Origin of the sequence: Streptosporangium sp. NBC_01639 (genome assembly GCF_045209755.1) — a bacterium.
GTDB lineage: Bacteria > Actinomycetota > Actinomycetes > Streptosporangiales > Streptosporangiaceae > Streptosporangium.
In genome coordinates this window covers 568,209-798,894 of record NZ_CP109272.1, presented here as the reverse complement: position 1 = coordinate 798,894, position 230,686 = coordinate 568,209, and the positions used below count along the sequence as shown (strand labels likewise).

Annotated in this window: 191 protein-coding genes, 1 tRNA gene, 5 pseudogenes and 1 riboswitch (2 of these 198 only partly in view); of the genes and pseudogenes, 87 read left to right on the top strand and 110 right to left on the bottom strand. The window is 69.7% G+C overall.

What is annotated here, in order from left to right; all coding sequences use genetic code 11:
• The 3 genes and pseudogenes from OHA77_RS03625 to OHA77_RS03615 all read left to right on the top strand — a co-directional run.
• Positions 1-6, top strand: a pseudogene (locus OHA77_RS03625) (transposase) (its annotated part extends 432 nt beyond the left edge of the window); the annotation flags it as partial.
• Between the two features lie 17 nt (positions 7-23).
• On the top strand, positions 24-245 hold the full coding sequence (locus OHA77_RS03620) for a hypothetical protein (RefSeq protein ID WP_406316107.1): 222 nt from the start codon (positions 24-26) through the stop codon (positions 243-245).
• 91 nt (positions 246-336) lie between these two features.
• On the top strand, positions 337-729 hold the full coding sequence (locus tag OHA77_RS03615; RefSeq protein WP_326822077.1) for a hypothetical protein: 393 nt from the start codon (positions 337-339) through the stop codon (positions 727-729).
• Positions 730-735: 6 nt separating this feature from the next.
• Here OHA77_RS03615 and OHA77_RS03610 read toward each other — a convergent pair whose 3' ends face one another.
• The 3 genes from OHA77_RS03610 to OHA77_RS03600 are packed head-to-tail and all read right to left on the bottom strand — an operon-like array spanning position 736 to position 2,970.
• Positions 736-1,038: a muconolactone Delta-isomerase family protein gene (locus OHA77_RS03610; protein WP_326822078.1), complete on the bottom strand. Its 303-nt coding sequence runs from the start codon at positions 1,036-1,038 to the stop codon at positions 736-738.
• Positions 1,039-1,071: 33 nt separating this feature from the next.
• Positions 1,072-1,833, bottom strand: a complete 762-nt coding sequence (locus OHA77_RS03605; RefSeq protein WP_406316105.1) for an IclR family transcriptional regulator — start codon at positions 1,831-1,833, stop codon at positions 1,072-1,074.
• A 45-nt stretch (positions 1,834-1,878) separates the two neighbouring features.
• Entirely contained in the window at positions 1,879-2,970 is a 1,092-nt protein-coding gene (locus tag OHA77_RS03600; protein WP_406316104.1) for a mandelate racemase/muconate lactonizing enzyme family protein, read from the bottom strand.
• A 126-nt stretch (positions 2,971-3,096) separates the two neighbouring features.
• Between OHA77_RS03600 and OHA77_RS03595 the strand changes: the two genes are divergently transcribed.
• From OHA77_RS03595 to OHA77_RS03545, 11 genes and pseudogenes are all read left to right on the top strand, one after another.
• Positions 3,097-3,975: an SDR family NAD(P)-dependent oxidoreductase gene (locus tag OHA77_RS03595; RefSeq protein ID WP_406316102.1), complete on the top strand. Its 879-nt coding sequence runs from the start codon at positions 3,097-3,099 to the stop codon at positions 3,973-3,975.
• A gap of 56 nt (positions 3,976-4,031) precedes the next feature.
• Positions 4,032-6,053: a thiamine pyrophosphate-dependent enzyme gene (locus OHA77_RS03590; RefSeq protein ID WP_406316100.1), complete on the top strand. Its 2,022-nt coding sequence runs from the start codon at positions 4,032-4,034 to the stop codon at positions 6,051-6,053.
• Position 6,054: 1 nt separating this feature from the next.
• On the top strand, positions 6,055-7,167 hold the full coding sequence (locus OHA77_RS03585) for a substrate-binding domain-containing protein (protein ID WP_406316099.1): 1,113 nt from the start codon (positions 6,055-6,057) through the stop codon (positions 7,165-7,167).
• Positions 7,164-8,687 carry a sugar ABC transporter ATP-binding protein gene (locus OHA77_RS03580; RefSeq protein ID WP_406316098.1) on the top strand — a complete coding sequence of 508 codons (1,524 nt, stop codon included), beginning with the start codon at positions 7,164-7,166 and terminating at the stop codon, positions 8,685-8,687. The genes OHA77_RS03585 and OHA77_RS03580 overlap by 4 nt, the downstream gene beginning before the upstream one ends.
• Positions 8,684-9,703, top strand: a complete 1,020-nt coding sequence (locus OHA77_RS03575; RefSeq protein ID WP_326822085.1) for an ABC transporter permease — start codon at positions 8,684-8,686, stop codon at positions 9,701-9,703. The genes OHA77_RS03580 and OHA77_RS03575 overlap by 4 nt, the downstream gene beginning before the upstream one ends.
• Positions 9,700-10,806, top strand: coding sequence for an ABC transporter permease (locus OHA77_RS03570; protein ID WP_406316096.1), 1,107 nt, complete (start codon positions 9,700-9,702; stop codon positions 10,804-10,806). Before OHA77_RS03575 ends, OHA77_RS03570 begins: the two co-directional genes overlap by 4 nt.
• Positions 10,803-11,720, top strand: coding sequence for a hypothetical protein (locus OHA77_RS03565; protein WP_326822087.1), 918 nt, complete (start codon positions 10,803-10,805; stop codon positions 11,718-11,720). The genes OHA77_RS03570 and OHA77_RS03565 overlap by 4 nt, the downstream gene beginning before the upstream one ends.
• Positions 11,717-12,703 (top strand): cyclase family protein, encoded by a 987-nt coding sequence (locus OHA77_RS03560; RefSeq protein WP_326822088.1) that lies wholly within the window; start codon positions 11,717-11,719, stop codon positions 12,701-12,703. The genes OHA77_RS03565 and OHA77_RS03560 overlap by 4 nt, the downstream gene beginning before the upstream one ends.
• Before the next feature lie 20 nt (positions 12,704-12,723).
• Positions 12,724-13,509, top strand: a complete 786-nt coding sequence (locus tag OHA77_RS03555) for an SDR family NAD(P)-dependent oxidoreductase (protein WP_406316094.1) — start codon at positions 12,724-12,726, stop codon at positions 13,507-13,509.
• 180 nt (positions 13,510-13,689) lie between these two features.
• A pseudogene (locus OHA77_RS03550) lies at positions 13,690-13,881 on the top strand (IS3 family transposase); the annotation flags it as partial.
• Between the two features lie 440 nt (positions 13,882-14,321).
• Entirely contained in the window at positions 14,322-15,266 is a 945-nt protein-coding gene (locus tag OHA77_RS03545; protein ID WP_406316092.1) for a methionyl-tRNA formyltransferase, read from the top strand.
• A 123-nt stretch (positions 15,267-15,389) separates the two neighbouring features.
• Here OHA77_RS03545 and OHA77_RS03540 read toward each other — a convergent pair whose 3' ends face one another.
• From OHA77_RS03540 to OHA77_RS03520, 5 genes are all read right to left on the bottom strand, one after another.
• Positions 15,390-15,791 (bottom strand): STAS domain-containing protein, encoded by a 402-nt coding sequence (locus OHA77_RS03540; RefSeq protein ID WP_406316091.1) that lies wholly within the window; start codon positions 15,789-15,791, stop codon positions 15,390-15,392.
• Between the two features lie 19 nt (positions 15,792-15,810).
• Positions 15,811-16,239, bottom strand: a complete 429-nt coding sequence (locus OHA77_RS03535; RefSeq protein WP_406316089.1) for an STAS domain-containing protein — start codon at positions 16,237-16,239, stop codon at positions 15,811-15,813.
• Positions 16,240-16,444: 205 nt separating this feature from the next.
• Complete coding sequence (locus tag OHA77_RS03530) at positions 16,445-17,209, bottom strand: ATP-binding cassette domain-containing protein (protein WP_406316087.1); 765 nt, start codon at positions 17,207-17,209, stop codon at positions 16,445-16,447.
• 4 nt (positions 17,210-17,213) lie between these two features.
• Entirely contained in the window at positions 17,214-18,002 is a 789-nt protein-coding gene (locus OHA77_RS03525) for an ABC transporter permease (RefSeq protein ID WP_406316086.1), read from the bottom strand.
• Between the two features lie 42 nt (positions 18,003-18,044).
• Positions 18,045-18,668, bottom strand: coding sequence for an ABC transporter permease (locus OHA77_RS03520; protein ID WP_406319760.1), 624 nt, complete (start codon positions 18,666-18,668; stop codon positions 18,045-18,047).
• Between the two features lie 351 nt (positions 18,669-19,019).
• Here OHA77_RS03520 and OHA77_RS03515 point away from each other — a divergent pair, with 351 nt between their 5' ends.
• From OHA77_RS03515 to OHA77_RS03505, 3 genes are all read left to right on the top strand, one after another.
• Positions 19,020-20,162, top strand: coding sequence for an alpha/beta hydrolase (locus OHA77_RS03515; RefSeq protein WP_406316085.1), 1,143 nt, complete (start codon positions 19,020-19,022; stop codon positions 20,160-20,162).
• Positions 20,163-20,352: 190 nt separating this feature from the next.
• Complete coding sequence (locus tag OHA77_RS03510) at positions 20,353-21,954, top strand: protein kinase domain-containing protein (protein ID WP_406316084.1); 1,602 nt, start codon at positions 20,353-20,355, stop codon at positions 21,952-21,954.
• A 178-nt stretch (positions 21,955-22,132) separates the two neighbouring features.
• Positions 22,133-22,948, top strand: coding sequence for an ATP-binding cassette domain-containing protein (locus OHA77_RS03505; RefSeq protein ID WP_326822104.1), 816 nt, complete (start codon positions 22,133-22,135; stop codon positions 22,946-22,948).
• A gap of 151 nt (positions 22,949-23,099) precedes the next feature.
• Here OHA77_RS03505 and dmpG read toward each other — a convergent pair whose 3' ends face one another.
• The 9 genes from dmpG to OHA77_RS03460 form a co-directional block, all read right to left on the bottom strand.
• A complete protein-coding gene (dmpG, locus tag OHA77_RS03500; protein ID WP_406316083.1) occupies positions 23,100-24,107 on the bottom strand; it encodes a 4-hydroxy-2-oxovalerate aldolase in 1,008 nt (335 codons plus the stop codon).
• A 34-nt stretch (positions 24,108-24,141) separates the two neighbouring features.
• Positions 24,142-25,053: an acetaldehyde dehydrogenase (acetylating) gene (locus OHA77_RS03495; RefSeq protein WP_406316082.1), complete on the bottom strand. Its 912-nt coding sequence runs from the start codon at positions 25,051-25,053 to the stop codon at positions 24,142-24,144.
• Positions 25,050-26,186, bottom strand: a complete 1,137-nt coding sequence (locus OHA77_RS03490) for a carboxylesterase family protein (RefSeq protein WP_406316080.1) — start codon at positions 26,184-26,186, stop codon at positions 25,050-25,052. Before OHA77_RS03490 ends, OHA77_RS03495 begins: the two co-directional genes overlap by 4 nt.
• An 83-nt stretch (positions 26,187-26,269) precedes the next feature.
• Positions 26,270-27,283, bottom strand: a complete 1,014-nt coding sequence (locus tag OHA77_RS03485; RefSeq protein ID WP_406316079.1) for an amidohydrolase family protein — start codon at positions 27,281-27,283, stop codon at positions 26,270-26,272.
• Complete coding sequence (locus tag OHA77_RS03480) at positions 27,280-27,822, bottom strand: 3-hydroxyanthranilate 3,4-dioxygenase (protein WP_406316078.1); 543 nt, start codon at positions 27,820-27,822, stop codon at positions 27,280-27,282. The genes OHA77_RS03485 and OHA77_RS03480 overlap by 4 nt, the downstream gene beginning before the upstream one ends.
• Positions 27,819-28,244, bottom strand: a complete 426-nt coding sequence (locus OHA77_RS03475; RefSeq protein WP_326822110.1) for a RidA family protein — start codon at positions 28,242-28,244, stop codon at positions 27,819-27,821. The genes OHA77_RS03480 and OHA77_RS03475 overlap by 4 nt, the downstream gene beginning before the upstream one ends.
• Positions 28,241-28,978 carry a 2-keto-4-pentenoate hydratase gene (locus OHA77_RS03470; RefSeq protein WP_406316076.1) on the bottom strand — a complete coding sequence of 246 codons (738 nt, stop codon included), beginning with the start codon at positions 28,976-28,978 and terminating at the stop codon, positions 28,241-28,243. Before OHA77_RS03470 ends, OHA77_RS03475 begins: the two co-directional genes overlap by 4 nt.
• Complete coding sequence (locus OHA77_RS03465) at positions 28,975-29,784, bottom strand: 2-keto-4-pentenoate hydratase (RefSeq protein ID WP_406316074.1); 810 nt, start codon at positions 29,782-29,784, stop codon at positions 28,975-28,977. Before OHA77_RS03465 ends, OHA77_RS03470 begins: the two co-directional genes overlap by 4 nt.
• A gap of 8 nt (positions 29,785-29,792) precedes the next feature.
• Positions 29,793-31,226 (bottom strand): 2-hydroxymuconic semialdehyde dehydrogenase, encoded by a 1,434-nt coding sequence (locus OHA77_RS03460; RefSeq protein ID WP_406316073.1) that lies wholly within the window; start codon positions 31,224-31,226, stop codon positions 29,793-29,795.
• A gap of 74 nt (positions 31,227-31,300) precedes the next feature.
• On the opposite strand from OHA77_RS03460, the gene OHA77_RS03455 reads away from it, so the two are divergent.
• On the top strand, positions 31,301-32,227 hold the full coding sequence (locus OHA77_RS03455; protein ID WP_406316071.1) for a LysR substrate-binding domain-containing protein: 927 nt from the start codon (positions 31,301-31,303) through the stop codon (positions 32,225-32,227).
• Between the two features lie 39 nt (positions 32,228-32,266).
• On the opposite strand, the gene OHA77_RS03450 is transcribed toward OHA77_RS03455, so the two are convergent.
• From OHA77_RS03450 to OHA77_RS03435, 4 genes are all read right to left on the bottom strand, one after another.
• Positions 32,267-33,466 carry an NAD(P)/FAD-dependent oxidoreductase gene (locus OHA77_RS03450; RefSeq protein WP_406316070.1) on the bottom strand — a complete coding sequence of 400 codons (1,200 nt, stop codon included), beginning with the start codon at positions 33,464-33,466 and terminating at the stop codon, positions 32,267-32,269.
• Positions 33,467-33,487: 21 nt separating this feature from the next.
• Positions 33,488-34,837: an MFS transporter gene (locus OHA77_RS03445; protein ID WP_406316068.1), complete on the bottom strand. Its 1,350-nt coding sequence runs from the start codon at positions 34,835-34,837 to the stop codon at positions 33,488-33,490.
• 588 nt (positions 34,838-35,425) lie between these two features.
• A complete protein-coding gene (locus OHA77_RS03440; protein WP_326822117.1) occupies positions 35,426-35,713 on the bottom strand; it encodes an HU family DNA-binding protein in 288 nt (95 codons plus the stop codon).
• 338 nt (positions 35,714-36,051) lie between these two features.
• Positions 36,052-36,225, bottom strand: a complete 174-nt coding sequence (locus tag OHA77_RS03435) for a hypothetical protein (protein ID WP_326822118.1) — start codon at positions 36,223-36,225, stop codon at positions 36,052-36,054.
• A 161-nt stretch (positions 36,226-36,386) separates the two neighbouring features.
• Here OHA77_RS03435 and mihF point away from each other — a divergent pair, with 161 nt between their 5' ends.
• Positions 36,387-36,695: an integration host factor, actinobacterial type gene (gene mihF / locus OHA77_RS03430; protein ID WP_326822119.1), complete on the top strand. Its 309-nt coding sequence runs from the start codon at positions 36,387-36,389 to the stop codon at positions 36,693-36,695.
• Positions 36,696-37,050: 355 nt separating this feature from the next.
• Positions 37,051-38,094, top strand: a pseudogene (locus OHA77_RS03425) (IS30 family transposase).
• Between the two features lie 289 nt (positions 38,095-38,383).
• On the opposite strand, the gene OHA77_RS03420 reads toward OHA77_RS03425, so the two are convergent.
• The 3 genes from OHA77_RS03420 to aceA all read right to left on the bottom strand — a co-directional run bounded on the left by OHA77_RS03420 (position 38,384) and on the right by aceA (position 41,526).
• The gene (locus tag OHA77_RS03420; protein WP_406316066.1) at positions 38,384-39,364 is read right to left on the bottom strand and encodes a hypothetical protein; all 981 of its coding nucleotides are present in this window, start codon (positions 39,362-39,364) and stop codon (positions 38,384-38,386) included.
• Positions 39,361-39,924, bottom strand: coding sequence for a PadR family transcriptional regulator (locus OHA77_RS03415; protein ID WP_406316064.1), 564 nt, complete (start codon positions 39,922-39,924; stop codon positions 39,361-39,363). Before OHA77_RS03415 ends, OHA77_RS03420 begins: the two co-directional genes overlap by 4 nt.
• Before the next feature lie 309 nt (positions 39,925-40,233).
• Positions 40,234-41,526 carry an isocitrate lyase gene (gene aceA, locus OHA77_RS03410; RefSeq protein ID WP_326822122.1) on the bottom strand — a complete coding sequence of 431 codons (1,293 nt, stop codon included), beginning with the start codon at positions 41,524-41,526 and terminating at the stop codon, positions 40,234-40,236.
• A gap of 241 nt (positions 41,527-41,767) precedes the next feature.
• On the opposite strand from aceA, the gene OHA77_RS03405 reads away from it, so the two are divergent.
• Entirely contained in the window at positions 41,768-43,237 is a 1,470-nt protein-coding gene (locus OHA77_RS03405) for a helix-turn-helix domain-containing protein (RefSeq protein WP_406316063.1), read from the top strand.
• Here the strand turns inward: OHA77_RS03405 and OHA77_RS03400 are convergent.
• Positions 43,222-44,967 (bottom strand): hypothetical protein, encoded by a 1,746-nt coding sequence (locus tag OHA77_RS03400; protein ID WP_406316061.1) that lies wholly within the window; start codon positions 44,965-44,967, stop codon positions 43,222-43,224. The genes OHA77_RS03405 and OHA77_RS03400 overlap by 16 nt on opposite strands.
• 128 nt (positions 44,968-45,095) lie before the next feature.
• Here OHA77_RS03400 and OHA77_RS03395 point away from each other — a divergent pair, with 128 nt between their 5' ends.
• On the top strand, positions 45,096-46,052 hold the full coding sequence (locus tag OHA77_RS03395) for a glucosyl-3-phosphoglycerate synthase (protein WP_406316059.1): 957 nt from the start codon (positions 45,096-45,098) through the stop codon (positions 46,050-46,052).
• A gap of 23 nt (positions 46,053-46,075) precedes the next feature.
• On the opposite strand, the gene OHA77_RS03390 is transcribed toward OHA77_RS03395, so the two are convergent.
• Entirely contained in the window at positions 46,076-48,727 is a 2,652-nt protein-coding gene (locus tag OHA77_RS03390) for an MXAN_6230/SCO0854 family RING domain-containing protein (RefSeq protein ID WP_406316058.1), read from the bottom strand.
• 352 nt (positions 48,728-49,079) lie between these two features.
• On the opposite strand from OHA77_RS03390, the gene OHA77_RS03385 reads away from it, so the two are divergent.
• Positions 49,080-49,910 carry a PIG-L family deacetylase gene (locus OHA77_RS03385; RefSeq protein WP_406316057.1) on the top strand — a complete coding sequence of 277 codons (831 nt, stop codon included), beginning with the start codon at positions 49,080-49,082 and terminating at the stop codon, positions 49,908-49,910.
• 41 nt (positions 49,911-49,951) lie between these two features.
• Positions 49,952-50,545, top strand: coding sequence for a phosphoribosylanthranilate isomerase (locus tag OHA77_RS03380; RefSeq protein ID WP_406316055.1), 594 nt, complete (start codon positions 49,952-49,954; stop codon positions 50,543-50,545).
• Between the two features lie 80 nt (positions 50,546-50,625).
• Here the strand turns inward: OHA77_RS03380 and OHA77_RS03375 are convergent, their stop codons facing one another.
• The 3 genes from OHA77_RS03375 to OHA77_RS03365 form a co-directional block, all read right to left on the bottom strand.
• A complete protein-coding gene (locus OHA77_RS03375) occupies positions 50,626-51,069 on the bottom strand; it encodes a hypothetical protein (RefSeq protein ID WP_406316054.1) in 444 nt (147 codons plus the stop codon).
• A gap of 419 nt (positions 51,070-51,488) precedes the next feature.
• Positions 51,489-51,866 (bottom strand): DUF2809 domain-containing protein, encoded by a 378-nt coding sequence (locus tag OHA77_RS03370; protein WP_406316053.1) that lies wholly within the window; start codon positions 51,864-51,866, stop codon positions 51,489-51,491.
• Between the two features lie 1,356 nt (positions 51,867-53,222).
• Positions 53,223-54,596: an IS1380 family transposase gene (locus tag OHA77_RS03365; RefSeq protein WP_406316051.1), complete on the bottom strand. Its 1,374-nt coding sequence runs from the start codon at positions 54,594-54,596 to the stop codon at positions 53,223-53,225.
• A 184-nt stretch (positions 54,597-54,780) separates the two neighbouring features.
• Between OHA77_RS03365 and OHA77_RS03360 the strand changes: the two genes are divergently transcribed.
• A complete protein-coding gene (locus tag OHA77_RS03360) occupies positions 54,781-55,860 on the top strand; it encodes an ice-binding family protein (protein ID WP_406316049.1) in 1,080 nt (359 codons plus the stop codon).
• A 73-nt stretch (positions 55,861-55,933) separates the two neighbouring features.
• Here OHA77_RS03360 and OHA77_RS03355 read toward each other — a convergent pair whose 3' ends face one another.
• The 7 genes from OHA77_RS03355 to OHA77_RS03325 form a co-directional block, all read right to left on the bottom strand.
• Positions 55,934-56,677 carry an arylmalonate decarboxylase gene (locus OHA77_RS03355; protein WP_406316047.1) on the bottom strand — a complete coding sequence of 248 codons (744 nt, stop codon included), beginning with the start codon at positions 56,675-56,677 and terminating at the stop codon, positions 55,934-55,936.
• Positions 56,674-57,366 carry a hypothetical protein gene (locus OHA77_RS03350; RefSeq protein ID WP_406316045.1) on the bottom strand — a complete coding sequence of 231 codons (693 nt, stop codon included), beginning with the start codon at positions 57,364-57,366 and terminating at the stop codon, positions 56,674-56,676. The genes OHA77_RS03355 and OHA77_RS03350 overlap by 4 nt, the downstream gene beginning before the upstream one ends.
• A 43-nt stretch (positions 57,367-57,409) precedes the next feature.
• A complete protein-coding gene (locus OHA77_RS03345; RefSeq protein WP_406316044.1) occupies positions 57,410-58,414 on the bottom strand; it encodes a hypothetical protein in 1,005 nt (334 codons plus the stop codon).
• Entirely contained in the window at positions 58,411-59,106 is a 696-nt protein-coding gene (locus tag OHA77_RS03340; protein ID WP_406316042.1) for a hypothetical protein, read from the bottom strand. Before OHA77_RS03340 ends, OHA77_RS03345 begins: the two co-directional genes overlap by 4 nt.
• Positions 59,107-59,137: 31 nt before the next feature.
• Positions 59,138-60,400, bottom strand: coding sequence for a Rieske 2Fe-2S domain-containing protein (locus OHA77_RS03335; RefSeq protein ID WP_406316041.1), 1,263 nt, complete (start codon positions 60,398-60,400; stop codon positions 59,138-59,140).
• A 108-nt stretch (positions 60,401-60,508) separates the two neighbouring features.
• Positions 60,509-61,318 (bottom strand): oxidoreductase, encoded by an 810-nt coding sequence (locus tag OHA77_RS03330; protein WP_406316039.1) that lies wholly within the window; start codon positions 61,316-61,318, stop codon positions 60,509-60,511.
• Between the two features lie 52 nt (positions 61,319-61,370).
• Positions 61,371-63,335 carry a nitrilase-related carbon-nitrogen hydrolase gene (locus OHA77_RS03325; RefSeq protein ID WP_406316037.1) on the bottom strand — a complete coding sequence of 655 codons (1,965 nt, stop codon included), beginning with the start codon at positions 63,333-63,335 and terminating at the stop codon, positions 61,371-61,373.
• An 85-nt stretch (positions 63,336-63,420) separates the two neighbouring features.
• On the opposite strand from OHA77_RS03325, the gene OHA77_RS03320 reads away from it, so the two are divergent.
• Together OHA77_RS03320 and OHA77_RS03315 are read left to right on the top strand one after the other, a co-directional pair.
• The gene (locus OHA77_RS03320; RefSeq protein ID WP_406316035.1) at positions 63,421-63,702 is read left to right on the top strand and encodes a Dabb family protein; all 282 of its coding nucleotides are present in this window, start codon (positions 63,421-63,423) and stop codon (positions 63,700-63,702) included.
• Positions 63,699-64,328 carry a hypothetical protein gene (locus OHA77_RS03315; RefSeq protein ID WP_406316034.1) on the top strand — a complete coding sequence of 210 codons (630 nt, stop codon included), beginning with the start codon at positions 63,699-63,701 and terminating at the stop codon, positions 64,326-64,328. Before OHA77_RS03320 ends, OHA77_RS03315 begins: the two co-directional genes overlap by 4 nt.
• A gap of 132 nt (positions 64,329-64,460) precedes the next feature.
• Here OHA77_RS03315 and OHA77_RS03310 read toward each other — a convergent pair whose 3' ends face one another.
• The 5 genes from OHA77_RS03310 to OHA77_RS03290 form a co-directional block, all read right to left on the bottom strand.
• On the bottom strand, positions 64,461-65,411 hold the full coding sequence (locus OHA77_RS03310) for a hypothetical protein (protein WP_406316033.1): 951 nt from the start codon (positions 65,409-65,411) through the stop codon (positions 64,461-64,463).
• A 151-nt stretch (positions 65,412-65,562) separates the two neighbouring features.
• Entirely contained in the window at positions 65,563-66,867 is a 1,305-nt protein-coding gene (locus tag OHA77_RS03305; protein WP_406316032.1) for an FAD-dependent oxidoreductase, read from the bottom strand.
• Complete coding sequence (locus OHA77_RS03300) at positions 66,864-68,276, bottom strand: aldehyde dehydrogenase family protein (RefSeq protein ID WP_406316031.1); 1,413 nt, start codon at positions 68,274-68,276, stop codon at positions 66,864-66,866. Before OHA77_RS03300 ends, OHA77_RS03305 begins: the two co-directional genes overlap by 4 nt.
• Positions 68,277-68,369: 93 nt before the next feature.
• Positions 68,370-69,701: an acyl-CoA dehydrogenase family protein gene (locus OHA77_RS03295; RefSeq protein WP_406316029.1), complete on the bottom strand. Its 1,332-nt coding sequence runs from the start codon at positions 69,699-69,701 to the stop codon at positions 68,370-68,372.
• Between the two features lie 23 nt (positions 69,702-69,724).
• The gene (locus OHA77_RS03290) at positions 69,725-70,222 is read right to left on the bottom strand and encodes a flavin reductase family protein (RefSeq protein ID WP_406316028.1); all 498 of its coding nucleotides are present in this window, start codon (positions 70,220-70,222) and stop codon (positions 69,725-69,727) included.
• Positions 70,223-70,340: 118 nt separating this feature from the next.
• On the opposite strand from OHA77_RS03290, the gene OHA77_RS03285 reads away from it, so the two are divergent.
• A complete protein-coding gene (locus OHA77_RS03285; protein WP_326822146.1) occupies positions 70,341-71,120 on the top strand; it encodes an IclR family transcriptional regulator in 780 nt (259 codons plus the stop codon).
• A 15-nt stretch (positions 71,121-71,135) separates the two neighbouring features.
• On the opposite strand, the gene OHA77_RS03280 is transcribed toward OHA77_RS03285, so the two are convergent.
• From OHA77_RS03280 to OHA77_RS03270, 3 genes are all read right to left on the bottom strand, one after another.
• Positions 71,136-71,852: a hypothetical protein gene (locus OHA77_RS03280; RefSeq protein ID WP_406316026.1), complete on the bottom strand. Its 717-nt coding sequence runs from the start codon at positions 71,850-71,852 to the stop codon at positions 71,136-71,138.
• A 168-nt stretch (positions 71,853-72,020) separates the two neighbouring features.
• Complete coding sequence (locus tag OHA77_RS03275) at positions 72,021-72,866, bottom strand: DUF4437 domain-containing protein (RefSeq protein WP_406316025.1); 846 nt, start codon at positions 72,864-72,866, stop codon at positions 72,021-72,023.
• Positions 72,850-74,316, bottom strand: coding sequence for a class I adenylate-forming enzyme family protein (locus OHA77_RS03270; protein ID WP_406316023.1), 1,467 nt, complete (start codon positions 74,314-74,316; stop codon positions 72,850-72,852). The genes OHA77_RS03275 and OHA77_RS03270 overlap by 17 nt, the downstream gene beginning before the upstream one ends.
• Positions 74,317-74,404: 88 nt before the next feature.
• Here OHA77_RS03270 and OHA77_RS03265 point away from each other — a divergent pair, with 88 nt between their 5' ends.
• The 7 genes from OHA77_RS03265 to OHA77_RS03235 are packed head-to-tail and all read left to right on the top strand — an operon-like array spanning position 74,405 to position 81,900.
• Positions 74,405-75,421, top strand: coding sequence for an LLM class flavin-dependent oxidoreductase (locus tag OHA77_RS03265; RefSeq protein WP_406316022.1), 1,017 nt, complete (start codon positions 74,405-74,407; stop codon positions 75,419-75,421).
• Positions 75,418-76,794 carry a CoA transferase gene (locus OHA77_RS03260; RefSeq protein WP_406316020.1) on the top strand — a complete coding sequence of 459 codons (1,377 nt, stop codon included), beginning with the start codon at positions 75,418-75,420 and terminating at the stop codon, positions 76,792-76,794. Before OHA77_RS03265 ends, OHA77_RS03260 begins: the two co-directional genes overlap by 4 nt.
• Positions 76,791-78,095 carry an MmgE/PrpD family protein gene (locus tag OHA77_RS03255; protein ID WP_406316019.1) on the top strand — a complete coding sequence of 435 codons (1,305 nt, stop codon included), beginning with the start codon at positions 76,791-76,793 and terminating at the stop codon, positions 78,093-78,095. Before OHA77_RS03260 ends, OHA77_RS03255 begins: the two co-directional genes overlap by 4 nt.
• Positions 78,092-79,090 carry a RidA family protein gene (locus tag OHA77_RS03250; protein WP_406316018.1) on the top strand — a complete coding sequence of 333 codons (999 nt, stop codon included), beginning with the start codon at positions 78,092-78,094 and terminating at the stop codon, positions 79,088-79,090. Before OHA77_RS03255 ends, OHA77_RS03250 begins: the two co-directional genes overlap by 4 nt.
• A complete protein-coding gene (locus OHA77_RS03245) occupies positions 79,087-80,331 on the top strand; it encodes a MaoC family dehydratase N-terminal domain-containing protein (RefSeq protein WP_406316017.1) in 1,245 nt (414 codons plus the stop codon). The genes OHA77_RS03250 and OHA77_RS03245 overlap by 4 nt, the downstream gene beginning before the upstream one ends.
• Complete coding sequence (locus OHA77_RS03240; protein WP_406316016.1) at positions 80,328-81,473, top strand: acetyl-CoA acetyltransferase; 1,146 nt, start codon at positions 80,328-80,330, stop codon at positions 81,471-81,473. The genes OHA77_RS03245 and OHA77_RS03240 overlap by 4 nt, the downstream gene beginning before the upstream one ends.
• Before the next feature lie 49 nt (positions 81,474-81,522).
• Entirely contained in the window at positions 81,523-81,900 is a 378-nt protein-coding gene (locus OHA77_RS03235) for a Zn-ribbon domain-containing OB-fold protein (RefSeq protein ID WP_406316015.1), read from the top strand.
• A gap of 109 nt (positions 81,901-82,009) precedes the next feature.
• Here OHA77_RS03235 and OHA77_RS03230 read toward each other — a convergent pair whose 3' ends face one another.
• Together OHA77_RS03230 and OHA77_RS03225 are read right to left on the bottom strand one after the other, a co-directional pair.
• Positions 82,010-83,428, bottom strand: a complete 1,419-nt coding sequence (locus tag OHA77_RS03230; RefSeq protein ID WP_406316013.1) for an MmgE/PrpD family protein — start codon at positions 83,426-83,428, stop codon at positions 82,010-82,012.
• On the bottom strand, positions 83,425-84,234 hold the full coding sequence (locus tag OHA77_RS03225; protein WP_406316012.1) for a cyclase family protein: 810 nt from the start codon (positions 84,232-84,234) through the stop codon (positions 83,425-83,427). Before OHA77_RS03225 ends, OHA77_RS03230 begins: the two co-directional genes overlap by 4 nt.
• Positions 84,235-84,336: 102 nt before the next feature.
• Between OHA77_RS03225 and OHA77_RS03220 the strand changes: the two genes are divergently transcribed.
• Together OHA77_RS03220 and metH are read left to right on the top strand one after the other, a co-directional pair.
• Positions 84,337-85,737, top strand: coding sequence for a dihydroorotase (locus tag OHA77_RS03220; protein ID WP_406316011.1), 1,401 nt, complete (start codon positions 84,337-84,339; stop codon positions 85,735-85,737).
• A gap of 329 nt (positions 85,738-86,066) precedes the next feature.
• A riboswitch (S-adenosyl-L-homocysteine riboswitch) is annotated at positions 86,067-86,142 on the top strand.
• Positions 86,143-86,162: 20 nt separating this feature from the next.
• Entirely contained in the window at positions 86,163-89,867 is a 3,705-nt protein-coding gene (gene metH, locus OHA77_RS03215; protein WP_406316010.1) for a methionine synthase, read from the top strand.
• 4 nt (positions 89,868-89,871) lie between these two features.
• Here the strand turns inward: metH and OHA77_RS03210 are convergent, their stop codons facing one another.
• Positions 89,872-90,846 carry a TIGR03557 family F420-dependent LLM class oxidoreductase gene (locus OHA77_RS03210; protein ID WP_406316008.1) on the bottom strand — a complete coding sequence of 325 codons (975 nt, stop codon included), beginning with the start codon at positions 90,844-90,846 and terminating at the stop codon, positions 89,872-89,874.
• 151 nt (positions 90,847-90,997) lie between these two features.
• A complete protein-coding gene (locus OHA77_RS03205; protein ID WP_406319759.1) occupies positions 90,998-91,498 on the bottom strand; it encodes a phospholipase in 501 nt (166 codons plus the stop codon).
• A gap of 286 nt (positions 91,499-91,784) precedes the next feature.
• Here OHA77_RS03205 and OHA77_RS03200 point away from each other — a divergent pair, with 286 nt between their 5' ends.
• Positions 91,785-93,680, top strand: a complete 1,896-nt coding sequence (locus tag OHA77_RS03200; protein WP_406316007.1) for an AfsR/SARP family transcriptional regulator — start codon at positions 91,785-91,787, stop codon at positions 93,678-93,680.
• Positions 93,681-94,375: 695 nt separating this feature from the next.
• On the top strand, positions 94,376-95,041 hold the full coding sequence (locus OHA77_RS03195; protein ID WP_406316005.1) for an HAD family hydrolase: 666 nt from the start codon (positions 94,376-94,378) through the stop codon (positions 95,039-95,041).
• A 188-nt stretch (positions 95,042-95,229) separates the two neighbouring features.
• Here the strand turns inward: OHA77_RS03195 and OHA77_RS03190 are convergent, their stop codons facing one another.
• The 4 genes from OHA77_RS03190 to OHA77_RS03175 form a co-directional block, all read right to left on the bottom strand.
• A complete protein-coding gene (locus OHA77_RS03190) occupies positions 95,230-96,372 on the bottom strand; it encodes a mandelate racemase/muconate lactonizing enzyme family protein (RefSeq protein WP_326822164.1) in 1,143 nt (380 codons plus the stop codon).
• A gap of 25 nt (positions 96,373-96,397) precedes the next feature.
• Positions 96,398-97,225: a carbohydrate ABC transporter permease gene (locus OHA77_RS03185; protein WP_326822165.1), complete on the bottom strand. Its 828-nt coding sequence runs from the start codon at positions 97,223-97,225 to the stop codon at positions 96,398-96,400.
• Complete coding sequence (locus tag OHA77_RS03180) at positions 97,225-98,052, bottom strand: carbohydrate ABC transporter permease (RefSeq protein WP_406316003.1); 828 nt, start codon at positions 98,050-98,052, stop codon at positions 97,225-97,227. Before OHA77_RS03180 ends, OHA77_RS03185 begins: the two co-directional genes overlap by 1 nt.
• A gap of 163 nt (positions 98,053-98,215) precedes the next feature.
• Positions 98,216-99,490 carry an ABC transporter substrate-binding protein gene (locus OHA77_RS03175; protein WP_406316001.1) on the bottom strand — a complete coding sequence of 425 codons (1,275 nt, stop codon included), beginning with the start codon at positions 99,488-99,490 and terminating at the stop codon, positions 98,216-98,218.
• A 139-nt stretch (positions 99,491-99,629) separates the two neighbouring features.
• On the opposite strand from OHA77_RS03175, the gene OHA77_RS03170 reads away from it, so the two are divergent.
• Positions 99,630-100,400: a FadR/GntR family transcriptional regulator gene (locus OHA77_RS03170; protein WP_326822168.1), complete on the top strand. Its 771-nt coding sequence runs from the start codon at positions 99,630-99,632 to the stop codon at positions 100,398-100,400.
• 38 nt (positions 100,401-100,438) lie between these two features.
• Here OHA77_RS03170 and OHA77_RS03165 read toward each other — a convergent pair whose 3' ends face one another.
• From OHA77_RS03165 to OHA77_RS03155, 3 genes are all read right to left on the bottom strand, one after another.
• Complete coding sequence (locus OHA77_RS03165; protein WP_406315999.1) at positions 100,439-100,822, bottom strand: hypothetical protein; 384 nt, start codon at positions 100,820-100,822, stop codon at positions 100,439-100,441.
• 204 nt (positions 100,823-101,026) lie between these two features.
• Entirely contained in the window at positions 101,027-103,411 is a 2,385-nt protein-coding gene (locus OHA77_RS03160) for a ricin-type beta-trefoil lectin domain protein (protein ID WP_406315997.1), read from the bottom strand.
• Positions 103,412-103,698: 287 nt separating this feature from the next.
• Positions 103,699-105,051 carry a lectin gene (locus tag OHA77_RS03155; RefSeq protein WP_406315996.1) on the bottom strand — a complete coding sequence of 451 codons (1,353 nt, stop codon included), beginning with the start codon at positions 105,049-105,051 and terminating at the stop codon, positions 103,699-103,701.
• A gap of 680 nt (positions 105,052-105,731) precedes the next feature.
• On the opposite strand from OHA77_RS03155, the gene OHA77_RS03150 reads away from it, so the two are divergent.
• Positions 105,732-106,475: a FadR/GntR family transcriptional regulator gene (locus OHA77_RS03150; RefSeq protein WP_406315995.1), complete on the top strand. Its 744-nt coding sequence runs from the start codon at positions 105,732-105,734 to the stop codon at positions 106,473-106,475.
• Positions 106,476-106,654: 179 nt separating this feature from the next.
• Here OHA77_RS03150 and OHA77_RS03145 read toward each other — a convergent pair whose 3' ends face one another.
• Together OHA77_RS03145 and OHA77_RS03140 are read right to left on the bottom strand one after the other, a co-directional pair.
• On the bottom strand, positions 106,655-106,858 hold the full coding sequence (locus tag OHA77_RS03145) for a hypothetical protein (RefSeq protein ID WP_406315994.1): 204 nt from the start codon (positions 106,856-106,858) through the stop codon (positions 106,655-106,657).
• A 64-nt stretch (positions 106,859-106,922) separates the two neighbouring features.
• Positions 106,923-109,388, bottom strand: coding sequence for a non-reducing end alpha-L-arabinofuranosidase family hydrolase (locus OHA77_RS03140; RefSeq protein ID WP_406315993.1), 2,466 nt, complete (start codon positions 109,386-109,388; stop codon positions 106,923-106,925).
• A gap of 836 nt (positions 109,389-110,224) precedes the next feature.
• On the opposite strand from OHA77_RS03140, the gene OHA77_RS03135 reads away from it, so the two are divergent.
• From OHA77_RS03135 to ligA, 7 genes are all read left to right on the top strand, one after another.
• Positions 110,225-111,355, top strand: a complete 1,131-nt coding sequence (locus OHA77_RS03135; protein ID WP_406315992.1) for a ricin-type beta-trefoil lectin domain protein — start codon at positions 110,225-110,227, stop codon at positions 111,353-111,355.
• Between the two features lie 92 nt (positions 111,356-111,447).
• Positions 111,448-111,675 (top strand): hypothetical protein, encoded by a 228-nt coding sequence (locus OHA77_RS03130; protein ID WP_406315990.1) that lies wholly within the window; start codon positions 111,448-111,450, stop codon positions 111,673-111,675.
• Between the two features lie 46 nt (positions 111,676-111,721).
• Positions 111,722-114,655 carry a lectin gene (locus tag OHA77_RS03125; RefSeq protein ID WP_406315988.1) on the top strand — a complete coding sequence of 978 codons (2,934 nt, stop codon included), beginning with the start codon at positions 111,722-111,724 and terminating at the stop codon, positions 114,653-114,655.
• Positions 114,656-114,773: 118 nt separating this feature from the next.
• The gene (locus OHA77_RS03120) at positions 114,774-116,546 is read left to right on the top strand and encodes a lectin (RefSeq protein WP_406315987.1); all 1,773 of its coding nucleotides are present in this window, start codon (positions 114,774-114,776) and stop codon (positions 116,544-116,546) included.
• 298 nt (positions 116,547-116,844) lie between these two features.
• A complete protein-coding gene (locus tag OHA77_RS03115; protein ID WP_406315986.1) occupies positions 116,845-119,580 on the top strand; it encodes a beta-L-arabinofuranosidase domain-containing protein in 2,736 nt (911 codons plus the stop codon).
• Between the two features lie 10 nt (positions 119,581-119,590).
• On the top strand, positions 119,591-119,791 hold the full coding sequence (locus tag OHA77_RS03110; protein ID WP_406315984.1) for a hypothetical protein: 201 nt from the start codon (positions 119,591-119,593) through the stop codon (positions 119,789-119,791).
• Complete coding sequence (gene ligA / locus OHA77_RS03105) at positions 119,788-121,872, top strand: NAD-dependent DNA ligase LigA (protein ID WP_406315983.1); 2,085 nt, start codon at positions 119,788-119,790, stop codon at positions 121,870-121,872. The genes OHA77_RS03110 and ligA overlap by 4 nt, the downstream gene beginning before the upstream one ends.
• Here ligA and OHA77_RS03100 read toward each other — a convergent pair.
• The 4 genes and pseudogenes from OHA77_RS03100 to OHA77_RS03085 all read right to left on the bottom strand — a co-directional run bounded on the left by OHA77_RS03100 (position 121,865) and on the right by OHA77_RS03085 (position 123,327).
• On the bottom strand, positions 121,865-122,071 hold the full coding sequence (locus OHA77_RS03100; RefSeq protein ID WP_406315981.1) for a hypothetical protein: 207 nt from the start codon (positions 122,069-122,071) through the stop codon (positions 121,865-121,867). The genes ligA and OHA77_RS03100 overlap by 8 nt on opposite strands.
• Positions 122,072-122,346: 275 nt before the next feature.
• Positions 122,347-122,841 carry a class I SAM-dependent methyltransferase gene (locus tag OHA77_RS03095; protein ID WP_406315979.1) on the bottom strand — a complete coding sequence of 165 codons (495 nt, stop codon included), beginning with the start codon at positions 122,839-122,841 and terminating at the stop codon, positions 122,347-122,349.
• Positions 122,775-123,005, bottom strand: a pseudogene (locus tag OHA77_RS03090) (SAM-dependent methyltransferase); the annotation flags it as partial. The gene OHA77_RS03095 and the pseudogene OHA77_RS03090, both read right to left, overlap by 67 nt.
• 115 nt (positions 123,006-123,120) lie before the next feature.
• Positions 123,121-123,327: a DUF1918 domain-containing protein gene (locus tag OHA77_RS03085; protein ID WP_326822184.1), complete on the bottom strand. Its 207-nt coding sequence runs from the start codon at positions 123,325-123,327 to the stop codon at positions 123,121-123,123.
• 304 nt (positions 123,328-123,631) lie between these two features.
• Between OHA77_RS03085 and OHA77_RS03080 the strand changes: the two genes are divergently transcribed.
• The 4 genes from OHA77_RS03080 (at position 123,632) to OHA77_RS03065 (ending at position 126,985) form a co-directional block, all read left to right on the top strand.
• Complete coding sequence (locus tag OHA77_RS03080) at positions 123,632-125,245, top strand: penicillin-binding transpeptidase domain-containing protein (RefSeq protein ID WP_406315977.1); 1,614 nt, start codon at positions 123,632-123,634, stop codon at positions 125,243-125,245.
• Between the two features lie 196 nt (positions 125,246-125,441).
• On the top strand, positions 125,442-125,903 hold the full coding sequence (locus OHA77_RS03075; protein ID WP_406315975.1) for an SRPBCC family protein: 462 nt from the start codon (positions 125,442-125,444) through the stop codon (positions 125,901-125,903).
• Positions 125,904-126,019: 116 nt separating this feature from the next.
• Positions 126,020-126,337, top strand: coding sequence for a hypothetical protein (locus OHA77_RS03070; RefSeq protein ID WP_406315973.1), 318 nt, complete (start codon positions 126,020-126,022; stop codon positions 126,335-126,337).
• 330 nt (positions 126,338-126,667) lie between these two features.
• Positions 126,668-126,985, top strand: a complete 318-nt coding sequence (locus OHA77_RS03065) for an MOSC N-terminal beta barrel domain-containing protein (RefSeq protein WP_406315972.1) — start codon at positions 126,668-126,670, stop codon at positions 126,983-126,985.
• Positions 126,986-127,147: 162 nt separating this feature from the next.
• On the opposite strand, the pseudogene OHA77_RS03060 reads toward OHA77_RS03065, so the two are convergent.
• Both OHA77_RS03060 and OHA77_RS03055 read right to left on the bottom strand, forming a co-directional pair.
• Positions 127,148-127,294 (bottom strand): annotated as a pseudogene (locus OHA77_RS03060) (hypothetical protein); the annotation flags it as partial.
• An 8-nt stretch (positions 127,295-127,302) separates the two neighbouring features.
• On the bottom strand, positions 127,303-128,016 hold the full coding sequence (locus OHA77_RS03055) for an SDR family NAD(P)-dependent oxidoreductase (protein WP_406315971.1): 714 nt from the start codon (positions 128,014-128,016) through the stop codon (positions 127,303-127,305).
• A gap of 159 nt (positions 128,017-128,175) precedes the next feature.
• On the opposite strand from OHA77_RS03055, the gene OHA77_RS03050 reads away from it, so the two are divergent.
• Positions 128,176-128,784 (top strand): helix-turn-helix domain-containing protein, encoded by a 609-nt coding sequence (locus OHA77_RS03050; RefSeq protein WP_326822191.1) that lies wholly within the window; start codon positions 128,176-128,178, stop codon positions 128,782-128,784.
• Between the two features lie 212 nt (positions 128,785-128,996).
• On the opposite strand, the gene OHA77_RS03045 is transcribed toward OHA77_RS03050, so the two are convergent.
• Positions 128,997-129,602 (bottom strand): helix-turn-helix domain-containing protein, encoded by a 606-nt coding sequence (locus OHA77_RS03045; protein ID WP_406315970.1) that lies wholly within the window; start codon positions 129,600-129,602, stop codon positions 128,997-128,999.
• A gap of 274 nt (positions 129,603-129,876) precedes the next feature.
• Between OHA77_RS03045 and OHA77_RS03040 the strand changes: the two genes are divergently transcribed.
• Together OHA77_RS03040 and OHA77_RS03035 are read left to right on the top strand one after the other, a co-directional pair.
• Complete coding sequence (locus tag OHA77_RS03040) at positions 129,877-130,560, top strand: class I SAM-dependent methyltransferase (protein WP_406315968.1); 684 nt, start codon at positions 129,877-129,879, stop codon at positions 130,558-130,560.
• 307 nt (positions 130,561-130,867) lie between these two features.
• Positions 130,868-132,811, top strand: a complete 1,944-nt coding sequence (locus OHA77_RS03035) for an endo-1,3-alpha-glucanase family glycosylhydrolase (protein WP_406315967.1) — start codon at positions 130,868-130,870, stop codon at positions 132,809-132,811.
• Positions 132,812-132,920: 109 nt separating this feature from the next.
• Here OHA77_RS03035 and OHA77_RS03030 read toward each other — a convergent pair whose 3' ends face one another.
• From OHA77_RS03030 to OHA77_RS03000, 7 genes are all read right to left on the bottom strand, one after another.
• Positions 132,921-133,541 carry an FMN reductase gene (locus OHA77_RS03030; RefSeq protein ID WP_406315965.1) on the bottom strand — a complete coding sequence of 207 codons (621 nt, stop codon included), beginning with the start codon at positions 133,539-133,541 and terminating at the stop codon, positions 132,921-132,923.
• A 61-nt stretch (positions 133,542-133,602) separates the two neighbouring features.
• A complete protein-coding gene (locus OHA77_RS03025) occupies positions 133,603-134,721 on the bottom strand; it encodes an LLM class flavin-dependent oxidoreductase (protein WP_406319757.1) in 1,119 nt (372 codons plus the stop codon).
• 157 nt (positions 134,722-134,878) lie between these two features.
• Complete coding sequence (locus OHA77_RS03020; protein ID WP_406315964.1) at positions 134,879-137,173, bottom strand: hypothetical protein; 2,295 nt, start codon at positions 137,171-137,173, stop codon at positions 134,879-134,881.
• A complete protein-coding gene (locus tag OHA77_RS03015; RefSeq protein ID WP_406315963.1) occupies positions 137,170-138,897 on the bottom strand; it encodes a hypothetical protein in 1,728 nt (575 codons plus the stop codon). Before OHA77_RS03015 ends, OHA77_RS03020 begins: the two co-directional genes overlap by 4 nt.
• The gene (locus OHA77_RS03010) at positions 138,894-140,132 is read right to left on the bottom strand and encodes a hypothetical protein (protein ID WP_406315962.1); all 1,239 of its coding nucleotides are present in this window, start codon (positions 140,130-140,132) and stop codon (positions 138,894-138,896) included. The genes OHA77_RS03015 and OHA77_RS03010 overlap by 4 nt, the downstream gene beginning before the upstream one ends.
• Complete coding sequence (locus OHA77_RS03005; RefSeq protein WP_326822199.1) at positions 140,116-140,760, bottom strand: ATP-binding cassette domain-containing protein; 645 nt, start codon at positions 140,758-140,760, stop codon at positions 140,116-140,118. Before OHA77_RS03005 ends, OHA77_RS03010 begins: the two co-directional genes overlap by 17 nt.
• A 129-nt stretch (positions 140,761-140,889) precedes the next feature.
• Positions 140,890-142,293: an N-acetylmuramoyl-L-alanine amidase gene (locus OHA77_RS03000; RefSeq protein ID WP_406315961.1), complete on the bottom strand. Its 1,404-nt coding sequence runs from the start codon at positions 142,291-142,293 to the stop codon at positions 140,890-140,892.
• 573 nt (positions 142,294-142,866) lie between these two features.
• On the opposite strand from OHA77_RS03000, the gene tnpA reads away from it, so the two are divergent.
• The 7 genes from tnpA (at position 142,867) to OHA77_RS02965 (ending at position 157,908) form a co-directional block, all read left to right on the top strand.
• A complete protein-coding gene (gene tnpA, locus OHA77_RS02995) occupies positions 142,867-143,235 on the top strand; it encodes an IS200/IS605 family transposase (RefSeq protein ID WP_406319756.1) in 369 nt (122 codons plus the stop codon).
• A 6-nt stretch (positions 143,236-143,241) separates the two neighbouring features.
• Complete coding sequence (locus OHA77_RS02990) at positions 143,242-144,531, top strand: RNA-guided endonuclease InsQ/TnpB family protein (RefSeq protein WP_406315960.1); 1,290 nt, start codon at positions 143,242-143,244, stop codon at positions 144,529-144,531.
• Positions 144,532-144,653: 122 nt separating this feature from the next.
• On the top strand, positions 144,654-145,520 hold the full coding sequence (locus OHA77_RS02985) for a DUF4132 domain-containing protein (protein WP_406315959.1): 867 nt from the start codon (positions 144,654-144,656) through the stop codon (positions 145,518-145,520).
• Entirely contained in the window at positions 145,517-150,568 is a 5,052-nt protein-coding gene (locus tag OHA77_RS02980) for a DNA-binding protein (protein WP_406315957.1), read from the top strand. Before OHA77_RS02985 ends, OHA77_RS02980 begins: the two co-directional genes overlap by 4 nt.
• Before the next feature lie 256 nt (positions 150,569-150,824).
• The gene (locus OHA77_RS02975) at positions 150,825-152,006 is read left to right on the top strand and encodes an AAA family ATPase (RefSeq protein WP_406319754.1); all 1,182 of its coding nucleotides are present in this window, start codon (positions 150,825-150,827) and stop codon (positions 152,004-152,006) included.
• Positions 152,007-152,062: 56 nt separating this feature from the next.
• On the top strand, positions 152,063-155,737 hold the full coding sequence (locus OHA77_RS02970; protein ID WP_406315955.1) for a vWA domain-containing protein: 3,675 nt from the start codon (positions 152,063-152,065) through the stop codon (positions 155,735-155,737).
• Positions 155,734-157,908 (top strand): hypothetical protein, encoded by a 2,175-nt coding sequence (locus OHA77_RS02965; RefSeq protein ID WP_406315954.1) that lies wholly within the window; start codon positions 155,734-155,736, stop codon positions 157,906-157,908. The genes OHA77_RS02970 and OHA77_RS02965 overlap by 4 nt, the downstream gene beginning before the upstream one ends.
• 39 nt (positions 157,909-157,947) lie before the next feature.
• Here the strand turns inward: OHA77_RS02965 and OHA77_RS02960 are convergent, their stop codons facing one another.
• On the bottom strand, positions 157,948-158,748 hold the full coding sequence (locus OHA77_RS02960; RefSeq protein ID WP_406315953.1) for a DUF72 domain-containing protein: 801 nt from the start codon (positions 158,746-158,748) through the stop codon (positions 157,948-157,950).
• 316 nt (positions 158,749-159,064) lie between these two features.
• Here OHA77_RS02960 and OHA77_RS02955 point away from each other — a divergent pair, with 316 nt between their 5' ends.
• A complete protein-coding gene (locus tag OHA77_RS02955; protein WP_406315951.1) occupies positions 159,065-160,273 on the top strand; it encodes a damage-control phosphatase ARMT1 family protein in 1,209 nt (402 codons plus the stop codon).
• A 35-nt stretch (positions 160,274-160,308) separates the two neighbouring features.
• Here the strand turns inward: OHA77_RS02955 and OHA77_RS02950 are convergent, their stop codons facing one another.
• On the bottom strand, positions 160,309-160,761 hold the full coding sequence (locus OHA77_RS02950) for a hypothetical protein (protein ID WP_406315950.1): 453 nt from the start codon (positions 160,759-160,761) through the stop codon (positions 160,309-160,311).
• A gap of 249 nt (positions 160,762-161,010) precedes the next feature.
• Positions 161,011-161,787 carry a hypothetical protein gene (locus tag OHA77_RS02945; protein WP_406315948.1) on the bottom strand — a complete coding sequence of 259 codons (777 nt, stop codon included), beginning with the start codon at positions 161,785-161,787 and terminating at the stop codon, positions 161,011-161,013.
• Between the two features lie 92 nt (positions 161,788-161,879).
• Here OHA77_RS02945 and OHA77_RS02940 point away from each other — a divergent pair, with 92 nt between their 5' ends.
• Entirely contained in the window at positions 161,880-162,536 is a 657-nt protein-coding gene (locus OHA77_RS02940; RefSeq protein ID WP_326822209.1) for a hypothetical protein, read from the top strand.
• 10 nt (positions 162,537-162,546) lie between these two features.
• Here OHA77_RS02940 and OHA77_RS02935 read toward each other — a convergent pair whose 3' ends face one another.
• The gene (locus OHA77_RS02935) at positions 162,547-162,900 is read right to left on the bottom strand and encodes a hypothetical protein (RefSeq protein WP_406315946.1); all 354 of its coding nucleotides are present in this window, start codon (positions 162,898-162,900) and stop codon (positions 162,547-162,549) included.
• A gap of 278 nt (positions 162,901-163,178) precedes the next feature.
• Between OHA77_RS02935 and OHA77_RS02930 the strand changes: the two genes are divergently transcribed.
• The gene (locus OHA77_RS02930) at positions 163,179-164,186 is read left to right on the top strand and encodes an aminoglycoside phosphotransferase family protein (RefSeq protein WP_406315945.1); all 1,008 of its coding nucleotides are present in this window, start codon (positions 163,179-163,181) and stop codon (positions 164,184-164,186) included.
• A 28-nt stretch (positions 164,187-164,214) separates the two neighbouring features.
• On the opposite strand, the gene OHA77_RS02925 is transcribed toward OHA77_RS02930, so the two are convergent.
• From OHA77_RS02925 to OHA77_RS02915, 3 genes are all read right to left on the bottom strand, one after another.
• On the bottom strand, positions 164,215-164,445 hold the full coding sequence (locus OHA77_RS02925) for a hypothetical protein (protein ID WP_326822212.1): 231 nt from the start codon (positions 164,443-164,445) through the stop codon (positions 164,215-164,217).
• Entirely contained in the window at positions 164,432-164,677 is a 246-nt protein-coding gene (locus OHA77_RS02920) for a DUF6400 family protein (protein ID WP_406315944.1), read from the bottom strand. The genes OHA77_RS02925 and OHA77_RS02920 overlap by 14 nt, the downstream gene beginning before the upstream one ends.
• A gap of 683 nt (positions 164,678-165,360) precedes the next feature.
• A complete protein-coding gene (locus OHA77_RS02915) occupies positions 165,361-165,657 on the bottom strand; it encodes a MarR family winged helix-turn-helix transcriptional regulator (RefSeq protein ID WP_406315942.1) in 297 nt (98 codons plus the stop codon).
• Between the two features lie 632 nt (positions 165,658-166,289).
• Between OHA77_RS02915 and OHA77_RS02910 the strand changes: the two genes are divergently transcribed.
• The gene (locus OHA77_RS02910; protein ID WP_406315941.1) at positions 166,290-167,162 is read left to right on the top strand and encodes a hypothetical protein; all 873 of its coding nucleotides are present in this window, start codon (positions 166,290-166,292) and stop codon (positions 167,160-167,162) included.
• A gap of 629 nt (positions 167,163-167,791) precedes the next feature.
• Here OHA77_RS02910 and OHA77_RS02905 read toward each other — a convergent pair.
• From OHA77_RS02905 to OHA77_RS02885, 5 genes are all read right to left on the bottom strand, one after another.
• Positions 167,792-169,240: an MFS transporter gene (locus OHA77_RS02905; RefSeq protein WP_406315939.1), complete on the bottom strand. Its 1,449-nt coding sequence runs from the start codon at positions 169,238-169,240 to the stop codon at positions 167,792-167,794.
• 92 nt (positions 169,241-169,332) lie between these two features.
• Positions 169,333-169,821 carry an Rrf2 family transcriptional regulator gene (locus tag OHA77_RS02900; RefSeq protein WP_406315938.1) on the bottom strand — a complete coding sequence of 163 codons (489 nt, stop codon included), beginning with the start codon at positions 169,819-169,821 and terminating at the stop codon, positions 169,333-169,335.
• Between the two features lie 117 nt (positions 169,822-169,938).
• Entirely contained in the window at positions 169,939-171,174 is a 1,236-nt protein-coding gene (locus tag OHA77_RS02895) for an alpha/beta hydrolase family esterase (RefSeq protein ID WP_406315936.1), read from the bottom strand.
• A 161-nt stretch (positions 171,175-171,335) separates the two neighbouring features.
• Positions 171,336-172,640, bottom strand: a complete 1,305-nt coding sequence (locus tag OHA77_RS02890; RefSeq protein WP_326822216.1) for a M20/M25/M40 family metallo-hydrolase — start codon at positions 172,638-172,640, stop codon at positions 171,336-171,338.
• Positions 172,637-173,629, bottom strand: coding sequence for an Lrp/AsnC family transcriptional regulator (locus tag OHA77_RS02885; protein ID WP_326822217.1), 993 nt, complete (start codon positions 173,627-173,629; stop codon positions 172,637-172,639). The genes OHA77_RS02890 and OHA77_RS02885 overlap by 4 nt, the downstream gene beginning before the upstream one ends.
• A gap of 121 nt (positions 173,630-173,750) precedes the next feature.
• On the opposite strand from OHA77_RS02885, the gene OHA77_RS02880 reads away from it, so the two are divergent.
• Positions 173,751-175,055: an MFS transporter gene (locus tag OHA77_RS02880; protein ID WP_406315934.1), complete on the top strand. Its 1,305-nt coding sequence runs from the start codon at positions 173,751-173,753 to the stop codon at positions 175,053-175,055.
• A gap of 177 nt (positions 175,056-175,232) precedes the next feature.
• On the opposite strand, the gene OHA77_RS02875 is transcribed toward OHA77_RS02880, so the two are convergent.
• The 3 genes from OHA77_RS02875 to OHA77_RS02865 all read right to left on the bottom strand — a co-directional run bounded on the left by OHA77_RS02875 (position 175,233) and on the right by OHA77_RS02865 (position 177,403).
• A complete protein-coding gene (locus OHA77_RS02875) occupies positions 175,233-175,436 on the bottom strand; it encodes a cold-shock protein (RefSeq protein WP_034275260.1) in 204 nt (67 codons plus the stop codon).
• A 420-nt stretch (positions 175,437-175,856) separates the two neighbouring features.
• Complete coding sequence (locus OHA77_RS02870) at positions 175,857-176,042, bottom strand: DUF2277 domain-containing protein (RefSeq protein ID WP_406315933.1); 186 nt, start codon at positions 176,040-176,042, stop codon at positions 175,857-175,859.
• A 149-nt stretch (positions 176,043-176,191) separates the two neighbouring features.
• Complete coding sequence (locus OHA77_RS02865; protein ID WP_406315932.1) at positions 176,192-177,403, bottom strand: monooxygenase; 1,212 nt, start codon at positions 177,401-177,403, stop codon at positions 176,192-176,194.
• A gap of 311 nt (positions 177,404-177,714) precedes the next feature.
• Here OHA77_RS02865 and OHA77_RS02860 point away from each other — a divergent pair, with 311 nt between their 5' ends.
• The 3 genes from OHA77_RS02860 (at position 177,715) to OHA77_RS02850 (ending at position 181,853) form a co-directional block, all read left to right on the top strand.
• Positions 177,715-178,524, top strand: coding sequence for an SAM-dependent methyltransferase (locus OHA77_RS02860; RefSeq protein WP_406315931.1), 810 nt, complete (start codon positions 177,715-177,717; stop codon positions 178,522-178,524).
• Between the two features lie 211 nt (positions 178,525-178,735).
• Positions 178,736-180,673: an FUSC family protein gene (locus tag OHA77_RS02855; protein WP_406315930.1), complete on the top strand. Its 1,938-nt coding sequence runs from the start codon at positions 178,736-178,738 to the stop codon at positions 180,671-180,673.
• Positions 180,674-180,899: 226 nt separating this feature from the next.
• On the top strand, positions 180,900-181,853 hold the full coding sequence (locus tag OHA77_RS02850) for a coiled-coil domain-containing protein (protein ID WP_406315928.1): 954 nt from the start codon (positions 180,900-180,902) through the stop codon (positions 181,851-181,853).
• A 205-nt stretch (positions 181,854-182,058) separates the two neighbouring features.
• On the opposite strand, the gene OHA77_RS02845 is transcribed toward OHA77_RS02850, so the two are convergent.
• Positions 182,059-182,478: an ester cyclase gene (locus tag OHA77_RS02845; RefSeq protein WP_406315926.1), complete on the bottom strand. Its 420-nt coding sequence runs from the start codon at positions 182,476-182,478 to the stop codon at positions 182,059-182,061.
• A gap of 299 nt (positions 182,479-182,777) precedes the next feature.
• A complete protein-coding gene (locus OHA77_RS02840) occupies positions 182,778-182,927 on the bottom strand; it encodes a hypothetical protein (protein WP_406315925.1) in 150 nt (49 codons plus the stop codon).
• Between the two features lie 68 nt (positions 182,928-182,995).
• Between OHA77_RS02840 and OHA77_RS02835 the strand changes: the two genes are divergently transcribed.
• The 3 genes from OHA77_RS02835 (at position 182,996) to OHA77_RS02825 (ending at position 184,874) form a co-directional block, all read left to right on the top strand.
• On the top strand, positions 182,996-183,337 hold the full coding sequence (locus tag OHA77_RS02835) for a metalloregulator ArsR/SmtB family transcription factor (RefSeq protein WP_358460924.1): 342 nt from the start codon (positions 182,996-182,998) through the stop codon (positions 183,335-183,337).
• A gap of 30 nt (positions 183,338-183,367) precedes the next feature.
• Positions 183,368-184,465: an ACR3 family arsenite efflux transporter gene (gene arsB, locus OHA77_RS02830; RefSeq protein WP_406315923.1), complete on the top strand. Its 1,098-nt coding sequence runs from the start codon at positions 183,368-183,370 to the stop codon at positions 184,463-184,465.
• 61 nt (positions 184,466-184,526) lie between these two features.
• Positions 184,527-184,874: an arsenate reductase ArsC gene (locus tag OHA77_RS02825; protein WP_406319753.1), complete on the top strand. Its 348-nt coding sequence runs from the start codon at positions 184,527-184,529 to the stop codon at positions 184,872-184,874.
• Between the two features lie 191 nt (positions 184,875-185,065).
• On the opposite strand, the gene OHA77_RS02820 is transcribed toward OHA77_RS02825, so the two are convergent.
• The 4 genes from OHA77_RS02820 to OHA77_RS02805 all read right to left on the bottom strand — a co-directional run bounded on the left by OHA77_RS02820 (position 185,066) and on the right by OHA77_RS02805 (position 188,935).
• Positions 185,066-185,413: a metalloregulator ArsR/SmtB family transcription factor gene (locus OHA77_RS02820; RefSeq protein WP_406315921.1), complete on the bottom strand. Its 348-nt coding sequence runs from the start codon at positions 185,411-185,413 to the stop codon at positions 185,066-185,068.
• Positions 185,414-185,436: 23 nt separating this feature from the next.
• Positions 185,437-186,684 (bottom strand): MFS transporter, encoded by a 1,248-nt coding sequence (locus tag OHA77_RS02815; protein WP_406315920.1) that lies wholly within the window; start codon positions 186,682-186,684, stop codon positions 185,437-185,439.
• Positions 186,685-186,722: 38 nt separating this feature from the next.
• Positions 186,723-188,132, bottom strand: a complete 1,410-nt coding sequence (locus OHA77_RS02810) for an FAD-dependent oxidoreductase (RefSeq protein WP_406315918.1) — start codon at positions 188,130-188,132, stop codon at positions 186,723-186,725.
• A gap of 392 nt (positions 188,133-188,524) precedes the next feature.
• Positions 188,525-188,935 carry a MerR family transcriptional regulator gene (locus tag OHA77_RS02805; RefSeq protein ID WP_406319752.1) on the bottom strand — a complete coding sequence of 137 codons (411 nt, stop codon included), beginning with the start codon at positions 188,933-188,935 and terminating at the stop codon, positions 188,525-188,527.
• Positions 188,936-189,368: 433 nt separating this feature from the next.
• Between OHA77_RS02805 and OHA77_RS02800 the strand changes: the two genes are divergently transcribed.
• Entirely contained in the window at positions 189,369-190,853 is a 1,485-nt protein-coding gene (locus OHA77_RS02800) for a SulP family inorganic anion transporter (protein WP_406319751.1), read from the top strand.
• 147 nt (positions 190,854-191,000) lie between these two features.
• Here OHA77_RS02800 and OHA77_RS02795 read toward each other — a convergent pair whose 3' ends face one another.
• A complete protein-coding gene (locus tag OHA77_RS02795) occupies positions 191,001-191,948 on the bottom strand; it encodes a lytic murein transglycosylase (RefSeq protein ID WP_406315916.1) in 948 nt (315 codons plus the stop codon).
• A 173-nt stretch (positions 191,949-192,121) separates the two neighbouring features.
• Between OHA77_RS02795 and OHA77_RS02790 the strand changes: the two genes are divergently transcribed.
• Entirely contained in the window at positions 192,122-192,628 is a 507-nt protein-coding gene (locus OHA77_RS02790; RefSeq protein ID WP_406315914.1) for a hypothetical protein, read from the top strand.
• Between the two features lie 67 nt (positions 192,629-192,695).
• On the opposite strand, the gene OHA77_RS02785 is transcribed toward OHA77_RS02790, so the two are convergent.
• Genes OHA77_RS02785 through OHA77_RS02775 form a run of 3 tightly spaced genes read right to left on the bottom strand, consistent with a single transcriptional unit; the run spans position 192,696 to position 196,452 of the window.
• On the bottom strand, positions 192,696-193,550 hold the full coding sequence (locus OHA77_RS02785) for a sugar ABC transporter permease (protein WP_406315913.1): 855 nt from the start codon (positions 193,548-193,550) through the stop codon (positions 192,696-192,698).
• Positions 193,547-195,166 (bottom strand): ABC transporter permease subunit, encoded by a 1,620-nt coding sequence (locus OHA77_RS02780; protein WP_406315911.1) that lies wholly within the window; start codon positions 195,164-195,166, stop codon positions 193,547-193,549. Before OHA77_RS02780 ends, OHA77_RS02785 begins: the two co-directional genes overlap by 4 nt.
• Positions 195,167-195,177: 11 nt before the next feature.
• Entirely contained in the window at positions 195,178-196,452 is a 1,275-nt protein-coding gene (locus OHA77_RS02775; RefSeq protein WP_406315910.1) for an extracellular solute-binding protein, read from the bottom strand.
• Positions 196,453-197,123: 671 nt separating this feature from the next.
• Here OHA77_RS02775 and OHA77_RS02770 point away from each other — a divergent pair.
• From OHA77_RS02770 to OHA77_RS02760, 3 genes are all read left to right on the top strand, one after another.
• Entirely contained in the window at positions 197,124-197,783 is a 660-nt protein-coding gene (locus OHA77_RS02770) for a hypothetical protein (protein ID WP_326822236.1), read from the top strand.
• 54 nt (positions 197,784-197,837) lie between these two features.
• A complete protein-coding gene (locus OHA77_RS02765) occupies positions 197,838-199,463 on the top strand; it encodes an alpha-amylase family glycosyl hydrolase (RefSeq protein WP_406315908.1) in 1,626 nt (541 codons plus the stop codon).
• A 318-nt stretch (positions 199,464-199,781) separates the two neighbouring features.
• Positions 199,782-203,294 (top strand): S8 family serine peptidase, encoded by a 3,513-nt coding sequence (locus tag OHA77_RS02760; protein WP_406315906.1) that lies wholly within the window; start codon positions 199,782-199,784, stop codon positions 203,292-203,294.
• 76 nt (positions 203,295-203,370) lie between these two features.
• Here the strand turns inward: OHA77_RS02760 and OHA77_RS02755 are convergent, their stop codons facing one another.
• Genes OHA77_RS02755 through OHA77_RS02740 form a run of 4 tightly spaced genes read right to left on the bottom strand, consistent with a single transcriptional unit; the run spans position 203,371 to position 207,216 of the window.
• Positions 203,371-205,620: a heavy metal translocating P-type ATPase gene (locus OHA77_RS02755; protein ID WP_406315905.1), complete on the bottom strand. Its 2,250-nt coding sequence runs from the start codon at positions 205,618-205,620 to the stop codon at positions 203,371-203,373.
• A 28-nt stretch (positions 205,621-205,648) separates the two neighbouring features.
• Complete coding sequence (locus tag OHA77_RS02750; RefSeq protein ID WP_406315903.1) at positions 205,649-206,674, bottom strand: hypothetical protein; 1,026 nt, start codon at positions 206,672-206,674, stop codon at positions 205,649-205,651.
• The gene (locus OHA77_RS02745) at positions 206,671-206,883 is read right to left on the bottom strand and encodes a cation transporter (RefSeq protein WP_326822241.1); all 213 of its coding nucleotides are present in this window, start codon (positions 206,881-206,883) and stop codon (positions 206,671-206,673) included. Before OHA77_RS02745 ends, OHA77_RS02750 begins: the two co-directional genes overlap by 4 nt.
• A 51-nt stretch (positions 206,884-206,934) precedes the next feature.
• Positions 206,935-207,216: a metal-sensitive transcriptional regulator gene (locus tag OHA77_RS02740; protein ID WP_406315902.1), complete on the bottom strand. Its 282-nt coding sequence runs from the start codon at positions 207,214-207,216 to the stop codon at positions 206,935-206,937.
• 211 nt (positions 207,217-207,427) lie between these two features.
• On the opposite strand from OHA77_RS02740, the gene OHA77_RS02735 reads away from it, so the two are divergent.
• Positions 207,428-208,426: a hypothetical protein gene (locus OHA77_RS02735; protein ID WP_406315900.1), complete on the top strand. Its 999-nt coding sequence runs from the start codon at positions 207,428-207,430 to the stop codon at positions 208,424-208,426.
• A gap of 53 nt (positions 208,427-208,479) precedes the next feature.
• Here the strand turns inward: OHA77_RS02735 and efeO are convergent, their stop codons facing one another.
• The 3 genes from efeO to OHA77_RS02720 form a co-directional block, all read right to left on the bottom strand.
• Positions 208,480-209,643, bottom strand: coding sequence for an iron uptake system protein EfeO (gene efeO, locus OHA77_RS02730; RefSeq protein ID WP_406315898.1), 1,164 nt, complete (start codon positions 209,641-209,643; stop codon positions 208,480-208,482).
• Positions 209,644-210,061: 418 nt separating this feature from the next.
• Positions 210,062-211,516: an amino acid permease gene (locus OHA77_RS02725; RefSeq protein ID WP_406315896.1), complete on the bottom strand. Its 1,455-nt coding sequence runs from the start codon at positions 211,514-211,516 to the stop codon at positions 210,062-210,064.
• 150 nt (positions 211,517-211,666) lie between these two features.
• A complete protein-coding gene (locus tag OHA77_RS02720; RefSeq protein ID WP_406315895.1) occupies positions 211,667-212,701 on the bottom strand; it encodes an MsnO8 family LLM class oxidoreductase in 1,035 nt (344 codons plus the stop codon).
• A gap of 327 nt (positions 212,702-213,028) precedes the next feature.
• On the opposite strand from OHA77_RS02720, the gene OHA77_RS02715 reads away from it, so the two are divergent.
• A complete protein-coding gene (locus OHA77_RS02715) occupies positions 213,029-213,508 on the top strand; it encodes a hypothetical protein (protein ID WP_406315894.1) in 480 nt (159 codons plus the stop codon).
• Between the two features lie 87 nt (positions 213,509-213,595).
• Here OHA77_RS02715 and OHA77_RS02710 read toward each other — a convergent pair whose 3' ends face one another.
• Both OHA77_RS02710 and OHA77_RS02705 read right to left on the bottom strand, forming a co-directional pair.
• Complete coding sequence (locus OHA77_RS02710; protein ID WP_406315892.1) at positions 213,596-214,651, bottom strand: LLM class flavin-dependent oxidoreductase; 1,056 nt, start codon at positions 214,649-214,651, stop codon at positions 213,596-213,598.
• A gap of 37 nt (positions 214,652-214,688) precedes the next feature.
• On the bottom strand, positions 214,689-215,882 hold the full coding sequence (locus OHA77_RS02705; RefSeq protein ID WP_406315890.1) for an ROK family protein: 1,194 nt from the start codon (positions 215,880-215,882) through the stop codon (positions 214,689-214,691).
• 175 nt (positions 215,883-216,057) lie between these two features.
• On the opposite strand from OHA77_RS02705, the gene fdh reads away from it, so the two are divergent.
• The 4 genes from fdh (at position 216,058) to OHA77_RS02685 (ending at position 221,461) form a co-directional block, all read left to right on the top strand.
• On the top strand, positions 216,058-219,249 hold the full coding sequence (fdh, locus tag OHA77_RS02700; RefSeq protein WP_406315888.1) for a formate dehydrogenase: 3,192 nt from the start codon (positions 216,058-216,060) through the stop codon (positions 219,247-219,249).
• Complete coding sequence (locus OHA77_RS02695) at positions 219,242-220,045, top strand: 4Fe-4S dicluster domain-containing protein (RefSeq protein ID WP_406315887.1); 804 nt, start codon at positions 219,242-219,244, stop codon at positions 220,043-220,045. Before fdh ends, OHA77_RS02695 begins: the two co-directional genes overlap by 8 nt.
• Before the next feature lie 178 nt (positions 220,046-220,223).
• On the top strand, positions 220,224-221,306 hold the full coding sequence (gene nrfD / locus OHA77_RS02690; protein ID WP_406315886.1) for an NrfD/PsrC family molybdoenzyme membrane anchor subunit: 1,083 nt from the start codon (positions 220,224-220,226) through the stop codon (positions 221,304-221,306).
• Positions 221,307-221,367: 61 nt separating this feature from the next.
• Positions 221,368-221,461, top strand: a tRNA-Sec gene (locus OHA77_RS02685).
• A 20-nt stretch (positions 221,462-221,481) separates the two neighbouring features.
• Here OHA77_RS02685 and OHA77_RS02680 read toward each other — a convergent pair.
• The 3 genes from OHA77_RS02680 to OHA77_RS02670 all read right to left on the bottom strand — a co-directional run bounded on the left by OHA77_RS02680 (position 221,482) and on the right by OHA77_RS02670 (position 225,154).
• Complete coding sequence (locus OHA77_RS02680) at positions 221,482-222,975, bottom strand: arabinofuranosidase catalytic domain-containing protein (protein ID WP_326822253.1); 1,494 nt, start codon at positions 222,973-222,975, stop codon at positions 221,482-221,484.
• 906 nt (positions 222,976-223,881) lie between these two features.
• Complete coding sequence (locus tag OHA77_RS02675) at positions 223,882-224,469, bottom strand: hypothetical protein (protein ID WP_406315884.1); 588 nt, start codon at positions 224,467-224,469, stop codon at positions 223,882-223,884.
• Between the two features lie 22 nt (positions 224,470-224,491).
• Positions 224,492-225,154, bottom strand: coding sequence for a hypothetical protein (locus tag OHA77_RS02670; protein WP_406315882.1), 663 nt, complete (start codon positions 225,152-225,154; stop codon positions 224,492-224,494).
• Between the two features lie 218 nt (positions 225,155-225,372).
• On the opposite strand from OHA77_RS02670, the gene OHA77_RS02665 reads away from it, so the two are divergent.
• Entirely contained in the window at positions 225,373-226,380 is a 1,008-nt protein-coding gene (locus OHA77_RS02665; protein WP_406315881.1) for a helix-turn-helix domain-containing protein, read from the top strand.
• Positions 226,381-226,528: 148 nt separating this feature from the next.
• On the opposite strand, the gene OHA77_RS02660 is transcribed toward OHA77_RS02665, so the two are convergent.
• Together OHA77_RS02660 and OHA77_RS02655 are read right to left on the bottom strand one after the other, a co-directional pair.
• Entirely contained in the window at positions 226,529-227,068 is a 540-nt protein-coding gene (locus tag OHA77_RS02660) for a DinB family protein (RefSeq protein WP_326822258.1), read from the bottom strand.
• 117 nt (positions 227,069-227,185) lie between these two features.
• On the bottom strand, positions 227,186-228,151 hold the full coding sequence (locus OHA77_RS02655; protein WP_406315879.1) for a zinc-binding dehydrogenase: 966 nt from the start codon (positions 228,149-228,151) through the stop codon (positions 227,186-227,188).
• Between the two features lie 295 nt (positions 228,152-228,446).
• On the opposite strand from OHA77_RS02655, the gene selA reads away from it, so the two are divergent.
• On the top strand, positions 228,447-229,736 hold the full coding sequence (selA, locus tag OHA77_RS02650) for an L-seryl-tRNA(Sec) selenium transferase (RefSeq protein WP_406315878.1): 1,290 nt from the start codon (positions 228,447-228,449) through the stop codon (positions 229,734-229,736).
• Positions 229,736-230,686, top strand: partial view of a SelB C-terminal domain-containing protein gene (locus OHA77_RS02645; protein WP_406315876.1) — the 5' end (the start) only. Its footprint extends 969 nt past the window's final position; 951 of the gene's 1,920 nt are visible here — the first part of the coding sequence; it begins with the start codon at positions 229,736-229,738; its stop codon lies off the right edge, out of view. Before selA ends, OHA77_RS02645 begins: the two co-directional genes overlap by 1 nt.

Here is a 230,686-nt window from a genome sequence, read left to right as displayed (position 1 = left end):
TGGCGCTGGGACTGCTGACCGTCATGTGGTCGTGGAGCAGCCTGCTCTGGCCGCTGGTGGTCAACACCGATCCCGAGATGATGACGTTGTCGGCCGGTCTCGCCTCGCTCCGCGGGCAGTTCCAGACCAACTTCCCGATCCTGTTCGCCGGGTCGCTCGTGGCCTCACTGCCCGTGGTCGCGCTCTTCGTGGTCCTGCAACGGCACCTCATCGCCGGCATCGCCTTCACCGGCTCGAAGGGCTGACCCGCGACCCGGACACTCCCCGCCGGACTCGCAAAGGCCCCGCCCCGAGAACGGGGCAGCGACCGCCGGGGCCGCGAGTACCGTCATGGGCATGGGCCTGCTGTTGGTGTTGCGTCCTCCACAAGCTCGCCCGAAGAGCCCGCGTCGGGCTACTCGGGCCCAGCGCCGTGAGCACCGCCGTGCCGACGCTGAGGAGTGGGAGGTCGCGCAGCAGCGCGGCTGGCTGCTGGACGTGGCGGTGGAGAAGCTCTTGCCCCTGGTGAACAGTGCCGGGGGCAGCGGGCTGCCGGTCCTCGGGCGGCTCGACCCGTGGAAGGACACCGTTCTCGATCGCCGTGACCTGCCCCGGCTCGAGGCTGACGTCGATCGTCTGGAGGCGGTTGCCGGCGATGACGGACAGCGTGCGTTGGTGGCGGCCATCCGGAAGCTGCTGATGACCTGGCGTACAGAGCCCGATCTGATGTTGCACTGCTACGGGGACTGACCGCACCTACCCGGCCGGCTGCCTTCGGGCCGGGCCGGGGTCATTCGGATGCGGGTCGAGTGGGTGGACCGTGGTTTTCATCAACGGATAAAGGGGAAGGCCACGAAGGATCTCGTGCAGCGCATCCGCGCTCGATGCGTGCCAGTAACCCCAATTCGCCCACCGCCCGGGAACGCGCCACAGTCGCACCAGATCGCCGCGGGCGGTTAGCATCCTGGCGTGCACCGCCTCTCGCGCTCGCAACTCGTCCAGCAGCGCGGGGGCCATGTCCGGCGGTGCCTCAAGCTCGATGTACACCAAGAATTCCATGTGCTCCCTCACCCGTGTCGTGCACCGCGCAGGTCACTCTGCGAACAGGTCCTGCGCGGTGTCGCATGACTTCACCAGCGTGGCGATCAGATCCTGCGAGACGCGTTGGAAACGGCTCGTCGGACTGGAAACCGTGTACGCCCCAATGACCCGCCCTCCGGCGAGGATAGGAGCGGCGACGCACGAGACGTCAAGCGTGAACTCCTCCTTTTCGATCGCGTAACCGCGTGCGCGAATCACCTCGAACTCCTTGCGGAGCAGGTCCTTGTCGGTGATCGTGTTCGGCGTCAACTTCGTCAAGGGGTGGCTTTTCAGGTATTGCTCGCGAACACCGTCGCGCGCGTAGGCAAGCAACAACTTGCCGGACGCCCGCGCATGTCCGTTCCCGAACGCCCCGCGTTGCAGGTTGGCCACCCGGACGGCATGGCTGCCCTCGGCCATGGCGACCACTTCTATTTCGCCGTGACGCCACGCACTGAGATAAGCGCTCTCGCCGGTGTCCGCGGCCAGCGCCCGCAGCGGCGCCTCGAGGCGCTCAAGCGGGTCGCCCTGCTCGAGATACGCGTCGGCCAGCATGCCGATACGCGGGCCGAGCCGGTAGTTGCCATTCCCGCCCTTGGCGAGTGCGCCGGCTGCGACCAGCGTGTGCAAGAGGTGGTAGGTCGTCGGAAGCGGCGCCGACATGATCTCAGCGAGCGCCTTCGCCGAGATGCTCTCAGGGCGCTCGGCGACCACCGACAGAGCGAAGAACGCCTTCATCACGGAGGCAATGTGTGGCTTGCGCTGCTCGACCACGATTCTCCCATAGTCATGACTATTATCGCACTAGGATACATCCAACTAGCGCGGGATCGTGAACCCAAGCCCCGGGACATCGCGTAGCTTCGCGGTTCCGTTACCGAACTCCGGGCCTCCCGTGCACAGCTCGTGGCTGGGGTCGTACCGGTTGCCCGAGCGGTCGAACGTCTCGATGTTGGTGACGCCGGGCAGGGCGGCCGCGAGGTGTGCCGAGACCTCCGGCGAGATGTGCATCGACACGGGCAATCCCCAGGACGTCGCGCTGCGTGCCACCCCGAGCGCGGGCGTGATGCCGCCGATGGTGGCCACGTCGAGGCGGAGGATGTCGAGCCCGTCGGCGGCGGCGAGGTGATCGAAGGCGTGGATGTCGGTCACCTCGTCCCCGACACCGATCGGGAGGTCGGACCGCTTGTGCAACTCCTGGTACGCCCGGACGTTTTCGGGCGGGAAGGGATCCTCGACCCAGGCGATCGGGAACTCGCGCCAGTTGCTGATCTCGGCCAGTGCCTGATCCGCGTTCTCCCAGAACCAGGAGGCGTCGACGACCACTCGCGTCGAGTCGGGCAGTGATATCGCCAGTTCCGACAGCGCGTGCCGAGTGACCGACGCGTCCTGTGCTCGGGCGATCTTCACCAGGGAATACCCCTTGTCCGCTGCGCGCACTGCGGTCTCCACGATATCGTCCACGTCCTCCCGCGCGTGCGGGTACCCGGCGACGAGCATGAGGGGCACGCGGTCCTTCTCACCGCCGAGGAGGCGGAACAGCGGGCGGGCGGCGCGCTGCGCGCGGACGTCCCAAAGTGCGATGTCGACCAGGCTGAGCGCGCGAGGAACCAGCCCGGTCCGCCCGACGCCCAGGGTCGATCGGAAGCACTCCCGCCACCGCGCCTCGACGTCCAGGGAGTCCTTTCCCGTGAGGAGAGGCGCGAAGAGCGTCTCGATGACGGCCGCGATCGGCGCGCCGCGCGTCTGGGCGTAGGCGCATCCGACGAATCCGTCGCGCGTCGTCACGTGGACCAGTGCGTACGCCCGCTCGGTGACAACGAAGGATCCGAGCTGGAGCGGGCGCGGCAGCGGCATGGTGCGGGTCGTGACGGTGATCGAGCTGATCGGATCTTGCGTGGTTTCGGTCATCGCTTCCCCTGTATTGGTCGACCTCATAAGCTGGAGCGGTGATTGTAACAATGTGACTCTTGACTCCACAATGGGAGAAGTTCTAGCCTCGCTCAATACCGGCTCGGGAGCTTCGGGCCGACGGCTATGGCGCCGCCAGCAGGCACGATAGGGCGGCAGCCGACAGTGAGGGAGAGGCGGATCGTGTCCGGAGAAGAAACGCGTGGGTCATCGGAGGTCCGCGGATCCGCCCTCGTGACGGGTGCCGCGCGGGGAATCGGTCTGACCATATCGATGGCGCTGGCTGCCGCTGGTTTCTCCGTGCACGCTGTGGATCGCGACGGGGCCGCCCTCGAAGAGGCTCGCCGCGAGATCGGAGCCGGCGGCGGGCGCTGCGAGACGTACGTGTGCGACATCGTCGACCCTGAGCAGGTCGAGCGGACGGTCGGCCGCGTCGCCGACAGCGCTGGGCGGATCGACCTGCTGGTCAACAACGCCGGCACCTATCACGTCGACGACCTCATGGAGTTGTCCTTCGAGACCTGGCGCCGGGTGTTGTCGGTGAACGCGGATGGGACCTTCCTCGTCGGCCAGGCCACCGCCCGCCGGATGGTGGATCAGCCGGTCCACGAGGAACTGGGCCGGCGCGGGATGGTGATCAACATCGGCTCGGTCGCCGCACAGGGCGGCAGGCCGAATCGCAGCGCGTACGGGGCCAGCAAGGCCCTGGTCCGGCATCTGACCATGAGCCAGGCCCTGGCCTGGCGCGAGCACGACGTCGCGGCGTGCCTCGTCTGCCCCGGCGAGGTCCTCGAGGGGATGCTTCGGAACATCTACGACGGCCTCGAACGCGTCTCGGGCGTGGCCGCCGACGAGCTCATCGAGTCCGCTCGCCTGTCGCTGCCACGGCAGCGGTTTCAGACGACGGACGAGGTGGCGCAGCGCATCGTGTTCCTGGCCACCTCGACCGGTATGCAGCATTCGGGCAGCGTCCTGTGGTGCGACTCCCGCATCGAACCGCTCTAGCCGTCACCCACTCATCCCACGGATTCAGCCACGGAACCGATTGTCAGGAGCGTGCATTGGGCGAGCTTTCCGTCCACGAGGCCTATCGACGTATGGCGTTCATCCGGCAGTTCGAACAAAAATGCCTTGAGCTGAGCAACGAAGGAGAGATAGCCGGATCGATCCATCTATGCCTCGGTCAGGAGGCGATCCCGGTCGGTGCCCTGTCGGCGCTGCGCCCGGGCGATCGGGTGCTCTCCACGTACCGGGGCCATGGCTGGGCGCTGGCGTGCGGCTCCGACCCTCTCGCGCTGCTCGCCGAGATCGCACAGCGGGCCGACGGGCTCAACGGCGGCCGGGCGGGTTCCCCGCTCCTGTCCGATCCCGACAACGGCTTCCTCGGCGAGAACTCCATCGTCGGCGGCGGGGTGCCGATCGCCGCCGGGGTCGCCCTGGCGCTCTCCTCGCGTGCTGAGGACGGCGTCGTCGTCTGCTCGATCGGCGACGGGGCGATGAACCAGGGCGCGACCACCGAGGGAATGGTGTTCGCCGCGGCCCGGAACCTGCCCGTGATCTTTATCTGCGAGAACAACGGCTGGTCGGAAATGACGCCGATCAGCGCCACGACCCGCGGTCCCGACCTGGTGGTCAGGGGCGAGGCGCTGGGGATCGAAAGCCACGTGGTGGACGGGGGCGACCCGTTCGCGGTCGCGCGCGCCGTCGCCGCCGCCGCGCAGGCGTGCCGGAACGGCGAAGGACCCGTCTATCTGGAGTGCAAGACCGTACGCCTCTCGGGTCACTACAACCGCGACATTCAGCACTACCGCCCGAAGGAGGACGTCGAGGCGGCCGAGCGTGGCGATCCGATCACCCGGCTCGTGGCCTCCGCCGCCGGCGACCTGAGCGACGACGCCGTCGATGCCATCGACGGGCAGGTGGCCGCCGAGGTCGAGGCGCTGGGCCGGCAGGTACGCGCGATGCCGGCGCCCGATCCCGCGTCCGTGCTCGACCACGTCTATGCGGCCCAGCCGCAGTCCCGCCCGGTCCCGGCGGCCGGCCCGCCCGAGGAGACCCGGGAGCTCACCTACCAGCGTGCGGTCAACCTCGCGCTCCGCACCGAGCTGCGGGAGCGCCCGGAGGTCGTCGTCTACGGCGAGGACGTCGGCAAGTCGGGCGGGATCTTCGGTGTTTCGCGTGGCCTGTGGAAGGAGTTCGGCGACGCCCGGGTCTTCGACACCCCCATCGCCGAAGCCGCGATCCTCGGCTCGGCGGTCGGGGCCGCGATCGCGGGGCTGCGTCCGGTCGTCGAGATCATGTGGGCCGACTTCACCCTCGTCGCCCTGGACCAGATCGTGAACCAGGCGGCGAATGTCCGTTACATCAACCGGTCGCGGCTGTCGGCTCCGTTGACGATCCGGATGCAGCAGGGCGTGACACCGGGTTCCTGTGCCCAGCACTCCCAGAGCATCGAGAGCATCCTCGCGCACGTCCCCGGCATCAAGGTGGGACTTCCGGCCACCGCGCAGGACGCGTATGCCATGACGCGGGCGGCCGTCGCGGATCCGGACCCGGTCGTCCTCATCGAGGGCCGCCGCTTCTACCAGGACGTGGGGACCGTCCACCCGAACTCGCCCATCGAACCGACGGCCGGGGCACGCCGCCGCCGTGACGGCGCCGATCTCGCCATCGTCTGCTGGGGCGCCGTCGTGTCCGACGTCATGACGGCGGCGGACCGGCTCGCCGCCGACGGGATCAGCGCGACCGTGCTGGACCTGCGCTGGCTCCGCCCGATCGACGACGACGCCATCGCCGCGGCGGTCCGGGACGGCTCCGGACGGGTGCTGGTGGTCCACGAGGACACCGTCACCGGCGGCTTCGGCGCGGAGATCGCCGCCAGAATCTCAGAAGCCCACTTTCCCGAACTGCGCTCGGCAGTACGCCGGCTGGGCTGCCCCGACATCCGCATGCCATCCGCTCCGAGCCTGCAGGCCGCCGTCCTCCCCGCGGTGTCACGCATCGTCGACACGGCCCGCGAGCTGTTGAAGGCGCCGACTTCGTCATTGCCATCCCCCCTGACAGCCGCCCACGAAGAGGTATGAGATGAAAACTCGGTCGGCGCGTTTCGCCCTCGCCGCGCCCCTGCTCGTCGCGCTCATGGCGACGACCGTCGCCTGTGCCGGTGATTCGGGCGCGGGTGACGGGAAATTCAAGATCGCGCTCAATCTGAGTACGACCAACAACCAGTACCAGACCCAGGCGCGGAACCTCATCAAAGCCGCGTCCGAGACGCCGCCGTACAAGGACAAGGTGAGTCTCGGCATCGACGTGGCCGGTGTCGACGTGACGCGGCAGATCCAGACCATCAACAACGAGGTCTCCGCAGGCTACAAGGCGATCCTGCTCTATCCGGTGTCCCCGACGGCGCTCAACCCCGCGATCGAACGGGCGTGCAAGGCGGGTGTCACAGTCATCGCCTGGGACAGCCCGGTGACCGCGCCGTGCGCCTACAATGTCGCCCTCGACCTGGAAGCATGGGGGTACACCGGCGCGAAGTGGCTGGTCGACAAGATGGGCGGCAAGGGAAACCTGGCCGTGATCCGCGGCATCGAGGGCGTACCCGCCGACGTGGGCGAGTACAAGGGCGTACAGAAGGCGATCGCCGGCACCGACGTCAAGATCGTCGCGGAACCCGTCGGCAACTGGGCCGCGGCGACGATCAAGACCGCGTTCGCGCAGGCGTACGCCGCGCACCCGGAGATCGACGCGGTCTGGGGCGCGACGGGATGTGTACAGGTCTGGGAGGTCACCAACGGCCGCCCGATCTACTGCTCCGGGGGGGCGTCCAAGACCGAGATGATGCTCATGGCGCCGAAGTCCGACGGCGGTCAGGGCATCACCACCAATATCGCCGCCGCGGCCCCGCCGTACTCCGGCGAGCTGGCCTTCCAGCAGGCCGTGCAGATCCTGGAAGGGCAGAAGGTACCGAAGAACACGCTGATGCCCATTGAGACGTACACCTCGGAGAACGTCAAGGTGGGTACGGACCCGGCTCAGGGCGCGAACCTGTTCGTCGGGTCGGAGATTCCGCCGGACTTCTTCCCCTTCTGGAGCCCGCTCGTCGAGCAGGGACTGCAAGCCGCGCTGCACGGCACCCCGGACAAGATCTCCACGGCGAAGCCCTGCAGCCAGGTCCCAGGATGCGGCCAGCGATGACGTCGCCCGGCTCATCACGCGAGGCGCTCGTCCGCGACGTCACGAAACGGTTCGGCGCCATCACCGCGCTGGACCACGTCGACCTGCGGTTCCGCAGCGGTTCGGTGCACGGTCTGATCGGCCAGAACGGCGCCGGCAAGTCGACGCTGATCAAGGTGCTGGCGGGCCTCGTCCGGCCCGACGCGGGCCGGCTGGAGGTCGACGGCGTCGCCGTCGACTTCGGCCGGACGGCCACCGCGGCGGGCTGGCACGTGTCGACGGCGTTCCAGGAGCTCACCCTGGTTCCCCATCTGTCGGTGGCGGAGAACCTCGTGCTCGGGCGAGAGCGCGCGTACGGGGTCCGCTCATATGAGTCCGGCGTACGGGCGGCGACCGCGATCCTGCGGCGCTGGTACGTCGAGGACATCGACCCGCGTCAGACGGTCAAGGACACGTCGCTGCCCGTGCAGCAGCGCATCGAGATCGCCCGCGCGCTCGAGCGTACGGAGCGGGCCCTCGTCCTGGACGAGCCGACCTCCGCCCTCGATCCGTCCGGCGCCGACTGGCTCAAGGAGCGGATCCGCGAGCAGCGCGAGCGCGGCATCTCCATCATCATCGTCTCCCACCGGCTCGCCGAGATCGAGGACGTCTGCGACGAAATCTCGGTGCTGCGCGACGGCCGCTGCGTGGCGTCGCTGCCCCGGCAGGGACTGGACGCGGCGAAGATCGCCACGCTGATGCTCGGCCACGAGCAGCAGGAGGCCCAGGCCGAACCAACCGAACGGCACGCGTCCAGCCGATCGGGCGCCTCCGTGGCGCTGAGCGTCCGCGAGCTCACCGCGCCACCGATCCTGCAGGAGATCAGCCTGGACCTGCACGAAGGCGAGATCCTCGGTGTCGCCGGGCTGGAAGGCCAGGGCCAGCACGAACTGTTCATGACGGTGTTCGGCGCGCGGCAGCCGGCGGGCGGCTCGATGACGCTCGGCGGTCGGCCGCTGCGGCCACGGAGCCCGCACGCGGCGATCGCTGCCGGACTCGGCCTGGTTCCTGAGGACCGCAAGACCGAAGGGTTGATGCTGCAGCGCAGCATCCGGGAGAACATCGCCCTGCCCGCGCTCCGGCGCGCGTCAGTGGCCGGCTTTGTCGCGAGCCGGCGGGAGCGGGAGGCGGCCACGCCGGCGATGAAGTCGCTCGGCCTGGCGACCCGTACCCTGCACAACCTCGCGAACTCGCTGAGCGGCGGCAACCAGCAGAAGGCCGTCGCCGCGAAATGGCTCTACTCCGGCGCCCGGGTGCTGCTGATGTACGACCCGCTCCGCGGAGTCGACGTGGGAGCTCGGCAGGAGTTCTTCGCCTGGATGACCGAGTTCGCCACCAACGAGGGATCGGTCCTCTTCTATTCGAGCGACATCGACGAGCTGACCGCCGTGTGCGACCGGATCATGACGATCTACCGCGGTCGCCAGACGTCGCTCCTGGAACGGACGGAAGCGACCCGCGGGCGAGTGCTCGCCGGAATGCTGGGGGAGGACCTCCGATGACCACCACATCCGGACGCGCGAAACCCACGATGGCGCTGCCGCTCGTGTCGTTCGCCGCACGGAAGTCGCCCTATATCGCCTCGCTCGCGGTGCTCGTGGCCTTCTTCGTCGTGCACGCGATCACCAGCAGCGGAGCGCTCACGACGTTCGGGTTCGGCTCCTACACCAACGCTGGAGCGAGCATCGCGCTCGCCGCCGCGGGCGCGGCCGTGGTGGTCATGGCCGGGGGCTTCGACCTGTCGGTCGGCGCCATCACCGCCCTGGTGAACGTCATCGTCGCCACCCAGATGCGCGACAGTGCGGCGTCGATCGTGCTGATCACGGTCCTGGCGCTGGTCGTGGGCGCCGCGGCCGGTGCCCTGAACGGCGCGTTCGTCACGTTCACCAAGCTGCCCTCCGTCATCGTCACACTGGCGACGTCGTTCGTGTGGTCGGGCGTGGCGCTGCTGGTGCTCGCCTCGCCGGGCGGATCCGTGCCGCAGAGCTTCGCGGACGCCATCACCGGGTCGGGCCTCGTCGGCGTGCCGAACGCCCTTTTCGTCCTCATCGTCGCGGTGCTCGCGTGGTTGCTGGTCAGCCGTACGCCGCTCCGCGTGCACCTGCTGGCGATCGGCGGCGACCCGGCCGCCGCGCGGGCGAACGGGATACCCGTCGGACGCATCCAGATCGCGGCTTTCGCGCTGGCCGGCTTCTGTTACGCACTGAGCGGGCTGTTCCTGAGCGCCCTCACGGTGAGCGGCACGCCGGACCTCGGGGCGGACTTCACCCTCAACGCGTTCGCCGCCGTCGTCGTCGGCGGGACCCAGTTCGGCGGCGGCCGCGGCAGCCCGATCAGCGGGCTGATCGGCGCGTACGTGCTGTACACATCCTTCAGCATCCTGTTCGCCATCGGCGCGTCGACCTTCATGAACTACGTCCTCACAGGCGCGATCCTCGTCCTCGCGGTGATCATCCAGAACCCGCGGAACCTCCTCCGGGGACGACGGACCGACCCGGTGTCGGGAGCGGGCGGATGAGCGCGGAAGACAAGATGAGCGCGGACGACCGGCGGCCCAGACCGCTCGAGTCACGGCGGATCCGAGGCGGCAGGCACGTGTCCCGCGAGAGTGGAATCGGCGCCGGAGTGCTCGCGATCGCTGTGATCGTCCTCATGCTCCAGGTCACCGTCGGCGGGGTCGCCTTCTCCGGGCTGTCGTCGAGCGTCGCCGCGTACGCGCTGGTCGTGGCCACCGCGGCGTTCGGGCAGGGGGTCGTGATGTTGTCCGGCGGCTTCGACCTCAGCATCCCGTGGACCATGACGACGGCGGCGCTTCTCCTCACCCGGTTCGCCGACGGGTCGGACTCCGCGGCGCTGTGGGTGATCCCCGCGGTCCTGCTGCTGGGCGCGGCCATCGGAGCGGCGAACGGTCTCGGAGTCGTGATCCTGCGTCTGCCCGCGATCGTGATGACGCTGGCGACGAACGTCGTGGTCCAGGGCCTGGTGCTGCTGTACACGGAGGGGTCCGCCCATGGTGTGGCCCCGCCGGTCCTCGGCTCGCTCACCAACGACCGCGTCGGCGGGATCCCGGCCTCGGCGATCGCGCTCGTCGTGCTCCTGGTCGCCGGCTCGGTGCTCATGAGCGGGACGACGTTCGGCCGTCGCGTCGCGGCGGTGGGCGCGAGTCCGCGTACGGCCTTCCTGTCCGGCGTGAACAACGCCCGGGTCGTCGTCGCGGTCTACGCCGTGAGCGGGCTCTGTGCGGCACTCGCCGGAATCCTGCTCGCCGGTTACAGCGGGCAGAGCACGCTGAACATGGGCGACCCCTACCTGCTGCCCGTGATCGCGGCGGTCGTCCTCGGGGGAGCCGCCGTCACCGGAGGCCGCGGTGTGTTCCTCGGCACCCTCGCCGGAGCGGTCTTCATCGGGACCGTCCAGTCGTTGCTTGCCACCATGTCGGTCGCCCCGGCGTGGCGCACCGTGATCTTTGGCTGCGTCATCCTGTTCTCTGCCGTCGTCCTCCAGCCCGGAACGCTCACCTGGGCACGAGGGCTGGTCTCGAACGCACGAAGTCGGGCCGAGGGGAAGGGACGCGACGGGAATGTGCCGAACGAACTGGTCGAGGGGGAGCCTGTCTCATGACACACGTCGTCACCGTCACCGGCGAGTGCGCGGCCGAGGATCTCGGCTTCGTGCTGCCGCACGAACATCTTTTCCTCGACCTGGTTCAGGAATACCGCGGCGACGGCCTGCTCAACGACCGAGAGGCGGCCGTTGAGGACCTGCGGAGCTACGCGACCGCAGGCGGCGGAGCGCTGATCGACTGCAGCACCCGCGGCCTGAACCCGCAGCCGGAGTGGGTCGCCGAGGTATCCAGGCGCACCGGCGTCAAGATCGTGATGGGCTGCGGGTTCTACCGCGACCCGTACCTCAGGCCGGAGTGGATCGACCGGACCACCGTCTCCGCACTCGCCGACGAGCTGATCCACGAGGTGGAACACGGGTTCGGCACGACTGGGGTGCGCCCGGGCATCATCGGCGAGATCGGGGCGGACCGCGAGTACATCTCCGCCGCCGAGGAACGGTCGTTCCGCGCGGCCGCCCGCACCCATCACGCGACCGGGCTGACGATCACCACCCACGCCGCGCGCTGGCCGGTCGGCATTCCGCAACTGGACCTGCTGGCCGAGGAAGGCGTCGCGCCGCAGCGCGTGATCATCGGACACTGCGACACCGTCGCGGATCCCGATTATCACCTGGAGGTCGCCCGACGCGGGGCATACGTCCAGTTCGACTGCATTCGCAAGGGCCCCGAATGGGACCTGCAGTCACGCGTCCGCTACGTGCTGAACCTCGTCGAGAACGGGTTCGCGGACCGTGTCCTGATCTCCCACGACGTCTGCCTGAACTCCCATCTCGAGGTACGCGGAGGCGGCGGATACACCCTGATCCTGCGAGAGTTCCTTCCCCGGCTGCGCGACGCCGGCCTCAGCGACGAGCTCATCGAGCAGATCACCGTACACAACCCCGCAAACGCCCTGGTAGGTACGCGATGACCGATACTTCGACGCCTGACGGTTCCGCGGTCGCCCCGCAGCCGGTCACGGCCGAGCTCATCCACCAACTGTGCGAACGTGTCCGCACCTGGCGGCGCTGGGGGGAGGATGACGAACTCGGCACCCTGAACGAGGCGGACGACGCGTCACGGGTGCACGCGGCCGGGCTCGTACGCGATGGCACGATCTTCTCGCTCGCCCTTCCGTTCGGCTCGGACGGGCCGCAGCGCGGAGAGTTCGGCCGGGTCAACCCCATCCACGTGATGCTGCAGGACGGCGGGGACATCAAGTCCGGGGCCCAGAAACGTTTCCACATGGAGTTCACCGACGACGCGATCTACATGCCGCTTCAGTGCGGCACGCAGTGGGACGCGCTCGCCCACTTCTTCCACGACGGCCAGATGTACAACGGCTGGGGCACCGAGTTCGTCACGAGTTCCGGCGCGGACAAGAACAGCATCGACAAGTCGGCGTCGCGGTTCGCCGGACGCGGCGTTCTCGTCGACCTGCCACGGGCGCAGGGCCGCGACCACTTGGAGCCGGGCGAGGCGATCACCGAGCGGGAGCTGCGGTCCTGCCTGGAAGCCCAGGAGACCGAGCTGCGTCCGGGCGACTTCCTGCTCGTACGCACCGGCCATCTGCGAGTGGCTCGTACGCGAGGTAGCTGGGACGACTTCGTGGGCGGATCGTCGCCCGGCATGTCCGTCCACTCCGCCGCGTACCTGTGCGAGCAGCGGGTCGCGGCGGTCGCGATCGACACGTGGACCACCGAGGTCGTGCCCTTCGAACACCCGCCGATCCGCGGGTGCATGCACGTCATTCTCATGGTCAACGGCGGAATCCACCTCGGTGAGATGTTCGACCTGGAGGCCCTCGCGGAGGCGTGCGCCGCCGACCGCCGATACGAGTTCCTGTTCGTCGCACCGGCCCTGCCCATCACGGGCGCGGTCGGATCGCCCGTCAACCCGCTGGCGATCCGCTAGCACGCCGAAAGGGAGCGACCATGCCGCATGAGAACCGCACTTCGATCAATGGCCCGCGTCTGGAGGGCAAGCGCGCCGTCGTGACCGGCGCCGGCTCCGGAATCGGACGGGCGTGCGCCGAGCGCTTGGCCGCAGAAGGGGCACGTGTCGCGTGCCTGGACCGCGACGCCGACGCTCTCCGTGCCTTGACCGACGCCCTCCCCGAATCCACGGTGGCGGTCTGCTGCGACGTCAGCGACGAGCAGGCGGTGTCCGCGGCCTTCGAAACAGCTCGGAAAGAGCTCGGCGCCATCGACGTCGGCGTCCTGTGCGCGGGGATCTATCTCGCGAACGACGACGCACCGGTGCACGAGCTCAGCCTTGACGCATGGCAGCGGACCTTGAACGTGAATCTGACGGGCATGTTCCTGACCGCGCGCGAGACCGTACGCATGATGCTGAACGGCGAAGGGGGGTCGATCGTCATGATCGGCTCCCCGACCGGCATCTACGGGATGGAACTCGGGATGCACGCCTACAGCGCCTCCAAGGGCGGCGTTCACGCCCTCGCCCGGGTCATGGCGAACGAATACGCCGCTCGCGGCATCCGCGTCAACGTCGTCGTCCCAGGCTTTATCCACACCGGGCTCAACGACTGGCTCTTCGCCGACTCAGCCGCGGTTGACGGCATCGTCTCGAACATCCCACTCCGCAGGCCAGGCGAACCCGCGGAGATCGCGGGCCTCGTGGCATGGCTGAGTTCGAGCGACGCCTCGTATTCCACCGGCGCGATCTTCACCGCCGACGGCGGCCTGACCGCCGTCTGAGCCCGACGCGCAGTACCGCCCCACCGAGCCGGCCGCCGGAAAACGGTTGGAGGGGACGACGATCGTGTTGATAGCGTGCCGCGAACCGTGACAGACCGCTTAGGAGGTGAGACCCATGAACGCTGTTCGATGTGGGTGCTCCCCCGCGCAGTCACGGCCGGGCGACTGACATAGGTGTCGGCGTTCAACGCCAGCCTCAAACGCGAGACGCTTCAGGGCGCCGGGCACTGGTCCTCACCGCGCGAGGCCCGCCTGGCCGTCTTCAAGTGGATCACTCGCTACAACACTCGCAGGAGGCATTCCACCCTCAGCTACCTCAGCCCGATCGACTACGAGCAGCAGACCACCGCTAGAGTGCTGCTCGCCGCATGACAGCCGGTGTCCACGCTTCGGGGTGAGCCCCCACCCCCGACGTCCGGCACCTGTGCAGGCGCTGGCGGCAGATGCCGCTCCAACAAGTCCCACACCCGCAAGAATTCGATCTGCCGCTCACCGGAAGTCAACCGGTCCTGCTCCAGACCATGCTCGTAGTACGCCAAGATCTCCGCATCCACCATGCCGCGGACTCTAGATCAGAAGCGTTCGTTCGGCCACTGAGATTAGACCAGCCAAACTGCGGACACACCGAGGCAGAACCCGGCGAACCTTCGCGGTCAGGGCGCTAGACGCACTCGGCCATCGGGTCGCCGGCCCGCCGTGGTGATCGCCGGTGCCCGGCAGGATCAACGGTGGAATCGGAGTCCGATGTAGGTTAGGCTCGCCTAATTAGGCGAGCCTAACCTTTCTCCACTCACCTCCCAAGGAGAGCGCTGATGCGGGTCGTGATGTTCGGCTACCAGACCTGGGGGCATCGCACCCTCCAAGCCCTACTGGACTCCGGGCACGAGGTGGTGCTGGCAGTCACCCACCCCCAGAGCGACCACGCCTACGAGAAGATCTGGAGCGACTCGGTGGCCGAGCTGGCCGAGGCCCACGGCGTCCCGGTCCTGCTTCGCAACCGCCCCGACGACGAGCTCCTGCTCACCCTCAAGGAGGTCCAGCCGGACCTCATCGTCGCCAACAACTGGCGCACCTGGATACCGCCGCAGATCTTCACCCTCCCCCGGCACGGCATCCTCAACGTGCACGACTCGCTGCTTCCGGCCTACGCCGGCTTCTCCCCGCTCATCTGGGCGCTCATCAACGGTGAGAAGGAGGTCGGCGTCACCGCCCACATGATGAACGCCGAACTGGACGCCGGGGACATCGTGGTGCAGCGCGCCGTCCCGGTCGGTCCGGGCGACACCACCACCGATCTGTTCCACCGCACGGTCGATCTCATCGCCCCCATCGTCACCGAGGCCTTGGCCCTCATCGCCTCCGGCCGCACCGACTGGACGCCCCAGGAGCGCGCCAAGGCCAGCTTCTTCCACAAGCGTTCGATCGAAGACGGCAACATCGACTGGACCTGGCCCGCCGAGGACATCGAACGGCTGGTGCGCGCCCAGTCCGACCCTTACCCCAACGCCTTCACCTACTACAAGGGCGAGCGCATCCGCGTCCTGAAGGCCTCGGTCTCCAAGGGCGTCTACGGCGGCACCCCGGGCCGGGTGTTCATCCGCGAGGGCGACGGCATCGTCATCGTCGCCGGCGCCGAGGCCCGCCGCGGCCGCAGCCACGGTCTGGTGATCGAACGGGTCCGCGCCCAGGACGGCACCGACCTGCCGGCCGACGAGGTGTTCACGACCATGGGCGGCTACCTGGCCCGCCACCCGTGAACGTCTCCTTCATCCAGGCCGGGGTTCCGGTCCGGCCCGGTCATGCCCGCCCCTCCTCGCGATCGCGCGATATCCCCACCATGCGGGTCCGCCGGTACCGATGAGACGACAGGGCTCGACGGGTCAGTCCGCCGGGCCGGTTCGATGGGACGCCATGCGACGACCGGCCGTGTGGGGGTGATCGGCCGGGTGGACCGGGTCGGCCACGATGGCGAAGGACGCGTCGAGGCGGGTGACGCGCAGGAGCCTCCGGACGGGCGGTGGCAGCGCGGCAAGCTGGACGGGGACCCGGGCGGCGCCCGCGTGGCGTCTGATCGAGACGAGAGCGGTCAGACCCCGGGCGTCCATGAAGGTGACCGAGCTGAGGTTGAGGACCACCTGTCCGGTGTCGGCGTCGAGGAGGTGGCCGACGCAGACGCACAGATGGGGTGCGGTGACGATGTCCACCTCGCCGCTGATGTCGACCACGGTGCAGCCGTGCGCGCAGCCGTGCATGCCGCGGACGGCCAGGTGGAGCGGACCCATGACGACTCTCCCTGCTGCATCACCAGGCGCGGCGTCCATCGGCGTCAGGCGGTCCCTCTTCCGAGCAGGTATCGGGCGCCCGGTCCCGTTCGGGCATGCCGTCCCAGCCGGTGAGCCGTAACAGGCGGCGCACCGCCGCCGAGGCCGCCACCATCCGGATGCCACCCGGGTCGCCGGCTCCCGTGCCGAGGCCGGCGGTGATCAGCACGCGCAGGCCGCTCACATCGATGAAATCCAGTCCGCGCAGATCGACATAGCGAGGGCCGCCGTCCTGAGCCACCAGGTGGGCCGTCGCGGCCAGCGCCGTCAGCAGACCGGCCACGCGGCTACGGTCCAGCTCTCCCTCCAGCCGTATTCCCGGTGGGCGGACCATCGGTGTGATACGCAACGTCCCATCGTCGTAGCTCAGTGCGCAGACGGGGGAACCGGTGCCGCTGATCGCGTCCATACCGCATCCTTCGGGGCTTGCCAGGGGGACAAGCCGCGAGGTCAAGGCGGCACGGGATCAGTGCAAGTAGGCGCTGCGGGCGCATGGCCCCCCAGCGAAAGACACCGTTTCTTCAGGTTACCCGTCAGTTGTGTGCCTGGCCACCACACCGGGTACGTCACCGCCCACGGTGGCCTCGACCTCGGCCGGATTCCCTGCCCGGCCGTCAGGGGTGTGCGGCGCCCTCCGTGTAGAGGCGGGCGACCACGTCCTCGATGGAGGCCTCGTCGGGGACCGTGGCGCGCAGGGCGTCCAGGGTGCCGTCGAAGGCCAGGCTGCCGTGCTCGATGAGCATCACCCGGCGGCAGAGCTTCTCCATGTCCCCCAGGTCGTGGGTGGTGAGCAGGACCGTGGTGCCGTGGTCGGCGTTGAGACGGCGCAGGAACTCCCGCATGGCGGCCTTGCTGACCACGTCGAGGCCGATCGTGGGCTCGTCGAGCACGAGTACGGCGGGGGAGTGGAGGAGGGCGGCGGCGATGTCGCCCCGCATGCGCTGGCCGAGGCTGAGCTGCCGGACCGGGGTGTCGGTGAACTCGGCGAGGCCGAGCAGGCCGGTCAGCTCGTCCAGCCTGCGACGGAAGACTTTTTGATCTACTTTGTACAGGTGCCGGATCAGCTCGAAGCTGTCCCGCAGCGGCAGGTCCCACCACAGGGTCGTCCGCTGGCCGAACACCACCCCGATCCGGTGGGCGAGCGCCGTACGGCGGCGTGTCGGATCGAGCCCGGCCACCCGGATCCGTCCCGAGGTGGGCGCGAGGATGCCGGTGAGCATCTTGATGGTGGTGGACTTGCCCGCGCCGTTGGGGCCGAGGTAGCCGACGAACTCTCCGGCCTCGACCGTGAAGGACAGATCCCGTACGGCGTGCACGGTCCTGCGCGCGCGGCGGCGGCCCACGGTGAACGAACGGCAGACCCGGTCGACTTCGATCATGCTCTCAACTCCCCGTTGAACGGTAGCGGCGGATGCCCGCCCGCCAGGCGGACGCGGCGACGACGGCCAGGGCCAGGGCGGCGAGGGGGGCGGCGAAGCGCAGCCCGTACGGCAGGCCGAGGGGGTCGGGGCGGTCCAGCACGAACAGCCCGGGTTGCCAGTTCACGAACGCCAGCGGCACGACGAAGGTGACCCCTCTGACGAGCTCGTCGCCGTAGACGCTCAGTGGGTACTGGGTGAGCGCGCTGCCTCCGTAGGTGAAGGCGTTGGCCACCTCGGGGGCGTCGGTCAGCAGGAACTGCAGCGCTCCGCCCAGGGTGAAGATCGAGGTGAAGATGACGACCCCGCAGACGACCATCACCGGGATCATCCAGGCCCTGCTCCAGGGGACGCCGAGCTGGGACAGGGAGATGCCGAGTACGACCAGGGCCTGCGCGGTCCTGCCGAGACGGTGCACGCCGAAGCGGTCGGTGGCCACCTGGACGAACGCGCCGGCCGGGCGGAGGAGCATGGTGTCGAAGGTGCCGGCCCTGATGTGCTGGCTGAGCCGGTCGACGTTGCCGAAGAGCATGTCGCTCAGCGCGAACGACAGGCCCGCGGTGCCGTACAGGAACATCACCTCGGCCAGGTCGAAGCCGGCCAGTGACCCGGTGTGCTGGAAGATCACCCAGATCGCCAGGACGTCCAGCGCGTTCACGGCGAGCGAGCCGGCGGCCATCATGATCAGTGGGCCCGGGTACTGCGCCGAAGCCCGCAGCCACGTCCAGGCCAGCAGGAGGTAGGTCCTGACCATCAGGCGTCCGCCTCGCTTCCGCGCATCGGGGCGCTCACGCCGTCATCCACCCTGGATCACGACCTTGTGGCGGGCGGCCCGGGTGGCCAGGGCGCCCATGACCAGCAGCGCCGCCGCCCATGCCGCCTGGAACCCCAGCGCCGTGAGAGCGTCCCGCTTGCCGAGGTAGACGTCGGCGGGGACCTGGACCATGGCCGACCAGGGCAGTGCGTCGGCGACGGTGCCGAGCCAGCCGGGGAACAGGTTCAGCGGCAGCACCATGCCGCTGAAGAAGAGGGTCACCACCAGCGACAGCGACTGGGTGCCCCGGTCGTCGAGGATCCAGCAGGCCGACAGCGCCGTCAGATAGCGCCAGCCGAAGCTGACGACCACTCCCAAAAAGCAGCTTGCCGCGAAGAATCCCCAGGTCGCCGGGGTGGCGGGGGTGACGAAGCCGAACAGGGCGGCGCCGACGACGGTGGGGGGCAGGCTGCGGAGCAGGAAAAGGTAACCCGCCCGGCCCAGATCGTCGGCGAGGCCCCACAGCTGGAGGGACGCGGGCCGGACGAGATCGACGGCGATGTCGCCGGTGCGGATCCGCCCGGCGAGTTCGAGGCCGCCGCCGAAGACCTGCATGGGGCCGATGAAGGCCTGGCTGAGGAAGCAGAAGGTGACGGCGTCGGCGATGTCGTACCCGGCGAGGCCGGGGCGGGCCTCCCACAGGGCGATGAGGACGTAGGCGCGGAGGATGCCGAAGATGGTGTTGGTGAAGGCTCCGGCGAAGGCGGCGGCGCGATAGGCGGAGTGGCGGCGGAAGCCGTACGCGGCTATGCGCGCGTAGAGCAGGAAGGCGGCCTCCCCAGGGTCGTCCGGACAACCCTCCCATCGTCCTCGGTGTCTCTGCCTCCGGCAACGGGTTTACTCGTGGCGTGTCGTCCCGTGGGCGCGAAACGGTCGATGTACGGCCTTGATTGTGCAATGGGCGCATCTCTGGAGTAGAAGGATATTCTGCGGGAATCCTCCTTGGTGGAGGTCCGCATGCGTTACGAGATCGACGTGGACGTTTGCCCGGGTTACCCCGTGAGCTGGCAGGCCACTGCGCTCAACACGGTGATGCGCGGCACCCTCAAACCGATCTCCGGCCTGCTGCTCCGGACCGACGCCGGCGTCGTGGCGGCCTCCCGTCTCGTCGGGATGGCAGGGAGGATGCGCTTCCCCCTGCCCGACCACGTGAGCGTGGAGCAGGAACGCGTCGGCACGTGTTCGGGTGAGTGGATCCGGGCGGGCCGGGGGCTCGACGGGGGGACCGGCCGGGAACCCGACGAGAGCAGGGTGCTGCTGTACTTCCACGGCGGCGGTTACTTCTTCTGCTCTCCGGCGACGCACCGGCCGATCACCTGGCGTCTGTCGGCCGCGGCCGGCTGCCCGGTGCTGGCCGTCGACTACCGCCAGTGCCCGATCCACACGCTGGCCGAGTCCCTTGAGGACGCGATCGCGGCCTACCTGTCCCTGCTGGAACGTGGTTACGACCCGGCCCGCATCCTGTTCGCCGGAGACTCCGCAGGCGGCCATCTCACCCTGGCCACCCTGCTGGCGCTGCGCGGCAGGGGGCTGCCGCTGCCCTCCGCCGCGGTGTGCCTGTCGCCGTGGGCCGACCTCACCGATGTGCCGCGCCGGGTCAACCGCCTGGTCGACCCGTTGATCCCGGCGGGCCGTGTCGGCTGGCTGGCCCGTCGCTGGACCGCCCGTCTCGATCCTCGTGATCCGCTGGTCTCCCCGGTCTTCGGCGACTACGGTGGCCTGCCGCCTCTGATGATCGTCACCGGCTCCACCGAGGTCCTCCGCGACGAGGGGCGCCGTGTCGCGGAGCGGGCCCGGGCCTGCGGTGTCCCGGTGACCTACGAGGAGTGGCGCCGGATGCCGCACGTCTTCGCGATCCTCGCCGACGTCGTCCCCGAGGCCCGCCAGGTCTTCCGGCACATCGCCCGGTTCCTCGCGGCCGCGCAGGAGCTCTCTGCCGGGAGTGTCGCGGTGTCGGGCTCGCCCGCACGGGACATCCCCGCGCCCGGCCTTCCCGTCCGGGGCCCCGCTTCGGGCCTCGCCGTACCGGAGTCCGCGGAACCGGGCCCATCGGCCGGTGGCCTTCCGGTGCGACCCGGCACCGGATCCGCGGCGGCCTGACCCGGGGCGCCGTTCCCCGCCCACGCCGTCACATCCGGTATCAGGACATGCCCGTGGCATCACGGGTGCCTTACCGCAGGGGATCATTCGCCTTACCTGTCATATCCCTTGTGACAGGTCGGAGGCGAAGCCCTCTCCAATGCCGCCACAGTGTGTTTGCCGTAGCCAGTACACGAGAGGTTCATCCAGGATGGCACGTGGCGGGATCGGTCCTCTGAAGGGCATGCCGCCCGGTGTGCGGCCGCTGACCGTCGGGGACCCGGTCATCATCGGCCGTTATCTTCTGCTCGGCCGCCTCGGGGCCGGCGGCATGGGTGTGGTCTATCTGGCCGAACACCCGCAAGGCGGGGTGGTCGCCCTGAAGACCCCCCATCCTGCGCATCTCCACGATCCCACGCTCCGCGCCCGTTTCGCTGAGGAAGTGGAATTCTCCCGGCGAGTCATCCCTTTCTGTACGGCCGCCGTGGTCGAGGACGGCACCGACCGGGACCGGCCCTACCTGGTCTCCGAATACATCCCCGGGCCGGCGCTGTCCCAGACGGTGTCCGCCCAGGGCCCGCTGACCCCGGACCTCGCCTACGGCGCCGCTCTCGGAGTGGCCGCCGCGCTGGTGGCGGTGCACGAGGCGGGGCTGGTCCACCGTGATCTCAAGCCCGGCAACGTCCTGCTGTCGGCCACCGGACCCCGAGTGATCGACTTCGGCATCGCCAGGGACGTGGACGCCCTCGCCATGCACACGCAGGCGGGACAGGTCATGGGCAGCCCCGGCTGGGTGGCTCCGGAACGGCTCACCGGTGGTGTCGCGCTGCCTCCCTCGGACATCTTCGCCTGGGGGTGCCTGATCGCCTACGCGGCCACGGGGCACCACCCCTTCGGCGCGGGCGGGCCCGACGCGCTGGCCCGGCGCATCATGGTCGAACCGCCCCGTACCGCCTTGGTGCCCGCCCTGCTGCGCCCGGCCGTCGAGGCGTGCCTGGCCAAGGACCCGGCCCACCGGCCCCGGGCGGCCGACCTGCTCGGCGCACTGCTCGCGGCGGGCGGCGTGGGCGAACCGTGGGATCTCCGGGTGGCGGTCGCCGAGGTGCTGGCCGAGATCTGGACGCCGGTGCCCCACCCGCCCGGCGGCGGTCACGTGCGGCCCGCTCTCTCCGGGCCGGTACGGGATCAGCCGCCGACGCCCGCGAGGACGTCCCACCGGTCGGCATCTCGCCGAGGCGCGCGCCTGTCGCAGGCGAGTTTCGCGGCACTGGCCACGGTGTCCATGGCGGTCGTCGCGGTGGTCGCCGCAGCCGGTGGAGGCGGTGGTGGCGGTGGTGGCGGAGGGGCCGGTGTCGACGACGGCCCGGGCGTTCCCCGGCAGGCGCCGGTGGTGCTCCCCATCCAGGAGACGACCGTCGGCGCCGCCTCCCGCGACCCTCGCCTGCCGGAGGACAGGCAGCGGACCACGCCGCCGGTGACCCCCTCCACGGTCAAGGTCACCACGACTCACACCGTCTCGGCGCCCCCGCAGGACGACGATCGCAGCAGGCCCCGGCCGGACCGGCCGCAGGGCGGTGGCGACCCGGCCGAGGAGGACGATCCGCGGACCTGTGCGGACACGACGGCGCAGGGCCGGGGCAACGGCCGCGCCGATGACTGCCCGGCGACGCCGACCGGCCCGAGGCCCTCGCCCTCCTTCACCCAGATACCGCAGACCGGAGACGGGGAGAGTCCGGTCCCCTCGCCCGTGCCGTCGGCGACGGTCACCCCGCCCCCGCCGAGCATGAGCCCCTCGATGCAGATCGGCGACTGAGCGGTCTGTCCGGGGACCGGCGGGCCGACCCGCCGCGGGTGCCCCGAGCCGACGGGCGGAGCGGGGCGCCGGTTCCGGGGTGATCATGATTCTCCGGTCGTCATCCGGACGGGCCGGGGGGCGGACCGGTGTATCAGCTAGGGTGATCGGCGCATATCGAGTCAGAGGGGGAAAGTCGATGGGCGAATCCGTGTCCGGTGCGGTGGAGTTGAGCGGTGTCGGCGTGCGAGCGGTCGGGCGGCCCCTGCTGGCCGACATCGACTGGCGGGTGGACTACGGCCAGCACTGGGTGGTGCTCGGACCCAACGGGGCCGGGAAGACCACGTTGCTGTCGCTGGTGGCCGCCGTCCGGCATCCCACCGAAGGAGTCGCCGCCGTGCTCGGCCAGCGGCTGGGCCGGGTCGACCTGAGGGAGCTGCGCCGCCACATCGGCCTGGTCGCGGCCAGTCAGCGGCTCGTCGACGAGGCGCTGCTGGAGGAGGAGGGCGCCACCGCGCACACCGTCGTACTGACCGGCCACACCGGGACCAGCGCCCCCCTTTGGGACCGGTACGGCCCGGCACAGCACGAGCGGGCTCACACGTTGCTGGCGGACCTGGGGTGCAAGGACCTCGCCGACCGGCTCTTCAGTGTCTGCTCCCAGGGCGAGCGGGCCCGGATCCGGGTGGCCAGAGCGCTGATGGCCGATCCGGTGATCCTGCTGCTGGACGAGCCGTTCGCCGGGCTCGACCTGCCCGCCCGTGAGGATCTGATCACCGCCGTGGAGGATCTGGCGGTGACCCGCCCGGCGCTGACCACGGTCACCGTCACCCATCACCTGGAGGAGGTTCCGGCCACCACCACCCACGCCCTGCTGATGCGGGACACCCGTATCCAGGGGGCCGGCCCGGTGGCGGAGATCCTGACGGGGGAGAACCTGTCGGAGTGTTTCGGCAGGCGGCTTCGGATCGACAACCTCGACGGCCGCTGGTACGCCCGCGCCGTCCGCCGCTGATCCGTCCGCGCCCAGTGAGAGCTGAGCATGACAGTCACTCGCGGCATTGAGCGTCGTTTGGCGGCACCGCTGCGTCAAAGGCAGCATCAGGCGCATCTCCGGGTTCAGCTCCCCGAGTTGGCCTCTGGACGGGCTCGGGCGTCCGATGGTCTCAATCCATCCGAGAGGACAGGTCGAGGGCGATGTCCACGATCATGTCCTCCTGACCGCCTACCATCCTCCGGCGTCCGGCTTCGACGAGAACGGCCCGGGTGTCCAGGCCGTAGCGAGCTGCGGCGTCTTCGGCGTGCCGGAGGAAGCTGGAGTAGACCCCGGCGTAGCCCAGCGCAAGCGTCTCCCTGTCGACGCGCACGGGCCGGTTCTGCAGCGGCCGGACGAGGTCGTCGGCGGCGTCCATCAGCGCGAACAGGTCGCAGCCGTGCTCCCATCCCATCAGGTCGGCGACGGCGACGAACGCCTCCAGCGGGCAGTTGCCGGCGCCCGCGCCCATCCCGGCGAGTGAGGCGTCCACCCGGTTGGCCCCGTTCTCCACTGCGACCACGGAGTTGGCCACGCCGAGCCCGAGGTTGTGGTGTGCGTGGACGCCGATCTCCGTGCCGGGGTTGAGCACGTCGCGGTAGGCGCGGACGCGGTCGCGCATGCCGTCCATGGTGAGCCGGCCCCCGGAGTCGGTGACGTAGACGCAGTGCGCGCCGTACGACTCCATGAGCTTGGCCTGCCGGGCCAGGTCGGCGGGCGGTGCCATGTGCGACATCATGAGGAACCCGGCGACGTCCATGCCCAGTTCGCGGGCCACGCCGATGTGCTGGGCGGCGATATCGGCCTCGGTGCAGTGCGTGGCCACCCGCACCGAGCGTACGCCGAGCGCGTGAGCGCGACGCAGGTCCGCGATGGTGCCGATGCCGGGCAGCAGCAACGTGGTCAGCACCGCCGACGACATGGCGTCGGCGGCGGCCTCGATCCATTCCGTATCCAGGCAGGCGCCGGGGCCGTAGTTGACGCTGCCGCCCGCCAGACCGTCGCCGTGGGAGATCTCGACGGCGGCGACGCCGGCCCGGTCGAGCGCGGCGGCGATGTCACTCACCTGGGCGGTGGTATAGCGGTGTCTGATGGCGTGCATGCCGTCTCGCAGCGTCACGTCCTGCAGATAGAGCCTCATCGGGCCACCGTCCTGTCTGCGAGCTGATGCGGATTCATCGAAGAGCCATCCTCTCCGCGACGTGCAGAGCCGCTGATGTCATGATGTCCAGGTTCCCGGCGTATGCCGGGAGATAGTGGGCGGCGCCCTCGACCTCGAGGAATACCGAGACGAGCAGGCCTTCGCCGCCGAGGTCGGCCAGCGGGTCATCGGCCGCGACCGGCCGGAACTGCACTTCCTGTTTGAGCCGGTAGCCCGGCACGTACGCGCTGACCGCGGCGACCATCTGCTTGACCGACGCGGCGACCGCGGCCTCGTCACAGGCTTCGACGAGGCAGTACACGGTGTCGCGCATGATGACCGGAGGCTCGGCTGGGTTGAGCACGATGATCGCCTTGCCGCGACTCGCGCCGCCGACCTGCTCCAGGGCGCGGGCGGTGGTCTCGGTGAACTCGTCGATGTTGGCCCGGGTGCCGGGACCGGCCGACTTCGAGGCGATCGACGCGACGATCTCGGCGTAGCGGACGGGTGCCACGCGGGAAACGGCGGCGACGATCGGCACAGTGGCCTGTCCTCCGCACGTCACCATGTTGACATTGGGCAAACCCAGGTGATGGCTGTCCAGGTTGACCGCCGGTACCACATACGGGCCGACGGCGGCGGGTGTCAGGTCGACGACCTGTTTGCCGTGGGTGCGCAGGGCGGCGTAGTTGCGCCGGTGAGCGCCCGCGGAGGTGGCGTCGAGCACCACCGAGACCTCCTCGAAGCAGGGCAGTCCGATCAGGCCCTCGACGCCTTCGCTCGTGGTCTGCACGCCGAGCCGCCGTGCTCTGGCCAGGCCGTCGGAGCCGGGGTCGATCCCGGCCAGGGCGGCGACCTCCAGCGTCTGCGATGTCCTCATCACCTTGATCATCAGGTCGGTGCCGATGTTGCCCGAGCCGATGATCGCGATTTTGGCTCTGCTCATACCTCCTCTTTCCCGCCGCGGCAGAACCGGGCGAACTCAGTGCTCATCGAGCGTGCCAACTCATCCACATCCGGGCCCGCCCCTGTCAGCGGGCTCCCGTGGGTGCCGAAATAGAGGGGCACGTCCACGAGATGACACGCGCCCAGGGCGATCCCGCCGTAGCTCATGGGTGAGCGGTGCCGGCACACCAGGTGCCTGGCGGTACCTCGGTGGAACGTGACGACCTCTTCGGCGGGGCCGACGAAGATCTTCCCGTCGTCCAGGCCGCGCTGACCGATGGCGGTGAACAACCTGGTTTCCTCGGCCGTCGTCGTCACAAGGAGTGGCACCGCTGCGGCGGCGCCCGAGCGGATCGCCTCCATGGGATGGACACCGAGCAGGTCGCCGTCCACGACAGGCGCCACAGGCAGCACACCACCGGCGGGCGCACACGCCTGCACAGCCGCTTCCTCAGCGGCCAGTAACTCTGCGATCGGCGCGTGGGAGGGGTCCGCGCCGAGTGCCGCCTGTGCTGCCTGCGTCCAGGCCGCGGCCTGACCGGGTGTGCGGAAGCCGTACGGAACGGGGCTCATCGCCGCCGCCTTGGAGAACAGTCCCGGCGGTGCGCACGCCATGAGGGCCAGTACGCAGGTACCGCCCGCGGAGTGGCCGGCCAGGGTGACCCGGCCGGGATCCCCGCCGAAGGCGGCGATGCCATCGCGTACCCACTCCAGCGCGGCGATCTGGTCGCGCAGCCCCAGGTTGGCAGGAACGCCGTCGCCGTACCAGAAACCGGGCAGGCCCAGCCGGTAGTTGACGGTTACCACGACCAGGCCATGGTCGCGGGCGAGCGCGGTGCCGTCATACATCGGCTGGGCGCCGGAACCGGACACGAAGGCGCCACCGTGCAGGAACACCAGCACCGGTAGGCGCCCGTCGCAGGACGGCGTCCAAACATTCAGGAACAGGCAGTCCTCGCTGCTGGACTTCGGGTCGATTTCCAGGCCGGGCACCCAGGCCATCCGGCCGGATCGCTGAGGGGCCGGCGGGCACGGCGTCCGGGCATCCCGCACGCCCGGCCACGGCAGGGCGGGCTCCGGTGCGGCGAGCCTGCGCGCGGGAGCCGCGTAACGGATCCGTTTGAACGCGCTCACCCCATCGGACCGAACCCCGCGGAGGGTCCCCAGGTGGGTGTGCGCGAGAGCCGGCCCCGGAGAGCATGCCTGTCGCGCGAGGCTCATTCCCGCCGCCCAAGGCGCGGGGACGCGAACTCCCGCAGCCCGAGGAAGGCGGCGGCGTTGCCGCCGAGGATGGCGGCCCGCTCGTCGTCGTCGAGTTGCGGGCAGTCCCGGACCACGGCTCCCGGTTCCCGCTCCCCCAGCGGGAAGGGGAAGTCGGTGCCGAGCATGACCCGTTCCGCGCCCATCACCTCGACCAGCAGCCGCAGGGCACGCGGGTCGAACACGGCAGAGTCGACGTAGAAGCGGTTGGTGTAGGCCGACGGCGGCCGGGGCGAGTCCGCGCGGACGATGTCGCGCCGGTGCCAGGCGTTGTCGGCCCGCCCGAGCAGGTAGGCGAAGCTGCCGCCGCCGTGGCAGAAGCACAGCCGCAACGATCGAGGCAGCGACTCGAACGCGCCCGAGAGCATCAGCGACAGGATGCTCAGCTGCGTCTCCGCCGCCATGCCGACCAGCCACGACAGCATGTGGCCGTGCATCCGGTCGGTGCCGAGCATGTCCCAGGGGTGCACGAGGACCGGCATGTCCTCGCGGGCGCAGTGCTCCAAGAACGCGAGGATGTCCGAGTCATCTAAATTGCGAGTGCCGACGTGGTTGCCGATGTGCACGCCCCGGTGCCCGGCGGACTTGGCCTCCATGACCGTCTTGACGGCCAGGTTCATGTCCTGCAACGGGACCTGGCACAGCGGAATCAACCGTTCAGGGGCCTGGGCGCAGTGGGCGAGGACGCGTTCGTTGACCATCGCGCACCATTCGGCTGCGCGCTCGCCGTTCGCCGCGTAGCCGAACAGCAGCGGCGTCGAGGAGACGGCCTGGACATCCACGCCGATCCTGTCCATGGCCGCCAGGCGTGCCTCGGCGTCCCACAGCTCCGGCGTGACCGGGCGGTAGTCGTCCTCACCGCTCATCATCATGCCGTCGCGCAACCACGGCTCGCCCGCGCCGGCGAGCATCCTGGCCTCCGTACGGGAGATCTTCGGGAAGACGTGCGCGTGTATGTCGATCAGCGTCACCGGACCACCGGCCGCAGGTGGTCCGGCCAATCCTTGCCGGGGTGCTCGGCGCCGCAGTGCGGGCACGTGCGCTCGCCCTCGTAGAAGGCGCGGAAGATCGGTGGCAGGTCCTCCACAATCGACCGCAGCTGCACCTCGGCCCGCTTGACAAGGTGATGGCAGTTCATGCAGTACCACTCGAAGGCGTCCAGGTCGCCCTTGGGGCGGGTGTACTCCACGACCAGGCCGATCGAGCCGGGGACCGGCCGCTGCGGCGAGTGCCGCACGTGGGGCGGCAGCAGGAAGACGTCGCCCTCCCCGATCTGGAGGTCCACGGGCGGCTTGCCCTCCTCCTCCATGACCCGCAGCACCATGCCGCCCTTGATCTGGTAGAAGAACTCCTCGATGGGGTCGACGTGGAAGTCGGTGCGCTGGTTGGGACCGCCGACGATCGTGACCATGAGATCGGCGTCGGTCCAGATCTGGACGTTGCCGACCGGCGGTTTCAGCAGTTCCTGGTGTTCGTCGATCCACTTGTGGAGGTTGAACGGAGGCATCATCGCGGGCTCCTTCGGGGTATGTGGGCGACGCAGGAGATCTCGATCAGCAGGTGCGGGTGCGGCAGCTGGTGGACGGCGACGGTTGTGCGGGCGGGGCCGCTCTCGTCGAAGTACTCGCCGTAGACCTCGTTGTAGCCGCCGAAGTCGTTCATGTTGACCAGGTACGTGGTCACGCTGACCGCATCGGATAGTCCGCCGCCGGCGGCGGCCAGCAGATCGGCGATGTTCTCGATCACCGCTCTGGTCTGTTCGCGGATGTCCAGGGTCGGCGTGCCCATTTCGTCCGCGCTCGCTCCCACGAAGGAGCCATCGGGACGGCGGGAGCTCGTACCGGAGACGAACACGAACTCGCCTGCCCGTTTGACGTGCGGGAATTTGCCGCGTGGACGGGCCTTGCCCGTTACCAGCAGTGCGTCGCTCATCGGGTCGTCACCTCCACGTGGCCGAGACCGGCGGCGCTGACGCGTACGTGCGCGCCGGCGGGTAGCGGGACGGCGGCCGTGGCCGCTCCCGCCAGTACGATCCAGCCGGGTTGGAGCTCGATGCCGCCGGCGTGCGCCAGTCTGGCCGCCGCGGTCAACGACCGCAGCGGATCGCCGAGGATGGCCGCCGACGAGCCGCTCGCCACCGGCCGGCCGTCGATTTCCATGATCAGGCCGAGGTTGGCGACGTCCCGGAGACGATGCCAGGGGCCGTGGCCGAAGCCGCTGGCCGAGGCGTTGTCGGCGACGACGTCGGGCAGGGTGAAGTTGAAGTCCTCGTAGCGCGAGTCCAGCACCTCATAGCCCACAGCGACGGCGCCGACGGCGGCGACCGCGTCGGCCGGCGTTCGTATCGGCCGCTCGATCAGGAAGGCGATCTCCGGCTCGATCCGCGGGTGTATCAGGCCCTTCAGGTCAAGGCGTGACTCGATGAGCATGGCGTCGGTGAGCAGGCCCCAGATGACGTCGTCGACGCCCATCTGGAGCATCTTGGCGGCGCTGGTGAAGCCCATCTTGACGCCGATGACGCGTTCGCCGCGAGCCAGCCGCCGCTCGTTCAGGGCGCGTTGCACCTCGTAGGCTGCCGGCACGCTGAGGTCCGTCACGGCGGTCAGCCGGGGGATGGCGTGCCCGGTCAGCGCGGCCTCGTCCAAAAGTTCGGCGAGTGCCTTCACACTTCCTCCTTGGCGTGGTCATCGATGGCGAAGGCCGCGCGGACATCGCCGAGCCCGTCGATCCGGGCTTCCAGCACGTCACCTGGCCGCACCGGGATGACCGGGCCGAGCGCGCCGGTCAGCACGGTGTCGCCCGCGCGGAGCGGCCGTCCCAGCGCGGCGAGCGTGTCGGCCAGCCACACCGCGGCGTGCAGGGGATGGCCGAGGCAGGCCGCCCCGACACCGGAGGACACCTGCTCGCCGCGTCGCTCGACGACCATTCCGGCCATCCGCAGATCGAGGTCGCGCAGCGGAACCGGACGGGTGCCGAGCACGTAGACGCCTGCCGAGGCGTTGTCGGCGACGGTGTCGGTCAGGGTGATGTCCCAGTCGCGGATGCGGCTACCGACCACCTCGATGGCGGGCAGCGCGAACGCGGTGGCGCGGATCACGTCGGCGACCGTGTGCCGCTCGTGGGGCAGGTCACGGTCGAGCACGAGCGCGACCTCGGCTTCGGCGCGCGGCTGTAGCACCGCGCCGACGGGGATGTCCTCGCCGTCCGGCACCGCCATGTCGGCGAAGAGCATGCCGAAATCGGGCGAGTCGACGCCGAGTTGCTTCTGCACGGCCTTGCTGGTCAGTCCGATCTTGCGTCCGGTGAGCCGCCTGCCTTCGCCCAGCCAGTGCTTGGTCAGCAGGCTCTGCACGGCGTAGGCCGCCTCGACGCCGTCGATCAGGTCGCGGACCGGCTCGCAGGGGCGGCCGGAACTGTAAGCCTCCAGCAGCCGCGTGGCGGCGGTCTGCAGAGGGTCTGTCGCCGAAGTCACCTGGGGCCTCATATCTTGACGCACACGTTCACGGGCTCGGAAAAGAAGTCGAGGGAGTGCTCGCCGCCCTCGCGGCCGATGCCGGAGGCTTTCACACCGCCGAAGGGGGTGCGCAGGTCTCGCAGGTTCCAGCAGTTCACCCAGACGATCCCGGCGTCGATCCGGGGCGCCACGCGGTGGGCACGCGACAGGTCGTTGGTCCATACCGTGGCGGCCAGTCCGTACGGGCTGTCGTTGGCCAGCCGGATCGCCTCGTCCTCCTCGTCGAACGGCGCGACATGGCAGATGGGTCCGAAGATCTCTTCGCGGACCGTGCGCGCAGTCTGCGGCAGCCCGGTGATGACGGTGGGCTCGACGTAGTAACCGCCGTCGCGGGCGTCGCCGAACACGGGGACGCCTCCGCCCGCCAGCACCGTCGCACCTTCCTCGACCGCCAGGCGGTAGTAGGACAACACCTTGTCGCGGTGCTCGGCCGAGATCATCGGCCCGTAACCGTCCAGTTGGCGGGCCCGTTCGGCCAGCGCGTCCACGAAGGCGCCGAAGATGGGACGCTGCACGTAGACGCGCTCGGTGCACAGGCAGATCTGGCCGGAGTGGGTGAAGCTGGAGAGCAGCGTGCCCTCGACGGCTCGCTCCAGGTCGGCGTCGGCGAAGACGAGCGCCGGGTTCTTGCCGCCCAACTCGAACGAGAGCGGCGTGACGTGTGCGGCGGCGTTGCGCATGATGGCGCTGCCGGTGGCCGAGGCGCCGGTGAAGGCGATCGCGTCCACGCCCGGGTGCGCGGTCAGGTGCTCGCCCGCCGCGTTCGCGCCGTGGCCGTGGACGAGGTTGAACGCGCCCGGCGGCAGGCCTACTGCGTCGATCACCTCGGCCAGCAGGGTCGCCGTCGAAGGGGTCTCCTCCGACGGCTTGGCCACGACGGCGTTGCCCGCCGCGAGCGCGGGGGCGACCTTCCACGTGAGCAGCAGCAGTGGCAGGTTCCACGGGGCGATGATGGCCACGACCCCGACCGGGCGGCGCACGGTGTAGCTGAGTGCCTGGCCGCTGCCGCTCCACGCGGGGACGCTCGTGGGGTAGGCACGTCCGGAAAGGCCGTAGGCGAGGTCGGCGTAGGCGCGGAAGTTACCGATGGCGCGCGGGATGTCCACCGTGGCGGCCAGCTCACGCGGCTTGCCGGTGTCGGCGACCTCAGCCGCGACGAACTCCTCGAACCTGGCCTCGATCCCGTCGGCGATGCGTCGCAGATAAGCGCATCGCTCCTCGGTGCCGGTCTGTCCCCAGGCCCCCTGGAAGGCGGCCCTGGCGGCGTTTACAGCCTCGTCCACGGTTTCGCGCGAGGCTTCGGGCACGGTGCCGATCTCTTGGCCGTCTACGGGGGAACACAGTGGGAACGGCGTCCCTGCCACCGTGAAGGCGCCGTTGACGTAGTGCGCGGGCTTCATGGTCACCATTGTGCTAACTTCCCGAGATACCAGTCTAATACCTGATCTCCCTTTTGGTATGTATATTTCGTTATATGTCATCTCTCCCTCTGAATCTGCTGAGCGGCCGGCTCAAACTCCGGCACCTCGTGCTCGTCACCTCTATCGCCGAACAGGGCAGCGTCCTACGCGCCGCCGAACACCTGCACCTTGCGCAGCCCGCCGTCACCCGGGGGTTGCGGGAACTGGAGGACATCCTCGGGGTGGAGCTGTTCGTACGGGGACCACGCGGTGTCACGCCCACCCTGTTCGGCGAGGCGTTCATCGAACATGCCCGCGCCGTACAGGCCGAGTTGCGCAGAGCCGGTGAGCGCATCGCGGGCCTGGTCGACGGCGCCGCGGGCATCGTCACCATCGGCACCCTTCTGGCCGCCACGAACGTGCTGCTGCCCCGCTCCATCGCCGCGCTCAAGGCCGATCGCCCGGGCATCACCGTGGTGGTCAGGGAGGGTACGTTCGACTCGCTCGTGCCCCAACTGGTCGGCGGCGACATCGACCTCATCCTCGGCCGTCTCAACCCCATCGACGACCGTTCAGGACTGCGCCAGGTTCCGCTCTACAACGAGCCGGTGCTGCTCGTCGCCCGCTCCGGGCATCCGGCCGGACGGGCGCGTGTGCTGTCGGACCTGCTCGACTACCCTTGGATACTCCCGCTGGAGCAGACCTCGCTGCGCCAGGAGCTGGAGCAGGTGTTCCACCACGAGGGCCTGTCGCTGCCGCGTGACCGGACGGAATGCACGTCCATCCTGACGATCCGCGCGCTGCTGGTCGAGACCGACATGATCGCCGCGTTGCCGGCGCTGTTCGTCAGGAACGACGACCGAATCGTCGAGTTGCCGGTTCCGCTGCCGTCGGTACGCCGTTCGGTGGGGGTGACGCTGCCCGGCGCCCGCGCCCTGACTCCATCGGGCAAGGCCATGCTGTCCTACCTGCAGCGGCAGGCTGATCGCCTCCACGCGTGAGTCCCCGGCGGATGTGGGCCGGGGACTCATTTCCGTTCCTCAGATGCGGGCGCCGGTCGGGCGCACGCCCACACGGAAGTCGGCGGCGCGCAGGATCTCCGCGGCGTCGTCGACGGGTGGGTAGATCCGCTCGCGGTTCGTGGCCATCTTGCGCTGCTTGGCCGCCTCGCCGACGCTCTGGACCGTACGCTCCCAGCCGCTGGTGAGCACCGCGCCGGCCGGACCGAGATCGACGCAGGTGGCGTACGGCGCCGGGCTGAACGTGGCCTGCGACAGGCCGAGCAGATCCGCTGCGGCGTTATACCCGGCGTATTTGCCGAGTGGGATGGCATGCTGGCAGGACTGCAGGACGAGCTGACCCGCCTCCGCGGTCGCCGCGGCCGTGTCGCCGGCCGCATAGACGCCGGGCGCCTCGGGAACCGCGAGCTGCCCGTCCACGTACAGGCGTCCCAGGTTGTCGCGCCGCCCCTCGATCTGCTCGGTCAGCGGGCTCGCCTGCATGCCGGCCGTCCAGACGACCGTACAGGCGGCCAGCTCCGTGCCGTCGGTCAACCGGACGGCGTCCGGCGCGATCGACGCCACGGCCTGGCTGAGGCGCACCTCGACGCCCAGTTCGGCCAGCGCGGCCGTGATGGCCGGGCGCGGTCCGGCGCCCAGCTCCGGGCCGATCTCATCGGCTCGCTCGACCAGGACGATGCGCGGCCGCTCGCCGTGGACGGGGAGGGCTGCCAACCTGCCCACCAGCTCCGTGGCCACCTCGACTCCGGTGAATCCGGCGCCCACGACGACGACCGTACGGCTGCCGGGGCCGTCTGGCAGCTCGTGCAGGTGCCGGTCGAGCGCGACGGCGGCCTCCAGCGTGTCCACGTTGTGGAGCAATTCGGCACCGGGGACGTCCGCCTGCCGCAACCGGCTGCCAGCCGCCAGGATCAGCCGCTGGTAGCCGAACGTGTGCGACCGGCCGCCGCGGTCGGTCGCTGTCACGGTGCGGTTCGCCGTGTCGATGTCGGAGACCATGGCGGTGACGTGCTCGACGCCGATCGGCTTCAGTACCCTGCTCAGCGGAACGCTCAGCTCGTGCGGGTCCGGCTCGTAGAGCCGCGGGCGGATCACCAGGTCGTCGCCCGGGGCGATCAAGGTGATCGACAGGTCGGCTCCGCTCTCCTCGCGGACCCGGGCGGCCGCTGCGGCACTCCACATCCCGGCGAATCCGCCGCCGATCACAAGTATGTCCGTCATGAAATTTCCTTTCCTTGCTGTTCAGCTTGCCGTATTGGCTTCGGGAACGAGGTCCGATGCGTTGACGTACTGTCCTCGATCGATTTTCGGTGCGATCTGGAACAATATGACGGCGGAGATCAGACTGACCGAGCACACGACCGAGAGATATACGGTGATGGGAAAAGTCGACTGGTTGGCGGCGAATAGAGCGCTCGCGATGAGAGGCGCGGTCCCGCCGATCAGCGAGCCCAGCCCGAGAATTATTCCCATGCCGGAGTAGCGCATCGCCGCGGGAAAGACGTCAGCCATGATGCTGCCTTGCAGGGCATGAGAAATGGGAGTGGTGAGCGCCATCACCAAGAATGCGCCGACGATCGCGACGGCCGTGCCCATGTTGAAGAGAGGGAAATAGACGACCGCTCCGACCAGCAGCATGACCGACCCGAAGAGGAACACCTTGCGGCGCCCGTGGACGTCGGCGGCGCGGGACCAGAAGGGGATCGAGGTCAGCCACAGCAGGCTGCCGCAGGTGATGCCGAGCAGGAGCAGTTCCCCGTCCAGTCCCCGGCTCTTGCCGTAGGAGAGTGAGAACACCGTGAAGACGTACGAACAGCTCGACGCTGCCGTGACCATCAGCACGATGGCGATGATCCGCGCCCAGTGCTCCTTGAGCGCCGCCAAGAGCGGCATCTGGATGATCTCGCTCTTCTCCTGTGCGGCGCTGAAGGAAGGCGATTCGGAGATGCGCAGCCGAATCACCAGCCCGACGACGATGAGCAGGCCACTCATCAGGAACGGCACCCGCCACGTCCAGGCGGCGAACGCTTCAGGCGAGGACAGCCAAGTCGTCAGGTAGTAGGCCAGGTTCGCCAGCACCAGCCCCGCCGGCACGCCCATCTGCGGGAATCCGCCGAACAGGTTGCCGCGCCCGCCCGGTGCATGCTCCACGGACATGAGGACCGCGCCGCTCGTCTCACCGCCCAGGGCGGCACCCTGCAGCAGGCGCAGCGCCACCAGCAGAGCCGGCGCCCAGATGCCGATCTCGGCGTAGGTGGGCAGGGCCCCGATGAGTGCCGAACTCATTCCCATGCCGAGCAGGGATACGATCAGAATCCTCTTTCTTCCGATCCGGTCACCGAAATGGCCGAAAACGATTCCGCCGATCGGCCTCGCCAGGAATCCGACGGCGAACGTTGCGAATGCGGCAAGCGTTCCGGCGGCCGGGCTGAGGGATGCGAAGAATTGTTTGTTGAATACCAATACCGCTGCAGTGCCGTACAGATAGAAGTCGTACCACTCGAGAGTCGTACCGATCAGACTGGCGATCGCGACCCTATTCGGTTTCGTATGCGAGATGGCCTGCGTCCGGAGGTCGACGGATTCTGGCATTGGCCTGGCCTTCCCATTGGATGACGCGACTCATACGGCTGACGCCGCCCCCTGATCCACCGAGTCGGATATTGGTGATAGTTTGCGAGCACGCGCTATGCGGGTCAAATAACTTTTTCCGGTCGAGGTATGCCGGGATTCGCATAGCGGGGCTCACCCCGAGCTGATCGCCGTACTCGTACGAGGCGGGTCGGCGGCCTCTTCGGCCGGTCGGCGACGGCCCGGGAGAGGGCGGGGTGAGGGGTCGGGTCTCTTGAGAGGTGCAATCCGGACGGGCCGCGTCCAGGAAGATGGTGTTTGAGAAGGCCACCGGTATCCGGTGGACGATTAGGAGGCAATAGCCTCAATGGTTACTTTGGCATCGTTTGTCCCATTTTGGGATCGACGTTCTTCCGGCATCCGGCGAGGATCTCCCGGCTCACGTAGGTCTGGAACTCCCATGGCTACGGCAAGCCGCCACTCCATTGATCATCTAGCGGGATCGTGTGGTGGGCCGGGCGGGTCGGGCTGAACCGTCTTTCCGTTAGTGCAGGTCGGGCGCTACCTCGCTGGATCTACAACCGAAACCACGATGCCGCCGCTGAGCGGTCAGTCCTTCTTGCGCTGGCGGATGAGGCCCATGAACCCCGGACTCGGTTTGAACTTCGCCGTCCAGGTCTCGTCGATCTCCAGGGGCTCACCGGTCTGCGGGTTGCGCCCGGTCCGGGCCGGCTTGTGCACGATCTCGAACGACCCGAAACCGGGGATCGCCACTTTCTCCTCGGCCGCCACGGCCGTCTGGATGGTTGCCAGGATCGCGTCCAGGGCCGCGGCGGTCTGCCGCCTGCTGAGCCCCGCCTCGGCCGCGGCCTTCTCGATCAGCTCGCGCTTGTTCATTGGCCTAGTTAACGCTATTTCGGCCGTGTCCATCGAGCCCCGTCCTTCCCGGGCTCTTCCAGATTCCGGAATGGCCCGGCCCCGGTGCGGGGGTGTCCGCCGCCTCCCCGCGGCGGCGGACACCCGCGGTCAGCGGTCGGGCTGGGCGGCCAGCCGTTCCGCCTCCTCGTACAGGGCCTCAACGAGGAGAAGCTCCAAGCGGAGAACTTCGTCAACGAGGCCGTCCAGAACTCCCATGCGGGCCTCCCTGTCTACTCCGACGTCCCAGGGGCCACAGAGGTTCACGTCCGGATCGGATGGGACTCGGCTGTGGTCTCGGACCGTCCCGAGGCCGGCTTTCAGGCTGCGACGAGTTCGGCCAGGTCCACGAGCCGTCCGACGTCGCGCACGTCCATGCAGTAGGCCAGCACGACCCGCTGTCCGCCGATCCGCTGGGTCACGCGTAGAAACGGCAGGTCACTGAGCATGATCGCTTCGACTTCTATGCCGTCAGGCCCTTCCCAGATACCCATGAGGTCGAGGCTACGAAGAGTCAGGTAAGGCCGGGGTAACCGTCTGGGCATATCGTGGTGGTCTGTGCCAGACGTGCCGTTTTCCCCTAGTTAGGCGATGATTAGCCGAGTCGCTGTGGGTAACAGGACGTCCTAATCCGATTATTTGAGGAGAAGTCAACATGGCTCTGCCCAAGCTAACCCCCGAACAGCGTCAGGCCGCTCTTGCCAAGGCCGCCGAGACCCGTACGGCCCGCGCCAAGCTTCTGGCCGAGGTCAAGGCCGGATCTGTGAGCTTTGAGCAGCTGCTCGGCCGTGACGACGACATCGCCAAGCGCATCAAGGTGTCGCAGGCCCTGCGCGCGCTGCCGGGCATTGGCAATGTGAAGGCCGCCCAGCTCATGGAGGAGGCCGATGTGGACGAGGCCCGTCGTCTTGGTGGCCTCGGCGCGCAGCAGCGCCGCAAGCTGATCGAGGCCGTCACCGGCTGAGGCGACCGGCCCCGGCCGTCCCGCAGGCCCGCGCCGGTGTGAACCGCTCAGCGCGAGCCGATCGTTGCGGCGGTGGCCGCCCCGGAGCCGGGCGGCCGCTCGGAGGAGCCGGCTGACGGCTGCGCGAGGCCCCGCCGTACGGGACTGCAAGTTCTAGATGTCGTCGCAACATCCCAGCCCAGGGGATGCGATGGACTTCAAGATCCGGAAGAACCGAACAGCGCAGGGGCCGAAGAAGCTCCGATCCGAGCGGGAGGAATACTTCCGGCTTGTGCAACAGGGCTACAGCAACAGGGAAGCATCCCGGCGGGTTGGCGTTCATGAACGAACCGGGCGTGAATGGCGCAACGGCCGGATGGACTCCAACCCGTTCCGGCCGCCCGCTCACGGCGAGCGGGCGGCCGTTGCCACTGCTTCGGGTCGCTACCTGTGCGAGGCCGAACGCCTGCACATCGCCGATCGGGTGCGTGAGAAGGCATCCCTCCGCCGGATCGCCCGTGAGCTGGGCCGCAGTCCGTCCACGATCAGTCGAGAGATCAGGCGCAACCGCACGCATGTGCGTGGCAACCAGTGGGCCTATCGGCCCTACGCCGCCCAAGCGCGGGCTGAAGCACGCCGGCCTCGCCCCAAGCCCAGAAAGATCGCTCAGAATGCCGAGCTGCGTGACTTCATCCAGCAGCACCTGGACCGGCGGTGGAGCCCTGAGCAGATCTGCCAAGCTCTGCGCAAGGACTTTCCCGAGCGGCCGGAGCTCCACGTGGTCCACGAGACGGTTTACCAGGCTCTCTACGTTCAAGGGCGTGGGGAACTTCGCCGCGAGCTCGCTCGTGCTCTGCGCAGCGGGCGCACCCGTCGCCAACCGCACCGGCAGGCAGCTCGCCGCAAGTCTCGCTTCACCCACCCCATGGTCATGCTCAGCGAGCGTCCGGCTGAGATGGAGGATCGCGCCGTGTCCGGGCATTGGGAGGGTGACTGGATCATTGGCAAGGACGGCGGCTCCGCCATCGGCACTCTGGTCGAGCGCAGCACCCGTTACGTGATGCTCGTCCACCTGCCGGATGGCCGCAGCGCAGATCAAAACCGTCAAGACGCTACCGGCTCATCTCGCCCGCTCGCTGACCTGGGATCAGGGCAGTGAATGGGCGCCCACCACGCCTTCACCATGGCCACCGACATCCCGGTCTACTTCTGCGACCCGGCCAGCCCCTGGTAGCGCGGCTCCAACGAAAACGCCAACGGCTTGCTACGCCAGTACTTCCCTAAAGGCACCGACCTGTCCGTTCACACCCGCGAGCATCTCGACGCCGTTGCCGCTGAATTGAACGCCAGACCTCGGAAGACGCTCGGCTGGGATACCCCAGCCGAGCGTCTAGTTAGATCACTCGCCGCCGACAACTAGGTCGTGGCCTGGGCCAGGCGTTTTGTCCGTGGACGTTGGTGACGGCGCGCGAGATGGCGGTCGCGGCCATGATGCCGCCTGCGAGCGCAATCGGGTGCGGAGCGGTGACCTGGGGCGCCCGGCCCCTGTCCTCGGGTCGTCCGTCACGTGCCTTTGCGCGGCGCTTTCAGAGTCGTCACAGTCTTGCCCTTAGGGCGTGTCCCGCGAATCTTGAGCCATGGATTTGAGGGCCCGAGTACCTTGAACGGCCCATAACCGCGCGCTTGGCACGGTACGGGTTGAGGCGCGCTCAGCTTTCGGCGATCAGCTTGCGGTAGACGTCGTAGGCGGGCTTGGGCTGGTAGCCGCTGGTGGTCAGCCCAAGTTGGGCGGTCGGCTCGGCACGGGATGAGTCGGCGTCACGCAGGCCGAACAGCTCGTAGTGAGTGACGTTGTAACGCGTGGCGGCGGCGGCCACCGTACGGATCATGATGTCGAGCCGGGCAGCCTGGTCGTCGGGCGTGCGGTCGGGCCCGGTGGGGGTGCCGTTCTCGGCAACGTGAATGGGCACGTCCGGGCCGAGGTGGGCGCGGGGCATGCTCTGCTCGCGCAGATGGCGCAGTGCGTGCTCGGTGAGCCCGGCCAGGGCGGGTTCGGGCACGGGAGAGAAGGCGTCCGGGTAGAGCCCCAGGCCCACGTAGTCGACGTGGGCTGCGAAGTCCGCAGGTGCGAGCGCCTCCAGGTGCGCCCAGAACTCCTCGTCGCCGCCGAGGAACTCGGGCGGTTCGGCGACGGAGAATCCGATCCGGACGTCACGGTGCCCGGCCGCGTCAAGCAGGCGGCGGGCGTGGCACGTCCCGGTGGTGAGGGCGTCGAGGACTCCGGGGGAACTGCCGTCGATCCAGGGCAGTTTGAAATTCGGCTCCAGGGTGATCTGCAGGAAGCGCGCGATAGCCCCGTATCGGTGAACGGCCTGCTCGATGAAGGCCAGCCAGCCGTCGAGGTCGCGCTCGGTGGGCAAGTAGCACAGGACCAGGTCGAGCTGGCGGTTCCCTGTGCTGTACCACTGGTCGGGCATGGTCAGCTCGCGCATCCGCCGCTCGGGCGCCAGGACCTGTGCCTTTTCGGGGTCTGCGGGCGTTCCCAGGAAGTGCATGTATTCGCGGACGACGAAGGGCCGTCCGTCACTTAGCCCGCCGACCAGGTCGTCGATGGCCGCGGAGTCGTCCGGCGGGCCCGCCGTGGCGGCCACCTGGTTGGCCGCGTAGATGCCGTACGTCAATCTGCTCATGTCTGTCCCTTCGCTGGCCATGCCAGCTCGTCGTGATCGATGCGCGTGATCAGCACGCGGATCCATTCCGCTTCGGCGCGTAGTTGGTGCAGGACGAAGTCGACCTCGATCATGGTGATCTCCGGCAAGCCGGGGTCGCTCGCCCGTTCCAGCTCGGCGATCCGCTCCTCGAGCGACTCCTGCCGCTCGTGCAGCACGCGCGGGGCCTCGGCTCGGTCGAGCGCGCCGAGATAGGCCAGGGCGTCCACGAACGCCGAGGTGGTCACTTTGGCCTCGCGGATCTGCCGCCGCACCCGTTCCTTGAAGACGTTCCAGCCCTGATCGGTCAGGGCGTAGACGGTACGCGCCGGGCGGTTGCCCATCTGCTCGACCCCGGTCGGGGCCACCCATCCGGCCACCTCCAGCGACCGTACGAGCGCGTAGACGGAGCCGCTCTTGGCGTTCAGGTACGGATAGCGCTCGTTGAGCGCGCCCGCCAGCGCGTATTGGTGCATCGGCTGCTCCACCAGGAGGCCAAGCAGCCGCAGGGTCAGTGGATTGTCCACCGCGGTCAATGGCATACCCGAATAATATCATTCGTATACGGGTATATGCGAGCGGAAGTCTGCGACTCGCCGGGTGAGTGTGTCCATTCCGTCTCGCGTGCACCAGCGCGAGGGCGACTCTGCCAAACGGCGAAAGGACACTCGGCTGCGGTACTGCAGCCGAGCGTCCCGTTAGGCTTCTCGTCGCCAGCAACCGATCACCGTGTTGCGACGACTCCTGGAATGCGCCGACCGTACGGCGGGGCCTCGGCCGACGACCTGGTCGTCACGTCCGCCCGGGGTTCCCATGCCCTGGAAGTCCCGGGCGGACGCGGTCCGAAGGGGTCAGTGAGCCTTCTCGAACTGCTCCTCCTCCGTGGAGCCCCGCAGGGCCGTGGTGGAGGAGTCCGGCGCGATGGCCGTGCTGACCAGGTCGAAGTATCCGGTGCCGACCTCGCGCTGGTGGCGGGTGGCGGTGTAGCCGCGCGCCTCGGCGGCGAACTCGGCCTCCTGGAGTTCGACGTAGGCGGTCATGCCGTCGGTGGCGTAGCCCTGGGCCAGACTGAACATCGAGTGGTTGAGCGAGTGGAAGCCCGCCAGCGTGATGAACTGGAACTTGTATCCCATGTGGCCGAGCTCGCGCTGGAACTTGGCGATGGTCGAGTCGTCCAGGTGCTTCTTCCAGTTGAAGGAGGGCGAGCAGTTGTAGGCCAGCATCTGGTCGGGATACCTGGCCTTGACGGCCTCGGCGAACTCGCGGGCCACGTCCAGGTCCGGCAGGGAGGTCTCCATCCAGAGCAGGTCGGAGTGGGGCGCGTAGGCCAGACCCCGGGCGATGCAGGAGTCGACGCCGTTGCGGACGCGGTAGAAGCCCTCGGCGGTGCGCTCGCCGGTGGTGAAGGCCTGGTCCCGGGGGTCGACGTCGGTGGTCAGCAGCGTCGCGGCCTGGGCGTCGGTCCGCGCGATGATCAGAGACGGGACACCCAGTACGTCGGCCGCGAGGCGGGCCGCGCTGAGGGTCTTGACGTGCTGGCCGGTCGGGATCAGGACCTTGCCGCCCAGGTGGCCGCACTTCTTCTCGGAGGCGAGCTGGTCCTCCCAGTGCACGCCCGCCGCACCTGCGGCGATCATGCCCTTCATCAGCTCGAAGGCGTTGAGCACGCCACCGAAGCCCGCTTCGGCGTCGGCCACGATCGGTGCCAGCCAGTGCGGCGCGTCGCCGTCCCCCTCCGACCAGGTGATCTGGTCGGCGCGCAGCAGCGCGTTGTTGATGCGGCGGACGACGGCCGGGACCGAGTTCGCCGGGTAGAGGCTCTGATCCGGGTAGGTCTGCCCGCCGAGGTTGGCGTCGGCCGCGACCTGCCAGCCGGACAGGTAGATCGCCTTCAGGCCCGCCCTGACCTGCTGCACGGCCTGGTTGCCGGTCAGCGCGCCGAGCGCGTGCACGTAGTCCTCGGTGGTGAGCAGCTTCCACAGCCGCTCGGCGCCGAGCCGGGCCAGGGTGTGCTCCTCCTGGACCGAGCCCCGTAGCCGGACGACATCCTCGGCCGTGTAGGTCCGCTCGGTGCCCTGCCAGCGGGGGTTGGTCTCCCATTCGCGCCGCAGCTCGTCTGCGGCTCCCTTGAGGCGATCATTCATCTTTTTCACTCCTTGTCGTCCCCTGGGTGCCTTGCTCTGAGTGTGCGCGCCGGTGAAATGGGTGAACAAGGCCAATCTTCTCGAAAAAACGTCCTTTTTTCTGATTCTGCCAATACTGGTCGGTATTGGAGAGAGAAGAAATTAAGAGTTTGCGATATGGACTAGACCAATCTTGGCGATTGGGACGAGCGGCGGAGGGTAGGCCGGAAATAACCCTCAAAATTTCGTTTAGCATCGTGGTATGGCATCCCTGGTCGGTGAAGAACCGCTGTCCTTGACGCAGGAGCTCGACCTCATCGCGTTCGGTCAGCGCCTGAGACACCTGCGTAAGCAGCGCGGGCTCACCCTCTCTGACCTGGGCGAACGGGTCAGCCGTGCGCCGAGCCAGCTCTCTCTGCTGGAGAACGGCAAGCGCGAGCCGAAGCTGTCCCTGCTGAAGTCCCTCGCCGCCGCGCTCAACGTGCCGGTCGAGGAGCTGCTCCGCCGCCAGGCGCCGAGCCGCCGGGCCCAGCTGGAGATGGCACTGGAGGAGGCGCAGCGCGACCCGCTGTACGCCGGACTCGGCCTGGCCAGACTGAAGGTCTCCGCACGCGTCCCCAACGACGTGCTCGAACACATCCTGGGCCTCTACGGCGAGCTGCGCTCACGCCAGGCCAAGGGCACCGCCACCCCAGAGGAGGCGCGCGTCGCCAACGCCGAGCTCCGCCGTATGCAGCGCGAACGGGGCAACTACTTCGAGGAGATCGAGAAGGCGGCGGCCGAGGCGCTCTCCGCAGTCGGCTACCGCGCCGGCGCGCTGTCGCAGAGCACCGTCCAAGCCCTGGTCACCCACTTCGGCTACACCGTTCAGACGGTCCAGGACCTGCCCCGCACCGTCCGCTCCATCACCGACCTGCGCAACCGGCGCATCTACGTCAAGCACGAGCAGCTGGGCATGCACACCCCCCGCACGATCCTGCTGCAGACCCTCGGCCACCTCGCCCTCGGCCACCACAAGCCTCGTGACTTCGCCGACTTCCTCCGCCAGCGGACCGAGGCCAACTACTTCGCCGCCGCCGTGCTGGTGCCCGAGGCCACCGCCGTACCGTACCTGAGGGAGGCCAAACAGGACCGGGCACTGAGCGTGGAGGACCTGAGGGACGTGTTCGCCGTCTCCTACGAGATGGCCGCGCACCGGTTCACCAACCTGGCCACCCACTTCCTCGACCTGAGCTGTCACTTCGTCCGCAACAACGCCGGCGGGATCATCTACAAGGCCTACGAGAACGACGGCATCGTCTTCCCCGCCGACGAGCAGGGCGCCATCGAGGGTCAGCGGATGTGCCTGCAGTGGTCGGGGCGGCAGGTCTTCCACTCCCCGGACAGGTTCTCCGTCTTCTACCAGTACTCGGACTCGCCGACCGGCACCTACTTCTGCGTCGCCCACGTCGACCCCTCACGGGAACGCGACTTCGCCATCACCCTCGGCGTGCCGTACCGCGAGTCACGCTGGTTCCGCGGCAGGGAGACCACCCACCACACCAGGTCGGGATGCCCCACCGGCGACTGCTGCCGCCGCCCGCCCGCCGAGCTCACCCAGCGCTGGGAGGGCTACGCCTGGCCCTCGGCGCGCGGCAACTCCCACGTCCTCGCCGCACTGCCCCCGGGATCCTTCCCCGGTGTGGACGAGGCGGACGTCTACACCTTCCTGGAGCGTCACGCCGCCGAGTGACCCCGTGACAGGGTGAGTGACGGATGGCCGAAGAACCGGTAGGCGGCCCCTGTCGCGGGGGCCAGGCAGCGCAGGGAGCGCAGCACCTCGGCGGGGGGCTCCCCACTCAGGCAACGGCGGTAGAACTCGGGCGCCAGGCCGTCGTCGACCGGCCACAGCGGGGCGACGGCCCCGCTCGCGCCCGCGAGTAGGAACGCCTGGCAGTCTCCCGGATCCTCCAGGAAGACGAAGGACCCCTCGCCCATGCCCCGGCCCAGCTCCGCGGCCACCGAACTGCCGGCCGCGAAATGGATCATGTCCGGCGGATTGCCGAGCATGGCCAGTACGTCGCCGAACGCGGGGGCGACCTGGGTGGCCCCGTAGGCGGCGACCAGCGGGTGGGCCTCCGTCCCGCCGTGCACGACCGCCATGCTGTCGCCCCGCGCGCGCGTCGGCGGAGGCAGCTCCGGACGCCGCCCGCCGAGAGGCCAGCGGCCGGTCACCGTCTGGCAGTTCAGCAGGGCGGGGACGGTCCGGTCGAGCGGTTGTTCCAACGTCGCCAGCTCCCAGGGGATGTGCGGCTCCTGGGAGAGGATCAGCACGCTCGGGTGGCGCGGAGCCACCCGCCCGGCCACCGCGTTCAGCAGCTCCCAGAAACCCCGGGGAATCGCCGAGGCGATCTGCCGGCCCATGTCCTCGACATCCTGCGCCTGCTCCGTGACGTGCCGCCCGAACTCGGAGGTCCGCATCCCCAGGTCGCAGACCTCGGCCTGGTCGGGTGTGATGAAGTGCGGCGACTGATAGGTCCACCACAGCCGTCCCGGCAGGTCGCCGTGGACGATGACCGCCGTGACGTCCGCCGGTTCCCCGGTGTCGACCCGTACCCGGGTCCCCGCGACCGGTTGCGCGAGGGTCTCCTGGCCGATCAGACCGGGGGAGCCGAGCACCGCGAGCGCGCGCACGCCGAACCCGGTCACCTGGCCGCGGACGGCGTGGACGGCCTGGATCTGCCGGGCGGTCACCTGCTGCTCCTGGGGGAGGGCGACCAGCCGGACCGTCGCCTTCGGGTACGGCGAGGCCTCGTCGACGCGGAGCCGTACCCGCCATCCGCCGGGAGCCTCGAACCCCTCGGCGATGAGCTGGATGTCCAGATCGACCGGCTCGTGGCCGAAAGAAGCCGGCCGGCCGCCGGAGCCGGCGGTCGCGCCGCTCTCGGGGGAGGGGGCGGGCCCGGGGAGGAGACCCACCTCGACCTCGGCGCTCCAGCCCGTGACCACCTCGCCGGGGACCTCGATCAGCGGGAACGCCTCCCATCCCGGCCCGCTCGGAGCCGGCTGCCCGCGCTTTCTCCGGAGGGCGCCGGTCAGCCGGTTGAGCAGCGAGGGGCCGCGATCCGGTCCGGGGGGTGGTGCTCCGCGCGGGGGTGGGGTGCCCGGTCCGGGGGGTGGTGCTCCGTGCGGGGGTTGAAATCCCTGCTCCGGACGGGGCAGGTCGTGGGGAGCGGGGCCCGGCTGTCCCTCGGCCGCGGCCTGACCGTCCAGGTGGCGCAGTTGGGTGAACCGTTCCCAGGCGGGACCGTACTGGGCGATGAGCATCACGACGGCGTCGGCCAGTGGTTCCGGCTCCTGCCGGCCTCCCTCGGCCAGCAGCGGGTCGAGGCGCTCCCGTAGCTCCCCCGAAGCTTCGCCCAGTAAATGGTCAAGCTCGTCACGGACGGTACGGGCCGCCCTCATCACTGCCACCGGGTCCATTTCGCCCCCTCGTTCCGGTCTGGACCGATCCTCCCATCTACCGAGAGGACCAGGTTCAGGTACCCGGTGACAATCGGTGCCACATAGGGTGATAGGCGTGAGTTCCGAGGTGATGGAAAGGGTGAGCCGTGCTGCCTGAGGTGGAGGCATGGCTGCGTGGGCGCACTTCATCATCGGACGACTGGCCGTTGCCGTGGTTGCTGGAGGCCAAGGGGGACACGACGGTCAGCGTGGTGCTGCCCGCCCGCGACGAGGGGGAGACGGTCGGGGAGATCGTCGCCGCGATCCGGCATGATCTGATGGAGGCGGTGCCACTCGTCGACGAGCTGGTGGTCATCGACTCCCGCTCCACCGACGACACCGCGGCACGCGCCACCCAGGCGGGGGCCAGGGTGATCGCCCAGGACGAGATCCTGGGCGACCTGAAGCCGATGGACGGCAAGGGGGAGGCACTCTGGAAGTCCCTCGCCGTAACCTCCGGCGACCTGCTGGTCTTCGTCGACGCAGACCTGCGCGAGTTCCGCACGTCGTTCGTGACCGGGCTGCTCGGCCCGCTGTTCGGCGATCCCGGCGTGGTCTACGTCAAGGGCTGCTACGACCGGCCGCTGCAGAACGTGCAGAACGGCGGCGGCCGGGTCACCGAACTCGTCGCACGGCCCCTGCTCAACCTGCACTGGCCACCGCTGGCGGGATTCGTGCAGCCTCTCGCGGGAGAGTACGCCGGACGCCGGTCCGTGCTCGAACAGGTCCCGTTCGTCACCGGCTACGGCGTGGAGCTGGGCCTGCTGATCGACCTGCTCGAACTCGCGGGTCTCGACGCCCTCGCCCAGGTCGACCTGGGCGAGCGCATCCACTCCCACCAGTCGACCGAGGCACTGGGCGGCATGGCCGCCCAGATCCTGCAGACCGCCTGGTCCCGTCTCGAACGCCAGAACAAGATGATCTCCCTGCACACCCCGTCGCGACGGCTGGCCCAGTTCCGCCGGGGTCCGAACGGTCACCATCCGACCGTCCGCGACGTGGCCGTCGCCGAGCGACCCCCGATGATCACCGTCCCCGGATACCGCTCCCACGCCACGGACTGACCTTCCGGGCCACGGGAGGGGCGTCAGCTCACCGTGCCGTCCGTGAGCTTGTCGTCGGTGACAGCGCCGTCCGTGACAGCGCTGTCCGCCACTGCGCCGGACGGGGGCACCGGAGAGAGCTGTCCCACCAGATCGGTGGCACCGAGCATCCGGACCCGGGCCGGATCCAGGTCGCGGGGGTGCAACGCGTACACCTGCGCTCCGCAGGAGGGGTCGAGGTCGCCTTCGACGACCGCGGCGAACCCCACCTCCCCGGGCGACTCCCGGCTGTCGTCGGGTGCGGCGAGAGTCGTGAGACGGCCGGCGAAATCGCCCGTCGTCTCGGCCCGGCGGCGCAGGTAGCGGCTGGTCGTGCCGTCGCGGTGCCGTACGAGCACCGTGGACGCACGGGCGGCGGCGTGCCAGCAGGAGATCTCCCACAGGGTGACGCGGTCGCCGAGACCGAACACGTCCTCCAGTGCGGCACCCAGCCGGGCGAGCTGCTCGTCATTGCCGTCCGCCTGGTGGAAGACCCGGACGGCGGACAGGTTGAGGTCGGCCCAGCGCATCGTGCGTGACCACAGGTCCACCACGAGCGGCAGGAGGATCTTGGCAGGCCCGGTCAGATCGAACCGCTGTCGTACGGCGAGCGGGTCGAACAGCCCGTCGGGCGCGTCCATGAACCCGGCGAAGCCGCGGACGAGCCGGTCGAAAGGCACATCGTTGAAACTGAAGACGACCGGAACCGCGTAGCGGCCACCGATGGCGCGCAACGCGTCGACGTCCAGGTCGACGAACTCCGACGCGCCCAGCGGCTCGGGTGCCGAGGTCAGATCACCCGAATGGACGGCGGCACCGCCACCCAGCCGCAGGTTGGTGTAGTCGCACAGGCCGGCGAACCGCCACCGCTCGTCGAAGAGCGCCACCGACAGGTCCAGGTCGACCCGCTCCTCCGCGGGCTCAGCCCAGTGCAGGAACAGCCGGAGCCGTTCCCCGCCGGGAACCGGCTGGACGCTGCCGCGCGGCAGCCGCACCAGGGCCGAGGAGGCCGACCTCTCCGCGACCGGCGCCAGGAGGTCGGCCAGTCCCTCGTCGAGCACCGCCGTCTCCACCACGGGCAGCGCCGCGGCCCGGCGGAGCATCTCGGCGGTGATCGCGGACGACACCGCGGCGATCGCGTCCGCCGGGATCGGCGGGCGGGTGTCGGGCTCGGTCCAGATCTGGGTCGAGCCGCCGCGGGGCAGGAACATGCGGGTGCCGCCGGGGGGCGTGCGGAGCTGGCCGAGCGCGGCGATCAGCACGCCGGGGGAGACCTTCGGCGCGGCACCGGCCACGGCCTCGGCGAGCCGGTCCGCGGGGGCGTCGCGGGCCAGCCGGACGACACGTCTGAGCAGCTCACCGGGGCGCCGGGCGAGCAGTTCCAGCGCCCGCGCGTGGTCGCCGTCACGCAGAGCGGTCTCCACCGACGCGGCGAAGGTGACGGGGCGCAGCCGTACGCCGTCGAACCGCAGCAGGCCGGGATGTCCGGCCGCACGGTCCAGCAGTTCCCGGGCGAAGGGTGTGCCGGTGTCCAGCCGGGTGCCGCGCAGCGCGGCGAAGGCCAGCGCCGCATCCGGGTGACGCCGGTGCTGCTCGAACGGGTGCAGCACCTCGGCCATGTGCTTCCACGCCTCGGGATGGCGGTGCAGGTCCTCTGTCAGGTGCGGCACGGTCATCCGGTCGAGCCGGGCCAGCAGTGCCCGCCGTACCGGCCGCGGCAGGGACGAGCGGCGCGCCGGACGCCCGCGCAGGCCCGCGTCTCCGTCCATCAGCGCGTACAGCAGGCGCAGCACGTCGACGGCGCTGTCGGCGTGCCGGTCCAGCAGACCCTCCGGCACGCCGTGGCGGAAGGCCGCGGCCAGGACGGTCGCCCGGGTCTCGCGGACCGGTATGCGGTCGGGCAGCCAGCCGGCCGATCGGGGCCAGAAGCCCTCGACCAGGGCGGTGACCGCCGTGCGGTCCTCCCGGCGCAGCGGCGTCTGCCGGGCCAGCAGTGTCTGCAGCAGATCGCGGGCGCTCTCGGCAGGGTCGTCGCAGAGCCGGAGCAGGGTGGTGCGCTCCGGCCGCCGCTTTCTGTCGGCCTCGGCCATGGGGGAGTCGGACGGGCGCAGGAACGGGTCGTCCGGATCGATACGGCGGTGGCAGATCGGGCAGGCGCTGAAGTCCGCACCGTCCCAGCAGGCGCCGCAGACCAGGTGTGCGCAGGGCGCGACCGGGTGGACGGTGCCGGTCTCCCCGCACAGCACGCACGGCTGCTCCGGCTGCTGCAGCAGCAACGTGAACACTCGACGCACGTAGAACTCGAAGGTGTCGGCGGGGATGCTCGCCGGGAAGTTCCGGAACAGCGGAACGTGGTCCACGTAGCCGCCGAGTTCGGCCAGGACCGACCGGAGCAGGTGGCGGCCGGCGTTGGTCAGCTCGGCGCCGGTCAGCTCCCCCAGACGGCGGCGGAGCGGGGCGGACAGCAGGTAGCCGAGCCGCAGGAGATCGGCCTCCAGAGCCATCAGGCCGCCGGAGACCCCCGGCGCGGTGGTGACCGTTCGCCTCTTCTCGTCGCGCGGCTCGGGGCCGGTCGGCTCCGGTGCCGGTGACGCGGCCAGCAGCGCGGGGGCGACGAGGCGGCGGTGCCGAAGCAGCATCTCGGCCAGCCCGTCCATCGTGATCCCCTCTCGTGCCGGGAAGCAGGAAGGGGCGGAGAGCGGACGCGCTAGGTCTTTTGAATAAGAGTGAGAAGGAAGCACGTCCAGGAGCCGCCCCTTGGTCAGCGACTGTAGTGCGGGATCGGATGGTTTGTCGTATTGATTTCTCGGTGCTCGGTGCTCGGTGCTCGGTGCTCGGTGCTCGGTGCTCGGTGCCCGGTGCCCGGTGCCCGGTGCCCGGTGCCTGGAACCCGGAGCCCGGAGTCCGGAGTCCGAAGCTTGGCGGCGGTGTCCACCGACCCGGCTGTCGGCCGGTCGCCGTAGAGTATGCGGGGCCATATGACCGCCCGTCACAGAGAGGTCGATATCCATGGATGACGGACTGACATTGATGGCCGTCCACGCCCACCCCGACGACGAGGTGATCGGGACGGGCGGCATCTTCGCCAGATTCGCGGACGAGGGCATCCGCACCGTGCTGGTCACCTGCACGAACGGCGAGCAGGGCGACGGCCCCGGCGGGGTGAAGCCGGGGGACGAAGGCCATGACGAGGCGGCGGTGAGCGCACGACGGCTGGACGAGCTGCGCGACTCCGTGACCCATCTGGGAATCGACCACCTGGAGCTGCTCGGCTACCGGGACTCCGGCATGGTCGGCTGGGCCACCAACGAGACGCCGGACGCCTTCACCAACATCCCCGTCGAGCAGGCCGCCGCGCGGCTGGCCGCGCTGATGGAGCGCTACCGCCCGCAGGTCGTCGTCACCTACGACGAGAACGGCGGTTACGGACACCCCGACCACATCCAGGCCCACCGGATCACCATGGCCGCGGTCGAGATGAGCGGGATCCCCGCCAAGCTCTACTACACCGCCGTGCCGCGCGGACGGATGACCGAGATGTTCGACTATCTCCGCTCGACCGGTGCCGCCCCCGAGGACCTGGAGCTTCCCCCGGACTTCGGCACCCCGGACGAGCAGATCACCACCTGGGTCGACGTGGCACCCTACACGGAGCGCAAACGCAAGGCGCTGGAGGCGCACGCGAGCCAGGGCGAGAACATCTTCCTGCTGCGCATGCCCGCCGAGGCGCAGCACCGGGTCTTCTCCCAGGAGGCGTTCGTCCGCCACCTCAACCGCGTCCCCGCCCCCGACCGTGAAAGTCACCTCTTCGACGGGCTGCGGCCGGACCTCGCGCAGTGAAGGGGACGGGCTCTTCCGCGTCCGGTGCCGGCGCGCGGCGTGTGTATGTGAAGATCTGCGGGCTGCGCGAGCCCGAACACGTGAGAGCCGCCGTCGAGGCGGGCGCCGACGCGATCGGTTTCGTGCTCACCCGGAGCCCCCGGCGGGTCACCCCCGCACGGGCGCGTGAGCTGGCCTCCGCTGTGCCACCACACGTGCTGACCGTGGCGGTGTTCGCCGGTGAGGCTCCGGACGAGGTCCGGGCGGCCACGCTGGAGGCGGGGGTGCGCGCCGTCCAGTTGCACGGCGACCATCCGCATGACGACTTCACCGCGCTGAAGGATCTCGGCGTCACGCTGATCCGTGCCGGGGCCGCCGGTACCGACCTGCGCTGCGGCGCCTTCGACGAGGACCTGCTCATCGTCGACGCGCCCCGGCCCGGCTCGGGTGAGCCGTGGGACTGGGCGGCGGTGCGCGGGCGCCCGGAGGGCCGCTGGATGCTGGCGGGTGGCCTGGACCCGTCAAACGTGGCCGAGGCCGTCGCCGCCGCCCGGCCCTGGGGAGTGGACGTGTCGAGCGGCGTGGAGGTCGCGTCCGGGGTCAAGGACACCGCGCTCATCAAGAGCTTCGTCGTCGCCGCCCACGCCGCCGGTTGACCTCGGTACCAGGTTACGGGGTTGAGATCAGAGGGATTCGCCTACGCCGTGGTCCGCGGATGCGAGGCTGTCCCTCTGGCTCAGGAGGGGCCGCCTGCGGCCCCTTGGACGAGGTCGTTGCCGCCGACGACGAAGCGCACCTTCACGTCCGTGGAGTGGGTCGTGCCTTCGATCGCGCCGGCGACTCCGCGTACCTCCAACGGCCCGGTGCCGCCGTTGACGACGATGTCGGCGCCGAACACCTTGATGAAGACGCCCGTGTCCTCCGGCACGTCGAGGACCAGGTCGATGCGGCTCTTTTGGAGGAAGTAGCGCAGGGCGGACGACGAGGTGATGTGCAGGACGTCGCCCCGGACGGTGGCCTGGGCGCCCAACGTCGCGACATCACCGAGCGCTGTGACGGTCACCGTGTCGGTGTCGATGGCGTTGATCTTGATGTTGCCCCCCACGATGCGGATCTCGACCCGCTTTATCCAGCCGGGCTGGGTCGAGCGGAACACTTCCACCGTGCTGTCAGACGCCACCGTGGTCTCCTCGTGAAGGGATGACAGGGGATGCGTGCTCCTGATGGTCCCATGATGATCCACGTCAGCACAGATGTCCCGGTCCGGACCCCGAACAGGCCCTAGAAGTACACCTGTTGGACCGGTTTGGGCCGGCCGGGCGGGTCCGCCGCCACTGGTGCGTCATCGCCGACGGCCCCATCCCGCAGCGGGCCGCCTTGCAGGCCCGGCGCTCGGGTCGGTGTCATAGGCCGCAAAGTAGGGGTGTATCCCCAGGTCAGGACAGTGCGCCGATGCCTGTCGGAATCCGCTCACCGACCCGTTTGCCGATGTTGATTCTCGGCACGAGTTCTCGACGCTCACCACCTGCAACCTCGTAGTTTCCCGGTGGAGTATCGAGAGACGAGGGCCTACCGACACTACCGTGCGATTACACAGAGCTATTTTGTGTCCTGTGGCATGGACCCGAGCATCGGGCCCAATCGGCGTTCCCAGGCCAGGGCCGCGACTACACCAATGGCATAGGCGACCAGGTCCCATGGGTCGGGGAACGCGCCGACCAGGACACCACCGATGCCAGGCGGGGTCATACCTACTATTTGGTAGAACTCGACGGCGGCGGCGATCGCGGCCGTGGCAAGGGCGCGGCGTGCGGCGGTGGTGCGCCACAACAGCCCCAAGAACGCGTAGACCAGCATGGTGGCGCCGACGTCGCTCACGTAACCGCGGATGAACGGTTGTCCCGGGCCCCGGTAGAAGAGGACGAACGCGCCGACGGCGAGGGCGACGCCACCCAGAAGGACCATGGCACGGCGCATGAGATTGACATCTTCTCCGAATCTCAACGATCAGGACGAACCTGATCATAGAGCTCGTCCCGGCTGAGGCCAGCTTCGGGAGTAGGACGCCGGGTAAGGCCCGGTGCTCGGGTCCATGCCACAGGACACAAAATAGCTCTGTGTAATCGCACGGTAGTTTCGGCAGACCCTCGTCTCTCGATACTCCGCCGGGAAACTACGAGGTTGCAGGTGGTGAGCGTCGAGAACTCGTGCCGAGAATCAACATCGGCAAACGGGTCGGTGAGCGGATTCCGACAGGCATCGGCGCACTGTCCTGACCTGGGGATACACCCTTACTTTGCGGCCTATGACACCGACCCGAGCGCCGGGCCTTACGCTGGGGCAGCGCGGTCCGCGTTCAACGTGGGGCTTTGTCCGCCTCAACACGCTGAGGTGAAGTTTCGCATGAGAATTCAGACCACATAAGTCCCATATGGTCTGATCTCGCTATTTTTTCAGCGCATCATACTCCTTGGCGGGGAGGTATGCTTTGGCGTTCTTATGGGAGATGCTCATATATGAGTGGATTCGGCTTTCGACTGTCTTCTGCGTGGCGCGGGGCTATTGGGGCTTTGAACGGCAACAAATAGCTTAAAGTGATGCTTTTCACATCGCATGATCAATGAGCGGTACGCAGTGATCTCCCCCTCTTGCTTGGAGAGTCAAGGCCGAGGGGAGATTCCATGTCCCGCAAACATGCCGTTGTCGCCGACGGCATTCCAGCGATCGCCATGCTTGCGGTGACGGCCGCTCCGGGTTGCCACCCGGTCCCAGGCGCGAAGCGCTTCAGGCGCTGTCGCCGTGCGGAAAACACCGCTGGGCATGGTTGAGTCACCTCAGTTCGATCGTGGTCTCGGTGCCGCCCGAGGATCAGGCCCAATTGCCCCACGGGACCCGCCCGACCCCGCGCGAGGCGCGGTTCCAGGGAACGCTCGGTGGTGACTTCGGTGGCTTCTGGTCATCGGAACCGTCGCCCAGTCCCTCGTGGCAGAGACCACCGAATCCGCCGACCTTGTGCCGGGCGGATCTGTGCCGCCGTGAGCTGATGCATGGCGCACGGCGAACGCGATTCCGCCAATCGGCGGGACGAGAAGAAATGACACATCATCGATGGTTCGACCTGGTATGAAATGGTAAAGAAAGGACGGCTCTGTAATGAAATCCATCGCTCTAACCTCGATCTTTCACGATCTTCGTGTGGTCGGCTGAGGCATTCGGCTGAGGGTTGATTTCGCTTTCTGGTCAGCGTGGTGGCCCGGCTGTCGCGCCGGGTGGGCGGGGTTCCACTGGCCCGTTGGATCCTTCTTGCTTGTCGTGGACACGGGTTTTCGCTGGTCAGGTCGGCGCGGGCAGAGCCTGCAGGCGAGCGATGGCCGTAATGATCTGTATCACCCAGGGCCATCGGGCGGCCAGGCGCAGGCGGACGCGGCGTCCCCCGCGGACCAGCCGTCCGGCCACTGCCAGCAGGCGCAGTCGCAGGCGTTTGGGTTCGTAGCGGCGGGCCGGGCCGTCCAATGCGAGCAGCTGCATCCAAGCCAGGAGTTCGCAGGCCAGCGCGACGATCTCGCACCAGATCTGGTTCTGGGTGAAGTCGTGCAGGGGCAGGTTGGCCAGGCCGGTGTCCTTGGCGCAGCGGATGCGGTCCTCGCAGCGGGCCCGGCGGCGGTGGCGTAGTTCCAGGTCGGCGAGCTGGCCGTGCTTGGTGTTGGTGACGAAGCAGGTGAAGCGGTGTCCGCCCGAGTCGGTGAAGCGTAGTTGCGCGCCCGGGTGCGGGCGTTCTTTGCGGATGATGACGCGCATGCCCTTCGGCCATGAGGTCAGATCGAGCAGGCCGGTGATCTCGGCGACCCACGCGCCGGGCCGGACCTGGCCGCCCGCGTCGTAGGCCGGTGTCCACGCGGTGGCCGGGAGCCGGAGAATCGCGGCGCCGATGTCGTCGGTGAGGGTGAAGCCGATCGAGTACCTCAGCCATCGGCCGGGTCTGCTCAGCCAGGACAGGAACGCGTGGGTGCCGCCGCCGGCGTCGGCGCGGATCAGCACCTGACGGCGCAGGTGTGCCGGCAGTTGGGCTTGGGCCAGGCGGACTGCGGTGATGTGGTCGGCGGCGGTGTTGGAGCCGGCGTTGCCGGGCCGCAGTGTGATGGCCAGGGGTTCGCCGGAGCCGCTGCTGCCGTGGTCGGCGAAGACGGTCATGGGGTGGAAGCCGAAGGTCTTCTTCCAGGTGGGGGTCGCGTGTTGTTTGTCGGAGTGGGCGATGACGATGGTGGCGTCCAGATCGATCGGGATCGGTTCACCATCGGCACCGGGCGCATGTTGCCCGGCCAGGTGCCAGGCACGGGAGCGGGCGCCTGCGCGGGCGGCACGGATCGCTTTGAGCGCCCGGTCGGGGTCGGCGGCGAGCCGGTCGATGAGCCGGGAGACGGTCGGGTCGGAGGCGATGGGGCCGAACAGGTCGGGCTGGGAGCGCAGCAGCGCGATGTCGGCCAGGCAGTCGCCGCCCAGGGCGAGGGTGAGGGCGAGATCGGCGATGGTCTTGCCGGGGTCGTGGATCGCACGAGATGGCCGCCACCGCTGTAGGTGCTCCGATAGGGCCTGGTCCAGGCCGGTGACGCGCAGGGTTTCCAGCAGGAGCAGAGCGCCTGATTGGGAGACGAGACCAGAGCCGTCGGTGGACACAGTGATCTTGCGGTGGGAAGCGGTAGTCTTCACGTGAAAAGTGCCTCGTGAACTGGTGGGGACGGGACCTTCGACAAGTCCGATCCTTCCAGGTCACAGGCACTTTTCTCATGTAAACGATCAAGCTCAGCGAAATTCACCGTGAAAGCCCGAGGCTAACCCCAATTTGGGTGGCAATATCCGTTGCCGACTCGGGGGAGCTCTCACCGCCCTGGCCGTGCTGGGGGCTGTCGTCCTGACACCGCATCTCGCGAGTGCGAGGGCTGTGCCGCTTCCGGTGGATCTCGGGGCTGCCGGTGGTTTCGCGGTTCTGGGGGGAAGCACGGTCACCAATACCGGTTCCTCTCTCGTCACCGGTGATCTCGGGGTGAGTCCGGGGACGGCGGTGACCGGGTTTCCGCCCGGTACCGTGGTCGGAGCGGTGCACTCGGCCGATGCGGTCGCCGGGCAGGCCCAGAGTGATCTGACGGCCGCCTACCTTGATGCCGCCGGCCGGATACCGGATGCCACCATTCCGACGGAACTCGGTGGGACCACCCGGACGCCGGGTGTCTACAACTCCGCTGCGGGCACTTTCGGGATCACCGGGAACCTGACCCTGGATGCGCAGGGGGACGCGGATGCGGTCTTCATCTTCCAGACCGCTTCCACGCTCATCACCGCGTCGGCCAGCACGGTGACCCTCACCGGAGGCGCCCAGGCGCGCAATGTCTTCTGGCAGGTCGGTAGTTCGGCCACGCTGGGGACCGACTCCAGCCTCGCCGGAAACATCCTCGCGCTGACCTCGATCACCGTCACCACCGGGGTGACCGTGAACGGCCGTACCCTGGCCCGCAACGGCGCCGTCACCCTGGACACCGACACCATCACCCGGTCAGCCGGCCCCCTCTCCATCAGCGCACCCGAGACCGCGAGCCTGGGTTCCGCGACAGCCAGTGCCGACGACATATCGGCACGCCTCGGTGGGGTCACCGTGACCGACGCTCGCGGTGACCCGAGCGCCGCCTGGATCGCGACCGTCAGCTCGACGGACTTCACCACCGGTGGCGCCACAGCATCCGAGACCATCGCCAAAGGAGCCGTCGACTACTCTCCGGGCGCGACCACGAGCACGACCGGTGACGCGACGTTCACTCCTGGAACCACCGGTGACCTCGGCTCCGCACGTGTCGCCTTCTCCGCCTCCAACGGTACGGGGAACAACTCCGCCACCTGGAACCCGATGATCACTGTGACTCTGCCTGTCGGTGTTCGGGCCGGAACCTACACCGCCACCATCACCCACTCGGTCGCGTAGCGCCCCTTCCCGTGGTCGCTTACCGGGCTCGGCCCGGAACGCCGCCGGTGGGTGCGATCGCGGCCGGAGTGCGTCAGTGATCGCGTAACAGGCCGCCCGCGCCGTACACCTTCTCGTTGATCCCGTTGTCGCGCAGTGCCATCCACCAGGTGGCGGCGTTGATCGCGATGACGGGCTTGCCGAGCCACCGCTCGGCCTCGTCGGCCAGGCCGACCATCGACAGATTGGTGCCGCACTGCACGAGCGCGTCCACGTCGGCGGAGTCCACCTCCAGCAGGGCGGCACGCAACTCGTCCGTGGTCACATGGGCGATCGACACGGCGGTGGGACAACGCAGCCCCTTGATGGCCACAACGTCGAAGCCGATCTCGGTGAAGAACGTGACCACGTTCTCGTCGCCCACCGGCTGGTACGGCGTGACCACGCCGATCCGGCGGCAGCCGTACAGGTTCAGGGCCCGTTCGCAGGCCTCCGCACCGGTGGCGACCTGGAGGCCGGTGAGGTCGTTGATCTGCCGGACGAACTGCCGGTTCCCTTCGACGCCACCCCAGAACGTCTCGGCCGACATGCCCATGACCATGTAGTCCGGTTCGCAGGTCATCACCCGTTCGCAGGCCGCGCCGATCTCCTCGCGGATCTGTGCCAGCAGCCGCTCCATCCCCGCGTCTCCGGCCATGTTCTGGTCGCGGATGTGGATCCGGCTGAAGTGCGCCGTCACACCGGGTACCGTCATGCGGGAGAAGTCGGGTTCGACGATCGTGTTCGTGGAGGGGGCGATCACCCCGAACTTGCGCCGCCAGCCGAGTGCGTCGGTCATGCCACTTCCTCCGGTTGCGTTCCGGTACGGCCCGCGCGGGCCAGCCGTACCGAGGCGGCCAGGAACGCCGCCTGGGCGGCGGTGTTGCAGAGCTGCTCGACCCACTGGAGCGTGACGCTCTGGTCGGGTCGCGCGGCCAGCGGGCTGAGCACGAAGAAGCCGAGGAGCTGTACTCCGATCAGCCCCGCCGAGAGCGTGTCGCCCCGGTCGAGTGCCGCGAGAATCAGGTAGACGCCGCTGATGGTGCAGAACACGGTGGTGCTGACGAGGAGGGGGATCGTCCGGCCCGCCGCGAGCGCGCCCGCCGCGCAGGTCAGGGTCAGCAGCGGAACGAGCCAGGCCAGCCAGCGGGGCGTCGTCCCGGACCGGATCGTGGCCAGCACCAGGCAGAGCAGTCCGAACCCGAGTGTGAGCAGGGGGAACAGCAGGTTCTCCAGCCACGGCAGGTCGGGTCCGCCGAGCGCGACGATGAGCTTCCACCCCGCCTTCCCGAGGCCGCCCAGCCCGATCAGCACACCCGCGAGCACGATGAGGGCACCGGACCGGTGGCCGAGCCGTCCCCGGCCGGCCGTGGCCGCGTCGCCGGGCTCTCCGAACCTCCGGAGGGTGATCACTCCGGCCGCCGTCAGGACGACGGGGACGAAGTCCTCGACCGCCAGGGCGAGGGGATAGGCCGGAGGGCCCGTCATCGTCGCGGGGACGGGTCGGGGGCGGGGCCCCGGGCGCCGCCGGTCACGACGGCGACCATGCCAGGACACCGTGGACGACGGCGGACAGGACATTGCCGTCGAACAGCTCGTAGGCGACGGCCATGGTGGCACCGGCCCCCATGCCGGGCTCCGCGTCGATCATGAACTCCCGGCCTTTCAGCTTCCACACGTCCGTGAAGTGCAGGGAGGGATAGCACGCCCTGCCGTACGCCAGGGCGTTGCCCCATGCGCCGGGACCCTCGTAGAAGGAGCGGAAGCCGTCCCGGCGGACCTCCGCGGTGTACTCGCGCTCCAGCGCCCCCGTCCAGGTGACGTGCCGGCGGGTGCGGAGCAGGTCGATCGGCTCCAGGGCGATCGAGACGCCGACCGTCCCGCACGGCTTCTGGTCGGCACCCCACAGCTCGCAGGTCCCGCTGTAGGTGCCCGCCTCCTTGGTCGGCAGGATGTACGGCACCGCACCGCACCGCGTCTCCGACTCCAGGAGTTCGGCGACCCGCTCGGGGTCGCGCGTGTAGACGCCGTTGAAGACGCCCACGACGGCCGGCCCCTGGTGGAGGACGGACGAGTAGGCCTGTGTCCGTCCGTCCGGCAGCACCTGGTTCCAGGTGTTGAGGTCCACCTGCCAGCCGGGCCCGTAGTAGTGGGCGTCCACGAACGATCCGTACGGCTGACCGGTGCCGTGGAAATCGGGTCCGGTGTAGACGCGGTTACGGTCGGAGTCGACCACGCCGAACGCGAAGGGTGCCCCCAGCTTGAACTGCCCCGCCATCGGGCCGCCGCCGGTCAGGGCGCCGTCCATGACGTAGGTCGTCGCTCCGTTGTCGAACACCGACGAGCGGCGGATGTCCTCGAAGCCGAGCCACGTCCCGTCGGCCGCGAACAGCGAGGGCCGGCCGACCCACTCGCCGGTGATCCGCCGCTGCCACTCGCTCGGCTCGGTTCCCTCCGGCTCGGCGGTCACGGGAGGCGCGGCCCTCTCCGGGTCGGCGGTCGCGAGCGGCTCGGTCCCATCCAGGGCGGCGGTCACGAGAGGAGCTCCCCGCGTACGCGCTCGGCCTGGTCGGCGCCGAGGAGCCGGGTGACCTGGTGCCAGACGGGGTCCACCTCGGGGCTGAACAGGTTCGCCCGGTTGACCCGGTCGCGGGCGGCGAGGTCGCCCTCGGCCGTCACGCCCTTGTCGGCCAGTGCCAGCCAGTGGTCGAGGTAGGCGTCCACGGTCGCGCCGAGCCGGGTGAAGGCGTCCTCGGTGGCGCGGGCGACGACCATCCAGGGGGACATCATGGCCCGCTGGCGCGGTCCGACCGCGGCGGGCGACACCCCGTCGATCTCCCAGGCCGCCTCCAGCAGCGGCGTCAGCGGGAGGTGGGTGGTGTCCAGGTAGTCCAGGTGGGTGGCCAGTTCGACGCGTGGGATCAGGTCGAGGTGCATCGCGTGGTACTCGGACGATCTGACCGAGTCGAGCGTGAAGTGCGGCACGGCCGAATCGGCGGGGGTGAACGCGAAGATCATGTGACTGTCGAGGCCGATCGTCGGGACGACCAGACTGACCGTGACGACCTTGTCGACCCGGTCGGCCGGTTCGCTCCGCAGGACGCGCAGCCGTCCGACCGGTTGGGGGGCCATCGGGCTGGTGAGGGGGGTGTCGGCGGTGACCGTCAGACTCAGAGCGTCGGTGAGCCTGGCCAGGGTGCGGTCGCTCAGTTCGGCGGGAAGGCTCACGCGGAGACCTTTCTGATGGGGGGAAGGGGCATCAGGCGCCGGCCTCTCCTGCCGCCGTGGTCTTCTCCGCGGCGGCGCCCGCCTCGGCGGGCACGGTGGGGGCTTCCGTACCGGCTTCGCCGGAGCCGGGGAGCGGGCCGTCAGCAGAGGCGGTCCTGGGGTTTTTGCCGGAAACGGCGGGCGTGCCGTCGCCGCGGGCCTTGTGGATCCAGGCGCGGGCCAGTTCGGGGTTGTCGCGGCGGGCGGGGGAGGGGATGACGGTGGCGGTGCGGCGCGGGCCGTCACCGGTGATCACGTCATCGCCGCCGACCCACCAGCCCTCCTCGATGAGCTGCGCCCGCCTGCGCCGGTAGGCGACCTGGAGCGCGTCGCTTCTGATGTGCAGTTCGTCGGAGAGGTCGAACGGCAGCAGTTCGGGCCGCTGGGCCTCGACGATCGGCCGGTCCTGGTTCAGGATCTTGAAGATCCGCTGGATCGCGTTCCGGTCGGCCCACTTGCCGGTGAAGAAGTTCCGGTATCCGATGATCTTGATGAGGGTGCGGTCCTGGGAGATCGGGATGTTGAAGTCGTAGAGAACCAGGTCGCCGAGGGGCAGGCGGATGTGGAGCTTCACCACGTTGGGCAGGTACCACCCGTTGGTGACGACGACGTGCTCCGCCCTGGGTTTGCGCCTCGACAGCGCGCCCCAGGTGCCCTTCGGCGGCGGTGGGCTGAGTGGGATGTCGGCCTCGGCCATCCAGCCGTCCGAGGTGATCTCGAAGTCGGGGATCTCCGGCCTGTCCGGGTTGCCGAACGAGGTGCCGTGCACGAACGGGGTGTGGGCGGCGTCGACGGCGTTCTCCATCGCCCGCTCGTAGTTGGCCCGCATCTCCATCTCGCAGTGGACGGCCCGGAACGACGGGTCGTCGTGCTGCGGGATGTGCGGGATCGGCGGGCGCTCCTGTTCGGGCAGGTCGCCAAGGAACGCCCAGATCATCCCGTATCTCTCGACCACGGGATACGCGTCGACGCGTGCCTTCTTCGGGATGCCGCGGCCCGGGGGATTGGCCGGGATCTTCACGCAGGCGCCGTCGGGCTCGTACTCCCAGCCGTGGTACGGGCAGACCACGGTGTCGTCCTTCAGTGTGCCCATCGACAGGGCTCCGCCGCGGTGCACGCACAGATCGGACAGGCAGGCGACCGAGCCGTCACGCCTGCGGTACAGCACGAAGTCCTGCCCCAGGCAGGTCGCCTTGCGCGGTCTGCGCTCGACCGCGTGGCTGAACTCCAGCGCGTACCAGAAGTTCTTGAGCATGAGCGTGCTCCTAGCGCCGGCGGAACGGATCCGGTACGGCTTGTGCCGAGAAAACTTGATGAAGGTTGATTCCCAGGAACGCCGTGACGATTCGCGGGATCCGCTCGTTCACCCGCCGGGCCTGGGCAGGACGCGGTCGCCGCCCCACAGGCCGCGGACGAGGCGGTCGGTGGTCTCCTGGCCGAACAGGCGGACACCCATCACGTTGGCGGGGTCGCGGTCGGCGATGTTCCGCCGGATCGCGAGGTCACGTTCGGCGAGGGCGGCGCGTTCCTCCTCGGGTACGGCCTCCGCCTCGTCGACCCAGCGCAGCCACTGGTCGACCCGGGTGTGCAGCACCTCCCGGACGGCGTCGATGTTGGCCTGCGACCGGGGGAAGGAGTAGCAGCAGGCCGTGGGGGAGAGGCTGGCCCGGATGAATCCGGCGCGGCTGGTGAACCAGGTGAAGTCCGGATTCTTCTCCCGGTAGTCCAGCCAACTCTCCTCGTTGGGGGCGTAGTAGCGGTCGTAGTAGCCGGTGTCGGCCACCAGGTCTCCGCGGGGGATGTCGTCCACGTAGAACCAGCCCTCCGGCCAGACCAGCAGGGCGATCCCGAGATGCGGCACCCTGACCTGCGGCCCGAGCCAGACCGTGAGGTGCAGGTTCGCGAAACTCGCCTTCGGGTTGCCGATCCAGGAGTGCACCATCCAGTCGATCTCCGCACCGGTGTACGCGGTCAGGCGCCCGCCCGGTCCGTCGGGATACGTTCCATACGATGCCAGGTCCTCGGTCGACGGGTCCTGGACCAGGTCGAACCTGGCGTCGATCTTCGCTTTCAGCTCGGCGAGCACCTGCTCGAACTGCTGAAAGGTTTCGGTCACGTCCACAGCGGGCGATGCGTCGATCATCTGCTCGACGTGCTGGAGTGTCTCCTTCACCGGGCCTCCTGATCCACTATGGGAAACATCGTTTCCCTGGATGAAACGACTGTCAATGGTTCGGGGCGACGAGTGCGCCGGCCAGCCGCCACGGGCGGCCGTCCACGAGGTCGGTCCGCCGGGAGACCTGCCGGTTGACGGCCTGCGCCGGGAACACCTCTCCGTGCACGACCCGGTCGCCGTTCTTGACCGCCGTCACGATCGGGTGGCTGATCCGCCCTGTGAACGGGCCTTCCCAGGCCGTCCAGAGGGTGAAGTCACGCGGCGCGGCGAGGATGGCCCCCGCCAGCCCGCCGGGTCCGGCGTGCCCGGCCGCCACCACGTTCAGCCGGTTCTCCGCGGCGCGTTCAAGCAGGCCGAGCCGGAGTTCCCAGGTCTCCGACGGGGTGAACGGCACGGCCACCACATCGGCGTCCGCGAGCGCCGCCAGCCTGAACGTCTCCGGAAATATCGCGTCATCGCCGACTACGATCGCCAGCCGCCCCCATGGCAGCTCGAAGACTTCCAGGCCGGTCCCGAGGACGGTGGCCCACGGATGCCGTCCGGTGCGGTGGAGCTGGACCTGCCGCCCCACCACGCCTCCCGCGCCGATCAGCAGCCCCTCGTGCGCGGCGCCGGGTTCGTGCCATCCGCCGCCGTCCGGTGTGCCGTCGTGCGCGGTACCGGGTTCCTGCCGCCCGCCGCCGTCCGGTGTTCCCCTGCGCGCGGTACCGGGTTCCTCGCTTCCACCGCCGTGCGGTGTGCTCTCATGCGCAGTACCGGATTCCCCGCTTCCACCGCCGTGCGGTGTTCCCCCGTGTGCGGTGGCACCGGACGGCTTCCCGCTCTCCGCGGCCGGGCCGGGCGGGCGCGGCACGCGGACGCTGATGACGGCGTGCGCGTCCGTCCCCCGCAGGGCCTCGGCGACCTCGTCGGGTGACAGCCCGGCCAGCTCGGGCAGCACCGCCAGTTTCGCCCCGGCGAGGACCGCCTTCCGCAGGACCGTCAGCGTGTCCGCCGTATCCGTCGAGTCCACCGAATCCGCCGGATCCAGTGGTTCCACTGGATCCATGCCCGTGACCTCGCCGTTCCCACCGCGGAGGCCCTGCCCTGAGCCTGCCGGCGGATGGGTGACGACCACGACCGCCAGGTGACCGGCGCCTTCGGGAGCCGTACGGCCCCGGGGTTCGGCGGTGACGGGCGCGTAGAGGTCCGGGCGGCGGGCGGTGATGATGTGGGTGCCGTCGGGCCGGTGCCTCTCGTCGGCACGGGAGACGTCGATGTCGGCGACCACGACGGCTTCGCCCGTGCGGGCGGCCCTGGCGACGATCGTTCCGTCGGGGGCGACGATCTGGCTCTCGCCCGCGCCGTGCAGCCACTCGGGCGGGACGTTGAGGCCCGCCGCGATCGCGGGGAGCCGGTCGGCCGGGAGCAGGAGGCCGATCTTGTTGGCGGCCACGACCCAGACCCTGTTCTCGGCCGCCCGGACCGGTACGTGCAGACTCGCCTCGTCGATGGCGAACGAGTTGAGGCTGTTGAGCAGGATCTGTGCCCCCCGGAGCGCGAGTGAGCGGCACACCTCGTTGATGACGCCTTCCATGCACGCGTACATGCCGAGGCGGCCGAGTGGCGTCTCGATCACGGGAGAGGCGGTGCGGCCCGGGTCCAGGTGGTCGTTCTCGGCGCCCATCAGGGTCTGTTTGTCGGCCTCGCCGAGCAGCCGGCCATCGGGTCCGTAGAGCAGGGACGTCCCCGTCGTACGGCCGTACTCGCGGGCGAGGGTGACGCCGATCTTGATGTGCAGGCCGTGCCGTACGGCCCGCTCCGCGACGGCGGTCAGGAACGGGTCGTCCGGGCGGCAGGCCATCCGGTGGGCGTGGGCGCGGTCGTCGTACCAGGACAGGTGGTTGCAGAACTCGGGCAGCGCGACCAGTTCCGCGCGCTCGGCCGCCGCGGCGTCGATCATGCGCAGGCAGGCGGCCAGATTGGCGGCGGGATCCTGTCCCACCTCGAACTGCACAGCGGCGACACGCACCATCGCAGGCCTCTCGTTACCTCTAGAGAAACGCTGTTTCCACGACATAGACTCCCGCGAGAACCCGTCGTCTGTCCAGGGAGCGGCCGTGCTCACCCATGTCGTGTTGATGAAGTTCACCGACCGGACGGACGCCGTGACGGCGCGCGACCTCCTCGAAGGCCTCGCCGGGAAGGTTCCCGAGATCCGGTCCCTGTCCGTGGGCCTCGACATCGTCGGGTCCGAGGTCTCCTACGACCTGTGCTTCACGACCACCCACGACTCGGCCGCGGCGCTGCGCGGCTATCAGGAGCACCCGGCCCATCTGGAGGCCGCCGGCTGGCTCCGGCCGCGCCTGGCCGCCCGCGCCGTCGTGGACCACCTGTCGTGATCTCGCTCTGCTACGGGCTGGTCGCGACGCTCCAGATCTTCCTCGCCGTACGGCTCTGGCGGACCGGGGAGCGGATCCCCGCGGTCGTCGGGGCGGCCATGGCCTATGACGCGGCCGTGATCGGGCTCGGCGTCCTGGTGGGTGCGGGGGCGTTCCTGGAAGGGCTGAACCGGGGCAGGTTTCTCGGCCACGCCCTGCTGACCCCGCTGCTGGCCCTCTATGCCGCGCGGCTGTGGCACCGGCTGCGCCCGCTGCCGCGGCAGGCGTGGGTCGCCGTCGCCGTCGCCGTCGTCGCCCTGGTGGCGCTGGGGGTGGCCGAGTCGCCGCGACTCCTGGAGGTCCGGCGCTGGGCGGACACCGTCCGTTACGCCGCGGCCGACCCGCCGGGGCCGCCGATCCCCGCGCTGCTGACGATGGCCGCGCTGGTCGCGGTCGGTGTGCTCGTCTGGCGCGGGTGGGGTTCGCCTCTGCTCCTGGCGGGGGCGGTGGCCATGTTCGTCCTCTCCGCGGGGGCGGTGGCCGTACCGATTCTGGGAAACGTGGGTGAAGCCGTCGTGCTGGCCGTGATCCTGGCCACCGAACGCCTGCCTTCGTCCCGTGCTCCGCACGCTGGGAGCGGCACCTGATCCCCGGAGGTCGCGGGGAGATGCGCAACGGCCGCCCCACGCTGGGAGCGGCACCTGATCCCCGGAGGCCGTAAGGGGACGCGCAACGGCCGCCCCGCTCCTCTCCGCCCGGAGAGAAGCGGGGGCGCGGGGTCAGCTCAGGGTTTCGATGTCGGCCAGGCCGTCGTAGTAGGCGCCGCCGGGGTAGTAGGCCGGGTCGGGGGAGCCGGTGAGGTAGCCGTCACTCCAGTTGGTCGCCAGGGTCTGCAGGATCGCGATGTTCGGCGCCTTCGGGGTGCCGCAGGCCAGGGTGCCGACGCCGTCGGTGCTCGCGCCCTCGGCGTCGGTGTGCGCGCCCGTGGTGAGCCGGACGCCCAGGAACGGGCGGTCCAGCCTGTCCTGCAGGGCGCTGGTGCCGCTGCCGCTGTTGTTGCACGTGCCGTGCGGGGCGGAGACGGCCTGGATCGGCAGTGACGTGGTCTTCAGGCCGTCGAGGGCGCCGCCCAGGTTGTCGCCGACGAACGACTTCACCGGGTCGAACAGGACGAGCCCCCGGAGTCGCGCGAAGGCCTGAGGATAGGCGGTCCGGAGCCGGTTCGCCACGTACGGCACGGCCTCGCCGCCCGCCGAGTGGCCCGCGAAGACCATCGCGGAGGGCAGGGCGAGCCCGGACCGGCCGGCTCTGGCCTTCGCGTCGGAGAAGCTGCGGCCGAGCTTGTCGGCCGGGTCGGCGGCCTTGCCGAACAGGTCGGCGACGTTGTCGAGGTAGTCGGTGTTGTTGCCGATGTTCTGCAGCGTGCAGCCGAAGATGCTGGCGCTGGGCAGGCTGGGCGCGAAGACGAGGTAGCCGTGCTCGGCGTACTCGGTGGCCAGGTCGGCCACATGGTCGTTGGCGCGGACGAAACCGTGCTGCAGCCAGACCAGGGCCTTGGGCGTACCGGCGGGGAAGTACCAGTCGCTGCTCTGGTTCTGCGTGGTGAAGGCGCAGCGGATCTGGACGGTGTTCTCGATCCTCGTCACCGCCGCGTGGGCCGGGGCGGGGGCCAGTACGGCTGCCGTGAGGACGGCGGCGGACAGGGCGGAGGCGGAGCGGGGGATGCGCATGGGCGGCTCTCCATTCCTCTGCTGTCTCCACTAAGGAAACGGCGTTACCATCACTTGAAGCACAATCTCTACCAGAAGAAGGTTCTCGTCAATGCGCTTCCGCCTGCGGCGCCGTTCTCCCGGGGCGACCTGCCGGTCCGGTCGCGGGCGTTCACCCGTCAGGGCGGAGAGAGGCGATCATGGAGGAGCGGAGCAGGTGGGTGCGGGCCGCCTCCGGGTCGGCGGCCAGGGCACGCAGCCCGGCGCGGTGGTCCGCGCCGGACCTGATGCGCTCCCAGTTGGCGTGGCTGGCCCGTTGAACGTGGTCGAGCGCGACCGTCCGCCGCCGTGCCGCCGCGTCGTCGAGCACCCGGCCGGGGGCTCCGGCGATCACATCGGCCAGTGCGGTGCCGAGCACGACGGCGTCGTGGATGCCGCTGTTCATGCCCATCCCGCCGAGCGGATTGTTGACGTGCGCGGCGTCGCCCGCCAGCAGGACGGGCCCCCGCCGGAAGGACGCCGCCACGCGCTGGTGGACCGGGTAGAGGGACGCGTGCGCGACCTTCCACGGCCGCCCCGGGTCGGCGACCGTGCGCAACCGGGCGGGGAGGCGGGCGAGTTCCGCGTGGTCGGAGGTGCCGGCCGGGGTCGGGAGGAGCACCCGCCAGTGGTCGGGGGTACGGAGCAGGACCAGCCACTCCACCGGGTCGGACACGTAGTTGATCGGCCCGATCCCGGGTATCAGCCGGTCCAGGTCCTCCTCCACCGACGCGACGAGGAACCGCTCCGGGTAGGTGATCCCGTCGAAGGGGACGCCCAGTGCGAGCCGTACGGCGGAGTGGGCGCCGTCGGCACCGATCAGCCAGTCACCGCCGATCCGCTCCGCACCCGGTATGTCGCCACCCGGTATGTCGCCCCGGGCCTGGTCCCGGGTCCCTGCCGAGGTGCCGTCCTCTGTCCCGCCCTGCGGCTCTCTTGAGGTGCCGCTCCGCGTGCCGCCCCGTGGCTCTATTGAGGTGCCGCTTCGTGTCCCGTTCCGTGCTCCGCCGGGGCCGGTGGTCACGGTCACGCCGTCACCGGTGAGGACCACATCCCGTACGGCGTGGCCGAAACGGACCTCGGCGCGGCCGTCGAGGGCGGCCAGCAGGATGGGGGTCAGCTTGCTCTGCTCGCACTGCACCCGGAACGGGTAGGGCGTGTCCGCCGCGAGCACCGCCAGGTCGAGCTCGGCGACGAGGCCCTCCGTCCTGTCGCGGTACTGGAAGGTCGACGCGATGACGCCGCGCCGCATCAGCGGGTCGAGCACCTCCAGTTCGGCGAGCATCTCCAGGGTCGGCGGGTGGAACGTGGACGCCCGCGACTCCGTCGCGAGGCCCTCACCCGCCTCCAGGACGACCACCTCGGCCCCGCGCCGCGCCAGGACCAGCGCGGCCGTCAGCCCGACCGGCCCCGCCCCGGCCACGATGACCCGCCTCATGACGCGGTGTGCAGGGCGAACCCGCCCTCGACGCCGACCACCCGGGCCCCGGTGAAGAAGCGGAGCGTCTCACCGGTGCCCTCCTCGCCGAGGCCGGACAGGGCCCACGCGGGGCGCGGGGTCATCAGGTGCAGGCTCATGATCGACGATCCGTTCACCTTGACCTCACCCGCCCGGATCCGCCGGGCCACCGCCAGCGCCGCGTCCTCGTCGGCGCCGCAGACGTAGCCCTCCAGCCCGTACGGCACGGCGTTGGCCAGCACGACGGCCTCCTCGACGTCGTCATAGGGGACCACGGAGGCCACCGGGCCGAAGATCTCATCCTCCAGGTCGGCCCCGGTGACCAGGGTCGGCGCCAGGAAGTTCCCGTGCCCCGGCATCCTGCCGTACGGCGTCGCGGTCCCCGCCAGAGCGGCGACCGCCGTCCGGACCCGGCTGAGATGGCGCGAGTGGACCAGCGGGCCGAGGTCGGTCCGCTCGTCGAGCGGCGGGCCCGGCGTGAGCGCGGCGAGCCGGGCACCCGTGGCCTCGATGATCTCCGCCGCCCGGTCGCGCGGCACGATCAGCCGGCCGAGTGCCCGGCACCACTGGCCGTTCAGCGTGGTCAGCAGTTCGGCCGCCATCCGCGCGGCCGGCTCCACCTCGGCGTCGGGCAGCACGACGAGCGGGTTGTTGCCGCCCAGTTCGAGCTGGAGCGGGCGCAGCAGGGGAGCACCGGCCTGGGCGACCAGCCGCCCGGCGGAGAGGCCGCCGGTGAAGGAGACCGCCCGGATCCGGGGGTCGCCGACCAGGTGCGCGCCGGTCTCCGGGCCGCCGTGCACGGACTGGAACATGCCGTCGGGCACGTGTTCGGCGATCACCTCGGCGAGGAGCTGCGAGCCGTACGGGGCGAACTCGCTGACCTTCAGGATCGTGGGGCAGCCCGCCGCGAGGGCGTTGGCGACCTTGTGCGCGGCCATCGGAGCGGGGGCGTTCCACGGCACCAGGCAGAGTGCGGGGCCGAGCGGCAGCCGGTGGACCTCCACCTGGCGGCCGTCCTCGCGCGTCGCCGTGCCGTACAGGGCTCCGTCCCTGATCTGGGCGGCGGCGAGCCGGAACGAGCCACTGATGATCATCCCGAGCGGAGTGGTCTGCCGGATCGGCACGCCGGTCGCGAACGACTCCAGGGTGACGATCTCACCGAGCCGCCGGTCGAGGGTGTCGGCGATCGCCTCCAGGGTCTCCGGCCCGACCCGTCCGGTGGCCTTCTCCGCGGTGCCGAGCGCGCGCTCGACCTGACCGGACGAGGTGGCGAGGGCACGGGCGACGGGCTCGCCGGTCGCCGGGTCCTCCAGGTCGAAGCCCAGGTCGCCGGCGGGTTCGGTCCATTCACCGGCGACCAGGTCGCGGATGGCGGGGAGGTGGGTCATCTGGGCTCCCGGAAGGGCGGCAGGCGGCAGGCGGCGGTCACGGGGCGGTGGGTCACACGGGCTCCTGGAGGGGTGGCGGTCGGCGCCCGGCGGTCACGGGGAGGTGGGGGCGCCGGCCGGTGTGTGGGTGGGGGAGGTGGGAGTGCCATCTGGTGTGCGGGTGGGGGCGGTGGGGGCGCCGGCCGGTGGGTGGGCGGGGGCGGTGGTGAACAGCTCGTTCTCCCTGGCGGAGGTGACCATCCGGGCCACCTCCAGCCTGCCGCGTTCGGCGGGGAAGGTCATCACCAGTCCCATCGCGAGGTCACGCAGGGCCCGGCCGGCGACGCCGTTCATCATGGCGCTCGACGTGCCGCCCGCCTTGAACGCGGTGAGCGCGACCTGGAAACAGGCTTCCGTGACCGAGCCCTTGCCGAGCCGCCACTGCTTGAAGACCTCCGGTTTGGGCCTGCGCGGTGGCTCGCTGGTCTCCAGGTCGAGCTGGTAACGGAGCCACAGATAGGCGGTCTCCAGCTGCACGGTCATCTCGCCGATCAGCTGCTGGTGCATGGGGGAGGAGGCGATCGGCCGTCCGGTGTCGGCGAACGTCTTGCGGGTGAGCGCCTCGATCGTGTGGTCGTAGACGTTCTGCGCGCAGCCGGTGTAGACGGCGGCGATCGCGAGCTGGTTGCCGACGAAGCTGCCACGGCTCATCTGGAGCATCCGGGTGAACGCGCCGGGTACGGTCAGGGCCTCGTCGGCGGGGACGAAGACGTTCTCCAGCCGGATGCCGTTGTTGGCGGTCGCGCGCATGCCGAGACCGTCCCAGGCGTCGCGGACGCTCACGCCCTCGGCGTCGCGCGGTACGAAGAACGTGACCAGGCCTTCGGCGGTGTCGTGGCCCTCGAGCTTCGCCGTCGTCAGGTAGTGGTCCGCGACGCCGGTGGCGCAGCCGAACGACTTCTCGCCGTCGAGCGTCCAGCCGCCCGCCACGCGCCGGGCGGTCGTGGCGATCGTGATGTTGGCGGTGGAGCTCTTCACCGACTCCGAGGCGAAGTTGGCGAGCCACGCGCCCCCGGCCATCCGGGTGAGCACCTTCTCGGCGAACGCGCGGACCACGGGGATCTCGTCGTCGGAGAAGAGACCGGCGTCGATCGCCTCCAGCGGGAGCAGGCCGCGCGACGCGCTGGTGTTGTGGAAGAAGTACGCCAGGGCGGTCGACGGGCACGCCGTGCCCATCGCGAAGGTCGCGGCGGCGAGGTCGCGCAGCGAGCCGCCGAGGCCGCCGAATCTCTCCGGGACGACCAGGCCGAGCAGCCCGGCGTCCCGGAGCAGGGCGACGTGCCCGGCCGGGAACGAGGCGGACTCGTCCGCCTCACGGGCCGCCGCACGCAGGGCGGGGAGAACGCTCTCGACCCGGGCCGCCCGCTCGCGTTCCGCGTCCGTCATGTCTTCGACGAGCCGTTCACCGATCAACAATGCAGGACCCCCTGGTCGTGGAAGAGACGGGCGTGGTAGATCAGCGGCGGTGCGTTGCGCGGTGTCCCCACCGTGAGCACCTCGCCGAGCACGATCGTGTGGTCGCCCGCGGCGTGCGTCTGCGCCACCCGGCAGTCGAACCAGCCCACCGCGTCGCCCAGGACGGGCGAGCCCGTCCCGGCCGTCTCCCAGCGCCCGGTGGAGAACCGGCCGGCGCCGTCCGGGTGGCCGTTGCGGACCCCGGCGAAGTGGCGGCCGACGGGTCCGTGGTCGTGGCCGAGGATGCTGACGGCGAAGACGCCGCTGTGCTCGATCATCCGGTGGGTCGCGCCGGCCGTGGTGAGACAGACCGAGACGAGAGGCGGATCGAGGGCGACGCCGCTGAAGGAGCTGGCCGTCATGCCGTGGCGGAGGCCGTCGAACGCCGTGGTGACCACGGTCACGCCGCTCGCCCACTGTGACAGTGCGTCCCGGAATGAGCCGACGTTCACTTGACCACCTCGTTCCACCTATGGAAACGTTGTTACGCTGAAGGTAACGACCCATTCGGGGTGGTGTCAACGAGACGATGTTTCCCTCAGGGAAATCGATCGCCGTTAAGCTGGACCCGTGGATGAGGAAGAGAACCAGAGCCGCTCGATCGCGGCCGTGGAACGGGCGATGGACGTGCTGCTCCTGTTCGGCCGCAGCACCCGCCCCGACCTGGGTGTCACCGAGGTCGCGACGGAGCTGGGACTGACCAAAGCGGCCGTGCACCGCATCCTCACCGCGCTCCGCAACCGCGACCTCATCACGGTGGACCCGGTCACCCGGCGCTACGCCCTGGGACACGCGGCGATCGCGCTCGGACGGGCCTACCTCGCCCGCACCGACCTGCGGCTGATGGCCGGCCCCGAGCTGCGCCGTCTCGCCGGGCAGACCGGTGAGACCGCGACCCTCTCCATCCGGCGCGGCGACACCCGGCTCTACGCCGACCAGGTGGTGCCCGAACAGGAGCTCCGCATGGAGGTCTCCCTCGGCATCCCTTACGCGCTGCACGCGGGAAGCTCGTCGAAGGCGATCCTCGCCTACCTGAGCGACGACGAGATCGACGGCTACCTCAAGCGGCACCGCCTGGAGGCGGTGACCGACGCCACGGTCACCGATCCGGAGAAGCTGCGCGCGGAGATCGCCGAGATCCGCGCGCGCGGCTACGCCACCTCTCTGGGGGAGCGGCAGCCGGGGGCGGCCTCCGTCGCCGCTCCGGTCCTCGACCACGACGGTCACATCATCGCGTCCGTGAGTGTCGCGGGCCCGATCACCCGGTTCGAGCCGCATCTCGCGGTCTACGCGCCCATGGTGGTCGAGGCGGCCCGGCGGGTGTCCGCACAGCTCGGCTACCGCGGCTGACCGGGGGGTCCCGGCTCAGAGCACCGAGCCGGGTTTGAGCACGCCGAGCACCGCCGCGCCCAGCACGCTCCCCCAGATCACCCACACGTACGGCAGGCAGCCGTCCACCGAACGCCGTAGCGTGCGCTCCACCTCGGGGGTCGATCCGGTGCTCGTCAACGCGCCGAACGCGGGCCCGAACGGGCGGAGGGTCAGCCGGATGCCGAGCCCCGCCGCGATCGCGAGGGCGTAGAGGAGCAGCTTCCCGCCGAGCCATCCGGGCTCCGTCGTCACCCCGAAGGGCTTGGCGGCCAGGAGGGTGTAGAGGGCGCCGACGGCCAGCGCGGCGACCAGTCCGACCCTGATGGCCCAGTCCACCCGCCTCACCACGGGGAACCGGCCGTGCGTGCGGTGGTCGGCGATCGTGAGAGCCAGCCAGCCCAGGGCGGCCGCCCAGATCGCGACCACCGACCAGACGGGGAAGAGGTCCACGCCGAGCAGGGTCGCGCCGTGCGGGTCCAGGGCCGTCAGTGTGACCCCGCTCGGCAGGAACAGCACCAGGCAGATCTTCGGCCCCAGGTCGAGCCCGCTCATGATCCCCAGAGCCGCCGCCCGCGCGCCGGGGGACAGCGCCGGATTCAGGACGGAGCGGCTGGAGTAGAAGACCCCCAGGTCCCCGCCCAGCCAGAAGACGAACAGCAGGAGGTGGAGGACGATCCACCAGCCGTGCGCGTGCGCTCCCACAACCGTCACTCCCTGTCGTTCCCCGCGGTCCCGGTCCGATGATGTGATGGGCCGGCGCCGTCGTGGTCCGATGGACGCCGGTCTCGGATGGCCGGCGCCGTCCCGGCCCGATGGACACCGGCCCCGGATGGGCCGGTGCCGTCCCGGTCCGGTGCGCGCCGGCCTCGACGGCCGGGGCTACATGCCCTCACCCGTCCAGGGGCCCCGGGAACGGGAACGGACGGGGAGGGTGGAGATCACGGGGGCCTGGTGGTGGTCGTGGGCGTCGTAGTTCTCGGGTGCGCCGCCCCACTTGATCCACTCGTCGGTGGTGTACCAGTTGATCAGTTCCCCGTCGGAGCGGATGATCCAGTCGATCTCGGTCTCGGCGACGAAGTGGCCGTGCTTCACCCCCGCCGGGCGGAAGCAGTAGGTGCCCGGGTCGATGTCGCCGAAGTTGTAGGCCATCTTCCCCGACAACGTGTAGAACTCCTCGTAGCAGGGATGATGGGCCAGACGGTGGTCGGTCCACCCCTGCGGGGCCCGGATGAGGCGGGTGTAGAACCCGGTCACCGGATCGCGGTGCAGCAGCTTGATGTAGAGCGGCGTCAGCGGACCGGCCGTCGGGGCGGCGGTCCACTCGATCCTGTCCGCGTCGACGATCACGGGCTCGCCTCCGGCCCGCCGGGGCCCGCCGACGTCGAATCCGGCGTCGCCGTACTCGCGCCAGTGCAGGATCCGGCTGCCCTCGCGCACCTTGACCCAGTCCATCGGGACGCCCTTCGGCACCTGGACGTAGCCGCCCGGGCCGAGCGGGCGCCCGCCGTACTCCAGGGAACCGGAGACGACGTAGAACTCGGTGTCGGCGTGGGCGACGCCGGGGCCGCGGCCCCAGTCGGTCGGGAAGCTCAGCGACAGCGACGACGAGCCGTCCTCCTCGTCGGCCGCCAGTCGCCGCTCCAGGGCACGGCCCTCGCCGGAGGGCAGTTCGGCGGCGTGCCAGATGTAGTCGTTCTCGTCGATCAGCTCAATGTGAGGCCGCATCTCTCAGCTCTCTTCTCAGGATCTTTCCGGCGGCGTTGCGGGGAAGGGCGGGTACGAACTCGATCCGCCGGGGGACCTTGGGACCGGACAGCGAGCCACGGCAGTGGTCGAGCAACCGGCCCGGGTCGACGGTGTGGCCGGGCAGCGTGACGACGAACGCGGTCACCCGCTCGCCCCACCGCTCGTCGGGAGACCCGACCACGGCGGACTCCAGCACGCCGGGAAAGGCGTCGACCACGTCCTCCACCTCGCGCGGGGCGATGTTGACGCCCCCCGAGATGATCATGTCCTTCTTCCTGCCGACGATGGATACGAAGCCCTCCTCGTCGCGGGTGGCGATGTCCCCGCTGGTCAGGAAGCCGTCCTCGGTCATGCAGGCGGCGGTCGCCTCGGGGTCGTCGAGGTAGCCGTTCATCAGGAACGGGGAGCGGCTGAACAGCTCCCCGTCCTCGGCGATCCGGATCTCGGTCATGTACCACGGTGTGCCGACCGAGCCCGCCTTCCGGCGGGCGTCGGCGGGCCGGCAGTCGGTGACGACCCCCGCCTCGGTCGAGCCGTACAGTTCGTGGACGCCCACGCCGGGGAAGGTGTCGAGCACCCACTCCTTCAGCACGGCGGGCAGGGCGGCCGCGTTGAAGTAGAGCGTGTCCAGGCTGGACAGGTCGTACCTCGCCGGATCGCAGTGCTCCCTGATCATGTGAGCGTGCGTCGGCACGAGGAACACCGACTGGGCCCGGGTCTCCTGGATCATGTGCAGCAGGTGGCCGGGATCCCAGGACCGGAGCATCGCCACGGTCCCGCCCGTGTACGCGGGCGCGTAGCCGAAGGCGAAACCGGCGCCGTGGTACATCGGGGCGACCGCGATCGTCCGCCGTCCCGCGCCCAGGTTCCACTCCAGCGCCGCGCAGTAGAACGTCAGCGCCCTGGACCGGTGGCTGATCAGCACCCCCTTCGGCCGTCCGGTCGTGCCCGAGGTGTAGGCGACGCAGAACGGGTCCCGCTCCGGGACCGCGACGCGCGGGTCGCGGGCGGGCGAGGTGGCCAGCGCCGCCTCGTAGGAGGGGCCGTACCCGGCGGCGCCGATCGCCAGGACGCGGGGCACCTCCCCGGCGACCGACCCGTACGCACTGTCCAGGATGAGGGCCCGGCTGTTCGAATGGCCGAGGATGTAGGCGGTCTCCGGGGCGGTGAGCCGGGGGTTGATCGGCACCATGACCAGACCCGCCTTGGCGATCCCGCAGGCGACCTCCAGGTATTCGGCGCGGTTCCCGAGCAGGACGGCGACGCGCTCGCCGGGTCGCAGCCCGCCGGCGAGCAGTGCGCAGGCGAGCCGGTTGGCCCGGTCGTTCACCGCCGCGTAGGTCAGCCGCCGCCCTCCGTCGGCCACGGCGATCGCGCCGGGGGTGGCCGCCGCGGTCTCGCGGATCCCCGAGGCGATGGAGAACTCCATGCGGTGTTCCATTCTGGGAAACGTGGTTTCCATGTAGCATTCCCGGCATGGCGACTCCGGGTCAATGCTCCTGGCGGAGGAAAACGCGATGAGGATCACCTACGGCCCGTGGGGCGAGACCCTGGCCGAGCTCACCGAGGCCGCGCGGGCGGCCGAGGACGCGGGAGCCGACGTCGTGTGGCTCCCCGAACTCCACCGCAGCGCCATGGTGCCGGCCGCCGCGGTGGCCGTCGCGACCTCCCGTGCCCGGGTCGGCACGGCCGTCGCCCTGGCCTTCACCCGCAGCCCGATGGTCACGGCGCTGGAGGCGCTCGACCTCGACGAGCTGTCCGGCGGCAGACTGGTGCTGGGCCTCGGGGCGGGCGCGCGCCGACTGAACGAGAGCTGGCACGACGTGCCGTCCGACCGACCGCTCACCCGCCTGCGCGAGACGGTGGCGGTCGTCCGCCGGATCGTCCGGCTCGCGCACACCGGCGAGCCGATGACCTTCCAGGGCGAACTGCGCCGCCTGGACGTCCGGGGTTTCCGCCGCCCGCACCCGCCCGCCCGGCCGGAGATCCCCCTCTACCTCGCCGCCGTCGGCCCCCAGCTCACCCGCCTCGCCGGGGAGATCGCCAACGGCTGGCTCTCCCACGAGCTCTGCTCCCCGGCCTACCTGCGCGACCGGATCCTGCCCAATCTCGAAGCGGGCCGGGCCCGGCGGCCGGCGGGGCGGGCCGAGGTCGTGGTCTCCGCGTGCTGTTCGGTCGCGGACGACGCGCGTGAGGCGCGGCGGCGGGCGGCCGGGACGGTCGGGTTCTACGCGACCGTGGCGACCTACCGGGACTTCTTCGCCTTCCACGGCCTGGAGCGGGAACAGGCCCACGTGGTCGAGGTGTTCCGGAGCGGCGTCCCGGCGGACGGGCTGGCGGCGGCCGTACCGGACGCCATGGTCGAGTCGCTGACCCTGGCCGGCACGCCGGACGAGGTCGCCGCCCGGGTGGCCGGCTACCACGGGTCGGCCGATTCGATCAAGCTCACCCCGCCCGTGCACGGCCTGACCCCGGAGGAGATCCGCGCCGCCCAGACCCGGGTCATCGCGCTGATCAAGGAGCTGACCCGGTGAGGCCACTGGAGGACATCCGGATCGTCGCGGTCGAGCAGTACGGCGCGGGCCCCTTCGGCAGCCTGCACCTCGCCGACCTCGGCGCCGAGGTCATCAAGATCGAGGATCCGTCGACCGGCGGTGACGTCGGGCGTTACGTCCCGCCGTACGCGGAGGGAGAGGACTCGCTGTTCTTCGAGACGTTCAACCGCAACAAGAAGTCCCTCTCGCTCGACCTGTCCACCGAGGCGGGGCGCACCGTCTTCGAGGACCTGGTCCGCGTGTCGGACGCGGTCCACTCCAACCTGCGCGGCGACGTTCCGGCGAAGATACGCGTCACCTACGACGACCTGCGCCACCTGAACCCGCGGATCGTCTGCTGCTCCCTCACCGGTTTCGGCATGACGGGCCCGCGCTCCGCCGAACCCGGCTACGACTACATCCTCCAGGGCCTGGCGGGCTGGATGGAGCTGACCGGAGAGCCCGACGGCCCGCCCGCGAAATCCGGCCTGTCGCTGGTCGACTTCTCCGGCGGCCTGGTCGCCGCGGTCGCCCTCCTCGCCGGGATCCACCGGGCCCGGCGAGACGGGGTGGGCTGCGACTGCGACCTCTCCCTCTACGACACCGCGCTGTCCATGCTCACCTACGTCGGCACCTGGGCGCTGAACACCGACTTCCAGCCGCGCCGGATGCCGGGCTCGGCCCATCCGTCGCTGGTGCCCTTCCAGAACTTCCGCGCCGCCGACGGCTGGCTCGTGGTCGGCTGCGCCAAGGAGAAGTTCTGGCACCGTCTGGCCGCACTGCTCGACGCCGTGGGCCCCGCCACCGTACGGCCGGGCACCGGCCCGGACTCCTCCGGTCCGACCGGTCCAAGCCCGGCCTCCTCCGGTCGAATGAGTCCCGGCCCGACCGGTCCCGGTTCGATCGGTCCCGGTTCGATCGGTCCCGGACAGGCCGGTCCGGATCCGGAGTCCGCCCCGGCGCATCCGCTGGCCGGGGATCCGCGGTTCGCCACCTTCGCCGACCGGCGGCGGAACGCCGCGGAGCTGCTGCCGCGTCTGGAGGCCGTCTTCGTGACGAGGACCGTCGCCGAATGGCTGGCGGACCTGCGCCCGCTCGGCATCCCGTGCGGTCCCGTCAACGACGTCCGGCAGGCGCTCGCCGAGGAGCACACCGCGGCGAGGTCGCTGGTCGTCACGGCCGAGCACGGGCGTTTCGGGACCGTGCGCCAGCTCGCGTCACCGGTCCGGGTGGGCGCCGACACCCCGGTCTACCGGCGGGCACCGTACCGGGGCGAGCACTTCGACGAGATCGTCCACGGCCTGCTCGGCTACCCGCCGGAGCAGGCGAGGCGCCTGGCCGCCGCCGGGGCCTTCGGTGAGGAACGCAGGTGACGGCAGCCGAGAGACTGGTCACCTGGGCCTGGGGTCTGCGGCTCGGCGACGTGCCCGCCGCCGCCCGCCAGGCGGCCACCCGGCATCTGCTCGACGGTTACGCCTGCGCCGTCGCCGCCGTGCGCCACACCGCGGCCCTCCCGGCGGTGACGGTGGCCCGGGAGGCGGGCGGCCCTCCCGAGGCCACCGTGATCGCCTCGGCGGGCGGGCGGATCGGCGCGCCCGCCGCGGCGTTCGCCAACGGGGTGCTCGTGCACGCGCTGGACTTCGACGACACGCACGCCGGTGGGCTCGTGCACGCGACCGCGCCCGTCCTGCCGGTCGCGCTGGCGGTCGGGGAGGAGGTCGGGGCCCGCGGGGCGGAGGTGCTCGTCGCAGCGCTCGCCGGGTACGAGGCGATCTGCCGCCTCGGCGCCGCCGTACCCCACGGCTTCCACGCGCGTGGCCTGCACGCCACCTCCGTCTGCGGGACGTTCGCCGCCGCCGTCGTCGCCTCCCGCCTGTACGGCCTGAGCGAGGCGGAGGCCGTGCACTCCCTGGGGATCGCGGGCAGCCAGGCGGGCGGGCTGCTGGAGTTCCTCAACACCGGGGGCTCGACCAAGCAGCTCCACCCCGGGTTCGCCGCCCAGGCGGGCATCACCGCCGCCCGGCTCGCCCGTGCCGGGGCGACCGGACCGCCGGGCGTGCTCGACGGCGGATACGGCCTCTACGCCGCCCTCCTCGGCAGACCCGGCCTCGACCCCTTCCCGGACCTGGGGGAGCGCTGGGAGGTCACCCGGATCACGGTCAAGCCGTACCCGGCCTGCCAGCTCGTGCACGCCGCCCTCGACGCCGCGCGGCTGCTGCCTCCCGGCGCGGCGGCCGGGCCACTGGTCGTGGAGACCCATCCCGACGCCGCCCCGATCGTCTGCGGACCCGGAAAGGAACATCCGGCCACGCCCTACCAGGCGAAGTTCAGCCTGCCGTGGAGTGTGGCCGCCATGATCATCGACGGGGAGGTCACCGCCGCGACCTACCACCGCGTCGACCGGCCCGACGTGCTCGACCTGGCCGCCCGGATCGGGACACGCGTCGCCGGCTCCGGGGGAGTGGCCGCCGACCAGCCCTGCCGGATCCTCGATGCGACGGGCGCCGTGCTCGCCGAGGTCCCCCGCAGCTCGGGCGGGCCCGACGACCCCGGCAGGAACGGGCTCGTCCGCCGCAAGGCCCTCGCCAACGGCGCCTCCCCGGAGCTCGTCTCCGCTTTCACCGACCTCGCGGACCTGCCGGACCTGGTGGGAGTGACAGGAGGATCAAGATGAGTGACCGGGTGATCCGTCTCCCCGCGCTGCCGGAGGGATATGCGACCGGCCCGCCGGAGGAGGTCGTCCACCTCACCGAATACGTGACGCGCGAGGTCGATCGCGGAGAGCTGGCGGAGGCGCGCGACGCCTACCTGCGGGGACGCCGGGTGCCGGTCTCGACGGTCCCGGTGGAGGGGTTCCCGGGGACCGACGCCTCCTACGCGGTGGAGCCGACGCTCTCGCCGTACGGGAGCGAACTGGTGGAGACCGGGGCCGGGCCGGTGCGGGTCGCCGACGGGGTGGTCCACCTGCCCGGTCTGCTTCCCCCGCCCGGACAGGACTTCCAGCAGCAGTACCGCTCGTGCCTGGAACAGACGGACGCGGCCCTGCGCGCGGTCGGGCTCGGCCTGGCCTCGCTGGTGAGGACCGTCGACTACACCGCGACCGCGACCCGCACGGAGTATCCGCGCTGCGGACGCCCCCGGAGGGAACTGCTGGGCGGGACCGGCGACGACGGCGATCCGGTGTTCCCCGGCGCGGCCGGAATCCTCGTCGACCACGCGGTACGACCCGGCGTCATGGTCTCCCTCGACGCCACGGCCTCCACAGAGCCGCTGCGCACGGTGAATCCGGGCTGGGGGCGCTACGCCACGCTCACCTACCGGCCGGGCGTGCTCGCCGGCCGGACGCTGTTCATGTCGGGCTTCGGCGCGCTCGACCCGGTGACCCAGCGTGCCGTCTTCCCCGGCGACCTGCTCGCTCAGGCCGAGTACGTCTACACCGCCATCCACCGGGTCCTGCGCGAGGCGGGGCTCGGCGGCGGCGACGTCGTCCGGCTCGTCGAGTACGTCACTCCTGGCGCGGTGGCCGGGTACGCCGCGCTCGCCGAGGTACGCGACCGCTTCTTCGGACGGCCGGACGTCGCGCTGACCTCGGTCGTCTGCTCGGCACTGCTGCGGCCGGAGTTCCTCATCGAGGTCGTCCCCACGGCCGTCGCCGGAGGCGGGCGGTGAGCGAACTCGTCGGGCGGGAACGCCGCTACACCGCGCCGGAGGAACTGGGCCGGGCGGCGATCAGATACTTCGCGCAGGCCGTCGGCGACGACAACCCCCTCTACACCGACGACGACCACGCCCGCGCGCACGGCTACGACGGTGTCGTCGCGCCGCCGACACTGATCTGCGAGACGAACCAGTACACCGGCCTGCCACGGGATGAAGACGGCCACTCAGGACATTCCTGGCATTTTGTTCTTCCCGACACCCGCCTCGTTCGGGGCGGCAACTCCTACGAGTTCCATCGGCCCGTACGGCCCGGCGACATCGTCACCGCCCTCTGGCGGATCGAGGAGGTGACCGAACGCGTCAACGCGCGGGGCCAGGCGATGACCGTCGTCACCTCGGTCGCCCGCTACACCGACCAGCGCGGCGACCCGCTCGCCACGAACAAGGAGACACTCATCTACGTCCACCTCGCCGGGGAGTCGCCTGGGGGATCGTCCGGGGAGTCGCCAGGGGGGTTGCCCGGGAAGCCGTCCGAGAGGTCGGCCAAGGGATCGTCTGGGGAGTCGTCCGGGGGGTTGCTCGGGAAGTCGTCCGAGGGATCGGCCAAGGGATCGTCTGGGGAGTTGCCCGGAAAACCGTCCGGGGAGTCGCCCGGGAAACCGCCGGGAGGCCTTCCGGAAAGCGGCCGGGGAGCCGTCTGGGAAACGGCCGGGGCCCCGGAGCGGATCGTGCTCGCGCCCGAGATCGGTGCCGAGGTGCCCGTGTCCGAGATCAGTGCCACAGTGCCCGCGTCCGAGATCGGTGCCGAGGTGCCCGCGTCCGAGCCCGATGCCGAGATACCCGCGCCCGAGATCGGTGCCGAGGTGCCCGTGCTGGAGCGGCGCATCGAACCGGCCGACATGATCGCCTACGCCGGGGCGACCTGGGACTGGTACCGCCTCCACTACGACCCTGCCTTCGCGGCGTCCAAGGGCCTGCCCGCCCCCGTCGTCGACGGTCAGCTGCTCGGCGCCCTCCTCGCCGAGCAGCTCCAGGACTGGCTCGGCCCCTCGGCCGTACTGGAGAAGCTGCACTTCCGCTTCGCGGCCATGGTCTTCGCGGGCGAGACCGTCCGCTGCACCGGCCGGGTCACCGCCGCCGGGGACGGCCGCGTCGTCGTCGAGCAGCGCGTCGAGGTCGTGGGGCACGACCCGCGCGTCGCCGTACGCGTCGCCGGAGCGACCGTCCGGCTGAACGGGCCGCGGGCATGAGCGTCGCCGTCGTCGGGGTCGCCGAATCCGATCTGGGCGTCACCGGAAAATCGATCCTGCATCTGCAGGCACAGGCCGTCACCCGGGCACTCGACGACGCGGGGCTCACCGCGGCGGACGTCGACGGGCTGGCCACGGCGGGGGTGTCGAGGTTCCCGGCGACACAGGTGGCCGAATACCTCGGCATCCGGCCCGCCTGGTCCGACTCGACGTCCGCCGGCGGCGCCGCCTTCGAGATGTACGTGGCCAGGGCCGCGCAGGCCATCGAGTCCGGCCAGTGCCGGACCGTGCTGATCTCCTACGGGTCCGACCAGCGCAGCGCCCGCTCCCGCTCACTTGGCGGCGTCACCGATCCGCGCACCCCGGACGCCCAGTTCGAGGCCCCCTACGGCCCGCTCTACCCGCTGTCGTACTACGCGATGGCCGCGCAGCGCTACCTGCACGTCCACGGTCACGGGCGCGAGCACCTCGCCGAGGTCGCCGTCGCCGCGCGGGAGTGGGCGCTGCGCAACCCGAAGGCGTTCCGCCACGGCGCCGGGCCGCTCACCGCCGACGACGTCCTGAACTCGCCGATGATCTCGACGCCGCTGACGGCCGCCGACTGCTGCCTCGTCACCGACGGCGGCGGGGCGCTGCTCCTGACCTCACTCGACCGGGCCCGCGACCTGCGCCGCAAGCCGGTCACCATCCTCGGCTACGGCGAGGCCACCACTAACCACGGCATGGCCCACGCCCCCGACCTGCTGTCGACCGGCGCGGCCGACTCGGGGCGGCGAGCCTTCGCGATGGCCGGGCTGACCCCCCGGGACGTGGACGTCGCCCAGATCTACGACTCGTTCACGATCACCGTGCTGCTCAGCCTGGAGGGCCTCGGCTTCTGCGGTCCCGGAGAGGCGGCGGCGTTCGTCCGCGACGTCGGGATCGGGCCGGGCGGCGGTCTGCCGCTCAACACCTCCGGAGGAGGCCTCTCCTACTGCCACCCCGGGATGCTCGGCCTGCTCCTCCTCGTCGAGGCGGTCCGCCAGCTCCGCGGCGAGTGCGGCGACCGCCAGGTGCCCGGCCGGCCCGAGATCGCGCTCGCGCACGGCACCGGCGGCGTCCTCTCCAGCCACGCGACCGTGCTCCTGGGGGTCACGCGATGACCTCCTCCCCACGGCTGAGGCCCGGGGTCTGCACGCCCAGGGAGATTCGATGACCATCCCCTCCGACGAGGTCACCGGCCCCTGGTGGGACGGCACCCGGCAGGCCCGCCTCCTCCTCCAGCGGTGTACGGCGTGCGGAGGTCTCCAGCACTACCCGAGAGCGCTCTGCACCGCCTGCGGCTCGATGGACCTCGGTTTCACCGAGTCGTCCGGCCGCGGCGTCGTCGACTCCTTCACCTTCGTCCACCGCTCCGCCGATCCCGCCGTGGCTGTGCCGTACGTGGTGGCCAGGGTGCGGCTGGACGAGGGCCCCATCCTGCTGACGAATCTCGTCGGGGACGGTGAGTGGGCCTGCGGCCGGCGGGTACGCGTGGCCTGGCGGCCTCTCGCCGACGGCCGGCGGCTCCCGGTGTTCGAAAAGGAGTGAGACGCCGCCCCACACCCGGTGCCTTTCACGGGAGGACGCGGGCGGTCCCGCTCCGGCTGGTCCTCGACCCCGCACCGACCGGAAGGACGCTCGCCCTCACACCGGCCTCTCACACCGGCCCCTCACACCGAGGTCCTGCTGAGCGCTCCGCCGACGGGACCGACCAGAGACCGGCGGTGATCCGGCCGCTCTCCGGCAGGGCGCGTACGGCCGCCGCCACCGTGTCCGTCTCCTCGGGCGTCAGGGCACGGGCGGCGTTCATCCGGAACTTGGTCTCCAGTTCGTCGGCGGACAGCGGATGCCCCGGCCCGCCGCGCGAGGAGTCGACGCGGTGCTCCAGCACCGCTCCGCCCCCCGTGGTCACCCGGACGACAGCCGCGAAGGCGGCAGGGAAGATCTCCGTGGCCCGTCCGTCGGGCACACACCGGACCCGGGCGGCCAACGCGAGCCGTACCGGATCCTGGTGGGCCCCGTCGGCGAAGTCGTCGAGCCCCACCCCGAGCCCCCCGCCGCCGGTCAGCGCCGTGGCGACGGCGAACGGCGCGGAGAACTTCGCGTGATAGGCCGACCGCGGCCGGATCTTCTCCTCGTACGGCTCGGCGACGGTGCGCAAGGTGGGGGCCGGGAGGCCCACCTCGATCTCGGCGACGTCGTCCGGATCGAGTCCTCCCGCGCGTAGCGCGAGGGCGCAGTCGATCGCCGGATGGGTGAAATGGTTGACCGGATAGGGTTTGTAGACGGTCCGCAGCACCTCCCAGCGTGCCGGACCGTCGTCCCGCCACAGCCCTGCCAGCAGCGCGTCCTCGTCATAGCGGCCGTCGAGCCAGGCGCGGAAGAAGCCGAACCGGCCCTCCAGGACGGTCGGCGGCCCGGTCACCCCCGCGCGGGCCAGATCCGCCGCGACGACCCCGCCGTGGGCCGCCCAGCCGCAGTGGATCCGCTTCACGGTCCCACCGGTGCGGTTCGCCTCAAGCAGCCCCGACCCCATGCTCGCGGCGATGCCGATCGCGTCGGCGACCCCCTCCGCGGGCAGCCCGTACAGCAGCGCGCACGCGGCGGCGGCGCCGAGCGTGCCGCAGATCGAGGTCGCGTGCTGACCGTTCTCGAAGAACAGCGAGTTGCCGATCTCAGGCAGGTAGGACGCCATGCCGAGCCGGTTGCAGATCTCGTCGCCCGCCGCCACCGCGGCCAGCAGGTCGCGGCCCGACGCACCGGTCGCCTCGGCGACGGCGAGGGCGGCGGGCACGACCGACGCGCTCGGATGCAGGACCGACGGCAGGTGCGTGTCGTCGAAGTCGAGCGCGTGCGCGTACGTCCCCTGGATCAGCGCGACGCTCGGCGCGGCCCGCGAGCCGCCCCACGCGGTCACCGTCGCGGCGACGCGCCGGGCGACGTCCTCCGTGCTCCCGGCGAAGCCGTTGCCGAGGGTGTCCAGGACGCGGCCGACCACGTCGTCCCGCACCTCGGCGGGGACACCCCGGTCGCGGCAGGCGACCGCGAACTCGGCGAGCCGCCGCACCTGCGTCACGGGAGCACCGCCAGGGGACGGACCGGGGAGCCGGTGGCCCCGACGACGTTCAGCGGGTTGAGCACGAGCAGGAACTCGGTCACCCCGGTGTCCAGCAGCGCGTCGAGCCGCATCGTCTCGACGATGTTGATCCCCGACTCGACCAGCATGACGCGGTGGACCGGCAGGGTCGCGTGACCGCGTCCGGCGGCCACGTGCTCGAACGCGATCGTCTCACCGCCGACCACCCGCGGCCGGTGTGCGGCCAGCCAGCGTCCCGCCTCCTCACCGGGGCCGGGGGCTCCGCCGCTCACACCGACGAACTCCTCCCGCGACCGCCACAGCCGGGACCAGCCGGTCGCGACGAGTACGGCGTCGCCGGGCCGGATGGACACCTCGGCCGACGCCCTCTCCAGGTCCTCGACGGTGATCTCGTAGCCGGGGGCCAGCGTCGCGACGCCGTGCACCCGGGCCACGTCGAGGAGCACGGCCCGACCGGCGTACGGGGGAAAGGCGTCGATGCCGAGCTCGGTGAACCCCTCGTTCCCCTGCAGGGCCCGTGCGTCGCGCGAGCCGTACAGCATGCCCTGCTGGGAGACGTGCGCGAGCGCGTCCACATGGGTGCCGACATGGCCGCCGGTCACGATGATCTCGTTGGCGGCCGAGCCGCCGTCGGCCCTGACGACGTCGCCGTGCCGCCGTTCCAGGGTCATCCGGAACGGGGGATGGTTGGGTGACTGAGGCATGCCTGTCCGCATCGGCTGGGACAGGTCCACCACCCGGGCCCCGTCGAAGAGTTCCCACACGTCCGCCGGCCAGTCGGGCACGCCTGATCACACCCCTCTCACCTCTCACCGTGAGCCTACCGATGTCGCGACTCGTTTGGAAACGCCGTTGCATTCTGCGAAACGGATCGGTAAGACTGGGGCATGAAGCATGACCTTGTGGTCAAGGGCGGCACGCTGGTCCTGCCGTACCATGGAGAGATCCGTGCGGATCTGGCCGTCCACGACGGCCGCGTCGTCGCCATCGGCGAGGACCTCCCCGGAGACGAGCGGGTCGACGCGACCGGGAAGATCGTGTTCCCGGGGGCGGTGGACGCCCACTTCCACATCGGGATCTACCGCGACCTGGGGCTGGACGCGTACGAGGAGACACGCTCGTCCCTCGTCGGCGGCGCGACCACCGTGCTCTCCTACTTCCGCACCGGCCAGCACTATCTCGACAGGACGGGCCCCTACGCGGAGATCTTCCCGGAGGTCCTCGGCGCGGTCGCCGGACGCGCCTTCACCGACTACGGCTTCCACCTCGCTCCCATGACCGTCGACCAGATCGGCGAGATCCCCTGGCTGGTCGGACAGGGCGTGTCGAGTTTCAAGTACTACATGTTCTACAAGGGCTTCGACCTGGCCGCCAACAGCCGCGACGCCCAGGCGTTCACGATGTCCGACGAGTACGACCTCGGCCACCTCCTCCTCATCATGGAGAAGATCGCCGAAACGCAGGCCGCGCACCCGGAGCGGCGGCTCTCGCTCAGCCTGCACTGCGAGCAGTCGGAGTTGATGCGCGTCTTCATCGACCGGGTCCGGCGGAGCGGAGCCGCCCAGGACCTGCGCGCCTACCATGAGGGCCGGCCGCCCCTCACCGAGCGGCTCGCCATCGCCGAGGCCGCCACCCTCGCCGCGTATACCGGTGTCAACGTCAACTTCCTCCACCTGTCCAGCGCGGACGCCCTCGCCGCGGCCTCCCAGGTGAACGCCAGGCGGGAGGCCACCCTCCACCACCTCTGCCTCGACTGCGACACCCTCGACAGGCGCGGCGGCCTGGGCGGCAAGGTCAACCCGCCGATCCGTACGCCCCAGGACAACGAGGAGCTGTGGGCCGGCGTCTCAGACGGCCGGATCGACTGGGTCGCCTCCGACCACGCCTGCTGCATGGACGAGTACAAGGGCGACGACCTCTGGCCGGCCCGCCCGGGTTTCGGGGGAACCGCCCTGCTCTATCCCGTTCTCTTCTCCGAGGGCCACCTCAGGCGTGGCGTCCCCCTGACCCGGCTGGCGGAGGTCGCCTCCGGTAACCCGGCCCGGGCGTACAACCTCTGGGGCCGCAAGGGCAGCCTCGCCGTCGGCTTCGACGCCGACCTCACGATCGTGGACCCCGCCCTCACCCAGACCGTCACCACCGACCTCCTGCTGTCCGGCCAGGACCACTGTCCCTTCGAGGGCGTGGACCTCACCGGCTGGCCCGTCACCACGGTCGTCGGCGGTCGCGTCGTCTACCGGGACGGCAAGGTCGCCGGCGAACCGTCCGGGAGCTACGTCCCGCGATGACCGCGGCCCACTTGGTCGCCGACCACTGGAGAACCATCCCCGCGAGCGCGAGGCCGACTGGGCTGCGGAACTCCCTCTGGCCAGCAACCCGGGAACATCCCCGCGCGGGGATGGTCCCCGCTCAGACGTGATCACCCTGGCGTCCAAGTCGTCGGCCCCGCGCCCGCGGGGATGGTCCCTCTCCCGTGCGCTCACCGACTTCCACACCTGCGTCGGCCCCGCGCCTGCGGGGATGGTCCCGGGACGGGGCCGGTGCCTCCGGCCGGCCGGGAAGACGGCGGGGAACCGGCTTCTGGCGCCGTCATTTTCTTTTCGGTACCCTTGACTTCTAGATCGAGAGGCGCTGCAACGGGCTCAGGCCCGCCACGCTCGATCTGCACCGTTTACCAAGGGCGCCTCCCACAACGGGAGGTGGTCCAGTGGATATGTCCTTCAATCACGGTGGCGAGCACGACACTGTCCGGCACACGCCCGGCGCAGGCGGCTCCGTGGCGCGGTCGGCGGCGGAGACGGCCGCCCGGACGCAGGCGCTGCGGGAGCTGCTGGACCGGCGGGTCGCGGTGCTCGACGGGGCCTGGGGCACGATGCTGCAGAATGCCGGGCTCACCCCGGACGACTACCGCGGAGAACGGTTCAAGGACCACCCGCGTGACGTGACCGGTGACCCGGACCTGCTGAACCTGACGCGGCCGGATGTCATTCTCGACGTGCACCGGCAGTATCTGGCGGCGGGCGCGGACATCACCACGACGAACACGTTCACCGCGACGAGCATCGGCCAGTCGGACTACGGGCTGCAGTCGCTGGTGCGGGAGATGAACCTGCGGGGCGCCCAGCTCGCCCGCCAGGCCGCGGACGAGGCGGGCGGGCGGTTCGTCGCCGGTTCGATCGGCCCGCTGAACGTCACGCTCTCGCTGTCCCCGCGGGTGGACGATCCCGCCTACCGGGCGGTGTCGTTCGACGAGGTCCGTGCCACGTACGCCGAGCAGATCCAGGCGCTGGCCGACGGCGGGGTCGACCTGCTGCTGATCGAGACGATCTTCGACACGCTCAACGCGAAGGCCGCGATCGCCGCCGCCCGCGAGGTCGCCCCGCACCTGCCGCTCTGGATCTCGGTGACGATCGTCGACCTGAGCGGGCGCACCCTGTCGGGACAGACCGTCGAGGCGTTCTGGGACGCGATCGAACACGCCCATCCGCTGGTGGTGGGGGTGAACTGCTCGCTGGGCGCCGAGGAGATGCGCCCGCACGTGGCCGAGCTGTCGCGGCTCGCCGGGGTCTACACGGCCTGCCATCCCAACGCCGGGCTGCCGAACGCGTTCGGCGGCTACGACCAGACGCCGGACGAGACCGCACGACTGCTCGGCGAGTTCGCCGGCTCGGGAATGGTCAACGTCGTCGGCGGGTGCTGCGGGACGACGCCGGCGCACATCACGCGGATCGCGGCCGCGGTGTCCGGCCTTCCGTCGCGCCCGGTTCCGGCACCGCCGGCGCGCACCCGGTTCAGCGGGCTGGAGCCGTTCGAGATCGGCGCCGACACCGGCTTCGTCATGATCGGGGAGCGCACCAACGTCACGGGCTCGGCGCGCTTCCGGCGCCTGATCGAGGGGGACGACCACCAGGGGGCGGTCGACGTCGCGTTGGAGCAGGTGCGAGGCGGGGCCAACCTGCTCGACGTCAACATGGACGCCGACCTGCTCGACAGCGAGCGGGCCATGACCACGTTCCTCAACCTGATCGCGACCGAGCCGGAGGTCGCCCGTATCCCGATCATGATCGACAGCTCGCGGTGGACCGTGCTGGAGGCCGGTCTCAAGTGCGTGCAGGGCAAGGGCGTCGTCAACTCGATCAGCCTCAAGGAGGGGGAGGAGCCGTTCCTGGCGCAGGCCCGGCGGATCCGGGACTACGGCGCCGGCGTGGTCGTCATGGCCTTCGACGAGCTCGGGCAGGCCGACACCGTCGAGCGTAAGGTGTCGATCTGCGCCCGCGCCTACGACCTGCTCACCCAGCAGGCCGGCTTCCCCGCCGAGGACATCGTGTTCGACCCCAACGTGCTCGCGGTCGCCACCGGCATCGCCGAGCACAACGGCTACGCGAAGGCGTTCATCGACGCACTGCCGCTGATCAAGCAGCGCTGCCCGGGAGTGCGGATCAGCGGCGGCATCTCCAATCTGTCGTTCTCCTTCCGCGGCAACGACGTCGTGCGCGAGGCGATGCACTCGGCGTTCCTGCTGCACGCCGTACGCGCCGGGCTGGACATGGGGATCGTCAACGCGGGGCAGCTCGCGGTCTATCAGGACATCCCCGCTGACCTGCTCGAACTCGTCGAGGATGTGATCTTCGACCGGCGCGCCGACGCCACCGACCGGCTCGTCGCGTTCGCCGAGACGGTGAGCGGGTCCGGCACCCGCCGCACAGTGGACCTGTCCTGGCGCGAGGCGCCGGTGGAGGAGCGGCTGGCGTACGCGCTGGTGCACGGCATCGTCGACTTCATCGAGGACGACACCGAGGAGGCCCGGCAGCGGGTGCCGCGGCCTCTCGAAGTGATCGAGGGGCCGCTCATGGACGGCATGAAGACCGTGGGCGACCTGTTCGGCTCCGGGAAGATGTTCCTGCCGCAGGTGGTCAAGAGCGCGCGGGTGATGAAGCGCTCGGTCGCCTATCTTGAGCCGTTCATGGAGGCCGAGAAGGAGCAGGCGCGGCTGGAGGGGCGCGTCGAGGCCGAGCGCGGCCAGGGGAAGGTGGTGCTCGCGACCGTCAAGGGCGACGTGCACGACATCGGCAAGAACATCGTGGGCGTCGTCCTGGGCTGTAACAACTACGAGGTCATCGACCTCGGGGTCATGGTCCCCGCCGCCGTCATCCTCGACACCGCGGTCGCCGAGGGCGCCGACGCCGTGGGCCTGTCGGGGCTGATCACTCCGTCGCTGGACGAGATGGTCACCGTCGCGGCGGAGATGCAGCGCCGCGGGCTGAAGCTGCCCCTGCTGATCGGCGGCGCCACGACGTCGCGCCAGCACACCGCGGTCCGGATCGCCCCCGCCTACGACAGCACCACGGTCCACGTGCTCGACGCGTCCCGCGTCGTCGGTGTGGTCTCCGATCTGCTGGACGAAGGCCGGGCCGAGAAGCTGGCGGTGAGCAACCGGGCCGAGCAGGAGCGCCTGCGCGAGCAGCACGCGACCCGGGAACGGGTCCCCCTGCTGACCCTCGCGCAAGCCCGGGCGAACCGTGAGCAGGTCTCGTTCGACGACCTGCCCGTCCCCGCCTTCACCGGGGTCCGTACCGTCCAGCCGGACCTGACCACCCTCCGCGAGATGATCGACTGGCAGTTCCTCTTCCTCGCCTGGCAGCTCAAGGGCAAGTATCCGGCGATCCTCGACCAGCCGGTGGCCCGCGAGCTCTACGACGACGCGAACACCCTGCTCGACCAGATCATCGCGGAAGGCCGGTTCCAGGCCCAGGGCGCCTACGCCTTCTGGCCCGCGCGCTCCGAGGGCGACGACATCCTGATCGACGCCGGACCGCAGGGCGGTCTCCGCCTGCCGATGCTGCGCCAGCAGACGACCAAGCCGGCCGGCCGGCCCAACCGGTGCCTGGCGGACTACGTGGCCCCGGCCGGAGATCACCTCGGCGGGTTCGCGGTGGCCGTCCACGGTGCCGAGGAGCTCGCCGCCGCCTACGAGGCCCGGAACGACGACTACCGCGCGATCATGGTGAAGGCCCTCGCCGACCGTCTCGCCGAGGCGTTCGCCGAGCACATCCACCTGCAGGCGCGGCGCGACTGGTACGAGCCGGACGCCGATCCGGCGATCGAGGACCTGCACGCCGAGCGTTTCCGCGGCATCCGCCCTGCGCTCGGCTACCCCGCGAGCCCGGACCACAGCCAGAAGGAGGCCCTGTTCGACCTGCTCGACGCCGGGAAGCTCGGCATGGCCCTGACCGAGTCCTTCGCGATGACCCCGGCCGCCAGTGTCAGCGGGCTGCTCTTCGCCCACCCGGCGTCGCGCTACTTCACCGTGGGCCGCGTCGGCAGGGACCAGATCGAGGACTACGTCCCGCGGCGGGGCCTCGACCTGCCCGACGTCGAACGCTGGCTCCGTCCCAACCTCGCCTACGAGCCCCGGTGACCCCCTACTGTGACCTCGGGGTCAGCCCGCGGAGCCGCCCGTCGAGTTCGCGCCGGTAGAAGTCGATGAACCCGTCGGGGTCCGGGCCGGCGTTCTGCGTCACCAGCCGGTCGAAGCCGGCGTCGACGTACTGCTGGGCGACCTCGACGTAGCGGTCCGGGTCCGGGCCGCAGGCGAACTGCGCGAGGACGTCCTCTTCGCGGACCATGGTGCCGGCGGCGTCGAAGTTGACCGGGTTGGGCAGTTCGCTCATGACCTTCCACCCGGTCAGGGCCCATCGTGAGGTCTCCAGGACGGCCTGGGCGGCGGTGTGCTCGTCGGGTGCCCACGCCATGGGCACCTCGGCGTAGCCCGGTCCGGTGCCGCCCGCGTCGCGGTAGTGGCGGACGATCTCGGGCTTCGGCTCGGTCGCGAACAGCCCGTCTCCGAGTTCGGCGGCGATCCGAGCCGACGGCTGCCCGCTGGCGGCCACCGCGATCGGCGGCGGCTCCTCGGGCAGGTCGAACACCCGCGCGTCCGCAAGCCGCAGATGCCTGCCCTCGTAGGAGCGGTACCCGCCGCGCCACAGCAGCCGGATGATCTCCAGCGCCTCGCGGAGCATCTCGTGCCGCACCTGGACCGTGTCGGGGAAGCCGCGGCCGACGACGTGCTCGTTGAGCCGCTCGCCGGAGCCGACGCCGAGGGTGAAGCGACCACCGGAGAGCAGGGCGAGTGTCGCGGCGGCCTGGGCGATGATCGCCGGGTGGTAGCGGATGGTCGGGCAGGTCACACCGGTGGCCAGCCCGATGCGCTCGGTCTTCACCGCGATGGCGCCGAGCACCGTCCAGGCGAACGGCGAGTGGCCCTGGTTGTCGAGCCACGGATGGAAGTGGTCGCTTATCTCCACGAAGTCGAACCCGGCCTGCTCCGCCCGCACCGCCTGCCGGACGAGCTCGGCCGGTCCGAAGGCCTCGGCCGCCAGTTTGTAGCCGACCTGCATCTTTGCCCCATCCCCACGGCTGGTCGCGTACGGCGGAGCCGTGGGGGAGAGCTGGCTCCAATGTGATCCTGTTTTCGCAGGCTATGCGGTAGGTACCGGCGGAGATGAGCTCTGCCGGGGCGTGTCGGCGAGGTGGACCGGAAAACGTGTCTCAGGCGGCAGGGGTGTCGGCGGCGGTCCCGCCGAGGCCACGCACCGCCAAGTAGTAGGTGTCGGCGGTCCGGCGGCAGATGACGCCCTTGTACGACTCCAGGCCCGAGTATTTGCGGCAGACGTCGTACATGTCGTCCTTGAAGTTCTGGTCGATGTCCCCGCGGACGTCCTCGTTGAACCGGCCCTGCCGCTTGTAGTTGCGATAGCCGAAGTCATGGCGCTGGCAGGAGGGCAGGAAGTTGAACCCCTCCGGCTTGTCCGGTGCCCAGGAACAACCGTCGGAGGACCAGTCGAGCTGGTCGGCGTACGGCTGCGCGGCCCGGTTGTCAAGGAAGGTCCCCATCGAGGCGCTGAACAGGAACTCATCGGTCTTCTGCGCCAACTCGGCCTGGGTCAGGGACAGGGTGCGCGCCGAGTCCGCCTGGGCGGGGATCACGCCCAGAAAACCTGTGGCCGCCATCGCGGTAGCGGCGATGATTCCCGAGACGCCATTTCGCATTTTCACAGAACGTCCTTTCCAAGGCACCTGATAATCGACATGCGTCATCTCTTGCACCGGTATTTAAAATGGAAGGGATCGGACGGCGCCTGCGGCCCGTTCATTGGACGGTTCCGTGGACGCACACCCCTGGATCGAAACGGTCACCCTTAGTGGGTGTCGCGCCACACCGCGCTGTGGTGGCTCGTGTCCACAATCATTCATGAAGGGCCTGGAGGAATTCTCAAAGAAACTTGAACCGCCCTGTTGTCTCTGATTTAGTGACAGGTGACTGTCAGGAGCTGCGGTGTTTCAGCTATTCGGGCCGGTCAAGTTCATCGTGCAGGGCGACAGGATCGATCTGGGGCCGGCCAAACAGCGGACGGTGCTCGCGGCGCTGCTGACCGACGCCGGTCGGCTGGTGACCTGGTCGGCCCTGGTCGACCGGGTGTGGGACCAGGCGCCGACGACCGACGCCCGCAACGTGCTGTACACCTACGTCAACCGGATCCGGCGGCTGCTGGAACGGGCACACGCGGCCGGTGGCCCGGAGACGGCGCTGGTCCGCCGGGCGGGCGGCTACGTGCTGGAGGTCGATCCCGAACGGGTGGATCTGCACAGGTTCCGCCGGCTGGTGGCCACCGCCTACGACCGGCGGTGCTCCGACGCCGACCGGTCGGGGCTGCTGCGGGAAGCACTGGGCCTGTGGGACGGGACGGCGCTGGCCGATCTGCCCGGGGCGTGGGCGGCGCGGACCCGCGAGACGTGGAGCGGGCAGCGACTGGACGCGGTCACCCACTGGGCCCGGACCGAGCTGCGGCTCGGCCGGCACGACGAGGTGATCGGCCCGTTGCGGGAGCTGGTGGCCGAGCATCCGTTCGCCGAACCGCTGGTGGCGGTCCTGATGCGGGCGCTCGTGGCCGCCGGATGGGACGCCGAGGCGCTGGACTGCTACGCCACCGTCAGGGCCCGGCTGGTCGGCAGGTTCGGGGCCGAGCCCGGGCCGGAGCTCCGCGAGGTGCACGAGACGGTCCTGCGCCGTGACCGTGATCGGGCCGCCCGGGTACGGACTTCCCCTCCGTCGGCCGGAGCGGCCCGGCCGGTGCCCGCGCAGCTACCCGGCGACGTGCCGACCTTCGTCGGCAGGGGACGCGAGCTGTCCCGGCTGTCGGATCACCTCACCGGTGCCGACCGGACGACGACGGTGACCTACACGGTGTCCGGCACCGCAGGAGTGGGCAAGAGCGCCCTCGCCGTACGGTGGGCCCACCGGGTCCGGGAGGCGTTCCCCGACGGGCAGCTCTACGTCAACCTGCGTGGCCATGACGTCGAACCGCCGGTGCCGGCCGACGCCGCACTGGCCGGTTTCCTGTCCGCGCTGGGGGTGGCGGGGCAGGACGTCCCCGAGGAGGTGGACGAGCGGGCCGCCCGCTACCGCACGGAGATCAGCGGCCGGCGCATGCTGATCCTCCTGGACAACGCCCTGTCGGTCGAGCAGGTCCGCCCGCTGCTGCCGGGCACGCCGTCGTGCGTGGTGGTGGTGACCAGCCGGGACTCCCTGGCGGGGCTGGTGGCCCTGCACGGTGCCCACCGCCTGGAGCTGGACCCGCTCCCCGCCGACGACGCGACCGCTCTGCTGTCGGCTCTCATCGGCGGGGCCGCCGACGCCGATCCCGAGGCCGTCTCCGTCCTCGCCGGGCAGTGCGCGCGGCTGCCGCTGGCCCTTCGGGTTGTGGCCGAGCTGTCCACCGCCCGTCAGACGGTCTCCCTGGCCGAGCTGGCGGGGAGACTGAGCGACCGGCGACGGCGGCTGGATCTGCTGGACGCCGGCGGGGATCCGCGGGCGGCGGTGCGGACGGTGTTCTCCTGGTCCTATGCCCGCCTCCCCGCCGACGCCGCCCGGATGTTCCGGCTCCTGGGCCTGCATCCGGGCCCCGATTTCGACCCGCCAGCCGCCGCCGCTCTCGCCGGAGAGCCGCTGGAGCGGGCCCATCGGCTGCTCGACCTGCTCGCCCGCGCGCATCTGATCCAGCCCGCCTCCACCGGCCGGTACGGCATGCACGACCTGCTGCGCGCCTACGCCACCGGTCTCGCCCATGCCGAGGACGGCCGGCAGGAGTGCCATGAGGGGCTGACCCGCCTGCTCGACCACGATCTGGCGATCTCTCCGTCCGCGCTGGACACCCTCCTTTCGGCCCCGTAGCCCCCATGGTCCGGCATCACTTCACCGGCCACCCCTACGCCGGTCATCCTGGAGCCGGCCAGGCCATAGGAGTCGGGTGTCTCGAATAAGGGCTGTCAAGGGTGGAAGCCGATCCCGTTCTCTTTCACAATCGAGGAATAGCAGGAATGGGAAATTTGCGGCCTTGCGAGAGGTGAAGCCTTTGGAGATCGACCGTCTCTGATCCCGTCTTGATTCCTCCCCGTGTGACGGAGTTCTTCCGGAGCCGTCGCGTGACTTTTGTCGCGCGACGGCTCCGATTGTTTTCACCAGGTGGCCGGAAAAGAAATCATCCGTCCCCGCGGAACGGGAGTCACCGGCTTCCGTCCTACCGAAGCCGTGCCCGGCGGAACGGGATTCACCGGTTCCCGTCCTCCGGTCGTTTTCCCTGCGGAACAGAATTCATCGGCTCCCGTCCTCCGGCCGTTTTCCTGCGGAACAGGACTCACCGGCTCCTGTCCTGCCGGGGCCGTGCCCGGCGGAACGGAATTCCCCCGTTCTCGTCCTCCCGGCGGCTGCCCTATGGGACGGGAGAGGATGCGGTCCGAGGACGATCCCGTAGACGGCCTCAGGGCCTACGGGCGGGCGGCGGTCCGCAAAGCGCGACAGATGAGGTTTTCACCAACTTCGGCACCACCGTCCTGAGTGACACCGGCGATGCCGGGCACATCCCCGGTATGCCCGACACCGCCATCCTCGACATCGACGGCACCCTGGTCGACACCAACTACCAGCACGCGCTCGCGTGGTTCCGGGCTTTCGGCCGCTATGACGTGTGGCTGCCGTTGTGGCGCATCCACCGGCACATCGGCATGGGAGGCGACCAACTGGTGGCGGCTCTCGCCGGTGACGAGGTCGAACAGCGGTACGGCGACGCGCTGCGCGACGCGTGGGTGGAGGAGTTCGATCCGTATCTCGATGAGATAAGGCCCTTCGACGGCGCCACCGAGCTCCTGGACGAGCTCGGCGGGCGTGGTTTCACCGTCGTCCTGGCCTCATCCGGCAAGCCCCAGCACGTCGAGCGCTTCATCGACCTCGTCGACGGCCGGTCGCGTTGCCGGGCGTGGACCACCTCCGAGGACGTCGAGGCGACCAAGCCCGCCCCCGACCTGCTGCGGGTGGCGTTGAACAAGGTGGGGGGCGGGTCCGGTGCCGCGGTGGGCGACTCCACCTGGGACTTCCTCGCCGCGGGCCGGGCCGGGATGCCCGGTGTCGCGGTCCGTACCGGCGGCTTCTCGCCCGGTGAGCTGCGCAAGGCCGGTGCCGCCCATGTCTTCGACTCCCTCACCGAGCTGATCGCCAACCTCGACCACACGCCGCTGCGCGCACCTCTGGCGGGGTAGCGCACTCATTGCATGTTTGAGCTGCGGGTTATCGCACTTGAGACGAGCGTGGTCATCAGGATCGGGTGGGTCCGGTCAACGGCTCTGTCGCAGATTCGGCTCTGGCTCGCTCGGCGTCGAAGCGCAGCGGAGAGGCCAGCCGGTAGGTCCCGTCCAGGAACAGGACGATGACGTCGGGGCGAGCGGCGCTACTGTGCGGCGTGACCGTGATCGGCCACCGCCAGTAGCCGCCGGCCGGCCTGCTCGGGCCGGACGCCGGGACCGTCGGCCGGCAGGGTGCCCGGCCGGCGGGTGAGCCCTCCGATGACGTCCTCGTCGACCGTGAGGCCCAGGCCGGGCGAGTCTCCGAGGAGGAACGCGCCGTCCTCGACGCACAGGTCGACGGACACTCCGAGCGGCGGCCGCAGGTCCTGCAGCTCGCTGGCCATGTGGTTGGGTACCGAGGTCGCGGCGTGCAGCAGGCCGACCGGGATGTTGCCGATCGGGCTGACCGGCAGATCGTGGGCGTGGGCCAGGGCGGACACCCGCAGAAAGTGGGTGACTCCCCAGACCGCGGCCGTCTGGACGATGTCGACGGCCCCCGCGGCCAGCAGCGGACGATACTGCTCAAGCCCGGTGAGGTTCTCCCCGGTGGCGACCGACGCGCGGATCCCACGGCCGACGACGGCCAGGCCTTCGGCGTCCCACCGCCGGACGGGCTCCTCGATCCAGGTGAGATCCAGGGTGCGCTCGAGCTCGCGGACGTGCCGGATCGCCTGTTTGCGTGACCAGGACTCGTTCACGTCGAGCATCAGGCCCGGCCGCTTTCCGTGCCCGGCCTCGGTCAGGACCTCCTGGACCAGAGTCAGACGGTGCCGGTCCCGCTCGATGTCGAGGCCACCCTTGATCTTGGCCGCCCGCAGACCGTGCTGGGCGTAGACCGTGTACACCGAGACGAATTCGTCGTCGGTCAGGCCGATGTCCAGGCCCGAGGCGTAGGCGGGAACCCGCCTGTCACGCCCGCCCAGCAGACGCCAGAGCGGCTCACCGGCCGCCTTCGCCTTGATATCCCATAGGGCGGTGTCGAGCGCACCGATGGTCCCGAACACCGCGCCCGCGTGGCCCGCCTTGAAGGTCTGCCGCAGCATGCGGTCGTACAGCGCCGTCACGCCGCGCGGATCCTCACCCTCGATGGCGGCGAAGACGCTGTCGAGTTCCACGTGCGGCCCGATGCCGACACCGGTGATCCCCTCGTCGGTGTCCACCATGATGACCGACACCGGAACGACCCCGTCGGCGTAGACGCCGTTGGCGTCACCGACCGCACGGTCCCATTCCTGGACCGTGGTCAAAGTGCGATACCCCGAGATCCGCATGTCAGCCTTTCGTGGAACCGGCGGTGACACCGTCGGCAATCTGGCGCTGGAGAAAGAGATAGATCATCAACACCGGCACAGCGGCGATCAGAACCCCGGAGGCGAAGGTGGGGATGTTGTCGGAGTACTGTCCACGCAGCGAGGTGACCCCGACCATGAGGGTGCGGTGGTCGGCCGACGGCATCATCAGCAGGGAGATGAGCACGTCGTTCCAGCAGAACAGGGCGTTGAGAATGCCGACCGACAGGAGGGCCGGAGTGCCCATCGGCAGCATGACCCGCCGGTAGACGCCGTACGTCGTGTTCCCGTCGATTCTCGCCGCGTCGACGATCTCCGTCGGAATGGTCTTGTAGTAACCCGTCATCAGGAAGATCGTGAACGGGAGGAACTGCGCGACGTAGGCCAGGATCAGTCCCGGGTAGGTGTCGATGAGACCACTGTCCGCCATGACCCGTGCGAGCGGCACCATGATCACCTGAAACGGGATGAACAGTGCCGCGAGACAACCCAGGAACAACGCCTTGGAACCGCGAAACCGCAGCTGGCTCAGGGCGAAGCCCGCCATCGATCCGAGGAGCAGCAGGACGACCACTGAGATCGTCACCACGATGAGCGAGTTGGCGAAGTATCGAGCCATGCCGACGCTGGTCCACGCTGTGACGATGTTGTCCCAGTACGGGGAGGTCGTCGGGGAGAACCGGTCGAGGACGTAGTCACGCCGAGTCTTCATGGCGACGTTGGTGGTGAACACGAGAGGGTAGATCGTCGCCAGCGCGAGGAGCGCCATCGGAACGGCGACCACCCACTTGCTCAGGCGGCTGCCGGACATCAGTCCTCCCTTCCGGCGCGGCGGAGCACGCTGATCTGTATGAGTCCCACCACGAGCATGATGAGGAAGAGGACCGTCGACGCGGCCGAGGCGAACGCGGGGCGGTTCATCTGTCCCTGCTGGATCCAGACGTAATACTCCGGCAGGTAGGTGGATCCCTCCGGGCCACCGCTGGTCATGACGTACAGCAGACCGAACATGGACGTCAGCATCCCGATCATCGTGGTCACGAAGACGAACTGAATGGTGCGGGTCAGGCTCGGGATGATCACGTGCCAGATGATCCGGGGGAGCGACGCGCCGTCCACCCGGGCCGCGTCCAGGAGTGCGGAGTCCAAAGTGGCGAATCCGGCGAGGAACACCACCAGGGCCATCCCGAACGTCGCCCAGATGTGCACGCCGACAACCGCGAACATGGCGACATCCGGGTCGCCGAGCCAGTCGACCGGGCCGATGCCGATCAGCGCGAAAACGGCGTTCAGCGGGCCGTCGAAGGCGAGCATGAGGTTGAAGATCGCACCGACGATCACCGGTGAGAGCACGGCCGGGAAGAAGTAGACGCTGCGGAAGACCCGGTGTCCGGGCACGCGCAGGTAGATGAACGTCGCGAGCAGGCCCGGGATGGCCACCGCCACGGGAAGCAGCAGCACCAGCAGCCCGACGTTGCGCAGCGCGCCGCGGAACAACGGGTCCTGGAACAGCTCCAGGTAGTTGTCGAGGCCGACCGCCGTCCCGTTGTGCTCGCCGTCGCCGGTGAAGGAGAAGTTGACGCCCAGGAGCAGCGGCCACAGCCGCAACGCCACGATGATCAGTAGGGCTGGGGCCACCAGGACGTAAGGCGCGAGGCGCTCGGAACGCGACGTGCGAGAGGCCGGCCGGAAAGCGGTCCCGGTGTCACCGCGGCGTTCCCGCCGCCTCGTTTCTCCTCCGTCGGCCCGCCTGGGGCCGACCGGGCGGACCAGCGGTGACGAATCTCGGATCGGCACGCGATCAGCTCGCCCGATCGGAGGCGGCCAGTTGCTCCACCACCTCGTCGACGGTCGCCGATCCGCTCAGGAGTTGCTGGGACAGCCTTCCCATCAGGTCCAGGGTCTTCGAGGACAGCGCGACATGCAGTGCGGGCTTACCGCTCTTGATCTCGGACACGATCGTGCCGACGGCCGGAGGGCCCTGTGACACGTCGATCGTGGTGTCGGACGCGATCGCGCCGGCGTCGGAGTGGAAGGAGGCCAGGGCGTCGGTCGTGGTCAGCGATCGCACCAGGCCGACGGCCAGGCTCGGATCCTTCGCCCGCTTCGCGACCGCGTAGCCGATGCCACCGTCGTACGGAAGGTTCGGGCTGGTTCCGCTGGTGACGACCGGGGCCCGCATGACGCCGACCTTGTCGGCCCCCAGGAACTCGCTGAAGTCCTTCCAGTGCCCGATGTCCGACATCAGCCCGATGATGTGGGCGGCCTTGCCGGAGTTGAAGATCGCGAAGGCGTCGTTGAACATCGCGGTCGAGTTGGCCCCGTCGTTGTTCAGCCCCGAGCCGCCCGCCGTCTTCCACAGCTCGAAGATCCGCTTCACGTTGGGAGAGGTCCAGGCGCGCTTTCCGGCGATCCAGTCGTCGTACTCCTGCGGCGTCAGGGTGGCCGAGCCGAGGCCCGAGAGGAAGAACTGGATGCCGACGCCTTCCTTGTTGCCGAGCGCGAAGCACGTGGCCCCGGTCTTCCGCTTGATGGTGGCGCAGTCGCCGACGAACTCGTCCCATGTCGTGGCGGGGCTCGCCGGGTCGAGTCCCGCCTTCTCGTACAGCGTCTTGTTGTAGTAGATCGGATGGCCCTGCAACGTCACCGGTGCGGCGTAGACCTTGCCGTCCTTGCCGAACGCATCCCAGCCCGTCAGGCGCTGTCTGTCCCCGGTCACGTACTGGTCGAGCGGAAGGAGCGCGTCCACGCGGTCGCGGATCTGGCCGCCTCCGTTGAAGAGCATGACATCGGGCCCCGTGCCGGCCTGGATGGCCGCGCCCAGCAGGGTGTAGTACTGGTCGAACGGCTGGGCCACGAATTCGACCGTGACGCCAGGGTGTTTCTTGGCGAAATCGGCTTTCGCCTTCTGGACGTATGAGGCCGCGGCCGCGTCGCCGGATTTCCAGTCCCAGACCACGAGCTTCGTGACCTTGCTGGAATCGCTCGGCGACGACGCGGGTCGGGTGGCGCTTCCGCAGCCGGTCAAGGCCAGCGCCGCAACCAGGACGGCCGACCACAGTGTTCGCTGCTTCATTGCTGTTCACTCTCCAGAGGACGGCCGGCTGGCCCGGCCGCTGTTTGAGGCGAAACGTAATTCGTATGACGTCTGACGTCAATACGCGTGACATATACTGACGTCGAAATGTGGCGCCGCCCGCGGCACCGGAGGAGATATGACGACATCGCAGGAGTCGCCCCCGAGCGTCGCGTCCCCGCCGGCGTGGGTGCGACGGCCGGCCAACCTCGCCAGGGCGGTGACAGCGGAGCTGGTGGAGCGCATCGTTCGGGGAGTGCACCCCTCAGGTACACCGTTGCCCGCCGAACCAGCGCTCTGTGATGCCTTCTCGGTGAGCCGGACCGTCATCCGTGAGGCGGTGAAGATCCTTCAAGAGAAGGGGCTGGTGCAGGTCCGCCAGGGCAGCGGCACCATAGTCACCCCGCCGACGATGTGGGACATGCTCGACGAGCTCGTCCTGGCGGCGACCATCGCCGAGGACGAGAGCCTGGCGATCCTTGACGACCTCGTCGTCACACGGCGCGTGCTGGAGTCCGACATGGCGAACTTCGCCGCTCGCCTCGCGGATCAGGACACCATCGACCGGCTGTGTGCGCTGGTGGATCGGATGGACGAGCTCGTGGACGACCATGTCACGTACGCCGAGCACGATCGCGCCTTTCACGACACGATCATGCAGGCGTCCGGGAACCGTATCGCCCGTGGCGTGGTACGGGCCCTGGAGAGCCAGGTCATCAACACCGCCCGCTACATGGGCCAGCCCCAGCGGGCCTTGTGCGTGGCATCCAATCTCGGCCATCGCCGCATCTACGAGCGCATCGCCGTCCACGACCCCGGTGGCGCCGCCGAGGCGATGTTCAAGCACATCACCGACGCCTGGCTCGTCCGTCGCGGCGGGCCGGGCGACCCTGTGCGCCTGGAGCGTTGAGCGCCGACTCCGTTCGACCAGGACGCGGCGTCCGGCGGCTATGGACACGCGTTCCCCCGCGTAGGGCTGTCGGGGAGGTTCGAGGTCTCGGTGGAGGGAGCCGGACGGGGCAGACCCAGGGCGGTGATGCGCCGCACCAGGGCCTCGCGCCGCACCTGGACCTGCCGGCCGCTGTCGTGGCCGGCCAGGGTGGCGGCGTGAACTTCGGCGATGACGTGGGAGTGCGGAACGTTGAGCACCGCAGCGGCCGTGGCGACGCTCACCAGGGGCTCGTCGGGCAGCATCGCCAACCGTTCGGCGATCATGTGCTCGCGGAATTCGGCGGCGAACCACACGGTGGCGTCACCGATGCCGAGATGGAGGACGAGGCCTTCACGTTCCAGGTGCCGCAGGAGATCGTCGATGTCGCCTGGCGTGCTCATGCGGCGTTCTCCCTCGTGTCGGTGGTGTCGGCGGAAGGGGATGCCCGGCACCGCGTTCCGGCGGCGACGTCCCCCGGACGGTCTCGGACCAGTGGGTTCGTCCGGGGCCGCCTTCCCCGGCCTTCCCTTCTGTTGCCGGAGCGTCCGGGCGATGGCCTTCGCCGGGACGATGAACCGCCCTGGCGAAGGCATGAGATGGCCGGCTCAGCTACGCAGGCTCCAGCGCTGGTTGGCGCCGCTGTTGCAGGCCCAGAGGTTGAGCTTGGTGCCGTTGGCGGTGGCGCTGTTGGGCACGTCCAGGCACAGCCCTGACTGCAACCCCGTGATGCTGCCGTCGGCGTTGACGTTCCACTGCTGGTTCGCCTGTCCGTTGCAGTCCCAGATCACCACCTGGGTGCCGTTGCCGGTCCCCTGGCCGTAGGCGTCCAGGCACTTGTTCCCGTACACCATCAGCTGCCTGCCCGAGGTGTAGGTCCACCGCTGGTTGGTGCCGCCGCCGCAGTCCCAGAGCTGCGCCTGGGTTCCGTTGGCGGTGCTGGAGTTGCCGATGTCGACGCAGCGGCCCGACTGGCCCCCGACGATCTGCACATTCTGCTGGCTGCCGCCTCCCTGGGGCCCGGCGGACGTCATCACGGCCTGGGCGCCCGACGGCCAGTTGCCGTTGGTGACGGTCACGTTGTTGTTGACGACGTTACCGCGGTCGCCGTTGGTCACGTTGGTGCTGGAGTTGCTCGCCCAGTTGCCGGTGACGGTGAAATTGCCCATGTTCTCGCCGCCCCAGTAGTTGGCGGTGGCCCAGGTGCCGATGGCGGACAGGACGTTGTTCCTGACGGTGTAGTACTTGGAGCCCTCGTCGAAGTAGATCCCGAACCAGCCGTTGGTCCGCAGGCAGTAGTTGTCGCTGATCACCGCGTTCGGGTTCCAGGACAGCGTGTAGATACATCCACCATCGGTCATCTGCTGCATGACATCGTGCACGTAGTTGCCGATGAGCTGGTTGTTGGACGCGGTGGTGGGCGTGGTGTACCGCGGCTGGTAGTTGTACAGGCCGCGGTTGGCGTACTGGTTGCTGCCGCCTGGTTCGTTGGCACCCCAGCCGTACCCGATCGACATGCCGGTATAGGGCATGTTGTAGACCTCGTTGTGGGAGATGACGGCGGTGGCGACGTAGGTGGTCACGACCGAGACGACGCCCCGGTACTCCACGCCGAGGTCGTGGACGCGGTTGTTGCTGATGGTGATGTTCCGGTTGACCATCCGCTGGTCGGCGGGGTGGTGCGCGTCGGCACGCACGCCGCCGACCACGATGCCACCAGCCGAACTGCGGGCGATCTCGGACCGGGTGACCGTGATGTTGCTGGCGCCCAGGCCGACACCGCTGGCGTGGCCGTTGGCGTCGTTGCCGATGCCCACGGCCGTCTGGCCCAGGTTGACGAACTGCGAGTCGCTGAAGGTGATGTTGTCGGCTGCGGAGACCTGTACGGCGGCGGGCATCTGATACCAGTTCGGCCGGGTCGCTTCGAACTGCTGGCAGCCCTCATGGCAGGAGGTGAAGTTGGGCCAGCTCCAGTTGCCGGCCATGTAGGCGCCGGTCTGCTGGTCCGCGTAGCCCTGGTTGCTGCTGGGCCCCATCCAGGTCGTGCCGGTGAACGTGATTCCGGCGAACGTGATGTGGTGCGCGGGCGCGTCGTAGGTGCCCCCGACGTTCACCAAGGACTGCAGCACCGGCAGCTCCACGCTGACGTTGCTCATGTTCTGCCCGGCGAGCGGGATGTAGGAGAGCACGCCGGTGCTGGGATTGATGTACCACTCGCCCGGAGAGTCGAGGAACTCGTACGCGTTGGCCAGGTAGAGCGGACCCGCCCGGTGCGGGCTGGTGAAGGTGTCGTACCCGAAGTTGTTGTTGTTCCAGGCGGGCTGCTGCATCGTGATGAAGTTCCCGCTGATGTTCTGCACCGTCACGTACCGGTCCGTGAACGAGCCGACGCTCTCCATCTCGACCCGGGTCTTGTCGGCAAGGTTGTTCAGATAGCTCAGGGCCCCGTTGGTGAAGGCGAGGCCACTGCTGTTCGCGGTGAAGTCCGACCGGTTCACGGTGGTACGCGCGCGTGTGGCGATGGCGCCGTTGACGTAGAGCTGCCGAGTGTCGATCCCGGTACCGACGTTGGCCCGCCAGATGTTCTTCCCGGAGTCGGCGAGCGACCAGCCGGTGACCGCCTTCGCGCCGCTGATCACGGGACGCGCCGACGGGGCCGCCCGCCACACCACCTGGTATCCGTTGTTGCCGGAGTCGGCGGCGGTCAGCCGTAGCGGCGCGGAGAGCCGGTACACCCCGTCGGCCAGCTCCACGACGATGTCACCGGACATCGCGCCGGTGAGCGCCCGCACCGCGGTCTGCGCGGCGGGCACCGAGCACGGCTGGGCGGCGGAGCAACCGGTGCCGGTACCGGAAGGGGAGGCGTACAGGGTCGTGGTGGCCGCCAGGGCGGGGGAGACCGGCGTCACCAAAGCGGCTGCGGCGGTCAACCCCACCACGGCGGCTCCGGTCGACACCAGCCTCCGCATCGCGGGGTACGAGAATCCAAACATGGGACTTCCTTATGTGGGGGTGGGGGAGCGGTCGGCAGAACGTCCCATCGGAGCTGATCCCGCGGGGCGGCTCCGGTCCTCATGCGGCCGTCACGTCGAGCGCGCGGTGCGCTCACGGCCCGGGTGGCACACCCGGGGCGCAGCCGTCCGGGCGCGGATGGCGTGCGGATCTCCTGGGGCGGGCGGGTATGTGAAAGTGGCCCTGCCGTGGAAGGGGATCCCTCGCCGTGACGGTCGCTTTCCCCGGCGAGGGATCCTGGAGGCGTCTCAGAGGTCTGGGAAGGGGGTCAGCTTCGGGTCCAGCGTTGGTTGTTTCCGCCGTTGCAGGACCAGATGGCGAGTTTGGTGCCATTGGCCGTGGCGCTGTTGGGGACGTCCAGGCACTTGTTCGCGCCGACGGCGGTGATGGTGCCGTCGGAGTTGAACCGCCACTTCTGGTTGTTCTGGCCGTTGCAGTCCCAGATCTGCACCGGGGCGCCGTCGGCGGTGCCCTGGTTGCTCACATCCAGGCACTTGGTGCCGTAGACCCGCAGTTCACCGGCGCCAGTCGAGGTCCACTGCTGGTTGTTCTGGCCGTTGCAGTCCCAGAGCTGCACTTGGGCGCCGTTGGCCTGGGAGACGCCGCTCACATCGAGACACCTGCCCGAGCCCACACCCCGGATCGCACCCACGCCCGGAGTCGGAGTCGGAGTCGGCGTGGGATCGGGTGACGGGGTGGTCCCGAACTGCGAGAAGAACCTCCACACCTCTCCCTTGGTCCAGGTCGTGATGCCGCTCTCAGCGTAGGTCCCGTCCACCGGGCCGGGCATGTGACCGTTATCGAAGGCGGCCCACACGACCGGATACCCGGTCCGGCACCCCGAGTAGGTGGTGGTCATGTGCGTCCTGCTGCCCGACCCCGGCTCGGGCGGGTTCTGGGCGGTACAGCCGTTGTTCCTGACGAACCTGTCACGCAACGACCGTCCCTGGGAGATGTTGAGCACCGAGTCGCCGATGCCGTGGAGTCCCATGTACGCGATGGGCTGAGTGCCGTCGCCGCACCCGCTGAGTTGCGCGCCGGAGTAGACCGCGACCGCACGGAAGACCGTCGCCCTGCTGCACGCGAGCGAGTAACTCATACCGCCGCCGTAGCTGAAGCCCAGAGCGAAGCGCTGCGAGGTGTCGACGCACAGGTCCGCCTCGATCCGCCTGATCAGGTCGTCGACGAGGGTCACGTCCTCGCCGCCGGAATTGGCCCAGCCGTTGCCGATGCCCTGGGGCGCGACGAAGATCGCGCCGTTGTTCGCCATCTGCCGCAGGCCGTAGAAGGACCAGGGGTACCCACTGGTACCGCCCGAGTCGACTTCGGTGGCTGTACCGCCCCGCCAGTGGAACGCGAAGATCAACCGGTAGGGCGTGTCGTTGTTGTAGTTGTCGGGGGTTCGCAGGATGAAGGAGCGATTCTTGCCGCCGCTCTGGATCGAATGCGTACCGCTCCCCAGCGTCGGGGTCTTGCCGCACCCGGCGGTCGGCGCGAGGGCGCCGGCACCCGTGGACGACGTGGTCTTGCCGAGGCTGTTGCTCAGCGCCGCGTGACCCGTGGACAGGACGAGAAGTGCCGCGACCGCGATCGCTCCGAATAAGGATCTGCGCTTCGACATCACGCGACTCCCCCTGCGGTTCGCATATCGACACGTCTGGATGGGGACGCCACTTGGTCCTCCTTCATTTGGGGGGTAGGAGTCTCAGCCGGCCGGGCGTGGTGGCTCGACACCGTTTTGTCGGTCCCCGCGCTGAACATCACGCCCGGCGAGCACGGCGAGTGCTTCCCCACGCTCAGGGCCGGCAGCCGGTCGCCCCGGCGTCGGTCGCGTCCGCGTGGCTTGTTCCGATCGTTCACGTGATTCTCCAGACATACCGCGGTGTCCGGCGAGTGGCACCGCGAGGGGGGTGATCTGAGGGACTGCTAGAGCCGCGGCGGTCAAGCCACGACGCACGACCGCCGCGGAGTGCCCCACTCCAGATGCGGTCCAGCCGAGGAGCCCTTCGACAAGAGGCGTCTCGGAGACTTAGCTACTAATTACGTTCCTCGCGCTGAGACGCGTCAAGACCTTAAGCCCACTTATTTCTGACTCCTCACAAGGAGACTCTTGTCAGAGTGGGAACGGTTCCGAGCATAAGTACAGCTAGGCGGCTTTCTCTTTCCTTTCGCCGGTTCAATGGCCCAGTAGCGCGTCAGATGAATAGCATTCAATGTCAGGTTAGGGGGAAGGATCGATGCTGATCCGGGCCTCGATTGGTCGTACTCTTGAGGAGGTGGTGGCAGAGAGGGAGCAGCAACGTGGTCGATACTCCGCGTGCGGAAGGCGCATACCGGCCGGGCTACGAGGTGGCCGCGGAGCAGGTGCTGGAGTTGATCAGCCGGTTGCGTCTGCGACCTGGCGACCGCATGCCCACCGAGAACGAACTGGCCCGGCAACTGGGCACGAGCCGGACCGTCGTGCGCGAGGCGGTGAAGATACTCTCGGCGCTCGGCCGGGTACGCGCCCAGAAGGGGCGCGGGCTCTACGTGGCAGACGACGAGGGCATGCTCGGCACCGGACGCTGGGCGTCCTTCTTCCTGCCCACCGACCTGGACCACATCTACATGCTCTTCGAGTTCCGCCGAGCCCAGGAGATGGAGACCAGCCGGCTGGCCGCCCGCCGCGCCACTCCGGCGGAGCTGGGAGACATCGAGAAGTCAGCCGGAGTGTGCCGCTACGGATTCGACAACGGACGCGAGGATCTGTTCAACGAGGGCGATGACGCCTTCCACACCGCCATCGCGACAGCCTCGCACAACATGTTCCTCCAGATAGCGGTGCGGGAGGCCCGCCGGCTACAGGCCCAGTCCAACCTCATCGGCCTACGCGGCTCGGTCGGCGGGCATGCGGCCAAGGCCGTTGAGGAACACGACGCCATCTACCAGGCCATCCGCGCCGGCGACCCGGAAGCGGCGGCCCAGGCCGCGGCGACACACATCGACAACACGCTGGACGACTACCGCAGAGAGATCCAGCAGCGTATCTTCTCGTCGACGGATTGACTCCTCGTGGGGAAATCGCGCAGGTGATGCGCGCAGTGCCGCCAGGACGCGCCCGCCGCCGTCGCGCCGGTCGCCCGCGGCAGCCTGCATGAGCACCACGTGCGCCGAATGGCCGCTCCGCTCGAGAGGGAAGAGCGAGTGGCCGTCCGGCCATCACAGGACGACCGCGGGTGAAAGTTTCACTGCGCCGCGCTCCCGGGAAGAGCGAACGCCTTCGGTGTGGAAGCAGATGGGACCTGGTCACCGAACAAACGCCCGGACGGCGCTTCGCCGATCAGCAGGATGATCTGGGCTTTCTGCGTGATCCGGGCGGGCTCGGTCGTGCGCCGAGCCCGCCGCTCCGGCTCCAACCGGTCCTGATCGCGTTCCGTGATCGCGCTCACCCGATGGGGCGTACGCCTTCGCGGTGAACGTCAGGAACGTTGGAGCCGGACCTGTGTCATGCCGTCAGCGCTGTAGGGTCAGCAGGCCCGGCCGGTAGGGCAGGAGGCCGTAGTCGCCGCCGGAGCTGGGATTGCGTCCCTGGTAGAGCAGTTGCAGGTTGCAGGGGTCGACGGTCATGGTCTGGTCGGGGTTGGTGCGGATCAGTTCGCCGTGGCTGATGTCGTTGGTCCAGGTGGCGCCGCTGTTGGCCTTGCCGGCGAAGGGGTTGCTCTCGGTCGCGGCCTGTGGTGTCCACGTCCCGTCCAGGCTGGTGGCGGTGAAGGAGCGGAAGTAGCGGCCCTGGGAGCCGATCGCCTCGACGATCATGAGGTATCGGTTCTGGTTGTGGAGTTTGTAGACCTGGACGGCTTCGAAGAGGTTGTTCGTCGTGTCGCTCATGATCACGGTCGAGGTCGTGCCGAAACTGCCGGGGAAGTTGCCGATGGGCATGGCGGCCCGGTAGATCTTGCCGTTGTCGCCGGCGAAGAACAGGTACATGTTGGTGCTGTCACCGATGACGGCCTGGTCGATGGGTCCGGTTCCGGAGCCGGAGATGCTTCCGGAGAAGAGGGTCTGCGGTGAGGACCAGCCGTTGGGGTTGGTGGGGTCGCTGGAGGTGCGGTAGGAGAAGGCGGGCCCGCCCCACTGGTAGGCCAGCACCCAGATGTTCTTCGGGGCGAAGTAGAACAGTGAGGGCGCGACGGTGGCGGAGGACATGGTGTTCTGGCTGGCCGAGGCCATGTCGGACCAGTTGGTGAAGAGGCCGAAGTTCATCGAACCCCAGCTCGTGCCCGTGTCGTGCGTCGTGGCGTAGACGAGATGTCTGCCGTTGTAGGGGACGGTGGTGAAGTCCTTGAGCGAGACCCATCCCGACTTCGGGTTCGCCAGCGAGCCCGTCGATGTCCAGCGGTACGTCGACGGAAGAGCACACATACCGGTCGGGGTCGGCGTAGGAGTCGGTGTCGGGCCGGGGGTTCCCGGAGTGCCGTTCCAGGTCCATTTCTGGTTGTCGCCGGTGTGGCAGGCGTAGAGCTGGACCAGGGTGCCGTTGGCGGTTCCGGTGCCGACGGCGTCCAGGCACAGCCCGGACTGCACGCCGGCGATGGTGCCGTCGGTGTTGACACGCCATTTCTGGTTGTCGCCGCCCCAGCAGCTGTAGATCTGGACTTTGACGCCGTTGGCGGTACCGGCGGCGTCCAGGCACTTGTTGCCGTAGACCCTGAACTCACCGGCGGCGGTGTAGGTCCACTGCTGGTTGGGGTTGGTGTGGCAGTCCCACAGGTTCACCTGGGTGCCGTCGGTGGTGCTGGAGCCGGGCACGTCCAGGCAGCGGCCGGATGCCACGCCCCTGATCTGCCCGGTACCGCCACCCGAGGTGGGTGTGGGCGTGGGAGTGGGGTCCGGGTTCGGGTCCGCGGCGTTGAGGGCGTTGAGGACCGAGGTGTAGGCGGCCTTCTTGTTGCCGTTGCCGTCGAAGAGCAGGGGACTGGTGTTCGCGCCCAGCCAGGAGTCGCTGTCGCGGACGCCCCACACGGTGATGCCGGTGCACCGCGGCACCGCCAGGCAGTCGTCGGCCACGTTGGCGTAGGTGGTCGCCGAGCCACCCTGGATGTCCAGCTCGGTGATCTGCACGTCGACGCCGAGGGCGGCGAAGCTCTGGATGGTGGTGCGGTAGTTGCTGTTGTAGGGGCTGTTGCTGTTGAAATGCGACTGCAGGCCGACGCAGTCGATCGGCACCCCGCGGGCCTTGAAGTCACGGACCATGTTGTAGACGCCCTGGGTCTTGGCCCATGTCCAGTTGTCGATGTTGTAGTCGTTGTAGCAGAGCTTGGCGGCCGGGTCGGCGGCGCGCGCAGTACGGAAGGCGACCTCGATCCAGTCGTCGCCGGTGCGTTGCAGGTTGGAGTCACGCCGGCCGCCGCCGCTGTCGGCGTAGGCCTCGTTGACCACGTCCCAGGCGTAGATCTTGCCCTTGTAGTGGGCCATCACGCCGTTGATGTGGTCGATCATCGCCTGGCGCAGCGTGCTGCCGGACAGGGCCCCCATCCAGCCCGGCTGCTGGGAGTGCCAGGCCAGGGTGTGCCCGCGCACCCGCTTTCCGTTCTGCACCGCCCAGTTGTAGACGCGGTCGCCGTTGGTGAAGTTGAACTGGCCCCGGTTCGGCTCGGTGGCGTCGATCTTCATCTCGTTCTCGGCCGTCACCATGTCGAACTCGCGGTTGGCGATCGTCGTGTACGCCGAGTCGCCCAGTTTGCCCGCGGCGATCGCGGCGCCGAAGTATCGCCCGCTCTGCTGGGCCGCCGCACCGAGCGTGCTCGCCGCGGCATTGGCGGAAGCGGCCTCGGAGGAAGCGGCGCCTGCGGAGACCGGGTTGGTCACCGCCGCGAGCGTGCCGAGCACGAGAGTGCCGAGGGCGCCGGCGATCAGGGCCCGGCGAAGACCGCCGAGAGGTCGCCGGGTGCCGGGTGGGGGTATGGCATTTGTGCCCATGCCTGAGCCTCCATAACTGCATCACAGGAACGCGGAAGCGGACAATCACCAGGGGAAATCCGCAGGATCGACGCCGCGTCCCGTCATCAGGGAACGCACACCACCGGGGCGTCGTGGCCGACGGCCCCTGCCACTCACCACCGACTTGGCAGGGGGCCGTCTCGGGGACTCAGTGTGGAAACTATTACAAAATGTGTCAAGCTCATCCGGAAAGGTTCTGTCTCACTGCTTGCTATCCATGTCCTGCGCCTGCGCAACGTCTCCTGGCCCTGAAAGCTGCGATTCCGCAACTGGGCTGAGACGCCTTCGGTGAAATTTTCATCACATCGGTCTGTCCGGCTTGATGCGGTGACCCATGAAAGACCAGATAAGCCGTGCTGGCCTCTCGCTCCTTCCGGCACGCTATGTTTCATACTCTTGACAGCTTCTCCTTAGCTCGTGTTTGCTCCGCTCCACCACCACAACCGTTCGACGGATAAGGAGCCACGATCGACAAACGGGATGTTAGCGCTCACATTTCGTTGCCCCCTCAAAAAGGCATGACCGGCGACCGTGAATCCCGGACAGACACCACATCCGCGGGCTTCTTCCCTCTTACGGTCGCCGATCTCTTGACAGGAGGATCTCCCGCACGGCGAAAGCTCGGATCAGCCTGATACATCGGGTCTCACGGCCCTCAGGTGGCCGGGCGCACCTGCGATGCGCCCGAGCCGCCACGCCCGACCGCCAAGCCCGCCACCAGATGACATCCGTGGGCGAGTGATCCGAATACAGACTGTTGGCGCTACACGAGCCGTCAGCAATAACTGCTCTCAGTTGCCGGAAAGAGGTTGAGCATGCGTGGGTGGAGACGGTGGTTCAACGCGGCGCTTCTGGCCGTGACCATGGTCGCCCTGGGCGCGGTGACGCAAACGAGTGTCGCCGGCGCGGAGTCCAACGGCGGAGTGCGGGTCATGCCACTGGGCGACTCGATCACCGAGGGCACGCAGGTGCCGGGCGGATACCGCATCGGCCTGTGGCAGCGGCTGGTCTCCGGCCGGTACGCGGTGGATTTCGTCGGGTCGCAGTTCAACGGACCGGGTGGCCTGGGTGACCACGACCACGAGGGCCACCCCGGCTGGCGTATCGACCAGATCGACGCGAACATCACCGGCTGGGCGCGTACCTACGGTCCGCGCACGGTGCTGCTGCACATCGGCACCAACGACATACTGCAGAACTACAACGTGGCCGGTGCACCCCAGCGGCTGTCGACCCTGATCGATCGCATCACAACGGCCGTGCCGGACGCGGACGTGTTCGTCGCCACGATCATCCCGCTGTCGTCGGCGAGCCAGGAGTCCGCCGTCCGTACCTTCAACGCGGCCGTCCCCGGCATCGTGCAGAACAAAGTCAACAGTGGCAAGCGCGTCCACCTGGTCGACATGCACAGCAAGCTGACCACGTCCGACCTGATCGACGGCATCCACCCCACCGCCGGCGGCTACGACAAGATGGCCACCGCCTGGTACGCGGCACTCCAGTCGGTCTCCGGCAGCATCGGCCAGCCCGGCGGCCCCAGCCCGACGCCGACGCCCTCGCCGGTGAGCGGGATCCGCGGCGTGGGTTCAGGCAGATGCCTGGACGTCGCCAACGTCTCGCAGGCCAACGGCACGCAGGTGCAGATCTGGGACTGCAACGGGCAGGTCAACCAGCAATGGACACCGACCAGCGCGGGTGAGCTCCGGGTGTACGGCAACAAGTGCCTGGACGTGGCCAGCATGGGCACCGCCGACGGCGCGCAGGTGCAGATCTGGGACTGCAACGGCCAGAGCAACCAGAAGTGGCGCCTCAACAGTGACGGAAGCATCAGCGCGCTCGGCGCCGGCAAGTGTCTGGACGCACCCAACTACTCCACCGCCAACGGCGTCAAACTCCAGATCTGGTCATGCAACGGTGCCGCCAACCAGCGCTGGATCCGTGTCTGACGCGGGTAAGGAGCACGAGGCGGTCTCAGACACCGGCATGATGCCCTCTTTCGTGGTGTCACCGGTGAGGCGCGCCATCCTGGGAGCAGCACGTGACCGATCGAACGAGCTCCGCGGACGAGGTCGGCCCCAATCCGGCGTGGCCGTCCCCGTCGGTGTCGTATGGCCAGGAGAACGCCTCCACCGGCCCACCGATCACGGTCACCATGCCGCGGAGGCATGATCCGGCCGACCTCGCAGCCGGATCCGCGCAGCCGGCCGCCGTCGCACACCTCCCGTTCGACGAGGACCTCCACCTCAGGAGGGCGTCACCCACCTGAGGAAGGCGTGACCTGACCTACATCCTCACCCCCCGAAGGAACCACCGTGCAACCACCTTTGCCCGCCGTGGCGTCCAGACCGGTCCTGACCGGCATCGTCGCCGCGGCGCTGGCCGTGGCGTTCACCGTCGTCGCCCCGGTCGCCTCCACCCTCGCGGCCACCCCGACCCTGCACGCGTCATCATCCGGCGCCGGCGGGGCGGGTTCGCCGTACCAGGCGAACGCGCTGAACATCCCGGCTTCCGACTACCAGCAGGTGCCGCTCGCGTCGGGCAGCGGCGAACTGGGTGAGGCGATGTCACTGGCCGTGATGCCGAACCGGTCGGTCCTCCACACAGCCCGCGACGGCACGTTGCGCGTGACCGACGTCAACGGCAACACGAAGGTGGCCGCCAGGCTCAACGTCTACACCCACGACGAGGAGGGCCTCCAGGGTGTGGCGGTCGATCCGAACTTCGCCACGAACCGGTACGTCTGGCTGTACTACTCACCCCGGCTGAGCACGCCGAGCGGCGACGCCCCGGCCACCGGCACCCAGGCGCAGTTCGACCAGTGGAAGGGCGAGCTCTACCTGTCCCGGTTCACCCTCAAATCGGATGACACACTCGACACGTCCAGCGAGAAGGTGGTCCTGCGGGTCGCCAACGACCGCGGCCAGTGCTGTCACGTGGGCGGCGACATCGACTTCGACGCGCAGGGCAACCTGTATCTGACCACCGGCGACGACACCAACCCCTTCGAGTCGAGTGGCTACTCCCCACTGGACGAGCGGACCAACCGCAATCCGCAGTACGACGCCCAGCGCTCGTCCGCCAACACCAACGACCTGCGCGGCAAGCTCCTGCGGATCAAGCCGCAGGCGGACGGCACCTACACGATTCCCGGTGGCAACCTGTTCTCGCCGGGGACGGGGGGGACGCGGCCGGAGATCTACGCGATGGGCTTCCGCAACCCGTTCCGGATGAGCGTCGACAAGGCGACCGGCGTCGTCTACCTGGGCGACTACGGGCCGGACGCGGGGGTGACCGACTCCAGCCGGGGGCCGAGCGGGCAGGTGGAGTTCGATCGCATCACCGGTCCCGGCAATTACGGCTGGCCGTACTGCACCGGCACCAACACCACCGGCGAGACCTACAACGAGTGGAACTTCGCCTCCAACAGCACCGGCTCGAAGTACAACTGCGCGGGAGGTCCGACCAACAACTCCTTCCGCAACACCGGCCTGACCACCTTGCCCCAGGCCAAGTCGGCGTGGATCAAATACGCCGGTGATTCCGGCTCACCGCCGGAGTTCGGCAGCGGCTCGGAGTCGCCGATGGGCGGTCCGGTCTACCGGTACGACCCGAACCTGAACTCCGGCGTCAAGTTCCCCCAGGCGCTCGACGGACGGTTCTTCGCCGGTGAGTACGGCCGCCGCTGGATCAAGGCCATCGAGGTGAGGAGCGACGGTGGCTACGGGGAGATCTCCGCGTTCCCCTGGTCGGGGACGCAGGTGATGGACATGGGCTTCGGCCCCGACGGGGCGTTGTACGTGCTGGACTACGGCACCGGAAGCAACAACCAGGCGCTCTATCGGATCGAGTACATCGGCCAGGCCAACCGCAACCCGATCGCCAGGGCCGCGGCCGACAAGACCTCGGGACCGGCTCCGCTGACGGTGAACTTCTCCTCAGCGGGCAGTTCCGACCCCGAGGGCGGCGCGCTGACGTACTCGTGGAACTTCGGCGACGGCACTACCTCCACCGCGGCCAACCCGAGCAAGACCTACACCACCAACGGCACGTACACCGCCACGCTCACTGTCCGCGACCCGCAAGGGCTGACCGGAGGCGCGAGTGTCGGCGTGTCCGTCGGCAACACCGCCCCGACCGTCACGCTCACAGACCCCATCGACGGCCGGCTGTTCTCCTTCGGCGACACGGTGCCGTTCCAGGTCGACGTGAGCGATCCAGAGGACGACACGATCGACTGTTCGAAAGTGACGGTGACCTACTCGCTCGGCCATGACAGCCACGCCCACCAGATCACCTCCAGGACCGGCTGCAGCGGCTCCATCGCGGTGCCGGTCGACGGTGAGCACGACGCCGCGGCGAACATCTTCGGCTTCTTCGTGGCCTCCTACACCGACGGGGGCGGCCTGACCTCCACCAGCACCCGGACGTTGCAACAACGGCACCGGCAGGGCGAGCACTTCGGCGCCCAGCAGGGCGTGCAGACGGCCGACCACACCAGCGCCGAGGGCGGCAAGACCGTGGGCTTCGTCGATGACGGCGACTGGATCTCCTTCCAGCCGTACAACCTGAGCAACGCCAGGAGCGTCACCGCGCGGGTGTCCTCGGCGGGTGCGGGCGGCCGGATCGAGGTTCGGGCAGGTTCGGCCACGGGCACGCTGCTGGGAACGGTGAACGTCGCGAACACCGGTAGCTGGGAGACCTTCGCCGACGTCTCGGCGAACCTCAGCGGCGCGCCGACCGGCGCCACGACGTTGTACCTCGTCTTCCGCGGCTCGACCGGCCAGGGCTACCTGTTCGACCTGGACGCCTTCACCTTCGGCACCGGTACGACCTCCTCACCCTCGCCGTCGCCTTCCGGTGACACGGGTGCGTTGCGGGGGGTGGGGTCGGGCCGGTGCCTGGATGTCGCCGGTGCCTCGCAGGCCAACGGTGCCGTGGTGAACATCTGGGACTGCAACGGCGGGTCCAACCAGCGGTGGACCTCGACCGGTTCGGGTGAGCTGCGGGTGTACGGCGGCAAGTGCCTGGACGTGAACGCGGCCGGGACGGCGGACGGCACCGCGGTGATCGTCTGGGACTGCAACGGTCAGAGCAACCAGAAGTGGCGCCTGAACGCCGACGGCACCATCACCGCGGTCGGAAGCGGCAAGTGCCTGGACGTGTCCGGTTACGGCACCGCCAACGGCACCAAGGTGCACATCTGGACCTGCCAGGGCGGCACCAACCAGAAATGGACCCGCGTCTGAGGCCATCCGCCACACCACGCGACTCGACCACACCACGAGCACCCCATTGGTGGGCGCCCGGGGCGCTCCGGCTCATCGCCGGAAGGACCGCGCCGGGCGCCACGACGGAAGGACATCCATGCTTCGACATCCGATACTCGCCGCGCTCGGGCGCATCGCGGGTGGCGGCCGGAGGACAACCGTGCTGCGACGCCTGTCGGTGGCCGCGGTGGCGTTCGCCGCCGCCGCGACCGTGATGCCTGCCGTTCCCGCCCAGGCCGCCGCCTTCAAGGTGCTGGTCTTCTCCAAGACGGCCGGGTTCCGGCACGACGCGATCCCCGCCGGGATCCAGGCCATCCGCGACCTGGGGGTCTCCAACGACTTCACCGTGGACACGACCGAGGACTCCAACGCCTTCGGCGCGACCAACCTCGCCCAGTACAAGGCGGTGGTGTTCCTCAACACCACCGGTGACGTGCTGAACGACACCCAGCAAACCGCCTTCCAGACGTACGTGGACGGCGGGGGCGGTTACGTGGGAGTGCATTCGGCCGCCGACACCGAGTACAACTGGCCGTACTACGGGCAGTTGATGGGTGCCTGGTTCAACAACCACCCGGCGATCCAGCAGGCCACGGTGCAGAACGAGGACCGGGCGCACGCCGCGACCGCTCATCTGGGGGCGACCTGGTCGCGGATGGACGAGTGGTACAGCTACCGGACCAACCCGCGCTCGAACGTGCGGGTCCTGCAGAGCCTGGACGAGAGCAGCTACAGCGGCGGCGGCATGGGTGACCATCCGATCACCTGGTGCCGTCCCCAGTCCTCCGGCCGCGCGTTCTACACCGGCCTGGGACACACCCAGGAATCGTACGCGGACCCGAACTTCCGCACGCTGCTGCTGGGCGGAATCCGGTACGCGGCCAAGGCGACCAACGCCGACTGCCGCCCGGAGACCGGCTACACGGCGTTGTACAACGGGTCGACGACGGGCTGGTCGCAGGCCGGGCCGGGGTCGTTCACGAACAGCGCCGCCACGCTGACCTCCCAGGGCGGCATGGGCATGCTGTGGTACAGCGCCAAGGAGTTCCGTTCCTACTCGCTCAAGCTCGACTGGAGGCTGACCGGCGACTCCAACTCGGGGGTGGTCGTCGGCTTCCCGGCCACCAGTGACGCGAACACGGCGCTCAACACCGGACATGAAGTGCAGATCGACGCGACCGACAGCTCGGACAAGACGACGGGGGCGATCTACGGCTTCAAGGCGGCGGACATCACCGCACGCGATGCGGCGTTGAATCCGCCGGGCCAGTGGAATACCTATGAGCTGCTGGTGGAGGGTGAGCGGCTGCAGGTGTTCCTGAACGGCGCGAAGATCAACGACTTCACCAACACCGATCCGGTCCGCTCACTCCAGCAGGGCTACATCGGCATCCAGAACCACGGGTCCGGCGATGTGGCGTCGTTCCGCAACATCCGCATCAAGGAACTGACCAGCGTGACACCTTCGCCGTCGCCTTCCGGTGACACGGGTGCGTTGCGGGGGGCGGCCTCGGGCCGGTGCCTGGATGTCGCCGGTGCCTCGCAGGCCAACGGTGCCGCGGTGAACATCTGGGACTGCAACGGCGGGTCCAACCAGCGGTGGACCTCGACCGGTTCGGGTGAGCTGCGGGTGTACGGCGGCAAGTGCCTGGACGTGAACGCGGCCGGGACGGCGGACGGCACCGCGGTGATCGTCTGGGACTGCAACGGTCAGAGCAACCAGAAGTGGCGCCTGAACGCCGACGGCACCATCACCGCGGTCGGAAGCGGCAAGTGCCTGGACGCGTCCGGTTACGGCACCGCCAACGGCACCAAGGTGCACATCTGGACCTGCCACGGCGGCACCAACCAGAAATGGACCCGGATATGACCGCCATGTGACACGACCCTGGAGCCGGTCCGTACCCGGCGACCGGCTCCAGCGGGGCGCCCTCGCCGGGCGGGAGCGGTCGGCGCACCCCGGGAGCCATGTGATCTTCGCCCAGGACGAAACCACCGCTCACGCGTACGTAAACGCGCATCTGCCGGTACACCCGCACCAGCCTGCCAGTCCCGCATACCGATCAGGCTCACTCGCGTCTCACCAGCCGAGAACACGTCGGTCCTGCCCTCATCGGCAGGACCGGCAGCACGGTCTTGACCGTCCGCCCTACCCCCTTGGAGCTCACATGTCACCCCTCAGCCGGCGCCGACTGCTCCAGGCAGCAGGCGTCACCGCCGCCGCAGCCGCCGCCGGTCAATTCCCCGGCACCGCGCCCGCCTTCGCCGAGGTCGCCCCCGTCCGCGCCGACATCGGCGTGTCCGCCTACGCGTTCGAGTTCGGGCAGGTGCGCCTGACCTCCGGCCGCTGGCTGGACAACCAGAACCGCACCCTGTCCTATCTGCGGTTCGTCGACGTCAACCGGCTGCTGTACGTCTTCCGCGCCAACCACCGGCTGTCCACCCAGAGCGCGGCGGCCAACGGCGGCTGGGACGCCCCCGGCTTCCCCTTCCGCAGCCACATGCAGGGGCACTTCCTGACCGCGTGGGCCCAGGCGTACGCGGTCACCGGTGACACCACCTGCCGGGACAAGGCCAACACCATGGTCGCCGAACTGGCCAAATGCCAGGCCAACAACGGAGCCGCCGGTTTCAACGCCGGCTATCTCTCCGGCTTTCCCGAGTCCGACTTCACCGCGCTCGAAGCCCGCACGCTGAGCAACGGCAACGTGCCGTACTACTGCGTCCACAAGACCCTGGCCGGGCTGCTCGACGTGTGGCGTCACATCGGCAACACCCAGGCGCGCGACGTACTGCTGGCGTTCGCCGGCTGGGTCGACTGGCGGACGAGCCGGCTGACCGCCAACCAGATGCAGGCCATGCTGGGCACCGAGTTCGGCGGGATGAACGCCGTCCTGACCGACCTATACCAGCAGACCGGCGACGCGCGCTGGCTGACCGCCGCCCAGCGGTTCGACCACGCCGCCGTGTTCAACCCTCTCGCGGCGAATCAGGACCAGCTCAACGGCCTGCACGCCAACACCCAGGTGCCCAAGTGGATCGGCGCCGCCCGGGAGTACAAGGCCACCGGCACGACCCGCTACCGCGACATCGCCGCCAACGCCTGGCGTATCACCGCCAACGCGCACACCTACGCGATCGGAGGCAACAGCCAGGCCGAGCACTTCCGGGCGCCCAACGCCATCGCCGCGCACCTGACCCGGGATACCGCCGAGGCCTGTAACACCTACAACGTGCTGAAACTGACGCGGGAGCTGTGGCTGCTGGACCCGAACCGGGCGGAGTACTTCGACTACTACGAGGGAGCGCTGCTCAACCACCTCATCGGCCAGCAGAACCCCGCCGACGCCCACGGGCACGTCACCTATTTCACTCCGCTCAACCCCGGTGGTCGCCGGGGCGTCGGCCCGGCCTGGGGTGGCGGCACGTGGAGCACCGACTACGACTCCTTCTGGTGCTGCCAGGGGACCGGTATCGAGACGAACACCAAGCTGATGGACTCCGTCTACTTCCACAACGGCACGACGCTGACGGTGAACCTGTTCACCCCGTCGGTGCTGAACTGGACCCAGCGCGGCATCACGGTCACCCAGACGACCTCCTTCCCGGTGAGCGACACCGTCTCGCTCCAGGTCACCGGCAACGTCAGCGGCTCGTGGTCGATGCGCGTCCGCGTCCCCGCCTGGACGAGCGGCGCCACGATCAGCGTCAACGGCGCTCAGCAGAGCATCGCCACCACGCCTGGCTCGTACGCGACGATCACCCGGTCGTGGACCTCGGGCGACACCGTGACCGTGCGCCTGCCGATGCGCGTGGTCATGAAAGCCGCCAACGACAACCCGGGCGTCCAGGCGGTCACCTACGGGCCGCTGGTGCTGTCGGGCAACTACGGCAACACCGCGCTGTCGGCGCTGCCGTCGCTGGTCCCCACATCGGTCACCCGGACGAGCACGTCGGCACTCACGTTCACGGCGACCGCCGACACCGCGACCGTCAACCTCATCCCGTTCTACGACGCCCACGGCCACAACTACACCGTTTACTGGAACGCCAACGGCCAGGGCGGCACGGGGACGGCGAGCTTCCGGCTGCACAACGCCGCCACCGGGTTCGTCCTCGGTGTCCAGAACATGTCCACGGCCGACGGCGGCCTGGCCGTGCAGTGGGCGGACAACGGCACCGCCGACCACGACTGGGCACTGGTCGTGGACGGCGGTGCCGTCAAACTGCGCAACGTCAACAGTGGCAAGGTCCTGGGCGTGGAGAACATGGCCACCACGGACGACGCCCGCGTGCTGCAGTGGGGCGACACGGGCACCGCCGACCATCGGTGGACGGTCGTGGACGCCGGAGACGGGACCCACAAGCTCCGCAACGTCAACAGCGGCAAGCTGCTGGCCGTCCTGAACGGCTCCACGAGCCAGGGCGCGCAGGTGGTCCAGGACGCTGACAACGGCAGCGGCGACAACCGGTGGCGCTTCCTGCCCAACGGCGCGCGCCGCATCCAGAACCTCGCCAGTGGCATGGTGCTGGGCGTGACGAACATGTCCACCTCCGACGGCGGCCTGGTGATCCAATGGGGCGACTCCGGCACCGCCGACCACCTGTGGACAGCCGTGACCGACACGGGCGGCTACGTCAAACTGCGCAACTCCAACAGCGGCAAGGTCCTCGGCGTCGAGAACGCCTCGACGAGCGCAGGCGCCCGAGTGGTCCAGTGGGCCGACAACGGCACCGACGACCACCGCTGGCGACTCCGGTACGGCGCCAACGGCTCCTTCCGCATCCAATGCGCCAACGGCGGCCGCGTCCTGGGCGTCAGCGGCGGATCCGCCGCGCAGGGCGCTCAGGCCGTGCTGGCTGACGACACCGGCGCCAACGACCGCCTGTGGCGATTTCTGTGAGCGATCCACCATGGACGACGCGACCGCCGAGAGCATGAAAAACCAGCACCTGATCGCCATCAACCAGGACCCGCTCGGCCTTCGGGCCGTCCGGATCGGCAACGACGGCACGCGCCGCATGCCGGCCAGACGCCCGAGCCACGGCGACCGGCTCAGGATCGCGTTGCGCGGGCCGAAATTGTCGGTGCCGGGCGCAATGATGGGATCATGACCGACGCACCCCCCAGCACTCTCCTCGCCGATCAGTCCGCCTACGCCGAAGCCGTTCAGCTCGCCTTGGACGCCGCTGCGGCCTACTACCGCGACGGCACGTCCGCGCTGGACGACGACGCCTACGACCGGCTGGCCCGGGGCATCCAGGCGTACGAGGCCGAGCATCCCGACGAGGTGCTGCCGTCCTCGCCGACGGGCAAGGTGGCCGGTGGCGCGGTGGTCGGCGATGTGCCGCACACGGTGCCGATGCTGAGCCTGGACAACGTCTTCGGCGCCGATCAGCTGGTCGACTGGGCCGCGTCGCTGGAGCGCCGGCTGGGCCGGCCGGTCACGGCGTGGAGCGTGGAGCCGAAGCTCGACGGGTTGGCGATCTCCGCGCGTTACCGCGGCGGGCGGCTGGCGCAGCTGGTCACCCGGGGTGACGGGACCGCGGGTGAGGACGTGAGCCACGCGATCGGCACCATCGTGGGGCTGCCCGCGAGGCTGGCCGAGCCGGTCACGGTGGAGCTGCGCGGCGAGGTGATGATGACCGCGTCGCAGTTCGAGGACGCGTGCGCCAAGCGCCAGGCGCACGACGGCACCACGTTCGCCAACCCGCGCAGCGCCGCCGCCGGCGCGCTGCGCGCCCGGTTGTGGCCCTACGTGTGCGAGCTGACGTTCTTCGGCTACGGCGCGCTGCCGCATCCCGACGACGTCTCCGAGTCGGCCACGCGGCTGCGTGAGCTGCCGCACAGCGAGGTCATGGCGTGGGTCGCCGGCCAGGGCGTGCAGACCACCGCCGTCACCGACGTCGGTGGGATCGTCGCCGCCACCCTGGAGCAGGTCCAGGAGCGGGTCGAGCAGATCGCCGCCAAACGGGCCGATCTGACCTTCGGTATCGACGGCATCGTGATCAAATGCGATCTCGCCGCCGACCAGGCACAGGCCGGCTTCAGCTCGCGTGCGCCCCGGTGGGCGACCGCCTACAAGCTGCCCGCCACCGAAAAGATCACCAAGCTGATCGGCGTCGAGTGGAACACCGGCCGCACCGGCATCATCGCCCCGCGCGCCGTGCTGGAGCCGGTCGAGCTCGACGGCAGCGTCGTCACCTACGCCACCTTGCACAACGCCTCCGACATCGCCCGCCGCGGACTGATGCTCGGCGATCATGTGACCGTCTACAAGGCGGGCGACGTCATCCCGCGCGTCGAGGCCCCGGTCGTCCACCTGCGCACCGGCGAGGAGCGGCCGATCGCGATCCCGCAGGTCTGCCCGACCTGCGGCGACGCCATCGACGCCGCACAGGAGCGGTGGCGGTGCGTGCGCGGTCGCGCCTGCCGGGTCATCGCCTCCATCGGCTACGCCGCCGGTCGCGACCAGCTCGACATCGAAGGCCTGGCGGAGAAGCGCATCCGGCAGATGCTGGACGCCGGGCTGATCGCCGACTTCGCCGACCTGTTCTACCTGACCCGCGAGCAGCTGCTGGGCCTGGACCGGATGGGCGAGACCAGCACCGACAACCTGCTGGCCGCCCTGGAGAGGGCCAAGGCGCAACCGCTCAGCAGGGTGTTCTGCGCGCTGGGCGTGCGCGGCACCGGCCGCTCCATGAGCCGCCGCATCGCCCGGCACTTTGGCAGCATGGACGCCATCCGCGCGGCCGACGCCGAAGCGATCGAGGTGGTCGAGGGCATCGGCCCGAAGAAGGCGCCGTCGGTGGTGGCCGAGCTGGCCGAGCTGACCGACCTCATCGACAAGCTGGTCAAGGCCGGGGTCACCATGACCGAGCCCGGCTGGACGCCACCCGCAGATCCCGACGCCGGTGCCGACCCCGAGGCGAGCGGCGCGGCCGAGCGGCCGCTGACCGGGATGTCCGTCGTGGTCACCGGCGCGATGAGCGGGGAGCTGGCGGCGCTGACCCGCAACGAGATGAACGAGCTGATCGAACGCGCCGGGGGCAAGGCGTCCTCCAGCGTCTCGGCGAAGACGTCGCTGCTGGTGGCCGGAGAGAAGGCGGGCTCCAAGCGGACCAAGGCCGAGAGCCTGGGCGTGCGGATCGTCAGCCCGGAGGAGTTCGCCGGCCTCGTCAGCCCGTTCATCTGATCAGAACTGGAGCGGTCGCATCTGATCGACGAGCTTGAATCAGCCGGCGAACCTGCTCGATTCCGTCCTGCTGGACGTCGATGACCGCATCGATCAGGCCCGTGGCGGAGGTCAGGCCGTGGGCGGGCCTGCGAACGATGGCGCCGAGGCGTACCACCCTGCGATGCGCCGCATCCTGCACGATCTCCTCGTCCGCCATATGCCCTGAGGTTGTCTGCGGCACCGGACCGAGCGACATGATACGACAGCCCAAGGGGGTTGGGGCCGCAGATCGGTAGGGGCCGATGAGTGGGTGGTCCGTGTTCCCGCTCGAACAGGAATTCCGATCACTCTTCGTGATCGCTGAGGCTGCAAGCCTGTCCCCCTGCTCGCGCTCGTCAGCAGGGGGCTCACCAGCGCATCACTGATGCCCCTACCGAGGGGATCAACCGGTTGATCAAGGACGCCGTCCGCGTGGCGCTCGGCTATGGTTCGCTACGCGAAGGCGATGACGGCATATCTCTCATCATGGATGGGCCGCCCCCACAGAGCGGGATCGAGGAGGGGCTCGACGCGCAGAGTCTTCACCAGCGGCTGCAGCGCCTGCACAAGACGCTCGGCCTCGACCCCGCCCATCCACGGCATCGACTCGGATTCGACCTCATAGGACTGGTCCTCACCCGGTTCGGCGGTCGCCCAGCGCCCTTCGATGAGCACCAAACGCCCGCCGGGACGCAGCAAGCCGATCCACCGGGACAGCGCCGTCTCCGGATCGGGCAGGGTCCACAGCAGGTGACGGGAGAGGATCACGTCGAAGGAGGACCCGACCTCCGCGGGCGGGTCCCCGGCATCCCCAGCATCATCACGGCATCGAAGCCGGCGGCGCTGAGTTTGCGCCGGGCCTGCTCGACCATCAACGGCGACAGATCCACTCCGGACGGCCGGTGTCCCTGTTCGGCGAGCACCAGGGACAGCGAGCCGGTGCCGCACCCCAGGTCCAGGACGTCGACCGGCGAAGCCGGCATCCACGAGCGCAACCGCCCTGCCCATGCCGCTCTGACATGGGGGTCGCGAAGACCGTGGTCGGCCTCTTCGTCGAAGGAGGCGGCGAAAGCATCCCAGAAGGACGCGATTGAAGCACTGGTTTCCGGCATCGGCAGATCATGTCACCCGGCACCGACAAGAACGCACGCCATGCCCGAACACCCTGCGTCGGTCAGAGAAAGCAAGGCCTCCTCCAGTGTCTCCGCGCGCACCTCCCCGGCCTGATCAGGATGGTTCGGGTCCTGCGCTCCGATGCTCGATGTGGGCGTCCGGTCCCGGGAAGACCAAGGCCTCATGGTCCTGGTCAAGCCAGCGGACCTCGTACGGCGGCGATCCGTCGGGATGGTGCAACGCGGTGATGACGCCGATGCGGCGCGGCTCGCCCAGATGGGTGCTTTCAACGACCAACCGGTCCCCGATGTCTGCCTTCATGGCTGACCCCTTCCTTCTTTTCTCTACATTCCCCGTTCTGCCCATGTGTGAGCACCGGCCACCCACCGGTCGACACGGAAGGACCTGCTCTTGACCTGGGATCGGTGAGTTGATCGGTGTCCGCCGGGGTGCCGGTGGGCGACCTGCCCGGCGGACGGCTCGCCCGGTTGGGCCGCCGGCCGCCCGTTCAAGCCTTTTCCGACCGCGAAGATCCAGGTCACACCATGATCCCAGTCGACTGAAAGCCTGGTATGCCCGGGTCTGTCGCTGATATACACCGGGAGGAACCCAGAAGGGGAACGGCATGCGCAGGCGATGGCTCCTCGCGGTGATCACGTCGGTGGTGGCGATCATCGTTACCGGTGTGTACGCGCTGGCGGTCACCCCGGGCGAGGTGGTGGCCTCCTCGCCGGAGCGGTCCGGCCGCTCCGCCGAACCGGCCGGGGAACCGTCGCCCGCCCCGAAGCCCATGCTCACCTTCCTCCCGGAGCCCACCCCCACTCCCACCTCGGCCCCACCGGCCGATCCAGGCCGGGCCGCGGCGGACTATCTCGCCGCCTGGCAGGCCGGAGACCTCTCCTCCATGACCGGCATGGTCGTCGACCCGCCGGCCGACTTCGCCGAACGGCACCGACGGTTCGACACCGAACTACGGGTCTCGTCGCTGTCCCTCACTCCCGGTGAGCCGCGCCGTCAGGGCGAGGAGGCGGCGGAGGTGCCCTTCCAGGGGGTACGGGAGGTGACGGGCCTGGGGCCGTGGCCGTTCTCCTCGGTCCTGCGTCTGGCGCTGCGGGCCGGGGTCTGGAAGGTCCTCTGGACCCCGGAGACGCTGCACCCCTCGCTCGGAGACGGCGGAAGTCTGCGGATCAAGGAGACCCGGGTGCTCCGACCGGCCACGCTCACCCGTGAGGGCGTGCCCTTTCCCCGTGACAGCAGGGCGGGTGGCTACCTCACCGGGCTGGACGACACGGCGGCCGAGCTGGCGCTGGAGGAGGTCCCCTCGGGCCGGACGCTGCTGGCCTCGTCGGCCCCGCAGCGCTCGGGGACGCGCAGCACGATCTCCCAGCCGGTGCAGGCCGCCGCCGCCCGTGCCCTGGACGGCATGGAACGGCCCGCCGCGATCGTGGCCGTGGACGTCCCGACCGGTCAGGTGCGCGCGGTGGCGGACACACTGGGCGGCAAATGGGCGTTCAACGGCCTTTACCCGCCCGGATCGACGTTCAAGGTGGTGACCGCCGCCGCGCTGCTGCGCAGCGGCCTGACACCGGAGTCACCGGTCGCGTGCCCGGCCGCCTACACCATCCCGAACTTCAGGGGCTTCAGCAACGACGGCGGCGCCGATCACGGCACCGTGACCCTCACCATGGCCTTCGCGTTCTCCTGCAACACCACTTTCGTCCAGCAGGCCTACGAGCGGCTGCGTGAGGACCGGCTCCGCGCCGAGGCCGCCGACAGCTTCGGATTCCGGGAGAAGCCGGGCCTGAGCTCCTGCCGGATCCGGCCGCACGCGGACCTGAACGAGCTGGGTTCCGACGCCATCGGCCAGAACTCGGTGCAGGCCAGCCCACTCTGCATGGCCGAGGTCGCCGCCGCGGTCGCGAGCGGGGTCTGGAAGCCTGCGATCATGACCGACGAGCCTCCCGCCGGCTCACCGTCCCCGGTGCCGCTGGACGCGGGCGTGGTCGCCGGTCTGCGTACGATGATGGGCGCCGTGGTCACCCAGGGCACGGCCGCCCAGGCCGGCCTCCCGCCGGACACCGCGGGCAAGACCGGCACCGCCGAGGTCGCCGGGGCGGAGTCGCACGCCTGGTTCATCGGCTACCGCGGATCCCTGGCCTTCGCAGTGTTCGTCCAGAACGGCGGCAGTGGCGGCAAGGTGGCCGCCCCACTCGCCGCGAGGTTCCTCAAGGCGCTCTGACCTGTACCTCCTATGCGTCGACGAGCTCGGCTACATGGAACTCGACCGGCCCGGTGCCGAGCTCCTGCAGTTCACCGCCGACTGGCTCGATGGCGCGCGACCGCGTCGGCCTGGCGGCGGGTGCATGGCCATACGGTGCCGTGCGCGGCGAAGCTCTGGCTCTTGTAGGGGCGCACGAGGGTGTTATGGTCGCGCCATGCCACGTACGGACAGGGCGTCGCGGGTGATCGCTGCGCCACCCGATCGCGTCTGGGCCACACTCGTCGATCGCGAGGCGCTCATGGCATGGCTCCCCCCAGCCGGGATGACTGGCAGATTCGAGCGATTCGACGCCCAGCCGGGCGGGTCGTACCGGTTGGTGCTGACCTATTCCGACGCGTCTGGCGCGCCCGGCAAGGCGACCGTGGATTCCGACATCGTCGAGGCTCGCTTCGTCGACATCGTCCCCGGCGTTCAGGTCGTGCAAGCGGTGGACTTCGTCTCCGACGATCCTGCCTACGCCGGCACGATGACCATGATCTGGGAGGTCACCGCTGTCGAAGCGGGGACGCGCGTCGACATCGTTGCCGAGGACGTCCCGGACGGCATCTCCGCGGAGGATCACGCCGCGGGGCTCGCCTCTTCCCTGACGAACCTCGCCGCCTACGTGGAGCAGTAGCCCTCGCTGATGCCGCGTCAGGCAAGGTCTGCCCTGTCGTGAGGTGATGCGCCGTCTCTGTGCTGTGCCTGGCGGTAGGTGGCCGTCGCCCTGTCCGGGTGGCAGAGCGAGTGCGCGTGCACGAGATCAAGAAAATCGCCAAGTCCAAGCCGACCGAGCACGACCTGCCGTTTTCGACCTGGAGCCTGACCAAGCCGGCCGGCTTACTGGTCGCCGAGGGAGTGGTCGACCTCAGCCACGAGGGCCTGCGCATCCTGCTCTGCGAGGAAGGCGTCTCCTTTCAACGCCTGAAGGCCTGGAAGATCTCCCGCGACCCGGGCTACGCGCCAAGAAGGCCCGCGTCGAACACCTCTACGCGATCGCCGAGGTCATACCCGAAGCGGGCGAGCCCGAAGCCGGCTTCTGCACGGACGAGTTCGGGCCGCTCGACCTGATGCCCCATCCGGTCCGGCAGTGGGCCGAACGCGGCGGCAAGCACAAGGAGCCCGGCCGTGAACCACGCCGCCGGCGGCGCGCGAGTGAAAACGGCAGACCTGGGCGATGCCACCGGGCCCGCTTGGAGAGGAGGTGCCAAGCCGCGTCCTTCGACGGCACCGCAATGAATGTTTCACCGGAAGCCGCTACAGGGCTTCGACGAACGAACCCCCTCGCCTCATCGAAGAGCACACGAAATCCGCCTCCCAGAGGGGCCCGATACCCTGCCCCGGACGCTCTGTGGGCACGCTCCCATACCCCAAGAGAGCGCTTTCTCCTACCCTTGCCTAATGGAACTAGCGGAGATCCGCACCTACCCCATCAAGTCCACCAAAGGCATCCTCCGCCCATCCGCTCAAGTCCTCCCCTGGGGTCTGGAAGGCGACCGCCGCTGGGCTGCGGTGGACCCGCTGGGAGAAGTGATCTGGGTAGGCGAACACCCCCGACTCCTCTCGGTTTCGGCCACCGAAACCCCCGAAGGCGGCCTCCGCCTGTCGGCGAAGGGCATGGACGAACTCAAGGTCCCTCCGGCCACCGGCGACACGACCCCGGCAGGTTTCTCCAACCTCGGCGAGCTGAGCGTCGGCGACGAAGTCCGGCCAGGCTAGCCGGTCAGGTGCTTCAGGACCGCGTTCACCACCGCGGGTCGGTGGACCGAACGTCCGGTCCCAGACCCGGGCGCGCCGGTAGGTCTTACTGTCGACGGCTTCACGAACGTTGCCCCAGCCATGCAGCCACGCCATGAAGGCGGCGTCGACCGCCGGGTCGAACAGGTGGGCCCGGTCCCAGTCCAGGACGCCGATCAGCTTTCCGTCCGCACTCCAATGGACGTTCTCGCCGCCGAGCGAACGGGCCGTCGGCTCGCCCGGGCCACAGACTGGGCATCGGACCCGGTGAACCTTCCAGGTCAGAGCCAAATTACTCGTCAGGCGTTGGAGTGAACACCGATACCGCCGGAGATGGTGAGGTTGTCGCCGGTGATGTAGCCGGCGGCGTCCGAGGCGAGGAAGGCTACGGCTTCGGCGATGTCGGCGGGAGTGCCGACGCGGCCGAGCGGGATGTCCCGGGCCCAGGAGTCGATCATTTCCTGGGAGACACCCATCTTGCTGTAGGCAGGGGTGTTGATCATTCCCGGGCTGACCGCGTTGACGCGGATGCGGCGGGGGGCGAGTTCGAGTGCGAGGGACCGCATGAGGGGCAGCAGAGCGCCCTTGGCGGCTGTCATCGCGGCCCCGAGCCCTTCGGCGGCGCCCACGGTGAACACGACCGAGGCGCCCTCGTTGAGGAGCGGCAGCGCCTTTTGCAGGGTGAAGAAGTTTCCCTTGACGTTGATGTCGAACAGGGCGTCGAAGGTGTCTTCATCGGTTGATTCGATCGGGCCGGGGCGGGAGATGCCCGCGTTGAGGAAGAGCAGGTCGAGGGAGCCGAGTTGCCGGCGCGCCTGGTCCATCGCCTGGTCGATGTCCGGCAGGGACCGTGCGTCGGCCCGGACAGCCGTGACGTCTTCGGGAAGTCCGGCGTTGGCGACATTGCCGAGGCCGGTGACCATGACGCGGTAGCCGCGGGAGTGGAGCAGTTCGGCGGTCGCCTTGCCGATGCCGCTGGTTCCACCGGTGATCAGAGCTGTGGGTGCAGGCATGATGCGCTCCTTTGCGTACTTATGGGCGGGGGGTGAGCGGCTCTGTCTGTGGGGCAGTGAGTGGTGCCGCGCACCACTCATGGCAGCGTATGCCATATTGGCAGTGGCTGTCACATGGGATGCGCATGCCGTCTTGGCAGTGCTGGGTAATCTGGTGGTATGCAGCAGGACGCCAAGGCAGCGACGAGGACTCCGACCACACTGTGGGACCGGACACGACAGATGGCCTCCCGAGAGATCCTCGAGACGGCCCTGCGCCTGTTCATCGAACAGGGCTACGACGAGACGACCATCGCCCAGATCGCCCGAGAGGCCGGCGTTTCCCAGCGCACCCTCTTCCGCTACTTCGGCACCAAGGAGGACCTTCTCGGCGGCAACCAGGACCGCTTCGGGCAGGTCCTGGCAGACACGATCAGCGAACTGCCAGCCGACGTCGGCGTCTGGGAGGCCCTGCGCGCAGGGGTTGCTGCCGTACTGACCCTGCATGACAGCCGCGAACAGACCCTGGAGCGGTTCCGTCTCCTGCACAACACCGCCTCGCTGCGTGCCGGTTGGCTCGAAAAGCGACTGCGATTCCAGGAGGGCCTGCTGCCGCTCATCGAGACCCGTATGGACGCAGCTACCGGCAACGAGGGCGCGAAGGCCCGCGCGGTGATTGCGACGGCGTTCGGGTGCCTGGATGCCGCATCGATCACGTGGGTCGACAACGATGGCAAGGGCGAAATCATGGACCTATACGACGAGTGCCTGGCTGCGGTGCGCGGCTGACCCGCAGCGGCCAACCAGCCCGGAAACCGTGGACGGAAACTGAGCACACCCGCTGCCACAGACCGGGTCCAGATCCGGATCTCCCAGCTGGCTGCAGATGGGCCACGCTGGCGTCATGCGCAACGACACCAATGGCACACCCGGTCCGCTACCTGGACTCCACAAGACGAGTGCTTCAAGTCAACCCCCGAAGGACTTCCGGAGCCGACCACTTAGTCGGGTCGTTCGGGTGGGTGTTTCGTCGTGGAGCGGGCGCGGAGGTGTGCGCGTTCGCCCTGCCTGCCGAACAGGCTGAGAAATTCGACTGGTTCGGTGCCGATGGCGCCGAACCAGTGCGGTACGCGGGTGTCGAACTCGGCCGCTTCGCCGGGTGCGAGCACCAGATCCTGTTCGCCGAGGACGATCCGCAGCCGGCCATTGAGGACGTAGAGCCATTCGTAGCCCTCGTGGGTCTTCAGATCGGGTTCCCTTCGGGGGCTGCCGGCTGGGATCACGAGCTTGTAGGCCTGGATGCCGCCCGCTCGGCGGGTCAGGGGCACCATGGTCATGCCGTGATGGGTGACCGGGCGAAGGTGTATACGCGGGTCTCCGGTGGGTGGGGCGCCGACGAGCTCGTCAAGGGTGATGCCGTGGACTCTGGCCAGAGGGAGCAGTAGTTCGAGGTTCGGCCGGCGGGCACCGGACTCCAGCCGGGACAGGGTGCTCACCGAGATGCCGGTCGCCGTCGAAAGGTCGGCCAGCGTGATTTCGCGCTGCCGGCGCAGCGCGCGTAGCCGGGGTCCGACCGCGTCGAGCGCTTGGTCAAGGTCGTCGTCCATGTCATCAGTTTGCCAGATCGGCAACGAGGTTTGCGGTAATGGCTGATGAGCTCGCATGATTGCCGTGGAGGTGGTCAGGGTGACCGACCGGCTGAGGGGCGGCTATGACGTGGTGGTGTGGAGGTGGCGCCGCGGGTCGAGCGGGTCGCCGAGGAGACCGTCAAACGTTAGCCGCCTACCGGGAGCCGTTCTCGGCCGGGGCCGAAGCGCGTGTCCGAGAAGCGGTGATGGGCGCCCGTCGCCACGATCTGTGAACCACGGAAAGGAAGCAGCTGTGTTCGAAGAATTCGGCAAGGCGTACTGGGAAGAGCGCTACCGCGGCCATGCTGCGGCCTACGACGGGCGGCCCAATCCGCAACTCGTGGCGGAGGCCGGGGAACTCGCGCCCGGCACGGCACTGGACGCGGGCTGCGGCGAGGGAGCCGACGCCATCTGGCTCGCCTCGCGCGGCTGGCGGGTGACGGCGGTGGACATCGCCGGCACCGCGCTGCACCGCGCGCGGGAGCACGCCGAAACCCTCGGTGCCGATCTCGCGAGCCGGGTCGACTGGGTACAGGCCGATCTGACCGACTGGACGCCCACCGAGGAACACTTCGATCTGGTCTCCACCCACTACGTGCACCCGGCGGCATCGCGCGAGGCACTGTTCCACCGTTTGGCCGCATCGGTCGCGCCGGGCGGCACGCTGCTCATCGTCGGCCACCACCCATCAGGCCCTCAGCCCACCGGTTCGCACGCCTCAGCGCTGCAGGTGCACTTCACCGCCGAAGAGATCGCCGCCGGCCTCGACCCCGGCCGGTGGGACATCGCCGTCGCCGAGGCCAGGACCCGGTCGGCCACCGCCCACGAAGGCCACGACGGCCACGAGCACCACGAGGGTCACGAGGGTCACGAGGGTCACGAGGGCCACGGAATCACCATTCACGACACCGTCCTCCGAGCCCGCAAGCGTCCATGACCTGCGGATCCGCACGCCGTTCCGGCAGACCGGCGACGGGTGATGAGATCATCTCGGCCGGGCTCCGGCCGGCCTGGAGGGGCGAGCGGATGCGGGGCTGAGGATCTGGCGCATCCGATGGAGACTCCGTTGCCGCCCTCTCCATGCAGGTCGGCTCGGCCAAGTCATCCTCATTCGGCAAAACGCGAAAAGGGATGAGAAATGCCCGCTGGTGTCTATGATGATCAGGTTTTGTGACGATCAGTTCTTGTTGACATGTCATGACATGTTGTAATTGAAGGACGCCATGCGATCTCGCCTAAGTGTGATGGCTCTGTCGGTGGTGGCTCTGGCGGCTACCTCCGGTCTGATGGCCGTGACCACCCCCGCCTCCGCAACCACCCCCGCCTCCGCGACCGCCCCCACCGACCAGACGGTAACCGTCAAAGCAGTCGAAGACACCTATGTCAGCCAGGCCGGCCCCACGGCGCCGCACGGCAGCCACACGTGGCTCTCGGCCAACGCGGCCACGTCCGACGGCGCGACCAACACCGAGCGCCGCTCCTATGTCCGTTTCACCGTCAAGGGCCTGCCCGCCGACGCTTCCGATGTCAAGCTGACACTGGAGCTGCAGTCGGTCAGGACGACCGATACCGTCCTCGAGGCGCGTCCGGTCACCGGAACGTGGTCCGAGTCCACGCTGAACTGGAACAGCCGGCCGGCCACCGGTGCGGTCCTGGCCACCGCCAAGGGCCTGACCAGCGGACAGACGGTCAAACTGGACGTGTCTTCCGCTTTCACTGGCAACGGTGACTATTCATTCGCCATCACCTCCCCCTCGAACATCCAGAGCGTGCTGCACTCCTCGCAGGCCACCAGCGGCGAGGGGCCCAAGCTCACGGTGACGTACGGCGACGCGCCCCCGACGGTTCCGGCCGGTCCGCTGCCGTTCGAGCTGCCGTCGACCGCGACGCTGCGCGCGTCCTCCCACAAGGTGTTCGCGCACTACTTCACGCCGTACCCGATCTCGCTGAACAACAAGGCCGGGGCCGACGACTACTACACCAAGAACTACCTCAACCCGGCCGGCGAGAGCGGCAAGCACGCGGCGTACGGCGGGCTGCTGCGTGACCGGCCCTTCCCCCGGGAGGTGCTGTCCGGCGACTGGCAGCTGGCCGACATGAAGAAGGAGGTGCAGACCGCGGCCAAGGCCGGACTGGACGGCTTCACCGTGGACGTGCTCTCCCTCACCAGCGCCCACTGGGACCGGCTCAAGATCCTGATCAAGGCCGCCGAAGCGGTCGATCCCGGCTTCAAGATCGTGCTGATGCCGGACATGACCTCGCTGAAGGTCGACGCCGGCACGCTCGCCTCGGCCATGGCCGGCCTGGCCGCGTCCAAGTCGGTCTACCACCTGGGCGACAACCGCTTGGTGATCTCGCCGTTCAAGGCCGAGCAGCAGAGCGCCGCCTGGTGGAAGAACTTCATGGACATCATGAAGAGCTCCCACGGCATCGACGTCGCACTGGTCCCGGTCTTCCTGAACTTCTCGTCCAACGCCTCGGCCTTCGCGCCGATCAGCTACGGCTTCTCCAACTGGGGTAACCGCAGCCCGGCTCAGCAGACCGGCATCGAGTCCAACATCTCCAAGGCGCACAGCCTGAACAAGATCTGGATGCAGCCGGTCTCGGTCCAGGACGAGCGACCCAACCAGGGCATCTACGACGAGGCCAACAACACCGAGAACCTGCGTACGACATGGGAGAAGTCCATCTCGGGCGGCGCCGAATGGATCCAGCTCACCACGTGGAACGACTTCTCCGAAGGCACCCAGTTCGTCCCCTCGGTGCACAACGGCTCGACGTACCTGGACATCTCTTCCTACTACCTGACCTGGCTGAAGACCGGCAAGGCTCCGGCGATCGTGCGTGACACGCTCTATCTGACGCACCGCTCGCAGTTCGTCGCGGCCAGGCCGACGTCGGGTTCGCAGACCAAGTTCATGAACCCGCGCGGTGGCACGTCCACGCCGCGCGACAAGGTCGAGGTGCTGTCGTTCCTCACCAAGGCGGCCGCGGTGAAGGCGACCATAGGCGGCAAGGAGCAGAGCTACGACGCCAAGGCCGGCGTCCAGGCGCAGCTCTTCCCCTTGGCGTACGGACTGAACAAGGCGTCCGTGGGCGCGGTGACGGTCTCGTCGCCGTGGGAGGTCAAGAGCAGTTTCTCGGTGCAGGACCTGCAGTACAACGCGGTCAGCAGCGGCCGCAAGTGAGTCCCTCGCGCCCGCCAGGCCGGGCGGGCGCGACATCGGCGGCCGGCCGGGCTCACGGCCACCAGTGCGGCACCCGGCGGGTCGTGCGGCCATCGGAGGCCCGCCGGGTTCAGGGGCGCAGCGCCGCGAGCTGCTGCTCGAACGGGACGACATCGTCGAACCGCCCGGTGGGCGTCGGCCGGCGGGCCATCAGGTCGGCCAGTTCGCCGCCCGCGCGGGTGATGCGGGCGGCCAGGCCGTCGGTGCGCGCGTCCCCGCCCGCTCCCCAGTCCTCCGAGGCCGCGTACACGGCGGTGGGCACCACGAGTGCGCGCAGGTAGACGAAGAGCGGGCGCAGGGCGTGTTCGAGGGCGAGCGAGTGCCGCGCCGTGCCGCCGGTCGCCGCGATCAGCACGGGCTTCCCGGTGAGCGCGGTGTTGTCGATCACGTCGAAGAACGATTTGAAGAGGCCGCTGTAGGAGGCGGTGAAGATCGGCGTCACCGCGACGACGCCGTCCGCCTCCGTGACGGCTTCGACGGCCTCGCGCAGGGCGGTGGCGGGGAAGCCGGTCACCATGGCGTTGGCGATGGCGCCGGCGAGGTCGCGCAGCTCCACCACGCGGACCTCGACCGCGGTCTCCCCGTCCGCCAGGCGCCTGCTGGTCGCCTCGGCCAGCCGGTCGGCCAGCAGGCGCGTCGACGACGGCCGGCTGAGACCGGCCGAGACGACCACGAGCTTCAAGGGCTTCATCGAAATCCTTTCGGTGCGGGACCCCCGTCCCGGGGGACGGGGGTCTGCCGCGGGACGGTTGTCAGGCCGGGGAACCGGTGGGGACGGGCGGCTGCGTCTCGTCACCGGCGTCGCGACGGGCGACGAGTGCCGCGTGGGTGGGGCCGTCCGGCACCTGGCTCGGCCGGCCGGCCGCGAACTCCTTGCGCAGGACGGGCACGACCTCCTCGCCGAGGATGTCGAGCTGCTCCAGCACGGTGGAGAGCGGCAGTCCGGCGTGGTCCATCAGGAACAGCTGGCGCTGGTAGTCGCCGAAGGACTCCCGGAAGGTCAGGGTCTTGTCGATGACCTCCTGCGGGCTGCCCACCGTGAGCGGGGTCTGGTCGGTGAACTCCTCCAGTGACGGGCCGTGGCCGTACACGGGCGCGTTGTCGAAGTAGGGGCGGAACTCCCGTACGGCGTCCTGGGAGTTCTTGCGCATGAACACCTGACCGCCGAGGCCGACGACGGCCTGCTCGGGGGTGCCGTGGCCGTAGTGGGCGAAGCGTTCCCGGTACAGCTCGATCAGGCGGACGAAGTGCTCCTTGGGCCAGAAGATGTTGTTGGCGAAGAACCCGTCGCCGTAGTAGGCGGCCTGCTCGGCGATCTCCGGGCTGCGGATCGAGCCGTGCCAGACGAACGGCGCGACTCCGTCGAGCGGCCTGGGCGTCGAGGTGAACGACTGCAGGGGAGTGCGGAAGCGGCCCTCCCAGTCCACGACGTCTTTGCGCCACAGCTGGTGCAGCAGCGCGTAGTTCTCGACGGCCAGCGGGATGCCCTGGCGGATGTCCTGCCCGAACCACGGGTACACCGGCCCGGTGTTGCCTCGGCCCAGCATCAGGTCGACGCGCCCGTCGGCCAGGTGCTGGAGCATCGCGAAGTCCTCGGCGATCTTGACCGGGTCGTTCGTGGTGATCAGGGTCGTGGCGGTGGAGAGGATGAGCCGCTCGGTCCGCGCGGCGATGTAGCCGAGCATGGTCGTCGGCGACGACGGCACGAAGGGCGGGTTGTGGTGCTCGCCGGTCGCGAAGACGTCGAGTCCGACCTCCTCGGCCTTGAGCGCTATGGCGACCATCGCCTTGATCCGCTCGCGCTCGCTCGGCGTCCTGCCCGTGGTGGGGTCCGTGGTGACGTCGCCTACGGTGAAGATCCCGAACTGCATCGTGCTCACCATCCTCCATATCATTGAACTTTCAACCATGCTGAACACTGTGGCGCGCGTATTATTCCCGGCGGCCCATGGCCGGGCGAGCCGGGCCGGACCCTCTCGGGCGCGACCCGATACCGGCCGGTACGGCCCACGTCAGGCCGTGAAACGCCTAGGAGGTGAAAGGACCGTCCGGTCGCAGGTCCTCCAGCCGCCGCCGTATCTCGGTGACCTGCAGCGGCTCGACCATCCCGTCCCACGGCGCGAGCGCGGCCAGCCCCCTCTCGCACTCCGACCGGGCGTTCCGCGGCTCCATGCGGGCGAGATGCAACCGCGCCAGCGCGGTGCTCACCCCCGTCGCCGGGAGCCGTCCCACGGCCGACCTCAGGAGCGCGGCGGCCTCCTCGTGACGTCCCTTCGGCAGCGTCGCCGCCCGGTGGACCTGGCAGCGGGCCAGGCCGATCCTGTCCCTCGACCGTTCGTACAGCTCGGCCGCCTTCTGCCAGTTCGCCGCGGCGTCGTGCGCCCGGTCCAGATACCAGTGGACGAGCGCGAGGAGCTCTCGCGCGTGGGCCTCGGCGTGCACGTCTTCCGCCTGCCGGGCGATCCCGAGGGCCTGGACCAGGGTGCTCAGGGCATCCGCGTACAGGCGGTCCGCCTGGTCGGTCTCGTCCTTGAAACCGCAGACCTGGCCCCGGCGCATCTGCAGGACGGCCATGTTGATCCACCGGGTGGCCTGCCCGGTGGAGTCCCCGCCCGGCAGGGCCTGGCCGTACTGCACCAGGGACGACTCCACCGCGGCGAACTCGTCGCCACCGGCCAGCAGCGTCGACGCGCGCGCCAGGTGGAGCTGGGCGGGCCAGGACTCGACGCCGGACTGCAGGCCGGCGGCCGCGTCGAAATGCCGCTGGGCCTCGCGGGGTTCGCCCAGCACCAGGGCGGTCAGGCACAGCCGCAGTTCGGCGGTGGCCCGGACGTCCGGGTCACCCAGGACCGTCGCCGCGTGCGCCAGGGCGCGGGCGGCCTCCCGCCTTTCCTGGTGGCGCTGCTCCAGGGAGAACCACACCTCCAGCGCGTCCGCGATCCGCCACAGGGGGCCGGCCGCCCAGGGCGCCGGGCTGGGCTCCTTCAGTATCTGCAGCAGTGCCCTGTCCTCGGTGCTGAACCAGGCCCATGCCTCCTCGTGCGGGAGCAGTTCGGCGGACCGGTCGGCCCGGTCCGCGAAGTGTTCCACCAGGCGCTGCCGTGCCGCCTGCGGGTCGTCCGGCGGCGGCGCGATCGCACGGGCCCCGTCCACGAGGCGGATCCGGGACTCTCTCACCTTCACCGTCAGGCCGTGCCGGCTCAGTTCTTCCATCGCCGCCGTGACGGCGGATTCCGGCCCGCCGGCGAGGGCGGTGGCCGCGTCGATCCCGACCTCGGCGATCGGCGTCTTCGCGAGCAGCGCCAGCAGTCGCCGCGCCGCCGGGCTCACCCGCGCCAGCTGCATGGTGCGCACCTTCTGCAGGGTGCGGTCGTGGGGCTCCTGCCCCAGGTCGTTCAGCAGCCCCGCCATGGAGACGTACGGGTTCTCGGTGAGCCAGCCGCGGATCTCGACCGTGACCGCGGGCCTGCGCAGGAACAGCTCCGCCAGCTTCTTCGTCGCGGCGGGGTCGGCCTCGATCCGGTCCGCGGTGCTCGGGGAGCGCAGCAGCGTCACGGTGTCGTCGGCGTTCAGCGGGCCGACCTGGACGACCGCCACGTCTCTTGGGATCCTGTCGCCGGTGTCCACCTTGAGATCTCCCGCGATGACCAACCGACTGCCCCGCACGCGGTGGGGGAGCCAGCGCACCTGGCTCCACCGTTCGACGTTGTCGAGGAGCAGGAGGGCGCCGGTGTCCTGGAGCGCGGCGACGACCTCCTGTTCCGCCCCTCCGGCGCTCTCGGCCGGCCCCAGCGGGCGGCCGAGGGTCCGCAGCACCCGCTCCATCACGCTCGCCGCGTCCTCGGGGCCGTCCGGATCCTGGCCGCGCAGGTCGGCGTAGTACTGCCGCTCGGGTTCCGGCGCCAACCCCCATCCGGCGTTGACGGCCAGCGCGGAGGTGCCGATCCCGCCCACCCCCCGCACCACGACCAGACCCCGCTCCACGGCGAGGCCGGTCACCTTCTCGAGCTCGGCCTCCCGGCCGACCAGCGGCTCGACCCGGGGAGGGAGCCGCTGAGGTCCCACCGGCAGAGGTGGGGGGACCGCGCGCCTGCGCAGCCATCTGGCGGAGAGCAGCAACAGGGCCACGGCGAGTGTGAGCCCTCGGGGGATCACCGGTAGCAGGACGTCGAAGGTCATCTCGAGGATGATGGCCATTCCCACGGCGGGACCGAACGAGACGGCGGTGGCCAGGAGTTCCCTGCGGCTTCCCGGCAGTGCCGAACGGAGCCCGGCCATCCGCCGCCGGAGCCCCCGGGGCGGTTCCCGGAACTCGGAGCTCATCTGTGGACTCCCTGGGTCAGCCCCCGGACCAGCCACCTGCCGGTCCCGAGCAGCAGCAGCACGGGCACGACGGTCATCATGACCCCCTGGGCGGCCAGCCCCCCGGCCGAGGTCGTGAAGTAGCGTGCCTGCTGGAGCAGGAGGAGCGGCGCCTGATCCGCCGCCGGCCAGTTCAGCAGCAGGCCGATGACCAGGTCGTTCCAGACGAGCACGGACGACAGCACCGCCACCGCCACCACGGCGGGCCCGCTCTCGGCCAGCACCTGCGTCATCGCCGAACGCCCCTCGGTGAAGGGGCGCAGCACCGCGGGCCGTGGCACCGACATGAACGCGTTGCGCAGCAGCAGCACTCCCAGGGGGAGCACCAGCGCCGCGTGCACGGAGCCCAGGACCACGACGTTGCCCAGCGACGTGCCCAGCACCTTTCCCAGCGGTACGGCGAGCACCTGCGGAGGCAGCACCGCGAGCACCACCGCCACCGCCGTGACGATCCGCCGCGCCCGCAGCGACAGCCGCTCGTGGGTCAGCGCGTACGCGGCGGGCATGGCCACCGCCACTACGACGACGGCGACCAGCAGCGCGCGCAGCGCCGTGGCGCCCAGCGCACCGGCGAAGGAACCGTCGCCGAGCGCCTCGCCGTACGAATCCAGGCCGTACCCTCCGGTCCACCACCCCGACGTGGCCGCGGCCACCGGATCGCGGAACGAGGTGAGCAGGAGGACGACGAAGGGGAACGCCCAGAGCACGGTCACCACCGCGGACATGACGCGCAGCCGCCACCGGGGACGTCCGGTGACGGGCGGGCGCCGCTCCTGCCATCGCTGCCCCGTCTCCGGCCAGTCCCGGCGGAGCCGCCACAGCACGAGCAGCGCCACCGTGACGGCCAGCGCGGACAGCAGGACGGCGAGCGCCGACGCCTGCCCGTCTCCGAGAACGTCGCGATGGCGCCACCAGAAGAGCCCCACCACATCCACCCTGGACTGGACCGCGCCCGGCGCGCCCACCAGGACCAGGTCGAACACGCGGACGGCCGCGGTGAGCACGATCAGCATCACCAGCGCCGCCGTGGGGAACAGCGCCGGGATCACCACGGTGCGCATCCGGCGGAGCCGCCCGGCACCGAAGACACGCCCGACCCGCAGGAGGTTCGCCGATATGTTCGCCAGCCCCACGTGGAAGACCAGGAACGCCAGCCCGGTCCACTGCCAGACGAAGGCGAGGCCGAGAACGAGCCAGATCCAGCCGGGGCCGATGAAGAGCACACGATCGGGCAGCAGGGCGTTCACCACGCCCCGGTGGGGGTCCGTGTCGAAGATCAGGCGGAAGGCCGCTCCCGCGGTCAGCGGCGAGGTCACCGAGGGCAGTCCCAGCACGGTCAGCAGCAGCACCCGCAGGCGTGGGCCCGCGTCACGGGCGAGCCAGGCGAGTCCGAACCCGAGCGCGCAGACCACCAGCGCGAGCATCAGCCAGCCGGCGTTGTGCAGCAGGGCCTGCCAGACCTCTTCGTCGGTCAGGACGTGCCAGTAGTTGGCCGGGCCCGCATCCTGGATCACACTCGTCACCACGGTCGCGACCAGCGGCGCGAGCAGGACGGCGGTCGCGAGCAGGACGGCGGGCAGCAGGGGCCACCGTATCCCCCAGAAGCCGTGGCCGTCCGACTTGGCAGGCGTGCGCATGTCGTGATGCGGCGTCACGTCGAAAAGCAGGATGTCGTCGTGCCTCAAGACGGCCTCTTCTCGACCAGGCTCGCGATCGCTCTCATGGCGCTCTCCGCCGCGTCCCCGGACGGCTGCCCGTTGACGGCGACCGCGATGAACAGGTCGGTCAGGACGCGCCACAGGCCCTGGCCGTCTCCGCCCGCCAGGCCACCCGTGAGCCGGTCGGAGAGATCGAATTCCACTGACTCCTCCAGTTCGGCGGCCAGGTCCCTGATGGGGGCGGGGTAGCCGTGGACGTTCTTGTTGAGCGAGAGGAAACCGCCGGCGGCGGCCCACGCCCCCAGCCGCTCGCCGGCCTCCTCGCCGGTGAGCCACTCCACGAATCTCCGGCCGCGCTCGCCGCTCGACTTGAGTGCCACCACGGCGTCCCCGCCGACCACCACCCGCGGCGCGGGCCTGCCCGCGGGGCCGGGGAAACGGAAGCGCCACGCCCCCTGTCCGGGCGAGCGGTAGCGGTCGATGACGGGCCAGGCGAAGTCGGGTGCCGCCAGCATGTCGGCGCGACCGTAGCGGAAGACATCGAGGATGGAGTCGTGGAACTGGGTGACCAGTGCCTGCCGGCCCCCGCCGGGGACCAGGTTCTCGATACGCCACAGCTCCGCCAGCCGGGTGAGCGCCTCCCTCACGGAGCCGTGGCTCCAGTCGCCCGCGGTCCTGTGCAGCGTGCCGTACGTCACCGGGTCGATCCCGAGGAGGACGTTTTCGAACCAGTCGGTGAGGACCCAGCCGTCGGCCGCCGCGATGGAGAGCGGGGGGCGGCCGTTCTTCGCCGCCGCGCGCTCCCTGCACAGCTCCACCCACGCGTCCCAGTCGGCGGGCGGGGCCGGTACGGCCTCGGGCCGGTACCACACCAGCGACTTGTGCGCGATCTTGAACCAGACGCCGTTGGTCCGCCCGTCCTCCCCGCACCGCAGCAGTTCCTGCCAGAAGGGGGGATCGCCGGAGGGCAGCGGGTGCAGCCGGGCGCAGACGACGGGGTCGCTCACCAGCCCGGGCCGCGGCACGATCGCCACGTCGGGAGTGGCCGCCGACGCCACCGACTTTCCGAGCAGGGCGGCGATGTTGTCTCCGGCGGAGTAGACGGTGACGGCCTGGTTCTCCAGGACCCGGTTGAAGCGGCTCAGCTCCCAGCCGCTCCACACCACCGCGATCCGCAACGGGGGCGCGCCGCCGCATCCGGTGAGCCCCGCGGCGGCCAGACCCGACAGTACGGAGAGGGCGTGCCTACGGTCCATCCGCACCGGTGATCTCCCAGGAGGCTGTAGGGGAACGGAGCGTCTCCACCCGGTTCCTGTCGTCACTCACCACCAGGACCGGCAGGTCCGGGTAGGCCTTCAGGCTCTCGCTCACCGCGGCGTGACAGGGGGGATATCCGTCGCGGTCCTCGATCAGCACGGCCCTCGCCGCCTGCCAGTGGCACATCGCCCGGGCGAGTGCCACCCGGAGTCGCTCGTCGAGGGAGAGGTCGTGGGGCCGCCAGCCGAGGAGGCCGCGGAGGTTCAGCCGTTCGGCGACATAGTTCACCTGCCCTTTCCGGAACTCCTCCCGATGGCGCCCCCGCACCCCGAACTCGATGTTCTGCTCGATCGTCAGATGAGGGAAGAGTCCGCCCCCGGCGGGTACGAAGGCGATGCCACGGTCCGCCGGGGACAGTGAGGTGATCTCACGGCCGGTGATCAGGATCCTGCCCCTGACAGGCCACGCCTGCCCCAGTAGCACGTCGGAGAAGGCCTCCGCATCGGCCGCGTCATGGGCCAGCACGACCCCCGTCCGCCCGGCCTCGACGGTCAGCCGGCCGGGTTTCAGGGCACGCCGGTTCGCGCCGTGCTTCCAGCAGAGGTCGTCCAACTGGAGGTGAAGTCCGGGCATGGATCCGTCAGCTCCGGAAAATGGGAGATGTCCTTTCTTCTATAACGCAACGAGATTGGTTTTCGAAAGGTTTCCGGTGAATTGCAGCACGACTGATCCCGACCCCGGCGGGACCCGGGGTCTGCGCGTTCAGCAGTTGCGGATGTCGTTGCCGCTGTTGTCCTTGGCCACGTCGTTGCCCCAGCGTGCGAGGTAGTACGCCGACACCCACTGGTTCTGCCATGGGCTGCCCGAGTCGAGGTCGGTCTTCAGCCACCAGTGGTTGTAGTCGGCGCCGACCTGGACGTTCGGTCCCCAGGTCCGGCAGTAGACGTAGTTGGTCCCCTGGTTCAACGTCCCCGTTTGCGTGCCGCCCGGGGAGGAGTGGCCGGGTGCCGCGGCGAACGTGTCCACCCAGTACTTGGCGGGCGGCGGGGTGGTTCCCCCGGTGACGTACTGCATGTACTTGGTCCAGTCCCAGTAGGACCCCGGGTCGGTGTGGTCGGCGCCCGGCACCTCGACGTGCCCGATGATGTGGGCACGGTCCTTGGGGATGCCGTAGCGGTCGCAGATGTTGCGGGTCAGCGCGGCCGAGGCGCGGTACATCGCGTCGGTGAACCAGGAGGCGTCGCTGACGTAGCCTTCGTGCTCGATGCCGATGGATCGGGTGTTGTAGCTCCAGTTGCCGGCGTGCCAGGCGACGTCCTTCTCGCGGACCATCTGGGTGACGGCACCGTCGGAGGAGCGGACGACGTAGTGGGCGGTGACCTGGGCTGCGGGGTTCTGGAACCAGGAGATCGTGCCGGCGTAGGAGCCCTGGGTCACGTGGATGACGACCCGGTCGATCGCGTAGGTCGACGGGCGGCCGGCGACGGTGTAGTTGCTGGAACTGGCGGCCACCCAGCTCGCGCTCGGGTAGTCGGCACTGGCCACCTGGGCGTTCAGGTCGGGGGTGCGGGCATAGCCGCCGAGATCCGGCCGGATCTCCCGTGGCCGGACCGTCACGACCTCGCCGCTCCGGACGGGGGCCTGGACGCCCCGGCCGAGGAAGTCGTAGACGGTGTCGGCGTACAGCCGCGCGACCTCGGGGGACGAGGCGTTGCCGTACCCGGCCACGGCCTCGTACCAGCGCCCGGCGTCCTTTCTGGCGGCGGCGTCGAGTCCGAACTCGTCGGCGTGGGCGCGCAGCACCGCGGCGCCGCCCAGGATGTTGGCCGCGTCGTCCGTCCGCAGCGCCGTCAGGGACTTCCCGGTGATCTTGGCGGCCTGTTCGAGCGCGTGCGTGGTCGGATTGCTGACGAGGTGCATGACCCCGTAGCCGCCACTCGCGCTCGGCCGCCCGTCGTGCCCGTCAAGATGGGTCTCGGCGTAGGCCAGTGCGACGAGCAGGTCGCGCGGCACGTCGTAGGCGGTGGCCGCGCGGGCGAAGGCGTCGGTCAGGGGGGCCGCCGGAGCGGCACTCGCGCTCTGCCCGAGCGCCCCCAGCAGGATGGTCAGGGTCGCGGACAGGATCACGGTCAATCGGCAGGACATGCGCATCCGAGTTAACTGCACGGGTCTCCTTCGCGGGGTTGGCGTCCCCGGCTGATTCCGGCATTACGTACGGCCGAACAGTAAAAGGAAATCGCGACAAATTTAAGCGATTTACCTTAATCGTCTGACGGAAGAAGGATTCCTTCTCGGTTTCGTTCGGAAATAAGAAGCGACCGAAAACCGATGGCCGACCGCCGGCGACGAGGCCTCACACCACGGGGGATCGCAACCCGCCCCGAGCGGCGACGCCGACCCAGGAGGCCGCCCGGCACGCGCGCCGGACTCGGTCGGCGCAGGTCTTGGCCGTCTTCCCCGCCGGTCGCCGACGGACGGCCGGGCCACGATACGGCGGTCGCCGACGACCTCGGACGCGCCGTCCCTCGCCGGGCGGATCGGCCGGCCGCCGTTCTGAGATGACAGGTGCGGGCCCCTGGCTTTGGTCGTGGGGGCAAGCCCGGCGCGGGGGGCCGCCAGGCCGGGCGTGCGCTGACCTGATGGGCGTTCTCTTTGAGAAGGTAATCGAATCTTTGAGCGGTAGATGGCTTCCTTCTGCATACTGATCAGGGTGATGGTGACGCTCCGACGAACGGCACCATCGCTTTCCGGTGCGCGTTTCAGGTGGTGGGGTGCCCTACGTGCCGGCGGCGGATCCTGGGTGGTCGGATCGAAGAACGGCTTGAGCAGATGATCTGTGAGGTGATCGAGGAGAAGGAGGCGTGGCCGGTGGAACGCGATGCCATGGCCGACCCCGTTCGCCTCCTGGCCGAGGTGGACCCCCGATTCGGGATCCACCGGTTGGTCAAGGCCGTTAAAGGCCGTATTTCTCGCCTGCTTGGCGAGGAATTCCCGGTGCTGAAGTCGAAGCTGTCGACCGTAGGGACGAACTCCTCCTTCGTGGCGACCGTGGGTGGTGCGCCCCTGGAGGCGGTCGAGCGCTCCGTCGAAAACCAGAAAAACTGGTGATCGCCGATGCTTACCGGACGTAAGTACCGCCTGGACTTCACTCCTGAGCAGGGTGAGTTCGCCGACCGCATCGGCGGGGCGTGCCGGTCCGTGTGGAACACCGCGCTGGAACAGCGCCGGATCTACCGTCGGCGCGGTGGGTGGATCGGCTATCACGACCAGGCCCGCCAGGTGGCTGAGGCGAAAGATGACTTCCCCTGGCTGGCCGAGGTGCCCGGTCACTGTCTGCAGCAGGCGTTGATCGATTTGGATCAGGCGTGTGCCAGGCACGGCACGTGGAAAGTCCGCTGGAAGTCGAAGGCCGCCAACCCGCCGAGCTTCCGGTTCCCCGAGGGCGGGAAGATCACGGTTGAGCGGCTCAACCGGCGCTGGGCGCGAGTGAAGCTGCCGAAATTCGGCTGGGTCCGCTTCCGGATCACCCGCCCGCTCGGCGGGAAGGTCAAGAACGCCACCATCAGCCGGGACGGTGGGCACTGGTACATCAGCTTTCTCGTCGAGGACGGCGTCGCCCCGCCTGAGCGGCACGCCAACCCCGGCAGCGCCGTGGGGATCGACCGGGGCGTGGTCAAGGTCGTGACCCGCTCCGACGGCCACTTCCATCATCGGGTGTTCGCCCATGATCGGGAGGTCGAGCATGCCAAGAAGCTTCAGCAAGGCTTCGCCCAGACCGTGAAGGGATCCGCCCGGCGGAAGAAGGCTGCCGCGCGGGTCGCCGACCTGGCGCGGACGGTCCGCAGACGTCGGGAGGACTTCGCCGCCAAGACCGCTCATACCCTGGCCACGGGCTTTGAGATGGTGGTGTTCGAGGCGCTCACGATCAAGAACATGACCGCCGGCGTCGAACCCCGGCCAGATCCGGAGCGGCCGGGGGTGTTCGTGCCGAACGGGGCCGCCGCCAAGGCCGGGCTGAACCGGTCCATCGTGGACAAGGGCTGGTATCGGATCGAGCTGGCCACCCGGAGTAGGGCCCGGTATACCGGCACCCACGTGATCACTGTCAACCCGGCGTACACGAGTCAGACGTGCAACGTGTGCAAGGTGGTGGACCGGAAATCCCGCGAGAGCCAAGCGGTCTTCCGGTGCACCTCTTGCGAACACACCGAACACGCCGACGTGAACGCCGCCAAGAACGTACTCACCGCTGGGAGGGCGGAGTTCGCGCAGCCCAGGCCGGGTGTGCGAGCTGGGGCGCGCAAACCACGCAACCGCGTGGGCCGGAAGGTCAACCGCCAAGCAACAGCAGCGCAGGCCACCGCAACCGCGGCGTCCGGGCTGGCTGGAATCCCCCGGCTTTAACCCTGGGGAGCACTTCAATACTCGATTGTCGGTGGAGAGCGTTAGCGTTCCGCGCATCACCGTCACAGGTGCGGAAACCCCTGTGAAGGTTGACGATCCGCGCGTGATGTGAGGGGGAACCGTTGGGCTGGCTGTCAGCGGGAGACGGATACGAGATCGCCCTGGTGGAGGGCCGGGTGGTGGCGCGAGCCACCACCGGCCGTGCGGCGGGGCGGCAGCTGAAAACGCTGCCCAAACAGGTGCGGGAACACCCCGAGGCACAGCGACTGAGACTCTTCGCCGCGTGGCTCGACCGGCACGCGGCCGCCTGCCTGGCCCAGGTGGACACCTGGATGGTGTCGTCCCTGCCCGTCCCCACCGGACTGGTGGCCGAGGTGTGGCCGGACGAGGCGTGGCAGTCGGTGCTGCGCGACCTCGTGGTGGTCGGCGACGACCCCGACGAGGCGGGTTTCCTGCGGGGCGTCACCGACGCAGGTGAACTGCGCGTGGTGAACCTGGACGGTGAGACCGTCCGGCTGTCCCCTGCCACCGTGACCCTGCCGCACCCCGTGCGGCTGCCCGACCTGGCGGAGCTGCGGGAGTTCGCCACGGAGCTGGGGGTCGAGCAGCGGGTCGAGCAGATCCACCGGGCGACCTGGACCAGGCCGGCCGACCCGGCGGCGAGGGCCGCCGCGGTGACCGAGTTCTCCGGCGGAGGTTTCGGTTCCCGGTCCGCCCTCGCCGCCCGGGCCGTCTCTCTCGGCTACCGGGTGTCGGGGGGCTACGCCACCTGCTCGGTGCGTGACGCCGGGCGGATCGCCGAGGCGTCGGTGTGGATCGGAGAGCCCTACTGGGACGGAGGAACCGAGACGGGCGACCTGAGCTGGCACGACCGGGAGGGCAGGGATCTGCCGCTGCAGAAGGTCGGCCCGGTGGCCTGGTCGGAGGGGATGCGGATGGCCGCGGCACTGTACGCCGGGCGGACCGTCGAGGGAGGGAGGGACGCATGAGCGGCACCGTGTCATCAGCGGGGACGGAGACCGGGGTGCCTGGAACGGCGGCGGAGACCGGGGCGCGGGAACTGCCCGGAACGGGGACGGAGAGCGAGGTGCCTGGAACGGCGGCGGAGACCGGGGGACGGGAACACCCCGGAACGGGGACGGAGAGCGACATGCGGGAGCTGCTCGACGCCGGGGCGGTGCTTCCGCCGGGCACGGACGGGGACGACGAGCGGGTGGTGCCGCTGACCGCGCGCGCCTACCGGCATCCGGGGCTGGACGACCGGGTGGTGGTACGCCTGGTCGCCGGGGAACTGGGCGTCGCCGAGGACGCGGCGGCCGGATTCCTCGGCCTGGAACCGGCCGGAGAGCCGGCCGTGGTCGGGCTGGGTCTGCGGCGCTCGCTCGGGTTCCCCGAATGGGTGCTGGTGCACCATCCGCAGGACGGTCACCACGCGCTCGCCGTGGTGCCGGAGCTGGACCGTACGGCCCGGCAGGCGCGATCCAAGCCGAAGGCCGCCCTCGACACCTTCCGGCGGCTCGCCGCGGAGCTGGCCGTGTCCGTCCCGCACTTCCTGCCGACGTTCTTCGAGCAGGCGGGACGGCTGTTCCTCGCGGCGGACAACCTCACCTACGCGGCACAGATGTTCACCCAGGCACGTAAGGCGGAGGCCGAGCACGGCCTGCCCGTCGACGAGCGGCGGCTCGACGAGGTCTTCCTGGAGTTCGCGCTCGCCGGGGTGCTGCCGGTGAAGGCACTGTCCGGATACGCCAGGGAGTTGGCCGCCCGGGTGCCCGCGGAGGAGGCCCTGCTCAGGTTCCGCAGGCTGTGCGTCCGCCGTACGGCGGCCGGCCTGGCGCCGTCGGCGCAGATCGCCACCGACCTGCGCCGCCTGGCCAAGGCGGCGGGCCGGGATGTGGGCGCGGAGGAGCAGGCCTATCTCACCGAGCTGCTCGGCATGCCCGCCGTGCTGGGAGCGTCGCTCGGCTGGTGGAAGGCGCACCGCCCGGCCCTGGTGGCCCTGGCCCGGCAGGACCCCGAGGTCCGTGGGAGGTTGCTGAGCCTGATGCCCCGCGACGGGGGCGGCGGGATGTCCGGCTTCTGGCTGGAACTGCTGGAGGAGTCGGGTGCCCTCGCGGGCCTGGGCGAGGGCGAGGTGTCCGACCGGGAGCGTCCCGAGGACGGCACGTCCGGGTGGCTCAGACGTTTCCTGAGGATCTGGCGTCCCGACGGGCACGGAGAGTCGCGGTCACCGGACCTGTACGCGCTGGTGGAACGGGTGGCCGGGCGGTTGCGCGCCGAGCTCACCGGATCGGGCGACGCCCTGAAGTCCATCTCCGACGTCGACCTGCTCGACCTGCTGCTGACACTCGGCGTGCCGGTCGCCGACCCCGGCGGGAGCAATCCGTGGCTGCGGCTGGATCGGTGGGCACGGCGGAGAGACCGGCGTGACCTGCTCGCCCTGGCCGCCGACCCCCGGTTCCGGCCGGCGTTCCACTACGCCGCCGACCGGTTCGACGACAACGACGAGGACGACCGGCTGGCCATCCGCCGCCTGGCGGCCTCCCCCGGCGGCCGGCCGATGCTCGCCGAATGGATGAGGACGGTCGCCCGCCGCTCCGCCGCCGCCGGCCTGCCCCAGCTGCCCGCCGCCCTCGAACGGCTGACCTGGCTGCCCGCCGAGGCACTGCTCCTCGCCGAGCAGGAGGTCGCCGCGGTCGCACGGACCGGCCTCGCCGCCGAACTCGCCCGGACGCTGCGCGGCGGGCTCCCCGACGAGCTGGGCTGGCCGGCCTGGGAGGAGGCGGTCGCCGCTCTCGCCGGTCGGCGGGACCTGGGCGAGATCACGGTCGCCGACGCCTGGCCGCACCTGATCGTCTCGGGCCCGTCCCAGGTCAGGGTCATCGGTGCCGAGGGCACCGTGCTCACCCACGACCTGCGGAGCCGGTCCGACGAGGATACCGACTCTCCCGGCTTCCACTACGTCGACGGCGAACTGCTCGTCTACTGGCACACCTATGGCCACGACGGCGGGTTGCGTGGCTACTGGCACTCATCGGCCGGGGACATCCAGGCGATGGAGGCCCAGGGGAACAGGTGGGCGCTGCGCGGCGACCGGATCACTCTGCCGCTACCCGGCGGCGGGCGGACGACGGGCGCCGGTGTGCTGCATCCGGGGGACACCGTCCTGCCCGCTCGCAGCCACCTGAGCAGCGACGGAACGTCGTTCTGGACCCGGGATCCCGGTGAGGGCTGGCGCGAGTACGACCCGGCCGGCACCGCGCACGGCAGGCGGAGCATGCCCGGCTTCCTCGCCGACGCGCTGCGCTCGGCTCCGGCGGGCAGCACCTTCTGTGACGGCCGGGTGCTCCCCGCCCCCTCCGGTGAGGCCACCCCGGCCGGAGTCCCGGTGAACGGCCTGCTCGGCTGGAGGGTGATCGAGCTGCCCGACGGGTCGTTCCGCGGCGAGGACCTCGCCGGGCGCACGGTCACGGTGAAGGGCGGCCCACACGAGCCGCTGCCGGTGGCCGCCGTGACGTTCCCCGGAGACGACCGGCCGCGGGCCCTCACCAGCCATCGCACCGTCCGGTTGATCGACCCGGAGGGGGTCGTCACCGCGACGGTCAACGTGAACGGCGCCCCCGGGGCGTTCGCGGCGGGCACCGCGCTGCTGCCGCCGCTGGACTACTGGCACTTCCTGCGGCCCCGCGATCCGGAGGGCTCCTCGGCCCTGCGCCGGATCGACGAGGAGACCGCGGCCGCTCTGCTGAAGGCCGCCGTCTCGGTGGAGTCCGCCGACCCCGGGCAGCCGGGACAGCCCGGCCCGGAGGAGCTGAACGCGCTGATCCGCACGCTGCTCCCGCAGGTCGGCCATGACGCGCTGATCGCCGGGATCGCCGGGGTGGCACGGTTCGCCGCCGCCCTGCAGGTCACCCTGGACACCGTGGCGGCCCGGCTCGCCGGCACCCTCGGCGCGGAACGGGAGGAGGAACAGGAGCCGACCGGCCCTTCCGACGAGCTGCTCGCCCACGCGCTCAGCGGTCTCAGTGTCTCCGGCACCTCGTGGTACGGCGAAGACCACCACGTCTTCGGGCGGCTGGGCGTGATCGGCAGGGCACTGCGGTCCCCGTCCGGGCAGGCCGCCCCCGGCCAGGCGGTCCGCCTCCACCACGTCGATGGGCTGCGGCTGCCGTTCAGCAGGCTGAGCTGGGAGCCGCTGCTCGACCGGTGCGCGGCGGTCGCCTACCGGGCGGCGTCGGCGGCGCTGCTGCCGGAGCACGCGAACGCGCTGCACGAGCTGCTCCGCGAGATCGACGCGCTCGGGCTGGCCCGGGCGGCGGAGACCGCCCCATGGCGCAGCCTCTCCCTGTATCTCGACGGCGCCTGGCTCAAGGACGACAGGAACAGCGGCCACCTGCACGGGCTGCTCCCTCTGGACGGGGAAGCCTGCGTCGTCTTCCACAACGCCGAAGCGGAGGGCGACGGCTACCGGTACACGGCGCTCTTCCACGACCCCGCCGGCCGGTTCGAGGTCCCCCACCCCTACACCGCGCGCTCCTCGGACCTGGTCGGCGAGGCCCGCGAGGCGGGCTGGCTCGCGGAGTTCCTGGCCGAGTGGTCCGAACGAGGTCCGGCGCCGTGGCGCCCGGAGGCGGCCGAGGAGTTCGCGCGGCTCACCGGGGTGACTCCGACGGCGGCCGGGCTGATCGTGGCGGGCATGCCGTACGTGGACAGCTACCAGAGGGCCTTCCTGCCGGGTGACTCACGGACTCTGCTCGGGCTGAAGGCGGCCGATGCCGCCGTCGCCAGGGACGAGCTGCGCGGGACGGACGCCGACGTCCGGCGGGAGGTCGTCGCGGCGCTGCTGCCCGCGCGTCCGGCCGCGCTGTGGACGGACGGCCCGGACGTCGCCGCGGCGGCGCGGGTGTGGAACGCCAGGGTGGGACGCCGGGCGGCGGTCCCCGAATGGATCATCGGGGAGGCGGCCCGCGCGACGCGGACGAGCTGGGCGCCGACCCGGGCGCTGTCCGCCCTGGTCGATCCGGCCGCGTCGGCTGAGCTGAGCCGGGATCTGCGCTGGGAGGTGCGCCACGACCGGGTCCGCGCGACCGACGCGAACGCCGTCGGGTTCACGGCGACCACGCTGGTCGACGCCGTCGCGCTGACCGCGTGGCTCGCCCACCGCCTGCCGGCCGGCGACCCGGTGCGGGCCACCCTGCCCGCGGCTCTGGCCGCGGTCCGAGACCGGCTGGCGAACCCCGAACTGATGCTCTCGCTGACCTCCTCCTCCGTCTACGCCGACCTGCCCGGGTTCCGCAAGGTCGCCGGGGCCCCCAGCGAGGTCACCGGAGGCTGGGAGCGCTACGGTGCCGTGATCATGGCCACTTACGACGACCGGCCGGTGCCGGGCCTCCGCCCGGCCCTGCTGGACGCGGACGGGGACGACCCCTACCTGCCCGTCCTGAGAGCACTGACCGGGGATGCCGGAACGCTGTTCCCGGAGGAGATGGCGCTCCGTATGGCCCGGGATCCGCGTTTCGAGGCGCTCCTCGCCGATCCCGGAGACCCGGCGGCGGGGGAGCGGGCGGCCGACGGCACCTGGTGGCCGCAGGACCCCGGCCGCTCGGTGCCCGCGCTGGTCGCCGAGGCGGCGCACGAGTACGGCCTCGGCCAGGACGCCGCCACGCTCTACCTGGCGCTGCTCGCCATGCCGGATCCCACCGACAAGAACGTCACCCGGTGGACCGGCTGGAAGCCCGCCCGGTTCAAGGCCGCCCGCGCCGAGTTGGCCGCCACCGACCTGGTGGTCGAGGCCACCCGCACCCGAGCCGGCCGGACTCTCTTCCTGCCGGGCGCCTGGACGGACCTCGGAAGCCCGCGCGTCCCGCTCGAACGGTGGAAGGTCTCCTCGTTCGACCTGATCAGCGGTGAAAGGGCGCAGCTGGGGGTGATCGTCCCCATCGAACCGGCCGCCGACCTCTACGGCAGGGCGTGGCGGAGAGTCCGGGACGGAGACACTCCCGGTTTCGAGGAGGTCCGGATACGGCGAGGCCGCTGACTCCGGCGCCTCCGAAGAGACGGAGCCGCCGCCGGCACCGGCGTCCCCGGGGAAGGGGCGGCACTGCGCCCTTCCCCGGCCTCCAGCGGACACGACCTGGCCGGCACTCCCGGCCCGGCTCTTCCACCGGGCCCGAACCGGCTCTCCACCCGAGCCCGCACCGACCCCTCCACCGGACACGACCTGGCCGACACCCCGGCCCGACCCCTCCACCGGCCCGAACCGGCCCGGCAGACAGAAGGATCTCCTCTTGACCATGACAGAACAGGCGGCGGCGGCCTCGACCCCTCCGAACCGGCAGACACTGCCGGCCGAGGAACGCCACGCCACCGAACTCGCCTTCCTCGCCGCGTACGACGACGGCGCCCGCCCGCCCGGCTGGACGCTGACCCCGCGGGCGGTGGTCACGTTCATCTGCGGCAGCGGCGGCGAGACCCTGCGGCTGCCCGCGTCCCGGAAGGCGACCGGCGACGGCCCCGAACCGCCTGCCCGGCTCGTGGTGCCGCCCAAGTTCGTCGGCGAGCGCGCCCTGGTGGAACGCTGCGTGGTCACTCTCGCGGGTGAACGCGGCCTGCTGCTGGTCGGTGAGCCCGGCACCGCCAAGTCGATGCTCTCCGAACTGCTCGCCGCGGCCGTCTGCGGCACGAGCGCCCTCACCGTGCAGGGCACCGCCGGCACCACCGAGGACGCCTTCCGCTACGGCTGGAACTACGCCCTGCTGCTCGCCCAGGGACCGAGCCGTCAGGCGCTGGTCGACTCCCCGGTGCTGGCCGCCATGCGCACCGGGCGCGTCGCCCGGGTCGAGGAGATCACCCGTTGCCTGCCCGAGGTGCAGGACGCCCTGGTGTCGATCCTGTCCGATCGGCGTCTCAGCGTGCCCGAGCTCGCCGGCACCGCCGACGCCCTGCCGGCGGCGGCCCCCGGCTTCAGCGTGATCGCCACGGCCAACCTGCGTGACCGGGGTGTCTCGGAGATGTCGGCGGCGCTCAAGCGGCGGTTCAACTTCGAGACCGTCCACCCCATCGCCGACGCCGGCGCGGAGACCACCCTGGTGCGCAACCAGGCGACCGCCGTGGTGCAGCGGGCGGGGGCGGCCTTCGACGTGGACGACGCGGTGCTGGACGCGCTGGTCACCGTCTTCCGCGACCTGCGCTCCGGTCGTTCGGCCGAGGGCTGGGACGTGGAGCGTCCCGGGACGGTGATGTCCACCGCCGAGGCGGTGCAGGTCGCCGCCTCCCTCGGCGTGGCGGCGGCCTACCTGCCGGGCGGAGACGTCCTCGACTTGATGCCCGGTCACCTGCTCGGCGTGGTCCGCAAGGACGACCCCGCCGACCATGCGCGGCTGCTCGGCTACTGGGACGGCCCGGTGCGCCGCCGCGCCGAGGACGGCTCCGCGATGTGGCGGCGGCTCTGGGACATGCGAGAGGACCTGCGTTGACGCCCGGCCTGGAAACGACCGGCCTGGAAACGCCCGGTCATGGCGGAGCGGCGGCCGTGGAGGGTCGTCGGGACGCGGGGGACGTTCCCGGCCTCGGCGGGACAGCGGCCGTGCAGAGCCCCCGGGACGCGGTGGACGCGCTCGCCGGTTCCACCGGCCCGTACCTGATCGGCGTACGTCACCACAGCCCCGCGCTGGCGGCGGCCGTACCGGCGCTGCTGGACGCCGCCGGAGCCGAGGTGGTGTGCGTCGAGTTGCCCGCGGACTTCCAGCCGTGGCTGGTGCACCTGGCGGATCCGGCCACCCGCGCGCCGGTCGCCCTCGCCGGCACCACCGAGGACGGCGGACTCGGGTTCTATCCCTTCGCCGACTTCTCACCCGAGCTGGCGGCGATCCGCTGGGCACGGGACCACGGGGCCGAGGTGATCTGCTGCGACCTGCCGCTGTCCTCCCCGGACTGGTCCGAGCGCGAACCGGAGCGGACCCGCCCGGCACGGCTCCCGGAGGGCCGCCCGGACCCGTCGGCCGGCGACCCGCGGACCGGGCATGCCCCGACCGGCACGGTGATCTCGATGGCGGACGCCCTCACCGCCTCCTGCACGGGCCGGGAGGGGGACGACATGTGGGACCGCGCCGTCGAGGTGCTCGCCCCCGGCTGCCCGTCCGAGTCGGTACGCCGGGCCGCGCTGGGCGTGGGATGGGCGTTGCGCCGGGACGCGGAGGTCTCCGGTGGCGTGCCGCCCAGGGACCTGGCACGTGAGGCGCGCATGCGCGAGGTGCTGGCCGGAGCCGCCGTGGGCGGCCGGCGGGTCGCCGCGGTGGTCGGCGCCTTCCACGCCCCAGCCCTGCGGGCCGAGCCGGGACACGGCCCCGGCGCGCCGGCAGATGACCCGGGCACTCGGCCGTACATCTCCGATCCGCTCGCCGGTGACGGCCCCTCGCCTGCCACCTCACTCGTCCCCTACTCCTTCGACCTGCTCGACTCCCGGTCCGGCTACCCGGCGGGCATCCGCGATCCGCGCTGGCAGCAACTGGTCTTCACCGCCGGGGGCGATCCGGAGAGGATCAGGGACGCCGCCGCCCGCGCGATCACCGACGTGTGCCGGGAACTGCGCGCGGCCGGGCACCCCGCCGGCACGGGAGAGGCCACCGAGACGCTCCGGCTGGCCTGCGACCTGGCCGGGCTGCGCGGGCTGCCCGCGCCGGGCCGCGGCGAACTGCTGGAGGCGGTGACCTCCGTGCTCGGGCAGGGAGAGCCCCTGGGACGCGGCCTGGCGCTCGGCCGCGCCCTCGAAGCGGTCCTCGTCGGCACCGAGCGCGGCAGGACGGCGCCGAGAACACCCCGTTCCGGGCTCGGCCCCGCCGTCGAGGCCGAACTCGCGGAGCTGCGGCTGCCCTGCCCGGACAGCCCCGGCTCCCGTGACGTCCGCCTCGACCCGCTCCGTTCCGACCTGGACCGCCGCCGTGAGATCCTGCTCCAGCGCCTGCTGGTGTGCGGGATCAGGTACGGCCTGCCGGTCGAGGTGGCCGGAACGGGCGACGGGACAGCCCTCACCACCCGGTGGGAGCTGTCCTGGACCCCTTCCGCCGCGGCCATGCTCGACCTGGTGGGCACCCGTGGCGTCACCGCCGGCCTGGCCGCGGCGGGCACCCTGCGGGAGACGTTCCGCCGCGAGTCGGCGGAGGGCGGGCCCACCTGTGAGCTGATCCTCACGAACCTGCGCGGGGCGGCCGTCTGCGACCTGCCCGATCTGGTCGCCGACCGCCTCGACGACGCCGCCGCCGTACTCCCCGCCACCGCGGGGCTTCCCGACCTCCTGCGCGGGCTCGACCTGCTGGAGGCGCTGCGCCGCGAACACATCCCCGGCACCACGGCCGAGACCCGCGAACAGGCCGGTCACCTGGCCGGCACCCTGCTGGAGGCGGCCGTCCGCGCGCTGCCCGGTCTGGCCGGCAGCGATCAGACCGATGACGCGGCCGCCCTGATCGCCCTCGTCGTCCAGGCGGCCGAGCACCGGCTGGGGCTGCGCCTGGACGACGCGCTGGGTGCTCTCGCACGCACCGGCTCGCCCCTCATGCAGGGGGCCGCACTGGCGGCCCGGGTCCTGCTCGGCCTGGACACCCCGCACACCCTGGGGGCCCGGGTCGCCGGATGGGTCGACACCGCCACCGACCCGGACGGCCGCCGCCGGCTGACGCACCTGCTCACCGGTCTGCTCACCGCTGCGGGACCACTCCTGCAGTCGGCCGCGGCGGTCCTCGACCCGCTGCTGGACCGCGTCGACGGTCTCACCGACCGCGACTTCCTGGACCGCCTGCCGGCGCTGCGCGGAGGTTTCGACACGCTCGCCCCGGCGGGCCGCGACCGCCTGCTCCAGGCGGTCACCGACCGGGTCGGCGACCGGCTGGATCTGGCACTGGGCGCCTCGCCGGCCCTGCTCGCCCTCTGGGCCGCCGCGGACACCGCCGGCCGGGCCGTGCTGGAGTCCCTGCGCCTCCCCGTGCCCGGTCCCCGCTCCCCGGGACCCGAAGCCCCCGAGGTCTCCGCGGCCGGCCGCCCGAGCACACCGGCGGAGGACGCGCGGGCACGCGCTCCACGGCGACTCGCTCCAGCCGACCGGTGGCGCCTGCTGCTCGGCAGGGAGACCGGACGGCTCCCCGGCGACGCCCGGCGTTACGCCTACGCCCTGGACGAGCTGTACGGAGCGGGTCGGGGAGAGGGAGCCGCCGACATCGAGCAGGGACCGCGCGCCCGGCCGGGTGAGGGTGGCGGCCAGGGGGCCGCCTTCCCCACGGCCCGCGAGTGGGCGCAGGAGCTCGACGTCCTGTTCGGGACGGAGGTGCGCGAGGAGGTGCTGGGCCGGGCGGCCGACAACGGACGCTCCGACGTGCTGACCGTACTCGACCCGGACACGGTGCGTCCGTCCGTCGAACTGCTGACCTCGGTGCTCTCCCTGGCGGGCGGGCTGCCGGAACAGCAGCTCTCCCGGCTGCGGCCGCTGGTCCGCCGCCTGGTCGCCGAGCTCGCCCGCGAACTCGCCACCCGGCTCCGTCCCGCGCTGACCGGACTGTCGACACCGCGTCCGACCCGCCGCCCCGGCGGCCGGCTCAACCTGCCCGCCACCATCCGGGCCAACCTGGCGCACACGCGACGGACCGCCGACGGCGGGGTGCTCCTCATCCCGGAACGGCCCGTCTTCGGCGCCCGGATCCGCACCGAGGCCGACTGGCGGCTGATCTTCGTGGTCGACGTCTCCGGCTCGATGGAGGCCTCGGTGATCTGGTCCGCGCTGACCGCGGCCGTCCTGGGCGGCGTCCCCACCCTCTCCACCCACTTCCTCGCCTTCTCCACCCAGGTGATCGACCTGACGGACCAGGTCGCCGACCCGTTGTCCCTGCTGCTCGACGTGCGGGTCGGCGGCGGCACCCACATCGCCGCGGGCCTCGCCCACGCGCGCTCCCTGGTCACCGTGCCGAGCAGGACACTCGTCGTGGTGATCAGCGACTTCGAGGAGGGATACCCACTCGGCGGACTGCTCGGCGAGGTGCGTTCCCTCGTCTCCTCCGGCGTACGCCTGCTGGGCTGTGCCGCCCTGGACGGCAGCGGCGCCCCGCGCTACTCGGTCCCGGTCGCCCGGCAACTCGTCGCGGCCGGCATGCCCGTCGCCGCGCTCAGTCCACTCGCCCTCGCCCGATGGGTGGGCGACCGCCTCCGAGGGGAAGCCCGTTGAGTCTCCCTGCATCCGACGTGTCACCGGCCGTGCCGCTGCCGCCGGTGGAACCACATGTGACCGCCGCGGCCGTGGAGGAGCTCACGCCCCGGTTGCGCAAGAAGCTGGACGCGGCGGTCGAACGCTGCGCCGGGCTCCCCGTCACCGCCGACGGGCCGTCCGTCCGCGTGATCTGGGGGGAGGACGCGGTCGTCACCCTCGGACCGGGCCCGTCGGGCGCGGTCACCGACCCCGGATCGGCGGCGTGCAGTTGCCTGCTGGCACCGCGCTGCCTGCACCGCGCGGCCGTTCTCAGCGCCTGCCCCGTAGCGGAACCCGACGCCGACGCCGACGCCGACGCCGACGCCGACGCCGACGTAGGCGTCGGCGCGAGCACCGGTACGGGCACAGATACGGGTACGGCGGACGCGGGGCGCGGCATCGCGTCCGAAACCGCCACGCGGCCGGACAGCGGTTCCGGCACCGGCCTCACGGACGGCGAGGCCGTCACCACCGCTGAGCAGCTCACCGCTGAGCAGCCCACGGCCGCGCAGCCCACCGCCGCGCAGGCGGCGGCCGCGGCCGGACTGTGGGCCGCCGCCGCGGCCGTGCTCGTGGGCGGTGTGGCCGGCGCCGGAGCGGTGCCCCAGGCCGAGCTGCTCCGCGCGGCCCACACCGCCCGGCTGGCCGGCCTGTCCAGGGCCGAGGCCGAGGCGCTGCGCGTGGTCCGCGGCCTGCAGGCCGCTCGCGCGCGCCACGACGGCCATCGGCTCACCGACCTGGTCTCCGCACTCGGTGAGCTCCTGCTGACCGCCGGCAGGCTCGCGGCTGCCGACCCCGATCCGGCGCTGGTGGGCAGCGTACGCCGCACGTATCGGCAGGGCGACGGGCTACGGGTCCACGGAGTCTTCCGGGAACCGGTGATCAGCGCCACCGGCTACGCCGGGGTGGTCACCCATCTCGTCGCGGAGGACGGCCGCTGGTTCTCCGTCGCCGATGTCAGACCCGGTGGGCCGGCCCGCGCCTGCGCCGCCGCCACCGCCGTGGTCGCGCTGGGCTCGGCTGCCCTGAACCACGCCCAGCTGGCCCGCGGCGGGTTGCTGATCTCCGGCACGACGATCTCAGCCGACGGCCGTCTCGGCGCCGGCCGGAGCGTGCGCGCCAATCCCGTCGCCGGCCTGCCCTGGTCGTCGGGGCCGCTGGCCGCCCTGTTCGCCCGCCCGCTCCGCGAGGTGGCCGACGAGAGGTTCTCCGGGAGCATCTGGAGCGGGGCCACCGAGGGACCGGGGCAGCCGGTCGGCTGCGACCTGGTGATCGTCGGCGCCGAGGGGGACCGGGTGCTGGCCCGGGAACTGCCGTCCACCGGAGGGACGCCCCACGGCGGCTCGGATCCCTGGGCACCCGAAGACACCGGCGGTGCTGACTTCAAGGCACCCGAAGACACCGGCGGTGCTGACTTCAAGGCACCCGAAGACACCGGCGGCGCGACCGGCCCCCGCAGAGCCGGGGCTTCCGGTGATCTCGCGGGCCCCGGAAAGGTCAAGGCGCCCACGGCCGGGCCGGAGGGACCTCTGATCAGGCTGGTGGCGGCCGACTCCCACCCCGACCTGGCCCATGTCGCCAACCTGCGGCGGCTCGCGTCCCGGCCGGGCCTGCGGATACGGGTGATCGGCAGACTCGATCCCAGCCGGGCGGCCACCCTGCGCCCGTTCGCGGTGGGGCCGGTTCCGGGCGCCGAGCAGACGCTCCGGCTGCCCGCGGAGTGGCTGGACCGCGCCGACCTCGGATACGACCGCCTGCAGGGTTCCCACCTTCCCCCGCCCGGCGGGTGCCCGCCGGGGCAGGAGACCGGGCCGGAGCCGGACCCGCTGGCCGGCTCGCCCCTGTGGCGGGTACGCCGTCTGGTGGAGCTGGCCGTGTCCGGCGGACGGTGGGCGGTCGCCGAGTCCGCGCGCGGCGACGACCTCCTCGTCCAGCGGGTCCCGCTCCGCCGCGCCGGATTCGAGACGGCCGCCGAGTTGGTCACCGAGCTCACCGCTGAGGCCGGCCGCCGTACCCGTGACGTCTTCGGGCGTCTGGTGGACTCCGGCAGCGACCGTTACGCCTGGGCGTGGCTCGCCGCCGTGGTTCACCTGGAGGCCACGGAACGGGCACTGGTCCAGGCGTCCTGGCACCAGGGCCGACCCCGCTGACCTCACTGATCCAGTCGGCCCTGCTGACCCGCAGAGACGTTACGCCGGAGGTCCGTCGGAACGCGGGCCGGAGCGGGGTGCCGGGAGCCGGGCGGGTGTCCGGCTCACCGGCCACCCCCCGGCGTGTGCGAGCCTCGCGTACCGGGCGGCGTCGCGCACCGCCGCCCCACCCGGGTCGTTGTTGAAGTAGACGTAGACGTCGCAGCGCTCATCCCACGACTCACCCAGGCGGCGCAGCCAGGAATGGAGCGCGCCGGCGCCGTACGCGGGCCACGGGGCGGCCCGTCCCTCGTGGAGGCGCAGGTAGGCCCAGTCGGCGGTCCGCCACAGGGGCGTCCGCGGGCGGCCCAGCCGGTCGGCCCAGCACAGGGCCGCGCCGTGGGCCTCGAGCACCTCACGGACGAGATCACTCCACCAGGACACGTGCCGCGGCTCGACGGCGACGCGCACATGGGAGGGGAAACAGCGCAGGCACGCGCCGAGCCGTACGGGATCGGCCGGCAACGTCGGCGGGAGCTGCAGGAGGACCGGCCCGAGCTTGGCCCCCAGGCCTTCGGCCGCGGCCAGCAGGCGTTCGACGGGCTCCTCGGGGTCCTTCAGCCGTTTGACGTGGGTGAGGAAGCGGCTCGCCTTGACCGCCATCACGAACGTGTCCGGAGTCCGGTCCCGCCAGTCCTCGAACGTCCGGCGGGCCGGCAGCCGGTAGAAGGTGTTGTTGTTCTCGGCCGTCTCGAAGCACTCGCCGTACCGCTCCAGCCAGAGCCGCTGGGGCAGCCCGGGGGGATACAGCACCCCGCGCCAGTCGGCGTACTGCCAGCCGGACGTCCCAACGCGCATCATGAGCCCTCAACCTCCGTCGACTCCACCTCCATGAGCGCAACCTGCCCGCCGCCGGGGACGCCACACCGGCCGAGCTCTCCGCCTGGCCCGCCGCACCGGTCCCGCGCCCGGCGCGGCACCGGCCGACGGCCGGATTCCAGGTGACGGACGGCGGCCGGGGGAGTGAGCGGCGCCGCGTACGATCTCCGCGCCGGAGCGGGAGCCGGGAGCTCCCACATGAGCCGCGCGGGCACGCACGCGACCGGACCCACCCGAGACGATACGGTGAACGGCGCCGTCCAGGGGGCCGGCACACGGAAGGCCGGGGGAGTGGAAGATGACGGATGACGATGCTCGCAGACGGTCCGGACGGCCGGCGGTGACCGCCGGCCCGCCGGTGATCCGGAGCGATGTGCCGGGGTCCTTCCCCTGGCAGGTCCTGCACGACCGGCATCCCGCCCTGATCCGGAAGGTCCGTGACGCCACGCCGTACGGCCCCGAGCGGCGGCAGGCGCTCGGCCTCCTGCTCCAGGAGATCACCGACGGCGTGATCGGCCCCTTGGAGGAGACGGCGCACGACCGGGAGCTCTGGCGGAGCTGGGATCGGGGCCATGTCGGGCAGCGCTGGTACGACGCGCCGTTCCTGTGGGCGGAGAGCTACTTCTACCGCAGGCTGCTGACCGCGGTCGGATACTTCGAACCGGGGCCGTGGCGGGGCGTCGACCCGTTCGAGCCCTTCAAGCAGGCCGAACTGCTCGGCGAGGGAGTCGGCGCCGAGCTCCGCGCCCTTGAGGACCTTCCCGCCCTGCCCGCCGGGGAGCGGGCCCGGACGCTGCTCCAGCGAGCGCTCTGGGGGAACCAGGCCGACCTCGGATTCCGGATGACCCCCGGAGGCGGGCGGCCCGCCGGTCAGGCGACGGGCCTGCTGGCCGACGACAGCGCTCTCATCTGGGCGGCGGTGGACGACCAGCGTCCCGCGCGGGTCTGCCTGGTCGCCGACAACGCCGCGGGTGAGCTGCTGCCCGACCTCGCCCTGATCGACCACCTGCTGCACGTACGGGGCGCGCGGGAGGTGCTCCTGCACGTCAAGCCCACGCCGTACTACGTCTCGGACGCCGTGCCCGCCGACGTCCTCGCCTGCCTACGGCGGCTGACGGCAGCGGGCGGTCAGGCCGGTGAGATGGGAGAACGGCTGCGCGGGGCGATGGGCTCCGGGCGGCTGGTCATGCGGACCCACGCCTTCTCCTGCGCGCCTCTGCCGTACGCCGAGATGCCCGGCGACCTGCGGCGGGAGTTCGAGTCAGCCGCACTGACGATCATGAAGGGCGACCTGAACTACCGGCGCCTGGTCGGTGACCGGACGTGGCCGCCGACCACGCCGTTCGCCTCGGCGGTGGATTACTTCCCCGGTCCCGTGGCGGCCCTGCGCACCCTCAAATCCAATGTCGTGGTCGGTCTCGGCGCCGGTACGGTCGCGACGCTGGAGAAGACAGGGGAGCCCTGGCGCACCAGCGGCACGCACGCCCTCATCCAGGCGAGGGTGTAGTCGTTCGGCGGTGGGCGGGCGTCTCCGAGACGGGGTCAGGGGCGGGTCAGCCGCCGGTAGACCACCGCGGTCGTCAGCCCGTAGACCAGATGCGGGACGATGTCACTCACCCACGAGGACACCTCCCAGTCGCGCGGGTCGGTCAGCCGGAGCGCGGTGAGAGGGGTGTCGCCCGCGACCATCGCCGTGACCGACAGTCCCAGGGCGGCCACCGGCAGAGGAGGGCGCCGGTCGCCGACGAGCAGCCCGTAGAGCGCCCCGACTCCCAGCCCGGTCGCGTATCCGAGCAGCGCGCCCACGCCCTCGCGCCTGCCGGCGGCGGGCTCCCCGGACCCGAGATCGACACCCACCCGGTCGGCCAGCTCACCGGCGGCCCGAGCGGGCAGCTCGCTCGCCGGGCGACCGCGTACGGCCATGTCCAGGTAGGTGGTGATGTCCAGCGCGGTGGTGCCCGCCGCACCCGCGAAGATCCCCGCCGTCAGACTCATGGCCGGCACCTCCCCGCCGGGGAGACGGCACCGGCGCGGGGAGGTACGACGGAGTCGCGGACACGCCACGCTCCTCCGGAGGCCCCACCACGGCCGGAACGGTTGATCCACGTTTCCGGTGACCTCTCCCGAGAGGCCGTGTTCTGCCCGTGTGACATGCGCTTTCTCCCCCGATCCGGCGATGGGATCGGTATGCCCGTCGCCGCCCCGGCCAACCGCCACCCCCATGATCACCCTGCCGCCCTGCTCTCAGCCCGACGGTCGCACCAGGCGGATCGGCCAGGGCCGGGTGGCGGTGTACCAGGCCAGTGCGAGAAGGCCGAGGAACAGCAGGCCGGGAAGGTCCACGGTGAGGCCGGGCCGGTCCGTCCCGCTTCCGGACATGGTCACTGACGCGGCCGTCACCAGGAAGACCAGCGCGCCCGCGGCCAGAACATGCAGGGAGCGCGACCGGACGGCGAGATCGGCGGCGACCACGGTGGAGGGACCACGAAGCGTCGGCAGGGCGGCGATCCTACGTTGCAGGAGGCCGCTGAGCAGTGTCACGGCAACGGCCAGGGACAGGCCGATCTCCTGGAGGGAGACGGTTCCCTGTATGCCGTCGCTGACAGCGAGGACGGTCATGAGGAGGGCGAGCACGCAGCCTGCCATGGCGGCGGTGGACAACCACGTCGCAGGTCCGGAGAGCAGCGTGGCCAAACGACGGTCGCGACCAGTCGGGCGGGGGAGACGCGTTTCGGCGATCATCACGCCTACGTACCAGCCGAGGAACGGGTAGCCGAACTCGATGCCGACGCCCAATCCACCCCGTGTCACGTTGATCGCGAGATAGACGACCAGGCCCGCAACGAAACCACCTGCCCGCCAGCGCCGGGTGGTTCGCAGGTAGCTGATGATCATCGGCCCGTTCTCGGCGGTGACGGTCAACTGGTGGAGGGCCGCGAATCTCTCCAACCGGTCGCGCTTCGGCGGGCCCGATGCTTTATACGCCAGACTGGCCGCGACGGCGCTTTCCAAGACGGCCATGAGCGCCGAATTCATCATTGAGGTCCCCTGCCGCCCTTTTTCATGGTCAACTTAGCGTGAATGTGCGGGGAAAGACAGGGGAAAGGACGTAGGTGTACGTCGGCGACGATGTGTGGGCCGAACTCGATCCGGCCTCCGGCGGTATTTCTCCATGTACGGTTCGGCGGTTCTTCGTCGCAGCGGCTGTGGTGGCCGTGTTGGCCGTCGGGGGCACCTGGGCCTGGGACGCGGGCCTGCTCATTCCGCGATTAGCGGATCCCGACGATTACGGAATGGTGTCGCCAACAGAGTGGGGAACGAGGAGAGCGGGAACTCCGGGTTTCTACTATGACATCGATCTCGTTAACCACGGTGATCGCGAGGTGAAGCTGGTAGGGGCGGGCCGAAGCGGTCCAGGGCTGAAACTGACGGCCGTACAGCTGGAAACGGCGCAGGGGTGGTCCGGCACCGAAAAGACGAATCCGCCGCCCTCTCTCGGTTTCCCCCATGTTCTGGCTCCGGGTGCTTCGACTGGGCTACGGCTCTACTATGCGGTCACCGATTGCGCCGCCGTGTCCTCCGGCGAGTGGCCGGTGCCCGTCCGGGCCGAACAGTGGTGGGGGGAGGTGACCGTCAGCCTCCGGCCCAGGCCGGAGACCGACGACGCCTCTTCCTTCTCCGTTTCCCACGACGGCCGTAGTGCTTACTCCGTCGAGTGGCAGAGACACATGGCCGATGAGGTCTGCCTTCCGTCGAAGGAAGGTTCCTGACCTATCCGGGTTATTCGGTACGACCTGCTCTGAGGCGCTTGACCGTGGCGACCACAGCGGCGGCGACCGATACGGCGAGGCAGATCAGCAGGGCGGGGGAGACGAACGAGGGAACGAGATCGAGCGAGTGGCCGTCCTGCCACCGGCAGACGGCGCTCGGCGGGAAGAACCGTTCGTCGAGCCGGATGAAGGGTGGCAGCCCCGGCCCGTCGGGATAGCCGAATCGTGAGTCGGTGCACGTGTGGTAGCTGTTCTCCAGGCGCAGCATCGAAAACGCGCCAAGCAGGTAGAGCGCCACGGACAGTGCCGCAAACCGGCCGGAGATACGGGCCCACCTTGTGGGGCGCCGCTTGAGCGCCTTCATCGAATCTCCTTGAGTGTGAAGACTCCGGCTCAGCCGTGGGGAGGAAGTCAAGAGGCTCCTGCTTGTACGCCTTGGGCATCCCGTGGGTTCCCCCTGCTGTTATTTCGGTCCTGACATAATCGGGTGAGCTGCCCCCGAGCACAACCTCGCGCCCCGGCCGGCTCCCTCTGGTCGTGACAGGCTCTGCCCTGTCCCTGGGGCTGCCCGCGTTCCTCGGAGGTTGCTGACGGGCGCGGAATTCGTTTGTGGCGCGGCGGTATTGCGAGGATCCTGTTCGGATGAACCGAGTGGTCAAGGGTGTTCCGGACGGGCAGTCGGGTGGTCGGCATGTCTCACCGCCGGCGGCCGGGGTGCGTCTTCCCTGGTCGGCGGTGCCCGTCGAGCTGCGCGACGCCGTCGAGGAGCGTCTTGGTGGCCGGGTTGTCGAGGCCGTCACGCAGCCGGGTGGCTTCTCCCCGGGGGTGGCCGCTCGTCTGCGATCGGGTAACGGAAACCGGGCCTTCGTCAAGGCCGTCGGACCGACACCGAACCCTGACAGCCCAGACATCCACCGGGCTGAGGCGCGCATCGCGGCGGCGCTGCCCGACCGGACGCCGGCGCCCCGGTTGCTGGGCTCCTTCGACCGGGACGGCTGGGTCGTCCTGCTGTTCGAGGATGTGGAAGGTGCCATGCCGGCCCAGCCGTGGGTCCTGGCGGAGTTGGATCGCGTTCTTGCCGCGCTGGGTGATCTGGCGGAGAGCCTGACTCCGGCCCCCGTGGCAGCTCCGCCGGTCGCCGTCCGGTTCAGCGAGCAGTTCCAAGGATGGCGGCGCCTCGCGGAGGCGCACCACCGCGGTGACGACACGCTGGATGGTCTCGACCCGTGGGCACGCCGGCACTTGACGGAGTTGGCGGATATGGAGGCCGGCTGGAGCACTGCGGCCAAGGGCACCACTCTGGCGCATGCGGATCTGCGAGCGGACAACCTCCTGCTCACCCGCGACCGGGTGCTCGTCGTCGACTGGCCGTGGGCGTGCGTCGCAGCTCCATGGTTCGACCTGCTCGTCATGCTGCCGAGTGTGCGGATGCAAGGTGGTCCACCACCCGGCTCACTCTTCGACGATCACCCGGTCGCCAGGAACGCGGATCCAGCGTCGGTGACGGCGGTGCTGACCGCGCTCACCGGCTACTTCGTCGGGCAGGCGCGCCGGCCGGCACCGCCCGGCCTGCCGACGTTGCGCGAGTTCCAGGGCGCTCAGGGCAGGGCCGGCCTGGAATGGCTGCGGGCCCGGGTCGGCTGGCGGTAGCGCTCTACCGAGTGCGGCGGCCGTCACCTCAGAACGGGGCGGTCCCGCCGGCGCCGAAGTGGGTCTCGTGCTCCCACAGGTGGGTGCACCCCGGGCACTGCAGATGCAGGCGGCTCCCGGTGTTGCCGATGAGATAGCGCCAGTGCTCCCCGCAGTTGCGGCCGTCCAGGCAGGTCTGGCAGCCCTTGTGGTCGTGGCATTCGGGACAGGGCACCCAGGCCCTGCGCCCCAGATCGGCGTGCGGATCAATCGGCAGCACGGCCCGGCCCCCTTCGCGGGAGGACGCCGGAGGCCACGAGCATGTCGTAGGTCTCCTGCTGGCGTCCGTCGAGACCGGAGTAGAGCAGGTCGTAGGCCTCCTCCTCGCCCCGCATCACCGCGAGCGGATCCCACCCCGTCCCGAGGGCCGTGATGACGGCGGCCCGTCGGCGGGTCTCGTCGAAGGTGAGGTCGAGTTCGAAGTCGAGGTGTGCGCTGCTGTCCTTGGTCATCGAATCTCCTTGAGCGTGGAGACCCCGGGCTTCAGCCCTGGGGAGGAAACGCGGCACAGCGCCGCGTGAGGCTTTCTCGAACGCGCGTACGGACCTGGCTGCTCTGCGCCATGGCGCAGAGCGTGCAGCGGGCGTTCGGGTACCGCTTCTGTCCGACCCCCGGGTAGGCCGAGCAGTGATCGCTGTGCGGGTACGGCGAGGGCGGACTTTTACGATCACGCGGATATGTGCGGGGACAGTGGTCTCCCAAAGAGATGCCCTTATCCTTTTTTATACCTTATGTCGCTTTTCATGGCCAATTCGTGACGTACCTCACGTCGCGGTCATCCATCCGGATTCTGGGTGCCTGGCCTCGCCGAACATGACAATGGAGCCGGTGGCCGGCCTGGGCACTGTCATTCAGATCGGCATCTGATCAATTCGACCGAGCGGCATTCAAAGTGCTGGTGCGATCCGAGCGCGGTTCCAGGAGGGCTTCCACCGCGAAGCTCGCCCGCTGCCATGAGGTTGCCGCAGGGCTCTGCCTGCTCCCATGTTCAAGCGGTCGCCGTGGAGCCCTGCCGTCGCCGGCGCCGAAGATGACGATGCCGCATGGTTCTCCGGGCGTCGGGTCGTGGCCCGTGATCGGTGAAGGAGAGAAGATCTTCGTTATCGAGCCCTCTGGGCTGCAGGTGGGCCCGGTGTCAGCACTCACCCCGGAGAGACGACGCCCGGCACTCGGTGATGATCTCGGCCATCGCACTGCGGAAGTGCTCGCGACCGTCGGATGTGAGCGGCGCGATGAGGCAGCTGAGCTCTGCGGTGACCTCGGCGTGGAAGGCGACTGCCGCCTGGTGGCCGGCGTCGGTCAGCGTCACCTGCGTCGCGCGTCGGTCGCCTGGCGCGGGTGCGCGCCGGGCGAGGCCGCGCCGCTCGGCCCGGTCTGTGCGGCCGGTGAGTGCGGCCTTCTCCACGCTGAAGCAGCGTGCCAGCTCGGCCATGCCCCTGGGGTCAATGTGCGGCGCACCGTCCATCAGCCTGCGACCAAGCCCGGCGCATAGCCGCCGACGCCTACATCGTCGTCATCCGGAGTACAACCACAGCATTCCCGGGGGCCTGAAGAACGCCATCACAGCGTGTGGCCGTTCTTCGGCTTCCGGAACAAGTCGGTCGCGGCCGTCGGTTACAGCAACGGCATCGGCGTAAAAATCCGCGCCGTCGAACATCTGGAGCACGTGTTCATCGAGGTCGAAACCACTCCCAGCGCAATATCGTGGTGCTTCCCTTGGCGAACAAGGCATTCGACGAGGAGGGTGAGCCGGTCGATCCCGCCACGGACATCAGCCTGCAGGTCATGCTCACCGCCCTGGTCCTGACAAGCATCGGCTGCAAAAGCGGGTGGGAGCGAACGACTCCGGCTGCATGGATAGCTGTTTGCCGATAAAACTCGGTGCACTGCGAGCGCTTGTTCGCTCAGCAGATCACAGATTCGCGACGATTGCTTTCTGCGGATAGAAATACATGGACCGATCGCTGTATGTCGACGATGATGTTTGATCGGCACATGTCAGAGTGTGCTCTGGTGAAATGTGCCCGAGCTGTAGCGAATTGAAGCACCAGGGGGCTGCGTCAGGTGAAGCGTCTTACGGACAGATGGGGCTTCATGCGTGTATCGGCGGCAGCGCTCATTGCCGTGGTTGCCTTAGGGGTAACGGCATCATACTGGCCTACGTTCGAGCCGTTCAAGAAGGATATGGATTGCGCTCGGTTCAGTCGCGTTTTCCTCATGGGATTATCTGTCGCAAACCCTGACTACTACGTGAACTATCATTTGGAGCCTGCTGCGGAATGCGATGAATCGTCATTCGCCGGCTCCATGCGGATCGGCATCAGTCCTCGCCTGCCTGAAAGTGGACTCACCGGTTCTCCCATGTTGTACGCAACGATCCGGCAAGACTCGCCAGAAGTGATCGACGTACCACGGTTGGAGCCCTGGAAGCTGACCGAGGCTCTTATCGCGTTCGGCGATGAAACGGCAGAGGCGAGGAACCGGGAGGTGATCGAGCTGCTCAGAGGCCTGAACGCATTCAAATTTCACGTTCAGGCTGTTATCGAGTTGGAGAATCCACTAAACGAAGAAGAAGTCAGAGGATTGCACGATATCGGAATCGGCGAAGTTGCACTTTTCTCGCCTGGCGACGGTCGAAAGCCCATAGGGTGGCCATTCCCCTATCCCTGTACGGTCGGCGTTTTTGATCTCTGTGGAGACAAGGAAAGCAAGTCCCGGGTGGGGGAGTTTCGTAGATGGGTGTCGATGCTTCGCCCCGAGGACGCCCCCGCACTCGAAGAGTTCGGCCTTGACCTTTCGAACCTTCAGAGGAGGGCGCAGGATGGTTTGATATATGGTTTCACGATCAATAACACTGCGGAAGCGGTGACGGCGCTGGCGAAGAATCCGAAGGTTCGCTCGGTGCGCGTTATCGAGATCACCCCCTCCGGCTCCTAATGCGAGTGCTCTGGGAGTCGTGCGGCAATTGGAGCGAGCGGCTCTCGTGTCCGGTCGCCCCCGACGCGCAGCCGTCGAACGGTCAACGCGTTCTCGATGCCAATCGTTCTAATGGGGACGTCGGTAAGCACATCCAGCCAAGGGGCGGCTGTCTGCGAATCTCTTGCCCCCGACACCTCATCGTTCGTGTCCCTCGGTCGGCGTCAACCCCGTCTGTGCGCGTTGAGTGGGATCCACGGTGCACGTAGCGGGCCGGTACTCCAGTGACACTTCGCGATCTTTGGCAGATGGGTGGTATGAGGACGACCATCACGTGATCATTCGGGGTTCGTGGAGACACTCAAAGATCGAGTGGTGGCCGTGGCCGACGGCGTAGACCTTGACGGGTGGATGGTCATTTTCAATGAGCTGATGAACCGGATCGTGGGCCGGTTCGGGTGCGTCGAGCCGCGCCGTACGGGCCGGCGCCTATGTCCGCCGTCTGCCGGCCGTACTCCTCTTCACCTCTTCACCCGGCCACGCCAGGTGGCAGAGATCCTGCGCTGGTCACGGTGGCACCGCCATCAAGCCATCGCCCGCCGATGCGCCAGCACAGATCCCAACCATGATCTCAAAATGTCACTGGAGTGTCAGCGGACCTTGTCCGCGTCGCGGGACGGCGTGGCCGCGGGGGCTGACGCGGGGCGCATCCGGGACGCGACGATCAACGTGAGAATGACGGCCACGGCCATGGCCAGGAAGACGTCGGAGAAGGCGGCGCCTTCGTGACCGGGATACAGGGGGTTGATGGCGCCGCTGCCGCTCTGCTGCCTTGCGGTCACCAACGCACCGAACAGGGCCGGGCCGGCGCCGGCGCCGAGGAACTGGGCTCCCTGGAGGATCCCGAGGCCGGCGCCGACCTGGTCGTCGGGCAACGCGCTCGCCGCAGCGCTGATGATCGGGGTCAGCACGAAGATGAAGCCGACACTGAGCCCGAGAACCCCGACCCCCGCGGGGATCACCGACGTGCTTCTCGTGAAGGTCGAAAGGAACAGGGCGAACAGCCCCATGACCGCAAGGCCCGTCAGCACCAGGGGCCGGGTGCCGACGCGGTCGGCGAGGCGACCGATCAACGGCGACAGGACGGCGACGGCGACCCCGGCCGGGATCATGACCAGGGCCCCCGCCCCCGGGCCGAGACTGTTGACGTCGACCACCAGCAGCGGAACGAATACCAGGCCACCGAGGTTGACGGTCATGGCCAGGAACGCGACGACGACCGCTGTCCGGTAGACCCGGTTGCCGAACAGCGCGGGCGGGACGAACGGCTGTGCGACGCGGACGGTGTGCCACCCGAAGAACGCGATTGCCACGACCGCCGCCACGAGGCTGCCCCAGGACGAGGGTGCGGCAAATCCGGCGACCTGTGCCTGGGTGATGCCGAACAGAACCAGCCCGGCGCCGAGGCCCAGGAGGATGCCGCCGGGAAGGTCGAACCGGCCCGCACCCGCCGGAGGCTCGCTCGGTAGCACACGCAACGCCGCGGGAAACAGCACCAACGCGACCACGAGCATGAGCCAGAACAGCGCGGGCCATCCGAGGACCTGGCCGACCCCGCCACCGATGGCCGGTCCGGCGGCGGTACCGATACCTGCGGCCGCGGAGAGGACGCCGATCCCCATTCCTCGCTTGTCCACCGGCATCAACCTGGTGACGGCGATAATCGAGAGCACGGGTATCGCGGCCGCGCCCACCCCCATCACGATCCGGCCGAGCACGAGCACGAGGAGATCCGGGGCGAGCGCGCAGATCAGGCTCCCGGCGGCGTAGATCAGCAGGGCGAAACCGAAGAGACGCCGCAGGCTCACCCGGTCGGAGATGCGGCCGTAGAAGGGGATACCGACCGAGAACATCAGCAGGAAACCGGTGACGACCCACGCGAGCTCCGCCTCGGAAGCCCCGAACTCCGCTCCGATCGACGGGAGCATGAGATTGACCATGTCGCTGGCGATGACCGTGGCGAGCATCGCCGGCATGAGCACTGCCAGCAGAGCCGGCCCTGAGCCGGTTCGTCCGGGTGTGGTTGACGTGGGTGTCATTCGACGCATCCTCCGCACGGCATTTACTGCTACCGCCATAGTTGCAGTTAGGGCAAAAGAAGGGCGGAGGACCTGCCTCCGCCATTGCTCGGCTAGCGATGTGGTACCGCGATTTCACGCTCGATGTCCAGCACCCGCTGGACCAGGTGGGCGATGGTCGTCCGGCCGAGCCGTTCTTCCATGACCCGTTCTGCGTCCCGGAACTCCACCTCGAGCAGGGCCTGCATGTTGCGCCCGACCTCGCACGCGTCGCTGGGGGGATGGGCATGCCGCGACAGGATCGGCCCCGTCTCTACGGCGGTGTACGCGTCGTAGAGCGTGATCTCACGTGGGGCGCGGGCAAGGGACCAGCCGCCACCACGCCCCTCGGTGGACCACACCAGGCCGGCGTCCCGCAGGCTGCCGAGGATGCGCCGCACGAGGACCGGATTGCTCGCCAGGCTGTCCGCGATCTCCGCGGAGGTCAGCGAGTGCTCATTCCGGCGCGCCAACATGGTGAGCGCGTGAATCGCGACCGCGCTCCTGCTGCTGAGACCCACTGCGACCCCTTCGCGCTCCACCGCGGCACCGATAAACTGCAACGAGACTAGTTTCAGTTTGATCGCTCGTCAATCTGGATCGCGCGATGCTTGCCGCGTTCGCCGAACTCGTGCGGGCCACCGGTGCCGGGCCGGTGGCCGTACCGAGGTGACGGCCTGTCAGCACTGACCGTCGGCGAGGACCCAGTAGCCCGGGCCGGTCTGCTTGAGGGTGTGGGTGGTGTAGACGTTCCACAGGCCCATGGCGTCGTTGGAGCCGTTGGCGTAGACGTAGCCGCCGGACTGGTGGGCCCGGCCCGCGGTGGTGTGGGCGTAGTTGCTCGCCGTCGCGCACGTCGGGGGCGCGGTCGGCGTCGGAGTCGGGGTCACGGTGGGGGTGACGGTCGGGGTCGGGGTCGGCTGGGCTCCGCCGTCGAGTCCGAAGAACCGCGCGTCGTGGTAGGCCGAGCAGATGGTGTCGAGGAAGTACGCCGCCGCGGTGCCGCACTGGTCGGCGGCGCCGCCCGGGTCGACCGGCAGGCCGTGCCCCATCCCGTTGATCTCATACAGGCGCACGTCGTTGTTCCCGTACACCTTCAGCGAGGTGCCGCCGGTCAGCGTCTGCGTGGAGGTGGGAGTCTGCGAGACGCCCCGTACGTTCGTCCACTGGTCACGGAGCTGCGTGGCGTTGGCCGGCCTGACCGTGTAGTCGGACAGCCCCTGCCAGATGGCGACGCGCGGGTACGGGCCCGAGTAACCGGAGTAGGCGTTGCGCACCAGGTCCCCCCACTGCTGCGGGGTCTTGCTCGTGGCGTTGTACTGGCAGGTGGACGCCTGGGTCAGGCTGGTGGCGCAACGGTAGGCCAGCCCGGCTCCGACCGAGCCGGCCGCGAAGACGTCCGGGTAGGTGGCCAGCATGACCGCCGACATGGCCCCGCCCGCCGACAGGCCGGTGACGTAGACCCGCGCGGGGTCGGTCCCGTAGTTGGCGACCGCGTAGCCCACCATGGCGCGGATCGAGGCCGCCTCGCCCTGTCCCCGGGTGGTGTCCCCGGTCTCGAACCAGTTGAAGCAGCTGGACGAGTTGTTGGCACCGCTGGTCTGCGGCAGCACGAGGGCGAACCCCGACTGGTCGGCGTACTTGCGCCAGCCCGAGTTGGAGAAGTAGCCGCCGGCGTTCTGCGTGCAGCCGTGCAGCAGCACCACGAGCGGGCGGCCGCCGGCCAGGCCGTCGGGGCGGTAGCTGTACATGGCGAGGTTGCCGGGGTTGCTGCCGAACGAACCGACCTGGACCAGCGACGCCGCCTGCGCGGGAGCCGCGGTCAGGGCCGCGCCGACCAGGCCGGAGAGTCCGAGTAGTACGGCCAGTAGGACGAGGGCGGCTCGCGACGGCCGCGCTGGGAGAGATGTGACCATGGGGGGTGCTCCTTGTGTGACCTAGCTCACCGGTCCTTCAGACGCACGTTAGAACCGGCTTGACCCCTCCGACATGTCCGCGGAACACACTCTTCGCCGCTCCGACATGGACGTCACCCGGCGGAGCCGCCCGCCGTCAAGGCCGCTCCGCCGGGTGACGCTCAGTAGCTCATCAGCAGGCGGTCGAGGACCCGGGTGCCGAACTGCAGGGCGTCCACCGGCACTCTCTCGTCGACGCCGTGGAACATCGCGGCGAAGTCCATCTCCGCCGGCAGCCGCAGCGGGACGAATCCGAAACCCCTGATGTTCAGGTCGGCGAAGAACGTCTTGTTGTCGGTGCCACCCGACATGCAGTACGGCACCGCGCGGGCCGTCGGGTCCTCCGCCTTCAGCGCCGCGATCATCGACTCGACCAGCGCGCCGTCGAACGTCGTCTCCAGTGCGATGTCGTGGGTGACGATCTCACGCCGGACGTCCGGCCCGAGCAGCCCGTCCACCGTGGCGAAGAACTCCTCCTCGAAACCGGGCAGGAACCGTCCGTCCACCACGGCACTGGCCTGGCCGGGGATCACGTTCGCCTTGTAGCCCGCGGTGAGCATGGTCGGGTTGGCCGTGTGGTGCAGGGTCGCGCCGACGAACCTGGCCAGCGGTCCGATGGCGTCGATGACCGGTGCCGGGTTCTCCGGGTCGAAGGGCAGGCCGAAGGCGTCGGCCACCTCGGACAGGAAGCGGCGCACGGTCGGCGTCAGTTTGACCGGCCACTCGTGGGAGCCGATCCTGGCCACCGCCTTGGCGACCTCGGTGACCGCGTTGCCCGGATTGAGCATGGAGCCGTGCCCGGCCGTGCCGTCGGCGACCAGGCGCATCCAGGCCAGGCCCTTCTGCGCCGTCTCGATCAGGTAGAGCCGCAGCGAGGGATCGACCTCCAGGGAGTAGCCGCCGACCTCGCTGATGGCGTGGTCGACCCCGTCGAACAGCTCGGGGTGCTTGGCGGTGAGGTATTTGGCACCGTACGTACCACCTGCCTCCTCGTCGGCCATCCAGGCGAAGACGACGTCGCGTCTGGGCTTGCGGCCCTCGGTCGCCATCTGCCGCAGGACCGCCAGCATCATGGCGTCCATGTCCTTCATGTCGACCGCGCCCCGGCCCCAGATGTAGCCGTCCCGGATCTCACCGGCGAACGGGTCGACGGTCCAGTCGGCGGCGTTGGCGGGCACGACGTCCAGGTGGCCGTGGACCAGCAGCGCGGGCAGGCTGGGGTCGGAGCCCTCGACCCTGGTCACGACGTTGCCACGGCCGGGCGCGCTCTCCACGTAGGTCGCCTCCGCGCCGACCTCCGCGAGCCTGGCCATGACGACCTCGGCGGCGGCGCGCTCGCCGGGGCCGCTGCCGTCTCCGTAGTTGCTGCTGTCGACGCGGATGAGCTCGCTGCAGAGCTCGGCTACCTCGGTCTCGGCGGGGGTCATTGGTACTCCAGGGTGAGCAGGCCCGACTTGCGCAGGTGACCACGCTTGTAGGCACGGGTGATGAGGGTGATGTTGACATCGGTGACGTCGTCGAGCGGGCCGACGACCGTGGTGAGGAAGCGGTAGAGCTCCGCCTCGTGAGTGGCGACGACCTGAACGATCATGGTGTGGGTGCCCGAGGTGGCGGCACAGTAACGGACGCTCGGGTGGCCGGCGAGTGTCTGCCCCACCTGGTCCAGGCCGTGGGCGCGGACCGAGAGCCAGAGCTGGGCCTCCACCTCCAGCCCGAGCAGCGCGGGTTCCACCTCGGCCCGCAGGTGCACGACCCCCCGTTCGAGGAGGGCCGCGACCCGGCGGCGGGCGGTGGGCACGGACACATCCAGTCTCTCGGCGAGCGCGGTGAAACCGATGCGGCCGTCGGCGGCCAGCAGGCCGACGGCGTCCTTTTCCGCCGCGGTCGGATCGACGCGTTCCGGCAGCGGCCCGGCCGGTGGCGACCCGGTGGCTTTCAGGTGCGCGATCTGCTCCTCGGAGAGGTACGGCGCGTGCCACTCGGCCACCGTCTGGAAGGTGTGCAGCACGACCTGGGTCCGGGTCTGCACGATTCCGGGCGTGGCGGGGATCTGCGTGGTCAAGATCTCGTGCAGGAGCTCTCTGGAGGGGGCCACCAGCTCGCAGCCGATGTCGGCGGAGCCGGTGACCGCGTAGACCGAGCGGGTGTCGGGGCGCGCGGAGAGGGCCTCGGCCACCTGCTCCGTCGTACAGGGATCAACCTGGACGTGCAGGTGCATCGGTGTGCCGAGTCCGCAGCGCAACTCGTCGAGGATGACGGTGACCCGCACGGCTCCGATGGCCAGCAGCCGCTGCAGGCGGCGCGCCACGGTCCGTTCGTGCTCGCCGACGGCACTGCCGATCTCGCCCCACGTCGCGCGGGGGCTGACCTGGAGGGCGGTGACCAGACGGCGGTCGAGATCATCGAAAGCGATCACGGATACTCATCAGATGTCGGAAACGTAAAGAGATTTGGAGATGTTTGACTATTTCTATCATCTAGTTGCAGGCTAGACCACCTGAGATCCTTCCTGAAGCACACGGCATGAGGAGCGCCCCGTGGCCACCGTTCCCCCAAGTCACGCCCCCCTCGGCGTCCCGAAGAGCCGGATCCGCCAGTTGACGGCGGCCAACGTCGGCAACGTCGTCGAGTGGTTCGACTGGTACACCTACTCGTTCCTGGCCATCTACTTCTCCACCCAGATCTTCCCCAAGGGTGCCGGCAACAGCCTGGTCCCCTTGCTGAGCTCGTTCGCGGTCTTCGCCGTCGGGTTCTTCATGCGGCCACTCGGCGGGCTGCTGGTGGGATCGTTCGCCGACCGGTTCGGCCGCAAGGCGGCGATGACCTTCACGATCATCCTGATGGGCGTGGGATCGCTGCTGGTCGCGGTCACCCCGACCTACGAGTCGGCCGGCGTGCTCGCACCGGTCATCCTGACGCTGGCCCGGCTGACCCAGGGACTCTCGGTCGGCGGCGAGTTCGCCGCGGCCACCACGTTCCTCGTGGAGTCGGCCCCGCCGGGCAGGCGCGGCCTGTTCTCCAGCTTCCAGTACGTCAGCACCACCATCGGACAACTCCTCGCCTCCGGCCTCGCCGCGCTGCTGGCCGCCATCCTGACCGAGGCCGACATGGGCTCGTGGGGCTGGCGCATCCCGTTCGCCGTCGGCGCGCTGGTGAGCCTCGTCGGGCTGTGGATCCGCAGGGGCGCCGAGGAGACCACGACCCTGGCCGAAGACATCAAGAAGGGTGTGGCCGAGAAGCCGAAACTCTTCGAGTTCCTGGTCCGCTATCCGACCAAGGCTTTCATGATCGTCGGTATCACCATGGCCGGCACCGTCGCCTACTACACCTGGACGACGTTCCTGCCCACCTACGCCCAGCTCACGGTCAAGTTCGACAAGGCCGAGGCCCTCCAGGTGGGCACCCTCTCGCTGGTCTTCTTCATGGTGCTGCAGCCGCTGCTCGGCATGCTCTCCGACAGGATCGGGCGCAGGCCGATGCTGATCGCCTTCGGCCTCGGATTCACCCTGCTGCCGGTCCCGCTGATGGGGATGCTGTCCGACTCCTTCGCGAGCCTGCTGCTCGTCCAGTGCGTCGGCATGGTCTTCCTCGGCGGTTTCACGTCGATCTCGGCGGCCGTCAACTCCGAGCTCTTCCCGACCCGGGTCAGGGCATCGGGAGCCGGTTTCCCCTACTCCCTGACCGTCGCCCTGTTCGGCGGCACCGCTCCGCTGGTGGGCACCGCGCTGATCGACAACGGCAACGCGGGACTGTTCGCGTGGTACATGTCGGCGCTCGCCCTGGGATCGACCCTGGTCTACGTCTTCGCGCTCAAGGAGACCAAGGACCAGCCGCTGAGCTGACGCCCGACCTGCAGGGCCGCCCGGACGAGTACCGCACCTCCGATGCCGACGCGCTCGACCCGTGGTGCCGGGGGCGCGAGCGCGAAGCGGTGCCCGTCGGCGGCGGCACGGCTCACGAAAAAAGCCGGGGCCCGCACCCTCTCGGATGCGGACCCCGGCTCGGGTCGTACGCTGCGACTAGGCAGGAACGATGTTCTCGGCCTGCGGGCCCTTCTGGCCCTGCGTGACGTCGAACGAGACCTTCTGGCCCTCCTGCAGCTCGCGGAAGCCCTGGGCGGCGATGTTCGAGTAGTGGGCGAAGACGTCAGCGCCGCCGCCGTCCTGCTCGATGAAGCCGAAGCCCTTTTCCGCGTTGAACCACTTCACGGTTCCAGTAGCCATGTCAATCTCCTTCGGGTGAGGCAGAAGTAGAATCCGCACTTTACGGATTCCGCGTCGCCGTAATGTGTCCATCCGGAGATGACCGGCAAACAAAAATGCACCCAATGGTTACATACCGTCAGGTGCACACAGAGTTTATGGATACCACAACTGCAACTGAGTTCAGGTTAGCACAGGTCCGGGATACTCGCGAACTCGCCTGACCTGCGATTCCGCGTTCGCCGACCGTCACCCGCGCCATCCCCGGCGCAGCGGGCCGTACGACCACGCCGCACGCGCGAGCCTCGAGGAGGAACTTCCGGCTGACCTTTTCCTGATGGCCAAGGCCGGGTTCTCCACCCCTGGAGGACGGATGAGGGGCCTGCTCACCGTGCCGCGCACCGGTTCCGGACAGCCGTGAACCCGGTGCCGGGCCGCCCCTCAGTCCTGTGGCTGCCGCCGGGGGGTCTGCGGCACGTGCAGGTCCCGCAGGAGGACCTGTGTCGCGGCGGCGACGGCCTCCACGGCCCGGTCGAAGGCCTCCGCGTTGCGCGCGGACGGCGACCGGAAACCGGAGAGCTTGCGGACGTACTGGAGGGCGGCGGCCCGCACATCCTCGTCCGTCACGTCGCTGGCGTACGGTTCACGAAGGGTTTTGATGCTCCGGCACATGGCACGACGGTACGGCATCGCGCCCCCGTCCTCCAGGCCCTGCCACCGCCGGTCCCGGCCTCGTGCCACGGCGCCGGGACCGGCGGTGTCCCGCCTGCCGGGGGTCAGCCGGCCGACTGGGAGCGGGGCGACCAGACGAGCAGTCCCAGGCACATCTCGTCGCTGGTGCCCTCGCCCCAGACGACGTAGCGCGGGGGAAGGCCGCGCATCTCGGGCAGCAGCCTGCGCAGGCCCGCGTCGTGGGTGCAGGTCACCCGGAGGGTGTCGCCGGTTTCGACGGTGACGGGTTCGGCCAGCGGGCGGATGGCCTGCTCGTCGAAGTCGTAGGTGGGGATGTCAAGCAGGGTCCGCGCGCCGGACGTGCCGGGGTTGAGCTCCACCTTGATCGAGCGTCCGAGCAGGTGCATGTGGCCGGCCACGGCATACACGGTGGCCGGCTCCCCGGCCTTCTGGTCGCAGTGCTGAGTGGCCGAGGCGACCGGTGGTCTGGCGTTGTTGCAGAACTGGTTGAGCCCGGTCACGGTGGAGGACGCCTGGTCACCGAAACGGTGCACGACGTCGCGGACGGCGGCCGCGCGGTCACACAGGGGGCCGGACTCCTCGGCCGTGCACGGCAGTTCGACCGGTGCCGGCAGCCGTTCGGTCTCCAGCGAGGCGAGATCGGTCTTGCCGTCGGTGAGGCGCAGCCGGAGCCCGGACTGGTCGCTGCCGATCGGGCCGTCTCCGGCGGCGAGCAGGTTGTAGTGGACCTGCATGATCAGCTTGCTGCCGGGCGGCATCGGGTAGCCGACCTTCTGGGTGAGCAGCGTCTCGTTGGCTCCCGGTGCCCAGTGGCCGACCCAGGAGCCGTTGCCGACGCCGGCGTCGCCGAAACAGGTCCACCCTTCGCCCGGGGTGCGGGTGTCGAGCTTGCCGGCCTCCTCGGCCTCGTCCGGCCCGACCCGGAAGATGATCGCGTGGTGGACGAGGCCGGTGTTCTGCGGCAGGAACTGGCTGCCGGTGAGGAACGCCCGGCCGGTCAGCCCGGGGTCGAGCAGGAAGCACCGGTATTCGTCGGTGCCTCCGGAGGGGGCCGCCGGGGTGTACGGCTCGGGCATCTTGAGGTTGACGAACCGTTCGGCGGCGCGCAGCGGTGTCACCGGCGGCGCCGTGAACGGTTCTCCATGGCCTCCGTGCGCCCCGGTGGCGGTCGCCGCGCCCGGCGGGTGCGAGGCCGCCGGATGTCGCTGCCCGGAGCATGACGCGATGAGGAGGATGGCCGCGAGCGCGACGGCCGTCGCGGACAACCACCGCACCGGCCCGGCTGTGTGCTTCATGGATCGCCCCTGTTTTCCGGGTTCTCCCGGGTCTCCGACGTCCTTCGGAGGACGGGACCCGCGCCGGGCCCTGACCTTCAGAGTCCTCGCTCCCGGCGCGTTTTCCATCGGTCGCAAGGTTGAAGGCCCTCCTCCGTACGGCCGAGAGCGCCGCTACGCCGGAAGGGGCAGCCGCCGCGCCGGCTCTCGGACCACCGGGCCGAGAGATCAGCATTTATAAATGATTAATTGCATATTTTCCGGCATGTCCCACTTATGGAGTTGATGGAACGCTGGTCCTGCCGCCGGACGGGCTCCTATAGTCGATCTTTATGTCGGACCAGGAAGAATCCGCGAACACCCGCGATCCGTCATCCCAGGTGGGGGCGGACACCCCGAACATCGCCCGCATGTACGACTACTGGCTCGGCGGTAAGGACAACTTCGCCGCCGATCGCCGGAGCGCGGAGGAGATCGTCAAGATCTCCGAGGGGAAGGTCCTGCGAGGCGTGCGTCTCAACCGGGCCTTCCTGGGACGGGCGGTGCGGGCGGCCGCCGAGGCCGGAGTCCGCCAGTTCCTCGATCTGGGCTCGGGCCTGCCGACTCAGGAGAACGTCCACGAGGTCGCCGGCTCCGGTGCGCGGGTGGTCTACGTGGACTACGACCCGGTGGTCGCCAGCCACGCCCATGCGATCCTGGCGAAGTCCGAAACGGTGGGCTTCGTCCAGGCCGACCTACGCAAACCAGCTGAGATCCTCGGCCATCCCACGGTCCGGGAACTCATCGACTTCGACGAGCCGGTCGCGTTCATGTTCGTCTCCGTGCTGCACTTCGTCGACGACGGCGAGGACCCGCACGGCATCGTCGCCCGGTTCCGCGACGCCGCCGCACCGGGAAGCCACTTGATCCTCTCCCATCTGTCGAGGGACGGCTTCCCGCAGAAGATGGCCCAGACCGAACAGGTCTACCAGGGCGCCAGCGCCCGGCTCGGCGCGCGTACCCATGCGGAGATCCTCGGGTTCTTCGACGGCTTCGAACTCTCCGAACCCGGCCTGGTCGGCCCCACCGAATGGCGTCCCGGCGACGGGCCACCCGGCACCGAGAAGTTCGCCGGCCTGGTCGGCATGGGAGTCAGACCCTGACCGACGGCCTGGACGGGGAGGCGGCGAGGTCGGCGTAGGGTCAAATGTTCGTCGGGAAACGCAGGGATAGGCCCACCGGGCACGCGGGTAGGACAGCGCCGTGAAGGGCGAATCGAACACCACGGGACCGCGCGTTCCGCCCTCGGTCCCGACCGGCGTCCGGCCGGTCCGGGCCGGCCTCGGCAGACCACCGCGCTGAGCGTGATGAGTCATGCCACCAGGTTTCCGGCGAGTCGCCGACCGGCTGACCGACGCCGCCCCGGGCTGGCTGGTGGAGACGGTACGGCCGGCGCCGGCGGCGCTCCGCTGGGGGCCGATGCTGCGCATGGCCGTGGTCGTGACCGCCCCGCTGCTCATGGGGCTCGCCGCCGGGCGGATCTCGCTCGGCATCCTTCCGGCCATGGGCGCCATGGCCACCTCCATGGCCGACCGGGGCGGGTCCTACCGGGCCAGGATCATCATGATGAGCGCGGCCGGCCTGGCCGGAGCGCTGGGCTACGCCGTAGGCGCCCTGGCCCGGGGCCACGGCTGGTGGACGGTGCTGGTCGTGGTGGCCGTCTCGGTGGTGTCCGCCCTGATCAGCGCCGCCGGGGCCGCGGGGTCGGCGGCCGGGCTCCAACTGCTCGTGATGATCATACTGGGCACCGGCATACCGCTCCCGGGACCACCCGCCATGAACGCGCTGAGCTTCCTGCTGGGCACGCTGCTGGCTCTCGTGCTGGCTCTGGCCCGCTGGCCGCTGCATCCCCGGGAGGCGGAGGAGGCCGCGGTGATCGCGGTCTACCGGCTCCTCGGCCTGCTGTTCACCGAGCGTGACCGGGAGACCGTGGCGGCGTTCGACGGCGCCCTCCGCAACGGTTACGCCACCGTGCTCGGTGCCCGGTCCGCGGCGATGGGAAAGGACGCCGCGCGGACCCGCCTGGTGGCCCTGCTGAACCAGGCCTCGCTGATCCGCAACGCGCTGCTCTCGCTCTGCCAGGAGGGGCGCGACCCGCCCCGGGACCTGCGGTTCACCGTCGACGAGATCGTCGACTCACTCGCCGGTGGGCGCGAGCCGTCGGTGCCGGAGCGCGAGTGCGACTCACCCGCCCTGTGCGCCCTCCACTACGCCGTGCGGGGTGCCGCCGAGCTGGCCTCCGGCGGCGACGTCGCCGGAGAGCAGCTGCCCTACGAACCGGTCGGGCGGCGCCAGCGACTCCGGTCGATCTGGGAGAAGGTGTGGTACGGGCACCTCGCCCGCGTCTACGTCATCCGGCTCGCGCTGTGCATGGGCGTCGCCAGCGCGGTGAGCCTGGCCGGCTGGTTCGAGCGGTCCTACTGGGTGATGCTGACCGTCGCGCTGATCCTCAAGCCCGACTTCGGTTCGGTGTTCGCGCGTGCCGTACAGCGCGCGCTCGGAACGTTCGTGGGCATACTGATCGGCACCGTCGTCCTCCTCGTGGTGCCGTACGGCCCGGCGCTGCTGATCCCGCTCGCCGCCTTCGCGGCGCTCCTGCCGTACGGCCTGCAACGCAACTGGGGCCTGATGTCGACCTTCCAGGCGCCGCTGGTCCTGCTCCTGGTGGACCTGCTGACCCAGGGGGGCCCGAAGCTGGCCGAGGTGCGGCTGGTGGACACCGTGGCCGGGTGCGTCATCGTCCTGCTGCTGGGCTACCTGCCGTGGCCGACGAGCTGGGAGGCTCCGGTCGGGCCGAGGTTCGCCGACGCGGTGTCGGCCGCCGCGGACTACCTCCGGCACGCGTTCGACCTGCGGTACGGCCAGAGGGCGCTGCTCCGTCGCAAGGCCTATGACGCTCTGGCCGACATGCGGACGGTCTTCCAGCGGGCGGTGACCGAACCGCCCGCGATCAGCCGGCGCGTCACCACCTGGCTGCCCGCGATGACCGCACTGGAACAGGTGGCCGACGCGACCGCCACGACCGTCGCGCGCACCGAACACGGTGCCTCGCCGCCGTCGGAGGAGGGCGTCCGGGCCCTGGTGACGGCCTTGGAGGACATCGCCGCCGACGTCCGCGAGGGGCACTCCCCGGCGGAGCCCGAACTCACCGACGAGGAGAGCCTGGAGCAGGTGAACTCCGCCGTCCGGGGGCTGCGCGACACCGTCTCGGACGAGCGCACCGACACCGGTGGGAGAGCGGAAACGCCGTAGACCGCGAACATCCGCCGCGCGTGATCCCGTGTCGGAGTCATGGACGTCTAATTTGGCACATTGGTCGCTCTGACGGCATCATCCTCTCCTACCACCGTCCATCGGACGGAGGGCGTCCCGGCTCGACACGCCATGACCGGCGCCCCACATCCCCCGGAGAAGGAGAACTGTGACGGCTGCGTCCCGTGGGATTCGGCGTCATGATGTACTCCGATCCCTGGTCGCCGTGTTCACCGCAGTGATCCTGTGCACCTGCCTGGCGTCGGCGGGTCAGGCCGAGCCCAAGCCCAGCGCCAAGCAGCTCCGCAAGGAGCTCGCGCAGTTGCAGAAGCAGTCCGAAACCATGATCGCCGACTACTACGCCGGCCGGGTCGAACTGCAGAAGGTGGAGAGGACCGAGAAGGTGGCGCGCGGCAACCTGAAGCGCGCCCAACTGGAGTTCGACCAGGCCGCCAAGGAGATCCGTCTGCTGGCTGCCGAGCAGTACCGCACCGGTGGCCTGAACGCGACCTCCGCGCTGACCGGAACCGTCGATCCCCGGGATCTGCTGGGCGGCCTGGCGCTGACACAGCAGATCATGAGCGAACAGGACGCCAGGCTGCAGGTGTTCGCGAAGATCCGCGACTCCCACAAGGGAGCGGAGCGGACGGCCGAGGCACGCGCCGCGGAGCTCCGCGCCTCGCTGAAGAAGCTCGACGGACAGAAGAAGCGCGCCGAGAAGCTGATCGGCCAGATCAAGGACAGGATCGACCGGCTCTACCCCACTCCCGGGATCAGGAGGGCCGACGGCACCTGGGTTCCCCAGCTGCCGTCGGGACCGGACAACATCACGCCGCGGATGCGGCTGGTCCGCCAGCTCGTCGCGCAGCGCTTCGGCCCGCACTTCGGGATCGGCTGCTACCGTTCCGACGGCGGCATCGCAGGCGGTGGCGAGCACCCTCTGGGCCGTGCCTGCGACTTCATGCTCAGCACCGGCGGAGGCATGCCCTCCGCCGCCGAGACCGCGCGTGGCCACCAGATCGCGGCCTGGGCCATCAAGAACGCCCAGCGGCTCGGCATCATGTACATCATCTTCCGCCAGCGGATCTGGCACGTCCGCACCGGCGCCTGGCGGACGATGTCCGACCGCGGCGGCACCACGGCCAACCATTTCGACCACCCGCACATCTCGGTCTACTAGCGCCCTGGCGGCCCGACCTGAGGTGCCCCGCGTCTTCCGGACCGCTGCTCGACGGTTGACGCACACCTGCGAGCCGCCGGCTCACGATCCCGATCTTCGGGGCCGCCGTCCGGAAGGCTCGGGGCACCTCGGCACCGGCCACGCCGGCCGCCACACCCGCTGACGCGATCGCTCTCCGAATGACACGCTGCGATCGTGCGGCAGGTCACTCATATGGGAGACCGAGTTGGGCGCGCAACTCCGACTGATCGAAGTAGAGGCGCAGGCTCATGATGAACCCGTTCTCAATCGTGCAGACATAGCAGCAGCGTATCGACACGGGGCGACCCGTCGCCGTGATCACCTGCCCATCGGGCAACACGTACGGTCCCTTGTGGGTGCCCACCATCACCAGTTCGTCGATGGTCACGTCATCGACGTCGAACGACTCCATGACCACCGCGCGAATGTCCGGAAAGGCTTCCCAGAACTGTTCCAGGTATGAGGCGAGTTCTTCGGTCCCTTGGGACAGTCCTTCCGGGGTGACGGTCACCCCGATCGGGCTGACGGTGCGTAGCAGCGCGTCTATGTCATGTTCGTTGAACGCGGCGGTGTATTTGTCACGCACTTCCCGGGCATCGGTCATGGTGCGCCTCCTCCGCGCGAGTGGATGCATGCGACGCGGCTTTTGCCCCCTCCGACCGGCCGCCGCCCAGGCGGATGCCTCCTGTGCAGATCGCCACGACGACCGAGGCGAATACCTCGCGGAACTTGCTAATCCCGAGCATATGACCAGGGTGGTCCGTCACCCCCAGCGCATCCGTCGGCCATCCGTACCGCCGGGGGTCTCGGTGGTCCTGTCGAAGAATCCAACACATACGGCTTTGAACCGCGGTGACGCAGGGGCCGGTGTCGGGGCCTGAGGTCGTCACCGCTGCGTTCTGTTCAGGCCTGGATCGGGAACCGGACGATCCGGCGGGCCGGGGCGCTGAGGAGGTGCGCCCGATCCGCGACGAGACCGAGCGGCGGGTGCGCGCCCTGCTCGCCGACCTCGATGTGCCTGCGGACCCATGAGGGATCCCGCGACCCGAGCATAGATAGATGTATGTCAATATAGATGAGAGTCGACTTCGATGGACTTCTATATGAGGGGAGGGGGCCCGGTGGAGCCCCTGGAACTTCTGGAGTGCAGCCCGCCGCTGACCCGCGAGCCGCTGAACGCCGAGCAGGCCGCCGCCGTGGCGCGGGTGTTCAAGGCCCTGGGCGACCCGGTACGGCTGCGCATCCTGTCGATCGTGGCCAGCCACGCCGGCGGCGAGGTGTGCGTGTGCGACATCACCGGCGCCTTCGAGGTGTCCCAGCCGACGATCAGCCACCACCTCAAGGTCCTCAAGGAGGTCGGACTGCTGGTCTCCGAGCGACGTGCCTCCTGGGTCTACTACCGCCTGGCCCCGGAGACGTTGTCGGAGCTGTCGGCCCTGCTGAACATCCCCGCCACGGTCTGACCCGCCCTGAAGGAAGATCAAGGAAGATCCATGTCCGCACGTACCCGTGCTCCCGCTCCCGCCGCTGCGGCAGAGACGGGTGTGATCGGCAAGCTCTCCACGCTGGATCGGTTCCTGCCGGTCTGGATCGGCGTCGCCATGGCGGCCGGGCTGCTGCTGGGCCGCCAGGTGCCCGGCCTGAGCGCCGCCCTGGACGCGGTCCGCGTCGGCGACGTCTCGCTGCCGATCGCCCTGGGCCTGCTGCTGATGATGTATCCGGTGCTGGCCAAGGTCCGCTACGACCGGCTGGACACCGTCACCGGCGACCGGCGGCTGCTGATCTCCTCCCTGGCGCTCAACTGGGTCGTCGGCCCCGCGCTGATGTTCGCCCTGGCCTGGCTGCTCCTGCCTGACCTGCCCGAGTACCGCACCGGCCTCATCATCGTGGGCCTGGCCCGGTGCATCGCCATGGTGCTCATCTGGAACGACCTGGCCTGCGGCAGCCGCGAGGCCGCCGCCGTCCTGGTCGCCGTCAACTCGATCTTCCAGGTGATCGCCTTCGGCGCGCTGGGCTGGTTCTACCTGCAGGTCCTGCCCGGCTGGCTGGGCCTGTCGCAGGCGGTGTTGGCGGTCTCGGCCTGGGACATCGCCCAGTACGTGCTGATCTTCCTCGGCATCCCCCTGCTGGCCGGCTACGCCTCGCGCAAGCTGGGCGAGCGATCCAAGGGCCGTGACTGGTACGAGAGCCGATTCCTGCCCAAGATCGGACCCATGGCGCTGTACGGCCTGCTGTTCACCATCGTCATCCTGTTCGCCCTCCAGGGCGAGGTCATCACCTCCCGGCCCGGCGACGTCGCCCGGATCGCGCTGCCGCTGCTGGCCTACTTCTTCCTCATGTGGGGCGGCTCCTTCCTGGCCGGACGCGCGATCGGCCTGCCGTATGACAGAACCACGACGCTGGCCTTCACCGCGGCCGGCAACAACTTCGAGCTCGCCATCGCCGTCTCGGTCGGCGTGTTCGGCGTCACCTCCGGCCAGGCCCTCGCGGGAGCGGTCGGCCCGCTCATCGAGGTGCCCGTCCTGGTCGCCCTGGTCTATGTCAGCCTGGCCGGCCGCCGCCTGTTCACCAAGGAGCCCGCTCGTGCCTGAGAACGCCTCCGGCAAGCCCAGCGTCCTGTTCGTCTGCGTGCACAATGCCGGACGCTCCCAGATGGCCGCCGGCTGGCTCACCCGGCTGGCCGGCGACCGGATCGAGGTCCGTTCGGCGGGTTCCGCCCCCGCCGAGACGATCAACCCGGTCGCCGTCGAGGCCATGGCCGAGGCCGGCGTCGACATCACCGGCGCCCAGCCCCAGGTCCTGACCACCGAGGCCGTGCAGGCCTCCGACGTGGTCATCACCATGGGCTGCGGGGACGCTTGCCCGATCTTCCCGGGCAAGCGGTATGAGGACTGGAAACTGGATGATCCGGCCGGGCAGGGCATCGAGGCCGTCCGGCCGATCCGCGACGAGATCCGCGACCGGATCGAGACGCTGATCGCCGAACTCGACGCCCGGTAACCCGACCCTGCCGATGCCGATGCCGATGCCGATCACGGCCAAGCCGTGCGCGGCGTGGCGGCGGTTGTACGAGACGATCACAGCGGCCCGCAACGGCACCCCGGCACGGCGCCCGGCCTGATCCAAGGCGGTCGGCAGGGCGTGGACCGGGCCTCCCGCCCGGCCCGCCGCCGGGGACCGGGCGGGCACGCTCAAACGCTCGCGGACGCGGCCAGCGGGGTGAACAGCGCACCCAGGCGGGCGACGGCGGCGGGGACGATCCAGTAGTAGACCCAGGTGCCGCGCCGTTCGGAGCCGATCAGGCCGGCGGTGCGCAGCACTTTCAGGTGGTGGGAGATGGTGGGAGCGGTCAGGTCGAAGCCGGGAGTCAGGTCGCACACGCACGCCTCACCGCCCGCATGCGAGCCGATCATCGACAGCAGGCGCAGCCGGACCGGGTCGGCGACCGCCTTGAGCATCACCGCCAGCTCGGTCGCGTCATCCTCACTCAGAGGTTCGCGGGCGATCGGCGCGCAGCACCGGGTCGTGACGGCGGACATGCGACAACCCCTTACTTCGAAATCTATCTAAATGATAGGCGATGGTAGACCAGCAGTGCGACCGCGGCGACCACGCAGGCGAGGGCCACCGCTGCCATGACCCACTCATATCCGGCCGCTTGCGCGAGCGCGACCGCTCCCAGCGGGGCCAGGGCCTTGTCGGCGACGGAGAAGACGGCGATACGGCCCGACAACGAGGCATACGCCGCCGTGCCGTACCTCTCGACCAGCAGATGCGGCAGGGTGATGGAGGCGATGCCGAATCCGAGCCCGAATCCCAGCACGCAGCCGACGGCGCCCGGCACCGTCCGCCCGGCCAGAGGCAGCAGCGCGGCGGCGACGCCCTGCAGGGTGAAGATCGACGCTGCGATGAGCGCGGTGGGCATACGGCGTTGCAGGCCGGTGGTGAGCAGCCGTCCGGTCACCGACAGCACGCCCAGCAGTCCGGCCAGCGTGGCGGCCAGGACGGGTGAGTGTCCCAGGTGGATGAGGTAGGTGATGAGCAGGACCGCCATCACGGCCGCCGCACCGCTGCTGGCGGTGAAGGCGATCACCAATGACCAGAACGGCCGCCGGCGGGTGGCGGCTCTGACGATCCCGGCCCGCTCGTCGGCGGTGACGGGCTGATGCCTGGTGCGGGCGGGGCGGCGCACGACGAGCGCGTGCAGCGGGATGGCGGCCACGCCGTAGATGAGGGCCAGGACCACCAAGGCGTGGCGCCAGCCGTAGGAGTCCACCAGCAGCCCGGTCAGCGGAAGGAAGATCGAGGAGGCGAATCCGGCGACGACGGTGAGCGCGAGCAGCGCATTGGCCCGGCCGCGCCCGTGGACGGGGCCGTCGAACCAGCTCACGATGACGGCGAAGGCGCTCTCGTACAGCACCATCGCACACGCGATCCCGATCGCGATGAAGACCCCGTACAGCTGGGGCAGGCTCTCCACCCGTGACCAGGCCAGCACGGCGCCCGCGCCGAGGATCGACCCGGCGGTCATCAGGCCTCGGCCGCCGTGGGCGTCCAGCCGGCGGCCCACCAGCGGGGCACACAGCGCGGCGATCAGGATCGAGCCGGTGAGCGCGGCGGCGATCTGGGTGCCGCTCGCATGCAGGTCGCGGGTCATGGGGGTGAGGAAGACGGAGAAGGCGTAGTAGAGCACGCCGTAGCCGATGGTCTGGGTGACGGCCAGCGCGGCGACGATCCGCCAGCCGCGAGGGGAACGTGACGGAGCGCCGCCCCTGGTGCCGGGGGCAGCGCTCTCTGCGGTGGAGTTCACTCGCACGTCCTATCCCTCTTACATTTCGGTTCCCTTTCTCAGCCGCAGCAACCGCCCCCGGCGCCGGCCGTCACCAGGGGCAGCGGGGTGGTCAGGAGGCCACCGCTGATGCCGGTGGCCAGGCCGATACGGGCCTCCTGGGCCTCGGCCAGACCGGAGGAGCACACGCCGGTCTCGGGCAGGTCGAGCTGGACGGCACGGGCCGCGTCCCAGTCGCCGGCCAGGGCGGCGACCACCGAGCGGACCTGCTCATATCCGGTGGCCATCAGGAACGTGGGGGCGCGGCCGTAGCTCTTGACGCCGACGGCGTAGTAGCCGGACTCGGGATGCGCGAGTTCGTCCACGCCGTGCGCGGGGACGGTGCCGCAGGAATGCCGGTTGGGGTCGATCAGCGGCGCCAGGGCGCGGGTGGAGCCGAGAATCGGATCCAGGTCCAGGCGCAGCTCGGAGGCGATGGAATGATCGGGCCGGTAGCCGGTGGCCGACACGATCCGATCGACCGTGACGCTCTGTTCCGCGCCGGACGGGTCGCGGCTGATCACTTCGACGCCGTGGCCGGTGAGGGTGACCCGATGGGTGTGGAAACCGGTGACCAGGGTGATGCGACCGGACTCGACGTGCGCCCGCAGTCGGGTGCCGATCGCGCCGCGAGCCGGGAGGGCGTCCGCGCCGCCGCCGCCGTAGGTACGGCCGGCATCGGTGGCGCGGATCGCCCAGGTGATCTGCGTGTCCTCCAGCTCGGCCAGGGTGAGCAGGGTGGTGGCCGCCGAATGACCGGCGCCGACGACAAGAGTGTGCTGGCCCTTATAGCTGTCGCGGTCGGCGCCCGACACGTCAGGCAGCGCGTGATCGATGAACGACGTGGCGTCGGTCTCGCCGTAGGCGGGCAGGCCACCCGCGCCCAGGACGCTGGGCGTGTTGTAGGTGCCGGAGGCGTCGACGACCGCCCTGGCCTGCAGTTCCTCGCCACCCGAAAGACGCAGCAGGAAGGGGGCCTCCTCACGGCCGGTGGTACGCACCCGGTCGTAGCCCAGACGGCTGATCGCGGTCACCTTCGCCCCAAGGTGCAGCCGGGACGCGACGGCCGGGTGCTCGGCCAGCGGGGCGAGGTAGTTCTCGACCAGTTCGGCGCCGGTGGGCAGCCAGTCGGCATCGGGGGCGCTCCAGCCGTCGGCCTCCAGCAGGTGGCGGGCGGCGCCGTCGATGTTGTAGCGCCACGGGCTGAAGACCCGCACGTGGCCCCACTGCGCCACCGACGCGCCGACCTGCTGCCCGGCCTCGACCACCACGAAGTCCAGGCCACGCTCGGCCAGGTGCGCGGCAGCGGCCAGACCGACCGGGCCCGCGCCGATCACCACCACGGGCAACGCACCCACCTCGGGGCGCGAGGCGATCCGCTCGATCTCGACTGTCGTGGGGCCGGTGGGGCCGCAGCATCCGTTACTCATGATTACCTCTCCGGAGATTTCGTCGCAGCTCGGCGAAACAGCAGGGTGGCGGTGCGGGCGCGGTCCACGGCGGCACTCACACGGCAGCTCGTGTCACCGGCCTCGCCGAAGGCGACATCTGTAGCGAAGCGGAACAGGGTAAGCACCACACACCCCTTATTTAGAAGGATGTCGAATCAGTAAGTAGATTGCCCTGCTGATTAGAGGAATGTCAAATCAAGCGACTGTCGGAACGCCGGGGGTGCCACGCCGGCACCGGTGACCACGCCGTCGCCCTCGACGGCCCGCAGGTCGCCAAAACACGATCGTCCGGTCTTGAAGCGCATGGCGCAGCTCTTGCCGGCACTCCAAATAACCAGGCGGCGGAGTGTGACGCCCGAGGTCGGTCGGGGTCAGCCGCGGGTGGGCGCGCTCTGGTCCAGGCGGGCGTGGAGGGTGGCGGCGAAGTCCTCGGCGCGTTCCAGCTGGGTCCGCAGGTCCGTGATCCGGTCGAGAGCTGTGCGCTCGTAGCCGCGTATGCGCTCCAGGAGCCGATCGCGTTCGTCGGATGCGAGGCGGTCGGGATGGTCGAGCCGGTCGGTGGCCTCCAGCAGGTCGCCCATCTGCTCCAGGGTGAAGCCGAGCGGCTTCATCCGGCGGATGACCATGAGGCGGGCGACGTCGCGTTCGGTGTAGAGGCGGAAGCCGCCCTGGGAGCGGGCCGAAGGGATGACGAGCCCGACGTCCTCATAGTGCCGGATCGTCCGCAGGGACAACTCGGTGCGGGCGGCGACCTCGCCGATCTGCATGTGCCCGGCCTGCATGCCCGAAGCCTCCACGCCTGATGCCCCTTGTCCTTGTCGCCGGTCGGCCTGCCGGGGCGACCCCCGGGAAAATCTCTACTCTAACGTTAGGGTAGAGTCAGCATGCGTTGACAGCGGCCCGTGTTGCGCCGCCTGCTCACCGGTGCGGGTGCGAACCCACGCCGGCCCGCGCTGCGGCCGATGACGGCCCGGCGAAGAGCACCGATGCCGAGCAGGAGTCCAGCGTGCGCACCTTGATGACGGCAGGCGCCGCTGCCGGCCCGCCGTGATGTTCGGCCCGCGCCGAGGGGGCCGGCTCTCTCAAGCTTCCGCCCGTGCGAGCGGGTGATCTGCGGGCAGCCGCCTTGGTTGTCCGTGTGTCCTCGTGTGTCCCGCCTTCGCGTGGGGACGCGCCCGAGCACGACAGGTTCGTTTCCTCTTGCAGACTTCCGCACTGTCGCCGGCCGCGCGCCTGCGTGGTTTCCGCCCGTCCTGGCTGTCGCCGAAGGTTGCCCGCACCGAGGTGCTGGCCGGCCTGGTCGTCGCCCTGGCCCTGATCCCCGAGGCGATCTCGTTTTCCATCATCGCCGGGGTCGACCCGAGTGTCGGGCTGTTCGCCTCCTTCACCATGGCCGTCACCATCGCCATCGTCGGCGGCCGCCCGGCGATGATCTCAGCGGCGACCGGGGCGGTCGCCCTGGTCATCGCCCCCCTCAACCGCGAACACGGCCTGAGTCACCTCGCCGCCGCGGTCATCCTCGGCGGTCTCTTCCAGGTGATCCTCGGCTCGCTCGGGGTGGCCAAGCTGATGCGGTTCGTGCCGCGCTCGGTGATGGTCGGGTTCGTCAACGCCCTGGCGATCCTCATCTTCGCCGCGCAGATCCCGGAGATGGAGAACGTCCCCTGGGGGGTCTACCCGCTGGTGGCCGGCGGCCTGGCCCTGATGGTGTTCTTCCCGAGGATCACCAGAGCGGTTCCCGCGCCACTGGTGTCCATCGCGATCCTGACCGTCATCACGGTGGCCGCCGGGATCGCCGTCCCGACCGTCGGTGACAAGGGTGCGCTGCCGTCCTCGCTGCCGGTTCCGGGCCTGCCCGATGTGCCCTTCACCCTGGACACCCTGAAGCTCATCGCCCCCTACGCGCTGGCGATGGCACTGGTCGGGCTGATGGAGTCGCTGATGACGGCCAAACTCGTCGACGACCTCACCGACACCCACTCCGACAAGACCCGTGAGTCGATCGGCCAAGGCATCGCCAACATCGTCACCGGCCTGTTCGGCGGCATGGGCGGCTGCGCGATGATCGGCCAGACGATGATCAACGTGAAGAACGGCGCCCGTACCCGGCTGTCGACGTTCCTGGCCGGGGTGTTCCTGATGGTGTTGTGCATCGTGTTCGGGCCGGTCGTCTCGCAGATCCCGATGGCGGCGCTGGTCGCGGTGATGGTCCTGGTCGCGTTCGGCACCTTCGACTGGCACTCCATCGCCCCCGCCACGCTCAAGCGGATGCCCGCCGGGGAGATCACCGTCATGGTCGTCACCGTCGCCGCCGTCATCGCCACCCACAACCTGGCCATCGGCGTCGTCCTCGGCTCCCTCACCGCCATGGTCATCTTCGCCAGGCGCGTCGCCCACCTCGTCAACGTCACCGCCGTCACCGACCCCGAGGGCGGTCACGTGGTCTATGCGGTCACCGGTGAGCTGTTCTTCGCCTCCAGCAACGATCTCGTCTCCCGGTTCGACTACGCCACCGATCCCGATCGGGTGATCATCGACCTGGCCGGCGCTCACATCTGGGACGCCTCCTCTGTCGCCGCCCTGGACGCCGTCACCACCAAGTACGAAGCCCGCGGCAAGACGGTGGAGATCATCGGCCTCAACGCCCACAGCGCCAAGATGCACGACACCCTCAGCGGCGAACTCACCGGCAGCCACTGAACCGGTCGTGATCATCACGGACGTGCCGCGTCCGGTTCGGGCAGCGGCGCGGTCGGAGCGCCCCTGCCCGGCCCGGCAGGATCCACCGGCGGGCGGGTGCCGGGTCTCTCGTGATCGATCGTCCGGGTCCGCCGGGCACCGAAACGGTCAGCGGGGGCCGGTGAGGCGGACGTCGCCCTTCGTGGACAGGACGAAGACCTGCCAGTTGTAGTAAGCGTAGAAACTGCGGGAATCGCGCTTGATCTGGCGGGCGTGCGCCAGGACGGCGTCCACGTACCGGCTGTCGTGGTTGTAGGCGAACACCGCACGACGGTAGTCCCGGGGCGCCCCCGACGCCTTGAGATAGTTGGCCGCGCCGAGCACCGCGTCGCGCGCGTTGTGAACGTCCCCGCCCAGTCCGTACTGCCGCCAGGTGCCCGGCATGAACTGCATGGCACCCTGCGCTCCGGCGGAGCTCGCCGACCTGACCCGGCCGAACTTCGTCTCCACGAGCATGATCGCCGCGAGGACCTCCCATTCGACACCGAACCGCTTCTCGGCACGCACCATGTAGTCACGCAGCCGCTTGGCGGGCAGCGGCTCCACCAGGCGCATCCGCTTGCGCTGCGCCGCGCTGATCGGACGGGCCAGGGACAGCAGCTTCCCGATGGCGGTGACGTTGTCGCGGGCCTCGGCGGCCGTCGGTCCGGGCAACCGCCGGATGGTCCCCTGGGCCAGCGCCGTACTGCGGGCCATCGCCCGGTAGATGCGCTGCTGGTGGAGCGCGAGCAGCACCACGTCCTGCGGCGGCCGTTCCTGTGATCCCTTGGTCCAGCCGTCGATCGCCTCGTTCAACGCGGCGGTCGTCTTCTTCAGGGTGCCGGCCAGCTTCACGGGGTCGGTGGGGATGCGGACACCGGGCGCCGGCGCCTGTGCGGCCTCCGCCTGTGTGGCCTTCGTCTCCGTGGACTTCGCCTGCGGGGAGGGCGCCTGAGTGGCATCGTGGGCGACATTCCGGGCGGACCGCCCCGGTGCCGCCGATCCGTCCGCCGCACCGCCGCACCCCGCGAGGACGATTACCAGGGGCGTCGCGGTCATGACGTGGATCAATCTCATGTTGACCTACCGTATCCCCCGAATCGCCGCGTAGGAGGGCGTTCCCGCACCCGGCTCCGCCGACCCCCGGGAGGTGATCTTGCGTTTGGCGCGGTCAAGGCCAACGACGGCATGCCGTGCTGTTGCGACGTCCGAGGTTGCCACCCAGTGGAAAGGCCCCCGAGGATGGGGCCATGAAGTTCTCGACCGGCCTTGTCGCCGTGGTGGTCGTGGCCATGGTGAGCGGCTGTGGTGTCGTGCGGTCGGAGCCGATGGCCGCCTCGCCGTCGCCGTCGCCCGTTCTCTGCCCGCCTGCCGCCGACTCACCGCCCAGCGGTTGTGTGACGATGCCTTCCTGGGAGCAGCGGCACGCGGAGAACAAGGCGTACCGCCAGCGCGCCCCGATGCCCGAGGAGGGGGCGGCCCAGGCCGAGCCGGTGGCCGAGGCCCTGCGCGTCAGGCTCGCCGGCCTTCGCGAGAAGGCGCTGTACGGGCAGGTCTACGTCGAGGAGGCTGTCAGGGCGGTGGCGCCGGCGAAGACGAACGTCGTCATCCGCCCGGTCGACGCCCGGACCGGAGTCGTGTTCGCGATCGAGATGGCGGGTGGGTGCGTGACCGGATTCCACGACGAGCGTGACTCGGAGGTGGAGGTCGGCAGCTACATCGCCGACGGCGGTTGCCTGACGGCTCCCGGTCACTGATCACGGCCGGACCCGGCCAGCCGGGCGCATCCGGTTTTCCGGCGGGCCGGTTCCCGGGCAGGGATCGTCAGCCCTTGACCGCTCCGGCGGTGAGACCGGAGACGATGTACTTCTGCAGCCAGAGGAAGACCGCGACCGTGGGGACGGCGGTGATCAGCGTGGCCGCCGCGAACATGCCGAAGTTGGCGTTGCGCCCGTCACCGGCGATCATTCCGAACATGCCCACCGCGAGGGTCTTGCTCTCCGGGTCGCGCAGGAAGACGTTGGCGATGATGAACTCGCTCATCGTACTGATGAAGGCGAGCATCCCGGTGACCGCGAGGATCGGCGTCACCAACGGCAGGATGATCCGCCAGAAGATCTGCGTGTGCGTGGCGCCGTCGACCCTCGCGGCCTCGTCGAGTTCCTTCGGGATCGTGTCCAGGAAGCCCTTCATCAGCCAGGTGTTCCCGCCGAGCGCGCCGCCGAGGTAGAGCAACATCAGGCCCCATGCCGCGTTGAAGCCGAAGGCCGGGTAGAGCTCGGTGACCTTCGTGAAGATGATGAAGATCGCCACGATCGCCAGGAACTGCGGGAACATCTGGATCAGCAGCAGCGTCAGCAGGCCCGCCCGGCGGCCCCGAAAACGCATCCGGCTGAAGGCGTAGGCCGCGAACACGCTCAGCAGCAGGCTCGTGAACGAGGCGGACAGCGCGATGAAGACCGAGTTGAGGAACCACCGCGCGAACGGGTAGGTGTCAGAACGGAGCAGGTTGACGAAGTTGTCCAGGCTCGCCCCGGCCGGCAGCAGCTGCGAGGAGGCGAGGGTGCCCAGCGGATTGATCGCCGCCGAGAACACGAACAGAATCGGGAAGAGCGCGAACGCCACCACCATGAGCACCACCAGATGGCGCCAACCGACCTGCCTGAACCAGCGCGTCATGAGTACGTCTCCTCCTGACGGCGGGTCCGCCGGAACGTGATCGCCGAAACGAGGGCCACGAACGCGAAGATGAAGACCGAGATGGCGGCGGCGAAGCCGAACTGGGCCGAACCGGTGCCGAACGCCAACCGGAACGTGTAGGTGATGAGCAGGTCGGTGGCGCCGACCTGAGGGCTGCCCGCCGGGAACGGGCCGCCCTGGGTGGTGAGCTGAATCGCGTTGAAGTTGTTGAAGTTGAACGCGAAGGAGCAGATCAGCAACGGGGAGAGCGCCACCAGCAGCAGTGGCAGCGTCACCTTGCGGAAGGCGCACATCGGTGAGGCGCCGTCGATGCCGGCCGCCTCGGTCAGCTCCCGGGGGATCGCCTGCAACGCACCGGTGGACACCAGGAACATGTAGGGGAAGCCGAGCCAGAGATTGACCAGGATGACCGCGAACCTGGCCGTGGTCGGCTGGCCCAGCCAGTCCAGGTTCAGCCCGAGCATCTGGTTGATCAGGCCGAAGTCCCGGTTGAACATGTCCCGCCAGACCAGCAGCATCGCGAAGGCCGGCATCGCGTACGGCAGGACCAGCGCGACCCGGTAGATCCTCGTGCCCCGCATCCGCGGGTGGTGCAGTGTGAGCGCCACGCCCAGTCCGAGCCCGAACGAGGCGGCCACGGACGCCAGCGCGAAGAGCATGTTCCATCCGAAGACGCCGAGGAAGTAGCCCGAGATGGTCGGGTCGGTGAGGACCCGCGCGAAGTTGGCGAAGCCGACGTCGACCTGCCAGCCCTGGATGAGGTGCCGGCCCGAGGGATCGACGAAGAAGCCCCTGGACCCGTCGGCGACCCAGCGCCGGCCGGTCTCGGTGTCGGTGACGCAGTCACACGCGGCGTCGTAGATCTTCTGAGCCCTGCCCTCGAAGGCCCGGCTCAGGCCGTTGGCCCTGATGGTGCCGCCCGGGGCCGGGACGGAGAAGGCGGAGATCTCCGGCCCGCGTTCGGCCGCCTGCGGAGGGGTCAGGACCGTGTAGCCAGGGGCTTGCGCGACCCTGCCGCCTGGGTCGGCCTTCGCCCCGGGGAGCGGGGCGAGCCCGGCCGCGGTGCCGACCTGGACCTGCCCGGTCCTGGTGTCGGTCAGGAGGAAGACCAGTTTGTCACCCTTGAGCGCGGCGGTGAGGCCGTACTCGGGTGAGCCGGGCACCTGCCGTACCGAGCCGGATTCGATCGCCGCTATCGCAGCCTGCTTGTCCCCGCGATGGCCGTCGCCGAAGTTGGTGAAGGCCGTGGTCATCGTGTAGACGATCGGGAAGACCTGGAAGGCGATCAGGAAGATCGTGCCCGGCACCAGATATTTGGCCGGGACGGCCCGGCGGCTCAGATAGAGACACCCGATGACCCCGGTGACGACGACCAGAACCGCGAGCGCGACCCAGGCCCCCGTGGCGATCAGCGGGGGCGCCGCGTAGAGCAGGATCGCCGCCACGACGCCGAGCACGGCGATCCGGCTCACCACGAAGGCCCTGGACATCTCACGTCGTCCAGGTTCCGGCCCGTGGTTTCCCGTTCCACCGCGCGGCCCCGGTCGTGAAGGGCTCCCGCCCTCCACGGCCGTCGTCGTTTCCGGAGTGGACATCGGCTGTCCGGTCAGTTCTTCAGCACGTTGTCGATGGCCTTCTGCACAGAGGCCGCGGCCGCGGCCGGGTCGCCGCCCTTGACCACGGTGCTCTCGGCGATGCCGAAAGGCACCCAGATGGCTGCCATCTCGGGAATGGCCGGTATCGGCAGGCCGCTTCTGCCCGCGTTCATGAACTTGACGGCGTCAGGGTCGGTGGCCTTGACCATGTCCAGTGCGGCGGTCAGCGCCGGCGGGCGGGGATCGGCCTCGTAGAGGGCCCTGGCGACCTTCGGATCGGTGACGTAGTCGGTCACGAACTCCTGGGCGAGGGCCTTGCTCTTTCCCTTGGAAGCCACGAAGAAGGACTGCACGCCGACGAACGGGGTCGCGGGCTTGCCGCTCTTGAAACGCGGGACCGCGGTGATGTCGTAGCTCAGGCCGCTCTTCTTCACATCGGCCATCGCCCACGGGCCGGAGACCAGGAAGGCGCATCTGCCCGCGGCGAAGGTCGAAACGGAGTTCTCGTTGGTGAGCGAGGTCCTCAGCGCACCGGCGCCCTTCTCACCGAGATCCCTCAGCTTGCCGAACGCCGCGACGGATCCCTTGGAGCCCACCAGGACCTGTCCGGGGTCGGGGTCACCGGAGGCGGTGGTGCCGAACAGGGCGCCGCCGCCCGAGGCGAAGATCGGGTAGATGTGGACGGCGTCACCGAACTGGGTGACCGGCAGGCAGAGGATCTCCTTGACCTTGCCGTCGTCCTTCAGTTTCCTGCCGGTGCTGACCAGTTCTTCGATGGAGGTCGGGGCTTCGGGCGCCAGCCTGGTGTTACGGATCAGCGCGACGTTCTCCACGGCGTACGGCACGCCGTACACCTGGCCGTCGAAGGTGACCGCCTTCAGCGCGATCTCGGAGAACGAGGCCTTCTGCGCGGCTGTCAGGTGCACCGGGTCGATGTCGCCGTTCTGGATCAGGTTGCCGATCCAGTCGTGTGCGCCGATCATCACGTCGGGGCCGCTGCCCTGCTGAGAGGCGTTGACGAAAGTCTGCTGGTTGTTGTCGCTGATCTCTTTCACTTCGGCGGTGACACCGTACTCGGCGCCGAACCGGTCGGCGAACGGCTTGATGGCCTTGGTCCTACTGGGATCAGCCCAGATGACAAGCTTGCCGGTGCCCCTCTCGGGGGCCGCCGAGGTAGCCGAGGTCGCGCTGGATCCCGCCATGGTGGACGTCTCGCCGCCACAGGCCGTGATGGCGGCGGCCAGGACCGTCACCGTGACGGCGGCAGTCGCAACATGGACGCGCATTGGATCTCCTCGTGGTCTCCGGGCCTGCCGATATGAAGATCTTTGTGATCACCGTCCCTGTGCTGTGTTTGCGTTCGCGTGGTCTCGACATGAACTTGGCCTGCGATATTTTGCAAATCGTTGAAGAAACCGGCGGTCGGGACCGTCGGGCTGTCATCCGGTAAACAAGCCCGTCTGCCATACATTCCCGCATCATTCGCGATGTTGCGATTTCATTGATCAACAATCTCTCCCCGGCCCTTCGGCACCGTTTCGGTACTGATATGGCGAGGCCAGGTGCTTGATGGTACTTCAGGGCGAGTGATATGGTTTGTGATTATTGTGCCTCTTGGGTTGAGATGGGCTGGACTTCAAACAAGTTCCAATTCCTGTCCAAGGGGGGCATTTTTTTATTTGAACAGTCGTCTCTGGGCGGGTTGGCCAGGAAAAGCGTCGAGCGCATCGTGGACGGCAGGCGCCGGTGGATATCGGTCTGCCTTCGGCGCAGCCGCTGACCGGAGGCCAGGAAATCGCCATGACCGATGGAATGACCGGTGACTTTTCTCTGTTGTCAGACGGTGCTCCGTTATTCCGGCGGGGGACGTACGTCAGCGGCAGGGGGATCGGCCGTGGTCGCGAAAGGGGGATGAAGTTTGGGATCTGCAAGCGCCGAGCCGGGGGCGCGGGCCGACGTGGACGTCACTCCCTGCATGTCGTCCGAGGGTTCCTACCCGTTCCGTGCCCTTGCCTGCGCCTTGACCCGGCCCACCAAGAACGAAGTCGTGGGAGGGGTGATATCAAAGGGTCCCGGCATCGTCGTGGCGGTCGCATGGTGGACGAGACTGCTTCTCCCCGATCACCCGGTGGTCTTCGCCGTCATCATCACCCTGACGGTGCTGCACGAGGGGTTCCATGGCATATGGGTTTACTCCTGGCAGGAGTTCCAAGCCATCATCGGCATGCGAGGCTTCATATACCAGACGGTTCTGAACCTGCTGTACATGCAGGTGACGCTGGCGATCTACCGGATACTGACCTGGCTGGCCATCCCGTCCACGATCCTGCCCTGGCAGATCGCCTACTGGCGCGACGTGAGCATCGTGGTGGTCGCCGGTTCGGTGTCGGGCACGTTGGGCTATCGCGGCCTCAACGCCCTGTATGACAAAAGGCGCATCAGCCGCTCCATGCGATCTCATATCCAACAAGGCCGTGACCTTTTCCTGTCGCTGGCTTCGTCGATATTCGCCAGCAGTTCCATGAACTTGTTCTGGGTGCTTTTCGCTGTTCAGCAACTGTTCGACTACACGATCTTCATCATTGGATGGCTGGCGCGTCCTCGCCCCGTTCGGTGAACCGGACGGGTTCGCTGAGATCCAGTTTGAGTTAGCCGAAAAGGGGTTCCGGGGATGGGTGGAAGAATTCTCTCGATCGGGGATCCGGTCGGCGCACCGGACTCCATAGCCGAGACCACGCTGCGGCCGCGCCCGGACCATGATTACTGGCCCTCGCCGGCTGACTGGCGTGACGAGATCTTCTACTCGCTGGTGATCGACCGGTTCCAGCCGGGGGCTGACCGCGTCACCGTGGGCGATTCACGCTCCGGCGACTCCAGGCACGGCGGGAATCTCGCGGGTTTGGCCGGCCGCCTCGCCTATCTGGAGGAGCTCAAGGTGACGACGATCCTCCTGTCCCCGGTGACGGTGACCGCGCCTGGCACCTACCACGGGTATGCGCCTGTCCACCTGCTGGAGGTCGATCCCCATCTGGGCGGGCTGTCGGATCTGGTGGACCTGGTCGACCGGGCGCACGAGCGCGGAATGCGGATCGTCCTGGATCTGGTGGTCAACCACACCGGCCCGATCTTCGAATATGCCGACGGGGACGGGTGGAAGAAAGACGGCCGGCGCGGGACCGTCGTGCGATGGAACGGCTTCAGTCCGACCGAGCTGGCAAAGGCCGAGCATTTCACCCGGCGCGGCGTGATCGAGAACTGGAGCAGCCCTGAGCAGGTTGCCTTCGGTGATTTTCCGCCGAACTTCCGGCGGTTCGCCACCGAGCGGGCGGAAACTCAGCGACTTCTCATCCACATCGCCTGCTGGTGGCTGAAGGAGACCGACGTCGACGGTTTCCGGGTCGATGCGATCCGCCACCTGGACCGGGGTTTCCTGAGGAATCTGGCAAACGGCGTCAAGAGGTACGCCGCCGGTCTGGGCAAGAACAATCCGTTGATTCTCGGCGAGCACTCCACGGGGGACTGCTTCGATATCGCCGGTGATTTCACCACCGGGATCAACAGCGCGTACAACTATCCCGAGTACCGGCGGCAGAACTGGGCGCTGCACGGATGTGCACCGACGCGGGATCTCGAGGAAAGCTTTAGGGCCGCTTACCGCTCCCTTGGCCCGGCGCTGGGCAATGTCGTCCGATTCATCGACAATCATGACGTTTATCGTTTCCTCCGGGCCGGGGAGCCAGAGGGCCTGCTCAGGATGGCTCTCGCCTTTCTGATGTTCTCCATCGGCATTCCCCTCGTGTACTACGGAACCGAACAGGGTTTCCGGCAGTCGACGAACCGCCTTGAGCCCGAGTCCTCGGCGTATCGCGCGTCTCCGCAGAACCGAGAGGACATGTTCGCCGAGGGGCGGTACAAGTCGGAGAGCTCGGCCGGAGACAACTTCACCACGATGTCGGGCACCTTCCGGTGGATTCGCCGGCTGGCGGAGATCCGAGGCCGGTTCACGGCACTGCGCAGAGGCGAGCAGTGGATTCGATGGTCGGATCCCGAGGGGCCGGGCCTGTTCGCCTTCAGCCGTATCCATGGATCCCAAGAGGTGCTTGTCGTACTGAACACCGCTGCCACTGATCGCCAGGCGGATATCGACGTGGATCGGCACCTCGTCCGCCCCGGCGATCGGCTGGTGGACGTGCTGGATCTCAGTTGTTCGGTAGAGGCCTATCGACCTGAGGAGGGCGGTTCGAAAGTGCTGGTCTGGGTGCCTGCCTACGGTGCCCGAGTGTTCATCGTCGCCTAGCTTCGACGTTTTGCGAACTTCGGTCGGTTATCCGGCCGGTCATGTTTGCCATCCGTGGCGCTCCGGCAGGATTCGGTCCGTCTCGGCGCCACCTATTCGGGCGCTCGGCTCGGAGACGGCCGCGCCTCGACCTCGACGGCCGGCAGGTGGGCACCGGCTTCCCGGGTTAATTCTTATGACATATCTCGTTTTAATGTGTCAAGTACTTGAAAAAAGCACAAGATCCATTCACGCTTCTCCACATGGTCTGTAAAGATCATGCACATCCCATGTCGCTTTCCCCGGCGGGACAACCCCGCCCGGCGTGAAGGAGATCGTGTGTCAAATCCCCCCCGGCACTGGCGGGTGGTCCTGACCGGGACCGTCACCGCCCTTACGCTCATGCTCCCCCAGGGTGTGGCCCAGGCCGCGCCCGAACCCCAGAAGATCGACGAGTCGGTCCTGGCGGACCTTTCCGTAGACGACAAGGCCACCTTCTGGGTACGTCTGAAGAGCGACGCGGACCTCAGTGCCGCCCGCAGGGCGAAGACCAAGATCGATAAGGCCAAGCAGGTATTCCAGGCCAAGACCGAGCTCGCCGCGTCGTCGCAGGCGGGCCTGCGTAAGCTCCTCACCGCCCAGCACGCCGACTTCACCCCGTTCTGGATCGCCAACGCTGTCCAGGTGACCGGCGACGCCAAACTGGCCGCGGAGATCGCCGACCTGTCCGAAGTGGAGCGGATCGAGCCCAGCCGCGTCGTCAAACTGCCCGAGCCGCTGCCGGGCAAGGAGGTGGCGAAGGTCGACGCGGTCGAGTGGAACATCGACCGGGTCAACGCGCCCAGGGTCTGGAGCGAGCTCGGCACCCGCGGCGAGGGCATCGTCGTGGCCAACATCGACAGTGGTGTGCAGTTCGACCATCCCGCGCTGGCCGCCCAGTATCGCGGCAAGAAGGCCGACGGCAGCGTGGACCACAACTACAACTGGTTCGACCCGGCGGGGGTGTGCCCGAGCGACGCGCCGTGCGACAACAACGACCACGGCACCCACACCATGGGGACCATGGTCGGGGGTGAGGGCGCCAACACCATCGGCGTCGCTCCCGGCGCGAAGTGGATCGCCGCCAAGGGCTGTGAGACCAACAGCTGCTCCGACGCCTCGCTCCTGGCCGCCGGGCAGTGGGTGCTCGCGCCCACCGACCTGAACGGCGCCAACCCGCGTCCGGACCTCGCACCCGACATCGTCAACAACTCCTGGGGCGGCGCCGGATTCGACCCCTGGTACAAGGAGACCGTCGAGGCGTGGGTCGCGGCGGGCATCTTCCCCGCCTTCTCCAACGGCAACGTCACCGCCGCGGGATGCAACTCCAGCGGCTCACCCGGGCAGTACGGCTCCAGCTACAGCGCCGGCGCGTTCGACGTCGGCAACGCCATCGCGAGCTTCTCCACCCGGGGCACCGGCGAGAACGGCGAGATCAAGCCCAACCTCGCCGCGCCCGGCGTCAACGTGCGCTCGTCCGTACCCGGCGGGTACGACTACATCTCCGGCACGTCGATGGCCAGCCCGCACGTGGCGGCCACCGTGGCGCTGATGTGGTCGGCCTCGCCCGCCCTGCAGGGCGACATCGCCTCCACCCGGGAACTGCTCGACCGGACCGCGATCGACGTCAACGACACGCGCTGCGGCGGTACCGCCGCGGACAACAACATCTGGGGAGAGGGCCGGCTCGACGCGTTCGCGGCGGTCCAGGCCGCTCCCGTCGGGGCGCTCGGCGCGCTGCAGGGCACCGTCACCGCCGGCGGTGAGCCGGTGGCCTCGGCGACCCTCACCGTCACCGGGCCGCTGGGCCGTACGGTCACCACCGGGCAGGACGGGACGTACACGCTGCCCCGCCTGCTGGAGGGCGACTACCAGATCACCGTCAAGAAGTTCGGATACGGCGACGCCACCGCGACCGCCACCGTCGTGGCCGACCAGACGACCACCAAGGACGTGACGCTGACACAGCAGCCCTCGGGCACGGTGTCCGGAACGGTCACCGCCGCGGGAACGCCCGAGGTGGGCGCCACCGTCGTCGCGGTGGGCACCCCGGTCAGCGCGGTCACCGACGCCGCAGGGCGGTACGAGCTCACGCTGCCGAACGGTGACTACGAGCTCAAGACCACCCCGCTCTCCCGGTGCGCGGGCGGCCTCACCGTGTCGATCACGCTGAACGGCAACCTGACCAAGGACATCGAACTGCCGCGCCGCACCGACTCCTTCGGCTACACCTGCACCAGCGGGACCGAGGCGTACGTCGCGGGCACCGCCAAGCAGACGCTCACCGGCGACGACGCGGCCCAGCCGATCACGCTGCCGTTCACCTTCCCCTTCTACGGCGCCGGCCAGACCGCCGGCTGGATCAGCAGCAACGGGTTCCTGAACTTCGCCGCCAGCAGCACCACGGCGAGCAACGGCACGCTGCCCTCCACCGCCGCGCCCAATGCGGCGATCTACCCCTACTGGGACGACCTGGTACTGGACGCCCAGTCCGGGGTCTACACCGCCACCGTCGGGACCGCGCCGAAGCGCACCTTCGTCATCGAATGGCGCGACGCCAAGTTCTACTCCGACCCCGACCTGCGTATCTCCTTCTCGGCGCTGCTCGGCGAGGACGGTTCCATCGGGTTCCGCTACAAGGGGATCGGCAGCGAGCGAGCCGCCGGGACCAGTGCCACGGTGGGCATCGAGAGCGCCGGAGGCACCGACGCGCTGCAGTACTCCGCCAACAGCGCCGCCCTCGCCGACGGTCAGAGCCTGACCTTCATCGCGAGCCGGCACGGGATGCTGGCCGGCACCGTCACCGACGCCAACGACGGCAAGCCGCTGGCGGGCGCGACGGTGAAGGTGGGCGACGTGGCGACCTTCACCACCGGGACCGACGGCACGTTCCTCGGGCAGGTCCTGGTGGGGGACTACCAGGTCGAGGTCTCCAAGGAGAACTACGGGACCTTCACCCAGGAGGTCACCGTCACCGCCGGCGCCCTGACCCGGGTCGACACCGCCCTGGCCACCGGCCAGGTGACGGCCTCGGTCGGCGAGCTGACCCTGGTGATGCCGGCCGGGGCCACCCGGACCGGCACGGTCGAACTGGCCAATCTGGGGGGCGCCACGGCATACACCGTGGTGACCGAACCCGCCCAGGACTGGCTGACCGTGACGCCCGCCGCAGGCCAGCTCGGCTCGGGCCAGGCGGCGACGCTGAAGGTCACCGCCTCCAGCTCGGGGGTCCAGCCGGGCACTGTCCGCACCGGCAAGCTGCTGGTGCGTTCGGCGAGCGGCCGCAACCCGCAGCTCGAGATCACCGTGACGGTCGTGGTGCCCAAGCTCCAGGTCGCCGTCGAGGTGGGCGGGACCAAGGACGTCGTCGATGCCGTCGGGGACCGCTGGAGCGCCGACCGGAAGTACGGCACCGGTGGCTACGGCTACGTCGGCAGCGGCACGAAGACGAGCACGGCCAGTAAGACGATCAAGGGCACCACCGAGCAGACGCTGTTCAAGAGTGCCCGCGAGTCGATGCTGGAGTACCGGTTCGACCAGGTGCCCAACGGCACCTACACCGTCGAGCTCGGCTTCGCCGACACCCGGAACACCACCGCGGGCAAGCGCGTCTTCGACGTCCTCGTCGAGGGCGAGCTCGCGATCCCCGCGCTGGACCTGGCCCTGGAGTCCGGCACCTACACCGCCGTCACCCGGCAGTACACGGTGAAGGTCACCGACGGCCAGCTCAACCTGCGGTTCGCCAAGCGGTTCGGTGACCCCATCGTCAACGCCATCCGCGTCTCCGAACGCCCCGACAAGGCCACTCCGTAACGGCCACGACCACCGCACGGCCCGTCCCGCCCCCGTGGCGGGACGGGCCGTGCCCGTTGTCACCTGAAGCAGGGCGCTATCTGAAACCGCGCAACCGCAGGCTGTTGCTGACCACGAAGACCGAGGAGAACGCCATGGCGGCTCCGGCGATCATCGGGTTGAGCAGGCCGAGCGCGGCCAGCGGCAGGGCGGCCACGTTGTAGGCGAAGGCCCAGAACAGGTTGGCCTTGATGGTGGCCAGGGTGCGGCGGGACAGGCGGATGGCGTCGGCGGCCACCCGCAGGTCGCCGCGGACCAGGGTGAGGTCGGAGGCCTCGATGGCCGCGTCCGTGCCGGTGCCCATGGCCAGGCCCAGGTCGGCCTGGGCGAGCGCGGCGGCGTCGTTGACACCGTCACCCACCATGGCCACCGACCGGCCCTCGGCCTGCAGGCGCTTGACGACGTCGACCTTCTCGGCGGGCAGCACCTCGGCGATCACCTCGTCGATGCCCACCTCGGCGGCGACCGACCGGGCGACTGCGGTGTTGTCGCCGGTGAGCAGCACCGGGGTCAGTCCCAGCGCGCGCAGCCGCCGGACGGCCTCGGCCGAGGTCGGCTTGACGCTGTCGGCGACCACGAGGACCGCGCGGGCCTTGCCGTCCCAGCCGACCGCGACAGCCGTACGGCCGGCGGCCTGAGCCTCGGCGAGTGCCCGCTCCAGCTCGGGAGGCAGGTGCTGCGACCAGTCGGCCAGCAGCCGGGGGCGGCCCACCAGCACGGCGTGCCCGTCGACGACGCCCTGCACGCCGAGTCCTGCGACGCCTGCGAAGTCCTCCGGCGCGGGCAGCTCGCCCACCCGCTCGGCGGCGCCTCGGGCGACGGCCTGGGCGATCGGGTGCTCGGAGGCGTGCTCCAGGGCACCCGCCAGGCGCAGCACCTCCGTCTCGTCCTCGCCGTCGGCGAGGTGGACGTCGACGAGGGTCATCCTGCCCTCGGTGACGGTGCCGGTCTTGTCGAGCACCACGGTGTCGACGGTCCGGGTGGACTCCAGGACCTCGGGGCCCTTGATCAGGATGCCGAGCTGGGCTCCCCGGCCGGTGCCGACCAGCAGCGCGGTCGGCGTGGCGAGTCCCAGGGCGCAGGGGCAGGCGATGATCAGCACGGCCACCGCGGCGGTGAAGGCCGCGCCGGCGCCGCCTCCGGTGCCGAGCCAGTAGCCGAGCGTGCCGACGGCCAGCGCGATCACGATCGGGACGAAGATCCCGGAGATGCGGTCGGCCAGCCGCTGCACCTGCGCCTTGCCGGTCTGCGCCTCCTCCACCAGTCTGGCCATCTGGGCGAGCCGGGTGTCGGAGCCGACGCGGGTGGTGCGGACGACCAGGCGGCCTCCGGCGTTGACGGTCGCCCCGGTCACCGCGTCGCCGGGCCGTACCTCGACCGGGACGGACTCGCCGGTGAGCATCGAGGCGTCGACCGCGGAGGTCCCCTCCTCGACCACACCGTCGGTGGCGATCTTCTCGCCCGGCCGGACCACGAACCGGTCCCCGACCACGAGTCGATCACTGGGGATGCGGATCTCCCTGCCGTCGCGCAGCACGGCGACGTCTTTCGCGCCGAGCTCCATCAGGGCGCGCAGCGCCGCCCCCGCGCGGCGCTTGGAGCGGGCCTCGAAGTAACGTCCCGCCAGGATGAACGCCGTCACGCCGGCGGCGGCCTCCAGGTAGATGTTGCCCGAGCCGTCGGTGCGCTCGATGGTGAACGCGAACGGGTGGGTCATACCGGGAGTGCCCGCGCTGCCGAGGAACAGCGCCCACAGCGACCAGCCGAACGCGGCGATCGTGCCGAGCGAGACCAGGGTGTCCATGGTGGCGGCGCCGTGGCGCAGGTTGGTCCAGGCCGCCCGGTGGAACGGCCAGCCCGCGTAGACCACCACGGGCGCGGCGAGGGTGAGCGACAGCCACTGCCAGTAGGTGAACTGCAGGGGCGGGATCATCGCCATCGCGATCACCGGTACGGCGAGCGCCACGGCGGTGATCAGCCGGTTGCGCAGCGGAGCCAGTTCGTCGGCCGGTTCGCCCGGGGAGTCGTCCCGCGCCGTGCCGCTCTCCGGTTCCGGGGGGAGCGCGGCGGTGTAACCGGTCTTCTCGACTTCGGCGATGAGGTCGTGGGGGTCGATCCCTTCGCCGAAGGCGACCTTGGCCTTCTCGGTGGCGTAGTTGACCGTCGCGGTGACGCCGTCGAGCTTGTTGAGCTTGCGCTCGATCCGGTTGGCGCACGACGCGCAGGTCATGCCGCCGATCGAGAGTTCGACGGTGTTCTGCGGCCTGTCGTCGGTGAGGGAGGACATCACCTGCTCCTTTCTCGTCACGTCCGCGTCAGTGGTCGTGGTCGCCGTGTGAACCGGGCTTCGACGGAGTGGCCGTCGGCTCCGGGCCCGAGGTCGTGGCCGGTGCGGGGAGCTCACCGGCGCGGACGGTGAAGCCCGCGGTGCGCACGGTTCCGTTGTGCTGGAAGTCCAGGAAGAGGCGGTAGTCGCCCCGGCTGGGCACCTCGGCGTAGAAGGTGATCCCCGGGCCGGCGGGTGTCCTGCCGTCGCCCGGCGCTCCGTCGGGGTGCACGTGCAGGTAGGCCAGGTCTCCGGCGCGCAGCGCGACCAGATGGCCGTAGGCGCCCAGGTAGGGCTGCAGGTCGGTGACCGGGTGGCCGTCCTTGCTCACCTTCAGGGTCAGCTTACTGGAGGCGCCCGGGACCAGGTCGCCGTCGAGGGTGACGGCGTATCCGTCCACGTTCGCGGTACGGGCGACCGCCGGCAGCGCCTTGGGCTCGTAGTCGCCGGAGGCGTGCAGGTCGGTGCCGAGGGTCAGCCCGGTGCCCCCCTCGGCGGCGAAGTCGGCGAACGCCCGGTAGGCGCCCGCCGCGGGCAGTGTCAGCTTCACCGACCAGACGCCGTCCCCGGCCTCTTCCGGGTGCAGGTGCCGGAAGAGGCCCAGATCGCGGGAGACCACGATGAAGTGCAGCTTCTTGTCGTGTTGCACCTGGTAGCCGGTGACGGGCCGGCCGTCGGGACCGGTGACGGTGAAGCGGAAGCCGGTCGCCTCGCCCGGCGTGATCGTCGTGGTCTCGGGGGTCAGGGTGTAGCCGTCCTGGGACACTTGAAGCCCTCCGGGGATGTGCGCCGCGGTTGCCGGGTCCGGCCGGCCGGTGGGCTCGTCGTGAGCCCCGTGGCGGCCGGCCGATGGCACGGAACTCGGCCGGCCGGTGACGGGCTCGCCGTGGGCTCCGTGACCGTCGGCGGCCGGTGGGGGACCGGCGGTGCCCATGGCGTTGCCGGCTCCCAGGGCGCCGCCGAAGATCACGGCGAGCCCGAGGAGGTAGGACCCGAATTTCGCGGAAGTGTTCACGACAGGGTCACCACTTCGTATCCGGCCTCCTCGACGGCGGCCGTGATCGTGGCGTCGTCGATCGGGCCGTCGCTGTCAACGGTGACCAGGCCGGTGGCCAGGTCCACCTGGACCCCGGTGACCCCGGTGATCTCGCTGACCTCTTCGGTGACCGAGTTGACGCAGTGGCCGCAGGTCATGCCCTTGACGGTGTATGTGGTGGTGGTCATGGCGATCACTCTTTCCATGTGCCGGCTGCTACGTGCCGGTCTCTGTGCTGATCAGGAACGGACGAGGCGGGCGATGGCGTCGGAGGCTTCCTTGATCTTGGCCGCTGCCTCGGCGCCGCCCTTCGCGGTGGCGTCGGCGACGCAGTGCGCCATGTGCTCCTCAAGGAGGGCGAGGGAGAAGGACCGCAGGGCGCGGTCGGCCGCCGACACCTGGGTGAGGATGTCGATGCAGTATCTGTCCTCTTCGACCATGCGCTGCAGCCCGCGCAGCTGGCCCTCGATGCGGCGTAGCCGCCGGAGGTGGTCCTGCCTGGTGTCACTGTATCCGGCCATCTTCCCCCCTCTGGTCACTCGCGTCTCGATTACCGTAACACCATACCCCCCTATCGTATTCCCGCTCGGCGGAAGGTCCTCCTTCCGAAACAAGGTCTGCCGTACCCGTCTGACAAAAGTGATTGTTGGGACTTCTGGGATGGTAGGGACATTCGTCTTCAAATTTATGGGGGTTGTGGTGTCTCGGTTCGACCGGACGGTGATGTGTGCGGTGGTCGCTTTCACGGCGGTGCTGTCAGGATGCTCGGCCGGAGAACCCGCAGCCCCGCCGTCCCCGGCCGCGTCGCCCTCCTCCGCGGCCGCGTCGCCCGACCAGGGTGCCGGCAGCGTGCAGCCGGCCGTCACGGCCGAGGAGGCCGGGAGCCTGCTGGCCCGCTACGTTCGGCTGAACAACAAGGCCAACAAGACCTTGGACGTCGGTCTCCTGCGGAGCTACGAAGGCGGGGCGAGCTTCGCGATCGACAGCGCCGACTACGTCTCGGCGCGCGAGCTGAAGGCCAAGTCCGGCGGCGCCTTCACCTACGTCGACCCCGTCTTCCACGTTTCGGCCAAGGGGAGCAAGGAGTGGGTCCTGGCCACGGTCCGCCAGCAGGCCGTCAAAGGCGGCAAGAAGAGCGACCGCCTCACCTACCTGCTGTTCTCCAAGGCTCCTGACGGGTGGCGGCAGATCTACGCTCCCGACGGTGCGACGCGGGCCACGGCTCGGCCGAAGATCGACGTGACCGCCGCGGGTACGTTCGAAGAGCTTCCCCTCACCGCCTCAACCGGGCTGATGGCCTCCCCGGGGAACTTTGCCAAGCTCTACGCCAGGCAGCTGACCGGCAAGGGGACGCCGGAGGCCAAGGCCCGGTTCGCCGTGGACGACGATCTGGTCAACCAGGCGGCGACCAACCGCAGGAACATGAACCGCTACGCCCGGGTCACCGAGAAGGTCCGGCCGGCAACCGAATACCCCTCACTCGCGCTGCGCGCCGCCGACGGGGGAGCCCTGGTGTTCACCACGCTGGCCCGCACCTCGCGCTACGACGTACGGCCGGGCAACTACGTCTACAACGAGCAACTCGCCTCGCTGACCGGCCGGCAGCACCGTTTCATGATCGTGAATGACCTGATCGAGGTGGTGGCCCACATCCCGCCCAAGAATGCCCGGCTTCGGCAATTCACCGTGCTGGGCTCCTACCGGGGGGCCGTCTCGGGGAGCGGTTCCTGAGCGCTCCCCGGCACCCGGCCGCGGTGCGAGGGGGAGTCGGCCGGGCAGGTGGCTCACTTCACGACGACGGCGGCGATCCTGCTGATCGGCTCGGCCAGCGCGTTGATCGTGTCGGACAGCTTCCTCAGCTCCTCCTTGGACAGCTTGTCGTGCAGCTTCCAGCCGTCGCCCTCGCGGTGCGCGTCCAGGGCGGTCTCGGCGGCGGCGAACTTCGCGTCGAGCGTCTTGACCAGGTCGGGAGAGCGTTCCTCCAGCACCGGGCGCAGTGCCTGGACGGCCGCCTTGGAGCCCTCCAGGTTGGCGTCGAAGTCCCACAGGTCGGTGTGCGACCAGATGTTCTCCTCACCGGTGATCTTCCTGGTCGCCACCTCGTCGAGCAGTTCCTTGGCGCCGTCGGCGAGCTGGACGGGGGACAGCCGCGCGGCGGCGGACTTGTTCACGACAGTGGTGACGTCGGCCATGAGCTTGTCGGCGATCGGACCGTCCGTGGAGACATCCTTCTTGACCCACAGGTCCTTCTCGATCCGGTGGTAGCCGGTCCACTCCTGGCCGTCCTCGAGGTCGGCCTCGCGGGCGTCGATGGCCGGATCGAGGTCGCCGAAGATCTCCGCGACGGGTTCGATGCGCTCCCAGTAGGTGCGCGCGACCGGATACAGGCCCTTGGCCTTGCCGATGTCGCCGGCCTTGACGGCACCGACGAACTCCCGGGTCCTGACCAGCAGCGTCTCGCTCTGCGACGTGATGTAGCGCTTGTATCCCGCGATGGCCTCCGCCAGCCTGGCGTCGTCGGCCGGCGGCTGGTGCAACCCGCTGACCTTCAGCGGGTTGCGGATGCCCTTGCCGACCGTGCCGGGCTTGCACGTTGTCTCGTAGTCGCCGGCCGGCAGGTCGACGACGACCTCGCGGGTCAGGCCGGGGACGATGTTCTCCACTTCGCCCATCACCCGGTCGCCTGGCGCGTAGACGTAGAACTCGGTGACCTTGGAGCCGGCGTTGGTGATGGCGAAGGTGGAGGTGCCGGTGCTCACCTCGTTGACCGCGACCTTGCACTCGGTGTCGGTCGCCGCGACAGTGATCTTGGCGTTCTTGTCATTCATGGCGTTCTTGGTGGGAGCGGAGTTCGCGGAGTCCCCGTTGCCCGCCTGGGGCTCACCCGAGCAGGCGGACAGCGCGGTGAGGGCCAGACCGGTGGCGGCGAGAGCGATGGGCGTACGCATGATGCTCCTGTTTCAGGCGGTGGTGGTGACAGCGGGCGTCGGTCGCTTGGATTGCGGGCAGAGGAAGAGGATCAGCGTGGGCACCGCATGAACGACCCAGGCGGCGGTCTCCGCCATGCTCGGCTACGAGTGACACGGTCCTGCGGTCGCCTCTGACCAGGAACGCGACGAGAACGGAGACCACGAGCGTGGCCTCCAGTCCTTCGCGCAGGCCGATGGGGTAGCTGGTGAACACCGACACTCCTGAGTTTTAGGTAAAGGCTTGCCGGAATCAGGGCAGGCAACCTTACTCCGTGACCACTCTCTCCTTCTCGAAGGAGCTTTATCGAGCGCCCGATCATGCGTATCCCCTGGAAGGAGGCCTGATGAGAGTCCGATCAGCGGGCTGCGCCGCCGCGCCTCCCGACTGCCCACCGCGTCACTGACGGCCGTCCGGCGGCGGCTCCCCGGGTTCGGCGGACCGTGTCCCGGCCAGCGCGGAGTGCCGGTAGGAGTATCCGAAGTACACGATCAGGCCGATCAGGAACCACACCACGAAGCGCACCCAGGTCTGCCAGTGCAGAAAAGTGATCAGCCAGAGGGAGAAGAGGACACCGATCGCGGGCACGACCGGCATGCCCGGGCAGCGAAAACTCCGCGGCAGGTCGGGCCGCCGATAGCGGAACACGATCACCGCGGTGCACACCACCGCGAAGGCGAGCAGGATGCCGATGTTGGTCAGCTCCGCGGCCTCCCTGATGGGGAGGAACCCGGCGATGACGGCGGAGGCGACGCCGACGATCCACGTCACACGCGTCGGCACGTGCCGCGTCGGGTGCGTCTTGGCGAACCATTTGGGCAGGAGACCGTCGCGGCTCATCGAGAACCAGACGCGGCTCACCCCGAGCATGAAGGTGAACATCACGGTGAGGATGCCGACGATGGCCCCGACCGCGATCACGTCCGCCAGGCGGCTCAGCCCCACCGACTTGAACGCCGTGGAGAATCCGCTCTCCTTGTCGATCTCCCGGTAGTTCTGCATGCCGGTCAGCACCAGGCAGGCCAGCACGTAGAGGACCATCGAGATGGCGAGCGAGTAGACGATCGCCTTCGGCATGTGACGCCGGGAGTCCCTGGACTCCTCCGCCGCCGTGCTCATGGCGTCGTAGCCGAAGACGGCGAAGAAGACCGTGGCCGCCCCCGTCATGGCACCGCCGAGCCCGTAGGGGAAGAACGGCGTGTAGTTGGCGGTGTTGATATGGAAGAACCCGACGACGACCACCATCAGCACCACGGCGACCTTCAGCCCGACGACGGCCGTCTCGAAGCGGGCCGCGTTCTTCATGCCGAGGTTCAGCAGATAGGCGATCAGCAGGCACAGGATGGCGGCGAACAGGTCCACCCGGTGGCCTGCCCCGGTCCCCGGCGCGCCCAGCATCCACGCGGGCAACTGGGCGCCCAGGTCACCGAGCAGGAACGAGAAGTAGCCCGAGATGCCGATGGCGACGACCGCGACGATCGCGGTGTACTCCAGCAGCAGGTCCCAGCCGATCAACCAGCCCGGCAGTTCGCCGAGGACCGCGTAGCCGTAGGTGTAGGCCGAGCCCGCCTTCGGGATGAGCCCGGCGAACTCCGCGTAGGACAACGCCGCCGCTGCGCTCGCGATCCCGGCGATCAGGAACGACACCACGACGGCGGGCCCCGCCGTACCGTTGGCGACCGTGCCCGCGAGCGTGAAGATACCCGCGCCGATGATGCCGCCCACCCCGATGGCGGTGAGCTGCCACAGCCCCAGCACGCGGGTGAGCTGCTCGCTCCTTTCGCCCTCGGGTTCCTCGATGTGCTCGATGGGTTTGCGGCGCAGTACGCCCGCTCCTGACCTGAACATGGCCATGACGCATCCTCTCCGCGCGCCCGCAGCGGATTACCGTGATCCACTGCCGAGTCCGGCGAAGGGGACCTACCCTGTTTCACCTGCGCCGATGCTGCCGATCGGAGGTTCCGGAGGGCATGGGAGGGTCGGGCCCACGTCGCGGGGGATCCCTCACCGCCCGCAGGCGGCCCCGGCGAACGCACCGGCGCCGGCCAGGTGGGCCAGACGGCGGTAGGAGTCGAGCCGCTCGTCCTGGTCGAAGGTGTTCATGGTGACCAGCACCTCTTCGGCACCGCTGCACTCGATCAGCGCCGCCAACGCGGCCGCGACCTCGGCCTCCGTGCCGTGGATCTGCCCGTGCAGCGCCTCTTCGAAGAGGGTGCGCTCGCGGGCGGTCATCGCCGAGGAGAGGATCTCCCCGGCGGGGGAGAGCGGGGGGAAGACTCCCCGGGTGCGGGAGAAGGCGGTCGCCCATGCCTCGGGTGCCTGCAGCCGGCGGGCCCGCTCGGTGGTCTCGGCGACCGCGACGCCCGCCGCGACGATGACGTACGGCTGCGCCGACCAGGCCGAGGGCCGGAAGTGCCGGCGGTACCGGGTGATCGCTTCCAGCATCCGCTCCTGCCCGCCCACCGCCGCGATCACCAGTGGCAGCCCGTGCTCGGCCGCGACGTCCGCTCCGGCGCCGGTGGCCAGCACGTACGCGGGCACCCGCAACCCCTCGGCCGGAAACGCGTGCACACCCGGATGCGCCTTCTGGTCGCCGGTGAAGTAACCGAGCAGCTCGGCCAGTTGGGCGCCGAAGTCCTCCGCGTCGCGACTGTCATGGCCGAGCGCACGCCGGATGCCGCCGGTGAAGCCGACGGATCGGCCCAGACCCATGTCGATCCGGCCCGGGTAGAGCGATTCGAGGACACCGAACTGCTCGGCCACGACCAGCGGCTGGTGGTTGGGGAGCATCACGCCACCGGTACCGATCCGGATGTGTGAGGTCGCGGCGGCGACGGCCGCCGCGAGAACGGCCGGAGCCGAGCCCGCCACCCCCGGCACCCCGTGGTGCTCCGACACCCAGAACCGGTGGTAACCGAGAGCCTCGGCCTCCCGCGCGAACCGTACGGTGTCGCGCAGTGCCTGCGGGTGGTCGTGCCCCTGCCGGGTGAGGGAGCGGTCCAGGACCGACAACCGCGTCGGATGCGATGCTGCGTTCACCCTCATCTCAACACCGCCGTGCCCCGGGGATTCCCCCGGCACCCGGGACATTCACCGTGGAGTCCGGTGCCCCGGGCGGTTTCCTCGTTGCGGCGCACGGGCGCATGCCCTGCTGGGCCGGGGCTGTCGAGTGCGGTGCCCTGGGCGGTCTCCTCGTTGCTCCTCCTGGGTTGAGGCTGTCGAGTGCGGGGAGGGGGTATCGGGTGACCGGCCGGGGCCTGGTCCGCGTGCGGGGACAGACGGTCCGACACCGCAGGCGCCCGTTCTTCCCCAAGAGGCGGCGAGGTACCGTCGTCTTAACGAAACTCAGCCACCGGGGGAACCGCTATGCCAAGCGATCCCGACCATGTGCTCGACGCCATCGACGGAGTCGTCGACGAGTGGCTCGCTCTGAGCGAGGACTCCATGCGCTGGGCACCGCCAGAAGAAGCGCCGCCGAAGCGGCACCTCGCGTTACCGGCCCCGTCTCTGCCCTGGGTCTCCGACGACTTTCTGCACGAGGTCGGCGCCCTTCTCGGCACGCGGGCGCACGCCGTGGCGGACGTCGTGACCGAGGTGCTGCGTCCGCTCGGGGAGGGACTGTCCGGAGCGCTCACCGCGATCCTCGACAGTCCTCCCGTCCGGCAGCTGATCGAGCCGGCCGAGCGAACCGAGCCGACCGAGCGAACCGAGCCGACCGGGCGGGCCGAGCGAACCGAGCCGGCCAGCCGGGCCGGGCCGGCTGGGGGCCGCCCGGTTCCCGGCCACGCCGAGCGTGACGCCCTCCATCCCGAGCCGCCGCCACCACGATTGCCCGGACATCCCTGACCCGTGACCGGCGCGTGGGTGCCGATCCGCCCACGGGTACGCCCGATGTCGTGAGGTGCCCGCCCCGGGCGGGGAACCCGTATCCGGTCAGGCGCTTCCCGGCAGGCCGTAGGCCTGGGCGATCAGCTCGTAGGAGCGGATCCGCGCCGAGGGGCTGTGGACCAGCGTAGTGATCATCAGCTCGTCGGCCTCGGTGCGCTTGCGCAGCTCCTCCAGGCCCGCCCGTACCTGCGCGGCGTCCCCGTGCACCACCTTGGACAGGTAGTCGTCGAGGAAGTCCTTCTCCACCGGGCTGTAGGCGTGGGTCTCGGCCTCCTCGGGCGTGGGGACCGGCTGCGGTGCGCCGCGGCGCAGGCGCAGCATGGACAGCCCGCCCGAACGGGCCATGCGCAGCGCCTCCTCGGAGGTCTCCGCGGCGACGGCCGAGACACCGATCATCGCGTACGGCCGGTCGAGCACGGCCGACGGCTGGAAGGACGATCGGTACAGGTCCAGGGCGGGGATGGTGTTGGCCGCGCTGAAATGGTGGGCGAACGCGAACGGCAGGCCGAGCAGGCCCGCGAGCTGGGCACTGAAGCCGCTGGAACCCAGCAGCCAGATCGGCGGCCGGCCCGTCTCGGGTGACCGGGGAATGGCGACGACCCTCTCCAGCGGATGGCCGGCCGGGAACGCGCCGTCCAGGAAGGCGGTCAGCTCGGCGAGCTGCTCGGGGAAGTCGTCGGCGTCCAGGCCGTGGCGGCGCAGCGCACGGGCTGTCGCGGGGTCGGTGCCCGGTGCCCGGCCGAGCCCGAGATCGATACGGCCCGGATGGAGCGCGTGCAGGGTGCCGAACTGCTCGGCGACGATCAGTGGGGCGTGGTTGGGCAGCATCACGCCACCGGATCCCAGCCGGATGGTCGTGGTCGCCGCGGCCAGGTGGGCGATCAGCACGGCAGGGGAGGAACTGGCCACGGACGGCATTCCATGATGCTCGGCGACCCAGATCCGGTGGTAGCCCAGGCTCTCCGCACGCTTCGCCAGTTCGGCGCTCGCCCGCAGGGTCTCGGTGGGGGTCACGCCCGAACCGACCGTGGCCAGTTCGAGGATCGACAGGGGGACCTCGGAGGTGCCACGCGCCACACCGCGGATGTTGTCTTCAGCCATGAGGGCGGCAACCCCGGCTGAGCGGGGGTTATTCCGGTCAGACCGCGGCCGGCCGCTGCTCCGGCGAGACGGCCTTGGCGAGCAGGAAGTCCTCCACGACAAGGGTGGCGGCTCCCAGGGCGACCGCGTCGGGCCCGAGGCGGCCCAGCACGATGGAGGCCGTCTCGTACGGCTGGGTGAGGGAGTTGTCGGCGGCCGATCTCTTGATCCTCGTCAGGTGGTGCTGGCCCAGCATGAGCCCGGCCCAGCCGCCGATGACGATCCGCTCGGGGTTGAACAGGTTGATCAGGTTGGCCAGGCCCGCCCCGAGATAGTCGGCCGTCTCCTCGATGACGGGGCCTCCCTCGCGGACCAGGTCGGCCAGGGCGGCCTGTTCGTCGGGGATCTCGATGGACAGCCCGGCACGTTCCAGGATGCTCTCGGCTCCGATGTAGGCCTCCAGGCAGCCGCGGCCGCCGCACCGGCAGGGCCGGCCCCCTACCGCGATCTTGGTGTGGCCCCACTCTCCGGCGCTGCTGTTGGCGCCGCGGTAGGTGATTCCGTCGGTGATGATGCTGGCCCCGGCCCCCGAACCGATCAGCGCGACGATGGTGTGCCGTGTCCCGCGACCGGCGCCGAACCACAGCTCGGCCTGCCCCATCGTCTTGGCGCCGTTGTCGATGTACAGCGGAAGCGAGGTCCCCGCGCGCAGGAGCGTGCCAAGGGGGACCGCGTCCCAGCCGAAGGTCTGGGCGTGGATGAGCGACTCCGGTCCGCTCTCGACGATGCCGGGGACGCCGATGCCCACACCGAGCACCCGGGCGGGGTCCACGTCGCCGGCGGCCAGCACGGCCTCGATGCCGGCGAGGATGTGCCGCACGACCAGGTCGACGTCGTGCCGGGCCGGGCGGAGGGGATACTCGGCCTTGGCCCGCTCGTTCATGTCCAGGTCGAAAAGCTCGACGCGCACGTGGGTCTCGCCGACGTCCACCCCGATCGCGTAGCCGAACTCCGGGTTCACCCGCAGCAGCACCCGGGGGCGCCCGCCGTCGGACTCCACCAGGCCCGCCTCGACGACGACGTTGTCAGTGATGAGGTCGCCGGTCACGTTGCTGACCGAGGCGGCGCTCAGTCCGGTCAACCCGCTGAGTTCGTGACGGCTGGTCGGGCCCTCGAAGTAGAGAGTCCGCAGCAGCACCGCCCGGTTCCCCCGTCGGAGATCGCGTACCGTCCTGCGTTCGGGCCTGACCATGATCTTCCTCCCCCGCTTCTTGGGCCATGTTAGATCAGGGCGTGAAGTAAGTCATCCGGAGGTCGTCGCGGGGCCGGCCGCCGGGGGCGCCGAGGTCGGGTCCGGCCGGAAACCCGCCGATGTTTTGTCCTGAACGAGGTGATTATCACAGCCGGATCCGGGCAGGACCCGCAGCATGGCACTCGGAGGCCGGATCTTCCGCTGGCCGGTGATCCGGCAGCTCAGGGGAGAGGACGGCAGGAGCGACGCCGCGCGGTCGGCGCGGACCGACGCGCTGCGGCCGCGCACCGAGGAGGCGGACACGGTCGCCAGGTCGATCTGTCCCTACTGCGCGGTCGGCTGCGGCCAGCTCGTCTACGTCAAGGACGGCGAGGTCACCCAAATTGAAGGCGACCCCGACTCGCCGATCTCGCGCGGCCGCCTCTGTCCCAAGGGATCGGCGAGCAAGCAGCTCGTCACCCACCCCAACCGGCAGACGCAGGTGCTCTACCGGCGCCCCCACGGCACCGAGTGGGAGCCGCTGGACCTCGAGACCGCGATGGACATGATCGCCGACCGGGTGGTGCGCACCCGGCGGGAGAGCTGGCAGCAGGAGGTCGAGGGCGAGGTCGTCCGGCGCACCATGGGCATCGCCAGCCTGGGCGGGGCGACGCTGGACAACGAAGAGAACTACCTGATGAAGAAGCTCTACACCGCCCTCGGTGCGATCCAGGTGGAGAACCAGGCCCGTATTTGACACTCCGCCACCGTCCCCGGTCTGGGGACCAGCTTCGGCCGTGGCGGCGCGACGGACCACCAGCAGGACCTGTCGGAGTCCGACTGCATCGTCATCCAGGGCTCCAACATGGCCGAATGCCATCCGGTGGGTTTCCAGTGGGTCATGGAGGCCAAGGCGCGGGGCGCGAAGGTCTTCCACATCGACCCGCGTTTCACCCGGACCAGCGCGGTCGCCGACCGGTATCTGCCGATCCGGGCCGGGACCGACATCGTGCTGACCGGGGCGCTCATCAACCACGTGCTCACGAACGAGCTCGACTTCCGTGAGTACGTCCTGGCCTACACCAACGCCTCGACGATCGTCTCGGAGGAGTTCAGGGACACCGAGGACCTGGACGGGCTGTTCTCCGGTTTCGACCAGGAGACACGCCGGTACGACCCGTCGAGCTGGGCCTACGAGAGCGCCTCCGAGGAGGCCGCGGCGGGGCGGCGTAGCGAGCAGCTGGAGGGCGGGCGCCGGCATGCCGAGGCGGCGGGCGCCGAGCAGTACGGCTCGGGCGGCGCCGGGATGCTCGCCGAGCCGCTCACCGACCCGACGCTGACCCATCCGCGCTGCGTCTACCAGATCCTCAGACGGCACTTCGCCCGCTACACCCCCGAGATGGTGGCCGAGCTGTGCGGTCTTCCGCGGGAGGACTTCGCCGCGCTCGCCGAGGCGGTCACGGCGAACTCCGGCCGGGAGCGCACCACCGCCTGGGTGTACTCGGTCGGCTGGACCCAGCACTCCGTGGGCGCGCAGTACATCCGCGCGGCCTCGATCCTGCAGCTGCTGCTCGGCAACATGGGCCGCCCCGGCGGCGGCATCCTGGCGTTGCGCGGCCATGCCAGCATCCAGGGCTCCACCGACATCCCCACGCTGTTCAACCTCCTGCCGGGCTATCTGCCGATGCCGCACGCCCATCGGCACGAGGGCCTGGACGGCTATCTGAGCCACGCGGGACCCGACACCGGTTTCTGGGGGAGAAAACGCTCCTACCTCGTGAGCCTGCTCAAGGCGTGGTGGGGCGACGCGGCCACCGAGGAGAACGACTTCTGCTTCGACTACCTGCCGCGCATCACCGGCGATCACGGTCACTACACGACCGTGATGGGGCAGATCGACGGCACCGTGAAGGGCTATTTCGTGGTGGGGGAGAACCCCGCGGTCGGCTCCTCCGGCGGCAAGGCCCAGCGCCTCGGGCTGGCCAACCTCGACTGGCTGGTGGTGCGCGACCTGAGGGTGGTGGAGACGGCCACGTTCTGGAAGGACGGCCCGGAGCTGGAGACCGGGGAGATGCGCACCGAGGACATCGCCACCGAGGTGTTCTTCCTGCCCGCGGCCAGTCACGTGGAGAAGGAGGGCACCTTCACCAACACCCAGCGGCTGCTGCAGTGGCGCCAGAAGGCGCTCGACCCGCGGGGCGACTGCCGTAGCGACCTGTGGTTCTACCACCACCTCGGCAGGCGGATCAGGCAGCGGCTGTCCGACGACGAGATCGACCGTCCGGTCCGCGAGCTGACCTGGGACTACCCGGAGGAGGGGGAGCACCGGGAGCCCTCGGCACAGGCCGTACTGCGCGAGATCAACGGCACCGGCCCCGACGGGCGGGCGCTGTCCGCCTACACCGAGCTCAAGCCCGACGGCTCCACCCGGTGCGGCTGCTGGATCTACTGCGGCGTCTACGCCGACGAGGTGAACCAGGCGGCGCGGCGCAGGCCCGGCGCCGAGCAGGACCTGACCGCGCTCGAATGGGGCTGGGCCTGGCCGGCGAACCGGCGCATCCTCTACAACCGGGCCTCGGCCGACCCCGAGGGCCGCCCGTGGAGCGAGCGCAAGGCCTATGTCTGGTGGGACGAGGAAAAGGGCGAGTGGACCGGGCACGACGTGCCGGACTTCGAGAGGAACAAGCCGCCGGGCTACGTGCCCCCCGAGGGCGCCACCGCCGAGGCGGCGATCGCCGGGACCGACGCGTTCATCATGCAGGCCGACGGGAAGGGCTGGCTGTTCGCCCCGGCGGGCCTGGTCGACGGGCCGCTGCCGGCCCACTACGAGCCGCACGAGTCACCGACGCCCAACGCACTGTACGGCCAGCGGGCCAACCCGGCCCGTCGGATCTACCGGCGTCCCGAGACGCCCTACAACCCGCCGCAGTCGCCGCTCTTCCCGTACGTTCTCACGACCTACCGGCTCACCGAGCACCATACGGCTGGAGGCATGAGCCGGCCGCTGCCCTATCTCTCCGAGCTGCAACCCGAGCTGTTCTGCGAGGTGTCGCCCCGCCTCGCCGCCGAGCTCGGCCTGGTCAACGGGGGCTGGGCGACGATCGTGACGGCCCGCACCGCCATCGAGGCCCGCGTCCTGGTGACCGGGCGGATCCGCTCACTGCGCATCGAGGGACGGCGGCTCGAACAGGTCGGCCTGCCGTACCACTGGGCCTGGGGCAGCGGGGGCCTCTCGACCGGCGACGTCGTCAACGACCTGACGCCCATCGTGCTCGATCCCAACGTCTACATCCAGGAGAGCAAGGCCATGACCTGTGACGTGCGACCCGGCAGGCGTCCCCGGGGGAGGGCCCTGCTCGACCTGATGGAGGAGTACCGCCATGGCTGAGCGGATGGGGTTCTTCACCGACACGAGCGTCTGCATCGGGTGCAAGGCGTGTGAGGTCGCCTGCAAGGAGTGGAACGACATCCCCGACGACGGTTTCGTCTTCCGGGCCACCTCCTACGACAACACTGGAAGCCTGGGCGCGAGCACCTGGCGCCACGTGGCCTTCATCGAGCAGCCGGGCCGGGCGCCGGCCGCCCCGCGCCAGGGCGACGGCGACGGCGGGCCCGAGGACATCGAGGGCTGGCTGATGTCCTCGGACGTGTGCAAACACTGCACACACGCCGCATGCCTGGACGTCTGTCCGACCGGGGCGCTGTTTCGCACCGAGTTCGACACCGTGGTGGTCCAGGCGGACGTCTGCAACGGCTGCGGGTACTGCGTGCCCGCCTGTCCCTACGGGGTGATCGAGCGCAGGGAGCGCGACGGCAGGGCGTTCAAGTGCACGATGTGCTACGACCGGCAGCTCGGCGGGCTGGAACCGGCCTGCGCCAAGGCCTGTCCGACCGACTCCATCCAGTTCGGGCCCCTGGACGAGCTGCACGCCCGCGCCGGGGAACGGCTGGAGCGGCTGCACTCCGAGGGCAGGCAGGAGGCACGGCTGTACGGTGCGAGCCCCGACGACGGCGTGGGCGGCGCCGGCGCGTTCTTCCTGCTGCTGGCCGACCCCGAGGTGTACGGCCTGCCACCCGATCCGGTGGTCACCACCCGTGACCTGCCCGCGATGTGGCGATGGGCCGGCGGGGCGGCACTCTCCCTCGTCGGCGCCGTCGCCGTGTCCTTCCTGAGGAACCGGTGATGCCCGGCGGGGCTCTCGGGACTCCCAGGGTTCTCGGGATTTTTAGGACTTTCGAGACTTTCGAGGTTCTCAAGGCTCCCCGGGCTGCTAGGACTTCCCGGATTTTCGGGGTTTCCGGGGTTCCCGGGAAGACGGTGGCAGACTGGTCGGAGGCCCACACGTCCCACCGGAGGCGGCGGTGAAGCAGGAGCAGGCGATGGTTCCCGAGGCCGAGTTCCGTTCCTACTACGGACAGCCGGTGATCAAGGCCCCGGTCTGGCACGAGCCCCACATGCCGGTCTACCTCTACCTGGGCGGCCTGTCCGGAGCTGCATCGGTGATGGGAGCCATGGCCGGCCTCACCGGGTACGACCGGCTCGCGCTCACCGCGAGGGTCACCGCGGCTCTCGGGGCGGCCGCCGGCGCCGGCTTCCTGGTCGCCGAACTCGGCCGGCCCGAACGGTTCCTCAACATGTTGCGCATCTTCAAACCCAGCTCGCCGATGAGCATGGGCTCCTGGACCCTGGCCGCACACAGCACGCTGACGGCGGCCGCCGCCGCGTCCGCGCTCCTCGCCCCCCGGCCAGGCTCCGGAAAGGCCGCTTACCGGTCAAGCCCCGGAAAGGCCGCTTACCGGTCCGGTCCCGGCAGCACCGCGGCCGTGTCCTTTGCACTCGCCGCCTTCCGGGCTGCCCTGCCTCCCGCGCTCGCCACCGTCCTGCGTCCGGCGGGTGACGCCGCGATTCTGGTCGCCGGGCTGACCACCGGCCCGGTGATGGCCACCTACACCGCGGTCCTGCTCGCCGACACCGCCGTGCCGGCCTGGCACGACGCCCACCGGGAACTGCCGTTCGTGTTCGCCGGAAGCGCGCTGGCCAGTGCGGGGGCGGCGGGCATGCTGGCCACGCCCCGCGCGCAGGCGGGTCCGGCCCGAGCCGTGGCCGCGCTGGGGGCCGTCGCGGAGACGGTCGCCGGCATCGTCATGGAACGCCGGCTCGGGCTGGTCGGCGAGCCGTACCGTCAGGGCAGAGGGGGCCGGCTGATGCGTACGGCCCGTGCCCTGACGGTGAGCGGCGGCCTGCTCACTACGGTCGCCGGTCGCAGCCGAGCCCTCACCGCGCTGTCCGGCCTCGCCCTCACCGCGGGCTCGCTCTACCTCCGCTTCGGCGCACTGGAGGCGGGCAAGGCCTCGGCCGCCGACCCGAAATACACCGTGGTGCCCCAGCGTCGGCGCCTCGAAGCAGCGGAGCCCGCCTCGGTCCCGCCGCCGTCACCGAGCTGACCGCCAGGGCATCCTCTCCGGGATGCCCTGGCTTTACCCGCTCGCTGGTAGGTTCTCGCGCGGAGGCGTGTGGGCGCCTGGTGGCCCCCGCGGTCTTCAAAACCGACGAGGCCGAGGTTCTCGGCCTGGCGGGTTCGATTCCCGTCCGCCTCCGCTGTCCCTGTGACCAGATGCCCTATGGTGCGATCGACCAGAGCTGGCAGGTGTTGTTGAGCCACATCCACAGCCGGGCCGGCGTGCCGTTCGCCGTGCCGCAGTTCTCGTCGTCGAGCACCATGCCGCTGTTCTCGACCACGAGCTCATAGCGGCCGTTGCCCGCGGGGATGACCGCCCACTGCTGGCACGTGTTGCCGAGCGACTCCCACAGGTTGACGGCCGTGCCAAGGGCCAGTCCGCAGTTGACCGCGTCGAGCACCTTGCCGGCGTTGACGTTGGTGATCGTCCACTTGTTCGCACCGACGCTGTTGAAGCGCCACTGCTGGCACGTGTTGCCGAGCGCCTGCCACTGGTCGATCTGCGTGCCGTTGGCCGTGCCGCAGTTGACGGCGTCGAGCACCTTGCCGCTTGTGAGGTTCGTGAGCCGGTAGGTGGCTCCGTTCACGGGGAAGGTGACGCTCTTGCTGTAGCCGACGGAGACGACGTTGGCCTGCACCGCGTTCTCCGTGGCGTCGCTCGGATAGCCACTGGTCATGACGCCTTCGAAGAACGATCCGACAGAGCCGTTGCTGTTGTCGCCGCCGATGCCGAGGATGATCGCGCCTTGCTTGGTCATCGGGCGGTAGCCCGCCTGGGTCGGCAGCGCTCCGTTGTACCGCGTCGCCAGGCTGCCGGATTGCGCGTTGCCGTCCTTGATGGCGTATGTCGAGGTGCCGTTGTTCTTCAGCATCGCCGTCACGAACGCGGAGCTGCGGCCGGTGTTCGCGGTCCAGGAGCCGTTGCCGCCGGCGAACAACCCGTTCTCGAGGTCCGCCGCGACGCGCGGCCCGCCCGCGCACGGTGAGAACCAGCACAGCGTGCCGAAGTAGATCGCGTCCATGTCGCCGTTACCGGTGTCCATGTTGTTGGTCTCGGCGTTGCCGTAGTCGAAGCAGCACCGGTCGTTGACATGAGTGCCCTCGGTCACCATGTACATGCCCTCAGGCTGGCTGCCGGTGGCGACGCCGTTCGTCGCGTTGTTGCGGTAGCCGTTCCCCGCGGAGATGTAGACGCCGTAGACCCTGTGGCCACCTGCTGTCACGGGCAGAGCCGCCGCGTTCGCGCCTTGGTCGGCTGTGGGATTGGCGCCGCCGCCGGGAGCGATCGTGAGGTCGTTGTGGCGCGACGTCTGGTCGTAGATGCGAACGATCGTGCAGTACGTGCCCGAGCAGAAGGAGTCCTGGGTCGCGGCGTTCGCGTAACCGCCGGCGCTGAGCACGCCGATGTTGGTCGTCGCGCCGTCGGACCAGCGCCGCACCTGGTAGAGCGCCCCGTTGTAGGAGCCGAAGAGCGCACGGGTGGTGCTGTGAGCGGCGACGCATGGCGTGCCGCCGCTCGCGTAGATGTCGCAGGATAACGTGCCGGCCGCCTGTGCCGTGCCTGGCACGGCAACCAGCGCGGTGACGACGAGCGCCGCGAAGGAGGCGACGGTGAGGGCCGTTCGCCGCCGGCGGTGCAGAGACCAGAAACCCATAGTGTGCCTTTCGTGTACGGCGGGGCAGCGCAGTGCCCGGCGGTGACCATCGGGAGAGGACGCTATGTTAGCGCTAACATTTACATCAAATAAGTTGTGTTGTTAACGCTAACTTAGATGTGTGCAAATGCGTTTCGGTTATTAACTGGCAATTGCGCGATTCCTTGATGTGGCACCGCCGGCATGGCTCTGCACGTGGCGGCGTGCGCCACGGGTCAATCGCCGGCGAATGCTCTGCTAATAACATGCAGGTTTCCGCTGTGTTTCGCCCAAAGTGTTATCAATGACGCGGCGACTGTCAATACCCGGCGAAGATCGGCTTCTATTCCGTGGTGCGGATGGTGGGGCGTTCACCGTGCGCGCTACCGGTGTTTCGGGCTGATGGTTTGCCGGTGTTCTCACTGGGGCGGGTGCTCGGGGGTTTCGCCGTGCGCGCTGCGGTATGCGGGGTTTTCGCTGTGTGGGGCGGGTGTTCGGGGGTTTCGCCGTGCGCGCTGCGGTGGGTGGGTGTTCCGGCCGGCCGTCGCAGTTGCCGTCTCGTTTTTCAGGCCTCCGGCCTGACGGGTGCGGTGGTTACGGTTTTTTATAAGCCGGCCGGAACACCCACCCACCTCCGCGCCAGGCTGTCTCGCCGTACGGCGTGCGGACCGCAGTTTCTTACTTTCGGATCGCCCATGGATCTCGCGGACGCTGAAGCGATCTGTGCGAGGTCGTTCAGGGCCGGTCGCCGTAGCTGACGCGTTCCTCTCCGACCAGTGCAGGGCCGACCGCCGTAGGGAGAAGAGGGAGATGCGGGCTCGCCGATTGGTGATCGTCTATTGAGAAGTGATGTGCCCCGGCTTTCGTGGAGTCGCTGGTGTATCCCGTTGATCCGCAGCGTAGGCCAGAGACCGTACGGTGTCTGCGTCAGCCTGCTCTGCTCTCGTCGGGCTTGTCTCCCTCACAGGCGGTGCGCTCGATTTGGGCGAGTGGGATGTAGTAGTTGCCGATGTTCCGCGACTTCTCGTCGACGAGTTTCGCGAACTCCGCCAAGTCGGGGTTGTCTGCTTCTTTGGCCCTGTCGATGAGTTGGTGCCACTCTTCGGCATGAGCACCGTAGGTGGCGGCGTCGGTATCGGCGACTTGCATGCGAAGAGGCCGAGCCTTACCGCAGATGTCTGAGGAACTGACGGACTGGCTCCCACAGGCGCTGAGGCTAAGGACGAAGACGATGGTGCCGGCGCCGATCAGGGTGCGTACGGGGGGAAACATGGACTGCCTTCCTTCAGGTAGCACACAACGCCTGCTGCGACGACCGGCGACTGTGCCGGAATCCGCGAAGCGGAGCTTTGATGTGCCACCGATGTCGATGAGTTCGTGATGAAGCGCTGTAGCAGGCTGGTTCATGTACAGTTCCGGATTAAGGACAGTCCGCTCCGCACCGACCTGCCGCTCTGCGAGCGGCTCGCCGGGGACCAGACGGATGGCTGCCGGGACCGTCGTCGCCTGCGTCAACAAAGACGATGCGGCGCCTTCCCTAGTACGTCGCATACGTAATGGTGATCGTCCCGGACGGGCTTCGCTGTGTTTCCACAGCGAAGTAGAGCCCTTCCTCCCCGTCTCCGTCGGTGCTCTGTCTGATGACACAGAACTGTTTACCGACGAGGAGTTCGACTCCGAGGTCGGCGCGGTCTGCGCCAACCGATCCGCCCTGGCCGGCCGCCTCACAAGCGTTCAGATCCGCAGGCTGGCGGTGAACCTCATTCGGGCTGCTGAACATATTGGACGCCAGGGCTATCCGGTTGACCACACAGCTGGCGACGTAGTACTCGATCCATCTGTTCGCGGGCGTCGAAGGGGAGGATTTGTCAGCGCTGAATGGATTGCGTCCATTGGTGCCCTCTGGGGCGAGAACGTCACGGGTAGTCACCTTGCCCGCGTCGAGGTCGAGAGTCGTCTGAGTAAAGGACGTGGGAGCGTAGTTGCTGCCGTTGCAGATTGGCGCGGGCAAGGTCACCGTCTTCAATGGTGACGGCGTGCGCGCAGGCGAGGTGGTGGGCGAGTCAGTTGAGGAGGCAGGGGTTTCGGCCACCTTCGACGCACCAGGTTGTGCGCCGGCCGAGCCGCCGCTGCCGCAAGCGGTCGCCACGGCTACGGCAAGCATGAGGACGAGAAATGTCTTGGCTGTCTGGTTTCTCATCCGTTGCGCTTTCTCGGCGCGAACTCAAAGGGCCGCAGCTCTGGACCTGGGCTACGCAGCCGCGGTCCCCACCGATGCTGGTCGTCGAACACCGCAACAGCCCCCATGCTTTCTGGTAGTAGTTGATCGCCACAAATTGTAGGAAGACAACCCAAGATGGTCATTGATCGTCAGTGCACAGTGATTGCGCTCAGCGCCAACCCGGGAGCGAAACCAACGTGATCGAGTTGAGCAGCGCGGATGTCCCGGCCGCTGACCGTTTCGCGTGGTGGTGTGCGGTTACCGAGCGAGAACTGGTGCCCACGGTGCTCAGTTGCAGCCAAACCGACGATTTCCAGGTTTCGCTGACGATCCTGCAGCTCGGCCATGTCACGATGACGGCACCGCGCTTCAACCTGCTTGATGACATGCGATCGAGGCGCACCAGCAAGCTGATCCGTCACTCGGATCCGGAGCAGTGGTGGCTGACTCTGGTCCGTGCCGGATCGATGTGGCTCGAGCAGGACCGCAACCATGCCCAGCTGAGCGCCGGTGACCTGGTGTTGCATAGCACCTCTCGGCCTTTCCGGTGCGCGATCAGACACCACAACGGCAAGCCGGCCGGCACGATCGCACTCCAGTTGCCCAGGAAAGCAGTGAAGCTGTCTGACCGGCTGCTGGGTGGCCACGTGGCGCGGACGTTGCCGTCCGCGCACGGCGTAGCAGCGTTGCTCGCCCGGTTCATGGAAAGCATCCTGCAGCAGCGCACGGCACTGGGCGAGGCGGAGAACGGCCGACTCGGCACCGTTGTCAGTGATCTGGCCACTATGTTTCTCGCCGAAATGGCCGACGCCGCGCATGTCGTGCCGGCCGGCACCCGGCAGCAGGCTCTGGCACAGCAGATCAAAGGTTTCGTACGGCTCAACCTCGCCCGACGTGACTTATCGCCGTCGACGATCGCCACCGCGCACCACATCTCGGTGCGCTACCTGCACCACCTCTTTCAGTACGAAGGGCAGAGCATCGGCCAGTACATCCGCCACCAGCGGCTGGAGCGCTGCCGCGCGGATCTGACCGACCCGCTCCTGAGCAATCAGAGCGTCGCGCAGATCGCAGCACGTTGCGGCTTTGCGGACGCCGCCTCGTTCAACCGCGCGTTCAAGACCGCCTACAGCGTGCCGCCCGGCGACTACCGGACCTCCCGGTTGCGAGATCGGGTGGACGACCGGAGAGCACTCCAGGACTGATACGCACAGAGCCCAGGTCACGGCACGAACAGGTCGATGGCCACGCCGGTCAGTCTGAACGCGTGGCTTACGCTCAGTGGGCTCGCCGCGGAGGCCTCCCAGCCGGAAGACGCTCCAGGCGGCCATGGGCAGGAGAGAGCCGGCCCGGTTACTCCCCGGTGAGCCCGTCCACCGACTCCCGGAGGAGGTCGGCGTGGCCGTTGTGTCGTGCGTACTCCTCGATCATGTGGCTCAGGATCCATCGCAGGCTCGGTGCCCGGCCGTCGGGCCAGGTGCGCCGGGCAGGCCGCTCCAGGCCGCCGTCGGCCAGCGCCTCCGCGACCAGGGAACGGGAGCGGGCCACGGCATCCTGCCAGAGCGCATGGAGCTGCTCGGGGGAGTCCTCGGCGGCCGAGTGCCATTCCCAGTCGGGGTCGGACTTCCAGTCCACCGCGTCCCATGGTGGCTGCCGGTCTCGCCCGTGCAGCCACCGGGAGAACCAGTCCTCCTCGACGTAGGCCAGGTGCTTGAGCAATCCGCCCAGGGTCATCGATGAGGCGCCGACGGTCGCCCTCAGGCCGGCCGCGTCCAGTCCCGCGCACTTCCACACCAGGGTCGCGCGCTGGAACTCCAGGAAGCCCAGTAGGGTGCCGGTCTCGTCGGCCGCGAGGGGAGGTTCCGGACGGCCCTGCTCATCCAGGTCGGTCATGGCGGAGAAGTCTAGGCCCTGCAGAGGCCGCGACCCCGGCCGCCGAAGGTGGAGACCGTCGCGCGGCTCCGGCCTCCGCCCGGTCCTGAAGAGGTCGCGATCCTCCAGGAGCGCAGGTCAGATCGTCAGGAGGGTCTTACCCAGGACGCTGCGGGACTCCATCGCCGCATGGGCTTCGGCGGCGTGCTCCAGCGGGAAGGTCCGCCCGATGACCGGCCGGAGCCGGCCCTGCTCCGCCAACACCAGCGCATGCTCGATCCGTTGCCGTCCGCCCGTGCTCATGCCCATGAGCTGTTCGAGCCCGATCACGGTCACGTCCCGGCGTTCGGCGTCCTGCGGGGTGATCACGGTGGCCTGGCCGCTGGAGGCTCCATGCACGGAGAAGCGTCCCCCTCGCGCGGTCACCTGGAAGGCCTCCCAGCCGATCTGCCCGCCGACCCCGTCGAAGACCACGTCGGGTCCTGCGCCTCCGGTCGCCTCCCGCACGTGTTCCGTCCAGCCGGTCTCCGAGTAGTCGACCACGGCCTCGGCGCCCAGGTCCCGCGCCAGGTCCAGTTTGCCCGGACCTCTGGCGGCGCCGACGACCCGCGCGCCGGCGGCGCGGGCCAGCTGCACCAGCAGGCTGCCCAGACCGCCGCCGGCCGCTTCGACCAGTACCCACTCCCCGGCGCGGATCCCGGCGTTCTCGACCAGGCCCACCGCCGTGCTGCCGTCGTGCAGGAGCGCCGCCGCCTCGGGCAGCCCCAGCCCCTGGGGAACCGCGATGAGATTCGCGGCCGCGGCCACGGCCAGTTCCGCGTTGCCGCCGGTGGTATCGGTGACGACGCGTCGGCCCTCCCAGAGAGGGTCGACGCCCTCGCCGACCGAGACCACCCGCCCGGCCACGCCGCCCCCCGGGATGTACGGCGGCTCGGGCAGCGGCGGCCCCGGGGTGATCCCGCGCCGGAGCTGCGTCTCGACAAAGTTGATCTCGGCGACCTCGACACCGACGAGCACCTGCCCCGGTCCGGCGACGGGATCCGGCGCCTCTCCGGCCACCAGCACGTCGGGATCGCCGAACCGTGTCACCCGCACCACTCGCATGTAGTTCACTCCTCTGACCTGGACTCGGTAAACGCGCGAGCCAAGCCTGGTACCTCAACTTGGGTTGAGGTCAACTCGGGACCTGTCCGGGCACGTGACCCGGCAGGGAAGGCGGGCGGCCCTGGACGGCTCCGGAGGCGGGCCGCGAGCCGTGCCCGCGCGTCTGGACGGTCCCCGGCGGGCTGCGCCGGGTCGTCGCCGAAGGCCGAGGACGGTCGCGGTCTCGGAGTGGCTCCGGCGTGTTCCCGGCCCGGCGGGTTCGATTCCTGTCCTCCTCCGTTCTATTTTCGTGTTCATGGACCCACGGAGGCGTGTTCCGCGCACCGACCTGGTGCTCGCCGATCCACGGCTGACCGCGACGGCCGAGCGTCTGGGGCGGTCGATCGTCAAGGACGCCGTGGCGCAGGCCCAGGAGCGCGTACGGCAGGGCGAGATCGGGCCCGAGGAGGTCGCGGACGCGGCGGTGGCGGCGCTTCCGCCGTACGCCACGAGCATGCGGCCGGTGATCAACATGACCGGGGTGCTGCTGCACACCAACCTCGGCCGCGCGTCCCTGTCTCCGGCGGCGATCGCCGCCACAGCGGCCGTCGCGGGTTCGGCGGACGTGGAGTTCGACCTGGCCACCGGGGCCCGTGCCGGGCGCGGACGGGGTGCGCTGGAGGCCCTCGCGCGGGCCGTGCCCGCTGCCGAAGACGTGCATGTGGTCAACAACAACGCCGCCGCGCTCGTGCTGGTGGCCACCGCGCTCGCCGCCGGACGGGAGATCGTGATCAGCCGGGGCGAGCTGGTGGAGATCGGGGACGGGTTCCGCATCCCCGAACTGCTGGTCTCCACCGGCGCGAGGCTGCGCGAGGTGGGCACCACCAACCGCACCTCCTACACGGACTACGCGGCGGCTGTGGGACCGGAGACCGGGTTCGTGCTCAAGGTGCACCCGTCGAACTTCCGGGTCGAGGGCTTCACCGGCTCGGTCGAGGTCGCGGCGCTCGCGGGCCTGGGCGTGCCGGTCGTGGCCGACATCGGTTCCGGCCTGCTCGGACACGAGCCGCTGCTGCCTGAGGAGCCCGACGCGGCGGGCGTGCTCGGAGCAGGGGCCGACCTGGTCACCGCCAGCGGCGACAAGCTGCTCGGCGGCCCGCAGGCGGGCCTGCTGCTCGGCCGGCGTGACCTGGTCGAACGGTGCAGGCGCCATCCGCTCGCCCGTGCCCTGCGGGTGGACAAGCTGACCCTGGCCGCGCTGGAGGCCACGTTGCGCGGGCCCGCCACTCCCCTTCACGAGGCGCTGCACGCCGATCCCGCGATACTGGGTGAGCGCGCCGGGATGCTCGCCGGCAAGCTGGCCGGGGCCGGAATCGACGCGAGAGCCGTACCGGCCGAGGCGACCGTGGGCGGCGGGGGAGCGCCCGGCGTGACGCTGCCCAGTGCGGCGGTGAGCCTGCCCGAGCGGTTCACCGTGCCGCTGCGGACCGGCGCGACCCCGGTCGTCGGCCGGGTGGAGGATGGCCGGCTCCTGCTCGACCTGCGGACCCTCCCCGCGGACCGGGACGACGACGTGATGCGGGCGATCCTGGAGGCGGACGGCTGATGCACGTCGTCGCGACGGCGGGCCACGTCGACCACGGCAAGTCCACCCTGGTCAGGGCGCTCACCGGGATGGAGCCCGACCGGTTGGCCGAGGAGCGGCGGCGGGGGCTGACGATCGAGCTCGGATACGCCTGGACGACGCTGCCCTCGGGTGAGCGGCTGGCCTTCGTCGACGTGCCCGGACACGAGCGGTTCCTCGGCACGATGCTGGCGGGGGTGGGCTCCGCGCCCGCCGTCATGTTCGTGGTGGCGGCGGACGAGGGCTGGATGCCGCAGTCGGAGGAGCACCTGGTCGCGCTGGAGGCTCTCGGCGTACGGCACGTCCTGCTCGTGGTGACCCGGGCCGACCTGGCCGACCCCGCGCCGGCGATCGGGCGGGCACGGGCCAGGATGGCCGCGATCGGCCTGGGCGAGATCGAGGCGCCGGCGGTGAGCGGCCGCACGGGACAGGGGCTCGACGAACTGCGGGAGGCGTTGGACCGGCTGGTGGCCGCGCTGCCCGTGCCCGACCCGGCGGCGCCGGTGCGGCTCTGGGTCGACCGGGCGTTCAGCGTGCGGGGCAGCGGCACGGTGGTGACCGGGACCCTGCCCGAGGGGACGATCGCGGTCGGAGACGAGCTGGCGCTCCCCGGCGGGCCGGTCCGGGTCCGGGGGCTGGAGAGCATGAAGGAACCCAGGGCCTCCGTGACCGGTGTGGCGCGGGTGGCGGTCAACCTGCGCGGTCCGGGCGTCCCCGAACGGGGTCAGGCGCTGGTCACACCGGGGGCGTGGACCTGCACCGACCTGGTCGACGTGCGGCTCTCCCCGGTCGGAGCCGTCGGAACGGCCGGACCCGTCGACGAGGCCGGAGTCGTCGGAACGGCCGGACCCGTCGACGAGGCCGGAGTCGCCGGGGCGGCCGGACCCGTCGACGAGGCCGCAGATGACGCGCCGGGAGGGGAGAGGTCCGCG

What these genes read in the sequence shown, in the direction of transcription:
- OHA77_RS03620 (WP_406316107.1), top strand. Translation starts at nt 24, where the DNA reads ATGTGGTCGTGGAGCAGCCTGCTCTGGCCGCTGGTGGTCAACACCGAT.
- OHA77_RS03615 (WP_326822077.1), top strand. Translation starts at nt 337, where the DNA reads ATGGGCCTGCTGTTGGTGTTGCGTCCTCCACAAGCTCGCCCGAAGAGC.
- OHA77_RS03610 (WP_326822078.1), bottom strand. Translation starts at nt 1,038, where the DNA reads ATGGAATTCTTGGTGTACATCGAGCTTGAGGCACCGCCGGACATGGCC.
- OHA77_RS03600 (WP_406316104.1), bottom strand. Translation starts at nt 2,970, where the DNA reads ATGACCGAAACCACGCAAGATCCGATCAGCTCGATCACCGTCACGACC.
- OHA77_RS03595 (WP_406316102.1), top strand. Translation starts at nt 3,097, where the DNA reads ATGGCGCCGCCAGCAGGCACGATAGGGCGGCAGCCGACAGTGAGGGAG.
- OHA77_RS03585 (WP_406316099.1), top strand. Translation starts at nt 6,055, where the DNA reads ATGAAAACTCGGTCGGCGCGTTTCGCCCTCGCCGCGCCCCTGCTCGTC.
- OHA77_RS03580 (WP_406316098.1), top strand. Translation starts at nt 7,164, where the DNA reads ATGACGTCGCCCGGCTCATCACGCGAGGCGCTCGTCCGCGACGTCACG.
- OHA77_RS03575 (WP_326822085.1), top strand. Translation starts at nt 8,684, where the DNA reads ATGACCACCACATCCGGACGCGCGAAACCCACGATGGCGCTGCCGCTC.
- OHA77_RS03570 (WP_406316096.1), top strand. Translation starts at nt 9,700, where the DNA reads ATGAGCGCGGAAGACAAGATGAGCGCGGACGACCGGCGGCCCAGACCG.
- OHA77_RS03565 (WP_326822087.1), top strand. Translation starts at nt 10,803, where the DNA reads ATGACACACGTCGTCACCGTCACCGGCGAGTGCGCGGCCGAGGATCTC.
- OHA77_RS03560 (WP_326822088.1), top strand. Translation starts at nt 11,717, where the DNA reads ATGACCGATACTTCGACGCCTGACGGTTCCGCGGTCGCCCCGCAGCCG.
- OHA77_RS03555 (WP_406316094.1), top strand. Translation starts at nt 12,724, where the DNA reads ATGCCGCATGAGAACCGCACTTCGATCAATGGCCCGCGTCTGGAGGGC.
- OHA77_RS03545 (WP_406316092.1), top strand. Translation starts at nt 14,322, where the DNA reads ATGCGGGTCGTGATGTTCGGCTACCAGACCTGGGGGCATCGCACCCTC.
- OHA77_RS03540 (WP_406316091.1), bottom strand. Translation starts at nt 15,791, where the DNA reads ATGGGTCCGCTCCACCTGGCCGTCCGCGGCATGCACGGCTGCGCGCAC.
- OHA77_RS03535 (WP_406316089.1), bottom strand. Translation starts at nt 16,239, where the DNA reads ATGGACGCGATCAGCGGCACCGGTTCCCCCGTCTGCGCACTGAGCTAC.
- OHA77_RS03530 (WP_406316087.1), bottom strand. Translation starts at nt 17,209, where the DNA reads ATGATCGAAGTCGACCGGGTCTGCCGTTCGTTCACCGTGGGCCGCCGC.
- OHA77_RS03525 (WP_406316086.1), bottom strand. Translation starts at nt 18,002, where the DNA reads ATGGTCAGGACCTACCTCCTGCTGGCCTGGACGTGGCTGCGGGCTTCG.
- OHA77_RS03515 (WP_406316085.1), top strand. Translation starts at nt 19,020, where the DNA reads ATGCGTTACGAGATCGACGTGGACGTTTGCCCGGGTTACCCCGTGAGC.
- OHA77_RS03510 (WP_406316084.1), top strand. Translation starts at nt 20,353, where the DNA reads ATGGCACGTGGCGGGATCGGTCCTCTGAAGGGCATGCCGCCCGGTGTG.
- OHA77_RS03505 (WP_326822104.1), top strand. Translation starts at nt 22,133, where the DNA reads ATGGGCGAATCCGTGTCCGGTGCGGTGGAGTTGAGCGGTGTCGGCGTG.
- dmpG (WP_406316083.1), bottom strand. Translation starts at nt 24,107, where the DNA reads ATGAGGCTCTATCTGCAGGACGTGACGCTGCGAGACGGCATGCACGCC.
- OHA77_RS03495 (WP_406316082.1), bottom strand. Translation starts at nt 25,053, where the DNA reads ATGAGCAGAGCCAAAATCGCGATCATCGGCTCGGGCAACATCGGCACC.
- OHA77_RS03480 (WP_406316078.1), bottom strand. Translation starts at nt 27,822, where the DNA reads ATGATGCCTCCGTTCAACCTCCACAAGTGGATCGACGAACACCAGGAA.
- OHA77_RS03475 (WP_326822110.1), bottom strand. Translation starts at nt 28,244, where the DNA reads ATGAGCGACGCACTGCTGGTAACGGGCAAGGCCCGTCCACGCGGCAAA.
- OHA77_RS03460 (WP_406316073.1), bottom strand. Translation starts at nt 31,226, where the DNA reads ATGAAGCCCGCGCACTACGTCAACGGCGCCTTCACGGTGGCAGGGACG.
- OHA77_RS03455 (WP_406316071.1), top strand. Translation starts at nt 31,301, where the DNA reads ATGTCATCTCTCCCTCTGAATCTGCTGAGCGGCCGGCTCAAACTCCGG.
- OHA77_RS03450 (WP_406316070.1), bottom strand. Translation starts at nt 33,466, where the DNA reads ATGACGGACATACTTGTGATCGGCGGCGGATTCGCCGGGATGTGGAGT.
- OHA77_RS03445 (WP_406316068.1), bottom strand. Translation starts at nt 34,837, where the DNA reads ATGCCAGAATCCGTCGACCTCCGGACGCAGGCCATCTCGCATACGAAA.
- OHA77_RS03440 (WP_326822117.1), bottom strand. Translation starts at nt 35,713, where the DNA reads ATGAACAAGCGCGAGCTGATCGAGAAGGCCGCGGCCGAGGCGGGGCTC.
- OHA77_RS03435 (WP_326822118.1), bottom strand. Translation starts at nt 36,225, where the DNA reads ATGGGTATCTGGGAAGGGCCTGACGGCATAGAAGTCGAAGCGATCATG.
- mihF (WP_326822119.1), top strand. Translation starts at nt 36,387, where the DNA reads ATGGCTCTGCCCAAGCTAACCCCCGAACAGCGTCAGGCCGCTCTTGCC.
- OHA77_RS03420 (WP_406316066.1), bottom strand. Translation starts at nt 39,364, where the DNA reads ATGAGCAGATTGACGTACGGCATCTACGCGGCCAACCAGGTGGCCGCC.
- OHA77_RS03415 (WP_406316064.1), bottom strand. Translation starts at nt 39,924, where the DNA reads ATGCCATTGACCGCGGTGGACAATCCACTGACCCTGCGGCTGCTTGGC.
- aceA (WP_326822122.1), bottom strand. Translation starts at nt 41,526, where the DNA reads ATGAATGATCGCCTCAAGGGAGCCGCAGACGAGCTGCGGCGCGAATGG.
- OHA77_RS03405 (WP_406316063.1), top strand. Translation starts at nt 41,768, where the DNA reads ATGGCATCCCTGGTCGGTGAAGAACCGCTGTCCTTGACGCAGGAGCTC.
- OHA77_RS03400 (WP_406316061.1), bottom strand. Translation starts at nt 44,967, where the DNA reads ATGGACCCGGTGGCAGTGATGAGGGCGGCCCGTACCGTCCGTGACGAG.
- OHA77_RS03390 (WP_406316058.1), bottom strand. Translation starts at nt 48,727, where the DNA reads ATGGACGGGCTGGCCGAGATGCTGCTTCGGCACCGCCGCCTCGTCGCC.
- OHA77_RS03385 (WP_406316057.1), top strand. Translation starts at nt 49,080, where the DNA reads ATGGATGACGGACTGACATTGATGGCCGTCCACGCCCACCCCGACGAC.
- OHA77_RS03370 (WP_406316053.1), bottom strand. Translation starts at nt 51,866, where the DNA reads ATGCGCCGTGCCATGGTCCTTCTGGGTGGCGTCGCCCTCGCCGTCGGC.
- OHA77_RS03355 (WP_406316047.1), bottom strand. Translation starts at nt 56,677, where the DNA reads ATGACCGACGCACTCGGCTGGCGGCGCAAGTTCGGGGTGATCGCCCCC.
- OHA77_RS03350 (WP_406316045.1), bottom strand. Translation starts at nt 57,366, where the DNA reads ATGACGGGCCCTCCGGCCTATCCCCTCGCCCTGGCGGTCGAGGACTTC.
- OHA77_RS03335 (WP_406316041.1), bottom strand. Translation starts at nt 60,400, where the DNA reads ATGCTCAAGAACTTCTGGTACGCGCTGGAGTTCAGCCACGCGGTCGAG.
- OHA77_RS03325 (WP_406316037.1), bottom strand. Translation starts at nt 63,335, where the DNA reads ATGGTGCGTGTCGCCGCTGTGCAGTTCGAGGTGGGACAGGATCCCGCC.
- OHA77_RS03310 (WP_406316033.1), bottom strand. Translation starts at nt 65,411, where the DNA reads ATGCGCATCCCCCGCTCCGCCTCCGCCCTGTCCGCCGCCGTCCTCACG.
- OHA77_RS03305 (WP_406316032.1), bottom strand. Translation starts at nt 66,867, where the DNA reads ATGAGGCGGGTCATCGTGGCCGGGGCGGGGCCGGTCGGGCTGACGGCC.
- OHA77_RS03300 (WP_406316031.1), bottom strand. Translation starts at nt 68,276, where the DNA reads ATGACCCACCTCCCCGCCATCCGCGACCTGGTCGCCGGTGAATGGACC.
- OHA77_RS03295 (WP_406316029.1), bottom strand. Translation starts at nt 69,701, where the DNA reads ATGACGGACGCGGAACGCGAGCGGGCGGCCCGGGTCGAGAGCGTTCTC.
- OHA77_RS03275 (WP_406316025.1), bottom strand. Translation starts at nt 72,866, where the DNA reads ATGCGGCCTCACATTGAGCTGATCGACGAGAACGACTACATCTGGCAC.
- OHA77_RS03270 (WP_406316023.1), bottom strand. Translation starts at nt 74,316, where the DNA reads ATGGAGTTCTCCATCGCCTCGGGGATCCGCGAGACCGCGGCGGCCACC.
- OHA77_RS03265 (WP_406316022.1), top strand. Translation starts at nt 74,405, where the DNA reads ATGAGGATCACCTACGGCCCGTGGGGCGAGACCCTGGCCGAGCTCACC.
- OHA77_RS03250 (WP_406316018.1), top strand. Translation starts at nt 78,092, where the DNA reads ATGAGTGACCGGGTGATCCGTCTCCCCGCGCTGCCGGAGGGATATGCG.
- OHA77_RS03240 (WP_406316016.1), top strand. Translation starts at nt 80,328, where the DNA reads ATGAGCGTCGCCGTCGTCGGGGTCGCCGAATCCGATCTGGGCGTCACC.
- OHA77_RS03235 (WP_406316015.1), top strand. Translation starts at nt 81,523, where the DNA reads ATGACCATCCCCTCCGACGAGGTCACCGGCCCCTGGTGGGACGGCACC.
- OHA77_RS03220 (WP_406316011.1), top strand. Translation starts at nt 84,337, where the DNA reads ATGAAGCATGACCTTGTGGTCAAGGGCGGCACGCTGGTCCTGCCGTAC.
- metH (WP_406316010.1), top strand. Translation starts at nt 86,163, where the DNA reads ATGTCCTTCAATCACGGTGGCGAGCACGACACTGTCCGGCACACGCCC.
- OHA77_RS03210 (WP_406316008.1), bottom strand. Translation starts at nt 90,846, where the DNA reads ATGCAGGTCGGCTACAAACTGGCGGCCGAGGCCTTCGGACCGGCCGAG.
- OHA77_RS03205 (WP_406319759.1), bottom strand. Translation starts at nt 91,498, where the DNA reads ATGCGAAATGGCGTCTCGGGAATCATCGCCGCTACCGCGATGGCGGCC.
- OHA77_RS03195 (WP_406316005.1), top strand. Translation starts at nt 94,376, where the DNA reads ATGCCCGACACCGCCATCCTCGACATCGACGGCACCCTGGTCGACACC.
- OHA77_RS03185 (WP_326822165.1), bottom strand. Translation starts at nt 97,225, where the DNA reads ATGTCCGGCAGCCGCCTGAGCAAGTGGGTGGTCGCCGTTCCGATGGCG.
- OHA77_RS03175 (WP_406316001.1), bottom strand. Translation starts at nt 99,490, where the DNA reads ATGAAGCAGCGAACACTGTGGTCGGCCGTCCTGGTTGCGGCGCTGGCC.
- OHA77_RS03170 (WP_326822168.1), top strand. Translation starts at nt 99,630, where the DNA reads ATGACGACATCGCAGGAGTCGCCCCCGAGCGTCGCGTCCCCGCCGGCG.
- OHA77_RS03165 (WP_406315999.1), bottom strand. Translation starts at nt 100,822, where the DNA reads ATGAGCACGCCAGGCGACATCGACGATCTCCTGCGGCACCTGGAACGT.
- OHA77_RS03160 (WP_406315997.1), bottom strand. Translation starts at nt 103,411, where the DNA reads ATGTTTGGATTCTCGTACCCCGCGATGCGGAGGCTGGTGTCGACCGGA.
- OHA77_RS03155 (WP_406315996.1), bottom strand. Translation starts at nt 105,051, where the DNA reads ATGTCGAAGCGCAGATCCTTATTCGGAGCGATCGCGGTCGCGGCACTT.
- OHA77_RS03140 (WP_406315993.1), bottom strand. Translation starts at nt 109,388, where the DNA reads ATGGGCACAAATGCCATACCCCCACCCGGCACCCGGCGACCTCTCGGC.
- OHA77_RS03135 (WP_406315992.1), top strand. Translation starts at nt 110,225, where the DNA reads ATGCGTGGGTGGAGACGGTGGTTCAACGCGGCGCTTCTGGCCGTGACC.
- OHA77_RS03120 (WP_406315987.1), top strand. Translation starts at nt 114,774, where the DNA reads ATGCTTCGACATCCGATACTCGCCGCGCTCGGGCGCATCGCGGGTGGC.
- OHA77_RS03115 (WP_406315986.1), top strand. Translation starts at nt 116,845, where the DNA reads ATGTCACCCCTCAGCCGGCGCCGACTGCTCCAGGCAGCAGGCGTCACC.
- OHA77_RS03110 (WP_406315984.1), top strand. Translation starts at nt 119,591, where the DNA reads ATGGACGACGCGACCGCCGAGAGCATGAAAAACCAGCACCTGATCGCC.
- ligA (WP_406315983.1), top strand. Translation starts at nt 119,788, where the DNA reads ATGACCGACGCACCCCCCAGCACTCTCCTCGCCGATCAGTCCGCCTAC.
- OHA77_RS03100 (WP_406315981.1), bottom strand. Translation starts at nt 122,071, where the DNA reads ATGGCGGACGAGGAGATCGTGCAGGATGCGGCGCATCGCAGGGTGGTA.
- OHA77_RS03085 (WP_326822184.1), bottom strand. Translation starts at nt 123,327, where the DNA reads ATGAAGGCAGACATCGGGGACCGGTTGGTCGTTGAAAGCACCCATCTG.
- OHA77_RS03080 (WP_406315977.1), top strand. Translation starts at nt 123,632, where the DNA reads ATGCGCAGGCGATGGCTCCTCGCGGTGATCACGTCGGTGGTGGCGATC.
- OHA77_RS03075 (WP_406315975.1), top strand. Translation starts at nt 125,442, where the DNA reads ATGCCACGTACGGACAGGGCGTCGCGGGTGATCGCTGCGCCACCCGAT.
- OHA77_RS03065 (WP_406315972.1), top strand. Translation starts at nt 126,668, where the DNA reads ATGGAACTAGCGGAGATCCGCACCTACCCCATCAAGTCCACCAAAGGC.
- OHA77_RS03055 (WP_406315971.1), bottom strand. Translation starts at nt 128,016, where the DNA reads ATGCCTGCACCCACAGCTCTGATCACCGGTGGAACCAGCGGCATCGGC.
- OHA77_RS03050 (WP_326822191.1), top strand. Translation starts at nt 128,176, where the DNA reads ATGCAGCAGGACGCCAAGGCAGCGACGAGGACTCCGACCACACTGTGG.
- OHA77_RS03045 (WP_406315970.1), bottom strand. Translation starts at nt 129,602, where the DNA reads ATGGACGACGACCTTGACCAAGCGCTCGACGCGGTCGGACCCCGGCTA.
- OHA77_RS03035 (WP_406315967.1), top strand. Translation starts at nt 130,868, where the DNA reads ATGGCTCTGTCGGTGGTGGCTCTGGCGGCTACCTCCGGTCTGATGGCC.
- OHA77_RS03030 (WP_406315965.1), bottom strand. Translation starts at nt 133,541, where the DNA reads ATGAAGCCCTTGAAGCTCGTGGTCGTCTCGGCCGGTCTCAGCCGGCCG.
- OHA77_RS03025 (WP_406319757.1), bottom strand. Translation starts at nt 134,721, where the DNA reads ATGCAGTTCGGGATCTTCACCGTAGGCGACGTCACCACGGACCCCACC.
- OHA77_RS03020 (WP_406315964.1), bottom strand. Translation starts at nt 137,173, where the DNA reads ATGAGCTCCGAGTTCCGGGAACCGCCCCGGGGGCTCCGGCGGCGGATG.
- OHA77_RS03005 (WP_326822199.1), bottom strand. Translation starts at nt 140,760, where the DNA reads ATGCCCGGACTTCACCTCCAGTTGGACGACCTCTGCTGGAAGCACGGC.
- OHA77_RS02990 (WP_406315960.1), top strand. Translation starts at nt 143,242, where the DNA reads ATGCTTACCGGACGTAAGTACCGCCTGGACTTCACTCCTGAGCAGGGT.
- OHA77_RS02980 (WP_406315957.1), top strand. Translation starts at nt 145,517, where the DNA reads ATGAGCGGCACCGTGTCATCAGCGGGGACGGAGACCGGGGTGCCTGGA.
- OHA77_RS02975 (WP_406319754.1), top strand. Translation starts at nt 150,825, where the DNA reads ATGACAGAACAGGCGGCGGCGGCCTCGACCCCTCCGAACCGGCAGACA.
- OHA77_RS02960 (WP_406315953.1), bottom strand. Translation starts at nt 158,748, where the DNA reads ATGATGCGCGTTGGGACGTCCGGCTGGCAGTACGCCGACTGGCGCGGG.
- OHA77_RS02955 (WP_406315951.1), top strand. Translation starts at nt 159,065, where the DNA reads ATGACGGATGACGATGCTCGCAGACGGTCCGGACGGCCGGCGGTGACC.
- OHA77_RS02950 (WP_406315950.1), bottom strand. Translation starts at nt 160,761, where the DNA reads ATGAGTCTGACGGCGGGGATCTTCGCGGGTGCGGCGGGCACCACCGCG.
- OHA77_RS02945 (WP_406315948.1), bottom strand. Translation starts at nt 161,787, where the DNA reads ATGGCCGTCTTGGAAAGCGCCGTCGCGGCCAGTCTGGCGTATAAAGCA.
- OHA77_RS02935 (WP_406315946.1), bottom strand. Translation starts at nt 162,900, where the DNA reads ATGAAGGCGCTCAAGCGGCGCCCCACAAGGTGGGCCCGTATCTCCGGC.
- OHA77_RS02930 (WP_406315945.1), top strand. Translation starts at nt 163,179, where the DNA reads ATGAACCGAGTGGTCAAGGGTGTTCCGGACGGGCAGTCGGGTGGTCGG.
- OHA77_RS02920 (WP_406315944.1), bottom strand. Translation starts at nt 164,677, where the DNA reads ATGACCAAGGACAGCAGCGCACACCTCGACTTCGAACTCGACCTCACC.
- OHA77_RS02915 (WP_406315942.1), bottom strand. Translation starts at nt 165,657, where the DNA reads ATGGCCGAGCTGGCACGCTGCTTCAGCGTGGAGAAGGCCGCACTCACC.
- OHA77_RS02905 (WP_406315939.1), bottom strand. Translation starts at nt 169,240, where the DNA reads ATGACACCCACGTCAACCACACCCGGACGAACCGGCTCAGGGCCGGCT.
- OHA77_RS02895 (WP_406315936.1), bottom strand. Translation starts at nt 171,174, where the DNA reads ATGGTCACATCTCTCCCAGCGCGGCCGTCGCGAGCCGCCCTCGTCCTA.
- OHA77_RS02890 (WP_326822216.1), bottom strand. Translation starts at nt 172,640, where the DNA reads ATGACCCCCGCCGAGACCGAGGTAGCCGAGCTCTGCAGCGAGCTCATC.
- OHA77_RS02875 (WP_034275260.1), bottom strand. Translation starts at nt 175,436, where the DNA reads ATGGCTACTGGAACCGTGAAGTGGTTCAACGCGGAAAAGGGCTTCGGC.
- OHA77_RS02865 (WP_406315932.1), bottom strand. Translation starts at nt 177,403, where the DNA reads ATGAAGCACACAGCCGGGCCGGTGCGGTGGTTGTCCGCGACGGCCGTC.
- OHA77_RS02860 (WP_406315931.1), top strand. Translation starts at nt 177,715, where the DNA reads ATGTCGGACCAGGAAGAATCCGCGAACACCCGCGATCCGTCATCCCAG.
- OHA77_RS02855 (WP_406315930.1), top strand. Translation starts at nt 178,736, where the DNA reads ATGCCACCAGGTTTCCGGCGAGTCGCCGACCGGCTGACCGACGCCGCC.
- OHA77_RS02845 (WP_406315926.1), bottom strand. Translation starts at nt 182,478, where the DNA reads ATGACCGATGCCCGGGAAGTGCGTGACAAATACACCGCCGCGTTCAAC.
- OHA77_RS02840 (WP_406315925.1), bottom strand. Translation starts at nt 182,927, where the DNA reads ATGCTCGGGTCGCGGGATCCCTCATGGGTCCGCAGGCACATCGAGGTC.
- arsB (WP_406315923.1), top strand. Translation starts at nt 183,368, where the DNA reads ATGTCCGCACGTACCCGTGCTCCCGCTCCCGCCGCTGCGGCAGAGACG.
- OHA77_RS02825 (WP_406319753.1), top strand. Translation starts at nt 184,527, where the DNA reads ATGGCCGCCGGCTGGCTCACCCGGCTGGCCGGCGACCGGATCGAGGTC.
- OHA77_RS02820 (WP_406315921.1), bottom strand. Translation starts at nt 185,413, where the DNA reads ATGTCCGCCGTCACGACCCGGTGCTGCGCGCCGATCGCCCGCGAACCT.
- OHA77_RS02810 (WP_406315918.1), bottom strand. Translation starts at nt 188,132, where the DNA reads ATGAGTAACGGATGCTGCGGCCCCACCGGCCCCACGACAGTCGAGATC.
- OHA77_RS02805 (WP_406319752.1), bottom strand. Translation starts at nt 188,935, where the DNA reads ATGCAGGCCGGGCACATGCAGATCGGCGAGGTCGCCGCCCGCACCGAG.
- OHA77_RS02795 (WP_406315916.1), bottom strand. Translation starts at nt 191,948, where the DNA reads ATGAGATTGATCCACGTCATGACCGCGACGCCCCTGGTAATCGTCCTC.
- OHA77_RS02790 (WP_406315914.1), top strand. Translation starts at nt 192,122, where the DNA reads ATGAAGTTCTCGACCGGCCTTGTCGCCGTGGTGGTCGTGGCCATGGTG.
- OHA77_RS02785 (WP_406315913.1), bottom strand. Translation starts at nt 193,550, where the DNA reads ATGACGCGCTGGTTCAGGCAGGTCGGTTGGCGCCATCTGGTGGTGCTC.
- OHA77_RS02780 (WP_406315911.1), bottom strand. Translation starts at nt 195,166, where the DNA reads ATGTCCACTCCGGAAACGACGACGGCCGTGGAGGGCGGGAGCCCTTCA.
- OHA77_RS02775 (WP_406315910.1), bottom strand. Translation starts at nt 196,452, where the DNA reads ATGCGCGTCCATGTTGCGACTGCCGCCGTCACGGTGACGGTCCTGGCC.
- OHA77_RS02765 (WP_406315908.1), top strand. Translation starts at nt 197,838, where the DNA reads ATGGGTGGAAGAATTCTCTCGATCGGGGATCCGGTCGGCGCACCGGAC.
- OHA77_RS02755 (WP_406315905.1), bottom strand. Translation starts at nt 205,620, where the DNA reads ATGTCCTCCCTCACCGACGACAGGCCGCAGAACACCGTCGAACTCTCG.
- OHA77_RS02745 (WP_326822241.1), bottom strand. Translation starts at nt 206,883, where the DNA reads ATGACCACCACCACATACACCGTCAAGGGCATGACCTGCGGCCACTGC.
- OHA77_RS02740 (WP_406315902.1), bottom strand. Translation starts at nt 207,216, where the DNA reads ATGGCCGGATACAGTGACACCAGGCAGGACCACCTCCGGCGGCTACGC.
- efeO (WP_406315898.1), bottom strand. Translation starts at nt 209,643, where the DNA reads ATGCGTACGCCCATCGCTCTCGCCGCCACCGGTCTGGCCCTCACCGCG.
- OHA77_RS02725 (WP_406315896.1), bottom strand. Translation starts at nt 211,516, where the DNA reads ATGGCCATGTTCAGGTCAGGAGCGGGCGTACTGCGCCGCAAACCCATC.
- OHA77_RS02715 (WP_406315894.1), top strand. Translation starts at nt 213,029, where the DNA reads ATGCCAAGCGATCCCGACCATGTGCTCGACGCCATCGACGGAGTCGTC.
- OHA77_RS02710 (WP_406315892.1), bottom strand. Translation starts at nt 214,651, where the DNA reads ATGGCTGAAGACAACATCCGCGGTGTGGCGCGTGGCACCTCCGAGGTC.
- OHA77_RS02705 (WP_406315890.1), bottom strand. Translation starts at nt 215,882, where the DNA reads ATGGTCAGGCCCGAACGCAGGACGGTACGCGATCTCCGACGGGGGAAC.
- OHA77_RS02695 (WP_406315887.1), top strand. Translation starts at nt 219,242, where the DNA reads ATGGCTGAGCGGATGGGGTTCTTCACCGACACGAGCGTCTGCATCGGG.
- OHA77_RS02680 (WP_326822253.1), bottom strand. Translation starts at nt 222,975, where the DNA reads ATGGGTTTCTGGTCTCTGCACCGCCGGCGGCGAACGGCCCTCACCGTC.
- OHA77_RS02670 (WP_406315882.1), bottom strand. Translation starts at nt 225,154, where the DNA reads ATGAGAAACCAGACAGCCAAGACATTTCTCGTCCTCATGCTTGCCGTA.
- OHA77_RS02660 (WP_326822258.1), bottom strand. Translation starts at nt 227,068, where the DNA reads ATGACCGACCTGGATGAGCAGGGCCGTCCGGAACCTCCCCTCGCGGCC.
- OHA77_RS02655 (WP_406315879.1), bottom strand. Translation starts at nt 228,151, where the DNA reads ATGCGAGTGGTGCGGGTGACACGGTTCGGCGATCCCGACGTGCTGGTG.
- selA (WP_406315878.1), top strand. Translation starts at nt 228,447, where the DNA reads ATGGACCCACGGAGGCGTGTTCCGCGCACCGACCTGGTGCTCGCCGAT.